191 protein-coding genes, 1 pseudogene and 1 riboswitch (1 of these 193 running past the window's edge) are annotated in these 230,686 nt (G+C 51.4%); of the genes and pseudogenes, 147 read left to right on the forward strand and 45 right to left on the reverse strand.

Features of this window, described 5'->3' with window-relative positions:
- The 8 genes from FHS19_RS07255 to FHS19_RS07290 all read left to right on the forward strand — a co-directional run.
- Positions 1-393, forward strand: partial view of a cache domain-containing sensor histidine kinase gene (locus tag FHS19_RS07255; RefSeq protein WP_183580690.1) — the 3' end only. The gene continues 1,407 nt to the left of window position 1, outside the view; only the last 393 of its 1,800 coding nucleotides appear in the window; the start codon falls outside the window, past its left edge; its stop codon occupies positions 391-393.
- Positions 393-2,069 (forward strand): response regulator, encoded by a 1,677-nt coding sequence (locus FHS19_RS07260; protein WP_246426447.1) that lies wholly within the window; start codon positions 393-395, stop codon positions 2,067-2,069. The genes FHS19_RS07255 and FHS19_RS07260 overlap by 1 nt, the downstream gene beginning before the upstream one ends.
- A gap of 127 nt (positions 2,070-2,196) precedes the next feature.
- On the forward strand, positions 2,197-3,768 hold the full coding sequence (locus FHS19_RS07265; RefSeq protein ID WP_183580693.1) for an extracellular solute-binding protein: 1,572 nt from the start codon (positions 2,197-2,199) through the stop codon (positions 3,766-3,768).
- 44 nt (positions 3,769-3,812) lie between these two features.
- Complete coding sequence (locus FHS19_RS07270; protein WP_183580697.1) at positions 3,813-4,775, forward strand: ABC transporter permease; 963 nt, start codon at positions 3,813-3,815, stop codon at positions 4,773-4,775.
- A gap of 16 nt (positions 4,776-4,791) precedes the next feature.
- Positions 4,792-5,691, forward strand: a complete 900-nt coding sequence (locus FHS19_RS07275) for a carbohydrate ABC transporter permease (RefSeq protein ID WP_183580700.1) — start codon at positions 4,792-4,794, stop codon at positions 5,689-5,691.
- 59 nt (positions 5,692-5,750) lie between these two features.
- Complete coding sequence (locus tag FHS19_RS07280; protein WP_183580703.1) at positions 5,751-7,784, forward strand: alpha-L-arabinofuranosidase family protein; 2,034 nt, start codon at positions 5,751-5,753, stop codon at positions 7,782-7,784.
- On the forward strand, positions 7,781-9,541 hold the full coding sequence (locus FHS19_RS07285) for a glycoside hydrolase family 2 protein (protein ID WP_183580706.1): 1,761 nt from the start codon (positions 7,781-7,783) through the stop codon (positions 9,539-9,541). Before FHS19_RS07280 ends, FHS19_RS07285 begins: the two co-directional genes overlap by 4 nt.
- A 123-nt stretch (positions 9,542-9,664) precedes the next feature.
- Positions 9,665-12,124, forward strand: a complete 2,460-nt coding sequence (locus FHS19_RS07290) for a family 43 glycosylhydrolase (protein WP_183581493.1) — start codon at positions 9,665-9,667, stop codon at positions 12,122-12,124.
- 92 nt (positions 12,125-12,216) lie between these two features.
- Here the strand turns inward: FHS19_RS07290 and FHS19_RS07295 are convergent, their stop codons facing one another.
- The 3 genes from FHS19_RS07295 to FHS19_RS07305 form a co-directional block, all read right to left on the reverse strand.
- On the reverse strand, positions 12,217-12,456 hold the full coding sequence (locus FHS19_RS07295) for a DUF362 domain-containing protein (RefSeq protein ID WP_183580709.1): 240 nt from the start codon (positions 12,454-12,456) through the stop codon (positions 12,217-12,219).
- Between the two features lie 26 nt (positions 12,457-12,482).
- Complete coding sequence (locus tag FHS19_RS07300; RefSeq protein ID WP_183580711.1) at positions 12,483-13,718, reverse strand: cytochrome P450; 1,236 nt, start codon at positions 13,716-13,718, stop codon at positions 12,483-12,485.
- A gap of 153 nt (positions 13,719-13,871) precedes the next feature.
- Positions 13,872-15,353 carry a DHA2 family efflux MFS transporter permease subunit gene (locus FHS19_RS07305; RefSeq protein WP_183581494.1) on the reverse strand — a complete coding sequence of 494 codons (1,482 nt, stop codon included), beginning with the start codon at positions 15,351-15,353 and terminating at the stop codon, positions 13,872-13,874.
- Positions 15,354-15,593: 240 nt separating this feature from the next.
- Between FHS19_RS07305 and FHS19_RS07310 the strand changes: the two genes are divergently transcribed.
- The 23 genes from FHS19_RS07310 (at position 15,594) to FHS19_RS07420 (ending at position 44,996) form a co-directional block, all read left to right on the forward strand.
- Positions 15,594-16,199, forward strand: a complete 606-nt coding sequence (locus tag FHS19_RS07310) for a TetR/AcrR family transcriptional regulator (RefSeq protein ID WP_183580714.1) — start codon at positions 15,594-15,596, stop codon at positions 16,197-16,199.
- A 432-nt stretch (positions 16,200-16,631) separates the two neighbouring features.
- A complete protein-coding gene (locus FHS19_RS07315; RefSeq protein WP_246426448.1) occupies positions 16,632-17,753 on the forward strand; it encodes a glycoside hydrolase family 88/105 protein in 1,122 nt (373 codons plus the stop codon).
- A 17-nt stretch (positions 17,754-17,770) separates the two neighbouring features.
- A complete protein-coding gene (locus tag FHS19_RS07320) occupies positions 17,771-19,063 on the forward strand; it encodes a Gfo/Idh/MocA family oxidoreductase (RefSeq protein WP_183580720.1) in 1,293 nt (430 codons plus the stop codon).
- A gap of 11 nt (positions 19,064-19,074) precedes the next feature.
- A complete protein-coding gene (locus tag FHS19_RS07325) occupies positions 19,075-21,345 on the forward strand; it encodes a glycoside hydrolase family 88/105 protein (RefSeq protein WP_183580724.1) in 2,271 nt (756 codons plus the stop codon).
- On the forward strand, positions 21,335-25,036 hold the full coding sequence (locus FHS19_RS07330) for a DUF4450 domain-containing protein (protein ID WP_183580727.1): 3,702 nt from the start codon (positions 21,335-21,337) through the stop codon (positions 25,034-25,036). The genes FHS19_RS07325 and FHS19_RS07330 overlap by 11 nt, the downstream gene beginning before the upstream one ends.
- Positions 25,037-25,341: 305 nt before the next feature.
- Complete coding sequence (locus tag FHS19_RS07335) at positions 25,342-27,639, forward strand: helix-turn-helix domain-containing protein (RefSeq protein WP_183580730.1); 2,298 nt, start codon at positions 25,342-25,344, stop codon at positions 27,637-27,639.
- A gap of 192 nt (positions 27,640-27,831) precedes the next feature.
- Entirely contained in the window at positions 27,832-28,764 is a 933-nt protein-coding gene (locus FHS19_RS07340; protein ID WP_246426518.1) for an ABC transporter permease, read from the forward strand.
- A complete protein-coding gene (locus FHS19_RS07345) occupies positions 28,764-29,630 on the forward strand; it encodes a carbohydrate ABC transporter permease (RefSeq protein ID WP_183580736.1) in 867 nt (288 codons plus the stop codon). Before FHS19_RS07340 ends, FHS19_RS07345 begins: the two co-directional genes overlap by 1 nt.
- A gap of 63 nt (positions 29,631-29,693) precedes the next feature.
- Positions 29,694-31,238, forward strand: coding sequence for an extracellular solute-binding protein (locus FHS19_RS07350; RefSeq protein WP_183580739.1), 1,545 nt, complete (start codon positions 29,694-29,696; stop codon positions 31,236-31,238).
- A gap of 15 nt (positions 31,239-31,253) precedes the next feature.
- Positions 31,254-33,317, forward strand: a complete 2,064-nt coding sequence (locus FHS19_RS07355; protein ID WP_183580742.1) for a glycoside hydrolase family 65 — start codon at positions 31,254-31,256, stop codon at positions 33,315-33,317.
- 222 nt (positions 33,318-33,539) lie between these two features.
- Positions 33,540-34,619 (forward strand): FecCD family ABC transporter permease, encoded by a 1,080-nt coding sequence (locus FHS19_RS07360; protein WP_183580746.1) that lies wholly within the window; start codon positions 33,540-33,542, stop codon positions 34,617-34,619.
- Positions 34,620-34,622: 3 nt separating this feature from the next.
- Positions 34,623-35,384 (forward strand): ABC transporter ATP-binding protein, encoded by a 762-nt coding sequence (locus FHS19_RS07365; RefSeq protein ID WP_183580749.1) that lies wholly within the window; start codon positions 34,623-34,625, stop codon positions 35,382-35,384.
- Between the two features lie 16 nt (positions 35,385-35,400).
- Positions 35,401-36,420: an ABC transporter substrate-binding protein gene (locus tag FHS19_RS07370; RefSeq protein ID WP_183580752.1), complete on the forward strand. Its 1,020-nt coding sequence runs from the start codon at positions 35,401-35,403 to the stop codon at positions 36,418-36,420.
- 153 nt (positions 36,421-36,573) lie between these two features.
- Positions 36,574-36,786, forward strand: a complete 213-nt coding sequence (locus FHS19_RS07375; RefSeq protein WP_183580755.1) for a hypothetical protein — start codon at positions 36,574-36,576, stop codon at positions 36,784-36,786.
- Positions 36,787-36,887: 101 nt separating this feature from the next.
- On the forward strand, positions 36,888-37,058 hold the full coding sequence (locus FHS19_RS07380; protein ID WP_183580759.1) for a hypothetical protein: 171 nt from the start codon (positions 36,888-36,890) through the stop codon (positions 37,056-37,058).
- Positions 37,059-37,151: 93 nt separating this feature from the next.
- Positions 37,152-37,376, forward strand: a complete 225-nt coding sequence (locus FHS19_RS07385) for a hypothetical protein (protein WP_183580762.1) — start codon at positions 37,152-37,154, stop codon at positions 37,374-37,376.
- Between the two features lie 426 nt (positions 37,377-37,802).
- A complete protein-coding gene (locus tag FHS19_RS07390; RefSeq protein ID WP_183580765.1) occupies positions 37,803-39,158 on the forward strand; it encodes an ATP-binding protein in 1,356 nt (451 codons plus the stop codon).
- Positions 39,155-40,789: a thiamine pyrophosphate-binding protein gene (locus FHS19_RS35465; protein WP_183580767.1), complete on the forward strand. Its 1,635-nt coding sequence runs from the start codon at positions 39,155-39,157 to the stop codon at positions 40,787-40,789. The genes FHS19_RS07390 and FHS19_RS35465 overlap by 4 nt, the downstream gene beginning before the upstream one ends.
- A 248-nt stretch (positions 40,790-41,037) precedes the next feature.
- A complete protein-coding gene (locus FHS19_RS07400; RefSeq protein WP_183580770.1) occupies positions 41,038-42,027 on the forward strand; it encodes a helveticin J family class III bacteriocin in 990 nt (329 codons plus the stop codon).
- Between the two features lie 183 nt (positions 42,028-42,210).
- On the forward strand, positions 42,211-42,687 hold the full coding sequence (gene ybaK / locus FHS19_RS07405; RefSeq protein ID WP_183581495.1) for a Cys-tRNA(Pro) deacylase: 477 nt from the start codon (positions 42,211-42,213) through the stop codon (positions 42,685-42,687).
- 231 nt (positions 42,688-42,918) lie between these two features.
- Entirely contained in the window at positions 42,919-43,167 is a 249-nt protein-coding gene (locus FHS19_RS07410) for a hypothetical protein (protein ID WP_183580773.1), read from the forward strand.
- Positions 43,168-43,245: 78 nt separating this feature from the next.
- Positions 43,246-43,890, forward strand: coding sequence for an SDR family oxidoreductase (locus FHS19_RS07415; RefSeq protein WP_183580776.1), 645 nt, complete (start codon positions 43,246-43,248; stop codon positions 43,888-43,890).
- Between the two features lie 251 nt (positions 43,891-44,141).
- On the forward strand, positions 44,142-44,996 hold the full coding sequence (locus FHS19_RS07420) for a phosphotransferase (protein WP_183580779.1): 855 nt from the start codon (positions 44,142-44,144) through the stop codon (positions 44,994-44,996).
- A 211-nt stretch (positions 44,997-45,207) separates the two neighbouring features.
- Here FHS19_RS07420 and FHS19_RS07425 read toward each other — a convergent pair whose 3' ends face one another.
- Positions 45,208-45,987, reverse strand: a complete 780-nt coding sequence (locus FHS19_RS07425; protein ID WP_183580782.1) for a DJ-1/PfpI family protein — start codon at positions 45,985-45,987, stop codon at positions 45,208-45,210.
- A 316-nt stretch (positions 45,988-46,303) separates the two neighbouring features.
- Here FHS19_RS07425 and FHS19_RS07430 point away from each other — a divergent pair, with 316 nt between their 5' ends.
- Positions 46,304-47,368, forward strand: coding sequence for a WD40/YVTN/BNR-like repeat-containing protein (locus tag FHS19_RS07430; protein WP_183580784.1), 1,065 nt, complete (start codon positions 46,304-46,306; stop codon positions 47,366-47,368).
- A complete protein-coding gene (locus FHS19_RS07435) occupies positions 47,310-48,116 on the forward strand; it encodes a WD40/YVTN/BNR-like repeat-containing protein (RefSeq protein WP_183580787.1) in 807 nt (268 codons plus the stop codon). Before FHS19_RS07430 ends, FHS19_RS07435 begins: the two co-directional genes overlap by 59 nt.
- Positions 48,117-48,396: 280 nt before the next feature.
- Here the strand turns inward: FHS19_RS07435 and FHS19_RS07440 are convergent, their stop codons facing one another.
- The 8 genes from FHS19_RS07440 to pdxR form a co-directional block, all read right to left on the reverse strand.
- Positions 48,397-49,896, reverse strand: a complete 1,500-nt coding sequence (locus FHS19_RS07440; protein ID WP_183580789.1) for an ABC transporter substrate-binding protein — start codon at positions 49,894-49,896, stop codon at positions 48,397-48,399.
- Positions 49,897-49,932: 36 nt separating this feature from the next.
- Entirely contained in the window at positions 49,933-50,694 is a 762-nt protein-coding gene (locus FHS19_RS07445) for a response regulator transcription factor (RefSeq protein WP_183580791.1), read from the reverse strand.
- Positions 50,669-52,423, reverse strand: a complete 1,755-nt coding sequence (locus FHS19_RS07450) for a sensor histidine kinase (RefSeq protein WP_183580793.1) — start codon at positions 52,421-52,423, stop codon at positions 50,669-50,671. The genes FHS19_RS07445 and FHS19_RS07450 overlap by 26 nt, the downstream gene beginning before the upstream one ends.
- A 160-nt stretch (positions 52,424-52,583) precedes the next feature.
- Entirely contained in the window at positions 52,584-54,080 is a 1,497-nt protein-coding gene (locus FHS19_RS07455; RefSeq protein WP_183580795.1) for an ABC transporter substrate-binding protein, read from the reverse strand.
- A gap of 80 nt (positions 54,081-54,160) precedes the next feature.
- On the reverse strand, positions 54,161-55,090 hold the full coding sequence (locus FHS19_RS07460; RefSeq protein ID WP_183580797.1) for a carbohydrate ABC transporter permease: 930 nt from the start codon (positions 55,088-55,090) through the stop codon (positions 54,161-54,163).
- A gap of 13 nt (positions 55,091-55,103) precedes the next feature.
- Positions 55,104-56,060: an ABC transporter permease gene (locus tag FHS19_RS07465; RefSeq protein ID WP_183580799.1), complete on the reverse strand. Its 957-nt coding sequence runs from the start codon at positions 56,058-56,060 to the stop codon at positions 55,104-55,106.
- Between the two features lie 265 nt (positions 56,061-56,325).
- Positions 56,326-57,204 carry an alpha/beta fold hydrolase gene (locus FHS19_RS07470; protein ID WP_183580801.1) on the reverse strand — a complete coding sequence of 293 codons (879 nt, stop codon included), beginning with the start codon at positions 57,202-57,204 and terminating at the stop codon, positions 56,326-56,328.
- Positions 57,205-57,408: 204 nt separating this feature from the next.
- Entirely contained in the window at positions 57,409-58,827 is a 1,419-nt protein-coding gene (gene pdxR / locus FHS19_RS07475; RefSeq protein WP_183580803.1) for a MocR-like pyridoxine biosynthesis transcription factor PdxR, read from the reverse strand.
- Positions 58,828-58,942: 115 nt separating this feature from the next.
- On the opposite strand from pdxR, the gene FHS19_RS07480 reads away from it, so the two are divergent.
- The gene (locus FHS19_RS07480; RefSeq protein ID WP_183580806.1) at positions 58,943-59,941 is read left to right on the forward strand and encodes an aldo/keto reductase; all 999 of its coding nucleotides are present in this window, start codon (positions 58,943-58,945) and stop codon (positions 59,939-59,941) included.
- Between the two features lie 201 nt (positions 59,942-60,142).
- Here the strand turns inward: FHS19_RS07480 and FHS19_RS07485 are convergent, their stop codons facing one another.
- A complete protein-coding gene (locus FHS19_RS07485; RefSeq protein WP_183580809.1) occupies positions 60,143-60,754 on the reverse strand; it encodes a nitroreductase family protein in 612 nt (203 codons plus the stop codon).
- Positions 60,755-61,090: 336 nt separating this feature from the next.
- Here FHS19_RS07485 and FHS19_RS07490 point away from each other — a divergent pair, with 336 nt between their 5' ends.
- The 18 genes from FHS19_RS07490 to FHS19_RS07575 all read left to right on the forward strand — a co-directional run bounded on the left by FHS19_RS07490 (position 61,091) and on the right by FHS19_RS07575 (position 83,329).
- The gene (locus FHS19_RS07490) at positions 61,091-63,223 is read left to right on the forward strand and encodes a GMC family oxidoreductase (protein ID WP_183580812.1); all 2,133 of its coding nucleotides are present in this window, start codon (positions 61,091-61,093) and stop codon (positions 63,221-63,223) included.
- Between the two features lie 259 nt (positions 63,224-63,482).
- On the forward strand, positions 63,483-64,418 hold the full coding sequence (locus FHS19_RS07495) for a VanZ family protein (protein WP_183580815.1): 936 nt from the start codon (positions 63,483-63,485) through the stop codon (positions 64,416-64,418).
- 527 nt (positions 64,419-64,945) lie between these two features.
- The gene (locus tag FHS19_RS07500) at positions 64,946-65,491 is read left to right on the forward strand and encodes a helix-turn-helix domain-containing protein (protein WP_183580818.1); all 546 of its coding nucleotides are present in this window, start codon (positions 64,946-64,948) and stop codon (positions 65,489-65,491) included.
- A 159-nt stretch (positions 65,492-65,650) separates the two neighbouring features.
- Entirely contained in the window at positions 65,651-67,174 is a 1,524-nt protein-coding gene (locus FHS19_RS07505) for a response regulator transcription factor (RefSeq protein WP_183580821.1), read from the forward strand.
- Between the two features lie 14 nt (positions 67,175-67,188).
- The gene (locus FHS19_RS07510; RefSeq protein WP_183580824.1) at positions 67,189-68,997 is read left to right on the forward strand and encodes a cache domain-containing sensor histidine kinase; all 1,809 of its coding nucleotides are present in this window, start codon (positions 67,189-67,191) and stop codon (positions 68,995-68,997) included.
- A gap of 112 nt (positions 68,998-69,109) precedes the next feature.
- On the forward strand, positions 69,110-70,489 hold the full coding sequence (locus FHS19_RS07515) for an ABC transporter substrate-binding protein (protein ID WP_183580828.1): 1,380 nt from the start codon (positions 69,110-69,112) through the stop codon (positions 70,487-70,489).
- A gap of 40 nt (positions 70,490-70,529) precedes the next feature.
- The gene (locus FHS19_RS07520) at positions 70,530-71,420 is read left to right on the forward strand and encodes a carbohydrate ABC transporter permease (protein ID WP_183580831.1); all 891 of its coding nucleotides are present in this window, start codon (positions 70,530-70,532) and stop codon (positions 71,418-71,420) included.
- A gap of 5 nt (positions 71,421-71,425) precedes the next feature.
- Positions 71,426-72,256 (forward strand): carbohydrate ABC transporter permease, encoded by an 831-nt coding sequence (locus tag FHS19_RS07525; RefSeq protein WP_105442956.1) that lies wholly within the window; start codon positions 71,426-71,428, stop codon positions 72,254-72,256.
- Positions 72,257-72,352: 96 nt separating this feature from the next.
- The gene (locus FHS19_RS07530) at positions 72,353-73,423 is read left to right on the forward strand and encodes a M24 family metallopeptidase (RefSeq protein ID WP_183580834.1); all 1,071 of its coding nucleotides are present in this window, start codon (positions 72,353-72,355) and stop codon (positions 73,421-73,423) included.
- Between the two features lie 22 nt (positions 73,424-73,445).
- Entirely contained in the window at positions 73,446-74,642 is a 1,197-nt protein-coding gene (locus FHS19_RS07535; protein WP_183580837.1) for an NAD(P)/FAD-dependent oxidoreductase, read from the forward strand.
- Positions 74,639-75,640 carry a proline racemase family protein gene (locus tag FHS19_RS07540; protein WP_183580840.1) on the forward strand — a complete coding sequence of 334 codons (1,002 nt, stop codon included), beginning with the start codon at positions 74,639-74,641 and terminating at the stop codon, positions 75,638-75,640. Before FHS19_RS07535 ends, FHS19_RS07540 begins: the two co-directional genes overlap by 4 nt.
- A gap of 26 nt (positions 75,641-75,666) precedes the next feature.
- Positions 75,667-76,671 (forward strand): proline racemase family protein, encoded by a 1,005-nt coding sequence (locus FHS19_RS07545; RefSeq protein WP_183580843.1) that lies wholly within the window; start codon positions 75,667-75,669, stop codon positions 76,669-76,671.
- 42 nt (positions 76,672-76,713) lie between these two features.
- Positions 76,714-77,613, forward strand: coding sequence for a dihydrodipicolinate synthase family protein (locus tag FHS19_RS07550; RefSeq protein ID WP_183580846.1), 900 nt, complete (start codon positions 76,714-76,716; stop codon positions 77,611-77,613).
- A gap of 28 nt (positions 77,614-77,641) precedes the next feature.
- On the forward strand, positions 77,642-79,081 hold the full coding sequence (locus FHS19_RS07555; RefSeq protein ID WP_183580850.1) for an aldehyde dehydrogenase family protein: 1,440 nt from the start codon (positions 77,642-77,644) through the stop codon (positions 79,079-79,081).
- Between the two features lie 10 nt (positions 79,082-79,091).
- Positions 79,092-79,364 carry a (2Fe-2S)-binding protein gene (locus tag FHS19_RS07560; RefSeq protein WP_183580853.1) on the forward strand — a complete coding sequence of 91 codons (273 nt, stop codon included), beginning with the start codon at positions 79,092-79,094 and terminating at the stop codon, positions 79,362-79,364.
- The gene (locus tag FHS19_RS07565) at positions 79,364-79,696 is read left to right on the forward strand and encodes a (2Fe-2S)-binding protein (RefSeq protein ID WP_183580856.1); all 333 of its coding nucleotides are present in this window, start codon (positions 79,364-79,366) and stop codon (positions 79,694-79,696) included. Before FHS19_RS07560 ends, FHS19_RS07565 begins: the two co-directional genes overlap by 1 nt.
- Entirely contained in the window at positions 79,693-80,940 is a 1,248-nt protein-coding gene (locus tag FHS19_RS07570) for an NAD(P)/FAD-dependent oxidoreductase (RefSeq protein WP_183580859.1), read from the forward strand. The genes FHS19_RS07565 and FHS19_RS07570 overlap by 4 nt, the downstream gene beginning before the upstream one ends.
- Before the next feature lie 73 nt (positions 80,941-81,013).
- A complete protein-coding gene (locus FHS19_RS07575; RefSeq protein WP_183580862.1) occupies positions 81,014-83,329 on the forward strand; it encodes a beta-L-arabinofuranosidase domain-containing protein in 2,316 nt (771 codons plus the stop codon).
- 105 nt (positions 83,330-83,434) lie between these two features.
- Here FHS19_RS07575 and FHS19_RS07580 read toward each other — a convergent pair whose 3' ends face one another.
- Positions 83,435-84,769 (reverse strand): MFS transporter, encoded by a 1,335-nt coding sequence (locus tag FHS19_RS07580; RefSeq protein WP_183580865.1) that lies wholly within the window; start codon positions 84,767-84,769, stop codon positions 83,435-83,437.
- Positions 84,770-85,068: 299 nt separating this feature from the next.
- A complete protein-coding gene (locus FHS19_RS07585) occupies positions 85,069-86,031 on the reverse strand; it encodes an NAD(P)-dependent oxidoreductase (protein ID WP_183581496.1) in 963 nt (320 codons plus the stop codon).
- 67 nt (positions 86,032-86,098) lie between these two features.
- Here FHS19_RS07585 and FHS19_RS07590 point away from each other — a divergent pair, with 67 nt between their 5' ends.
- Positions 86,099-86,956: a LysR family transcriptional regulator gene (locus FHS19_RS07590; RefSeq protein ID WP_183580867.1), complete on the forward strand. Its 858-nt coding sequence runs from the start codon at positions 86,099-86,101 to the stop codon at positions 86,954-86,956.
- A gap of 104 nt (positions 86,957-87,060) precedes the next feature.
- On the opposite strand, the gene FHS19_RS07595 is transcribed toward FHS19_RS07590, so the two are convergent.
- On the reverse strand, positions 87,061-87,483 hold the full coding sequence (locus FHS19_RS07595) for a TetR-like C-terminal domain-containing protein (RefSeq protein WP_183580870.1): 423 nt from the start codon (positions 87,481-87,483) through the stop codon (positions 87,061-87,063).
- 115 nt (positions 87,484-87,598) lie between these two features.
- On the opposite strand from FHS19_RS07595, the gene FHS19_RS07600 reads away from it, so the two are divergent.
- From FHS19_RS07600 to FHS19_RS07615, 4 genes are all read left to right on the forward strand, one after another.
- Positions 87,599-88,162: a dihydrofolate reductase family protein gene (locus tag FHS19_RS07600; RefSeq protein ID WP_183580873.1), complete on the forward strand. Its 564-nt coding sequence runs from the start codon at positions 87,599-87,601 to the stop codon at positions 88,160-88,162.
- Positions 88,163-88,353: 191 nt separating this feature from the next.
- Positions 88,354-89,037, forward strand: a complete 684-nt coding sequence (locus tag FHS19_RS07605) for a GDSL-type esterase/lipase family protein (protein ID WP_183580875.1) — start codon at positions 88,354-88,356, stop codon at positions 89,035-89,037.
- The gene (locus tag FHS19_RS35620) at positions 89,030-89,299 is read left to right on the forward strand and encodes an acyltransferase family protein (RefSeq protein ID WP_183580878.1); all 270 of its coding nucleotides are present in this window, start codon (positions 89,030-89,032) and stop codon (positions 89,297-89,299) included. Before FHS19_RS07605 ends, FHS19_RS35620 begins: the two co-directional genes overlap by 8 nt.
- The gene (locus FHS19_RS07615) at positions 89,206-89,847 is read left to right on the forward strand and encodes an acyltransferase family protein (RefSeq protein ID WP_183581509.1); all 642 of its coding nucleotides are present in this window, start codon (positions 89,206-89,208) and stop codon (positions 89,845-89,847) included. The genes FHS19_RS35620 and FHS19_RS07615 overlap by 94 nt, the downstream gene beginning before the upstream one ends.
- A gap of 139 nt (positions 89,848-89,986) precedes the next feature.
- Here FHS19_RS07615 and FHS19_RS07620 read toward each other — a convergent pair whose 3' ends face one another.
- A complete protein-coding gene (locus FHS19_RS07620; RefSeq protein ID WP_183580881.1) occupies positions 89,987-91,063 on the reverse strand; it encodes a GntR family transcriptional regulator in 1,077 nt (358 codons plus the stop codon).
- A gap of 203 nt (positions 91,064-91,266) precedes the next feature.
- On the opposite strand from FHS19_RS07620, the gene FHS19_RS07625 reads away from it, so the two are divergent.
- The 18 genes from FHS19_RS07625 (at position 91,267) to FHS19_RS07710 (ending at position 111,871) form a co-directional block, all read left to right on the forward strand.
- The gene (locus tag FHS19_RS07625; protein WP_183580884.1) at positions 91,267-91,983 is read left to right on the forward strand and encodes a MerR family DNA-binding transcriptional regulator; all 717 of its coding nucleotides are present in this window, start codon (positions 91,267-91,269) and stop codon (positions 91,981-91,983) included.
- Between the two features lie 119 nt (positions 91,984-92,102).
- Positions 92,103-92,840, forward strand: coding sequence for an SDR family oxidoreductase (locus tag FHS19_RS07630; protein WP_183580887.1), 738 nt, complete (start codon positions 92,103-92,105; stop codon positions 92,838-92,840).
- A gap of 191 nt (positions 92,841-93,031) precedes the next feature.
- Positions 93,032-93,946, forward strand: coding sequence for a tetratricopeptide repeat protein (locus FHS19_RS07635; RefSeq protein ID WP_183580890.1), 915 nt, complete (start codon positions 93,032-93,034; stop codon positions 93,944-93,946).
- Between the two features lie 101 nt (positions 93,947-94,047).
- The gene (locus tag FHS19_RS07640) at positions 94,048-94,515 is read left to right on the forward strand and encodes a MarR family transcriptional regulator (RefSeq protein ID WP_183580893.1); all 468 of its coding nucleotides are present in this window, start codon (positions 94,048-94,050) and stop codon (positions 94,513-94,515) included.
- Between the two features lie 155 nt (positions 94,516-94,670).
- Positions 94,671-96,083 carry an MDR family MFS transporter gene (locus FHS19_RS07645; RefSeq protein ID WP_183580896.1) on the forward strand — a complete coding sequence of 471 codons (1,413 nt, stop codon included), beginning with the start codon at positions 94,671-94,673 and terminating at the stop codon, positions 96,081-96,083.
- Between the two features lie 243 nt (positions 96,084-96,326).
- The gene (locus FHS19_RS07650) at positions 96,327-98,153 is read left to right on the forward strand and encodes a sensor histidine kinase (RefSeq protein WP_183580899.1); all 1,827 of its coding nucleotides are present in this window, start codon (positions 96,327-96,329) and stop codon (positions 98,151-98,153) included.
- Complete coding sequence (locus tag FHS19_RS07655; protein WP_183580902.1) at positions 98,128-99,642, forward strand: response regulator; 1,515 nt, start codon at positions 98,128-98,130, stop codon at positions 99,640-99,642. Before FHS19_RS07650 ends, FHS19_RS07655 begins: the two co-directional genes overlap by 26 nt.
- A 166-nt stretch (positions 99,643-99,808) precedes the next feature.
- On the forward strand, positions 99,809-101,140 hold the full coding sequence (locus FHS19_RS07660; RefSeq protein WP_183580905.1) for an ABC transporter substrate-binding protein: 1,332 nt from the start codon (positions 99,809-99,811) through the stop codon (positions 101,138-101,140).
- A 21-nt stretch (positions 101,141-101,161) separates the two neighbouring features.
- The gene (locus tag FHS19_RS07665; protein WP_145133505.1) at positions 101,162-102,028 is read left to right on the forward strand and encodes a carbohydrate ABC transporter permease; all 867 of its coding nucleotides are present in this window, start codon (positions 101,162-101,164) and stop codon (positions 102,026-102,028) included.
- Positions 102,025-102,933 (forward strand): carbohydrate ABC transporter permease, encoded by a 909-nt coding sequence (locus tag FHS19_RS07670; RefSeq protein ID WP_246426450.1) that lies wholly within the window; start codon positions 102,025-102,027, stop codon positions 102,931-102,933. Before FHS19_RS07665 ends, FHS19_RS07670 begins: the two co-directional genes overlap by 4 nt.
- 145 nt (positions 102,934-103,078) lie before the next feature.
- Positions 103,079-104,209 carry a Gfo/Idh/MocA family protein gene (locus FHS19_RS07675; protein WP_183580908.1) on the forward strand — a complete coding sequence of 377 codons (1,131 nt, stop codon included), beginning with the start codon at positions 103,079-103,081 and terminating at the stop codon, positions 104,207-104,209.
- Positions 104,210-104,258: 49 nt separating this feature from the next.
- On the forward strand, positions 104,259-105,062 hold the full coding sequence (locus tag FHS19_RS07680; protein WP_183580911.1) for a sugar phosphate isomerase/epimerase family protein: 804 nt from the start codon (positions 104,259-104,261) through the stop codon (positions 105,060-105,062).
- Positions 105,063-105,096: 34 nt separating this feature from the next.
- Positions 105,097-106,515 (forward strand): sulfatase family protein, encoded by a 1,419-nt coding sequence (locus FHS19_RS07685; RefSeq protein WP_183580914.1) that lies wholly within the window; start codon positions 105,097-105,099, stop codon positions 106,513-106,515.
- Positions 106,512-107,516, forward strand: coding sequence for a Gfo/Idh/MocA family protein (locus FHS19_RS07690; RefSeq protein WP_183580917.1), 1,005 nt, complete (start codon positions 106,512-106,514; stop codon positions 107,514-107,516). Before FHS19_RS07685 ends, FHS19_RS07690 begins: the two co-directional genes overlap by 4 nt.
- A gap of 17 nt (positions 107,517-107,533) precedes the next feature.
- Positions 107,534-108,088: an adenylyl-sulfate kinase gene (gene cysC / locus FHS19_RS07695; protein ID WP_183580920.1), complete on the forward strand. Its 555-nt coding sequence runs from the start codon at positions 107,534-107,536 to the stop codon at positions 108,086-108,088.
- A gap of 14 nt (positions 108,089-108,102) precedes the next feature.
- A complete protein-coding gene (locus tag FHS19_RS07700) occupies positions 108,103-109,521 on the forward strand; it encodes a sulfatase family protein (protein WP_183580923.1) in 1,419 nt (472 codons plus the stop codon).
- 30 nt (positions 109,522-109,551) lie between these two features.
- Positions 109,552-110,439 (forward strand): AraC family transcriptional regulator, encoded by an 888-nt coding sequence (locus FHS19_RS07705; protein WP_183580926.1) that lies wholly within the window; start codon positions 109,552-109,554, stop codon positions 110,437-110,439.
- Positions 110,432-111,871: a sulfatase family protein gene (locus FHS19_RS07710; protein ID WP_183580929.1), complete on the forward strand. Its 1,440-nt coding sequence runs from the start codon at positions 110,432-110,434 to the stop codon at positions 111,869-111,871. Before FHS19_RS07705 ends, FHS19_RS07710 begins: the two co-directional genes overlap by 8 nt.
- 98 nt (positions 111,872-111,969) lie before the next feature.
- Here FHS19_RS07710 and FHS19_RS07715 read toward each other — a convergent pair whose 3' ends face one another.
- On the reverse strand, positions 111,970-112,908 hold the full coding sequence (locus tag FHS19_RS07715) for a tyrosine-type recombinase/integrase (RefSeq protein WP_183580932.1): 939 nt from the start codon (positions 112,906-112,908) through the stop codon (positions 111,970-111,972).
- A gap of 310 nt (positions 112,909-113,218) precedes the next feature.
- Between FHS19_RS07715 and FHS19_RS07720 the strand changes: the two genes are divergently transcribed.
- Both FHS19_RS07720 and FHS19_RS07725 read left to right on the forward strand, forming a co-directional pair.
- The gene (locus tag FHS19_RS07720; RefSeq protein ID WP_183580934.1) at positions 113,219-114,049 is read left to right on the forward strand and encodes a discoidin/SUN/FTP domain-containing protein; all 831 of its coding nucleotides are present in this window, start codon (positions 113,219-113,221) and stop codon (positions 114,047-114,049) included.
- A gap of 110 nt (positions 114,050-114,159) precedes the next feature.
- A complete protein-coding gene (locus FHS19_RS07725; protein WP_183580937.1) occupies positions 114,160-114,519 on the forward strand; it encodes a winged helix-turn-helix transcriptional regulator in 360 nt (119 codons plus the stop codon).
- 82 nt (positions 114,520-114,601) lie between these two features.
- Here FHS19_RS07725 and FHS19_RS07730 read toward each other — a convergent pair whose 3' ends face one another.
- A complete protein-coding gene (locus FHS19_RS07730) occupies positions 114,602-115,165 on the reverse strand; it encodes an NAD(P)H-dependent oxidoreductase (protein WP_183580940.1) in 564 nt (187 codons plus the stop codon).
- Positions 115,166-115,359: 194 nt separating this feature from the next.
- On the opposite strand from FHS19_RS07730, the gene FHS19_RS07735 reads away from it, so the two are divergent.
- A complete protein-coding gene (locus FHS19_RS07735) occupies positions 115,360-115,752 on the forward strand; it encodes a nitroreductase family protein (protein WP_183580943.1) in 393 nt (130 codons plus the stop codon).
- 29 nt (positions 115,753-115,781) lie between these two features.
- On the opposite strand, the gene FHS19_RS07740 is transcribed toward FHS19_RS07735, so the two are convergent.
- A complete protein-coding gene (locus FHS19_RS07740) occupies positions 115,782-116,210 on the reverse strand; it encodes an Lrp/AsnC family transcriptional regulator (protein WP_183580946.1) in 429 nt (142 codons plus the stop codon).
- A 137-nt stretch (positions 116,211-116,347) separates the two neighbouring features.
- On the opposite strand from FHS19_RS07740, the gene FHS19_RS07745 reads away from it, so the two are divergent.
- Together FHS19_RS07745 and FHS19_RS07750 are read left to right on the forward strand one after the other, a co-directional pair.
- Entirely contained in the window at positions 116,348-117,100 is a 753-nt protein-coding gene (locus FHS19_RS07745) for an MBL fold metallo-hydrolase (protein ID WP_183580949.1), read from the forward strand.
- Positions 117,101-117,196: 96 nt separating this feature from the next.
- The gene (locus tag FHS19_RS07750; protein WP_183580953.1) at positions 117,197-118,870 is read left to right on the forward strand and encodes a DUF4091 domain-containing protein; all 1,674 of its coding nucleotides are present in this window, start codon (positions 117,197-117,199) and stop codon (positions 118,868-118,870) included.
- A 142-nt stretch (positions 118,871-119,012) separates the two neighbouring features.
- On the opposite strand, the gene FHS19_RS07755 is transcribed toward FHS19_RS07750, so the two are convergent.
- Genes FHS19_RS07755 through fadR form a run of 3 tightly spaced genes read right to left on the reverse strand, consistent with a single transcriptional unit; the run spans position 119,013 to position 121,404 of the window.
- Entirely contained in the window at positions 119,013-119,987 is a 975-nt protein-coding gene (locus FHS19_RS07755) for an electron transfer flavoprotein subunit alpha/FixB family protein (RefSeq protein WP_183580956.1), read from the reverse strand.
- A gap of 40 nt (positions 119,988-120,027) precedes the next feature.
- The gene (locus tag FHS19_RS07760) at positions 120,028-120,795 is read right to left on the reverse strand and encodes an electron transfer flavoprotein subunit beta/FixA family protein (RefSeq protein ID WP_183580959.1); all 768 of its coding nucleotides are present in this window, start codon (positions 120,793-120,795) and stop codon (positions 120,028-120,030) included.
- A gap of 27 nt (positions 120,796-120,822) precedes the next feature.
- The gene (gene fadR / locus FHS19_RS07765) at positions 120,823-121,404 is read right to left on the reverse strand and encodes a fatty acid metabolism transcriptional regulator FadR (RefSeq protein WP_076165412.1); all 582 of its coding nucleotides are present in this window, start codon (positions 121,402-121,404) and stop codon (positions 120,823-120,825) included.
- A gap of 190 nt (positions 121,405-121,594) precedes the next feature.
- Between fadR and FHS19_RS07770 the strand changes: the two genes are divergently transcribed.
- The 7 genes from FHS19_RS07770 (at position 121,595) to FHS19_RS07800 (ending at position 131,796) form a co-directional block, all read left to right on the forward strand.
- On the forward strand, positions 121,595-123,781 hold the full coding sequence (locus FHS19_RS07770) for a (Fe-S)-binding protein (RefSeq protein ID WP_183580962.1): 2,187 nt from the start codon (positions 121,595-121,597) through the stop codon (positions 123,779-123,781).
- The gene (locus FHS19_RS07775; RefSeq protein WP_183580965.1) at positions 123,778-126,180 is read left to right on the forward strand and encodes a 3-hydroxyacyl-CoA dehydrogenase/enoyl-CoA hydratase family protein; all 2,403 of its coding nucleotides are present in this window, start codon (positions 123,778-123,780) and stop codon (positions 126,178-126,180) included. The genes FHS19_RS07770 and FHS19_RS07775 overlap by 4 nt, the downstream gene beginning before the upstream one ends.
- Positions 126,181-126,202: 22 nt before the next feature.
- Entirely contained in the window at positions 126,203-127,384 is a 1,182-nt protein-coding gene (locus FHS19_RS07780) for an acetyl-CoA C-acetyltransferase (protein ID WP_183580968.1), read from the forward strand.
- 63 nt (positions 127,385-127,447) lie between these two features.
- The gene (locus FHS19_RS07785) at positions 127,448-129,229 is read left to right on the forward strand and encodes an acyl-CoA dehydrogenase FadE (RefSeq protein WP_183580971.1); all 1,782 of its coding nucleotides are present in this window, start codon (positions 127,448-127,450) and stop codon (positions 129,227-129,229) included.
- Positions 129,230-129,254: 25 nt separating this feature from the next.
- Positions 129,255-130,949 carry a long-chain-fatty-acid--CoA ligase gene (locus tag FHS19_RS07790; RefSeq protein WP_183580975.1) on the forward strand — a complete coding sequence of 565 codons (1,695 nt, stop codon included), beginning with the start codon at positions 129,255-129,257 and terminating at the stop codon, positions 130,947-130,949.
- A gap of 42 nt (positions 130,950-130,991) precedes the next feature.
- Positions 130,992-131,432, forward strand: a complete 441-nt coding sequence (locus FHS19_RS07795; RefSeq protein ID WP_183580978.1) for a PaaI family thioesterase — start codon at positions 130,992-130,994, stop codon at positions 131,430-131,432.
- Positions 131,433-131,466: 34 nt separating this feature from the next.
- The gene (locus FHS19_RS07800) at positions 131,467-131,796 is read left to right on the forward strand and encodes an SCP2 sterol-binding domain-containing protein (protein ID WP_183580981.1); all 330 of its coding nucleotides are present in this window, start codon (positions 131,467-131,469) and stop codon (positions 131,794-131,796) included.
- 100 nt (positions 131,797-131,896) lie between these two features.
- On the opposite strand, the gene FHS19_RS07805 is transcribed toward FHS19_RS07800, so the two are convergent.
- Positions 131,897-132,751 carry an SDR family oxidoreductase gene (locus tag FHS19_RS07805; RefSeq protein WP_183580984.1) on the reverse strand — a complete coding sequence of 285 codons (855 nt, stop codon included), beginning with the start codon at positions 132,749-132,751 and terminating at the stop codon, positions 131,897-131,899.
- A gap of 425 nt (positions 132,752-133,176) precedes the next feature.
- Here FHS19_RS07805 and FHS19_RS07810 point away from each other — a divergent pair, with 425 nt between their 5' ends.
- From FHS19_RS07810 to FHS19_RS07820, 3 genes are all read left to right on the forward strand, one after another.
- Entirely contained in the window at positions 133,177-135,888 is a 2,712-nt protein-coding gene (locus FHS19_RS07810) for a fibronectin type III domain-containing protein (RefSeq protein WP_183580987.1), read from the forward strand.
- Between the two features lie 287 nt (positions 135,889-136,175).
- Positions 136,176-137,468 carry a sulfatase-like hydrolase/transferase gene (locus tag FHS19_RS07815; RefSeq protein ID WP_183580989.1) on the forward strand — a complete coding sequence of 431 codons (1,293 nt, stop codon included), beginning with the start codon at positions 136,176-136,178 and terminating at the stop codon, positions 137,466-137,468.
- 145 nt (positions 137,469-137,613) lie between these two features.
- Positions 137,614-137,937 carry a 2Fe-2S iron-sulfur cluster-binding protein gene (locus FHS19_RS07820; RefSeq protein WP_183580992.1) on the forward strand — a complete coding sequence of 108 codons (324 nt, stop codon included), beginning with the start codon at positions 137,614-137,616 and terminating at the stop codon, positions 137,935-137,937.
- Positions 137,938-138,022: 85 nt separating this feature from the next.
- On the opposite strand, the pseudogene FHS19_RS34810 reads toward FHS19_RS07820, so the two are convergent.
- Positions 138,023-138,181: pseudogene (locus FHS19_RS34810) on the reverse strand (carbohydrate-binding protein); the annotation flags it as partial.
- Positions 138,182-138,376: 195 nt separating this feature from the next.
- On the opposite strand from FHS19_RS34810, the gene FHS19_RS07825 reads away from it, so the two are divergent.
- The 5 genes from FHS19_RS07825 to FHS19_RS07845 all read left to right on the forward strand — a co-directional run bounded on the left by FHS19_RS07825 (position 138,377) and on the right by FHS19_RS07845 (position 142,914).
- Positions 138,377-139,069, forward strand: a complete 693-nt coding sequence (locus FHS19_RS07825; RefSeq protein WP_376771824.1) for an FMN-dependent NADH-azoreductase — start codon at positions 138,377-138,379, stop codon at positions 139,067-139,069.
- 178 nt (positions 139,070-139,247) lie between these two features.
- Positions 139,248-139,862, forward strand: coding sequence for a TetR/AcrR family transcriptional regulator (locus FHS19_RS07830; RefSeq protein WP_183580999.1), 615 nt, complete (start codon positions 139,248-139,250; stop codon positions 139,860-139,862).
- Between the two features lie 141 nt (positions 139,863-140,003).
- The gene (locus FHS19_RS07835) at positions 140,004-141,419 is read left to right on the forward strand and encodes a DHA2 family efflux MFS transporter permease subunit (RefSeq protein WP_183581498.1); all 1,416 of its coding nucleotides are present in this window, start codon (positions 140,004-140,006) and stop codon (positions 141,417-141,419) included.
- A gap of 188 nt (positions 141,420-141,607) precedes the next feature.
- Positions 141,608-142,123 carry a helix-hairpin-helix domain-containing protein gene (locus FHS19_RS07840; RefSeq protein WP_376771838.1) on the forward strand — a complete coding sequence of 172 codons (516 nt, stop codon included), beginning with the start codon at positions 141,608-141,610 and terminating at the stop codon, positions 142,121-142,123.
- On the forward strand, positions 142,120-142,914 hold the full coding sequence (locus FHS19_RS07845; RefSeq protein WP_183581002.1) for a GNAT family N-acetyltransferase: 795 nt from the start codon (positions 142,120-142,122) through the stop codon (positions 142,912-142,914). The genes FHS19_RS07840 and FHS19_RS07845 overlap by 4 nt, the downstream gene beginning before the upstream one ends.
- A gap of 33 nt (positions 142,915-142,947) precedes the next feature.
- On the opposite strand, the gene FHS19_RS07850 is transcribed toward FHS19_RS07845, so the two are convergent.
- Positions 142,948-143,853 (reverse strand): helix-turn-helix transcriptional regulator, encoded by a 906-nt coding sequence (locus FHS19_RS07850; protein ID WP_183581005.1) that lies wholly within the window; start codon positions 143,851-143,853, stop codon positions 142,948-142,950.
- Between the two features lie 76 nt (positions 143,854-143,929).
- Between FHS19_RS07850 and FHS19_RS07855 the strand changes: the two genes are divergently transcribed.
- A complete protein-coding gene (locus FHS19_RS07855; protein WP_183581009.1) occupies positions 143,930-144,457 on the forward strand; it encodes a dihydrofolate reductase family protein in 528 nt (175 codons plus the stop codon).
- Between the two features lie 215 nt (positions 144,458-144,672).
- On the opposite strand, the gene FHS19_RS07860 is transcribed toward FHS19_RS07855, so the two are convergent.
- A complete protein-coding gene (locus FHS19_RS07860) occupies positions 144,673-145,923 on the reverse strand; it encodes a nitrate/nitrite transporter (RefSeq protein ID WP_183581012.1) in 1,251 nt (416 codons plus the stop codon).
- Between the two features lie 417 nt (positions 145,924-146,340).
- Here FHS19_RS07860 and nirB point away from each other — a divergent pair, with 417 nt between their 5' ends.
- From nirB to FHS19_RS07915, 11 genes are all read left to right on the forward strand, one after another.
- Positions 146,341-148,467 (forward strand): nitrite reductase large subunit NirB, encoded by a 2,127-nt coding sequence (gene nirB / locus FHS19_RS07865; RefSeq protein ID WP_183581015.1) that lies wholly within the window; start codon positions 146,341-146,343, stop codon positions 148,465-148,467.
- Positions 148,464-150,581, forward strand: coding sequence for an assimilatory nitrate reductase catalytic subunit NasC (nasC, locus tag FHS19_RS07870; protein WP_246426452.1), 2,118 nt, complete (start codon positions 148,464-148,466; stop codon positions 150,579-150,581). Before nirB ends, nasC begins: the two co-directional genes overlap by 4 nt.
- A gap of 153 nt (positions 150,582-150,734) precedes the next feature.
- Positions 150,735-151,589: an NAD-dependent epimerase/dehydratase family protein gene (locus tag FHS19_RS07875; protein ID WP_183581018.1), complete on the forward strand. Its 855-nt coding sequence runs from the start codon at positions 150,735-150,737 to the stop codon at positions 151,587-151,589.
- Between the two features lie 163 nt (positions 151,590-151,752).
- A complete protein-coding gene (locus FHS19_RS07880; RefSeq protein WP_183581021.1) occupies positions 151,753-152,571 on the forward strand; it encodes a MerR family transcriptional regulator in 819 nt (272 codons plus the stop codon).
- Positions 152,564-152,944, forward strand: coding sequence for a DMT family transporter (locus FHS19_RS07885; RefSeq protein ID WP_246426453.1), 381 nt, complete (start codon positions 152,564-152,566; stop codon positions 152,942-152,944). The genes FHS19_RS07880 and FHS19_RS07885 overlap by 8 nt, the downstream gene beginning before the upstream one ends.
- Positions 152,944-153,258 (forward strand): DMT family transporter, encoded by a 315-nt coding sequence (locus FHS19_RS07890; protein ID WP_183581027.1) that lies wholly within the window; start codon positions 152,944-152,946, stop codon positions 153,256-153,258. Before FHS19_RS07885 ends, FHS19_RS07890 begins: the two co-directional genes overlap by 1 nt.
- 261 nt (positions 153,259-153,519) lie before the next feature.
- Positions 153,520-154,542, forward strand: a complete 1,023-nt coding sequence (locus tag FHS19_RS07895; RefSeq protein ID WP_183581030.1) for a LacI family DNA-binding transcriptional regulator — start codon at positions 153,520-153,522, stop codon at positions 154,540-154,542.
- 52 nt (positions 154,543-154,594) lie between these two features.
- Positions 154,595-156,019: an extracellular solute-binding protein gene (locus FHS19_RS07900; RefSeq protein WP_183581033.1), complete on the forward strand. Its 1,425-nt coding sequence runs from the start codon at positions 154,595-154,597 to the stop codon at positions 156,017-156,019.
- A 45-nt stretch (positions 156,020-156,064) separates the two neighbouring features.
- Positions 156,065-156,943, forward strand: coding sequence for an ABC transporter permease subunit (locus FHS19_RS07905; protein WP_183581036.1), 879 nt, complete (start codon positions 156,065-156,067; stop codon positions 156,941-156,943).
- The gene (locus FHS19_RS07910) at positions 156,944-157,819 is read left to right on the forward strand and encodes a carbohydrate ABC transporter permease (RefSeq protein ID WP_246426454.1); all 876 of its coding nucleotides are present in this window, start codon (positions 156,944-156,946) and stop codon (positions 157,817-157,819) included.
- Positions 157,820-157,842: 23 nt separating this feature from the next.
- Entirely contained in the window at positions 157,843-159,144 is a 1,302-nt protein-coding gene (locus FHS19_RS07915) for a CehA/McbA family metallohydrolase (RefSeq protein ID WP_183581039.1), read from the forward strand.
- 102 nt (positions 159,145-159,246) lie between these two features.
- Here FHS19_RS07915 and FHS19_RS07920 read toward each other — a convergent pair whose 3' ends face one another.
- Positions 159,247-160,338 carry a DNA-3-methyladenine glycosylase 2 gene (locus FHS19_RS07920; RefSeq protein WP_183581502.1) on the reverse strand — a complete coding sequence of 364 codons (1,092 nt, stop codon included), beginning with the start codon at positions 160,336-160,338 and terminating at the stop codon, positions 159,247-159,249.
- A 211-nt stretch (positions 160,339-160,549) separates the two neighbouring features.
- Between FHS19_RS07920 and FHS19_RS07925 the strand changes: the two genes are divergently transcribed.
- From FHS19_RS07925 to FHS19_RS07940, 4 genes are all read left to right on the forward strand, one after another.
- A complete protein-coding gene (locus FHS19_RS07925) occupies positions 160,550-161,173 on the forward strand; it encodes a bifunctional transcriptional activator/DNA repair enzyme AdaA (protein WP_246426522.1) in 624 nt (207 codons plus the stop codon).
- Entirely contained in the window at positions 161,139-161,711 is a 573-nt protein-coding gene (locus FHS19_RS07930; RefSeq protein WP_246426455.1) for a methylated-DNA--[protein]-cysteine S-methyltransferase, read from the forward strand. Before FHS19_RS07925 ends, FHS19_RS07930 begins: the two co-directional genes overlap by 35 nt.
- A complete protein-coding gene (locus FHS19_RS07935) occupies positions 161,701-162,414 on the forward strand; it encodes a 2OG-Fe(II) oxygenase (protein WP_183581046.1) in 714 nt (237 codons plus the stop codon). The genes FHS19_RS07930 and FHS19_RS07935 overlap by 11 nt, the downstream gene beginning before the upstream one ends.
- Before the next feature lie 274 nt (positions 162,415-162,688).
- Entirely contained in the window at positions 162,689-163,519 is an 831-nt protein-coding gene (locus FHS19_RS07940) for a sugar phosphate isomerase/epimerase family protein (RefSeq protein WP_183581049.1), read from the forward strand.
- Between the two features lie 639 nt (positions 163,520-164,158).
- On the opposite strand, the gene kduD is transcribed toward FHS19_RS07940, so the two are convergent.
- Genes kduD through kduI form a run of 3 tightly spaced genes read right to left on the reverse strand, consistent with a single transcriptional unit; the run spans position 164,159 to position 166,572 of the window.
- Positions 164,159-164,905, reverse strand: coding sequence for a 2-dehydro-3-deoxy-D-gluconate 5-dehydrogenase KduD (gene kduD, locus FHS19_RS07945; RefSeq protein WP_183581052.1), 747 nt, complete (start codon positions 164,903-164,905; stop codon positions 164,159-164,161).
- Positions 164,906-164,942: 37 nt separating this feature from the next.
- A complete protein-coding gene (locus FHS19_RS07950; RefSeq protein ID WP_183581055.1) occupies positions 164,943-165,707 on the reverse strand; it encodes a DeoR/GlpR family DNA-binding transcription regulator in 765 nt (254 codons plus the stop codon).
- A gap of 31 nt (positions 165,708-165,738) precedes the next feature.
- Entirely contained in the window at positions 165,739-166,572 is an 834-nt protein-coding gene (gene kduI, locus FHS19_RS07955; RefSeq protein ID WP_183581058.1) for a 5-dehydro-4-deoxy-D-glucuronate isomerase, read from the reverse strand.
- Positions 166,573-166,834: 262 nt separating this feature from the next.
- Between kduI and FHS19_RS07960 the strand changes: the two genes are divergently transcribed.
- Both FHS19_RS07960 and FHS19_RS07965 read left to right on the forward strand, forming a co-directional pair.
- Positions 166,835-167,341 carry a GNAT family N-acetyltransferase gene (locus tag FHS19_RS07960; RefSeq protein WP_183581061.1) on the forward strand — a complete coding sequence of 169 codons (507 nt, stop codon included), beginning with the start codon at positions 166,835-166,837 and terminating at the stop codon, positions 167,339-167,341.
- A gap of 45 nt (positions 167,342-167,386) precedes the next feature.
- Entirely contained in the window at positions 167,387-168,043 is a 657-nt protein-coding gene (locus tag FHS19_RS07965; RefSeq protein WP_183581064.1) for a carboxylesterase family protein, read from the forward strand.
- Between the two features lie 67 nt (positions 168,044-168,110).
- Here FHS19_RS07965 and FHS19_RS07970 read toward each other — a convergent pair whose 3' ends face one another.
- On the reverse strand, positions 168,111-169,829 hold the full coding sequence (locus FHS19_RS07970; RefSeq protein WP_183581066.1) for a glycoside hydrolase family 2 protein: 1,719 nt from the start codon (positions 169,827-169,829) through the stop codon (positions 168,111-168,113).
- 332 nt (positions 169,830-170,161) lie between these two features.
- Here FHS19_RS07970 and FHS19_RS07975 point away from each other — a divergent pair, with 332 nt between their 5' ends.
- Complete coding sequence (locus FHS19_RS07975; RefSeq protein ID WP_376771839.1) at positions 170,162-171,781, forward strand: catalase; 1,620 nt, start codon at positions 170,162-170,164, stop codon at positions 171,779-171,781.
- Positions 171,782-171,813: 32 nt separating this feature from the next.
- Here the strand turns inward: FHS19_RS07975 and FHS19_RS07980 are convergent, their stop codons facing one another.
- Complete coding sequence (locus FHS19_RS07980; RefSeq protein WP_246426456.1) at positions 171,814-172,224, reverse strand: winged helix-turn-helix transcriptional regulator; 411 nt, start codon at positions 172,222-172,224, stop codon at positions 171,814-171,816.
- Between the two features lie 158 nt (positions 172,225-172,382).
- Here FHS19_RS07980 and FHS19_RS07985 point away from each other — a divergent pair, with 158 nt between their 5' ends.
- The 3 genes from FHS19_RS07985 (at position 172,383) to FHS19_RS07995 (ending at position 175,552) form a co-directional block, all read left to right on the forward strand.
- Positions 172,383-173,513 carry a Gfo/Idh/MocA family protein gene (locus tag FHS19_RS07985; RefSeq protein ID WP_183581070.1) on the forward strand — a complete coding sequence of 377 codons (1,131 nt, stop codon included), beginning with the start codon at positions 172,383-172,385 and terminating at the stop codon, positions 173,511-173,513.
- A gap of 107 nt (positions 173,514-173,620) precedes the next feature.
- Positions 173,621-174,577 carry an acyltransferase domain-containing protein gene (locus tag FHS19_RS07990; RefSeq protein WP_183581072.1) on the forward strand — a complete coding sequence of 319 codons (957 nt, stop codon included), beginning with the start codon at positions 173,621-173,623 and terminating at the stop codon, positions 174,575-174,577.
- Positions 174,578-175,162: 585 nt separating this feature from the next.
- The gene (locus tag FHS19_RS07995; RefSeq protein WP_312887160.1) at positions 175,163-175,552 is read left to right on the forward strand and encodes a MerR family transcriptional regulator; all 390 of its coding nucleotides are present in this window, start codon (positions 175,163-175,165) and stop codon (positions 175,550-175,552) included.
- A 178-nt stretch (positions 175,553-175,730) separates the two neighbouring features.
- On the opposite strand, the gene FHS19_RS08000 is transcribed toward FHS19_RS07995, so the two are convergent.
- Positions 175,731-176,321, reverse strand: coding sequence for a CGNR zinc finger domain-containing protein (locus tag FHS19_RS08000; RefSeq protein ID WP_183581077.1), 591 nt, complete (start codon positions 176,319-176,321; stop codon positions 175,731-175,733).
- A gap of 133 nt (positions 176,322-176,454) precedes the next feature.
- On the opposite strand from FHS19_RS08000, the gene FHS19_RS08005 reads away from it, so the two are divergent.
- Complete coding sequence (locus FHS19_RS08005) at positions 176,455-176,868, forward strand: nuclear transport factor 2 family protein (RefSeq protein WP_183581081.1); 414 nt, start codon at positions 176,455-176,457, stop codon at positions 176,866-176,868.
- A 74-nt stretch (positions 176,869-176,942) separates the two neighbouring features.
- On the opposite strand, the gene FHS19_RS08010 is transcribed toward FHS19_RS08005, so the two are convergent.
- From FHS19_RS08010 to FHS19_RS08030, 5 genes are all read right to left on the reverse strand, one after another.
- Positions 176,943-177,320: a hypothetical protein gene (locus FHS19_RS08010; protein WP_183581084.1), complete on the reverse strand. Its 378-nt coding sequence runs from the start codon at positions 177,318-177,320 to the stop codon at positions 176,943-176,945.
- A gap of 204 nt (positions 177,321-177,524) precedes the next feature.
- Complete coding sequence (gene cstA / locus FHS19_RS08015) at positions 177,525-179,318, reverse strand: carbon starvation protein CstA (RefSeq protein ID WP_183581087.1); 1,794 nt, start codon at positions 179,316-179,318, stop codon at positions 177,525-177,527.
- A 262-nt stretch (positions 179,319-179,580) separates the two neighbouring features.
- Positions 179,581-180,318 carry a LytR/AlgR family response regulator transcription factor gene (locus FHS19_RS08020; RefSeq protein ID WP_183581090.1) on the reverse strand — a complete coding sequence of 246 codons (738 nt, stop codon included), beginning with the start codon at positions 180,316-180,318 and terminating at the stop codon, positions 179,581-179,583.
- Positions 180,311-182,083, reverse strand: coding sequence for a sensor histidine kinase (locus FHS19_RS08025; RefSeq protein WP_183581093.1), 1,773 nt, complete (start codon positions 182,081-182,083; stop codon positions 180,311-180,313). The genes FHS19_RS08020 and FHS19_RS08025 overlap by 8 nt, the downstream gene beginning before the upstream one ends.
- A 603-nt stretch (positions 182,084-182,686) precedes the next feature.
- Positions 182,687-182,938 carry a hypothetical protein gene (locus tag FHS19_RS08030; protein ID WP_183581095.1) on the reverse strand — a complete coding sequence of 84 codons (252 nt, stop codon included), beginning with the start codon at positions 182,936-182,938 and terminating at the stop codon, positions 182,687-182,689.
- 335 nt (positions 182,939-183,273) lie between these two features.
- Here FHS19_RS08030 and FHS19_RS08035 point away from each other — a divergent pair, with 335 nt between their 5' ends.
- The 15 genes from FHS19_RS08035 to FHS19_RS08105 all read left to right on the forward strand — a co-directional run bounded on the left by FHS19_RS08035 (position 183,274) and on the right by FHS19_RS08105 (position 205,281).
- Entirely contained in the window at positions 183,274-185,061 is a 1,788-nt protein-coding gene (locus tag FHS19_RS08035; RefSeq protein WP_183581096.1) for an SgrR family transcriptional regulator, read from the forward strand.
- Between the two features lie 172 nt (positions 185,062-185,233).
- A complete protein-coding gene (locus tag FHS19_RS08040; RefSeq protein ID WP_183581098.1) occupies positions 185,234-186,073 on the forward strand; it encodes an AraC family transcriptional regulator in 840 nt (279 codons plus the stop codon).
- 252 nt (positions 186,074-186,325) lie between these two features.
- Complete coding sequence (locus tag FHS19_RS08045; protein WP_183581100.1) at positions 186,326-188,299, forward strand: ABC transporter substrate-binding protein; 1,974 nt, start codon at positions 186,326-186,328, stop codon at positions 188,297-188,299.
- Between the two features lie 39 nt (positions 188,300-188,338).
- Positions 188,339-189,340: an ABC transporter permease gene (locus FHS19_RS08050; RefSeq protein WP_183581102.1), complete on the forward strand. Its 1,002-nt coding sequence runs from the start codon at positions 188,339-188,341 to the stop codon at positions 189,338-189,340.
- Positions 189,341-189,343: 3 nt separating this feature from the next.
- Positions 189,344-190,198, forward strand: coding sequence for an ABC transporter permease (locus FHS19_RS08055; RefSeq protein ID WP_145019248.1), 855 nt, complete (start codon positions 189,344-189,346; stop codon positions 190,196-190,198).
- A gap of 24 nt (positions 190,199-190,222) precedes the next feature.
- Positions 190,223-191,221: an ABC transporter ATP-binding protein gene (locus FHS19_RS08060; RefSeq protein WP_145019244.1), complete on the forward strand. Its 999-nt coding sequence runs from the start codon at positions 190,223-190,225 to the stop codon at positions 191,219-191,221.
- Complete coding sequence (locus tag FHS19_RS08065) at positions 191,218-192,330, forward strand: oligopeptide/dipeptide ABC transporter ATP-binding protein (RefSeq protein ID WP_204797503.1); 1,113 nt, start codon at positions 191,218-191,220, stop codon at positions 192,328-192,330. Before FHS19_RS08060 ends, FHS19_RS08065 begins: the two co-directional genes overlap by 4 nt.
- A complete protein-coding gene (locus FHS19_RS08070) occupies positions 192,330-192,569 on the forward strand; it encodes a hypothetical protein (protein WP_183581105.1) in 240 nt (79 codons plus the stop codon). The genes FHS19_RS08065 and FHS19_RS08070 overlap by 1 nt, the downstream gene beginning before the upstream one ends.
- A gap of 1,102 nt (positions 192,570-193,671) precedes the next feature.
- Complete coding sequence (locus tag FHS19_RS08075; RefSeq protein ID WP_183581108.1) at positions 193,672-195,843, forward strand: PrsW family glutamic-type intramembrane protease; 2,172 nt, start codon at positions 193,672-193,674, stop codon at positions 195,841-195,843.
- A 1-nt stretch (position 195,844) separates the two neighbouring features.
- Entirely contained in the window at positions 195,845-196,174 is a 330-nt protein-coding gene (locus tag FHS19_RS08080) for a hypothetical protein (RefSeq protein WP_183581111.1), read from the forward strand.
- A 127-nt stretch (positions 196,175-196,301) separates the two neighbouring features.
- A complete protein-coding gene (locus FHS19_RS08085; protein WP_183581114.1) occupies positions 196,302-197,333 on the forward strand; it encodes a phosphotransferase enzyme family protein in 1,032 nt (343 codons plus the stop codon).
- 205 nt (positions 197,334-197,538) lie between these two features.
- Positions 197,539-197,702, forward strand: a riboswitch (cyclic di-AMP (ydaO/yuaA leader).
- 134 nt (positions 197,703-197,836) lie between these two features.
- The gene (kimA, locus tag FHS19_RS08090) at positions 197,837-199,660 is read left to right on the forward strand and encodes a potassium transporter KimA (protein WP_183581117.1); all 1,824 of its coding nucleotides are present in this window, start codon (positions 197,837-197,839) and stop codon (positions 199,658-199,660) included.
- A 260-nt stretch (positions 199,661-199,920) separates the two neighbouring features.
- Positions 199,921-202,200 carry a glycoside hydrolase family 3 N-terminal domain-containing protein gene (locus tag FHS19_RS08095; protein ID WP_183581120.1) on the forward strand — a complete coding sequence of 760 codons (2,280 nt, stop codon included), beginning with the start codon at positions 199,921-199,923 and terminating at the stop codon, positions 202,198-202,200.
- A gap of 732 nt (positions 202,201-202,932) precedes the next feature.
- Positions 202,933-203,781, forward strand: coding sequence for an AraC family transcriptional regulator (locus FHS19_RS08100; protein WP_183581123.1), 849 nt, complete (start codon positions 202,933-202,935; stop codon positions 203,779-203,781).
- A 516-nt stretch (positions 203,782-204,297) separates the two neighbouring features.
- Positions 204,298-205,281, forward strand: a complete 984-nt coding sequence (locus FHS19_RS08105) for a phosphotransferase (protein WP_183581126.1) — start codon at positions 204,298-204,300, stop codon at positions 205,279-205,281.
- 158 nt (positions 205,282-205,439) lie between these two features.
- On the opposite strand, the gene FHS19_RS08110 is transcribed toward FHS19_RS08105, so the two are convergent.
- Positions 205,440-206,336, reverse strand: coding sequence for a copper amine oxidase N-terminal domain-containing protein (locus FHS19_RS08110; RefSeq protein ID WP_183581129.1), 897 nt, complete (start codon positions 206,334-206,336; stop codon positions 205,440-205,442).
- 365 nt (positions 206,337-206,701) lie between these two features.
- Here FHS19_RS08110 and FHS19_RS08115 point away from each other — a divergent pair, with 365 nt between their 5' ends.
- The 9 genes from FHS19_RS08115 (at position 206,702) to FHS19_RS08155 (ending at position 215,994) form a co-directional block, all read left to right on the forward strand.
- Positions 206,702-207,154, forward strand: a complete 453-nt coding sequence (locus FHS19_RS08115; protein ID WP_183581132.1) for an NUDIX domain-containing protein — start codon at positions 206,702-206,704, stop codon at positions 207,152-207,154.
- A 178-nt stretch (positions 207,155-207,332) separates the two neighbouring features.
- Positions 207,333-207,740 (forward strand): hypothetical protein, encoded by a 408-nt coding sequence (locus tag FHS19_RS08120; protein ID WP_183581135.1) that lies wholly within the window; start codon positions 207,333-207,335, stop codon positions 207,738-207,740.
- Positions 207,741-207,878: 138 nt separating this feature from the next.
- A complete protein-coding gene (locus tag FHS19_RS08125; RefSeq protein WP_183581138.1) occupies positions 207,879-208,487 on the forward strand; it encodes a YdcF family protein in 609 nt (202 codons plus the stop codon).
- A 124-nt stretch (positions 208,488-208,611) separates the two neighbouring features.
- Positions 208,612-209,307 (forward strand): class I SAM-dependent methyltransferase, encoded by a 696-nt coding sequence (locus FHS19_RS08130; protein WP_183581141.1) that lies wholly within the window; start codon positions 208,612-208,614, stop codon positions 209,305-209,307.
- A 322-nt stretch (positions 209,308-209,629) separates the two neighbouring features.
- Positions 209,630-210,559: a DUF4037 domain-containing protein gene (locus tag FHS19_RS08135; protein ID WP_183581144.1), complete on the forward strand. Its 930-nt coding sequence runs from the start codon at positions 209,630-209,632 to the stop codon at positions 210,557-210,559.
- 370 nt (positions 210,560-210,929) lie between these two features.
- Complete coding sequence (locus tag FHS19_RS08140) at positions 210,930-211,799, forward strand: phosphotransferase enzyme family protein (RefSeq protein ID WP_246426526.1); 870 nt, start codon at positions 210,930-210,932, stop codon at positions 211,797-211,799.
- 629 nt (positions 211,800-212,428) lie between these two features.
- The gene (locus FHS19_RS08145) at positions 212,429-213,388 is read left to right on the forward strand and encodes an AraC family transcriptional regulator (protein ID WP_183581150.1); all 960 of its coding nucleotides are present in this window, start codon (positions 212,429-212,431) and stop codon (positions 213,386-213,388) included.
- A 166-nt stretch (positions 213,389-213,554) separates the two neighbouring features.
- A complete protein-coding gene (locus FHS19_RS08150) occupies positions 213,555-214,439 on the forward strand; it encodes an SDR family oxidoreductase (protein ID WP_183581153.1) in 885 nt (294 codons plus the stop codon).
- A 1,066-nt stretch (positions 214,440-215,505) separates the two neighbouring features.
- The gene (locus tag FHS19_RS08155; RefSeq protein WP_183581156.1) at positions 215,506-215,994 is read left to right on the forward strand and encodes a hypothetical protein; all 489 of its coding nucleotides are present in this window, start codon (positions 215,506-215,508) and stop codon (positions 215,992-215,994) included.
- A 462-nt stretch (positions 215,995-216,456) separates the two neighbouring features.
- Here the strand turns inward: FHS19_RS08155 and FHS19_RS08160 are convergent, their stop codons facing one another.
- Together FHS19_RS08160 and FHS19_RS08165 are read right to left on the reverse strand one after the other, a co-directional pair.
- A complete protein-coding gene (locus tag FHS19_RS08160) occupies positions 216,457-216,855 on the reverse strand; it encodes an extracellular solute-binding protein (RefSeq protein WP_183581159.1) in 399 nt (132 codons plus the stop codon).
- A 1,631-nt stretch (positions 216,856-218,486) separates the two neighbouring features.
- Entirely contained in the window at positions 218,487-218,615 is a 129-nt protein-coding gene (locus FHS19_RS08165) for a sporulation protein YjcZ (RefSeq protein WP_183581162.1), read from the reverse strand.
- 630 nt (positions 218,616-219,245) lie between these two features.
- Here FHS19_RS08165 and FHS19_RS08170 point away from each other — a divergent pair.
- On the forward strand, positions 219,246-220,901 hold the full coding sequence (locus FHS19_RS08170) for an extracellular solute-binding protein (protein WP_183581165.1): 1,656 nt from the start codon (positions 219,246-219,248) through the stop codon (positions 220,899-220,901).
- A 555-nt stretch (positions 220,902-221,456) separates the two neighbouring features.
- Here FHS19_RS08170 and FHS19_RS08175 read toward each other — a convergent pair.
- Entirely contained in the window at positions 221,457-222,338 is an 882-nt protein-coding gene (locus FHS19_RS08175) for a carbohydrate ABC transporter permease (protein WP_183581168.1), read from the reverse strand.
- Positions 222,339-222,358: 20 nt separating this feature from the next.
- The gene (locus FHS19_RS08180) at positions 222,359-223,315 is read right to left on the reverse strand and encodes an ABC transporter permease (RefSeq protein WP_183581171.1); all 957 of its coding nucleotides are present in this window, start codon (positions 223,313-223,315) and stop codon (positions 222,359-222,361) included.
- Positions 223,316-223,436: 121 nt separating this feature from the next.
- Here FHS19_RS08180 and FHS19_RS08185 point away from each other — a divergent pair, with 121 nt between their 5' ends.
- The 3 genes from FHS19_RS08185 (at position 223,437) to FHS19_RS08195 (ending at position 228,231) form a co-directional block, all read left to right on the forward strand.
- Positions 223,437-225,218, forward strand: a complete 1,782-nt coding sequence (locus FHS19_RS08185; protein ID WP_183581174.1) for a sensor histidine kinase — start codon at positions 223,437-223,439, stop codon at positions 225,216-225,218.
- Position 225,219: 1 nt separating this feature from the next.
- Positions 225,220-226,887 carry a response regulator transcription factor gene (locus tag FHS19_RS08190; protein ID WP_183581177.1) on the forward strand — a complete coding sequence of 556 codons (1,668 nt, stop codon included), beginning with the start codon at positions 225,220-225,222 and terminating at the stop codon, positions 226,885-226,887.
- A 327-nt stretch (positions 226,888-227,214) separates the two neighbouring features.
- A complete protein-coding gene (locus FHS19_RS08195; RefSeq protein WP_183581180.1) occupies positions 227,215-228,231 on the forward strand; it encodes a glycoside hydrolase 5 family protein in 1,017 nt (338 codons plus the stop codon).
- A gap of 422 nt (positions 228,232-228,653) precedes the next feature.
- Here FHS19_RS08195 and FHS19_RS08200 read toward each other — a convergent pair whose 3' ends face one another.
- Positions 228,654-229,559 (reverse strand): AraC family transcriptional regulator, encoded by a 906-nt coding sequence (locus FHS19_RS08200; RefSeq protein ID WP_183581183.1) that lies wholly within the window; start codon positions 229,557-229,559, stop codon positions 228,654-228,656.
- Positions 229,560-229,780: 221 nt separating this feature from the next.
- Here FHS19_RS08200 and FHS19_RS08205 point away from each other — a divergent pair, with 221 nt between their 5' ends.
- Positions 229,781-230,608, forward strand: a complete 828-nt coding sequence (locus FHS19_RS08205) for a phytanoyl-CoA dioxygenase family protein (protein ID WP_183581186.1) — start codon at positions 229,781-229,783, stop codon at positions 230,606-230,608.
- Positions 230,609-230,686: the final 78 nt, after the last annotated feature.

Raw genomic sequence — 230,686 nt, forward strand, 5'->3', positions numbered from 1 at the left:
GATGACGCTTTGATGGATTGCCGTGTGCTGAAGCTGATGCTCCAGCCTCTTGTCGAGAATGCCATTATGCACGGTATCGGTCCTTCAGGGAAAGGGGGCTTCGTCCTGATTCGGGTCTATGCGGAGCATCAAGAATTGCGGATCGAAGTCACGGACAACGGCCGGGGCATGACGCAGGACCAGATCGACGCTCTTCTTGGAGCAGCGGGACGAGAGGATACGCCGTCGCGCTTCAGCAGCATGGGCGTACGGAATGCGAACGAGCGGATCGTGAGAATGTTTGGAGAACCGTACGGTTTGAGCTTATACAGCGAGCCGGGTCTGTATACGAAGGTGGAAATTCGTTTTCCGCAAATTCGTAACCGCGGTCAATCTGATCAGGAGGTGGTCTGATGATGTTTAAAGTACTGTTGATCGACGACGAACCGTTAATTGGCAATGTCATTCGAACGTTATTCAACTGGAAGAAGCACGGATTTGAGTTCATCGGCGAAGCATACAGCGGGACGGAGGCATTGGGGATGATCGGGGAGTCGCCGCCCCACATCGCTATTATCGACGTGAATATGCCGGAGATGAACGGAGTAGAGCTCCAAGGGATCCTCCGTGAGCGGTATCCGGCGGTTAAGACGATCATGCTCAGCAGTTATGACGATTACGATTATGTCCGTGAGTGCTTGCGAAACGGGGCAGTCGACTATTTGCTCAAGCACCGGCTTGACGAGGCATTGCTGCTGAACGTTTTGAACAAAGCCGTTAAGGATTTACAGGCAGAAGACCGGGCGCAGGAAGGACAAATGGCGAGCAAAAAAATGGCGGAGACGATGAAACCCGTTTTTATCAGAAACCGCATTGCAGAACTGGTAAGAGAGAACAGGGAAGGGACAGGTAATCTTGATGCTACGGGCGTGCTGGAAGGTTTGTATCCAGGCGCTGTCCGTTATGCGGCAGCGGTACTGCAGATCATTCCGTTCCTCCTGCTGACGGAGTCGTTCAGCGACAGCCAAACGAACCGGCTGGTACAGCAGGCGGTCGATGTGATGCAGCAGAGCCTTGGAGATATCCATGAACGGACGGCCGCTTACGTGGAGAACGGACGGCTGATCGTCGTGTTTGCGTTCAAGGAGCGCAGCGAGCATGCCGGCAGCAGCGAGGCGCACCGCTGGATGGGCAAAGTTCAGCATGCGCTGGAGTTGATGCTGAATTTAAAATCCGTCTATGCGGTTGGGCATCCATGCGCAAGTTGGATACAGCTGGGGATGAGCTATAAATCGGCCGAAAAGGCGCTCGATGCCTCTCCTGCTGTGGAGACCGGGACACAATCCAAACATGTGAGCTTTAACGAGCCAGCTGCAAAAGAAACACCGAACGAGCAGCATCTTCGCGTTGCCTTGACGATTGAGGAACAGAAACAACTGCTTCTTGCCCTGGAAAGTCTGGACCAGGAAAGGATTCAGCAGCTGATCGCCTCCGTCTGCGGTTCTGTATGTCATCAGCCGCTTCATTCGCCTGCGGTGCAGATGATTGTCAGCGAGCTGCTGCACGCTGGCGACAAAGCTCTGAAAAAGTCAATTTCCACGCCTGCGGCAGAAGCCGCCATGTCCGAACTCCCGCCGCGAAGCGATCTGGGTCGGATCGGCAGCATGGATGAGCTTGAGGAATGGCTGAGATCCTACTTCACCGCCTTGCTGAATTTACTGAAGCGTCAGCGTGCTGGGGGCAGTTATTCCCGGCATGTCTCGCAGGCTATCCATTTTATATTGGAGCGGTATCAAGGCTACATCAACTTGGAGATGGTGGCGGCTTCAATCGGGCTCAATCCCTCTTATTTAAGCCGTTTATTCAAAGAGGAGACGCAGTGCAACTTCTCGGAATACGTGAACCGCATACGCATCGACGCGGCGCAAAAGCTGCTGGAGAGCAATCAATATTCGGTTAAACAGATCAGCAGCCAAGTGGGCTTTACGACATATAACTACTTTTTCAAAGTATTTAAGGAACTGACCGGGATGACGCCGCATGCTTATGTGGAGAGCCTCCGTCCGGAGCGACAGCGGTCGAAACCGTAAAATATGTGGAGTAAATAGTCAAATAAGTAGAATTTGCTGTCATGCCGGGTGAATTATAATACTCACATGCACCAAGGGAAACGCTTTCAACTGTTCCCAATTACATAAAAACGGAGGTCATAGAATCATGAACAAACTTTGGGGTAAATATGCGCTGAGCACAGCGCTCGTTTCCGCTCTATTGCTCTCGGGCTGCAGCTCTAACAGCGGATCGGGATCCGAAGCCAAGACAGCGGATTCGTCCGAAGCAACGGTTAATGAGACCGGGTTTCCGCTAACCCAAGAACCCGTCACGCTGAACATGTTTACCCGGATCGCCCCGGTGAACGGTCCATTCAAGGACATGCCGGTGTTCCAGGATTACGAGAAAAAGAGCAATGTGCACGTGGACTTCACCGAAGCGCCGACGGACGGCTTCCAGGAGAAGAAAAATCTGCTGTTCGCGTCCAATGAGCTGCCCGACGCTTTTTACCGCTCAGGCATTTCGCCGCTTGAAGCGACGCAGTACGGTGCCGTTGGCCAACTGATTCCGCTTGAAGACCTGCTCGACAAATATGCGCCTAACCTGAAATCGCTGATGGAACAATATCCGGAAATCCGCTCGGCGATCACGACTCCGGAAGGCCACATTTACGCGATCCCGGGAATCGTGACGCTGGCAGCGGCCCGCACGGATAAGAAGTGGATCAATGAGGCGTGGCTGAAGAAGATGGGCCTGAAGGAGCCCGAGACGACGGACGAATTATACGATGTGCTGGTAGCTTTCCGTGATAAGGATCCAAACGGCAACGGTAAGAAGGACGAAATTCCGATGACTGCCCGGGCGGGTCTGGCGGTCGTCACCATGATGAGCGGATCGTTTGGTCTTGATCAGCAGCTTGGCTATAACATCAATCTGGAGAACGACAAGGTGAACATCTGGATGGGCAGTGAGAAGAACAAAGAAATGCTGATGTACCTGAACAAGCTGTATAAAGAGAAGCTGCTCGACCCGGAACTGTTCTCACAGAAGGAAGCGCAGTATTTGGCTAAGCAGGGTTCGGGCAATGCCGGATTTTTCTTTGACCAGACGAACAACAACTTCCTGCCAATTGCCGACCAATATGTAGGGATTGCACCTCCAGCAGGTCCGAACGGCGACAGACTTCAGGCCCAGACAGCACCGGTGCCGCGTGACTTTGGTGCCTTCGCCATTACGTCTGTCAATAAATATCCGGAAATCACCATGCGCTGGATCGATTATTTCTACAGTGACGAAGGTTCGACCCTGCTGCGGTTCGGCAGAGAAGGCGAGCATTATGAGTTGAAAGACGGAATTCCTTACTATAAGCCAGAATTCTCGACATCGGACACCCAACCGAAAATTACGCCGTACGCAGGGGGCGGGGCACCGCATCTGATCAGCGATAAAGTATCTTCTTATATCAATCCGCCTCAGGTGCAGGAAGCTCAGAAGAAGCTGGATCCATACATGCCGAAGGTCCGTTATGCGGCTCCGATGTTTGACGAGAAAACAGCCCAGGAAGTCAATATCCTCCGGAACGATATTGATAAATATTACGAAGAGCAGAGCACGAAATTCATTGCCGGTGCGCTCAGCTTTGATAAGTGGGATGAGTTCCAGTCTACGCTGAAAAAGATGAAGCTCGACAAGCTTCAGGAGCTGTATCAAGCAGCCTATGACAAGATGGAAAAGTAATGGAATTGGATGATATTTCGTCATGAGGTAAGGAGTAGATGGTTATGAAGAGCGCGCAAGTCCAGGCGACGGCCGCTCCATCCCGGGTTTCCGCAAGACGGGGGAGACGCATATGGATTCAGATGGTCAAGCGGTACGACCTGTATCTCATGCTGCTGGTGCCGATCGCCTGGTATTTGATCTTTCATTACGGGCCGCTGTACGGTCTGCAAATTGCTTTTAAAAATTTCAACCCGGCCAAAGGAATTATAGGCAGCAGCTGGGTCGGCTTCGATCATTTCGAGCGGTTTTTCGATTCGTATTATTTCGGGCGGCTGCTGTGGAACACGTTGTCGATCAATCTGTTCTCGCTGCTGATCGCTTTTCCGATTTCCATCGTGCTGGCGCTGATCGTCAATGAAATTCGCAGTAAGTCGTTCAGCAAGCTGCTGCAAAATATTACGTTCATTCCGCACTTTATTTCCGTCGTCGTTATCGTTGGCATCCTGAACGTATTCCTCTCGCCCACGACGGGGCCGATCAACTCGCTGATCGAGGCATTCGGCGGTTCGCCGATCCGTTTTCTGGAGGAGGCCGGCTGGTTTAAAACGATTTTCATCGGCTCAAACATATGGCAGAACATGGGCTGGCAATCCATCATTTACATCGCCGCGCTCAGCGGGATCAATCCCCAGCTGTACGAAGCGGCGAAGATGGACGGCGCCTCCCGGATGCGGCGCGTGTGGCATATCTCCTTGCCGGGCATCGTTCCCGTCATCGTGATCATGCTGATCCTGGACATCGGACATTTTATGGACATCGGATTCGAGAAAATTTTACTGATGCAGAACAATTTGAACCTTGAGGCGAGCGATGTCATTTCTACGTTTGTGTATACGACCGGTATTCTCAAAGGAGAGTACAGCTACACCGCGGCCATCGGGCTGTTCAACTCGGTCATTAACCTGGTGCTCCTGCTATTGGTGAACCGGTTTGCGCGTAAAACGTCGGAAACGAGCCTTTGGTAAAGGAGGACCATGCGCCATGTCTAAACAAGCTGCTGCTGTGATCAGCAGACCCAGGGATGAGCGGGTGTTCAATGCGATCGTGTATACGATCGCATCGCTCATCATTCTGATCGTGCTCTATCCGCTCATTTTCGTGATCAGCGCTTCGTTCAGCGACCCGGCGAAGGTGCTGAACGGAGAAGTATGGCTGCTGCCGAAAAGCGTGTCTTTGGACGCGTACACGAATATTTTTCATAACGGAAAAATATGGACGGGATACATGAATACGATCATTTATACGGTAGTCGGCACGATCGTCAATATGATCCTGACCATTTTGGCGGCTTATCCGCTGTCAAGACCCGACCTGCCGGGCAGGAAAGTGCTGATGGTCATCATCACGCTTACGATGTTTTTCGGCGGCGGGCTGATCCCTACTTATTTGCTCGTCAAAAATCTGGGAATGTTGGACACGATGTGGGCCTTGATCGTTCCGGGAGCGATCTCCACGTACAATCTGATCGTCATGCGAACGTATTTTCAGAGCAGCATCCCTTGGGAGCTGCAGGAGGCCGCCCATATCGACGGATGCTCCAACTGGCGGCTGTTGGTCAACATCATCATACCCTTGTCCAAGCCGATTCTGGCCGTTATGGTGCTGTTTTATGCCGTCGGTCATTGGAACTCATTTTTTAATGCCCTGATCTATATTCGCGATGAAGGACGGTATCCGCTGCAGCTCGTCCTGAGGGAAATCCTGTTGATCAGCCAAACCGATGCCGTTGACGGCAACGTCGGACTGGAGAATAAGGTACTGCTGGCGGAAAGTATCAAGTACGCGGTCATCATTATTTCCAGCTTGCCGATTTTGATTATGTACCCATTTGTGCAGCGGCATTTTGTCAAAGGCGTCATGATTGGCTCCATTAAAGGATAGACAAGGGCAGGTGCCTTTATTGGCCGCGATGATTAATATCATATTTATGGAGGTATATTGTGCAAACGAATGCGACAATTTCAATCGACTGCAGCCGGCCTGGTGAACATACGGTCAGCCCTTATCTTTTCGGGCATTTTGTGGAAGATATTCGAGACCATATGGAAGCGATGCTGGCCTTTCCCTTAAAAGATATGGATTTTGAAAGCGAAAAAACCGGAGAGAGCGCCGTATCGGGAAGCTGGTTTCCTTTTACAAATGGACGAAATACGCAATATGCGCTCGAAGCGCCTGCCCTCAGGCATTCCGGCCGCGCACAGCGCATCCGGATCATGAGCGACGATGAGGCATACGCAGGAATTGCGCAGCACGCTGCGCTAAAGGGACCGATGACCTATACGGTTCGGATTGTCGCCCGCGCATCCGTAGAACTCCGCTATATTGTATTGGAAGCGGTGGACCGGCGAACGGAGGAGTTTCTGGGACGTGTGGAGATGGATCTGAAAAGCCACAATTGGCAGGAATACGAAGCAAGCTTGACCGTCTCACGAAGCTGTGCCGACGCGGAGATCCGCGTCTATGTTCCGGCAGATCATCCCCGCTGGACCGACCATGTTTCCACCGGCATGCTGTGGCTCGATCACGTGTCTCTGCTTCCCGAGGACAGCATTGGCCTGGTGAAACGCGAGGTGATCGATATGGCCCGGCCGCTGAATGCAGGAATGATGCGGCTCTCGGGAAATTACATCAGCGCATACCACTGGGAACATGGCGTGGGTCCGGTGCTGGAGCGGCCAGTGATGTACAACGAAGCTTGGGGAGGCTGGACGAGCAAGTATTTCGGGACGGACGAATTTATCCGGTTTTGCCAAGACCTGCAGGTGGAGCCGCTGATCTCCGTCAACGACGGTTCTGGTACGGCCGAGGAAGCCGCACGGTGGGTGGAATACTGCAACGGAAGCATCGACACGCCGATGGGAGCGCTGCGGGCGGCGAACGGTCATCCCGATCCGTATAACGTACGGTATTGGGAGATCGGCAACGAAGTATGGGGCGACTGGCAGGTGGGAACCTGCTCCGCCGACGAATTCGCCGAGCGCTGCAAGGCGTTCGCTCTAGCGATGAAGGCGGTCGACTCGTCTATCTTCATCTTGGGCTGTGGGCATACCGATCCGGAATGGAACAAGCCGGTGCTCGATATTGCGGGCGAACAGATCGACTACTTGACGATGCACCTATACCACGGCTTCGGGCGCTTCGGAATGAACCGCGATACGCCGGCAGAAGAACGATATAAAGCCATCGCAACGTTCCCGGAATGGACCCGCGAAGATATCCGGCAGGCGGAGGAACTCATACGCATGAATCCAAAGCATAGCCATATCAAGCTCGCCGTCACCGAGTACAACACCATGTACTTTCCGAACACGGTCCGCAAAGGACTGCCGGATGAGCATACACTGGGGGCCGCCGTGGCCAACGCCGCCAACCTGAATGAAATGCTGCGCAGCAGCGATATGGTGCATATCGGCAGCTTCTCCGATCTGGTGAACGGTTGGCTTGGAGGGTGCATCCGTGTGGGCGATTATTATGCCGACCAATACCGCGGCAAGAAGCCCGGCTGGAGCGGCTTGCCGCTTACGGTGTACGGAACGCCGACCTATGAAGTGTTAAAACTGTACGCCAACCGGGACATCCGGCGGATCCTGCCGGTGGATGCGGCGTGCGGCACCTTTGCCGTTCAGTCACCGAAGCAGACGCGTATTGGGCTTGATGCCGTACCGAACTTGGACGTGACCGCCGGCGTAAACGAGGACGGGAGTGTCATCACTATGTTGATTGTGAACCGCAGCCTGCATGAAGTTAAGGCGAAGCTTGACCTGCGTTCATTCGAACCTTTCGGTGACACCATTGTACATGAAATCACAGGCGACTCTTTCGAAGACATTAACTCCGTTTTCGAACCGGACCGCATCCAGTGCGTGCCCCGTGTCGTTCCGGTCTCCGCCTGGCGGGACGGATATCCTTTACGGAAAACGTCGGTTTATGCGGTAGAACTCAAAACAGAGCATAAGGCAGGAGTGGCGGAATGACAACCAGAGGCTATATCAAGGATTATCCCCGCCCGCAGTTCGTACGGGGCGACTGGGTGAGTCTGAACGGAGAGTGGGGTTTCCGATTCGACGACCTTAATGCGGGAGAACAGGAATGCTGGCAGGCGACGTTCGCTGAGACTCATAAGATCAACGTTCCTTTTACGTACGAAACCCGGCTGAGCGGAATCGGGATCGAAGAATTCCACCCTTATGTTTGGTACAACAAAAAAGTACATATCCCGATGGAAGCCGGGGGAAAACGCGTCATCCTGCATTTTCAAGCCGTCGATCACGTTGCCAAAGTGTGGATCAACGGGCGGATGGCCGGCAGCCACCAGGGCGGCTATGCCGCCTTTTCCTTTGATATCACGCCTTACTTGGTCTTCGGCGCCGACAACCAAATTACGGTGAAAGCGGAGGACAGCGAGAGCTGCACCCAACCGCGCGGTAAACAGCGCTGGACGAAGAACAATTTCGAATGCTTTTATGTCCAGACGACGGGCATTTGGCAGACGGTTTGGCTGGAGTATGTAGAGGAGCAGCGGCTGGAATCGGTCAAAATTACGCCGGATGTCGACCGGTCCATCGTCCGCTTCGATTACCAAGTGGAGGGGGTGGGAATATCAGGCGATTTGAGGCTGGAGGCGATCGTTACATTGAAGAGCAAGCCCGTGAAGCGAGTGAGCTTAGTGATTGACCGCCCCTGCCTTACGGTGGAAGTCGATCTGATTCATGAGGCGAACGGGCCGTGGAAAAAATGCCTTTGGTCTCCGCAGCACCCGAATCTGTACGATGTCGAGTTTGTCCTAACTTTGGACGATCAAGTGGTGGACCGCGCCTTTTCCTATTTCGGGATGAGAAAAATCTCGATCGAGCATGGCCGGGTGCTGCTGAATAACGTACCGATCTACCAAAGACTGATCCTGGATCAGGGGTATTGGACGGACAGCCATTTGACGCCGCCGAGCGAGGAGGCTCTTATCGAAGATATCGACAGTATGTTAGCGATGGGATATAACGGCGTTCGCAAGCATATGAAAATCGAAGACGCCCGCTTCCTCTATTGGTGCGACGTGAAAGGGCTGCTGGTGTGGTCCGAAATGGCTGCGACCTTCGAATTCCACGATCTGGCGGTCGAGGCGTTTACGAAGGAATGGCTGGAGATCGTCCGGCAGCAGTACAATCATCCGAGTATTATCACATGGGTTCCCTTTAATGAATCCTGGGGGATTGCATCGGTCCTTCGCGACCCGAGACAGCAGAAATTTACCGAGGGTATTTATCATTTGACCAAAGCGATCGATCCGTACCGGCCGGTCATCACTAACGATGGCTGGGAGCACACCGTTTCCGATATTTTGACGCTGCATGATTATGTCGAAAATGGAGACGGGTTCATGAAACGGTACTCGAACCTGGAGGCTGTCTTAAATTGCGAGACGACCTGCAACCAATGGAAATTCGCCTTCGCCGAGGGGTATGAATACCAGGGACAGCCCATTATGATCACCGAATACGGCGGCATTGCGTTCCAGTCAGACAAAGGTTGGGGATACGGCCGTCAGGTCTCTACCGAAGAGGAGTTTCTGCACCGGTTCGAGGGATTAACGATGGCGATCAAGGGCGTCGATTCGATTGCCGGCTACTGCTATACACAGCTAACGGATGTACAGCAGGAAATAAACGGACTTCTGATGGAAGACCGTACGCCGAAATTTCCGTTGGAGAAAATGAAACAGATTAATATGGCATGACCGCGCAACAACACCAAGAGCCGAAAGGAAACATTTTCTTTTGGCTCTTGCCGTTATCAGATCATTTTCATGAAAAGCGTAATGTTTCGGACAAATTAGGGAGGTAATATCTTAGTGAAATCCATGCGATGGCTAATGATGCTAGCGGTTACATTTTCCCTGATCACCACGGTGCCTACTGAAACCTTTGCCTATCAAAACCCGAGAACACTGCCTGACGAATGGGGGCAGTATGGGCTCGGAGATCCTTACGTTTTGAAATTTAACGGATATTACTATTTGTATGTGAGTACGAGAGATACGGATGACGGCGTTAAGGTGTGGAGCTCCAGGGACTTGGTGAACTGGTCTTACCGCGGTTTGGCCGCAACGGACCCGATTACGCATGGCGCTTATGCGCCTGAAGTTGTCTATTGGAACGGCATGTTCTACATGTATACATCGCCGGCAGGCCAAGGTCATTACGTTCTCAGCAGCACAAGTCCTATCGGTCCGTTCAACGTCGTTACCGGCAATCTTGGCAAAACGATCGACGGCCATGTCTTTATCGACGATGACGGATCGTTCAGCTTCTACCACGCCGGACAGGGACGTATCGATGCGGCGCCGATGAGCAGCCCGACCTCGATCGGAGCGAGCTCGTCTACGGGCGTCGGCATGGGAGGCTGGACCGAAGGGGCAACCGTGTTCAAGCGGGATGGTAAATACTATATGACATATACAGGAAATCACGTGTTCAGCAAAGGTTATCGGGTAGATTATGCCGTCAGTACGACAGGTCCGCGGTCCGGTTACGTTGCCGACAGCCTGAATCCGGCATTAATCAGCACGGAAGGCCCGACCGTGGGGCTTGGCCATAACACGGTAGTGGTCGGCCCTGACCTCGATACCCATTACATCGTGTATCACAACTTGGAGGGGCCAGGTGTGGTCGGACCGCTGCGCCATCTGAATATGGACCGCATCGTTTGGAACAACGACAAAATGATCGTTCAAGGTCCGACTACGACGCCGCAGCCCGATCCGGCGATGCCTACATTCTATGATTATTTCGACCGGACATCGATCGGCAGCGGGTGGAGCAATATCCATGGGGGCCATTGGGGCATTTACAATCAGGAGCTAATGTGGCAGGACTCGATTGGGGATACAATCTGGTACAAACAACTATCGTCGGCGTCCAGCTCTTCCGATTATACGGCTGAGTTCAATACGAAAGAAATGAAGCGGGGCACTTCCGCGAGCCCGAGATACGGCGCCACCTTTTCCTATACGGACGAGAACAATTATGGCGTCGCGCTGCTGAGCTCGAAAAATAACCGCCTTGCGACGTCCTTCCGGATCAACGGCGTGGATCAGGCGTGGCAAACGTTCGACCTGCCGGCAGGTTTCGATTACACGAAATGGCACAGCATTCGCATCGAGAAATCCGGCACGACCTTTAAGTATTATGTGGACGGCATGCTGAAAGGGACGCGGACGGCCAATTTGGGCGGAGGTAAAATCGGTGTCTTAACGGAAGATACGCATGCGGATTTCGGCTATGCCGCTTTCAGTAACGATGTAAACGGAAGCAGCGCATGGGATGCTTACAAACCGGTTCCAGGCACGATCGAAGCGGTTCACTACATGAAAGGAGGCGAGGGTGTCGCCTATCATGACACGACCGCGAACAATATCGGCGGCGCGTACCGCACGGACGCGGGCGATATTCGTCTCAATAGCGAGGGGCTGTTTAACCTGGGCTGGAATCAAACGGGAGAATGGTACAAATACAAGGTCAACGTGGAATCAAGCGGTTATTACGATATCGATTTCCGAATGGCCACGACGATGAACGGCGTGCAAATCCGCCTGTGGGACGGTTCGACGGATGTTACGGGCATCATCGACGTGCCGAGCACGGGGGACTGGGACAACTGGCAGACCGTAACGAAGAAGGGAGTCTACCTGAAGGCCGGACAGCGGGAGCTTCGGGTTGAATTCGTTAAAGGCGAGGCCGATTTCTCACGAATGACGTTCCATAAGAGTGTACAGGTCGCAATGCTGAGTGATGGTTTTAACGATGGAAATGACGATGGGTGGACACGCTTTGAAGGGACATGGGCTGTAGAGAACGGTGAGTACAGCGCGGGAAGCTCGGGACCGGCCAAGTCCACGATCGGAGACGCGAACTGGGCGGATTATACGGTCGAAGCCGACATCAAAATGATCGACGCAGGAGGCGACGGTGGACTGCTCTTCAGGGTGTCCAATCCTTCCCATGGCTCGGAGCGGGGGCAAAACAACTATGACGCATTTCAGGGCTACTATGCCTATTTGACGACAAGCGGGGTTAACCTCGGCAAGATGAGTTACAGCTGGACATTCATCAAAAGTGCGCCGCAAACCTATGCGACAAACACCTGGTACCATATGAAAGTTGTGGCGAAAGGGACGAACATTAAAGTTTACGTGGATGATATGAACCAGCCGAAGATCGATTACACGGACAACAGTCTAAACCCGTTCACGCATGGCAAAGCAGGTGTCAGAACGGCCAATAAGCATACGCATTTCGATAACTTTAAAATATCGCCATAAGCCGTAATAGAGAGAATTCCGATCTCTACGTATTGTCCTTAACAGCAACAGCCTGCCGATTAACGGATCGGCAGGCTGTTCTTATGATAGCATTATTTCGATTTATAAAAGTTCTCCGCTTTTTGGATCATATGTTTTTCTTCTTCCGGCACATCCGTATCGTAAAACACGGCTCCCACCGGACAAGCTACCTCACAAGCACCACACTCAATACAAATATCCGCCTCGATAAAAAATTGGTCCGGGCCTTCCTCAATGCAGTCTACCGGACAAACGTCCACGCATTCTGCCGCCTTCTCATCAATACAGCCCGAGGTAATCACATAAGGCATTTGGTCTCACCCTTTCGATGAAATGCTTACCGGCGGATTACGCGTACCGGTAAAGAGATCAGCGTCTGTCCGGCGGCGGATGGGGTCAGGTTATCTTCCAGCTTGAACCCTGGAACGGGCTCGATCCGCTCAAATTGGTCCATGAACAGCCCCAGGCCGATATTGGCTTCAAGCCGGGCCAGCGGTGCGCCCAGACAGAAATGCGGACCGTTGCCGAATGTCAGATGACGTTTATTGTTGGAACGGTGGATATTCAGCGTAAACGGGTCCTCAAAAACCTCTTTGTCCAGGTTAGCGGCACTCATCCAAGCTACGACGACGTCACCTTTTTTAAGCTCTACGCCGAGCACGTTATTGTCCTGCTTCACCGTACGGTCCATTTTCGCCATGTGGAACCGGTAGCGGAGCATTTCCTCCACGGTATTCGGAAGAAGCTCGCGGTTCTCCTGGACCTCACCATAGATCTGGTCGTTATCATACAGGAAGGAATAGAACGTGCTGGACAGCAGATGGCTTGTCGTCTCGATGCCGGCCCCGAGAATGAACATGGTCATCCGGACAATCTCATCATCGGTCAGCTGTTCGCCATCGACCTCAGCCTGGATCAGATCGGAGATAATATCATCGGTGAGCTGGCTTCTTTTGGCGATGACATGCGGATAGAGATAGTTGTAGTAATTAACGGCCGCCTGCCGCTTCAGCTCCTGAACGTCTTCGACGTTGTCGGCCGGAAGAGGGAGGAACAGATGATCGACCCATTCTTTAAACAGATAGCGGTCTTCGGACGGAACGCCGAGCAGGTCGGCGATCACGATGGTGGGCAGCGCGCTGGAGAAGCTCTTGACGATATCGATGACCGGTTCGTCACCCATGTCCTTGATCAGCTGGCTGACCACCTCATGAATACGCGGCTCCCACAGCTTCAAGCTTCTTGGCGTGAACGCCGCCGACAGCAGGCTGCGGCTTTTGCGGTGTTCCGGAGGATCCGAACTGAGATCGACACGTCCGGAGTTGTGCTGACCCTCCTCATTATCGGCGCCGACGCTGATCGTCGTCCGGGCTCTCACGCTGGAGAAGTATTCGTAATCGCTCAGTACTCTTTTTACATCTTCATACCGGAAGACATTCCAGCAATTCGTTTCCTCGTTGTAGCTGATCGGTTCATGTTCCAAGTGGTGCCTGTACCATTCAAAGGGACTGAATTCTTCCACGGCGGATCGAAATTGGGTGATTTTAGCTAAGGAGATAATTTCCTTCTGCATAATACTCCCTCCCGGTTTGAATTATTTTGGTTATGATTAAATTAACATATGTTAATTTAACATATAATCGGCAGAGGAACCACGACCGAACGACCCATGCCTAAAGGTCCGTTTTCCGGATATAACGGTTAGATCAAGAACAGGGGCGAACCCTTAGGCCTCACTCACGACGCCTTTTTTGATCACAGCTTCGGATGTATTCTCCATACTCCGAGACGTGCGCTTGATAAAGAACGAGAGCAGCAGCCCGACCATGCCGATGCCGATAATGACAACATAGGCGTCGTTAATTCCTTGGATGGTCGCTTCCAGAACCATTTGCTTCTGATTCACCGCAGCGCCACCGGACGCCATCATGTCCGTCAGATGCGTTTTCGTCCGGTCGGACATAACCGTAACCAGCAGGGACGTACCAACCGCACCGGCTACTTGACGCACGGTGTTCGAGATCGCCGTTCCATGTGCATTTAATCGCGCAGGCAGCTGATTGAGACCCGCGGTCTGGATCGGCATCATCAGGAGCGCCATCCCGATACGGCGTCCTGTCGACATGAGCAGCAGGTACGCATAGGTGGTATGATCCGTCAAGTTGATAAACCCGGCTGTGGTCGCGATTGTAATGATCAATCCGGCAACCGCAAGCCATTTGGCGCCGAAGCGGTCAAACAGGCGGCCGGTGACGGGCATCAGCAGTCCCATCACAAGTGCTCCCGGGAGCATCATCAACCCGGATTCCAGGGCGGAATAGCCGCGAGCATTTTGCAGGTACAACGGAAGCAGCATCATATCCGCATACATGACCATTGTAACCATGATGTTGATCACCGTGGTCAGGGAGAACATGTTATACTTGAACGCTCGCAGATCCAGCAGTGGTTTCTTGGAAACAAGCTGTCTCCATACGAACAGCCCGAGGGCAATAACGCCGACGGCAATGGACACCAGCACCTCGGAGCTGGACCATCCCTTACTTCCTGCCAGGCTAAAACCGTACAACAGCGTGCCGAATGCGACCGTGGACAGAACAACACTGATGACGTCCATTTTGGAGCGGACCGTCTCCGATACATTTTTCAAATAAATAAATCCGCAGATAATGACAATAACGGCAAGCGGGATCATGCCGTAGAACATCGTTTGCCATTTGAAATTTTCCAGGATGTAGCCGGCAAGCGTCGGGCCGATCGCTGGGGCGAAAATGATGGCGAGTCCCATCATCCCCATAGCCGCGCCCCTCTTTTCCGGAGGGAACAATACCAAAATCACGTTGGTTAACAGCGGCATGATGATACCGGCGCCTGCCGCCTGAATCATGCGTCCCGTGAGCAGAACCGGGAAGTTAACCGCGAGGGCGGATACGATGGTCCCGACGAGGAAGATCATCATCGAAGCTTGGAACAGCTGGCGGGTGGAGAACCTCTGCATGAAATAAGCCGTAATCGGAATCAGAATTCCGTTGACCAGCATGTAACCGGTGGTCAGCCATTGAGCCGTGGTGGCCGAAATGTTGAAATCAACCATCAATTCCGGGGTGGCCACGCTCATGACCGTCTGATTCAGTGTTGCGAGAAAGGCGCCCAAAATCATAATGATTAGAATCGGGCCCTTCTTGACGGAACTGCTGGTTGTGTTCATATGATGACTCAATCTACTCCTTCCTTTCTTTTCTCTCTAGACTTAATTTACAATGTGTTGGATAATTAACATTGTATAAATGAAATTATAGACAGAACCGTTGGAGCTTACAAACAACGTTTTCACAAAAAATGTAAATTAGTTTTCGTTTCGCCGTTTAAATGTTGATTAGTGATAAGATTTACTGCAAATTCCTAGTAAATTGTCTATTAGGCATGCGAGAAGAAAGGAAGGAAGAAAATGCGCGACGTTTCCAAACAGCCGACCGATCCCAGAGTGCTTCGCACAAGGCAGCTCATCAAGGATGCTTTTATCGATCTGCTGCAGGAGATGGATATCGAGAAAATGTCCATCAGCCGGATCGCCGAACGCGCCACCATTAACCGCGTCACCTTTTATTTGCATTACCGCGATATTCCCGACATGCTGGAGAAAATGGCCGACGATATGATCGAAGATTTCAAGCAGGCGGTGGGCATCGAGCCCGAAAAACCGGCTGTTACCGAGGAAGAGGATTGGTTCATGATGCTGCGGCTGCTGGAGCATATTGCGGAGCATCACAAATTTTACAAGGTGATCTTGGGATCACGGCGCGCGCCCATATTCAGCGAGAGGCTGTTAAATATGCTGACCGAATTAATTTCGGCAAGAATCGAAGAGATGGGGACCGAATCCTTTTGTTACAAAGCAGGTATTCCCAAGGACATCGCCATTTGGCATGGATCTGCAGCCCTTATTGGTACGATCGTAGCCTGGCTGCGCAATGACATGCCGTACACACCGGCCTTTCTCGCCAAGCAGTTTTATTTGCTGACGCGCAGCCGGATTGAAACCAAGGGAGAGTGAATTGCTGGATGCAGGAGTTAGCAGCCGGTCGTTCAGCATTTCGATGACGGCAACATTGTTGTGATGGTCGGAGCCATCCGCTCTTTTTTTCCAAACAGGGACCCATTTGAGAATATCGGCATCGTTCCTGATATCGAAGTTCCGGTGAAAAGGGAGAACCTGTACCAACGAAGGGACACGGTACTGGAGAAGGCGCTCGAGGTAATCAAAAACGGATAAACTAATAAACGTTAAATAAAGAATTCAAGGTCGGGCCTACAGCGCCCGGCCTTTTCTATTAGCCATCCCGTTGAGATCAACCGAATCTGCGGGAAATAAACCGATCCTTCAGACGGCCGCATGATGAGGGAATGGCCTATCTGATGGTGATTCGAACGGTTGCCGTCAAGGTGTGGCGCCGTCTAGGATGGAGCTCAGAAAGGGGAGATGTACATGGAGCGCTGGTCGGAAAAATGGGCGGGTTCTTTCATAAAGCGCTACCCGCTGGTTACGGACTTGCCTTTTTATTCGCGCCTGTCCTGGAATTATGAAATCGGCTGCCTGCTCACCGCGTTGGAAAAAATGTGGCGCAAAACGGGCGACATCCGGTATTTCAATTATGTGAAAACGAACATGGATTTGTACGTTCAGGAGGATGGCTCCATTCGCGGCTACCGTTTGAACGATTATAACGTCGATCAGATCAATTCGGGCAAACCGCTGTTCGCGCTGCTTCATGAAACCGGAGACGGAAAATACAAGGCGGCGATCGAGCTGCTGGCATTGCAGCTGAAAGGTCATCCGCGAACAAGCGACGGGGGGCTGTGGCATAAAAAAATATATCCGTTCCAAATGTGGCTGGACGGCGTTTACATGACGGCACCTTTTATGACCGCCTATGCGTCATTAAGCGGAGAAACTTCCTGGTACGATGAAGCGGCAAGGGAAGTAGAGTTGATGGAAAGAAAGGCCAGGGATCCAGTAACCGGGCTGCTGTACCATGCTTGGGATGAAAGCAAAGAACAGCGCTGGGCGGACCCCGATTCAGGCTGTTCACCTCACTTTTGGGGACGGGCCATAGGCTGGTTTATGATGGCGGCTGCCGACGTGCTGGATGAACTGCCGCTGGACCATCCAAAGCGGGGCCTGCTAGTGGGTCTGTTTCACCGTCTATCGGAAGCGGTCATTCGTGTGCAGGACCAATCGTCCGGATTATGGTATCAAATTTTGGATCAAAGGGGCCGTGAAGGCAATTACTTGGAAACATCCGCTTCAGCCATGTTCGTATACGCGCTGGCCAAGGGCAGCCGTCTCGGCTATTTGCAGGGTGAAGCGGTGCAAGCGGCACAGCGGGGATTCAAAGGGTTAATCACTCATTGCGTTTCAGAAGATAACGGCGTAATTCACCTTAACGGCATTTGCAAGGTCGCGGGACTTGGCGGGCGACCATATCGCGACGGCTCTTATGACTATTACATAGGCGAACCGACGAGGCAGGACGATCCGAAAGGAACGGCGTCGTTTCTGATGGCTGCCATCGAAACCGAGCTGCTGGAACAGCAGCAAATTGAATAGGAAAGGACAATGAGGAGATGCCAAACAAAAAAACGTACGTGCTGGTCGGCACGGGAGGACGATCCCAATTTTTTTATTCTGCATTGGTTACGGAATATAAGGAAACGGCGGAGCTGCTTGCTTTTTGCGATACGAACCGGACGCGCATGGATTACGCCAACAAGCTGCTTGAGGAAAAATACGGAAGCCGTCCGGTTCCAACCTATCCGGCGAGTGAATTCGACCGTATGATCGCCGAGCAAAAGCCGGATACCGTCATCGTCACGACGGTTGACCGGACGCACCACCAATACATCATCCGGGCGATGGAACTGGGCTGTGACGTCATTACGGAAAAACCGATGACGGTTGACGAGAACAAATGCCAGCAAATTCTGGACTGCGTGCAAAGGACCGGTCGTAACGTGCGGGTCGCCTTCAATTACAGGTATGCTCCGCATCATACCAAGGCAAGGGAGCTGATTGCGGACGGCACGATCGGGCAGGTCACTTCGGTCCACTTTGAATGGCTGCTGAACACGAAGCACGGGGCGGATTATTTCCGGCGCTGGCACCGGGATAAACGCAACAGCGGCGGGCTGCTCGTGCATAAATCGACGCATCATTTTGATCTGGTCAATTTCTGGATCGGCTCCGAGCCGGAGACGGTATTCGCATTCGGCGATTTGCTGTTCTACGGGAAGGAAAACGCAGAGAAGCGCGGCGCCACCTCATTCTATGACCGGTCGACCGGCCACCCGAACGCGAAGGAGGACCCGTTTGCGCTTCATATGGATCAAAGCGAAAGCTTGAAGGCGCTGTATTTGGATGCCGAGCAAGAGGACGGCTACATCCGTGACCGGAGCGTATTTAGCGATGGGATCAGCATCGAAGACACGATGGGCGTCCTCGTTCGCTACAAAAACAACGCCATTCTGACGTACTCGCTAAATGCTTACATGCCGTGGGAAGGCTACCGAATCGCATTTAACGGTACGAAAGGGCGCATCGAAATGGCCGTCGGCGAGCAATCCTACGTGAATGCGGGAGGAGACAAGGCGCAGGAAGGCGCCGTCAAAACAAGATCGATCCGCGTCATCCCGATGTTCGGCCAGCCGTACGACGTTCAGGTGGAGCTGGCCGCGGGCGGTCACGGCGGAGGCGATCCGGCATTGTTACGCGATATTTTCGGAGACCCGGTGGAAGACCGTTTTCGGCGGGCTGCCAACCACATCGACGGCGCAAAATCGATTTTGACGGGAATTGCAGCCAACCGCGCGATCAGGACGGGACAGGCGGTTCAAATTGACGACCTGGTCAAATTTAGATAGGGAGGTTCGCCATGGGCTACGTTGATGAAAGAAATGCGATCGGTCAAGGGGGATGGACAACCGAGGCACAGGTGCTGGCGACCATCGCCAATCGGTACATCGGGGAGAACCCGCCGCAGGCACCGGTGTACAGGACGATGAACGCGGAAGGCTTTCGCCGGATGCCGGATTACCGATACGATATGAACGCCGACGCCAAACTCCCGAACCTGCAGGAAGGAGAGTTCGTTTACGCCTGGGCCAAATTGTGGGCGGATGATGAGGACAGCCAGCCCCTCCGGATCAGCTGTTACAGCCACACCAGGCTGTTTATCAATGGACAGCTGGCTTTCGAATCCAATCACCGTGATGACGTGCTGCCGGACACCCGTTCCGATATTCGCGGACAGCTGCGCAAAGGCTGGAATTCGTTTGTCCTCGAATTTGAAAAAACAGCCACAGGCTGCGGCGCTGTCTTTGGTACAGGCTCGATCAAGGGAGCGCCCATTCATTTTCTTGCACCAAGTTCGGAGCGGGTTGGCCAGGAAGGTTGGATCTACACAGGGCCGGTTCGGAACCGGCTTGTGCCGGGGAATGTCAAGGAGGTTTCCGCACAAGCCATGGACCCCCACATTGTCCGCCTGTTTGCCGGCCGGAACATCGAAGCGTTCTCTGAAACGGAGACAGGGTTTGCATGGCTGCCGAGGAGGGAATGGACGAATGATGAACGGCGGGCCGGCGCGTTTACACGAATTTTAGGCAGCGGGAACGGCTTGACGGGAATGGCTTGGGCGAAGCTCGATTGCACTAGGCCCTCTTACGACGGTACCGTCAGGTTATCCGGAAACAGTGAGGGAACGATTCGCATATTCGCGGACGGCCGCCTTGTCTGCGAAGCGAATCAGGACACCGGCCGTTTTACGGCCGCCTTTCCCTTAAGCATCGGCGTCCATAACATCATCGTCCAGTCGGCTGGCCGCGGAAACGTATGGGGGTTCGAGTTTGATCCGTTGGAGGAGGGCAGCGGCGTTCGCTGGATCAAGCCGCATCCGGTCGAAGGGATGGAGGGCTGCTGGCTGTTCGCCGGTCCCTTCCAAAATCCTCCCCTGGCAGAAGAGTCGGCGTCAGTCGAACGGCTGCTCGGCACAGGCCCGGAAGCCACGTTCTGGAGAACGGACCAGCCGAACATGCGGGTACGGCCTTATACCGAAAGCCGCTTGTTCGGCCGTTGGAACTACCCGCTTGGGGTGACGCTGTACGGTTTGCTTGAAACCGGCAAAGAGCTCGGGCGCAGCGATTACATCGATTATGCGGCAGAGCATATCGGGCAGTGCACTTCGATCGACGAGCTGGTCTTGTGGGATGCCGAGAGACACGGCGCGCCCGGAGCCAACCATCAACTGGCGCTCATCGACAGCCTGGATGATTGCGGATCGTTCGGCGCGACCATGCTCCGGGCGCATAAAGAGCGAACCCTTCCGGGTGCCGAGCGGGCGGCAGAACGAATCGCGCGGTACATTATGGAGGAGCAGGACCGGCTGGAGGACGGGACGCTGTACCGCCTCCGAAGCTTCAGCGAGCTGATGGTGAATACGATCTGGTGCGACGATTTGTATATGAGCGTGCCGTTTCTGTGCCAATACTTTGCTTTGACGGGAGAAAAGCATGTTCTTGACGACGCAGCCGAGCAGTTCCTGCTGTATCGAAAACGTCTATACATGCCGGAGGGAAATATTATGCATCACGTCTATAACATCCGTTTCGGCAAGCCGTGTACCGTTCCTTGGGGAAGGGGAAACGGGTGGGTGCTGTTTTCGCTGACGGAACTGCTGGACGTTCTGCCGGACGATCATCCCCGGCGAAGCGAGCTGCTCCGGTGGTATCGGGAGCTGTGCGGCGGTTATGCAGCTTTGCAGGATACGGAAGGACTCTGGCATCAAGTGCTGACCGACCCGGATTCCTACGCGGAAACTTCATGTACTTCGATGTTTGTTTATGCCTTCGCCAAAGGCGTCCGCCAGGGATGGCTTCCGGATGCAGGCCGTTTCGCACATGCCGCGCTGCGCGGATTCGAGGCGCTGACCCGGCACTGCATCGATCAGCACGGCAATATTTATGGCGTCTGCCGCGGTTCAGGCTACTCTTTCTCACCGCTCTATTACAAGGAGCGGCTGTCCTGGCTGCTCAACGATACGCATGGCATCGGAATCGTACTGCTTGCCGGCATCGAAACGAAGCGGCTCCGGACCTATCTCGCCACCCGGTCAGAGCCAGCGAAGGGAGCAGCCGCCCATGCCGAATAGAACGTATCTGTCTGGCCGAACCCCTTCGCCATATCACACGAAGGACGGGGTTTTTCGTGTCGCAAACGGACCTCAAGTATACAATCGGGCGTTGTACGGCGCCTATTTGCCGGATATCGGCAAGCGGTTCCGCGTCTTTGCGGGCGACCTTCCCGAGTGGATGATGTTCCTGCCCGGCGACGGGGGCCGGCTGCTGCTTGGGCTCGGGGACGGGCGGACCATAAAACCGCTGCGCAAATGTGAGCGGATCGAAGCCGGATATGACGGGGCACGTATGCTATACGAGATTACGGACCCGATCCTTGGACCGCGGGGAATGCTGCGGCTGGAGGTGATGCCGCTCGCGGCAGAAGGCGGGATGGTGGTGAAGATCGACGCCCCCGGCGGCCTGAACGGATTAACGGTCGCGGCGGCATACGGCGGGGCGTCCGGGCAGACCCACGCCAGGACGCTGGACCCCGGCTACACGCCTCAGGACGTGACGCAGCTGAAACAGGCCGATTGCGAAGGGAACAAGATCCAGGCACGCGGTGACGGCTTCGAGCTGTCCGCTGGTTGGATGAAGGGCGGCCGGATCACGGGACAAACGACAATGCCCGGCACGTTTGAGGTTATGAACGCCATGGAAACTCGGGTGTGGTTTCACGGCGAATCGGTTTACGTTTCCGATCCTGGATCGGCACCACAAGATTTCGGGGCGAGACCGGAAGAATCCGGTAGTGCTTCGCCGGTGAATCCATTACCGAATATGGATCCGTCTGCGAAGAGGCCGCTGCTCGTCTTCCAAAGCGGTGAGGATACGGATTGGAGCAGACCGCATTACATTGTGCTTCGCTACGGCGACGCAGAGATCGTTCCACTCACGGTTTCCGAAGCAGAGCAGCTGTACCAGGACGCTTCCGCCTGTTACGAACAGGTTGCGACAACCGCGACAGTCAATACGCCGAGCGAGCTCTTGAACGCAGCGCTCCGAACCGCCTGTGCCGCGCTGGAAGGGGCCTGGCTGTCCCCGGTGTTCGCTCACGGAGCGTGGTCCTGGAACAGCCGCTTGTCGGGCTGGCGCAGCATGTATGGACCCATTCAGCTCGGCTGGCATGAGCGTGTACGAGCGGCGGCCGGCCACTTTATCGGGATGCAGCTAAAAAGTGGCTCCGGAGGCACCGGGCGGCCGGACCCCGATCCCGAATTCGGGCTGGCAAGGCAAAGCGGCCGCAGCGTTTTCGTCAGTGAAGGGATGATTCCTTACACGAAAGGCATGGAGGGGACGGCCAAATACGATATGCAGCAGGTGTTTATGGACCAGCTGCTGATGGAGTGGGAATGGACGGGAGACCGGACGTTCGCGGCTCAGCTCTACCCCGCGCTGAAACGGCATCTGGCTTGGGAGGAACGGTGCTTTGACGCTGACGGCGACGGCTTGTACGAAAACTACGCCAACTATTGGGCCAGCGACGGCGTTTTTGCTTCGGGAGCAGGCTGCGCCCTAGCTTCCGCTTATAATTACCGCGCCCATTTAGGCGCGGCGGAGCTGGCCGGACAGCTGGGCGAAGATCCGGTGCCATTCCGCCGGCGCGCGCAGCAAATTCGCGAAGCGGTGCACGGCAGGCTGTGGCTCGTCCGGGAAGGACATATCGCGGAATCGCAAGACGGATACGGCGCCAAATTGGTCCATCCTTCGACCAGTCTGCCGACGATCGTGCATACGATCGAATCCGGCATTTTGGACGATTTTCAAATATATCAGACGCTGCAGTACACAAAGCACGTGCTTGAGCGCGTTGCCGTAGAAACCAGCGAAGGTCTGGGAGAGCTCGTATGGAACAGCAATTGGGCGCCCTATGTTTGGAGCGTCCGGGACATCGATTATGCGGATGTCCTGCACGCGGCACTGAGCTTTTACCGAATCGGGCAGGCGGAAGAGGGGTATAAGCTACTGCTCGGCGCCATTTGCGACTCTACCTCCCGCCATGTGTCCCCGGGAGCGTTCATGTGCGTATACGAGGGCAAAAGCGTTGACTTTACCGATACATCCAGCATGTTTGCCAGAACGGTGACCGAAGGACTGTACGGCATACAGGCGAAGCTGCAGCATGGCCGGTACGAAATTTCACCCAATTTTCCAGAGAGATGGGAACATGCGTCCTTCTGTTCGGAGCAAATCGGGTACAGCTACAGCCGGGAAGGCCAGACCGAAACATATGTATTCCGGTCGTCCGTGAAGGCTTCGCTGCGGGTGAGGCTGAAGGCTCGCTCAACTGTGCTGTCTGCCAAGGCAAACGGATCGCCTATGTCATTCGAGCTAAAAGCAGGCATCGGACAATCTTATCTTATCGTGGACGGAATCGAGCTGCCGGCGGGTAAGGAGGTAAGCTTGTCCGTTCGTTACTCAGGGACCGCACGCACAGCGATGCCTCCTGAGCTTACCGCCGCCGCCGGCCGGAGGTTGAGGCTGCGAATGCCGGAAGGGATGCTGGCCAAGGAGATTTACGATCCGCAAGGCGTGTTTCGGGATACCTCGATTGAAGCAGGGGAGGATACGATCGAATGTGCAGTCCGTCAGGATGCCGTTGGGAGACATACGTCCTTCGTTCGCGTCCTACAACACGGCCTGCCATCATGGGAGCCGCTCCATATCGACGTTCGGCAGCCTATCGAGACCGAGTCTGTCGATTGGAGCCCGGAAAATGAAGAGTTCCGGGTACGGTTCACCAATCATACGCAGGAATACTTGCAATTCGAAGCGTCCTTCGGGCAGGTTTCCTACCCGATTGGGCTGAGGCAAGGGGAGAGTACCGATCCGCTGACATTTCGGATGAACGGGGCACAGGCGCTGCCGGGGACTAACCGCTTTCCGTTGAAGTTATCCCTGCCGGACGGGGAACAATTGGAGGCGGAAGCTTTGTACACGGATTGGACCCTAAAGCTACCGGATGGTGTGAAGCTGCGCCATATTCCGATCGATCGGGCTTTTAACGCGAGAGCCGGCGATCTGTTCCGCAAGGAGTATCTGTCGCCGAGAAGTCCCTTTTGCTCGCTGCAGGTTCCGATCCATTTAATTCCTTCCAATTGGTGCGTAACCCGATCGATCGGCATGGAACTCATCAACGACCGGCTGCTGAGCCGCCAGGTAAACGATCACGGGCTTGTGGTGACGGAAACGGGGATATCTTTTTTGCAGCAGCGGAACCCGCAGGTACCCAACGGTGCCTTTGCTTCCCGCTGGGACGTGTTTCCGGATTCTCTTGAGCTCCCGGTCGGCTGCAGCGGACGGCGGATCTATATGCTGCTGACCGGCTATACGAACCAAATGCAGTGCGGCGTTATCAACGCGGACATTGAAGTCATTTACCGTGACGGTGAAGCCGAAATCCACCCATTGGTAGCTCCGCAGGACTTCAGGTCCATGGAGAAAGGACCGGAGACGGAGCGGGATTGTGACCGGGATGTCTACGGCCCTGTTCCGATGTACCGCTTACGCATCGGCGATATTCGTGACTCGGAGCATTGGAATGACAGCTATGACGAACCGGATGGCCCGGATTGGCATGAGCTGAACCCAATCTATGCCCGATCGCTTTACGCGCAGGTGAAGGATATCGCCGTGAAGCCGAAAGACATTGACCGGGTAAAAATTCGGGCAGTAGCGAACGATATCATTATCGGCGTGCTTGGCTTGACGGTCGTGATCTAAAACGGTGGTTCTGACCTGAAGCCCAAGGCAACTCAGGTGCTCAGGCCATCGGCTGATCATTGCCGCCTGCTACGCTGCTTTATCCTGTAAATTTCCGGGCGCAAGCCCGGTTTTTTGCTTTGCTCAAGCTTGAAATTATACCGCAACCAGCTATTTTCCATTGGGGCTAAGGGAGACAGCTTTGCCTTACCGAAATGATGGCGTTTACAAAAAATCCGGTCTAATTCCAATTTCATGTCATTGAACCGGGGACGTATGTGGTAACATTAGGAGAACATACAGTTAGTCGGGAGGCATGTGCAACGATGATGAAGCTATCCAATTGGGCAAAAACGCTGCTGTCGACGACGCAGGCCAGGCTGGTTTTTGTCCTCACGATTGCGGTATTTGTAATTATACTGGCGGTCAGCCTGACCTCGTATTACACGTCCAAATCAGTGCTGCAAAGTGAACTTAGCGAGATGCATCATCAGCTTCTGAGCGATAAAATGAACTTTATCGAAGGCTACATCCAGGACACGGACAGCAGTGCGATCAAGCTGGCGCTCAACAACGGGGTCTACTGGTATTTAACGGAGGAAGCGCAGGCGTCCCAGCGAGACATGAAACAGCTGACCGATTACTTGAAGTCGATCGTCGTTAATCTGCCCTATTTAGAAAGCGTATACATATTCAATATAGACACCCGCAGCTTCATTGCGTATCCGCAGGGGTACAGCTCCAGGTTCAGCACCTTTCCGGACTCGGATTGGGTCGGCGTCGAAAAGGAGCTTAAGGAACAACCCATGCTGGTGAAATCAAGACAGCTGTCCGCCTCCTCGGATCATGAGGGGCGAAGCCAGCTGACTTATTTCCGTAAAATCGTGATTCAGGGCCAGACCCGAGGACTGATCGCGATGAATTTCAACAGCTCCGTGCTGTTTTCACAGATGCACCTCAACAGCGTCTCGCCGATTAGCAACTCCCAATACATCCTGGACAAGGACGGAAATCTCGTCTATGCTCTCGGAAGCAATCTGATTGGCGAGCAGGCGATCCATCAAACGATCGGCCGTCTTGGCGATAAGCTGTATGGTGATTTCAACCATGAGGGCAGACGGCTGCTGCTGACCTATAATCCGTCGCCGATCACGCAGTGGAATTACGTCTCTATCGTGCCCCAGGATCAGGTGCTGGCCAAATCGAAAACGATCCGAACGGTCGTACTTCTCGTTTCTTTCGTTACACTAGTGCTTGGCGCATGGCTTATTTTTCATATCCACTACGTTTCGTTCCGGCCGATTCGTAGAATGAGAAAGCTTCTGGCGGATTATGAACGGAACGAGGACGGAGCGGATTTCGGGAAGCTGGAAAGCATTACGTCCCGGCTGCTAACGTCACATGAAGAGCTGTCCCGGCAGATCCGGCTGACGAAATCGGAAGCCGCCTCCAAATTTGTGCAGGACGTGGCGATGGGCAACTTGTCCGGGAAGCGGGAAATCGAATCTCGCTGGCGCCAATATTTTCAGGAATGGACCGATGCACCTCTGCGGGTCATCGTCATTTCGATCGACCGGTATACGGCGTGGGCGGAGAACGTTTCGGACAACGACCGTTTTCTGTATAAATACGCCATGCTGAATATTGTAGAGGAGCTGCTTGCGAGCGATTACCGCTGCGTGAATCTTGACCTCGGAAGAGATAAACTTGCGCTGCTGGTGCAGCACGCATCTGGCCGTGACGGGCAGGAGCCCGATCTCCTGCATCGGCTCAGTGAAGCCACACGCATGGCACAGGGCATGCTGCGAACGGACATATCGATTGGTGCCAGCCTGCCTTTCGATGACATTCTGAAGCTGAGGCTTGCGTTCTATGAGGCGCAGTCCGCCGTCAGTTACCGTCTTTATCTCGGCTACCGTACAGTCATTCCGTATAGGGAAATCGAAATGTCTGGACATTCGGCGGAACCGATACAGGATGCAGCTCAAACGGCGAATCTGCTCGAGGCCGTGCAGACAGGTTCAACGGAGCAGGCGCTCCGAATGCTCGGACGGCTTGGCGAGCACCTTGGCAACCAGGAGCCGTCTCCTTCCGAAGCGCTGGCATTTTTGGCGGCAATCCGGAAAGGTTTGCTCAAATTGGATGGCATGAAATCCGGCTCAGGATGGGATGAAGCGGAGGTTGCACTGGAACTCGAAACGCTGGATCTTCACGATATCCTTCGACTGCTGGAAAGGGAAGCCTGCCGTCTGTCGGACCACTTCCGCAGTTTGAGCGGCAGCAAAGAATTTATGATGGTCCAGCAAATGGTCGATTTCATGAACCGCCATTTGGACGGAAATATCGGCGTGCAGGAAATCGCCGCTTCCGTTCCGATCAGCGTGAGCCTGGCCAGCCAACTGTTCAAACAGGAGATGGGAGAAACCATTCATGATTATCTGACAAGACTGCGTGTCGAGCGTGCCGGCGAGCTTCTTATTGAAACGGATTACAAGCTATCGGAAATCGCCCGAATGGTCGGGTATCAGCATGAAAACAGTTTTATCCGGGTATTCCGCAAACTGAAGGACATTACCCCCGGAAAATACCGGGAGCACAAGAAGTATAACAAGTTTCCCGTCTAAACGGGCAATCAACCAATTCTCCATCCGATGAGCGAAACGTTCAATTGGGTGGATTTTCTTTATCTGCTCATGCCAAAACCGAATGATTCATTGCCGGGAGCCTGAAGGGGACCGTATGATTTAGAAGCGCGCTATCGCAAGATTCATTTCGGAAGAAAGGCGGTCGATAAGGGGATGGCATATTCTCATGAGATGCCCCGTCAGGCAAACCGGAAGCGGGAATCAGGGAACCGTTATTTGAAAAACGTTAGGAAGCATTGGATGCTGTATCTCATGATTTTGCCCGGCATTTTGTTCTACATCGTATTTAAATACGTTCCGCTTGCCGGGAGCATCATCACCTTTCAGGATTATCAGATCATGAAGGGGATTTGGGCGAGTCCATGGGTCGGCCTGGACAACTTCAAATTTATTTTTTCTTATCCCGATTTTTGGAAAGTGCTGCGCAATACGGCGCTGATCGCCCTGTACCAGCTCGTATTCGGATTTCCGGCTCCGATCGTGCTGGCGCTCCTGTTCAACGAGATTCGCGGCATGGTCATGAAGCGGACGTATCAAAGCATCTTTTATCTGCCTCACTTTTTGTCCTGGGTCGTTGTAGGCGGCATTGTGTTTGAACTGCTTGCGACAGGCGGAATCGTCAACGTCGTTCGGGGCTGGTTTGGCTATGAGCCCGTTTTGTTCATGCAGCAGGAGAAAATGTTCCGCTCGATTGTCGTCATCTCCGGCATCTGGAAAGAGATCGGATGGGGAACAATCATCTATCTTGCCGCGCTGGCAGGCATCAACCCGAATTTGTACGAAGCAGCGGTTGTGGATGGCGCCAGCAGGTGGAAACAAACGCTATACATCACGCTGCCTTCGCTGCTGCCGACCATTACGGTCCTGTTTCTGCTTCGCATCGGCAACTTTCTCGAACTCGGCTTCGAGCAAATCTTTAACCTGCTGACGCCGATGACCTACTCGGTCGGGGATATTATCGAGACTTACGTTTACCGTGCCGGTGTCCTGCAAGGGCAGTACAGCATGACGACGACGATCGGCTTGTTCCAATCGATCATCGGCTTTATATTGCTGTGGATTTTTAACAGGTTAGCCAGAAAAACAGAGCAGGGGTTATGGTGATGAAAACAACGCTGGGTCAAAAACTGTTTACCGTCGTCAACTATGTTGTGCTAACGGCAGCGGCTTTTACAATGATTGCTCCACTCCTGCAAATGCTGGCAGTTTCGCTGAGCTCGCCGGTTGCCGCTGACTCGAAAAAGGTGTTTCTCCTCCCGGTCGAGTGGACGGCCGATTCGTGGATTTATATCCTGCACAGGCAGGATTTATGGCAGTCGTTTGGCGTCACCGTGTTTATTACCGTCGTGGGAACGCTCGTCAGTGTGCTGCTGTCCGTTCTTACCGCGTATCCGCTGGCGCACGCCAAGTTTCTTATCCGCAAGCATGTGATGTTCGGGATCGTCATTACGATGATTTTCAACGCGCCGCTGATTCCGTTCTACATGACGGTCAAATCGCTCGGCCTTCTGGATTCGATCTGGTCGCTGATCCTGCCCGGCGCGATCGGCACGTTCAATATGGTAATCATCCGGACCTTCTTCATGGGCATTCCTTCAGAGCTCGAGGACTCGGCACAGATCGACGGCTGCCACGATTTTCGTGTGTTGTTCCAAATCTATATGCCTTTGTCCAAGCCGGTGCTCGCCACCGTCAGCTTGTTCTACGCCGTAGGGTACTGGAACACCTTTCAGCGGGCGATTCTGTTTATCCGCGACTCGGACCTGCATCCGCTGCAGGTCAAGCTCAGGGAATATATTATGACTCCCGAGACGCTCGAAGTCGCCGACATGCTGGGCAACATCGGATACAACACGACCACGCTGAAGGCGGCCACGATTATCTTTGCCGCGACACCGATTATTTTGGCGTACCCGTTCCTGCAGAAGTATTTTGTGAAGGGCGCGATGCTCGGCTCCTTGAAAGAGTAGGGGCTATCGCAGCAAGCTGCCGGGACGATTTCAAATAAATGATAGTGAAAAGGAGAGGTCGAGATGAAAGCATGGGCCAAAAGCCTGCGGTTGCTGCTGACCGTGGTGACCGGTACGGCTGTGATCGCTGGATGCAGCGGCGGCAAAACGGGGGAGGGATCTTCAGGGGCTGGGGATAAAGATTCTCCCTATCCTGTTGTAAACGTATACAAAACCCACCTCGGGAAAGGGAAGCTGCCTAAAAGCGATGATCCTCATGTGAAGTATATCGCGGAAAAAACCGGCGTGCAGTACAACCTGGTCACAACTTCATCCGGCGGCGATCCCGTCGAAAGCATGAATGTCATGATCGCTTCCGGCGATTTGCCTGACATTATGCGTCCGGTAGGCGGAGTGGAGCAAACGCTCATTTCCCAGGGTGGGGCGCTGGCGCTGGACGATCTGCTGCCGAAATATGCGCCTCACGTCTGGGAACGCATACCGGAGGAGGCGTGGAATATCGTTCGCTCCGCGACTGATGACGGTAAGATCTATTACGTCCCGAAAATTTACATGATACCCGAGCGTGCACCGATGATCCGTCAGGACTGGCTCAATAAGCTGGGGCTTCAAATGCCCAAAACCAAGGATGACTATGTGAACGTGCTGACCGCTTTCCTGAACGGGGATCCCAACGGCAACGGCACGAAAGACGAGCTGCCGACGACGGGCCGGGAATTCGGCACATGGATGGACCACCTGTTCGGCATGTACGGCGTCGCCATGTGGGAAGGAAAGCCCGAATGGGATATCTATGACGGCAAGCTGCAATACGCAGGTGTAACCGCAAATATGAAGGCAGCCATCCAATTTATCCGGGAGCTGTATGAGAAAAAGCTGCTCGATAACGAGACGTTCCTGAACAAAGGAGAAATATGGACGGCGAAGATCAACAATAACCTGGTCGGCAGCTGGTACCACCTTCCGGCGAATTTGAACAGCCGGCTTGATGCGATCGAGAAGCTTGCACCCGATGTGAATATCAAGGGCATGCCGATGCCGACCGTGGAAGGATTTAAGGGCTTCGTTACGCAGAAAAGCGTCGGTGAGCCGGAGTGGCTCATTCCGAAAGTGTCCGAGGACAAAGCGGAAGCTTCCTTGAAGCTGCTCGATTTCTTCTATGATCCGGCAAATGCGGATTTTGTCCAGTTCGGCATCGAAGGAATCCAGCACGAGGTCGTCGACGGGAAGAAACAATTGCTGCCTGCAGACGATAATCGCACGATCGGACTCGGCATGCTGAACTACAACACGAAGGAAACCATGGATGTCCGCATCGAGCAAACCTTCCCGGCGGACCGCGTGCAGATGATCAAGGATATTTTTGCGACGTCTACCGCCGACGCGCGGCGTATTGCGGGCGACGGAATGCCGGTGTCCGTTTACGAAGGGTACCCCGACATCCAGTCCCATAAACTGTTCCAGGAATACTTGTCGAAGATCGTGATCGGGGAGTGGCCGATTGACAAGTTCGACGAATTCGTGGACAAGTGGAAGAAATCCGGCGGGGACGAAGTGACGAAGCGGGCACAGGCCTGGTACGACAAAGTCAAACAATACCAAAAGTAACGAGGAGGAACAGGCATGCAGCCGATTGAACGGAGAAAGCTTGTCTCCCGGCACAATCCCGTCCTGAGCCAACCAGAGATAATGGCACCGCTCTCGGTCGGTAACGGGGAAATGGCATACACGGTGGACATCACCGGCATGCAAAGCTACCCGGACGCTTACGTCTTTCCGCTTGGAACGCAGTCTCATTGGGGATGGCATTCCACGGGCGGGCGAAACGTTCACACGCTGGAACAGCTTCGGCTGGAGCCATTCGACACGCAGGGGAGAGACGTAGGCTATCCCACGAACGCGAACGGACAAGAGGAAGCCTTTCATTGGCTGAGGCAAAACCCGCATCGCGTGCAGCTTGGCGTTTTCGGGCTCGACCTGCGCACTCAAGATGGAGAGCACATCGAGCTCAATGAGCTCCAGGACATTGAGCAGACGCTCGACTTGTGGCGCGGCGTGATAACTAGTCGTTTCCGTGCAGGAGGAGAGATCGTCCATGTCGTGACGGCCTGTCATCCGGATACCGATCAGATCGGCATCCGGATCGAATCACCGCTGATCGCCAAGGGAAGGTTGTCCATCGTCGTCCGCTTTCCGGCCCCCCATCCGCAAGCCCGCGGCTGGGGGAGCAGTATCGGTTTGAATTGGGAAGACTCCAATCTGCATGGATCGATATGCCGAAGTGCAACTCGCCGGGGAGCGCAAATCGAGAGGATGATGGACGAGGATACCTACCACGTCAGAATGGCGTGGACTGAAGGGGAATTGCTGCAGGAGGGACCGCACACCTTCCGTGTCATGCCAAACTCTTCATTGGACCGTTTTGAGTTTGCCGTCAGCCTGTCACCTCAGGAACCGCAAGCCTGCGAAGAATTCGAAGCGACCATCGAAGCTTCGAGCCGACACTGGGAAGGGTTCTGGCAGCGCGGAGGCGCACTTGAACTTGCGGACAGCCGCGATCCCCGGGCGGTTGAGCTTGAGCGGCGCGTTGTGCTGTCGCAGTTTCTGACCGCGCTTCATTCCGCAGGTTCGCTTCCGCCGCAGGAAACCGGGCTGATGTATAACAGCTGGTTCGGTAAATTTCACCTGGAAATGCACTGGTGGCACGCCGCTCATTTTGCGCAGTGGGGGAGGGTCGATCTGCTTCGCAAAAGCATGGACTGGTATAACCGAATTCTCCCCAAGGCGCGTGCGCTCGCGGCCTCTCAAGGGTATCAAGGGGCGCGGTGGCCGAAAATGGTCGGACCGGAAGGCGATCAGAGCCCGTCCAATGTCGGCGCGCTGCTCATTTGGCAGCAGCCGCACCCGATCGACCTGGCCGAACTCTGCTATCAGGCCGAGCCGACCCAGGGTACGCTAGAGCGATACCGGGACGTCGTGATGGAAAGCGCCCGGTTCATGGCTTCCTACGCCGTATGGGAACAGGAAAGCAGCCGTTACGTGCTGGGCCCGCCCGTTATCCCGGCACAGGAGAACCATCGAGGCGATGGGACGATGAATCCGACGTTTGAGCTGGAATATTGGTTCCATGGGCTCGGTATCGCCCTGGAGTGGAGGCGCCGGCTTGGTCTCCCGCCTGAACGTCAGTGGGAGCAAGTCCGAGCCCAATTGTCGAGGCCTAATGCAATCCATGGTGTATATGAAGCGCACGAGCTGATCACGGATACGTTCGAGAAAGCGAACATCGACCATCCGTCGATGCTGGGCGCATGCGGCATATTACCGGGAAAGCTTGTTGACAGGGAGACGATGCTCCGGACGCTTTACCGCGTCCGTGACGACTGGAAATGGGAAACATCGTGGGGATGGGATTTTCCGATGGCCGCCATGGCCGCGGCTCGGCTCGACGAACCAGGTCTGGCCGTCGATATGCTGCTGATGGATCAAGTCAAAAACAGCTATCTCATCAACGGCCATAACTATCAGCGGGATAATTTGCTCTGCTATCTTCCGGGCAACGGCGGACTGCTCTCGGCCGCCGCATTGATGGCTGCCGGCTGGATCGGCGGCCCCGACTCACATGCTCCGGGATTTCCGGGTGATGGAACATGGAATGTGCGGTACGAGGGACTCTTGCGGCGAATATAAGCATGCTGTTGTACATATACGGATCGATACCTAATGCTGCTTGACTGAGCTGGCGCCGAATAATTAACGGCACCAGCTTTTTTTGCGCTCCCAGCGCTCTTTGCAACTTATTTTTTCAACTAGGGATTGTCATGCGGAAGATTATACCTTAATATAATCGATAATGATAATCATTATCATTGAATACACAAACAGATTACCGCATCGATAGGAGGTGAATTCTTGAATACGAAGGAAGGAACAACTACAGGATTGGGAAGCGGGTATTATGCAGTTATTTCGATCTTGATTGTTCTGATAGCGTTATCCGCTGTCTTTTCCGTATCGATTGGACAGGTACATATTCCATTCAGGCAGGCATGGGAAATCATCGTACATGCTTTGAGCAGCGGTAAATGGGGATCCCTGAGCCATGTGGAGAGCGACTCATATGTAAACATCATTATGCATGTGAGGATGCCGCGTGTCATATTTGCCCTTTTGATCGGCATGGGGCTCTCCTTATGCGGAACGATCATGCAGGCGGTCGTGCAAAATCCGCTCGCCGATCCGTATATTCTCGGCATTTCTTCCGGCGCGTCCCTGGGGGCAACCTTTGCGATCCTGGTGGGATTCGGCAGCGGTGCGCTGCTGTCCCAGTTCGGCGTCGCCTTTGGAGCTTTTGCCGGGGCCATGGTGACGTCGATTGCCGTGCTGGTGTTATCCAGCATCGGAGGCAAAGCGACATCGGTAAAGCTCGTATTATCCGGCGTCGTCATCGGTGCCTTGTGCAGTTCCTTTTCGAGCTTGGTCATATATTTTGCCAACAACGCGGAGGGTATCAAGACCGTCACGTTTTGGTCCATGGGCAGCCTGGCTTCCTCCAGCTGGGATAAAACGCCAATCATGGCGGCGGTCGTGCTGCTCGGCTGCACATTGTTTCTATTGCAGCACCGTGTGCTGAATACGATGCTGCTCGGAGACGAGTCAGCCATTACGCTCGGTATTAACTTAAGCGCCTACCGCAAGTTTTATATGATCGCCGCGGCGCTGATTACCGGTACGATGGTCGCTTATGCAGGCATGATCGGTTTTGTCGGTTTAATCATTCCTCATATCGGCAGGGGGATCTTTGGCGCGGATCATAAGCGGCTGACAGCCGGAACGCTGTTGCTGGGCGGATTGTTCCTGATCTGGTCGGATATTTTATCCCGGACGTTGATTCATAATGTGGAACTGCCCATCGGGATCATTACGTCGGTGATCGGCTCGCCGCTGTTTATCTACATGATCGTGAAAAAAGGCTACAATTTCGGAGGGTGAGATATGGAGTTGACCGCAAAGGAAATGCAAGTCCGGATCGGCAAAAAAGATATCGTGAAGAACGTATCGATCCAGGTCAAAAACCGGCAGTTCGTAGGCCTGATCGGTCCAAACGGATGCGGGAAATCCACACTGTTAAAAAGCATATACAAGAGCCTCGTTCCGCAGAAAGGGACCGTTTATTTAGACGACCTGGATGTGCTGAAAACGAATGAAAAGAAAGTCTCGCAGCGGCTTGGTGTCGTGGGTCAGTTCAATGAAATGAATTTTGATTTAACGGTCCAGCAGATGGTCATGCTGGGCAGAACGCCGCACAAGAAGCTGCTGGAATCCGACAAAGCGGAAGACATAGCGATTGTGGAAGAAGCTTTGGCGAGAACGAATTTGCTGGATTATCAAGAGCGCAGCTATTTATCGCTGTCCGGCGGGGAAAAGCAGAGGGTCATTTTGGCACGAACGATCGCACAGCAGCCCGAATTCATGATTTTGGATGAACCGACAAATCATCTCGACATTCGGTATCAGCTCGAAATTTTAACCTGCGTAAAAGGATTGAATATCGGGGTGCTGGCCGCGCTTCACGATTTGGAAATGGCCGCTCATTACTGCGACTATCTCTATGCCATGAGACACGGCGAGGTCTACGCGCATGGCACGCCTGGAGAGGTGCTGACGCCGGAGAACATTGAAGCTCTGTACCAGATCAAGTGTAAGACATATATCAATCCGGTTACGAACGGTTTGGGATTTGCTTATGGTCTATAAAAGGGGAGGAAGACAAGTGAAAAGACAGCTGCTGCTGATTGCTGGGATTGCGGCCATGCTGGTGCTCAGCGCCTGCGGAAATACGGCGAACACCAGTGAACCGGACGCCCAAGCTGCCAGCCACTATCCGGTGAGAATCGAAAATTTCACGAAGGCGGAAGGCGGAACGACTTGGGAAAAAAAAGAGCAGGTATTCGATAAGGCGCCAGAACGCATCATGGCCAATACCCGGCCGGCGGCGGAACTGCTGCTCCACCTTGGACTTGGCGACAAAATCGCCGGGGTCGGCGCAAATTTCGGGGCACCGGATCCAGCGGTCGAATCGGACTATAATAAACTGAATATCCTTAGCGACGAGTATGTCGGCAAGGAGGTTACGCTGGGTACCAATCCTGACCTGGTTTACGGACGGGGCGGCTTATTCGATAACGCCGATTGGGGAGTCGGCACGGTGGACACCTTGAACGGCATGGGAATCAAAACTTATGTTCTGGAATCGTCTGTTACCGGGGGAACCTATGTCTCGATTTACAAAGATATTGAAAATCTAGGTGAAATTTTTAACGTACAAGATAAGGCCGAGTCATTCATCCAAGAGCTGAAGGGGAAGCAGGAAGGCATCGCTTCCAAATTAGCGGGTATCCAAGGCGAGAAATCATTCGCTTATCTCCATATGAGCGACCCGAAGGAAGTGAGCGTATACGCGGCACAACAAGAAACGTTTTTTAATGATGCGTTCAACATGGTCAAGCTGGACAACGTCTTTAAAAATGAAACGGGCGATGTCAGCGTCGAAATGCTGATTCAGGCAGACCCGGATGTACTCATCATCCCGGACTGGAGCACGACGGGCGGCACGACCCAGGATAAGCTCAAAGAGGCGCTCTACGCCAATCCCAAATTGTCCAGTATGAAGGCGATCAAAAACAAGCAGATCTATGCGGTGGACTACAACTACATGTTTGGCTATGGGTACAATACGATCGACGGAATGGAAAAGCTGGCCAAAGAAATGTATCCCGACTTGTTTAAATAGCTTCGTATTTTTTAAAAGCGCGCCATGTCAACACGCTGCTATCGTCAGAATCACCGCTCCTCCGTCAGATTGCCTTCCTTCTGATTTGTGTAAATAAGAAGTAACAGCCTGGGCCATACTATGCCAATAGGAAATGAATGGGAGGTGGGAGCGATGAGCGAGACCAGCGTTACGATTCATTTTGTCGGCGGAGAAGCACTCAATATCATATCCGATGACGTCAGCGGTGTAATCTCCAGGCTGAAGAGCGAGGAATGGGTAGAATTAAATGAGCATCAGGTGCAAACTTCGAACATTTCTTTTTTTACAGTATATGAGTCCGGCTTTGGCAAAAACAGCGAAAAACAGCTTCCGTCCAAAAGCTGAATTGATGATTGGTATACCGAACAACAGCCTGGGATGTTCCAGGCTGTTGTTTTTGTCGTATACACTTGTCATACCTATACCCCGTATGCTCGATGGAAATCGTGACGCATGCAAAGGAAGATCCGACACGAGATTTATGGGATTGGGCAGAGTCCCGTTACGGGAAATCCGAGCTGTTAATCGAGTATGTCGTCAATGTGCCGGATCAGATCACCGGTTATGAAATTGTTAACGAGGTCGGCGGCATAACGATGAAAAACCTGAACGGATAGGATCAGGTTGAAAATAGGGTCGGTAGTATAATTGTTGAGGGAGCGCATGTTGCCGGGAAATCCAGAATCAAGTCAGATGCCGGAAACGTCCGTGTGGGCATCCAGGAAATGGAGAAGGACAGCAGTCTTCAGGTAGGCACCGATGTAGGCGGAGTCCAAGCGGTTATTGCATCATCCTTGTCTTGCACCTTGAACGTTCAGAGCGAACTCGGAACGGTTTCCGGTGTATCGAGCGGTTCCACCGACTTCAACGGCGGAGGCCCGGTCATTACGCTTTCCTCTTCGGTTGGAGCCATTTCGGTCGATGAATCCATTTGAAAATCGGCATCGTGAAGAGTGGCTGCCCCTGAGTCCGTGGACCTGGGGGCAGCCTCTTTGTTGATTCGACATAAACATCGGAAATGTTACCCAAACCCCAAAATATTTATATTCCTTACGTTAGATTTACTATAAGATATAGGAAGTACAGTCGTAATTTGGGGGTTCGACCACATGGAAAACAATTACCTCGCCGAGGTTCGACGACGTTGCATCGCCTATGGAATGCAGCCAACAGATGTTCCCTCACCCTTAACAACCGTGTCCGAAGAGCATCTACAGAGACAGAAGCGGCTATATGCCGACATTCTGGAAGTTACCAAGGGATTTGGAGAAAACACGATTCAATTACTAAACGGGCAAATGGTTTCATTCGTTGTCACGGATGACAAAGGTTTGGTTATTGATTCCTTCGGTGATCGGATTATGAGAGAAAATCTATCGCAGCTGAATATTAAAGAAGGGAGCTTGCTGATTGAGAAGGAGGTAGGTATTTGTGCGACGTTGATCACGCTGGAGAACAAAATTCCGTTTCAAACGGTGGGGACGGATCATTTTCATCTGGTCCTGCACGAATCCGCCTGCCACAGCGTCCCGTTTTCGTTCCCAGGAAATCATGGGGTGCGCGAAGGAACGATCTCACTGATGACAAGCATCGTCGATTTCAGCAATTACCAGCTCGCCATGCTCGTCAATATGGCGGAATCCATGGGAAGGGAGCTGAAGCTGAGAAAAACGAACCAGCGGCAGCTGGATCTTCACCATCTCATGGTCGACAATTTGGATACCGGAATTCTTCTGGCTGACCGTACAGGTACCGTAGTCGATTTTAACCACGTCGCCCTAACCCTCATTCCCGATTATATTTCCGTCGGGCAGTCCTCTTATCAAATTACGGAGCTGGGCCCGTACTTTATGCAAACGATTGCTAACGGCCAGCGGCAGCGGGGAATCGAGGTCCATTTTCACGCCGGCGGGACACACACCGTTTGCCTTGCCGATATCATTCCGATATTTGAAAATGGGATCATCCAAGGCGCCTATGCGCAGCTGCGGGATATTACCGAACGTTATTTGCTGGAGCAGCAGGTCATCGTCAGCGAAAAGCTGTCGGCCATCGGCAAGCTGGCCGCAGGTTTAGCCCATGAAATCCGTAATCCGCTTACCGCCATCATGGGCTTTGTGCAAATTATCCGTGAGCGGCCGCTTGCTCCGGACACGGCCCGTTATTTGGGTTTCGTACACGAGGAGCTGGTGCGCGTCAAAAACCTCGTATCGGATTTTGTCACGATGTCCAAGCCTTCGTTTCCGATCGTCAAGCCGATCGAAATCAACTTGTTCCTTGACAGTGTGCTTGATTTTATGGAAGGACAGGCCGCTCTGCATGATATCCGGTTTATCCGGGATTATTATACCGGTGACCAGGACATCTTGTATGCGGATGCTTCGCAAATAAAGCAGGTTCTGATCAATATTTTACAAAATGCCGTTGAAGCGTCGCTACCCAAAGAAGTCGTAACCTTGAAATCTACCATTCAGAACAACCAACTAACCATCACTATATCTGACAATGGCGCCGGTATTAGTCCTGAAAACCTCACAAAAATCCAAAATCCTTTTTTTACGACCAAAGAGAACGGAACAGGCTTGGGTCTATCCGTATCCTATCGCATAATTAACAACCACAACGGAGAGATCACCGTCGATTCCAGATTGGGTGCAGGTACGGAATTCAATATTCGCTTACCTTTGTCAGGCATTTTAAAGGAGTGTCCTGTGTGAAAAATGTCGTAGAGCTCTTAGTTGAAACGCTTGTTAGTCTCGATATTCAGCATGCCTTCGGAATTCCGGGCAAATCCGTAGCCCCCGTAATTCTGGAGTTTGGCAACCAGGGAATCGAATTTATTCTGGGGCGACATGAGAGCGGAGCGGGTTTTGCAGCCGGAGGTTATGCTTTTGCGGGTAAAAAGCTGGGGGTGGTCGTCGGAACCTCTGGACCGGGAGGGACCAATCTGGTCACTGCGGCAGCCCATGCGAAAATGAACTGTCTCCCCGTACTCTTCATCACGGGACATCAGTCCGCGGCAGAAACCGGGATACCGCAATGCCAGGATTCCTCGTTATTCGGCATCGATTTGGCGGAAATCATGAAACCCGTTACGCTGTTCAGCACGATGGTCTCCCGCGCCGATACCTTCCCGGCGATCCTTAATCATGCGCTGAGCGAAGCCATGACCGGACGGAAAGGACCTGTGCATCTGTGCATACCGTTTGATGTCATGATCTCGCCCGTGGCCGAGCCGAATATCCATATTCCGTCAAGCCATGTAAACTATGCTGCAACCAATCTGTCGGACGTGGTGAATCAGGTGCGAGCCGCCCGAAACCCCGTCATTCTGGCAGGAAAAGGGGTCGTCCTCTCCAGAGCTCAGGAGCCCCTCGCAAGGTTCGCCGAGCAGTTTCAGGTTCCCATCGTCACAACTCCCGGTGGCAAGGGGAGCGTACATTCGCTGCATCCGCTATACCACGGCCCCTTTGGCCTGGGCGGGCACCAAAAAGCCAAGCACCTGCTGGAATCGGGCGTTGACCTGATGCTGGTGATGGGATCGCGTTTGAGCGATACCGCATTGGCGGGCTTGGACCGTTCTTATTTCCCGCAAAGGATCATTCAGTTTGATATCTCATATGAATTTATGGGCGGCATTATACAGGCTGAGCATATGCATGTGTTCGGCGATATCGCAACGAATCTTGAGGCACTGCTGCGCCTGTACCCAAATGATCGCGTGAATGATGACATGGGGGTTGGTGAGCGGTATCATGATCCGCTGCCTGTGCTTCAGACCCTTTCGGTCGCGGAAGTCTGCCAGGCGGTAGGGGATATTATTCCTGAGCGGACCACCATTTTTGCCGATGATGGCGCACACGGGTACCATGCGGTTCGTTGGCTGGACCTAAAGCCGGGAGTCACTTTTTTCTTCGATTCCTATTTCGCCTCGATGGCCAATGCGATCGGGATGGCGATTGGTACTAAATTTGCCGACCGGGACCAAAGCGTCATCTGCTTGACGGGAGACGGCTGCTTATTTATGCTGGGCTCCGAAATCTCGACCTGCGTCGCCGAACAGCTTCCGGTTATTTTTATCGTCATCAATAACGGACAGCTGGATATGGCGCTAAAAGGGATGCGCGAGTTTACCGGAAGAACCGACGGAACGATCTTTAAGCAGCCTTTGGATGCAGCCGCGTACGCGGCTTCAATGGGAGCGGACAGTGCGCGCTGCACGACGCTCAGCGAATTTATAGATGTTTTTAAACACGCTCTGCAGCTCAATAAGCCGTTTGTGATTGACGTGATTGTGGACAAAGAGGAGATCCCTTCCACCTTGGCACGGCAAATGAAGCTCGATTAAGAGGTTTATGCATACAAATGGACCGGATCACACACAGAAGTAAGCGCCGATATGGCGCTTTTTTATGTTTGCAAATCTCCGTATTTCTGATGATTGGGAGAATGGTTTTACCGTATTAGGAATGAGGTTAATCCCGTATATGGGCAATACACGTGAGTATTTAGCCCTAATTCTTTGAAAAACGGTTTTCATAGCCAGATATTTCTATTAGCATAATGCTAAGAACTTTCAATGGAGGTATCAACAAGATGTACTCATTTCAGTTATTCATCTCACGGAACAAGCACTTCAAATTGTTCTGCTTCGTCGTTCTTTCCATCCTGATCTTTGGGATGTCGAGTCTGACCGCCTTTGCGGCATCCCCGGGAAAAACCGTCAATGCTTCGGCGAAACTCGCTTACAATCTTAAAGGACTGCATCATAAATTGGCGGTTCAGAAAGCTTATATCGCTTCGAAATACGTATATGTTACCCAGCGGTCTAAAGGGACGGTCTATCTGTCAAGATTGGTGATCAACGGCAATACCGCTACATACAAGGATGAAATGAAGATCACCAATGCCGGTCACGGGCAAACGCTCGATATGTACACCTACAAGGGGATCAACTATTTTTATTTCAGCTCAAAAGCCGATCCTTCAACAAGCAACTATTGGTCGCTCCAAGTCGCCAGACTTCAATATTCGGCCGGTAAGACCTTTGATTATACGGACCTCCACCGGTTCACGTATATGAATTACGCCAACAAAAAAGGCACAAGATTAGGGGACACGTATCGTGTTGACGGCGGCGGAAACAGCACCTATACCTATTTCCGGGTTCAAACCAAACAAGGAAAGGTCACCTGGTCCGTTTATGATACGGTTAAACTGAACAAGCTGCTGGACAGCAACGAGCAGGTCCGTCTGGATAGTGCGGCGGCGAAAGCAGCGTGTGTTTCCAGCTTCACCCAATCGGGCAGTGCCATCGTGAGACCGAACGGTTCCTTCCAAGGCGCCGACCTGCTTGGCAAAACTGAAATTTATACATCTGGCGGCGCTGAAGGAAACACTCCGCAGATTGCCATGATGTCTAACACAGGAGCTTACAAGAGTCTGGTGAAAATCACCAACGTGGGAAAACATGAAATCGAGGGCGTACAAAACAAAAACGGGAATGTTTATTTTAATATCGTAACCAATCCCGACAGCAAGCAGAATACCCAGAAAATTTATTACGTTCCAGACAGCATTTTTTAATCACTATCGAGTTGGCTGGTTACATGAAAAGACGAAAAACAACCTGGACCATGCTCAGGTTGTTTTTCTATTGGCAGTGATTTCAGAATTTTTCTGGGCGTCCGTTACCATGATAAAATAGTACGTAGTCATTCAAATGCTAGTTATTTGACGAATAGTTATTGAAAAGGAACGGTGAGGAAATTGTCAGCCAAGACGAATGCCTGCCGAATACTCGACACGCTTCAAATGAAGTATTCGCTGCACGAATATGAATGGGACGAAAATCAGCTGGATGCGGCAACGGTTGCCGCGAAAGTAGGGCTGAAGCCCGGCCAGCTGTTCAAGACGCTTATTTTAAAAGGGGATAAGACAGGAGTACTCGCTGCTTGTATTCCAGGCGACCGGGAACTGAATCTGAAAAGTCTGGCCGCAGCTAGCGGCAATAAAAAAGTAGAAATGGTGCCCGTCAAAGAAATTCAATCGTTAACAGGGTATATCCGGGGCGGCGTGTCTCCGCTGGGCATGAAAAAGAAATACCCGCTGTATTTGGATGCAACCGTGAGCTCCATGGAACTCGTCAGCATTAGTGGAGGAAGACGGGGGCTGCAAATTTTTCTGAGCGGACACGACTTAGCGGCAGCTGCGGAGGGAATGCTGGCCAATCTTGTATACAGTTAGCCCGCAATAAGAAACGGATCTGGCTGCAGACCCGATCAGATTTTGCCTATTGAACTCAGAAGCTGCATAAATGATATAAAAAAGCCGCCTATCACAACTAAAACAATCACCATGATCAGTACAAATCTTTTTCCATCCATCGCTTAAACACCTCAGGATGATTATACCAAAAGATAGCCCTGATCCATAACAACTATGGACAGCAAGGCGGGAACTTATTAGGAGGTAGGCATGAAGATTGAAATTGAAGTCAAAGCGTTCGGAAAAGAAAATATCGAAGGAACCATTGACGCGTTTAAAAGCACCGAGCTTACTCGGGCCTATTATCTATCAGAGGACAAAACGTTAGCCGAAGTCATTACCCTATTAAATAAAGCTTTCGAAGAAGCGGAAAGCAATGGTGAGGAATCGGAGCATTGTCTGGGAAAAATTGTGATTCGGGCCAAAAAAGAAAAAGGTGAGATTCATTTTTTGGGTTAAAAACAATCTTATCTATACATAATTAAGCCTAAGACGGAACACGTATGACCGAATTTTATAAGAAGGGGAGGATTGATCATGAACGTACTGATTATCGGGGCCAACGGCCAGATTGGCCGGCATCTTGCAAGAAAGCTGCAGGAATCCAATAAGCACCGTGCCATCGCAATGGTACGAAAAGACGATCAGAAAGCTGCTTTCGAAAGTCAAGGTGTACAAGCGGTTCTTGCTGACCTGGAAGGCACTGTCGATGAGATGGCCCGCGCAGTCGAGGGAGCGGATGCGGTTGTATTTACTGCAGGCTCGGGCGGCCATACAGGAGCCGACAAAACGATGATGATTGATTTGGATGGTGCAATCAAGTCGATGGAGGCTGCCAAGCAAGCCGGTGTGCGCCGTTTCATTATGGTGAGTGCGATCGGGGTCCATCACCGCGAGCTTTGGATGGAAAGTGCGCCTTACTACAGCGCCGCAAAGCATTATGCGGATATCTGGCTCGAGCACAGTGGGCTGGATTATACGATTATTCGCCCCGGCGGGCTGACCAATGAACCCGGAACAGGAAAGGTCGCAGCTGCGGTTGACCTCGATCGGGGGCAAATTCCCCGCGAAGATGTGGCTGAAGCCATACTGGCATCATTGGAAAATCCTCATACGATTGGCAAAGCTTTTGATATGACCAGCGGTGAAACATCAATAGAGCAAGCATTAAACGCGTTATGAACAAACCATAAGGACCCGTGACGGATATCTCTCTATTTAAGCCACGTACTGAAGCCGCTGAATGAGCGGCTTTTTTGCTGCTACGTCCACCCTCCGATCCGTTCATCAGCGAGGTACAGGGGGAGAATAATCGAATGGACCATGGAGGATAACCGATCGCCATCACGAAATAAAAAGGATTCCGAATTGGTTTCCGCAACTTGTACCTAGTATCATTAAGCTGAGTATTTTGAAAAGGAGCAGAGGATCACATGTATCGTCATCCATCGTTTGAATTACTCCTTCACGACGACGAAGAACTGGCAGGATATCTAGGCAGTCCGATCTCACAACGAATCACCATCCACGAATGGCCCTTATCTTGCGTTCAGCGCATTGTCACGGAGCAGGGAGACCGTCACATTTACAAAGTTCAGGCTCCGCCGACGCTTGAAGCCCAATTTTATGCTCGCGCCCAATCTCTGCTTTTGGTGTCGGTTCGCGTGATCGAAGCTAAGGACAATATGACGGCTATGCTAATGGAAGAAATCCAGGCGCCGCGGCTGAAGGATATTCCTTTAAAAGAATCGGAGGCAGCCGCCACCGCCAATGATCTGATGACCATGATCTCCCGGATTGATGGAGATTTGCCTGTCATGATTGACATCAGCACGGAGGAAGGCTGGACCGCGTATATCGAGGCTGCTCTTCGTGATATTTCCGAATGTATTCATGAAGGAAGCTTCAAAGAAGTGGACTTCACCAAGGTCAACAAACTTCGTAAGTGGAGTGAAGCCCCGGCGTTACTTGCCGAAATTTGTTCACCTTCAGGCCTCGTTCATGCAGACCTTAAAGCGGAAAATGTGCTAGCGACAAACGACGGGTACCGGGTCCTCGACTGGCAGCGCCCGATTTGGGGGCCGGTCTCGCTTGATGCCGCTACTTTATTACTTTCACTGGGTGTTGATGCTGCTCGGTACGTTCCGATCGGTATCATACAGATGTATCATTTTCTTCATCTGGCATGGTATGCCCAAGCGGCCAGGAAATGGGTTCCCCAAGGAAAACCGTGGTTTGACCGCCTCATTTCCGAAATTGCTCACGATCTGGAGTTAAAGCAGCTCTAAAGCAGCAAACCTCAATAACAAAAGCTCAGCCATCGGCGCAAACTTACCTTTATCATGCTGACGAGGTCCGCTCAACTGGATCAACCCTGAAGCGTTAACTAAAAGACACCGCTAAAATTGCCCTCAGGCATTTTAGTGGTGTCCTTTATACTCCTAATTACATTTCCAGCTTATTGGAAGATCCACGACTTATCAAAAGAACCGCATTCGCTCATTTTCCAGCCGTATTCTTGGAAAAGTCAACGGGCGCTTCGCCTTCGGCTTTCCACACTATGCCGCGCTGCTCGTATTGGAACAGGTTTTCTACCGCGTTTGCGATTTGCGGGCCCACCTCGCGCTCTACCAAATATAGCGCTACGTCCAATCCCGAAGTTACGCCTCCGCCGCTAACCAGTCGTGGTCCATCTTCTACGACTCTGGCCTCTACCGGGATTGCGCCCGCGGCACCTAGCGCAGCCATGCCAATCGGATTGGTCACGGCATGACGGTCTTTCAGCAGTCCATCCATCGCAAGTAATAAGGAACCACCGCATACTGTTGCGACCGTCACTTCCTTATCATTCATGGCCTGTTTAATCATGCTCGTTAAGGACGTTTGCTTCGCCTTCCATAGAATGTTCCGAATGGTATCAGGAGTATTTCCCGCCGGCTTGCCAGCCGCACCAGGCACCACGATAATTCCCGGTTGATGGGGGTCCAGCTTGGATTGCGCTTCGAGAGAGGGTCCGCCCAGCCCGCTCGGAACAGAACGCTTGCCTTCTGCAGAAACCAGTTCGACCGTAACTTTGTCACCTGAATACATTCCCGCAGCGGCGAATACTTCATAGGGCGCCAAGGCGTCCAGCAAATCAAATCCATCGAACAGCACAATTTGAACATGAAGGCTGTTCTTCTGGTTTTGATTGTCGGCTGCGGCATTCGCACTTGCGGCGGGGACGGCCAGACTGAGAACCAATGCCAACGACATGAATAATGCAAACATCTTTTTCATTATTGATTTTTCCTTTCTCTTCGCACTAAGCCCATTTATAAGACTCACGCGGTTTTTATTCGCAGTAGAAACGTAACAAATGAATATCACAAATGAGGTTCTATAAAGATCACAAAACGATAAACAACTCCTCACAATCCATGAGTCTTGAAAATATGAAAAACTTGACTCCAAAACGAGAACAATCCTTAACCCATCGTACAAAAGCAAACTCTATAATAAACCTTGTCAAGAACAATCGTGAGCCTTGGACGGTTTAAGTATAGGAGATCTATCGTTCAGAAGGTTTTTTGCGCGGGTTTAGGAGGTGTTATACATGAGAACAAGACGAGGGTTTTTCAGGGCGGCAGTCCTGATGGCCATATTGGCAGCCGCTCTTACGGGTTGTGCCAAGGGGCCAGAACGGGCAACGGCCGCGCTATCTTCGGCTGATATTCCCATCCAGATGCAGCAGGGAAAGGAGCTCCAATGGAAAGGGGATGTTCCGTATGATCTTCCCGTTATCGATTTCGTCGACTCCAAAACGGGATTTGCGGTCAAAGAGCGCACTGACGCTCACCTAACGCTATTATCCACCCATGACGGCGGAAAGCATTGGCAGGAACAGGAATTGCCTGGGGAGTATATACGCAGCCTGGACTTTGTCAATGCCCAAAACGGGTACGCTTTGATCGAAAATAACTGTTCCAGCAGTGAAGGACAGCTGCAGTGCAAACAGATCAGCCTGCTGAAAACCGGAGACGGCGGCCGGACCTGGACCACAAAATGGAAGTCCGAATCTCAAGAGGACCATAGCCAAGGCACTCCCGTTCTGCATAAATTATCTTTTATGAATGAGCAAAGCGGCGCGGTGCTTGTGAACGGCCGCCTGTTCCTCACAAAGGATGGGGGAGATCATTTTCAAACGGCTGTGTTTGGAATGAAGGACTTTACACCAATCAGCGCCAGTTTTCCGGAAGCCGGCACAGGCTATGTCATCGGTACTGTCGGCAAGGATGATACCAAGCTTGTCGTTGTAAAAACCAATAATGCTGGACGGGCATGGTCTAAACAACTGGATATCTCAGCGAAGGATTCACCTTTGTCCGCATTTCAAATCCAGTTTGCGAATGAAAATACCGGCTGGCTGCTGAGGAATGAAAAGGGGATGCTGAGCGGGGACATCTACCGTACCGTTGACGGTGGTAAGCATTGGACTAAAATGAGCACGCAGCGGACGGGACGTCCTTATGTGAGCGGAATTCAGCTGATCGACGGGAATACCGGCGTGATTTCGCTGCACCCGGGCGTTATCCGAGCCGTATGGCAGACCGAAGGAGGACATGGCTTTTATCGATCGTCTGCTCGGATTTGGCATCGGGACCCAGCTGGACAGCGGTAAGGTACTGAAAACGATCGATGGTGGGGCAAGCTGGAAGATCATCGCTTCCCTGGATTCTTATACCCGGCTGGAGAAAATCAGCTTTGTCAGTGAGAAAGAAGGCTTTGTTCTGGCTTTCCGTGATCAAGAGCCCCATCAAGTTTTATTGAAAACCCAGGACGGCGGGTTCACCTGGCATGAAGTTTCCAGCGAATCGCTGAGCAAGCTGGGGATAGCCGACATTTCGGCCATCCGTTTTTTTGACACAAATCATGGCGTCTTGTTCGCCACAGGAGAAGGAAAGGCTCTTTACCGCACCTCGGATGGCGGGAAGACCTGGAACAAAACGCTGTTAAGCAAGGAAAATAGTGAGATGCAAGTCTCCTTGACCTCTTATTCCAGCGGATGGCTGTTGAAGCAGACGAATACAAAGGGGACAATAGATCTCGTTCGCTTCGGTGCGGACCATTCGGCGCAAACCGTATTGACGCTTGACAAGGACTGGTATCCGGACGCGGTCTATTTTCGCGATGAAACGCACGGGTATCTGCTGTTTGAAGATTTCGAAGCCACAGACGGTGTGATCACCCGTCTCCTGATGACGAATGACGGGGGCCGAACCTGGGTGAATCATCCTTTTCCCACAGATGCCGGGATGGTAGACGTCCGATCGATTGGCTTTTCCGATCCGCAGCATGGCTGGATTCAGTTCCTGCAGGGTACTGCCGTGACGGCTGACGGCGGGCTGAGCTGGTCCGTTCAGCAGTGATCATCGACAGGGCTAGCGGGAAAATCGGAGAAGCTGGGAACATGAGCCCTTCTGCTGCCGCAAATCGGCGGCTTTTTTTGTCCTTCGCTTGAATTAAAAACACAGCATGCTAAAAAGCAGGGGAAGTACGAGGATCTTGTGTATTACGGACTGTTGAAAGAAGAGTATCTTTCGATGAAATGACCGGCAGCGGTCAAATTGCAGCATGACCGGCTGCCGGGAAACACTAATTAGTTGATGGAAGAAATGATGACCGGTATACAGTTAAATTCGCAAACGGCTACCTGCTGACTGCACGCCATGCATCCAGCTGTCTCTGCACTTCTTTACGCACCTCTTCAATACCAGCCTGCTTCAGTTCATGATTAAACTTGGGGAGGATCACGCCTACATCGACGGAGCCCGTCATCAGGCTGGGGTAGTATTTCTGCCAGACCATCTCGATGTTGTCGGTTTGAGCCGTCATTTTGCTAAGATCCGGCGTAAATCCGAGTACGGTCGATTTGACGACTCCAGTGTTATATTGACGGAACTGCTCCCATTTATTAAGGGGATCCGGGTAGTCGCCGCCCATCGTATTCAGGATAAACCAATTCCCCTGAGTATACTGTACTCCCGCATAACGGGAAGAGGCATCGGCTCCATCCTTATCTTTTGAAGAAATGGGGACAACCTGCCCTTGGGCATCAAGCGTGTAGTGCACGCCCTCAATACCGTAATTAAATAAGTTCCGTATTTCCGGATCCGTATTCAGCAGATTCAAAAACTTGATGCTCTCGGCGGGATGCTTGGTGTTGGCATTGACCGCCATGATTCCTCCCCGGACCGATTCCGTGGTGACAACGCTCGGCGTGACGGGATTCGCCACGACCTTGTAGCCGCGGTCCTTGCTCCAGGTTGTCTCCGAAAGGGGACCGCCGCCGGAGGATTTCCAGAATACTTTGGCTCCCCGCTTCAAGCCTCCGGGCTCCCGCAGCGCGGCGTCCTTGTTAATGAAGCCCGCTTTATAATATCGTCGCAGCGTATCCAGAATCTGCCGCGCTTCCATGGTTTCGAATATATTGACGACCTCGGCGCTCGGATCCAGCGATTTGATCATTAAGGGAATCTTATTGTTCATGATGTACTCATAACCGTCAAGGGCGAAGAAATTGTGGGAGTCCCTGTCGAGCTCCATCGGTACGTAATCCGGTTCGTTCTGTTGAATCATCCGCAGAAGAGGTTCAAGCGATTCCAGCGTATCGTATTTGGAGATGTCGATATGGTATTTATCCACGATGGAGGCAGGGTACATCCATTGATCACGCACCGCCAGCTCTTTATTGGTCGGTACGCCGTATATACCGCCGTCATTCAAGCGCACTCCCTGCCAAAAGATCGGATCAACCGCGTCATACATCTCCTTGCCCAGACCTTGGAGGAAGTCATCCAGCCTCAGCCAGGCACCGCGCATCGCCGTGGGGGCATAATCGGGAACATAAGCGATGTCGAATGGACTGCCGGCGGATATGAGCGTGTGCAGCCGATCTTCATATTCCTGCCAACCGACTTTGATGTATGTGACGGTTACGCCGATTTTGGGTGCCATGATTTCGTTGATCTTATCGTTGACGAGCTGTAAGTCCTTATCAGGTTCTCCGATCGTGTAATAAATCAGGTTGACCGGGGCGCCGTCATTGGAATCGCTATCTTGGCCCGACTGACGAAAGCAGCCAGTCGACGATACGAGCAGCAGAATCAGAGAGAGGGTCATTATGATCGACTTGCGACTATGGTTCATGACCACCTGCAGCCTCCTTTCTGAAGGGTACGCAGCCTAAGCTTTTCCGCGAAGCTCGGAAGGAGATTTTCCGAAAAAGCTATGAAAGTGCGTATAGAAATAATTGAGATTGTTGTAGCCAACGGAAAACGCGATATAAGATATTTTCTCTTCGGTCGAACGGATTCGTTCCTCTGCGAGCAGCATCCGATATGCCATGAGGTACTCTGAAAACTTCATTCCGGTTTCTTTAAGAAACAGCTGTCCCAGGTAAGTACTGTTCATTTGGAAGCGCTCCGCCACGGATTTCAGCGTAATATTCTGGGCGTATTCCATCTTGATCATCAGCAAAATACGGTTGACCAGCTTGGATAGTTGCTCATATTGAACCCCTAAGACGGGATCCCTGTTCAGGTCCTCGCTGTTCTTATTGCCGATCGTACCGTTAAGATCCTCGACAATAATCTTCTCAATGACTTGCTGCAGCTTTGTGCGCTCCACCGGTTTGAGCAGATAGTCTTTGACGCCGCAGCGAATGGCTTCCTGCGCGTATTTGAATTCACTATAGCCGCTCATAATAATGTATTTCGTCGGAATTTTAAATTCGTTAAGTTTGCTGATTGCCTCATAGCCGAGCGTCTTGCCGATACAGACATCAAAAATGGCGACATCCGGCTGCAGTTCAACTACTTTGGACAGGGCTTCCTCTGTCGTTTCACATGTTTCAATCCGGCCGAAGCCATATTGATTCCAGTCCAAGATCCGTTTCATGCCCTCCAAAATTTGAGGCTCGTCATCCACAATCATCAATTTGTACATGTTCAATCACCTCTTTTGATATCCGTACCGCAATCTTGACCCCGGCTTCCTCGTTATTCGCAATCTCGATCGTACAGCCGTCCCCATAAAAGAAATGCAGCCGCGTGTATACGTTGCGAAGCCCGATACTACTGGAGGAAGCGTCGTCCTGGTTAAACAGCGTGCGCCGAACGGTATTTAACCGCTCCGCCGGAATTCCCTGCCCATTATCCACAAATTCGAGCACATAATCGTCATCGGCTTCCCAGCCATTGACGACGTACAAATTAAACTCATGACCGGCATCGAAGCCGTGAATGAAAAAATTTTCAGCGAGAGGCTGCATCCAAAATTTCACGGTCGGGATTGAAAGGAGGGCCGGTTCGACATTGACTTGATAATAAAAACGTCCCGGATACTTAAACTCCATAATCTCCAAGTACTTCTGCAGCAGTTCCAGCTCGCTGGCGACCGAAATGATATTTTCCTTCTTCACGATTTCGCGGTAGAGCGTCCCTAAAGTCGCAATAGCGTCTGCGGTATCCGTGTCCCGGTTGACCAGAGCCGTAGAGCGGATCACCTCCAGCGTATTGTACAGGAAGTGCGGATTAATCTGGTTCTGAAGCGCTTTCATTTCGGTTTCCTGCTGTTTTATTTTCAGCAAATATTCATTGCGGATGTACTTATCCAGCTGCTGTATCATATCATCCAATTCACGGGCGATCATACCGTATTCGTTTCTTCGGTACCGGGCTGGGCGGCTCGTCGTAAAATTGGCCGTCTTGACGCGTCCGATCGATTGGATGATGCGGTGCAGGAAGAGGGCATCATCCCTTAAATTATAGACAATGAGCAGCAGTACGCTGACCATCGCGGCCAGCACAATCAGGAATAGGGTGATCAGCATCCCGGCATGCTGACGAATCAGCGTGGACAAATCGATGATGCTGACGAATTTGAAATTAAACTTGGTGGAGGCGAAGGTAACATAAAATATCGGCTTCAGCATCCCCCTTGAAATAATGCCGTGAGTTCGTCCATTTGCCGCCGCCAGACGGGACATTTGCACCAAATCTTCGTCGTGTCCGATGCCGATCGGGTAGATATCGCCGGCAGCACTGACGGCCGCTGCTTCGCCAACCCGGAAATTTTGGACCGATCTGAAAACTTGCTCACTGCTGACCAAAAAGCGCAAGTCACCGAATTCCTGAGAGCCCAGCGACAGCTTCTTGCGGTATACGAAACCTTTCGTAATCGTGTCATGAAAAGCCTCATCCTTATTCGGAAGTCCAAACGTGTAACTGGCAATCCCGTTATCGTTAAAGCGCACCACATTGCCGTATTCGCCGGTGTGCAGGCTGATCTGCGTGATCTCGCCCTGCGCCCAGCTGTATAAATAGGTTTTAAGATCCTCTGGAAAGGAAACCAACGGCTGCGAGTAAATGCTGTGATCCAGCCTGCTCGTCAAGTAACCTTCAGCACTGCTGCTCGCAAAGCTTCTGGCATCGTTGAGCAACCCCGGATTGGAGTATATCCGCTGCATGTAAGCCTCAATACGGTCGGCGTCATACTGCAGTTCATTCTCCACGCGCGAGAAAGCGTTCGCCGCCTCGATCCGGGCATTGCCGACCCATTGGTTCAGCAGCATGGCACAGGTCAGCGTGCTTAGCGTGAGCCCGATGCTCACAACGAAGATGACATAGGCGATAAACTTGTGACGGTAAATTTTGATTTGCAAAAAAGAGCCCATAAGACACCTCGATTTACAGCAACTCGTCGAAAGCATGAATAGCTAATCCCAATGTACCACGAATAGTGCAAAGGTACCACGTTTCTTACGAAACTTCATAGATGGGAAGGAAAAAGCATCCCTTAAGAGAGTCTCATAAAGGGATGCGCTTCCATTTCTTTTACTTGAAGTAGTTATCGATTTGCTCTTGAGCCGCTTTCATAATCGTGTCCATGCCGGCCGACTTCAGTTCAGCCGTAATTTTCGGCACCATTTTCTCCGGATCGGATGCGCCGGTAATGAGTTCATACTTGTATTTGTCCCATACGGCTTGGCAGTTCGCCACTTCGGTCTGCAGATTGCTGATGTCGAGCGCGAAGCCAAGGATCGTGGAGGAGGAGGCAGCCTCGTTCAATTTTTTAACCTGTTCCCATTGATCTTCCGGAGCACCTTTCGTCACCGCCAGATTAAAGAACGTGCCTTGGGTGTAAGCAGCCAGCGGCCAAGTATCGGTTGTACGCTCGATTACCTTTTCGCCGTCGACGTTTTTGTAGTCTACGCCCAGCTCGCCAAAGGCCAGCATGTTGCGCAGCTTCGGATCGGTATTGACCAGTTCAAGGTACTTCAATGCTTCCTTCTGATATTTCGAATTTGCCGAAATCGCGTTCAGAGAACCTTGAATTGTACTCGTGGTGTAGATCGGTCCGTAATGTTGAACCATGTCGTATTTCTGGACGTTATCATTGATTTGCCAGCTGACTTCAGCGCCAGGGAAGGCTTGTGCCGCAAAGAACGGTCTGCCTTTGTCAGCTTCGGTTTTGGTCGGAGCATCCGGATTGATGATGCCGTCTTGATACCATTGATGCAGAAGCTTCAGGTTGGCCATGACGTCAGGCTGTTCCAGAACGGAAACGACCTTGCGCGATGCATCGTCCGCTTTTACGCCGATCGGAGGGAAGCCCAGCGTTAAATCGTCATAATCGTTAAAGAATCCGTTCAGGCCTTCACCTTGGGTCATCGGCAGCGGGTAGAAGCTTTTGCCTTCGCCGGCCTTCATATCATGAAGCGGCTTGTCGAGATCCTGCAGCGTCTTGATGTTGTTGATGTCGATATTGTATTTCTGCACATACTTGTCATCGAATACCCAATACTGCGTCAACGCGGAATCCTTATAGGTCGGGACGGAATAATACTTCCCGCCGATTTTGGTGCCGTCCCAGACATTTTGCGGAATCAGCTTGTACAGGTCAGGCGTTTCGCTTTGAACCAGATCGGTAATATCGGCAAAAGCACCCATCGCGACCTGCTTGCTGTACTTACCGCTGTTCGTGAACATAATGTCGAAAGGCTCGCCGGTATTGACGATGGTGTTCATCTTCGTGTCCCATTCGCCCCAGCTGGCTACCTTGATGTCCACTTTCACGCCGATCTTTTCGGCCGTGTAGGCATTCATGGCGTCAACCGCCTTGCTGAAGTTGCTCGGCACCTGGCCGCCGATTGTCCACCAGACCAATGTCGGAACATCCTTGCTGGTTGTCGACGTTTCCTTCGACGGCTCTGTGGTCGTCTGCGATCCATCGGGTGTAGATGCAGGCTTCGAGCCGCCGCAGGCTGCCAGAGCTGTGGCCAGAAGGGTCAGCAAGCAGAGCGTAGAGATGAACCTGAAAGATCTTTTCATTCCAATTCCCCCTTATAGATGTTAGATCACCTTGAAACAGTGATTTATCATAAACCAAGATGTCTTGGCTTATTTCGTCATTATCCTTTAACAGCACCGACCGTGAGCCCGGAGATAAAATACTTCTGGAAGAACGGGTAGGCGCAGGCTACAGGCAAAACGATGAGAATCGCCACGGCCATCCGCGCGGATTCCTTCGGCATCGTCGCGACAAGTACGGCGTAGCTGACGCCCATGCTTGCGGCATTCTTTGCCAGTGCATCGACATTGCTCATCAGGCTGTTGAGCAGGGCCTGCAGCGAGTACAGGTTCTGGTTGTCGATATACAGCATCGATTGAAACCAGTCATTCCAGTAAGCAAAGCAGAGAAACAATCCAATCGTCGCGATCACAGGCAGGGAGATCGGGAGGACGATGGAGAAGAAGATCCTCAGCTGGCTCGCGCCATCGATTTCCGCCGATTCGATGAGTCCGTCGGGAATCGTGCTTTTGAAAAACGTTTTGCAGATGATCACGTTAAACGATGAGACGGCCAGCGGCAGAATCAGGGCCCAGATGCTGTCTTTCAGACCCAATAAATTGGTGTTGATAAAGTAGCTGGACACCAAACCGCCGTTGAACACCATCGGAATGAATACAATCCAGGTCAGAAACCCCTTCAGCTTGTAGTTGGGGCGGGAAATGACGTATCCCATGGAAGCGGTCAGCAGGACGCCGAGCACGGTCCCTATCACAGTGACGAGAACCGACACGCCGAGCGCCCTCAGAATCGTCGTCCCCTGTTTGGCGATATAGGCGTATGCATCACCCGATAGTACGGTCGGCAGTATGTGATATCCCGTCTCACGGATCGAGTCTTCACTGGAAAATGAGATGGACAGAACTACAACGACAGGAATGACACAGATCAGCGCCAAGACGATAAATATCAGATGGAAAATGACATCGACGACTCTGTGGGTACGATTAAATTTCTCCAGGCCCGTATCGTAAGCCGTTCGTGTTGACATCGTCCCTACCTCCTTACATCATTGCGCTTTCCGGATCGATTTTGCGGACAATCCAGTTGGCGATCAGAATGGTGGCACAGCCCAGAACGGACTGCACGAATGCAGCAGCGGAGGCCATCCCGACAGTAGCGGTTTTCAGCTGCTTATATACCATGACATCGATAGTCGTAGACACGTTGAACAAGGAATTGGAGTCCCGCGTGACCTGGTAGAACAAGCCGAAATCGGTGTAGAAAATGCGCCCGACCGCCAAGATAAACATCATGACGATGACCAGCTTCAGCATCGGCAGCGTAATAAATCTCGTCTGCTGCCAGATCGAGGCGCCATCGATCACCGCGGCCTCGTAATAAGTGCTGTCAATGCTCGTGATGGTGGCCAAGTAGATAATCATTCCATAGCCCAGGCCTTTCCAGACGTTTAAGAGAATCAGGAAAAACGGCCAGTATTTCGGTTCCATGTACCAGTTCACCGGGTCGCTGCCCATACTGACAAGCATTTGGTTGACGATTCCCTTGTCAAAGCTAAGGAAAGCCCACCCAACGGCCGATACGACAACCCAAGATAAAAAATAGGGAAGGAACATCATCGTTTGATAGATTTTGCTGGCCTTCCGGCTGTGCAGCAGTCCTACCATAATGGCGAATAGAACAGGGAGGACGATGCCCAGAACGATAAAGATCAAGTTGTATCCAATCGTGTTGCGGATGATGATCCAAGCGTCGTTCGATTTGAACAGGAACTCGAAGTTTTTGAAGCCGATCCACGGGCTGTTGAACACATTGCTCAGGAATCCGCCGCTAATTCTAAAATTTTTAAAGGCGATAATAATCCCGAACATAGGTAGGAAGCAGAAGAGGATATACCATATGGTCGTCGGCAAGGCGAGCAGGGTCAGTTCCGTATCCTGCTTGTGCCAACGTGGACGTAAGCGCTTACGCTTGTGGCTTTGCTCGGCTTTTAAACTCATGTTAGTCACTCCTTCCGGTGGTTTTGTTTCTCTTATTGCAGCTTGCGCTTCGTAAATTCATTGTATAAAAGGAAGATTCCATGCATCCAGATAACAAACTTGATACTATAGTCAAAAAACGTTAGGTGAGTATGAATTTTTGTCGATAAAACGCATAAAGGCACCCGGTTCCTTAAACCGGATGCCTTTAAATGAATAATGAATAACGTATATTATTTGAATGATAATCGATTGGATCATCTTGAAAAGCGTTAGCGGAACATCTCTAATCGGTTAGCAGATTGGACAGCAGCCAGGGCTTGATGACCGGAAGCACCGTCTCCGGGTGCATGGCTTTGGTATGATCCATCTCGTCGCCGTTTAAGATGCGAACATCCCAGCCCATTTCTTCCAAAACTTGCTGGTTTCGCCGCAAAATACCGGCAATGTCCACAGTGACTCCGCCGAAGTTTTCCCCGTACACGATCATATCTTTCTCACCGGCAAAAGCCAGCTTCGGAACGTCCGGGCTCAGACTCACCTCACGGTCGACAAAATCCATCAAATGCTGGTACAGCGTCATAAACTGTTTGGTTTGATTGGTGTCGATCTTAACCTGCACCTGATCCCAATCCACCTTTTCCGGATTGCCCGATTCCTGCCATTCTTCCCTTGCGGGGGTATTCTGATTGCGTACTGCTTGTTCGTAAGTACTGCGGGTCACCACCATCATTTCCTTATAAGGCCCGTCCATTGGCGGAAATCCGCCCATGATCAAGCCTTCTAGACGATCCGTGCGGATAGCCAATTGCAGCCCGACCAGTGCCAGCCAGGAGTAGCCATAGTAGCTAAACCGGCGGACATTCATTTCATCAGCGATGAACAGCAGATCTTCTGCGATCTGGTCCGGTGTTAATTGGTCGGGATTGGGATGCTTCATGCGATGACCTTCATAATCAAAGTACAAGACTTGGAATGCATCCGCGAGCCCTTCGACGAAATGCTGTCCGGATTCGGGATCGACACCCCACAGCTTGAGGCTATCAGCTTCTTGTCCGTACACGGATTCCTTGGCGACAGGCAGCATGATCGTTTTGCCTCCGGCCGGTCCCGCCAATCCGACTTTGATGTCGGACGAATCTTTGAGCTTGATGACTTTTTCCATATTCTTCACTCCCAAATGGTCTATACAGTCATCATATAACATTCATGCAATCTTTCGGTTTTGCTGGTTTTTTTCGTTGATATACTTGAGTTTATCGCGAAATAATATTGTTGCAGCACTTGAAGGTTCAACTTTAAGCAAAGACATCGCCAGTGAATCGATATTCATCGAAACAAATACCAATTATGAAATGTTAACTATAACTCAGGTCAATCTCCACGATTCCGTAAACAGCTGGACTCTACGCAGCCCTTCGGATATTTCCCCCTCCGTCAGATTCCCGTATCCGAGCACCACCTTGCCGGGGGAACAGCCTTTCAACCTGGCATAGTCTTCAAAGGCGGAGAGGCGGACGCCGAAGTCTTCAATTTTGTGCCAGTCCATCGGACCGTAAACATCCTGCTTAAAATGGAGCTGGACATGCATCCCGGCTTCATCTCCCAGCAGTTCAACGCGGTCACCGAATAAGCTTCGGCATTGTTCCGCTATGTAGAGGCGCTTACGCTTGTATACCGCTCTCATTTTATGAATATGCCTGTCAAAATGACCGTCCAGGATAAAACGTGCAAGCGCCGACTGCATGATACCGGAAGTCGTCAGGTTTAGTTCTATTTTGGTGCGAATAACCGGCTCGATCATTTCCGGGGGGACGATGAGGAATCCGATCCGCAGGGCAGGCGACAGCGTTTTGCTATACGTACCTGCATAGATGACCTTGTTCGGGGCAAGAAGCTGCAGCGGAGGGACCGGTGCGCCTTTATGCCGGAATTCGCTGTCATAGTCATCCTCAATGATATAGTGACCGGCCTTTTCAGCAAGCGCGATGGCCATCTGCCTCCGTTGAATCGAGAGAATGCTGCCTGTCGGGTATTGGTGGGAGGGCGTCAGCACGATCAGACCGGCAGGTGAATGAGGCTCGATCCGGTGGATCTGCATCCCCTGATGATCAACCTCGACCGGATGGATGTTATAGTTTAATCTTTGGAAAATATCACCGACAAACCCGATCGTCGGCTCTTCAGCGTAAACCGTATGAAAACGAGCCGAGAGGGTAGACGCCAGCAGCAGCATTCCTTCGGAAGTCCCCGACGTAATGACGATTTGGTTCATGCTGCATGCCATGCCCTTCACCCGGTACAAATAACCCGCAATGGCCTCCCGCAGAGCAGGCAGCCCTTGAATATTGCCGTAAGAAAATACGTCTTCCGCCGCCGAATCGGTCATCTCCCGCACGTATTTGCTCCATAGCCTGCGGGGAAATTGAGATAAATCGGGCAGACCTCCGTCAAAGTCGATAAGCTTCGGTTTCTTAGGAACGGACTCGACCCGGGCAGATGGTGCCGAAGAAGAAGCGGGATCGATTTTCATCACTTTGCGGGCTTCGATACCTTCAGCGACAAACGTTCCGGAGCCGGCTCTGGAGTTCAAATATCCTTCGGCGGTCAATTGCTCGTACACTTCGATCACAATGTTGCGTGCAATGCCAAGGTCCACGGCGGCCCGTCGCGTCGGCGGCAGCTGAAGACCGGGTGCGAGTGCACCGCTTTCAATTTCCTGGCGCAGGTAGCCGCATAACTGCTGGGTTACGGAACCTGCACCTGCCATTGCTCTAAAGCCGAACATAGGGGTGTCTCCTTTTAATTGGTTCTTAAATTACACGTTCTTTTTGGTTCTTATGTTGACCAATTACCTTCATTATACTGAAGCTGAAGCACACGCACAAAGGAGATGAGAAGGAATGTTTAAACGAACATTGGGAAGATCGGGCATCGAGGTTAGCGCGCTTGGCATCGGAGGCTGGGCGATTGGGGGACCTTGGTTTGACGAGGAAACGGGCAAGCCGTTCGGATGGGGTGAAGTGGACGACCGGGAATCCATTGCCGCGATCCACTGTGCGCTCGATAGCGGCATCCAGTTTATCGACACCTCCGATAATTCCGGAGCCGGTCACAGCGAGCGGGTGATCGGACAAGCGTTGAAGGGGAGAAGGAATCAGGCCGTGTTGGCAACGAAGTTCGGGTATGTTACGAACGAAGAAACCAAATTAGCGACAGGATCGAACGCAAGCCGCGAATACATCAAATCGGCATGCGAGGCTTCACTCCGCAGGTTGGGTACGGATTATATCGATCTCTATCAATTTCATCTGGGTGATTACCCGATAGACTTGGCCCAGGAAGTCGTCGACGTGCTTGAGGAACTGGTAACGGAGGGGAAAATTCGCTTCTTCGGTTGGTCTACAGATACGACGGATCGAGCAGAAATCTTCGCGGAGAGCAAGCACTGTACGGCGATCCAGCATGATTTCAACGTCTTTATTGACAACGATGCAATGCTGGACGTTTGCGAACGCAACCGGTTAGCCAGTATTAACCGTGGTCCGCTTGCCATGGGCCTGCTGACGGGGAAATACTCTGAAATTGTCAACGTGCTGGATTCGAAAGATATTCGGCAGCGCAATGACTTGGATTGGCTCACGTATTTTAAAGATGGGGTTCCGTCGCCTAAATTGACCGGGCAATTGCGTTCAATCCGCGAGGTATTGACCTCGGGAGGACGGTCGCTGGCCCAAGGCGCACTTGCCTGGATATGGGCCAGAAGCGACGTAACGATTCCAATTCCGGGCTTTCGTACCGTCAAGCAAGTGACGGAAAATGCAAAAGCGCTGGAATTTGGCCCGTTAACGGATGCTCAGATGGGTGACATCGCCGAGCTTCTGGCTGTAACGGAAGCATAATCGCATTCAGTTAACATAAAATATATTATGTAAACTCGTCAAAGCTTAAATTGTTGATAGTAGGCAACCCCTTGGTTCTCCAAGGGGTTGTTCTTTTTTCATTGGGACGTATGCAGCATAGTAAAAGCTGGCCAGGATCGGCCAGCTTCTAAACTTATCTGTATTCGTATTGGTTAAGTAGATGTGGCGCAGCGGCTTACTTTATTCAAATTTTCCTTCAAAAACAAGCTCGTTCAGCGGACGGCGGTCATTCGGCACTTCGCGCTGCTGGATCGCTTCCGGCAGTACAGATTTGTCGCCCAAATAACCGAGGGCAATCACGGCATGAAGCTCGATTTGATCCGGTATGTTCAATACTTCACGGGCTTTATTGCGGTCAAAACCGCCGATGGCATGCGTGTGCAGACCGAGGATCGTCGCTTGAATCGCCAAGGAAGCCCAGGCTGCACCGGCGTCGAAAACATGGGCACCATTCGGGTCGCCGTTTTCTCTAAGTTTGTCGGAAGCGATGACAATGAGAACTGGCGCACCGGACGCCCAGGTTAGATTGAATTCACTTAAAAATGAATGGAACTTGCTGAGCTGCTCATCGGTTTTAGCGACAATAAAGCGCCATGGCTGATCATTATAAGAGGATGGGGCCCAGTGTGCGGCTTCAAGGATGGTATAAAGGTCCTGATCGCTGACTTTCCGGTTGGAAAATGCGCGTGTAGACCAGCGGTTCAGAAAAAGCGGGCTTACCGGATATTCGGATTTACGCTGACCTTGCACCTCAGGCAATATTTCATTGACGATGGATTGAACGTTGCTCATATACGATTTCTCTCCTTTTCAAATGAAAATTTACAGTTATGTCCTGGCTGCTTACTTAAACTTACGTACTTACAAATTAAATATAATTAAATATATGATTTAACTCGGATATAGTCAAATCAAATTCTTTGATGGATGATTGGGTCCATTTGCGGAAAGGCCGTAGTTTTAAGAAGGGTTTAGGAATGAATAAAGAGAATTATAGATGCATCTCTTTAAAGTGATAACGGTTACAGTGAACCGGCAAACATTTGATTGATGCACTGGCTTAGTCTGTTCCAAGGTTAACGAACAATCAAGGAGCGAGAATCCGAACAAGAAGAAAGGTGGCAGCAAATGAATCAGATCGATCAAACATCCATATTAATCGAGTGGCATTCCATATTGGAAGCAGTCTCCAACCGATTTATTCCGGAAAATGAGTGGCCGTCAGCGGCCAGCGGAGGCGCACTCGTCTATATGGAACGGAGGGCTGATGAGGATCCCTCGACCTGGAGCAAGCTGATTGAACCGGGCCTTCACGCACTCGAGTCGGAAGCGTCGTCCCGGTATGGGCGCGCATTTTCAGAACTGACCGACGATCAACAGGATAAATTGCTGCAGGATGTCCAGCATGACCGAGTCCGCGATTGGCCGGTTTCGTCTCCCGTGTTCTTCAACGCATTGCTGGAGTTTGTCGTCGAAGGCTACTATGGAAATCCTGAATCCGGCGGCAATCGCGAGGGTAAGTCATGGGAAATGATCGGTTTCCGGCCGGGTCCGGTATCCGGCGAACAGGGACTGCCCGCTGAAGCAGATTTGCCGCTGCGAACGTTCGATCAGCTACAAGCCCACTACGATGCCGTCGTTATTGGAGCTGGGGCGGGCGGATCCGTAGCGGCGGCGGTGCTGGCTGAGTCAGGCATGCGCGTCCTCGTCATTGAACGCGGCCGTTGGCTTCGATACGACCAGGTAGGCCGTGATCATTTGCGCAACCACCGGCTGAGCAAATACGGCCACAATACCGGACCGGATCTGGATGGCAGTCCGCGGACATTTCTGGCCGCCGCAGGGGAAGAGAGAATCACGGCTCCTTATGAAGGAGATTACCACAATAACGCCATGACAGTCGGCGGCGGTACACGGGTGTACGGCGCCCAGGCGTGGCGATTCCATCCGGAAGATTTTCGAATGGCCAGCCACTACGGCATCCCGGACGGGAGTTCCCTTAGCGACTGGCCGATCACGTACGAGGATCTGGAGCCTTATTATGTAAGGGCCGAATGGGAGGTTGGCGTATCCGGAGACGGGAACGCCCACGCTGGGCATGCCAAGCGGAGCCGACCTTATCCGATGCCGGCGATGCCCTTGACGACGGAAGCGCGGCGGCTGGCGGAAGCGGCAGCCCGTTTGGGTTGGGACGCCGGATCGGTCCCGCTGCTGATCAACTCGGTCGAACGGGACGGCAGGCCGGCATGCGGCCAATGCGGTCAATGCGTCGGTTTCGCCTGTCCAACCAATAGTAAAAACGGGGGACATAACACGATGCTTGTGAGAGCAGCCGCAACCGGCAACTGTGATATCATCTGCGATACGATGGTGGAGCGGATTGAATCCGAAGGTGGCAAGCGGGCCACCGGGGTTCGGCTGGTGCAGGAAGCGGGCGGGACGATCCGGCGACAACGGGTGGCAGCCGGTCAAGTCATCGTAGCCGCCGGCGCGATCGAAAGCGCGCGTTTGCTGCTGAACTCGGCTACCGAAGCGGAGCCGGACGGCATTGGCAACCGGTACGGCCAAGTCGGCCGAAATCTGCAGGGCCATGTCTACACGGGCGCGTACGGTCTCATGGACGATCCGGTCCAAGACGGCCTTGGTCCCGGTGTCAGCATTGCCACGCTTCGGTTCGCCCATGACAATGGCGGCGGCGTGATCGGGGGCGGACTCCTCGCCAACGAATTCACCCGGCTGCCCCTTATCCATTGGTACAGGGCACTTGCCCCCGACGCCCCGAGATGGGGACTCGCAGGCAAAGAAGCGATGCGTAGCAGCTATTTACGCACCAGCCAGATCCAGGGGCCAATTCAAGAGATCCCGACGGCGGAATCGAGAGTCCGGCTCTCACGGACGGTCAAAGACCGTTTCGGTATGCCAGTCGCTCAGCTTTCGGGTCGTGTTCATCCGGAATCGCTGCGTGCGGCGGGGATGCTGGGCGAACAGGCCGAGAAGTGGCTTTGGACTGCCGGTGCCCGCCAGGTTTGGCGAACGAGTCCGGGAACCGGGCTGAGTGCCGGACAGCATCAGGCAGGCACGCTCCGGATGGGGAATGATCCCACTACCTCGGTCACCGATCCAACGGGACGCGTACACGGTTACGACAACCTGTGGGTGAGTGACGGGTCCGTGCATGTCACCAATGGCGGAGTGAATCCGGTGCTGACGATACTAGCTTTGGCATTCCGGACTTCGGAAAACATCGTGAAGCACGGCTAAAGCTGTTATCAGCAGTAAAGATCAGGATGTTGGCGTTTATAACCCTTCATCAATAGGCAGGAGGGAAAGTTTTCCTATAACCTTTGATTACCATTTGAGCACAGGGTGCGCGGTTTACCCGATGCTCTTTTTTTCTGAGTTTTACCCTTGTATGACAGCCGTGTAAGTTTGGTGTAAGGAAGAGCCCTAGGAGAAGTATAAAACTTGGGATAAACTTGCGGAAGATAATCCACTTATTTCGCAATAGGGAGTAGAACTTATGGCAACGAACCGCAAGGTCATCATGATCATCATCATTCTTTATACATTACTGATTTTGTATTTTATGTTGTTTGCTTTTGGCAGAATCGAGGCATCGCAGCGGATAACGGAGTACGAGTTTATCTTTGCGCCCAGTTATTTTTATCATGTGCCGGATTTGCCGGATTTGTTTCGTTTTTCCTTGATGGCTCTGTTTGGTTTTGGCAACTTCGCTGCATTTATTCCTTTCGGCTTTTTGATCCCAATGTTGTTTCCCATGCGTTACATGCGATTTATTACCCTGTTCTTTTTGTCCATTTTGGTGGTCGAAACGGTGCAGATGCTCACTTTTCTAGGCAGTGGTGATATCAACGACGCGATTCAAAATTCAATAGGTGCTTCCGTCGGATACGCTGCTTACAGCTTGGGATCACACGCTAAGACGATGAGGAACCAGCTTGTCATTTCAGGCTTGTCCACATTGTTTTTATTTGCCGCAGTATGGGGCTTCTGCGAGGTTATAGAAGTGGCTTTCACCAAAAGGGAAGGAACATTTATTGCCATCAACGAACTGAAGAACGGCAGCGGAAATGCTGTTCAAAGCACAACACCGTATCCCTTTGAGTTGAGCAGCGAACAGGTGGTGCCTCATTACAATGTTTTCAGTTTCAAAGAACGAACTGCTGCAGCTTACACTTCGAATCTAAGCGGAAGAGATATCATTCTTTACTTCAAGTATGGAGGAGCGGGCCATGATGTGAAGCAGGGAGGAACGTTGTTGATTAGGGTTGATGGGCAGCAGCTCCTGCACACAGAAGCACCGACCTATCAAGATAGAGAAGTAGAAACGTACGAAATTCCAATTGAAAAAGCAAATAACCTTACGATCATCATTGAGGGAAATGCGAGATTGTGGGATCTCGGATACAGAGAAATGAAGTATTTTTGGAATTAGCGCTCATGCTTTATATGTTGTTCAAAGCTGTATAGCCTTCAACCCTAAATATTGGTGAAATCAGGATTATGAACATGAAGCATTTTGGTTGTTCCCTGTTCAAAGTCGCCAAGGATGCAAGAACGCAAAGCAGGATGTTGGATCAGATTTGCTGCAAACCTTTTAGATGCTCTGATTGCAGGTATTCCCATACTCCTGATCATCCAATTACGCACTGGGGACTGGCAAAGAGAAAGCGCGGTTCTTAATGTTATTAACTTTTGTAAAGCATACTGCTTCCTGTCCTGGGGTACGGCTATGCGGGAACTGAAGTTAACCGCACTTCATGATATTAATCATTTATGACATTAATTTATGAGAACAGGGGGGTGTCCTAGAAGGATACTCCCTTTTTTTGTGGTGTATGATGGTTTCCGCACGGCAAAAATGCCTGAACAAATTGGAAAATTTTATTGACAATGGTCATTAAATATTGTTTCATTTTATTAAACTAAGTTGAATTTCATTCTATTCAGGAGATCAATGTGATGGAATTGGGGAGTAAAATCCGGAAAATTCGCAAGGACCAAAATCGGACCTTGGACGAAATCGCCCATGCCTGCGGCTTTACCAAAAGCCTGCTTTCCAAAATCGAAAATGGGAAAACGGTTCCGCCCATCGGTACGCTGATCAAAATCGCCGAAGCGCTTGGAACCAAAATATCCATTTTGCTTGATGACAGCGACCAAAACGGGACAGTGTATACCACGATGACTGCAACCCTGGATAAGATGGTCGCGTCGGAGAAAGGATATTCGTTTTCGGCCATTGCGGCCGAGCGGCCCGAGAAGTTGATGCAGCCTTTTTATTTTGTGGCTAAGAAAGGAAAGACGGAGAAGCGGACGGTCTCCCATGTCGGGCAGGAATTCATTTATGTGCTCGAAGGGACCATGATTTATTATGTCGGCCAGGAAGCTTATACACTGCATGCAGGTGACAGCCTGTACTTTGATTCCTACGAAAATCATAAATATACGCCCGTCACGGACGAAGTAAAGTATTTGTCGGTTTTTTGTTCGGATTCCAAAGCTTGAGTCCGTATGTCTGACAAAGCCTGGTAAGTTGATTTCTGTCCATGTTGTACCATGCTCATACAGGATTCTTGTAAACGGTTGGCAGCGCCAATACCTTCAATTTACTTGAAACCCGGATGGGCATTTTTTCATACCATTCATACGCAGGGAGGATTGGATATGCTGAACGTCTTAGTCGTTGACGACGAGCCGAAGCACAGACAAGGGTTGTCGCGGATGCTGAAAAATCTGAGGCCGGAGTATCACATCTTTAATGCCAGGGATGGTGCGGAGGCACTCGAAAGGATGGAGGCCCATCCGATCGATTTGGTATTTACCGACATCCAGATGCCGATCATGGATGGCCTTGAATTTGTGGAGCATTTGACCCGCCGCGGGGGGAGCGAAAGCGTCGTGATTTTAAGCGCCTACTCGGATTTTGCCTATGCGCAGCGAGCGCTGCAGCTCGGGGCAAACGATTACCTGCTCAAGCCGGTGGAAGCCCAGAAGGTTACATCTCTCCTTCAGAAAGCCGAACATAAGGCGGGCGTACGGCGTAAGGCGACCATCGAATCGGCTTTGTCCGAATTGCTGGAGGGAAATCCTTCCGAAGCAGACATCACCTTGCTGCAGAGTTCCTTTCCAGACTGGAGACGCGGAATCTCGCTGGGTGCCATGGTCCATACAAGCGCTGCGGACCGGAAGCTGATGCTGTCCCTGCTTAAACGAAAGCTTGCTCACATCATGGAGGAAACCGGTCTTGCCCATGCATTTTACACTACGGATCAATGGTTGACGGGTGTAATCCTTAGCTCCGATGGATCATTTGACGTTACCTGCGAACTTGAATTGAAGCTGCAGGAACTGATGGATCATATTCAGAAAGAGCACGGACAGGAACTAACATTGGGCTTAGGCAATGACTTTACAGAGTGGAGGCAAGGCGCGCATTCGTCTAATCTGCAGGCGCGATTTGCGCTTCAAAGCTTATTCTACGAAGGGCCAGGGAAATTGTATAAATCTGACCCAGTAAACCCGACAAGCCCGTCCGCGATCATCCATTTGGATGCAGGCAAACTGGCCAAGGCGATTCTATCCGGCAAAAAGGATGACATTTATGCGTGTCTGAAAACCGAGTTAGATCGTACATTGGCCCATGGTTATCCCGATCCTTCCAGGATGAAGTATTCCGTCGCCGCCTCGATTCAACATGTCACATCAATTTTAATGGAAAAGGGACTCTCACATATCCCGAGTGCCGCTTTTGAAGGAGCATTGTTGCGCTGCAGCCGCATGGACGAATTACGGGAGACAGTTTTCCAGTGGGTTCTAGAGATGGCGGACCATATGGACCAACGTAGACAGTGTAAAAGCGAGGCCGTGATTGACAGCTGCAAAGCCTATATTGAAACCAACTATGGCGAGGAGGATTTGTCCCTCAGCACGCTGGCCATGAGATTTCATTTTAACCCTTCGTATTTTTGTATTCTGTTTAAAAACCACACCCGCATGACCATCCACCAATACATTACCCACATCCGTATGAGGGCGGCGGCCAGCCAGCTGCTGCAAACCTCCCAGAAAGTATACCAAGTGGCCGAAAACGTAGGCTACAGGGACGTGAAATATTTTATCCGTCTGTTTCGGAAGGAGTACGGCACAAGCCCGGATGAATACCGCCATTTATCCGCTACCCGCATATAAGGAAGGGATGTTCATTGAGAAGCCGCCGAATGATGCCGCGATTTCAGGATTTGAGCTATCGAACCAAACTGCTGTTGTCCTACGCTCTCATCGTCACGATTCCCCTAACGATACTTAGCTACAAATATTTTGTGTCGAGCAGCGGGTTTATTTCCGACTTTGCCAGACAGAATCTGTACTCCATCGTGAAGCAGAACAACGAAATCATGGACGCCGAGCTCGCCAGGGTCGAAGACAGCAGCCTTGCTTTGATCGCGGAGCAGGTTCTGTACGAACAATACCTCACGGCCGATCCGAAAGACGAATACCAAATGATCACGATGGAGAAAAAGGTGAGTCGGGCGCTGAATACATATTTTCCAGACTTGAAGCATATGTACTCGATCCATTTAATTACCAGCTATTCAGACATCGGCCCAACGGGCGCTACCCCCTTTATCCCTTATGAAGGGTTTAATCAAACAGCCCTCTATCAGGCTGCCGTACAAGCGGACGGAGGAATGGCTTGGGTCCCGACGTTTTCGTTTGGCGACATGTTTCATCGGGATGCCGGTTCTCCCGTGCCCTCCGAGTACGTTCAGCTTCTGGCCGGCGTGCGCCTGCTGAAATTGTTTCAGATTAATAACGGGGAGGTGATCGAGCTTCAGGGGGCAGCCGAGCTTCCCGTGCTGGTCATCACCTATCAGCCCGATTATTACCGTTCCCGCTTCGCCAGCGTGCTCCCATCCACCGGGGCTTCTTTTTTTGTCATGAGCCGGGACGGTCAGAGAGTAGCCGATTCGCAGGAGGAAGATCCCGCGCTTGATGAAGCCTCATTGAAAAGAATGGCGGAGATGAGAAGCGGCACCCTCACGATCACAAGAAACGGTAAGCCCCTAATCGTATGCTTTGACACTTCGGATGTAACCGGCTGGATTTCCGGAGTCACGATCTCACCGGAGGTGCTCGGCAGCGCCTTTTTGCCGGAGGTAAAGTCATACACGTTCTACTTGACGCTGATCCTCCTGCTGGTTTCGCTTCTCTTGGCTTTTTTCCTGGCCAATTCCATCACCAAGCCCATTCAACAGCTGCTTCAAGCGATCAAAAAAACGGGGGAAGGGGAATTCGATACCCGAATCCCGGTCAAGTCCTATAACGAGATGGGACTGCTCATCCACAAGTACAATCAAATGAATGTAAAAATCAACAACCTGATCGAAGAAAACTATAAAGTGAAGCTGAGAGAAAAAGAAACTCAAATTATGTCCCTGAACATTCAGCTGAATCCGCATTTTTTGTATAACACGCTCAACATCATGAATTGGACGGCACTCGAAAACGAGCAAAACGAATTGAGTTCCATGATCGTCAGCTTGTCTTCCATGCTGCAGTATACTTCCGCAAGCAATCAGGACATTGGTGATCTGGAGGAAGACCTGAACTGGTTGAAGCATTACTTCTCGATCACCGAGCAGCGGTTTGAGGGTAAATTCACGGTGACCTATGACATCTCGCCTGAACTGTATTTATTCAAAGTCCCGAAGCTGTTCCTGCAGCCGTTTGTCGAGAATGCCATCGTTCATGGCTTCGCCCGCCTGCACAGCGGTGGAAAGATAGTGATCCGGGGGCGGCTTAAGGGGGATGAGCGGATCTTCGTGGTGGAAGATAACGGGATCGGCATCCCACATCACAAATTGGCAGGTTTGACACGGGAGGAGAGTCGCTCCATCGGCATTCGCAACGTGGATCAGCGAATCAAACTGATCTACGGTGATTCTTATGGAGTGACTATTACCTCGGAAGAACGCAGGGGAACGACCGTCATGATCAAATTGCCGGTATGAACAACACATAAAAATTGTCCACCATTCCAAAAATGTTCGAATTTTTTTTGAACCTCCGCTTTTTTACAATGAATTTACAAACATCAATTCAGTGTGATTGGAGGGTAAAAGAATGAAATTTTCCAAATTTCTCGCTGGGATCGCTTTACCCGCTTTACTGGCGGTAACCGTTTCCCTCTCGGGCTGCTCGGGCAGCGGAGGATCAGCCCAAAGTGAAGGAGACAGCAAGGAAGGGGGGAAAGGGGAAGAAAAAGTCACCCTAAAGTTTGCCTTCTGGGGAGACACGATCGAAAAGAAAACGGTCACGGATGCGCTTAAAAGTTTTGAGCAAAAGACCGGCATTCAAGTGGAGCCCATGCACATTCCGGCCGACTATTTGACCAAGCTGACAACGATGGTCGCAGGTAATGTTGCACCTGACCTCGGTTATTTATCGTCCGGCGCGGCACTAAGCTGGGGGAAAGACGGAAAGCTGCTGAACCTCGCACCGCTAATTGAGGAAGACAAGGAATTCAAGAAGGAAGATTACCTGGATCAAGTTTGGTATGAAATTGCTCCGGGCAACACGATCGGCATGAGTACGGCTGTCGAAGGATACGGGCTCATGTACAACAAGGATATGCTCCTTGAAGCGGGTGTCGAGCTTCCTCCCACGCAGGCAGATAAGGCCTGGGACTGGGACACGTTCATTGAGTACGCAAAGAAGCTGACCCTGGACGATCAGGGACGAAATGCGCTTGATCCTAATTTTAATCCGAATAAGATCAAGCAGTTCGGCCTCCAATACGATCCGTACAACATGATGGCAGCGGTGGTATCGAACGGCGGCAATTTCCTGACGGAAGACGGAAACGGATTCGGGCTGGCGAAGCCGGAGGCGATCGACGCGATTCAAAAGCTGGCGGACTTAATGTATGTGCATCACGTATCGCCAACGCCGCTGCAGACCAAGAGTCTGCCCGACATGGCGCTCCAGACGAAGAAGGTCGCCATGACCGTATCCGGCAACTGGGCACTCCAGGCTTTTGCGGAACAGGATTTCAATCTTGGTGTCGGTGTCCTGCCTAAATTGATGAAAAGCAACACACTGCTGGACGGCGCACCGACGGTCATCTTCAAATCCACCAAGCATCCGAAAGAGGCTTGGATGCTGTATAAGTACATGGCGGATCCTGAATCGGTTCTGCCGCTGATTGAAGGCGGTTTATGGATGCCGCTCAAGAAAGAGTGGTATACGAACCCGGATCTCATCAATAAATGGGCGTCGGGGAACAAGGCTCACCCGGAGGGGTACACAGATGCTTACATGAAACAGACGATTGAAAATGGCATCCGGACCCCGGGCTTTGAAGTGAAGAACCTGGATAAAATCAATGCGCTGGTGACTCCTGCCCTCGACTTGGTCTGGACCGGCAAAAAGTCGGCGGAGGAAGCGCTGAAAGAGATCGAACCCAAAGTACAACCGCTGATTGAAGGCTATTACGGCAAATAACCCCGTCCGAACGAACCGATCCAGAAAGGAGGGATTCAGGATGCTGCACAAACGCCGTATCGCCGTGGCGGGCATTCTCTTTGCCCTACCCAGCATCTTTGGGATTATGCTGTTTGTCATTCTGCCCATGCTTACCAGCTTATTGCTCAGCTTTACGGATTACCGGATCGTGAATACGCCTAAATTCATCGGGTTTACGAATTATAAGCGGCTCTTCGACGGAACCGATCCCTATTTTTATAATTCGCTGTGGGTGACCTTTAAATACGTCATTCTCCGCGTTCCGCTCGGACTGATCGTCTCATTTATCGCCGCTTTCCTGCTGAATATGGAATTTATCCGCGGCAAATCGGTGTTCCGCACGATCTTCTATTTGCCGGCGATCGTGCCGGCCGTCGCGTCTTCGATGATCTGGATCTGGCTGTTCAGCCCGGATCTCGGGCTGTTCAACAGCTTCCTGGAAGCGCTGAATCTTCCAACCCTAAATTGGCTGTACTCCGAAAATACGGTGGTTCCTTCCATCGTCATCATGAGCTTGTGGGGAATGGGGAGCACGATCATTATTTTTCTGGCGGGCCTCCAGGGTGTACCCAGATCCTTGTACGAAGCCGCGATCGTCGATGGTGCAGGTGCGGTTCGGAAATTCCGTCATATCACCATTCCAATGATGACGCCGATCATTTTCTTCAACCTGATCATGGGATCCATCGGAGCTTTCCAGGTGTTCACGGAAGCTTTGATTATGACGCAGGGAGGACCGAATAACGCCAGCTTATTCTATAACTATTACATTTACCGTCAAGCCTTTCAGTTCGGCGAGATGGGGCAGGCTTCTGCCATCGCCTGGATTCTCTTTATCATCATCCTGATCGTCACGGCGATCTTTTTCCGGACCTCTAAAACCTGGGTGTTTTATGAAAGTGAGGTGTAGCGCCCATGAGGAAAAGCCGCCGGGTCTCGCAAATTATTGTATACGCCATACTCATCCTGGGGAGTGTTTTCTGTTTGCTGCCATTGTTCTGGCTGGTACGCAGCTCCATGATGTCGTCCATGCAAATTTTTGAGATGCCGCCCAAATGGATTCCCTCGCCGTTCCGGTTTCAAAACTATACGGAGGCGCTGACGACGATCGACTTTCTCCGGTTCTTCCGAAACACCCTGACGATCACCGCCAGCTGTTTGATCGGAGCGCTCATCAGCAGTTCGCTCGGGGCATACAGCTACGCAAGGCTTGATTGGCCGGGCAAGAAGTTTTTCTTTGGATTGCTGCTCGCCAGCATGATGCTTCCCGGTGCGGTAACGCTGATCCCTACGTTTATCGGGTGGAGGCTTGCCGACCTGATCAACACCTACGTGCCATTGATATTGCCGGTTTGGTTCGGTTCCGCATTCGACATCTTTTTGCTGCGGCAGTTTTATGCCGGCATCCCGAGAGATCTTGATGAAGCGGCTTATGTGGACGGTGCCGGCCCATGGACGATTTTCTGGCGGATCATCATTCCTTTATCCAAACCGCCTCTGATCGTCATCGGCTTATTCTCGTTCATGAACTCGTGGAACGATTTCATGGGACCGCTCGTGTACTTGAACGAGGAAAGCAAGTTTACGCTGGCGCTTGGGCTGCAAATGTTCCAGTCGCTTCACAGCGCGCAGTGGCATTTGCTGATGGCAGCCTCCACCGTGGTCATCCTGCCGGTCATTATCGTGTTTTTCATCGGACAGCGGTATTTTATTGAAGGGATTACGCTGACCGGCATGAAGGGATAAGCAAGCAAATTTGCAGATCTGTGCAGCTAATTGATTTATGAACAAACCAATGCATCCTTTACGGCTGCGAGGATGAATAAGGAGCGTGAACCTACCATGGAAGCACAGCGTCTCAACAAGGTACGGGAAGAGCTTGAGCGTCAAGGGATCGACGGAGTCTTGATTTCTAGCCCGTATAACCGCAGATATGTTACCGGATTTACGGGTACAGCAGGCTTTGTTGCCATTACGAAGAATCAGGCCTGGCTGATTACCGATTTTCGCTATACCCGCCAAGCAACGGAACAGGCCAAAGCATATCAGGTAGAACAGCATACGGGCCAACCGCTCGAAATGATCCGGGAGAAGCTGAGCGCTGCAGGGGTGCGGAAGCTCGGTTTTGAGCAAAATCATCTCACTTACGAGTCATATCAAACCTATGTTGAAACCTTTCAGGGCTTTGAACTCATCCCGACGCAAAATATCGTCGAAAAGCTGCGCGGTATCAAGGATGAGCGGGAGCAGGATTACATTCGGAAGGCGATCGAAATTACGGACATGGCCTTTGAGCATATTCTGGACTTCATGAAGCCAGGCGTATCCGAAAGAGATATCGCAACAGAGCTTGAATACTTCATGCGCAAAAACGGTGCCGTCTCGTCAGCGTACCCGGCGATCGTGGCTTCCGGTGTACGCTCGGCGCTGCCGCATGGTCTGGCCAGCTCGAAGCTGCTGGGAAGGGACGAATTCGTAACTCTCGATTTCGGGGCGAACTACGAGGGGTACTGCTCGGATCTAACGCGTACGGTTATTATCGGCGAACCGACGGAGCGTCATCAGGAGATTTACCGGATCGTTCTTGAAGCCAATCGGAAGACCTTGGAAGGATTAAAACCGGGGATAACGGGGAAGGAAGGGGATTCCCTGGCCAGGGACTGCATCGCAGGCTATGGATACGGCGAGTTTTTCGGTCACGGTCTCGGTCATGCGTTCGGCCTGGAGATCCATGAGCCGATGCGCTTTTCCCAACAGACGGAGGATCGGCTGGAGCCCGGCATGGTTCTAACCGTGGAACCCGGCATCTATTTGCCCGACTTTGGAGGCGTCCGCATTGAAGATGACATTCTCGTGACGGACACCGGGATCGAAGTGCTGACGAAATCAAACAAAGAGCTGATCGTCCTATAAAACGAAAGAAGTGATTGCATCCATGCGTGATGAAACCGCACAAGTTGTCATCATCGGGGGAGGGATCATCGGCATGTCCATCGCCTACTATACCGCGAAAGCCGGCATGGACGTTCTCGTTGTGGAGCGAGGGGAAATTGCCGGCGGTACTTCTTCCAAATGCGACGGCAATATTCTCGCCATCGACAAGGATCCGGGCTTCGACAGCCAGATGTCGCTGAAGTCGCAGGAACTGGTCAAGTGTTGGGTACAGGAGCTCGATGAGGAGTTCGAATACCGGGCTCCCGGGAGCATTCTGGTCTGCGAGACGGACGAAGAGATGGCCGCAGCCGAATCCTGGGTTGCACGCCAGCGCGAAGCCGGCCTTCCTTTCCGCATGCTTGATCAGAAGGATCTTAGGGACGAATGGCCTTACATGGCCGAAGATCTGCCGGGCGGATTGGAATGCGCTACGGATTCAACGGTCAATCCGGTGCTGCTGACCTACTCCCTGGCCTCAACGGCCCGGCGCTATGGGGCAAGGCTTCGAACCCATACGCCGGTCACCGGCATTCAGCTTGACGAGGAGAGGAAAGTACGCGCCGTCGAGACCTCGGAGGGTATGATCCGCACGAATACCGTCATTAATGCGGGCGGGGTATGGGCGAAGCATATCGGGCGGATGGTAGGCATTGATATTCCGATCGAGCCCCGTAAGGGACATATTCTAGTCGCTTCCCGGTGGGCAAATATCGGGAAACGAAAGGTGATGGAGTTCGGATATTTGATGAGCAAATTCGGCGGCACCCGCACAGTGGATCCCAAATTCGACCGATATGGCATTGCGCTCGTCTTTGAACCTACCGCTTCGCAAAACTTCCTGATCGGCTCCAGCCGCCAATTTGTCGGAATGGACAGCCGCGTCGATCAGCAGGTCATCAGCTTGATTGCGGAAAGAGCCATTCGTTTTTTTCCCGTGCTGGAACAGATTCCTCTCCTGAGAACCTATGCAGGCTTGAGGCCGTGGACGGCGGATCATCTGCCGATCGTTTCTCAAATCGACGAGGTTCCCGGGTTCTATGTGGCAGCAGGGCATGAAGGGGACGGGATCAGCCTGGCCGCCGTTACCGGGAAAGTGATCAGCGAAATGCTGAGCGGGGCGGAGACCTGCATTCCGGTGGACCGTCTTCGTTATGACCGTTTCCGGAGCAAATCGCACCCCCAGGAGGTGTTTCGATGAGATGGTCCAAGATGGTCACCACGATCGACACGCACACCGGCGGCAACCCGACCCGAACCGTTACATCCGGGGCTCCGGAGCTCTTTGGAAAGACGATGTCCGAGAAGATGGTCTACATGTCCGAGCATCATGACGATTTCCGCCAAGCGCTGATGTTCGAACCACGCGGGCACGAGGTCATGTCCGGCTGCATCTTGACTCCTCCCTGTGATGAGAAGGCCGATATCGGGGTCGTATTTATCGAAACCGGCGGGTATTTGCCGATGTGCGGTCACGATACGATCGGGTTGTGCACGGCCCTTATCGAGGGGGGATTCTATCCGGCGAGCAAAGACATCATCCGGCTCGACACGCCGGCTGGTCTTGTGGAAGCCAGGCTGGAGATCGAGAAAGGTAGGGTCAGACAGGTCACCTTTACGAACATCCCGTCTTTTCTTTACAAGCAGGATATCCGGGTGCAGGTCGGTGTGCTTGGCGAGGTCTCCTTGGATCTTGCTTACGGCGGCAATTTTTACGGGCTCGTCGATGCCCGATCGCTGCATTTGCCGCTGGTTCCTCAGCGGGCTTCAGAAATCGTTCGCACTGCCGTTAGGATCCGGGACGCGGTGAATGACAGGTTTGAAATCGTCCATCCCGAAATTCCCGTCATTCGCGGACTGACCCATATCGAGTTCTACAGTGATCCGGTATCGAAATTGGCCCACTGCCGGAATACGGTCGTCGTCCCTCCCGGAGGGATTGACCGCTCCCCCTGCGGAACGGGCACATCCGCCAAAGTAGCCGTACTGCGTGCAAAGGGTGAATTGGAAATCGGAGAGGAATTTGTCCATGAGAGCATCGTAGGTTCGATGTTCCGCGCCCGCGTTCTGGAAGATACGATAGTCGGCCATCTGCCGGCTGTGATTCCGCAGATTTCGGGCTCGGCTTGGGTAATGGGATTCCACCAATTCGTTCTTCAGGAACGGGATGAACTGAATTCGGGTTTCTTCCTGCTTTAAACATCATAATGACGGGAGCCAGCAATATGGAAACGAAAAAATGGTATGCGGCGATCGATGTGCATTCCTGCGGACAGCCGCTGCGGATCATCACGGGCGGCCTGCCGGAATTGCCAGGCTCTACGATGCGCGACAAGGCTTTGTTTTTCCAGCAGCATAATGATGACGCAAGGAAGCTGCTGATGTCGGAACCGCGCGGCCATTATGCAATGACCGGTGCCATTGTCACAGCGCCGGTGACGCCGGAGGCGCGTTTCGGTTTGCTGTTTCTGAACCAGCAAGGTCTTGCATCCGTCAGCGGACATGGAATCGTCGCCTCGGTCACGGCTTGGACCGTGACGGGGCAAATCTCCCCGTCCGATGCGGCCAAGGGCATCCTGATCGATTGCCCCGCGGGAACCGTCCGGGTGACCGCTGATATGGAGGGAGAAGAGGTTCGGTCAGTGTCCTTCCGGAATGTACCCAGTTATGAGCACACGGAGCGGTTTCCTGTGACGCTCCAAGGAAGGGAGATCACCGTAGACGTCGCCTTTAGCGGGGAATTTTATGCCGTGGTGGATATGGGCGAGTTCGGAGCGACTTCCTTGGAGCCCCATCAGCTTCGGGAATGGGCAGGTAGGATCCGCAGCGAAGCCGAAAGCCGGCTTGAACTTCAGCATCCACAGCTGGATTGGGTATCCGGTATTCACGGCGTGTTCTTTTATCAGCGGGATGAGCGCGAGCCGGATCAACTGTCCTTCCAAAGCGCTTGCATCTTTGCCGGGGAGCAGCTTGACCGGTCGCCGGGCGGTGCTGGAGTATGCGCTCATTTGGCGGTCCTTAACTCCCGCGGGTTGCTCGAACCCGGGCAGCAGGCCGTGTATCGGGGAATCAGCGGGGCTCGGGCCATCGGAAGTATCGCTGGGGTTAGCTTGCTGTCCGGCAATAGAACCGTCATTCCTCAGCTCACGGGAACCGCCTATATATTGGGTTTCATGAATTTCGTATTGGATCCGGCGGATCCGCTATCTGACGGCTTCATTCTTTATTAGGTCTAGAATCCATGTCATGAATAAGAGGGGAGACAACTTGATATGCCAAAATTTGAAGGGGTTTATGTTGCGATTGTCACACCGTTTACAGCCACATTTGAGGTGGACTATAAGCGTCTCGCTGAGCTGTGCGACTGGCTCATCTCGCAGGGCGTCAACGGCTTGGTCCCAACAGGATCGTTGGGCGAATACGCCACGTTGACGAATGAGGAACGGGCCAAGGTCGTTCATACCGTCATCGAAGCCGCTGCGGGGCGCGTACCCGTTGTCGTCGGTTCGGCCGCGCCATCCACGAAGCAGGCCGCCGAGTGGGTCCGGCATGCCAAGGATTCGGGCGCTTCAGGCGTCATGGCCCTGCCGCCGATCCAGTACCGTCCGCTGGAGCATGAGGTCATTGCTCATTATGAAGCGTTGAATGAGGTCGGCCTGCCGATGATCGCCTACAATAATCCCCATGATTATAAGGTCGATTTGACGCCGCAGCTGCTCGCCAGGCTTTCGAGGATGGAGCATCTCGTGGCGGTGAAGGAGTTTTCGGGCGATATCCGCAGGGTGCATGACATCCTGGAGTATACCGATTTGGATGTGCTGATCGGCGTCGACGATTTAGCTATGGAAGGTCCGCTAATGGGGGCCGTGGGCTGGATTTCCGGGGTGCCGAACGCATTGCCGAAGGAAGGCGTGGAGCTCTTTAACCTGGCCAGACAGGGTAAGGTTCAGGAAGCGACTGCGCTATACCGCCGCCTGCTCCCGTTGTTCCATTATGATGCGAGTCCCCAGTTAGTGCAGTCGATCAAGTACATGATGGAGCTCGCCGGATTCCCGGCCGGTCCAACGAGACCTCCGCGTCTTCCGCTTCCGGAAGCTGAATACGAAGCGATTCAAAGAGCATTTGAGTACGCCGTCAACCGTCATGCTGCCGGTGAAGCGACGAGTTCATAAGAAGAGATTGCTAAAGGAGGGTTAGCGTATGGTACACAGCCGAAATTGGATTGGCGGAGAGTGGATCACCCCCGCGTCGGATGAGCTGGCCGTGAAGAACCCGTCCAACATTCACGAGGAGATCGGCGTGCTTCATCTGTCGGATGCATCGCATATCACACAGGCGGAGCAGGCAGCGCGAGGCGCGTATGCTTCCTGGTCCCGTTTGACCGGTGCCGCCCGGGGTGAGCATTTGTATCGTATGGCGGCTGCGCTCGAGTCGACCTCCGCGGATGTCGCCCGCCTCGCCAGCATGGAAATGGGAAAACCGATTACCGAAATGCAAGGCGAAGTCCTCCGGGGAGTCAACCTGCTCCGGTATTATGCGGCGGAAGGCGTCCGCTCGAACGGAGTGGTCATCCCCGCAAGCGAGCCGAACGTGCTCCAGCTTACGAAGAAGGTTCCTTTGGGCGTGGTAGGCATCATAACGCCATGGAATTTCCCCGTTGCGATCCCATTATGGAAAATCGCACCTGCGCTGATCTGCGGCAATACGGTGATTTGGAAGCCGGCGGAGAACGCTTCGTTGACCGCCACCCTGCTGTGCGAAGTTTTTGAGACAGCCGGTCTCCCGCCTGGTGTCCTGAACCTGGTAGTCGGCAAAGGCAGCAAGATCGGCGACGCTCTTCTGGAGCAGATTTCCCTTGACGCCGTAAGCTTTACCGGCTCAACGGCGACTGGAACCCGCATCGCCCAAATTTGTGCGAAACGAAACATGAAATATCAAACCGAAATGGGCGGAAAAAATGCTGCTGTGATCCTGAGTAACGCCGATTTGGAGAAGACGGTTCCGATGATCGTGAGTGGCGCGTATCGTTCGGCCGGCCAGAAATGCACGGCAACCAGCCGAATCATCGTCGAATCCGGAATTTATGACGCTTTTATTGAAGCGATGAAGAAGGCGATCGACAGAATCAAGCTGGCTCCGTCGCTGGATCCGTCGGCCTATCTTGGACCTGTCGCTTCCGCAAGCCAGTATGAAACAGTGATGTCCTATGTGAAGCTTGCACGGGAGCAGGCTGAAATCATAGCCGAAGGCCGCTCTGCTGAGGCGAACGAAGAGGGATATTATATTCCGCCGATCGCAGCAGCGGGCGTAGATCCGAACCATCCGTTGATTCAGGAAGAAATTTTCGGACCGGTTACCGCGATCTTGAAGGCTGCCGATTTCGAGGAGGCAATCGGATTATGTAACCAATCCCTATACGGACTCAGTGCCTCGTTGTTCACCCGGGATCTGTCTTACGCGCATCGTTTTCTGGATGAGGCTCAGGCAGGGATGGTCCGCGTCAACCAGGAAACGGCGGGTGTAGAGTATCAATCCCCGTTCGGCGGCTTGAAGCTGTCAAGCTCGCATTCGCGCGAACAGGGGCAAGCGGCACTCGATTTTTATTCCGAGCTGAAAACCTGCGCCATCCGGTATTGGTAGGAGGCCGGCTATGAATACATCAAACCTGATCGTTTGCCGTTGTGAAGAGGTGACCTTGGAACAATTGGAGGAAGCATACCAATCGGGCTGCTGTACAGCCAGACAGATCAAGATGAAAACGAGAGCGACGATGGGAGCCTGCCAGGGCCGGGTATGCAGACAGATGCTCGACGCCTGGGTCCATATGAAGAACCCGCAGTCTCCCCGGGATGCGGAGCAGCTGTCTTACCGTCCGCCGATCCGTCCCGTCACGTTCGGGCAGCTGGCAAAGGGAGAAGTGTAATGGACAGAATTGAAAATCATCCGATCTTGGGACCGAGGAAATCAGCGCGGGAACCCGTGGATTTTACGTTTAACGGTGAGAAAGTGGCCGGGCTGAAAGGCGAGCCGATTGCGGCCGCGCTGCTCGCTGCAGGCATACGAACGCTGCGTCGGCATGAGGAGTCCGGCAGTCCCCGCGGTCTGTACTGCTCCATCGGCCACTGTATGGAGTGCCGGCTGAACGTGCAGGGCAAAGGTTTGGTGAGAGCCTGCCTGACTCCTTTGGAAGCGGGGATGTACATCTCGGAAGGGGAGCGGCTTCCCAATGAGATTACGGGGAGGAGGCTTCCATGACGCAGGTGAATCCATATGATTTGTTGATCGTCGGTGCCGGTCCGGCAGGATTGTCGGCGGCAGTGGAAGCTGCCGGTCACGATCTCCGCGTGGCCGTGGTGGACGAATTCCCCGAACCAGGTGGGCGTATGATAGGGCAGTTTCACGAGGAGAAGGGGCACTGGTGGGTCGGAAGACAGGTGGCCGAGCAGCTTCTCGACAGGTGCTCCGCTTTAGGAGTGAAAATCCGATGCGGAGCATCCGTCCACAGTATACTGCGAAGCGACGACGTTTGGGTCCTAAAGACCTCAGAAGGCTCCATGCAGGCCAGAAACGTTCTGCTCGCCACCGGCAGCGCCGAAATTCCTCATCCCCTGCCGGGGTGGACGCTGCCTGGAGTGATGTCTATCGGCGCCGCGCAGGTGATGGCTAATGTCCATTACGTCAAACCGGGACGCCGCGGCTTGATCATAGGCGTAAATGTACTCGCCATGGCGATCTCCCAAGAGTTGTCCGTGAGCGGCGTTTCAATCGCAGGCATCGTTTTGCCTGGGATTGGGCCGATAACCGGCAAAGAAGCTTCACCGAAAGAGAGCCTGCAGCAACTGATGGGATTGGCCCATTTGGCGCCTTCACCGCTTATGCGGATCGGAGGAAAGGCCGTAAACGCGCTGGGTATGGCGGGACTCGTATCGAGATTCATTCCAAGGAGTGGAATCAAGATATGGGATATCCCCTTACGTTTGCGAACCGTCGCCGTATCCATTAACGGGCGCAGCCAAGTGCAGTCGGTCACACTTGCGGATGTCAACGGTGAAGGCGCCGTCATTCCGGGAAGCCACCGGGAGGAGCTTGTCGATTTTGTGGCGATCGCCGGAGGGTTATACCCTTTGGCGGAATTGGCGTCGGTGGCCGGCTGCCCGTTTGTGTATGCGGAAGAGCTGGGGGGCCACGTACCGGTTCACGATGAACAAATGCGGACTCCGGTCGAAGGTCTGTACGTAGCCGGAAATATTACGGGAATCGAGAGCGCGCTGGTAGCCATGGCTCAAGGGCGCCTTGCGGCCGCCACGATTTGCGCTGACGCAGGCCTGCTCGGTCAACATCATGAGCGCGAAGTGCTGGAAGCCATGCAGCATGTCCGCCGCGTGCGTGCCACCGCGCTCATTCAATTCCGCCCGGGCATACAGGAGGCCAGGGAGCAATTTTATCGGAAGTGGGGCGGTTTTCAGAGGGAGAAGCACGGGATCAAGGAACAGGGATGAGGGGGAACGAAAGGAAAATGGGTTAATGCGCTCCCTTGGACTCAAGTATTGCAATGGTGAAGGAGGGTGACAAATGCAATCCATTCCCGATGACGAAATGATCGTCTTAAAAGACATGGAAGCTCTGTATCTGGGTAATCTCGGCACAGTCGAATTCGATATCAGCCTGCCCAAGGAGGGGAAGTACGGATCGCAGATCTCCTGGCAGTCGGGAGACAGCCGGTTCATCAAGGATGACGGCAAAGTAGCACGTCCCAAATACGGTCTCGGCACGAGAACCGTTCCGCTTATTGCGACGTTCCGCTATGGCGAATGCGTAAAGGAACAAGTGTACAACGTGACCATTTTGGAAGAAGAAAACAACATCAAGGTCTCCCGGATTTATCCCGTATCCCTGAGGGCTGAACTCGGTAAGAAGGTATATTTGCCTTCCGTGGCGGTGGTTGAAACCGATGAACAGGAGGTCATTACCCATGCCGTGGATTGGGAAGGCGGGGAAGAACGCATATTTCAAGAAACCGGATCCGCAGCCGTTCGGGGTGTTCTCAGAGATACGGAAATTCCGGTCAGTGCGGAAATTTTAGTTCAAGCCAAAGTTGAGCAGGAAAAGATGGATCCGCTTCCCGCTGTAAAAAGTTTTTCTCCAATCGCAGTCCGGCTAGGCGCCGAAACAGCCTTTCAGGCCGCCCAAAACCGAAGCTTGGCATTTCTGAAATCCGTCAATGACGATCAGATGCTGTATAATTTCCGGGCTGCTTCCGGGTTGGATACGAAGGGGGCCCCGGAAATGCTCGGCTGGGATTCGCCGGATTGTTTGCTCAGAGGACATACGACGGGGCACTACCTGTCCGCCCTGGCACTTGGCTATGCGGCAACAGGGGATGAAGACATCAAGAAAAAGGCGGATTATATGATCGCCTCGTTAGAGGAATGCCAGCAGGCTTTTTTCACAAAACCCGGTTATCATGAGGGATTCCTGAGCGGTTACTCCGAGGAGCAATTTGACCGCTTGGAATCATTTACGAGATATCCGGAAATCTGGGCGCCTTATTATACGCTGCATAAAATCCTCGCCGGATTGCTTGACGTGCATCGCGTTCTCGGCAGTGACACCGCACTCAGGATCGCCGACCGCCTCGGCGACTGGGTATACCACCGATTAGGCAGGCTGCCCAACCACGTGTTGAAAACGATGTGGAGCATGTATATCGCCGGCGAGTTCGGCGGCATGAACGATTCGCTTGCGGAGCTGTACCAATTGACGCGAAAACCCAGCCATCTGGCGGCGGCAAAATGGTTTGACAATGACCGGCTGTTCGTTCCGATGCAGGAGCACATCGATGCTCTCGGCGGGCTTCACGCCAATCAGCATATTCCGCAGGTCATCGGTGCTCTGAACATCTTCCGGGCTACCGGCGAGAAAAAATATTATGAGATCGCCCGTTTCTTTTGGCAGGCTGTGACGAACGCACACATCTATTCGATCGGAGGAACGGGAGAAGGCGAAATGTTTCGGCAGGCGGGCAGGATTGCGGAATACCTCAGCGACAAAACCGCCGAAACCTGCGCCTCCTATAATATGTTAAAGCTGACGAAGGCATTGTTCGGTTATGATCCAACAACTCCATACATGGATTATTACGAACGGACGATGTTTAATCATATCCTGGCTTCGGGCGACAGCAAACCAACGGGAGGAAGCACGTACTTCATGCCGCTCGGTCCGGGAGGCAGAAAGTCATATGATTCATCCAGCAACACCTGCTGCCATGGCACCGGCTTGGAAAACCATTTTAAGTACCCGGAAGCGATCTATTTTTACGATGATCAGTCGCTGTTCGTCAATCTCTTTGTGTCCTCCAATTTGCATTGGGCGGAGAAGGGGATCACCATAGCACTTTCTGCGCAGAAGGATGAACCAGGGGAGGTTACACTGCGGTTACAGGGAAATGGACAGTTTATTCTGAAAATCCGCCGACCTTACTGGAGCCCGGAAGGCGGCAACGTGGAGATCAACGGCCGGCAGGTCGATTCTATGCCGGGGCCAGACGGTTATTGGTCCATGGACCGGGATTGGAAGGACGGCGATGTAATTCGTTTGAAGCTCGACTGCCGAATTCGCCTGGAATCGGCTCCTGACCGCAAAGATTGCGTATCGCTTGCTTACGGGCCGTATATTTTGGCTGCGTTGTCAGACTCGAAAGAGTACCTGCGGCTTCCGCTTCAGGAAGGAGATTTGGACAGCCAATTCGTAAAGGAAGGCGGACCGCAGGGTCTCCAATTCCGCTATAAAAAGAATGATTTGACGTTTCTTCCTCTTGCCGACGTAGAAGAGGAGAGCTATCACGTTTACTTCTTGACCGAAGGTACAACGATTGATCAGCGATAAACCAACGTGCGGGAAGTCCTATACGGGAATTATTCTCTGCCTAATCCAATCAGATTAAAGCCTTAACGCCGTCGGTAGTATACCGGCGGCGTTACATTTTCCATCCTATAGGTCAATGTCTGAATCTAAGCGACGAACCTGGCGTGAGGATAGCGTCCACATTGCTCCGAGGAGGAGCAGAATGCCACTTACGACAAAGATCACCCCAATCCAAGTCGCATCGCCTGAACCGATAAAGCATCTAAGCCAAGGGGGCAGCTTCGCCTCCGGGAAGAGAGTTTCAAGCCATTGATCAGCCAGCGGCCCGGTAATGAGGAATGATAGAGGTGCCGTGACAGCACATAACTGGCCATATGCGGCAAATACTCGTCCTTGAAGGGAAAGGGGCGTTTTTCGCTGCAAAATGGAGTAAAACAAAGCCCCTGTCATCGCCAGTGGCAGCATAAGCAGAAACACCGCGGCTCCCAGCATGATGACATGCCTGCTCGTTCCGAGCATAACAAACATCAAGGCAGTAAGGATTGAGCCGGCGAAGATGAACCTGATTTTATGCGGAAAATGTCCCCACCATACGGCAGCAGCCGCACCGGCCAAGGCACCGGCATTCATTGCTCCGAGCAGAAAGGTGAGGTTGCCGCTCCCCGTACGCTGCAAGAAAAAAGGGATGGCCAGCTCAAGCGGCCCGTTCAAAACAAAATTCCACCATCCAAAATACAAAAGCAGATGGAGCAGGGGTTTGTTTGTCCACAAGAACCTGAAACCCTGGACGGAATCGTTCCACATGCGTGGTTTTTCCAACTGTCTCTCTTCATGCTTCATCTCAGGCATAGGGAGTAAAGTGACAACGCCGGTTCCAACCAGGAAGGTAAGCAGATCTACGGTCAATATGATGCTAATACCGTATGGTTCGTAGAGTACACCTGTCAATGAAGGGGCGATCACCCCTGCAAGCGGAAAGAGCAGCTCTTTTAGGGCATTCATCCGATCCAATTCCTCATCCCTTACCATAAGCGGAATTATGGCGGAGGTCGCCGAACTCTGCAGCGCCACAAACAATCCTTGCACGGCGGCAATGCCGTAGACCGGCCACAGCGTGGAAGGTATGTTAATCAGACATATCACTAGCAGCAGCGTACAGACCGCCTGGCCCGTATCTCCGGCGATAATGGCCGTTTTGCGCTTCCAGCGGTCAGCGGCAATGCCGATCCAGCCGCCCAAGAACAAGAGAGGAAGCTCATTGAAAAGTGCCAGCAGCAGCAGGGGAGTCGATTGACCCGTTTCATGAAATAACTTTAATCCGATCGCGATGGAGGTCATGCGGCTTCCCAACATGGAAAAACCCTGCAAACCAAAAAAAACGTACGGTATCGCTTTAGAAGGGTACATAGTTATTCTCCTTTTATGGCAGCAAAAAAAACTCCCATGGAACTGCAGATCCACGGAAGCATGTAACTTCGATACTGAGGACGCGCTAAAGGGCGGCTGCCTTCGGCCGAAGTGCTGCTTTGTTGTTCTGATGTTCTGAAGTGGGAAGCAGGAAAAAGGCGCAGCGAATCAAAGCTCTGCTGATTGGCAGAACGTCAAAGATGGCGATTTCCTGCTTTCGTATGCAATTATGCCTGCACTTCAGAACGGCCAGTGAGGAGCATATCTTGTCGATTCCCCTTTTATTTCCGATTTTTAGTGTTTACATTCTAACACGCTGGATTTCTATAGACAATATGACTTATCAGTTCGACTCATTCATTGCCCGTCCGAAGAACTTTTATGACCGCAGCAAGCTCTTCGTTTTCGTATCCGGCTTGTATCGCCTTTTCGTATATTCCCTTGGCGAAATTGGGGAAATCCGGATTGATCCTTGCTTCGCGTGCCTGCTTCACCCATAACTCTGCCGTTGACATGCAGGTTTTGACCGAGCTTTGGGGCTGATCATAAGTCTCCGACTGAATCACTTCTCCTTCATGCTTGATCATTTGCCCGAAAACAGGGGAGATGTCGGCAATCATAGAACCAAACGCATCGATCCGGTGGCCTTCGGATTCAAGAATGCGGGCGCCGTGAAAGAAGCCGAACATCGAGCCGAACATCGTGGAAAGGGCGGCCAAATCCCATGCAGAGGCGGATCCAACCGATTCGCCCAGATATATCAGATTTCCGGCTAAAATTCTAAGAACCGGCTCACTCCGCTGGTATGTGCTTTCCGAACCTGACAGAAATAAAGGTGTATCAGGCAGTCCTATCTGATGGGGTGTTGCCATAATGGCACCATCCAGATAATCGGCACCCTGCTCATGAGCCCACGCCTCGCTGTTCCTTGCGTCTTGAGGAGTCCCTGTGCTGAGCTCCACCAATAACTTACCGTCCATTCTAGCGGCGACATCCTCTGATCCCAAAATTCTCCGCGAAATCTCATAGGATGCCACGCATACGATAACGATTGGGCTGGCATTCACAGCAAGTGCGGCTTTGGGTTCAAAAACCGCTCCTTCTTCAACCAGTGCCCTTGCCTTCTCGCGTGTCCGGTTCCAGACCGTCACCTTCTTGCCGCTACGCAGTAAGGTCAGGGCTAACGCTGAACCCATAGGACCCGCCCCAATAACCGTTATATCACTCATGTTTTTTGATTCCTCCCCGTGTATTCTGCCGTAGTTTCGCGTTTGGTAACGTCCCTCGGCAATATCATTGTAAGGCAGGATCGACATGGCGTATAATGATTGAAAATCATGCAAGCATCATTATTATTGATATTGAAATGAGGTTTCGTCGTAAATGGAGCTATCGGATCTGAAGGTGTTTCTGGCCATCGCAGAAGAACGGAACATTTCCCGGGCTGCCGAACGATTGGGCTATGTACAATCGAATGTGACGGCAAGAATTCGCAAGTTGGAAGAAGAGCTAGGTCTTCCCTTATTTTACAGACATCCTAAAGGTGTAACGTTGACCGATAAAGGAGTGACCTTCAGTGAATATGCGAAGAGCATTCTGAATTTGTCGGAAGAAGCGGTGCAAGTCGTTAAAGAAACGGAATTTCCTAGCGGACCGCTTACGATCGGCGTGGTGGACAGCGTAACTTGTCTGGATTTCATGGATACACTAGCCGAATTTCAACGTCGGTATCCCGATGTTTCGCTGTCCATTTGGTCCGGGACGTCACCGGATCTTCTGACGAAAGTGCTGGAACATCAATTGGATGGGGCGTTCGTTATCGGCGAATTTGCCTCTCCGCATCTGGTTTCTGAACATATCCAGCGCGAAGAATTAACGTTGGTAACCCCGCCAAATATGAACGGATTCCCGGATTTGTCACAGACGAGATGGGCCGTATCACCGGCAGGCTGTCCATTCAGGCGGGCATTGGAAGCCTGGCTGCGGAGCGAGGGGGTTTCTTTTGATAACATCATCGAATTCAGCTCGCTGGAGACGCTGATCGGGTGCGTACGCTCCGGACTTGCTTCCACGCTGCTGCCGGCTTCCGTCTTAGCAGCGGACTATTCAGCATTTGGGGCATTCCCGATTCCGGAACAGTACAGGTATACGCAGACCTGTCTTATCCGCCGAAAAGATCGTTATTCCAGCAAGGCGTTCGTTGCATTCTCCAAATTGATACTCGATTCCATGGCTGTGTAATGATGAAGTGGAAGAAATCAGACAGCGAGCTTAATAGGAGGTACACACGAAGAGCCGCCAGTCAGGCGGTTTTTTTTGCTGTTTGGATGCGTGTCTGGTTTGCATCAGGAAACCGCCGGCAGATGCTTTTCCAGCAGCATCACCAATTGCTTAACCATCTCTTCTGGCGGATACGGCATCGAATGTACGATCCACCACTCTACCAGACCTGTGATTGCTGCCGCCACGAATTGTACCGTGATCTCCCGATTCACTCCTTGCGGAAGGCCGTAAATTTGGACCTGTTCCTCGATACCCCTAATGATGAACGCCATCATTAGGCCTCTGAACGCGTGGGTTCCTCTTCTTGTCAACAACGTTTCGTAGATGTGCGCATGCCGTTCCAAATATTCAAACGTTTCAAGCAGCGGCCCATCGGAAGCAAACAAGGTTGTGTCTTTTCCAGGATTGCAGGTCTCGTACAATTGCTTCAAGTAGCTGTCGATACACTGATCCGCCGGTAGAACAACGAGTCTGCTAACCAACATCCGCAGCCCATCAATTGGCCGAATGGGAGAATGAGCAATCGGTGAGAAACGTGCTTCGGGGATCACGGATATAATGTATTTCATTACAACGCTTTTAAAGGAGGTTGTTCTTGAAATGGGTGAAATCATTCTAACCATGCAAGTCTCACTGGATGGCATTGTGTCGGACGAGCATCTATGGATGACCCTGAGCGAGGAAATTCTCAAAGATTATTTGGACTATTATCAGACAGTCGATACGATCATCGTCGGCAGAAACTCGTACGCCTCATTAGCCGAATACTGGCAGCAGGCAGAAAACTCATCCGATGCCTTGGAGCAGGCCATTGCCAAAAAGATGAATGACATCCCTAAGCTGGTGGTCACGCACTCCGATGTAGAATTAACCTGGAGAAACTCGGAATTATTGCTGGTGAAGGACGAGCACTCTCTTGCTGATGAACTCCAAGCCCGTAAAAAAGCCGTGCAGCGAATTTCGGTGGAGAGCGGCGTGAAGACGTGGCAAACCTTTATTGAACACGGGCTTTACGACAATTTGTGGCTGCTGGTTCATCCGGTCGTCGCATCCCATGGCGAGCATTTATTCGCGCTGGCCGGACAGCAGCAATCGCTGAAGTTGACTCAAACCAAAATCTATTCCAACGGTGTCGTTGGACTGATGTACAAAATCGGTACATAAAACGGGCTTCGGTTAAAATACAAGACAACGCCGGTTCTGCTTAGTGCAGGATGGGCGTAATTTTTACTGTCCGGCTTAGCGAATTAATCTTTAGTTCTTGTTGATTCCATCTTTATCTGATCTTGATATAGCTCCTTTATGCTGTCTTACGAACAGAGATAAAAGTACAGATCATAAGGAGGTTCTTCATCATGAAGAAAAAAATGGGGTTCATTCTGCTGTCCGGAGCGATGGCTTGTTCCATCTCGGCTTGTAATAACTCAGGAGGTGAGAATGGCAACTCCGTTTCAACGGATACACCGCAATCAGTGACTCAGGAAACGGACGAAGGAGCAAATTCTGCACCGTCGGCGTTTGCCTCCAGCATGTTCGCCGGGGATTCGTTTGTAGAAAAGATCGCTAAATGGGTGGACAAAAGTCAAACCATCGCCAATGCGGGAGCAACCGCTCAATTTGCCATTGAAGACGTGGATCAAATCGCCGCAAAGCAGCCGCATCATGTGTTCATCATGCTTGGATCCAATGACCGGCTTATGCCGGTTGACGATCCTATCGCCAATTCGATGAACCATTATGCCAAGCTGATCGAGGAAATCCGGAAGTCCGTACCGAAAGTGAACATCCACGTCCTATCGGTTACGCCGGTGACGGACAAAGTAATAAAAGAAGAACCGCGATACAAACAAATTCCAGACTATAACCGTTCGCTGAAACAGATGGCCGATAATGAAACAGTGGACTATATCGACTTGTCGTCCATTTTCCAGACGGGTTCGGATCTTCATGTCGAGGATGGCGTTCACTTCAAAGATGAGTTTTATCCTCTGTTTCTTAAAAAAGCGGAAAGCCATCTGAATATGACAAGTCATGAATAATCCGGGACAAGCTCGCTATATCCCCGGTCTAGATGGGATCAGGGCGCTGGCTGTATGCGCAGTCATTGCTTACCATCTGAATTTGGGATGGTTTCCCGGCGGATTTTTGGGTGTCGGCATGTTCTTTGTTTTATCGGGGTATTTGATTACGGATCTGCTCATCCGGCAGTGGGAAGGAACCGGGCGGATCGACTTGCGGGATTTTTGGATCCGGCGCGCCTGGAGGCTGCTTCCTCCCTGTGCTCCGTATTGCTCATCGTGATCGTCTGGCTCGCCGTGTTTCACACCTCGCGTTTGGCCGATTTGTGGGGCGATACTGCAGCGTCCTTGCTGTATGTAACCAATTGGTGGTTTATCGTTAACGATACGGCTTACTTTTCGCGATTCGGTACGGCTTCGCCGCTCATGCATTTCTGGTCTTTAGCCATTGAAGAGCAGTTTTATCTGGTCTGGCCGGGTTTGCTCATGCTGGGGCTCCGCTTCATTACCAACCGCAAGATTATGTTGGCGCTGGTCCTTATGGGCGCTTTGGCTTCAGCCTTGGCCATGTTCTTCCTCTACGTATCGGGGCTGCTGGATACGAGCCGGGTGTATTATGGAACCGACACGCGTGCGTTCTCGCTGTTGATGGGAGCCGGACTTGCTCTGTGCCGGCCCGCAGGTAATCCGGCCATCGAGGAGAGGGGGAGACCTGGCATTTCGACAATCGCAACGGATGTCATAGGATTTGCCGGACTGGCCGTTCTAATTTGGATGATCTGCGGGACCCGCCGTTCTGGTCATCGCAGCGATATCCTGGAAGTACCTTGAGAGACCTTTTCGCTATGGCTATAGCGAAAAGGAGGGAATTCAGACAAACGCTTTTCCATGAAATCCTAGAGTTTTTAGGTTGCAAAACAACGACCCTGCTATAACACATTCGGTTTTTTTAGGACCGGCCGCAGCAAGGCTACAGCTTCTTGACCGATTCGCGTATGACAAGCTGGGTGGACAGCAATACCTTTTTGTAACTGTTGGGCGTATCACTGCTGCTGCTCTCGAACAATAGCTTTGCCCCCTCGTAACCGAGTTCATCAAAATTCTGCTTGACGGTGCTCAGCGATACTTTGGCGTATTTGGCGCTTTCGATGTCATCGAAGCCCATAATGGATACTTGTTCGGGAATCTTGACGCCCCGTTGGGTTAGCTGCTCGATCACTTCTAGCGCCCGCCGGTCGTTCACGCAGAAAAGTGCGGTCAGCTCGCCTTGTTGAATTTGTCTGCATAGCTTGGAATAGTCCAGATGCCGCTCCAGGTACATCAGTTCGTCAACCGGGGCAAGGGAGGCATGAGTCATGGCATTCCGGTAGCCGGTAAACCGATCAACCTCGGTGCTCAAATGAAAATCATAAGCAGCAAACCCGATCTTTTGATGACCTTGGGCAATCAAATACTCCACGGCTTCGTAGGCGCCGTCATGGTTGTTGCAAGTAATACAATTGACGGGATAGCCGGCAGGAAAACGATCAAGCATGACAAAGGGAATCGATTGTCTGCGAATCTCGCTCAAATATCCTTTGGCCAATTCCGGATGGGCGGAATAAATTAGCAGTCCCCGGTTCTCGGATTGGATCAGCTTTTGAATGACTTCGCGTTCCTGATCCACGTCGTTTTCCACAAATTCAATGATGAGCTTGCAGTCCTGCTGGTTTACGAACGACTGAATCCCTTTAATGATCTGCATATACGAAGCGTCATACATTTCATTGCCGGAAATCATAAATGTTACATAGCTGGATGTTTTATGTACAGAAACGGCCGGATCGGCGACAAAGCTCCCTTTGCCTCGAATGCGGTAAATGACTCCTTCATTGACCAGCTCCGCCAGCGCCTTCCGCACCGTAATCGAGCTGACATCCAGCAGTTTGGAGAACTCGGATTCGCTCGGAATTCGGTCATGGGTGCCAAGCTCTTTATTTTCTATTTGCAACAGCACGTAATCCTTCACTAACTGGTACTTGGGCAATGTTGAGTCGTTCTTGCTCATGTAGGTTCACCTCTTATAGACATATCCCTAATTATATCGTACATCGGCGTAAAATATATGGTTCTGCGCTGCAAGGTTTGAAACAAGCGGCAAAAGCGCCGTATGGATGCGGATATATCCAGTAATCCTTGTGGGGACGGCACTTAATTCTTATAATATGGTTACTTAAGTTTACGGTTTTACTTTAAGGAAAGGGACCGTCCATGGACACAAACTATACGCCGAAGCAAATGGCCACGAGACTTCATGTCAGCACCACCACCTTGCGAAGATATGAAGAACTCGGTTTGGTGCCAGATGTACCTCGCACAGCCAGTAACCGGAGATATTACACACCACTTCATGTTCAAGCATTCATTGCTTTACGTGCCTTAATCAAAGGATTCGAAATCCCGGTCAGTTACGATGTCATGAGTTTGCTAAAAAAAGGGTACGTCGAACAGGCCCTTTGGAAAATCAATCTCCACCAATACAACATTCAGGTAGAGAAACAACGCGTGGAAGAGATCATGGGCCTGATCCAAAAAACCGACTTCTCCAAGTACAGGAATATCCACGTAACGGAAGAAATGAAGATCGGGGAAGTGGCCGCAATCGCTGGTGTAAACCCCTCGGCGATCCGGCATTGGGAAAAGGAGGGGCTCATCCGCTCCAAACGGAACCCGGAAAATGGATATCGGGTTTTTACGTCGGGAGAATTAAAAAAGATCATCGTGCTGAGCAGTCTAAGGAAAACCGTCTATTTTATTGAAAATATGAAGCAGCTCCTTGCCGCTTTAGAGACATCTGATCTCGCCGCGATTGAACGCTCTTTCAAGGTGGCTCTGCAAAAGCTGAATGAGCAGTTGAAAAACCAAATGAACGGCATATCCGAAATGATGAGCTACATTGAGCTCCAATCCTTCTCCGAAGAGAAATAGGCAAGAATTGAATAGGTATGTTCTAACGATGTCAAACCATCTTTCCCTATAATGAGTACATAAGGTCGGGCATGGGAAAAACGGCACGGCCAATACACAATAAAGGGAGAGAATCGGATATGAGTTTGAATGGAAAAGTTGCCATCGTTACCGGAGCATCGAGAGGGATCGGAAGACAAATTGCGTTACAATTGGCAGAAGCCGGCGCGAAGGTGGTCGTTAATTATATCTCGAATGAGGCTAAAGCGGACGAATTGGTGAAATCGATTGAACAGGCTGGTGGGGAAGCCGCTGCCATCCGCGCCAATGTTGGCAAGCTAAGCGAAGTTGAAGCGTTGTTTACGAAGACGCTGGAGCGGTTCGGACACGTGGATATCTTGGTTAACAATGCCGGCATTATGGAAGTTGCAACGATAGCGGACGTAACGGAAGAATTGTTCGACCGAAACTTTGACATCAATGTGAAAGGAACGTATTTCGCTTGCCAGCAAGCAAACCTGCATATGGCGCAAGGCGGGACAATCATCAATTTTTCAACTTCGGTTGCAGGAGCTATGCTCCCGGGTTACAGCATTTACGCGGCAACCAAGGGTGCCGTCGAACAGATAACCCGTCAATTGGCCAAAGAATTCGGCCCCAAAGGTATCACGATTAACACCATCGCCCCAGGACAAGTAGCCACTGAGCTGTTCTTGAACGGAAAATCAGAAGAACTGATCGATTCCTATCGCCGTATGAATGCCTTCGGTCGTCTCGGGGAAGTGGAGGACATCGCGAATGCGGTCGAGCTGCTGGTCAGCGACAAGTCCCGGTGGATCACGGGGCAGACGATCCGGGTTAACGGCGGTTTCAACTAAATAACGATGTGTCATCTGCGACCGCGGATGAACCTGGTCATTATAGCTTCCGGCAGCGGGAGCTTTTTTCCTTTGTTTGGTTATACTCATTTTTTAGCTTGTCACAGAGGGTTATAGCGCATAACATTTTGGTGTAGCGACTGATATGCTGCATCATGTCTATAACCTAAGCTCAAAGGAGAAAACACCGTTTGAATACGAATCAAAAGGCCATCTCGTGCCTTGAACAAAACAAATACGATGAAGCGCTATCGCTTTTCAAACAGGCCGTAGAAGAATCACGGGATGTTCAATCCTTGAGCAATCTTGCGTGGATCTTTGTGCATGAAGAGGAAGATTACGAGGCAGCCTTGGCATTGCTCCAAGAGGCCATTGCTTTGAAACCGGCATCTTATTTTCCATATAATTTGTTAGGTGAGGTTTATATCGTTATGGAAAAATGGCAGGAAGCATCGGACATACTGGTCCGATCCTTAGCGATTCAGCCTTCGGAGGAAGCATACAATAACCTAGCCGTCGCGAGGTATCATTTGGGTGATATTCAGACTGCTGCCGACTATTTTCAGCTTTGTGCACAGCCCTCCGATTATGCGATGTACAGCCATATGAAATGCTTGATCGAGCTTGGGAGAGCGGAGGAAGCCAAAAGAAAACTGGACGCCTTTTCCGAAGAAGATGAAGAATTTGTCGGCCAGGTCGAAGTGGCGGAATTGTATGTTGAATTGGACTCCTTTGAGCAGGCCGTTGAATGGTTTGAAAAAGGCTGGAAGTTATACTGGAAGACTCCGGACTGGGTCAGCCGCTTTGTGTACGCTTTACTGAAAATCAACAAGGTTGCACGCGCACATGAAGTCCTTAGTGAAGTCATTCAGCAAAAAACTGCGGACATCGGCGACGCGGACAAAGAGGTGTTTGACGACGATTGGACGGAGGATGAAATAGCTGAGTATTTCCAGAAACTAGCTGATGAACAGAAGACATATGAGGGGCTGCTCCAGCGTATTTCGGCAGGCTATAATCCTCCCATGAAATATGACACTTCCTTGCGGTCCAGCTGCTACTTGTTTGGATGCGAGCGGCATCATCATCCCGAGTATCATGAATAAATGACAACATGCTTGAATAAACGCCAATAGGGCATATTGTTGAAATAGAAACAAAATCTCAATATAATAGGATCATGCAACAACGGGCGGGAGGGCGGACCATGAACAAACAAGAACAGGTTATGTTGGATTTCAGGGACTTATTTAACAAGATGGCTTGGCTTAATAAATCGAAAATGGAAGAGAGCCTTAAGGGGCATAAACCTTCTGAAGTCCATTGCATCGAAGCCATTGGAAAAAACGCGGAACCCAACGTCACCAAACTTGCAGAGTCCCTTTATATGACGAGAGGTGCCCTGAGTAAGTTAACGAAGAAGCTCATGGAGAAAGGCCTGATCGAAAGCTATCAGAAGCCGGATAACAAGAAAGAAATCTATTTTAAGCTTACCAAGCAAGGAGAAGACATTTATAACATTCATGAGAAACTGCACCAAGAGTTTCAAGAGCGTGATCAAGCCGTATTTGAGCAGGTAACCGAGGAACAATTTGACAGTATGCTTCGCTTCATCGAAGCGTATCGCAGGCATTTAAATGCAGAAATTAAGAAACAGGGCATTGGTATTCATTAAGTTGGAGCAAATTCGAATAATAAATAGGAAACCACAAGCAGTCGGCTCTATGGAGCATGGCTGCTTTTTTGTTACGAATATTTTGTTGACATGGAAACAAATTAGCGTTATTGTTGACAAGGAAACAAACAACAACCTTCTGAGAGGTGATGAACATGGCAAAAGTTAAAGCCAAGGAATCAGGATTATCCAAAGAAATTCTCATCGCCGCCTGGGCGATTGCCCTTGGAGCCATTGCCCCCATGCTGGACTCAACGATGGTGAACATCGCCATCGACCAACTAACTAAGGATTTCAACACGACATTGGATACCGTTCAATGGTCCATTACAGGTTATATTTTAGCCCTTGCGATTGCAGTTCCTGTATGCGGATGGCTTATGAATACATGTAACGGAAAGAGAATCTTTATTGGAGCGGTGATCGCCTTTGGTGTCATTTCTGTTTTAGTCGGCGTAAGCTGGGATATTTCCAGCTTCATCTTTTTTCGTTTGCTTCAAGGATTCAGCGCTGGGGTCATTACCACACTCATGCCAACCCTATTGGTTCAAACCGCAGGTCGGGAAAATGTGGGGAGAGTGATGGCCATCGTCAGCACGCCTATGATTCTTGGACCAATCCTTGGGCCAGTCATCGGGGGCTTTATCGTTCAAGGCGCATCATGGCATTGGATATTCTTCATCAACGTGTTCATAGTTCTGATTGCTGCGCCCCTGATGATGAAAAAGATTCCCGACTTTGAACCGTTTGACAAAGACAGTAAACTCGATGTTTTTGGAATTATTGATTTGTCCTTCATGAGTGCGGCATTGATATACGGCATTACGAAAGCAGCGGACCATGCATCCTTTAACAATCGTGAAACCATCTTGTGGGTTGGCGTGGGTGTTGCGTTAGCCGTCATTTACTTCGTATATAATCGGATCCGAAAAAATCAAACCGTGCTCCCAGTGAATTTATTTGCGCACAAGAGCTTCACAGCATCGAGTATTGGTTTGTTCTTCGCGAATCTTGCCGTCATGGGTCCGATGATCATCCTGCCGTTGTTCTTCCAAAACATCCGGCATTTCACGGCCATTGAAGCAGCGCTTGCGTTAATTCCCCAAGGTATCGGGATGCTCGTTACCCGGCCGCTGATCGGAAAAATGATTGATCTGATCGGCGCGAAATACGTAGTTCTGGTCAGCCTTGTCATATCGCTTATAGGATCCGTTCCGCTGATCTTTATCACCGGTCAGACAGGTATGATCTGGGTTTCCATCGTATTGTTCATCCGGGGTACCAGTTTTGGAGGAATTATGCTTCCGCTTACGAGTGACGCTTATACAGGGCTCGACAGCAAACAACTTCCGCAAGCAGGTGTCGGGATCAATATGATTGAAAACCTGGGTTCAAGCTTTGGTTCAGCGGTTATCGCAACCGTCGTCGCATCAGCCCTGCGCGGAGTGCAGCCAACGATAGCCAACGGCTTGAAGGGTTATCATGCAGCATTCTTCGTATCCGCCATTGTCCTTGCGGTCATCTTCATCCCGGGCCTTTTCCTTACCCATAAAAAAAGCGCATCATAACGATCATCGCACAGCTTCCATAAGGGACGGATGCCGCCGGGCATTCGTTTTTTTGTGTGACAAGGGTTCCAGACGGCGGTTAGCGAATACAGGACAATCATCCGGCGCATAGGCATCTAAGGAAAGACAACGATAAGCCGTTGGAGAAAGGTGGTGATCAGAGCGATCTGAAATAGGAGGATTTCATCAAGAACATGGCATGGATAAAGGGAGGAGAGGCCTATCAAACGGTGGAACGACTATTTGCTGAAGACAAAAATGTTTATCGCATTCTCGGCGGTATCCCTGTTTATCGTGACGCTGACCTGCCTGATGTTCGACTACAAAAATGTAAGCGATATCAAAAGCCAGACGTTCGCGCTATCGGATACGATTACGAGGCAGTTCAGCAGGACGTTCGAGCTGTATGTACAGGACATTGAAAAATTATCCGTGTCGATCATCGGGGATTCCATCATCCAAAGCAGCCTGATCGATCATTACCACGCAGGCGATCCTGTAATACAGAACGAAATCGAACTCACGATCAACAATCGGCTGTTCACGCATTTACAGTCGCGATCCCAATTGCAGAGCATTTACTTATTTACTTTAGACCAAAATGCTTATTTTGTATCGAAAGCCAGCGGACCTAAAGTCAGTTTTCATCTGAAAGATGAAATCTGGTATCCCCGGACAGCCGAAATTATTAAAAACAAGTTCATTTTGCTTCCCGTCTGTGAGGAAAATACCGGGGGAGACCGCAGGGAGAAGGTCATCTCATTCGTGCGGAACATCAACCGCATTCCTTACCGGGATATTCTCGCGTATATGAAGATTAACATCAATGTGAACGTTATTAATGACATGCTCGTCATGTCCGATGCCAATGAATTTGAGCGGAGCATGAGGGTTCTCATCGTTACGGACCAGGGAGACATCGTTTACGATGACAAGGACGAACTGACCGGTAACACCCATTCAGGACTGGGCAAGTCCGCATTTCAGAAATCGCCTCACTCGGGGGAACTGACGTGGATGGGTCAGCGATACCTGTACACGATCGAGCATTCGGATTATACCAAATGGAATACGGTTATTCTTACGCCGAAAGATTTTTTATTGTCCAAGCAGAAGAAATCGCAATATATCCTCGTTCTAGCCGGGCTGCTCGCCACAGTTCTGATCGCCTTCGTTTCTTATATTTTATCCCACCAGATTACGATCCCGCTGCGTAACTTGATGAAGAAAATGACGCGGGTCGAACAAGGTGATTTCAGCCAGTACATGGCCGTTACAGGAAATCACGAAATCAGCAGGCTGAGCCGGATTTACAACAATATGCTGGACAGCATTTCCCGTTTAATCAGCGAAGTGTACGAATCCAAATTGGCGGAGAAAAATGCCCAGTTATCGGCGCTGCAGGCGCAGATCAATCCTCATTTTTTGTACAACACGCTGAACATCATGAAATCGATCAGCCGTGTCCGGGGAATCGAGGAGGTTGCTGAAATGTCGGAATCGCTCGCAGAGCTGTTTCAGTACAGTATGAAAAATTTGCAGCACCCGGTGCCCCTCCGGGAGGAGCTGAACCATATCGATAATTACATGAACATCCAGCATCATCGGTTCGGCAGCAGGTTCGAGCTTCACGTGTCCGTCCCTGAGCATCTGCTCCAAGCATCGGTTTTGAAATTAACGATTCAGCCGCTGATCGAAAACGCCATGATTCATGGACTGGGAAAAATGAAAGCCGGCGGCAGGATCGAACTTCAGGCTATGCAAAGCGGCGGTTCGTTCGTCATCGAGGTGTCCGATAACGGCCAAGGCATGGATAAGGAGCAGCTGGAAGAGCTGAGGAATGCACTCCAGCATACTGCACATTCGAGCCGCATTCAAGACCAGTCATATGGAATCGGACTCAGCAATATCCGTGAACGGATCCGGCTGTTCTATGGAGCCGAATACGGGATGGAGCTGGAGAGCAGCCAAGGCAGAGGGACGACCGTCCGGATCACGCTGCCGTTTACGGATCAAGACAACTGGAATCGGGAGGAGGCTTCGGATGAATATATTTCTGGTGGAGGATGAGCATTGGGCGCTTGCGGAGCTCGTCGAATTATTCCGGATCTATGAAGCGGAGCACCGCATTTTTGCGTTTGGCAGCGGAGATGAAGCGTTGGCCGCAGCCTATGTGAACACGCCCGACCTGGTATTAACCGACATCACGATGCCGGGTGTGGACGGGCTGGAATTGATCAAAGCGTTAATCGGCGTCCATCCTGACCTCAAAGCCATCGTGCTGAGCGTGCATGACCAGTTTACCTATGCCCAGCAGGGAATGAAATTGGGAGTCATCGACTATTTGCTGAAGCCTGTCCGCAAGGAGGTTTTATACGCGGCCATCGACCAGACGCTCCTTCATATTACAAACGATACGAAAAGAAAAACCGAACGTATGCATGCAGCTGTCGCACAGATGCTCTTATCTTCAGAGAGCCCGGAGAATGAGTATACGTCAACCGTTACCGGAAGTCTATATTTCGCAGCATTACTGCAAACAAAAGTCCATATCACGGAAGTAGGCGAAGAAGACATGTTGGACGGCAGCATAAAATCGTTATTTCTGACGCAGCTCCGGGAACAAGACATCCACTGCATCGACGTTGGCGCAAAGCGTAAGGTCCTCCTGGCAGCCCTAGATAATGAGCATCTCATTGCTTATTGCACATCCTGCCTTCAAACGCTTTATCAACAACTGACCCGCTCCGGAATTCAAGTGCATATGGGCTATGTGGTCAAGCAGAGGGGGGAGTCCCTGCACTCCAGCTATACGTCGTTGAACCAAATGATCGAGGAGCAGAGGAAGTTCGGAATGTCCACATTTGTGACTCCGGACACGCGCAGTGTAGAGGCGGAAATCGGTGAAATATGGGATCGGGCCAGGCTGCTCCAAAATTTTATCACGCAGGGGGAAATCCAAAAAGGAAAAGAGTCGATCCACAGCATGGTCTATGAACTGAAGCATCATCAACTGACTTTAAAGCAGCTCATGATGTTCGTAAGTGATCTTTTCTATTCGCTCAAATATAACCTACATGCTTCCTCGAAGCGGGGTACCCGAATCACCGCGCTCCATGAAGATATTCATGTCCTTCAAGAATTCACAACGTATGACGAATTGTCCGGCTGGCTCACCCGTAAAGTATTCGGGCTGTTCGGGGGGCAGACACCTCTAGATCAGAAACCCAAAGAACTCGTCCCCATTTTGTTAAATCTGATCCATTCGAATTATCAGCATGATCTTTCACTTCAGCAGTTTGCTGCGGAACATCACGTCAGCCTCGGTTATTTGTCACGCTTGTTTAAAACCCAGACGGGGCATACTTTTTCAGATTATTTGATCAGGCACCGGATCGAAGCAGCCAAAACCCTGCTGCGTGAGGGAGCTCGCATCACAGATGTCAGCAGACTTGTCGGCTATGAAGACCCGAAGCACTTCAGCCATGTATTCAAGCGAATCGTCGGCGCCCCCCCTAAAACATACGCTCAAAGGCAAAAAAGAAAATTCACCCCCTGAAAATGGGCAAAAACACAGGTGTTCACCCCTCCGTAAACCATCTAATCTTAACATACGAGGGAACCCGGGCCCTTGATGCTGCATCGTTTCTTCCATCGAAACGCATTCAACCTTTTAGCAATCCGCAGGATCAAATGAAGGAATCAGTTAGGGGAGGTTGTGAAACATGAGGATGACGAAGAGCAAACTGCTTGCATTCGTTACCAGTATCGTGTTGATGATGACGCTGCTCGCAGGCTGTGGGGGAGGGGGCAATGCCGCCGAAGGCGATACCGGAACCGCCGGTTCAACTTCAAAAAAGACGACGCTGACCTTGATGGTCGGCAACACCGGTACAACCCTGGAGGCGTTGAAGGCAGTAGCGGCGGAGGCTGAGAAAAAGCTGAATATCGCCATCGAATTCGATATTAAACCGGACGGCGGGGAAGGTGATAATCTGGTCAAGACGCGCCTGGCCACCGGCGATATGGATGATCTGCTCGTTTATAACACCGGATCGCTTTTCCTGGCGCTGAATCCGGAAGAGCACTTTATGGACGTCACGAACGAACCTTTTATGACGAATGTGCTTGATTCCTTCAAGACGGTCGTCACAGCCAGCGATAAAGTGTACGGCGCTCCTGTCGGCTCCACCAATGCAGGGGGCATTTTGTACAACAAAAAGGTTTATGCCGACCTTGGCCTGTCCGTACCGAAAACATGGGATGAGTTTATGGCCAACAACGAGAAAATCACGGCCGCCGGCAAAACCGCCGTACTTGCATCCTACAAGGATACTTGGACTTCGCAGTTGTTCGTGCTGGCCGACTTTTATAACGTTCAGGCGCAGGTTCCGAATTTCGCGGCGGATTACACGGCTAACAAGGTCAAGTATGCGACCACGCCTGCGGCGCTCCGCGGCTTCGAAAAGATTGAAGAAGTGTACAAGAAGGGCTATATGAATAAGGATTTTCTGGCAACGACCTATGACGTGGCGCTGAAAATGCTGGCTACCGGCGAAGGCGTGCATTACCCGATGCTGTCCAGCGGACTCGATACGATCATGGCCAATACGCCGGACCAGATCGACGACATCGGATTTTTCGCCCAGCCAAGCGACAGCGCGGACGTAAACGGGCTGACCATCTGGATGCCGAGCGGCCTGTATATCAACAAAGACACCAAAAACGCCGACGCGGCAAAGAAATGGGTGGAGTATTTTGTCTCTCCGGAAGGGCAGGCTGTGTTCGCTTCCAAGGTAAAAGCGGCGGGACCATACGTGATCAAAGGCGCCACACTGCCGGACGATTCTTACGGTGCCGTGAAAGATATGCAGCATTATTTCGACGAGGGGCACACTGCTCCGGCGCTTGAATTTGTCTCCCCGGTCAAAGGACCGAACCTCGAAAACATCACGGTTGCCGTCGGCAGCGGCATCAGCACCGGCAAGAAAGGGGCCGAAGACTACGACAAGGACGTGGAGAAACAGGCGCAGCAGCTGAATCTTCCTGGCTGGTAATCGCCGAGAAAGGAGAACTTCATGACCAAAACCAAGATGAGAACGTATTCGTATTTCTTTTTACTACCAGCCGGCATCATATACTTCGTCTTTTATTTGCTCCCAACCATCCTGTCGTTTTTCTTCAGCATGACGAGATGGACCTTAACGAAATGGACGTATATCGGCTTTGAGAACTATGCCACGTTCTTCTCCGAAACGTCGCTGAGCATCGGTTTCCGGAACACGCTTGTGTATGCCGTCGTGACCTGCGGGTTAAAAGTCGTGCTTGGTCTTCTGCTCGGTGCCTTCCTGACATCAAGGGTCCTGTTCAAAAACTACTTGCGTTCGGTCATTTTTTTTCCGACCTTGCTCAGTACGATCGCCGTGGGGATCGCTTTCTCCACGATGATGCACCCTTCGCACGGGATGTTCAACACCGTTCTGGCCTCTCTCGGCATCACCGGACCGGATTGGCTGGGCAATACCAAAATCGCATTATTGTCCGTTGCGATGGTCGATGTCTGGAAGGGTGTCGGCGTCGCGACGGTCATCTACATCGCGGGAATATCGGCGATTCCCCAGGAATATTACGAGGCCTTGAAGATCGACGGAGGGAACAACTATTCCGCTTTTTGGAACATCACGCTGCCGCTGAGCCGGCCGGCCATGAACTCCGTCATTATCCTCGCCTTCATCGGCGGCCTGCGCTCCTTCGATTTGATTTGGGCGATGACGAAGGGAGGACCCGGTTTCACGACTGACCTGATCGCCTCCATCATATATAAGCAGTACCAGGCTGGTTTTTATGGGCTCGCAACGGCCGGTAACGTGATCTTGTTCATCGCTGTCTCGGTGCTGGCGTTTCCGCTCTATAAGTTCCTGACGAAAAGCGAGGTGAACTTATGAGCAAAGGTCTAAGCAGCGATCACATGATCAAGGGCATTCGTGGAAGCAGGAGCGAGCATGTTGAAGGCAGGCTAACCAAACGCGTGAAGAGAATCACGATAGGTGTCGTGGCTCTGGTACTGAGCACCTTGATCTTTTGGATTCCCTTTTACTTTGTCATCATCAATTCGATTAAAAATCAGGCGGAATCCGCGGATATGAGCATGGCTTGGCCGACCAGCTTTCATTTTCTGGACAATTATAAAGCCGTCCTGACCGCCTCGGATTATATGCTGATCCGCGCATTCATCAACAGCACGCTGCTCACCGTCCTGTCCATCAGCATCCTCGTTGTTGTGGCGGCGATGGCAGGTTTCGTGCTGCAGCGCAGGGAAGGCGGGAGGACGTCCTCCTTCATTAATTTTCTTGTGCTCGCCGGATTGATGATTCCGCCGGCCATCGTGCCGACGATCTGGGTGCTCGATTCCATCGGCTTGTTCAAGACGCTGGCGGGGATCACGCTGATCGAAGTCGCGCTTCATTTTCCGTTTGCGGCGATTTTGTACAAAGCATTCGTTGCGACGCTTCCCCGCGAAGTCGATGAGAGCGCCTTGATCGACGGATGCGGAGGCGGCCGGTTATTTATGAGCATCATTTTTCCGCTATTGAAGCCGGTCACCTCGACCGTGATCGTTTTGACGTCCATCAATGTGTTTAACGACTTTGTCAATCCGCTTTACTTTTTCCCCGGCGCGGACAACGCCACGATCCAGCTGACGCTGTACAATTTCATGAGCCGGTTCACGACGTCGTGGAACTTGCTGTTTGCGGATATCGTGCTGATCTCGATCCCGCCGCTCATTCTCTTTATTTTCTTTAACAAAAAAATCGTGGCGGGGATGACGGCAGGGGCGGTCAAAGGATAGAAGGATGACCCCGGCTGAATGTGCTTAACAAATCGTCCGGATCGGTACGGTTTCTGTCCCGATCGACCATGAATCCGGAAATCACGGGGATTATGATGTTATTAGAAAACGGTTACAGATCTTCTGCTTGTGGGGCAACGAATCAATGACGGATGAAAGGGATGAGGAAATGGCGGTCAAAATCGGAATCGTCGGCATGAATGGAATCGGGAATAACCACGCCAATTGTTATAAGGAAGACGAATTGGCGGACGTCGTAGCGGTGTGCGACGTCGTTCGGGAACGTGCGGATGCCGCTGCGGAAAGACACGGTGTAAAAGCCTATTACAGCGTGAAGGACATGATCGAGAATGAACCGGATTTGCAGGTTGTCGACATTACGACCGGAGGGATCGATAACGGAAGCTGGCATTTCGAGCCGGCGATGGAAGCGATCGGTTACGGCAAGCATGTGCTCGTCGAAAAGCCGCTGTGCAATGATGTCCGCGAAGGCCGCGAACTGGTGGCCTTCGCAGAGAAGCAGAAAGTGTATCTCGGCTGCAACCTGAATCACTATTTCACGGCTCCAGCCGAGAAGGCGAAGGCATACATGGACGGCGGAGAAATCGGCGAGCTAGTCTACTGCCTCGCCAAGATGGGCTTCAATGGCGGCGAAGCGAATTATGCGCCTGCCGGCTCCGCGAAAATCAGCGGACATCCGTATTTTCACATGCGGGCGTTTTTAACGCATCCCTTCAGCGTGATGCGGCATTTCTGCGGGGACATCACCCACATCCAAACGTTCTCGGACCGGCCGGGGTTCCGCCGCAGTGCCGGTGACGTGATGGTGTCCATCAACAGCATTCATGTCAAGTTTGCCAATGGCGGCGTAGGGTATCTGCTTAGCCAGCGGGGCGATGCGGTGTATGGACTCGGCGGCTGGTGGAGCTTGGAGGTGGCTGGATCCAAGGGAACGTTCTGCATCGAAAATTGCGTCGAGAAGGTTTCGTTCTGGAAAGCGGAGAAAGGCATCGCCGCGATCAGCGTTCAACCGGAACCGGTCGTCACCGATTTCGGAACAAACGATTTTAACCGGACGTTCAACAACCGGCTCCACGCCTTCCTGGAGGATGTAGAGAACAAGGTGTCACAGGACCAGCTGCGCGCCAGCGGTCGCGATGCACTGGCCGTATTGGAATACGTTCATGCGGTTCAGGAGTCTTACGAACTCGGCGGTGAAGTCGTTCGGCCGCATCCGTTGCCTCCGCTGCATGGGGATCCGCTGTACTTGAAGTAAGGAGTGTAGACATTATCCATTATCCGAAGAACAAGGAGGAAAACTCGAGATGATCAAGTTAGGGGTCAATTCCGTATTATTCAAGCATTTCAGCTTTGCGGAAGCGGCGAAGCAAATCGCGCTCTGCGGCTACGACGGAGTCGAGATTGCCGCGATTCAGGGCATGTGCGAACATCTGGACCTTATCCGCTGGAAGGAGCAGAAGAACGAGCTGCTCGAAATCGTTCAGGAGAACGGTTTGACGTTCCTGTCGACTGAAGTGGCATCATTGGATGAACAGAGGCTGCTTCCTGCGTTCGAGGCGGCCGCCGAGATGAATATCCCGATCGTGAACGTCGGTCCAGGCGGCAAGATGAATGTCGAGGAAGACCTCAATGCATCGATCGATAAACTGGCCATCATGTCTGAGAAGGCAGCGTCATTTGGCGTAACGCTGTGCGTCAAAGCCCATGTAGGCAACGCGATCCACAATACGCCGACAACGCTGCGGGCCATGGGGGAGATTCCCTCCCCGGCGTTCGGCATAGACATGGACCCAAGCCATATTCACCGCGCCGGCGAACGGGCCGAAGAGGCACTGCCCGCCGTGTTAACACGGGTGAAACACATCCATATCCGCGACTGCCTGGGGAGGGAGCAAGGACCGGGTCCAATAGAGCTGCAGGCGTGCGGAAGGGGAGACATTGATTTGTTCGGATATTGCAAAGCCATGGTGGACGGGGGGTACGACGGCCCGGTTGTGTTAGAGGTCATCGGTGCCTCACCGGAACACTCGCTGGCACAGGTTTCGATCGTTGCCGCCGAATCGTATGGCTACTTGAATGCAATCCTCAAAAGTTTGAGCGCACGGTAAAATCCATTTTTGGTAAGGAGGGAACTCAATCGACATGAGCAACCGTAAGCGTAAAAACGAGCCTAAGCGTAAGCCCAACGTGATCATTTTCGGTATCGACAGCCTTCGGCGCGATCATATGAGCTCGTATGGTTACGAAAAGCTGACGACCCCGTATATCGACCGCGTAGCGAAGGACGGTGTCCTGTTCGAGAAGCATTTCAGTCCCAGCATTCCGACCACCCCGGCCTACGCATCTATGCTGACCGGCATGGACGTATTCGGAACGGACGTCGTGGCACTCCGCCATGAAGGACCATTAGGCGATCATGTGCAGACTCTGGCCGAAACGCTGGGTGATCACGGCTATAACACGACTTGTATCGGTTTTACCGGCAATCCGTCCTCGCGTGGATTCGATACGTATCTGGATTACGAGTCTTGGCTGCCCGATGAAACGGGACGAACGCCGAAAGCGCAAAATTTGAACGAAGTCGCCGTACCGGAGCTGGAACGCTTGGCAGCGGACAACAAACCGTTTTTCCTCTTTTTGCGGCATATGGATCCGCATTCGCCTTATTTGCCGCCCGCGCCGTATGAACGGATGTTTTATGGCAGTGACGAAAAGGATCCCGGCAACCGCTCCATGGAACCGGTTTACGCCTTCAAACCGTTTGCCGATTTTTTGAAATCATGGATTCCGGAAGGCGTAACCGACCAGGAATACGTGACTGCGCAGTATGACGGGGCCGTCGCCTATATGGATGCCTGCATTCAAACCATCTTTGCCAAACTCAGCGCGATGGGCCTGGAAGACGATACGCTCGTGATCATCACCGCCGATCACGGCGAGACGCTGTATGAGCACGACTGTTATTTCGACCATCATGGGATGTACGACTGCACATTGGTCGTCCCGCTCATCATCAAGTTTCCGGGCCGCGTGCCGGCCGGGAAGCGGGTATCCGACGTCACCGTCATTTCAGACGTGATGCCGACGGTTCTTGATCTGCTTGGCATTACGACGGAGACCAAGTTCGATGGGCGCAGTCTGCGCAAGACGGTCGCAGGCGAGGAGCGGAACCGGATCAGTGAATTTTATATTACCGAGTGCACCTGGATGCGCAAGCATGGCTGGCGTACACCGGAATGGAAGCTAATCCGGGCGCTTGAACCGGACTTCCATTTCAAGCCTGAGGTGGAGCTGTATAATCTCATTCTGGATCCCGAAGAGAATCATAATGTCGCGGAGCAGGAGCCGGAGGTCGTTGCGCTGCTAACGAAACGGATGGAAGATCATATTGCGAAGAGAGAGCAGGAGACCCAGAGAGTGAACCCGATCTATACCAATTTGAATTGGCATGGAACAGGCAAGAAATTCACCTCGTCCCAGGAAGTGTATGATTCCCTGCACATTGGATCGATCAAAAAGGCGCGTTCGCTGCAGGCGAAGGAAAAGGCGGAATCCCGATGATCAAGGTTGCTGTCGTCGGTGTCAATAATATTGGCAAGATTCACTGCCGTGCTTACAAGCAGCACCCGGATACGGAGCTTGTCGCCGTATGCGACCTGATGCCGGACCGCGCCAAGGCGGCGGGACTCGAGCATGGTGTTCCTTTCTACACGGATCTGCGTGAGCTTCTCGCCGCGGAGTCTGTGGATATCGTGGCCGTAGCGACGGCGGGAGTCGAGAAGGGAAGCCATCATTTCGAGCCTGCTGTCATCGCGATGGAAGCAGGAAAAGACGTGCTCGTCGAGAAACCAATATCGAACCGGATCGAAGAGGCCCGCAGCATGGTCGCCCTGGCCCGGGAAAAAGGCGTAAGGCTTGCCTGCAATCTTAACCACCGCTTTACGCCCGCTGCGTACAAGGCTAAAGAAATCATCGAACAAGGCAAGCTCGGTTCCATGCTGTATATGAACATGCGGCTTACCATCGCGAACCGGCAGGAGGATACGGAGTGGCTGCACCTGCGTGCGCTGCATCCGCATTCGATCGACGTCATGCGCTACTTCGCCGGCGACGTGAAGCGGGTGCAGGCATTCATGACGAAGGCGCCGGGTCGGAGCTCGTGGTCGACCGTTTCCGTTAACATGGAGTTCGTTTCAGGAGCGGTCGGTCATCTGACCGGCAGTTACGACGCCTCCATGCGCCACCCGATCGAGTTTTGTGAAGCTGGCGGCACCATGGGCCGGATCGTCATCGACAACGTCTATGAGAGCATGACGTATTATCCGCATCAATCGGATGAGCTTACGGTGCTGCGTAATCCATTGTTTGGCGGGATGCAGGGCTTTGACGACACGTTCAAGCACCGGATCAACCGTTTTATCGAACAGATCAAGGGAGGAGTTTCCCCCGAAGATATCGAGGCTTCCGGCTCGGATGCGCTCGCCGCACAGGAAGTCATCGAAGCGGCCATACGATCGCATCAGTCCGGCGGAATACCCGTAGAGGTGCCGACCAGCCCATAAGCAGGAGGTACTTAAGAATGAACATAAGGCAGGAAGAGAAAGGAACGGTATTATGGTTTACCGGCCTTTCGGGCGCCGGCAAAACGACGACGGCCCGTTACGTGGCGAATGAGCTGCTGCAGCGGGGAGTGCGCGCGGAGCTGCTGGACGGCGACGAGCTGCGGGAGACGATATGCAAAGGCCTCGGTTTCAGCCGTGAGGAGCGGTTTGAGAACATCAAAAGAATCGCTTACGTTTCCAAGCTGCTCGCCCGCAACGGTGTCCATGTGCTTGTATCCGCCATCACCCCATATGCTGAAATGAGAGACTACGCCAGAAAGGAAATCCCGGGATTCGTCGAAGTGTATGTTAAATGTCCTTTGGAGGAATGCGAACGTCGTGACGTGAAGGGTCTGTATGCAAAAGCAAGGCGGGGAGAGGTGAAGCATTTCACCGGAATATCCGATCCTTACGACATCCCTTCCGATCCCGACATCACGATTTGCACCTCATCCCATTCGCTTCAGCACAACAGTGATCAGATTCTATCCTGGCTGAATCGCAGGGCACCGCTAAAAAAGGCAGCTCCTTAGGAGGACAAAGACGGATGAAGATCATATTGATTTCACTGGATACACTTCGCGCTTCCCGGTTAAGCGGGTATGGTTACGCCAAGCCGACGAGTCCGCATATAGACCGGATCGCCGCTCAAGGCGTTCTCTTCGAACGGGCGTACGCCGCGGATATTCCGACCGAAGTGGCGCATACCGGGATATTTACGGGCAAAATCGGACTCACGACTGGCGTTGTATCGCATGGCTCTGAGCTGACTCATCTGCCGAAGTCAATGCCGTGGCTGCCGACGATGCTGCGTAGTGCCGGATTCACAACCTCGGCGGTAGACAATTTGTATCAATTGAAGGAATGGTTCGCCAGAGGCTACCGTTATTACACGAACAGCGTCGGCGGCAACCGCTGGATCGACGGCGTGACGGTCAACGAGCTGGCATTCCCGTGGATTGAGGCGCATCGGGAGGAGGATTTTTTTCTGTTCCTCCATTATTGGGATGCCCACACGCCTTATCTGCCGCCAGAAGACTATGTTCCCGAATTTTACGACAGCGGCCGCGACCCCTATGATCCGGCCAACCGCAGCATGGAGCAGGCGTATAATCACCCGGCCTATCCGTTTTTTAAACACCATCACTACGATCTGGTTGGCCCGGTAACGGACAGTGCTTACTATGATGCGCTCTATGACGCCGAAATCCGTTATTTGGACGACCGGTTGAAGGAGCTGGACGACCATCTGGAGCATTTGGGGATCGCCGAGGATACCCTGCTGATTCTTTTTGGGGATCATGGGGAAAGCCTGACGGAGCACGATATATACTGGGACCACTGCGGATTGTACGAACCGACCGTCCATGTTCCCGTCATCATGCGCTGGCCGGGAAGAATTCCCGCCGGAAGGAGGGTACAGGGGCTGGTTCAGCAGGTAGACCTGCTGCCTACCGTTCTGGATTCCATTCGTCATGAGCACCCGCCACATATTGACCTTACTCTGCTTGCAGATCCTATTGGGCTGGACGGCAAAAGTTTATGGCCGGCGATCCGTGGAGAAGCCGAGGGAACCGTGGAAAAGGTATTCTTGAGCGAATGTGCCTGGCAGGCGGCCAGAGCCATCCGGACACCGAGATACAAATTCATTCGCACGTACGATTCCGGGCCGTTTACCCGTCCGCCGAGGGAGCTGTATGACCTGATCGACGACCCGGAGGAAAAAGATAATCTGGCAGATCAACTTCCGGATCTCGCCGATCGATTCGAACAGGAACTCAGCGAATGGGTCATCAGCAAGCTCGGCGGCCGCGAGGACCCGATGATGCGGCAGCTCGCCGAGGCCGGGCTGCCGTTCCGGAGGCGGATCGAGCAAATTTTGTCGGCTTCCGGCATGAGCTGGGACGAATGGCAGCGGGATCCGCGGCGGGAGCGGTTTGATCAGGCAGCTACGTCCCGCCATTAATGGCTAACGGTCAGAAGGAGGTGCTGCTGCATGCAGGAAATTCTCAATAGCCGGGGCTACATGAAGGACGAATTTCCGTTCTGGATCACAAGGACCGAGCAGGGTTCGCTTGCCGAGCACGGACATGAATTCGTAGAGCTCGTCTACGTTGTGAAGGGAAAAGGGAGCCATATCTTTCAAGGAACACGGTATGACATCTGCGCAGGGGACGTGTTCATCATCAACCCGGGCGAGACGCATGCTTATGAGGTGGAACAAGGCGAGAAGATGGAAATCATCAACTGTCTGTTCATGCCGTCCTTCATTTCGGACGCACTGCTCAGGGAGCTGGAGATTACCACTTCGATGGATTACTTCTATGTCCATCCTTTCCTGAAGCATGACGTCCGTTTCAATCATCATTTAAACCTGCTCGGACAGGAAGCGGCCTCCGTCCTCACGCTGCTTGACAGCATGATACGGGAAATCGGAGCTCGCGTTCTCGGGCATACGACGGTGATCAAGCTTCAGCTGGTGGAGCTGCTGGTGCTTCTCTCGCGATATTACGCGCTGATGCACAGCCGTAAAAGCTATGCTTCGCCGCGCCAGCTGGACCGGGTGATGACAGCCCGCCGGATCTATGGGTATTTGGAGCGCAGCTTCGATAAAAAGATCACACTCCAATCCCTTTCCGGTTTATTTAACGTCAGCACTCGCCAGCTTAACCGTATCATGAGGGAGGAATTTCAAAAGAGCGTATTCGACGTCCTCCATGAGATCCGGATTGAACGGGCCAAACGGTTGCTGGCCGAATCGGACGAGAAGGTGATCGCCGTGGCCGCCAGCGTTGGCTACGACGATCCGTCGTTCTTCAGCAGGCTCTTCGTGCGGCATGCCGGCTGCTCACCGAGCGAGTTCAGGAGCGGTGCACATGCATAAACAACGTCCCAATGTGCTGCTGATCACCGCGGACCAGCTTCGGTACGACTGCGTGGGTTACAGTCGTAAGCATCCGGTCCGCACGCCGAATTTGGACCGGCTCGCTGCAGGCGGAGCGGCTTTCACGCATGCGTACTCCGTCCTTCCTGTCTGCTGCCCGGCCCGGCAGTCCCTGCTTCATGGCAGCCGGCCGGAAACGTTTGGCGCCTTGTGGAACTACAGCGGGGCGCTTCCTGTTGCGGCGCTGCCGCCTGACGCCTACACCTGGGCGAGGACACTTGCAGAGAAAGGGTATACCTGCGCCTACCTGGGGAAATGGGGCGTGAATCCCGATTACGATGCGACGGCCTATGGTTATCATTCGTATGTCGGTGAAGCGCAGTACGACGAATTTGCCAAGAAGAAGTACCCGGACGTGCAATTTTCAAGCGGATACTTTGGTGAAAATAATCCCATTCCGCTGGAAGACGCAAAGACGCATTGGTTTGCAGACCGCGCAGCCGAGGAACTGGCACGCCTTCAATCCAGCGGGGAGCCTTGGCACATGGCGCTGCATTTCTCCGAACCGCACCTGCCGTGCAGGCCGTCCGCGCCGTATGACGACATGTACGATCCCGCCGACATACAGGAATGGGAAGGATTCAGGGATACACTGGCGGGCAAGCCGTACATCCAGCGGCAGCAGCAGCTGAGCTGGGGCGTCGAGCATTATACATGGGATGACTGGGCGCCCATTGTAGCCCGTTACTACGGATTGATCAGCCAGCTTGACGATGCCATTGGCAAAGTGCTGCAAGCGCTGGATCGCACGGGGGCCGCAGAGAATACGATGGTCATCTTCACTGCAGACCACGGGGACATGTGCGGCTCGCACGGCATGATGGATAAGCATTATATTTTATACGATGATGTGGTCCGCGTGCCGCTCATCATTCACTGGTCCGGCGTTCAGCAGGCTGGTCGTACCTGCGATGATTTCGTGTATAATTTTCTGGACCTGCCTCCGACCTTTCTGTCCATCCTGGGACTTGAGGAATGTGACCCCGGCCATCTGCAGGGAAGATCGCTGATGCCGCTGCTTGCCGGAGAGCCGTTGGCCGAGCCCTGGCGGGAAGCGGTCGTATCCACATATAATGGTCAGCAGTTCGGACTGTACACGCAGCGTATGATCCGGACCAAGCAGTGGAAATACATCTGGAATCCAACGGATATCGACGAATTGTATCAGCTGCAAGCGGATCCCGGCGAACTGAATAATGTCGTCAGCGAAGCTGAGCATGCCGGCATCCTGCAAGAGCTTCGTGGTCGGCTGTATCACCAGCTGAAAGCGGACGGGGATGCGCTCGTCTCAAATCAGTGGATGCAGAGGCAGCTGCTGGGCGGGGCTAAGCTGAATGATTGCCAGCGGACGACCTCATCGCTTAAAAGTTAGCTTTTTACCTTCATCCTCCCGAATGACCGACCTGAATGGTTCAGGTCGGTCATTCGGGAGTTTTTTGCTTTATGTCACCGGATAAGAAGTTACGCCGTTCAAATTTGTCCATTAACCATTTCTTCCGGGATGGCCGGCCGGATATTATGCATCGCACGTTCTTTGGCCTCATCTAAAACGTGGGTGTAGATTTGGGTGGTGGAAATATCCTCATGGCCAAGCAGCTCTTGAACCGTACGCAGGTCGGCTCCATTGTGCAGCAAGTCCGTAGCGAAGGAGTGTCTCAGTTTATGGGCGGACAGCGTTTTTCCCGATAAATGCGGATACTTATCGAACAGGGCTTGAAAGGTCTTTTCCGCGATACTCTGTACCATTCGTTTGCTGATCCGGCGCCGGAATTGGGAAATAAAAAAGGCCGATTCCTTGGCATTCCGGGGAGAAATCCGTTCACTGAGACATGTTTGAAGTAAGCGGGTCATTTCGGCAGGGAGGGGGATGTAGCGCCATTTTCCGCCTTTTCCGAGCACACCGATGTTGGACCCTTCCTGGTCAAAATCCGAAATGTTTAATCTTACGATTTCACTGACACGAAGTCCCGCATAAGCCATCAGGGCAACGATAGACACGTCCCGAATCATATATCTTCCTTCAACCAGTCCCAGGCATGCATCGAGAAACTGCTTTTGCAGATACACAGGCTGTTTTTTCTTCTCGACTTTGGCTTTCTCAATATTCATGGCCGGATTATGGTCCGTTAACCTGAATCGAATCATGACTTTATAAAAGAGGCGGATGGCCGACTGGCACCGATTGCGGTATCGGGCGCCGGCGCCGCTCTCGCGCACACGGGTCAGAAAATACATCACATCAATCTCCGACACTTCCGAGACGGCTTTACCGTCTAATGACGTCAAGAAATGCTTGAGATCATGGAAGTAGGCGTTCTGCGTTTCTTGTGAATATTCACGATCCTTCATATAGGAAACAAACAGTTTCGTTTCGCGTTCATATCGTTCAAAAACTTCCGTATATTTCATCAGCTTGGCACCCACCTGATCGTTTTAAAGATAAATTGCATTAAATATAGATTTAATGCAATTTTAGTATAACAAAAAACGCGATAAGTCAGGGCGCTTTTGGCACAAATAAATGGGGAGTGGATTTTAGGCAGATTAAAGGTCTCTCGTTCCTAATAAAACGGTTTTTTTGCCCAGTGGAGCTTAAACATAACCATAAGACGATAAAAAATCTCTTTAGGGTTCATATGAACCGATATATAATGTTCTTATTGGTTTATATCAATCCAATTAAGTTCACTTAATGTTACGAAATGGGGAGAGAACGGTTATGCCGACAATCAAGCTCGAGTTACTGAATCGTCAATATGAAGTGAGGACGGAGGAGTACAGTGATTCGCAAACCACGCATGTTCATTTGATGGAACGGGAAGAAGAAGGGTTTACGTACCTGGCCTGCCAGCATGTGGAGTACGCCGAGGGCGACAGGTTCAAAGTCACGACGGAGCAGCCTGATTCGTATATCGTGGTTCAGATGGATGAGACGCTCAATCCGTCTTTGGTTTATGTAAAGGGAACCGTATGGGAATATGAGATTCCGTTAGCGTACAAACGAGCTTATCCCGAGAACGCTTTTACCGGATCGAAGCATTATGTTACTGCCCGGTATGCGACGGAGAACGAGATCAGCCAATACCGTAACCTGGCCTTAAACCCTCATGACCAGAAGCAGGATTCGGGCGCATTCCCCCATGCTCATGCCAATGTGGAGACCCGGAACGAACCGACCTTCTTTGCCCGCAACGCCATTGACGGCGTCTATGCCAATCACAGCCACGGTTCTTACCCGTATCAATCCTGGGGAATTAATCAGCAGGCGGATGCCGAGTTGACGCTGGATTTCGGACGGAAGGTGCAGATTGACCGGTTGGGCCTCGTATTGCGCGGCGATTTTCCGCATGACAGCTGGTGGAAAGAAGTTACTGTCGCTTTTTCCGATGGGTCAGAGGAACAGTTCCATCCTGCAAAAATCCGCAGCATCCAATATTTTGACATCTCTCCCCGCGCGGTCGAATGGCTGGTGCTCAAGCGCCTGATCAAAGGCGATGATACCCCGTTTCCGGCACTAACGCAGATTGAAGCATACGGCAGAAATGATTAGGTAAGCATCGATTGCCGGGCACGGCCCTGATAACCCCTAGTACCCTTTTGCTCTGAAGATGTTGCAGATATAATGGAAACAGATCGTCTTGGCGAAAGGAAGGTGCTCCAGTGCGGGAAACCTGTGTTCCGGGCGGCGTAAAGCTCAAAGATACCGGATTCGGTTATACGCTGTCCTTAATCGGCGGCAAATACAAAATGATCATCATGTACTGGTTGTCCGAACATCAAGTGATGCGTTTTAATGAACTCCAGCGGAGTATCGGAACCATTTCCTTTAAAACGCTTAGCGTCATGTTAAAAGAAATGGAGACGGACGGCCTTGTCGTGCGCAAAGAATTTCCTCAGGTCCCCCCGAAGGTCGAATATTCGTTATCCGAACGCGGCATTTCCCTCATCCCTGTACTGAATCTGATGTGCGAGTGGGGGGAGAAAAACTTTGTTCCCGACGTTGAGGCTGTTCAGCGATAGGCATCCCGCTTACGGCTCAATTGAAGAAGTATATCCCGTACAGGGAGATACTTCTTTTTTAATGCCTAATTTAATGGTCGATTTAGAGGGAATCGATAAACTTCAAATAATCCAGCGCACTTTGTTCCAATTCGTTCACGGGCTGCTCAGCTTCCGCTCCCGGCACATTTTCTCCAGGCTCGCTTTCCGTACCATAGTATGTAAAAACCGAACGATAGTCCGCATTGCAGTAGCGGAAGGTCGTTTCAAACGGAGCTAATATTTGCTCCAACGTATACCGGTATCTGCCTGTTTCACTGTAATCTGCTTTTTTGATGCCTGCCGAGACGCCAAGAGCGACTTTGCGGTTCTTTAACTTATCGCCGCCATTTGAACCATAAGCCCAGCCGTATGTCAGCACTTCGTCCAGCCATTGTTTCAGGAGAGGCGGACAGTTGAACCACTGAATTGGAAACTGCAGCATCAGATGACTATGCGTTTCCACCAACCACTGCTCCTTTTCCACATCGATGGTTCTGTCAGGATACGCCTTGTACAATTCATGGACCGTGTATTTTTCCGGGTATTGTTGGAGCTCTTGAACCCACCGTTTATTAATGACGGATGTTTCAATGCTTGGATGCGATACGATCACTAAGGTTTTCATCGGATTGGTCCTCCTTTTTTTCTTTTTACGACTTCGTTTTGAGTATAAATAATACGCCGCCATCCTGTAAGTACGCACTTTTAGTACAGGTACTAACGTCCGGGTAAGTGTGAACAGTTTACCAAACCGGATCACGGAACCTGCAGCAGAGGGGGCCGAACATGAATTGACAGGCGCCGGCGTATTTGATCCTAGTGATCAAGGAAGAACGCGATCCTCATCAAAGGGAAGAAGATTTTGCGGCGGCATGCTGCCTCATGCAAAATTTTCGCCTGCTCGCCCAGGAAAATATGCTTCATGTCCGAATGACCATGAACGATTGGATATATGATCAAAACTCCATTCGGCGATATGGTGTTCACAAGGATGAGCGCGTTGTTGCGGTGCTGGAAATGGGCTATCTTGAGCCAACTGAAGAGCCGGTCACCCCTGCAGATTCACCGAATTCTCATTTTGAGTTATTAAAAGCCCATAACAAGGCGTTAATAAACGGGGTGCATCACGCGAAACCCATTAAGTCGGATAACGGACGGCATACGGCCTTAGACAATACCCTACGAAAAAAAGAGCTCTCATTCCATCACTAACTGGATGGGGAGCTCTTTTTTTTGTTTAGCTATTTCAGCTGGCCGATGGACAAATTGACCTTATAATTGCCGAATTGAACCATCTCTGCCAGAAGCTCGTTGAGGTCCATGGGGGTGGGCACCTGCACCCGAAGGAGATAGCAGCCTTCACCGCTGATCCGGTGGGCTTCCACGATAGGCTGGGAACGCTGAATATATTGCTGAAACGAAGAATGCATTTCCGCGGATTTCATAAAGACCGTAATAAAAGCAATGACCTGAAGTCCGAGTTTACCCGGATTGCATCGCAGTGTATAACCCTCGATTACCTCCAGATCCTGGAGCTTCCGGATGCGGGCACCCACCGCCTGACCGGTGAGATGCACCTTTTCCCCGATCTCCTTATTGGACAGGAGAGAATTTTCCACCAGAAGCTGCAGTATTTTAAGGTCGATCTCATCGATATCTTGTTTGCTCATCTTGTCCTTTCATTCCTTTCACCGTGAAAATATAACGTCCGATATCGTTTCGCCAGGCTATGTAAAAAACGCCTTTCCCTGTTCTATACTGATACCATGAATAACAGAATCATAAACCAAACCGGGAGTGAATGGAAATGAAAATTCAATTGATCCGCAATGCCACATTGTTTATTGAATATGCCGGAGTAACCCTGCTCGTAGACCCGATGTTCAGCGAGCAGGGAGCCAACCCGCCGGTGATCAATACCGCCAACGAGCTGCGCAACCCGCTGGTACCGTTGCCCGTGGAGGTGGAAAAGCTTGTGCAGCCGGACGCGCTGCTGGTTACTCACCGTCATCCGGATCACTGGGATGAGCCCGCTCAGAAGCAGATCGCCAAGGATACGGCGGTATTCTGCCAGCCGGAGGACGAAGGACCGATTCGGGCAGCCGGGTTTAGCCATACAACGCCGGTTGAACAAGCCGTTACGTTCCGGGGAATCACGTTGATTCGGACCGGAGGGCATCACGGAACCGGTGAGATCGGTAAGCAGATGGGGCCCGTGTGCGGATTTGTTCTTCAAGCCGAAGGACAACCGACGGTCTATATTGCGGGCGATACGATATGGTGCCGGGAGGTTGAAGAGGCGCTTGATGCCTACCATCCGGACCTGACGATCGTCAACGCCGGCGGCGCGCGATTCTTGACAGGGGCCCCGATTATTATGGATGAGAAGGACGTAATTGCGGTTCTACGCCATGAACCGGAAACTCGGGTGGCCGCCGTTCACATGGAAGCGATCAATCACTGCTTCGTCACTAGGGAAGATCTGAGAAGCGCGGTGGAAAAGGCCGATTACAGCAGCCGCGTAGTCATTCCGGAAGATGGGGAAGTTTTTACGGAATAAAATAATTTATTTATTTTGTGGATTTGCAAAGAGGATGCTGAGAGCGGACAGCGAAGGATAAAGCATACCGTTTGAAAGCGAGGGATCATTGGCTCAATGAATCAGAATCAAGTATTTCAAACCAGGCTTCTCAGCTCGTTATCCAAAGTATTTCCGGATGGACAAGGGACCGAAAATCCCGTGACCGGCGGGTCGATGCTCAGCAACGAAACGTATGCTTTTCAAGCCGCTTACCGGACGGACGCCCCGGTGAATGATCTCAGGGTCTTCGTGGATGCTCCGGCCGCACTGCCGGTTACGGTACGCCGGGTTGGTCTGGTGCCGTCGGAACTTCCCGTATATCCGGATCATGATGAACATGTCCTGCGTGCGGAGCCGGGGTTATTTCCGGATCCGCTGTATCCGCTGGATGAAGAACAAGCCATTCCGGCCGCACCGGGAGAGTGGCAGAGTGTATGGATCACGCTTCAGCCGAATGGTCTGACGCCGCCAGGCAACTACCCGATCACCGTCCGTTTTGAGTCCGGGGATGGGGGAGTTGCCGGAACGGAGACTTTCCAGCTGGAAATGATTCCAGAGGAGCTGCCTCCCCAGAAGCTGATACATACCGAATGGTTCCATACAGACTGTCTGGCAACCTATTACAAGCTGGACGTATTCAGCGAAGAGCACTGGCAAGTGATCGGTCAGTACATGGATACGGCCGTGCAGCATGGCATGAACATGATTCTGACTCCCGTCTTTACGCCGCCGCTCGACACCGAGGTCGGCGGGGAGCGGCCGACGGTTCAGCTTGTGGATGTGACCGTCACAGGAGAAAATCAATACGCGTTCGGATTTGACCGGCTCGCCAGATGGGTTGAGCTGTGCGATGAGAAGGGCATCCGCTATTTTGAATTTTCCCATTTGTTCACGCAGTGGGGGGCGAAGCATGCGCCGAAAATCGTTGCATCCGTAGACGGAAATCCACAGAAGATTTTCGGATGGGAGACCGATGCCACCGGTGAAACGTATCGTCTGTTCCTGGAGCAGTTTGTTCCGGCGCTGACCGAATGGATTCATGCCAATAACCTGTCGGAACGAAGCTATTTCCACATTTCCGACGAACCTGGGGCGGATCACCTGGAGTCTTATGGATATGCAAGCAAGCTGCTTGGCGGTCTGCTGCAAGGATTCCCGATCATTGACGCCCTGTCGGACTACGATTTCTTCGAGAATGGTTTGGTGAAGACGCCTATTCCGGCCAGCAACCATATCGAGCCGTTTCTGGAGCATAACGTCCAGCCGCTCTGGACTTACTTTTGCTGTTCCCAGTATAAAGAGGTGGCTAACCGCTTCATGTGCTTCCCTTCGGCCCGCAATCGGATTCTGGGCTACCAGCTGTACAAGTTTGACGCTGCCGGATTTTTGCATTGGGGTTATAACTTCTATTATTCGCAGTACTCCAAAGGCGAGATCGACCCGTACGAGACGACCGATGCCGGCAAAGCTTTTCCGTCAGGCGATCCGTTTATCGTATACCCTGGGCCGGGCGGCGTCCCGGTCGAATCGATCCGGCTTGAGGTCATGAACGAAGCGCTGCAGGATTTGCGTGCGCTCCAGCTGCTCGAATCGAAAATCGGCAGGGACAACGTGCTGAAGGCATTGGAGGAAAATTTGCCCGAGCCGATCACGTTCAGCCGCTACCCACGGGAAGAGGAATGGCTGATCGCCAAGCGCGAATGGGTGAACCGGAAAATTAAAGAAGCTTTAGCTTCGGCAAGCGTCTGAACTCCCGCACTATCCCTTTAAATACTGCTTCATAAACGACACACAAGTAAAAAGCATTCGGCAGACCGGTGATGATCCGGCTGCCGAATGCTTTTGTATTTTGAGATAAGAACCACCGAGCCTCATCACGGTCAACGTGCCATTAAACCAGCACCTTACGGAACTCGCGGGTGAGAAGTGGCACGACCTCGAACAGGTCCCCGACGATACCGTAATCCGCCACTTTGAAAATCGGTGCTTCGGGATCCTTATTGATCGCGATGATAACCCGCGATTGGCTCATCCCAGCCAAATGCTGGATCGCGCCGCTGATACCGCAGGCGATATAAATCTCCGGCGTCACGACCTTGCCGGTCTGGCCGATCTGCATCGAATAGTCGCAGTAGCCCGCATCGCAGGCCGCCCGGGAAGCGCCTACCGCGCCGTGCAGCACGTCCGCCAGCTCTTCGAGCGGCTTGAATCCTTCGGCGCTTTTGACGCCGCGTCCGCCGGAGACGATAATTTTCGCTTCGGTCAAGTCCACCTTGCCGGACGTTTTGCGCACGATGTCCTTTACGATCGAGCGGAGGGAGCCGGCAGGGGTGTAATCGATCTCGACAACCTCACCAGGAGAAGATACGCTCGGTGCTGGGGCCAGATTGTTCGGGCGGATTGTCACGACCTGCGGGCCGCCGGTGAACGACTTTTGCTCGAACGCTTTGCCTGCGTAGATCGGGCGGGTGTAGACCGCTTCGCCTCCGTTTTGCTCGATCGCCGTCACGTCTGAAATTTGTCCGGCACCCAAATGGGCGGCGATTTTTGGCGCGAGATCCCGGCCTAACGCCGTATGACCAAGGATGACGACATCCGGCGTCACCTGCTCAAACACACTTTGCAGCACATCAGAATAGGCTTCAGCGTTGTAGATTTCCAGCTCGGGATGGTCCACAGCGTAGACCCGGCCTTCCACGTAGCACGCCAGATCTGCAGCAAGGGCCGTGATTTGCGAACCAATCAGCACCGCAGCGACGGCGTCTTCTGCGTTTTTGGCAATGGAGGCCGCCTGAAGCGCTTCCAACGAAACCTGACGCAGGCTGCCTCCGCGGACCTCGGCAACGACCACAAACGTTTTACTCATACGGGAATCCTCCTTTTAGATGAGAAAAGCATGGGTTCCATCAAATCAGCTTGGCTTCGGTACGCAGCAGCTGAACAAGGTCCGCGGCCTGCTGGGCCAGATCTCCCTTCAGCACTTGCCCGGCTTTGCGCTCAGGCGGCAGGGTGAGGGAGAGGCGGCTCGTCTTGGCGGCCACATCCGCCTCGGTCAGGCCGAGATCACCAAGCCCGAGACGCTGGAACGGCTTCTTCTTCGCCTTCATAATGCCGGGCAGCGACGGATAACGCGGCTCGTTTAGCCCCTGCTGCGCGGTGAATACCGCGGGAAGCGAGACCTCCAGCGATTCGGTATCCCCTTCGGCATCCCGCTGCACGGACGCTTTTCCGCCGGCAATGTCCAGCTTCGTGATCGAGGAGGCATGAGGCAGGCCCAGCAGGTGGGCCACCCGTACGGCGACCTGACCCCCGCCGGTGTCCACGGAAAAGTTGCCGCCGAGAATAAGGTTTACGGACTGCTGGCCGAAATAGGCCGCCAGCGCTTTGGCGATGCTGAACTCGTCGCCGGGAATGCTGTCGCCGTCAATGAGCACGGCTTCATCGGCACCCATGGCCAGCGCCGTTCTCAACGCCTCGGCCGTGCGCTCCGGTCCCACCGAGACGACGGTTACGGTACCGCCGTGCGCATCCCGCTGCAACAAAGCTTCTTCAACCGCATATTCGTCGTAAGGATTAATGACGTATTTGACCCCGTCGTCGGAAATCTGTCCATCCGAAATGACGATTCGTTCCTCCGTGTCGAAGGTTTGCTTCAGCATAACGTAGATATTCATGCAGACAAGCTCCTCTCTCAAAATGCGTTATTTTAAACCTTTTAAGAAAAACTCTACTGTCTTATCCACCTGGGCGGAAAGGGAATACTTTCGGCCGGAAATAAGCCAGGAGGTGACAACTTCATCCATCGCCCCGAAAATCAGCAGCCGTGTCAGTTTGACATCCAGGTCTGCGCGGAACGATTTCTCGGCAATCCCCTGTTCAATGATATGCTCGATCAGCTGAATGTAGGGCTTAACGACAAGGCCGATAGCTTTGCGAAGCTCCAACGAACTCTGGCGCAGCTCGATTTGTGTCACGTAAGCCAGATTGATGTTGTTTTCGAGCTCGGTAAAGTGAATTTCGCAAACTTTGCGGAGGGCTTCATCGGCGGTATTCGTTTCCTTCACGCTGCTGTTGAACATGGAGACCAGATTTCCGAGACGGGCTTGAAACAGAGAAATAAGGATATCTTCCTTGTTTTTAAAATATAAATAAATCGTACCGTCTGCGACGCCTGCCTCCTTGGCGATCCTCGAAATCTGGGAGCCGTGATAGCCGTTCTCCGCGATTACTTTTAAGGCTGCATCCAAAATCAACTCATATTTTTCCAATTTTCTACTTGTCATCAGGCCACCCCGGTGTTAGAATTCAGATAACTGAATGAATCCTCATTCATTTTTCTTAATCTTATGGGAAACCGTGCCAGTTGTCAATGTTTTCAAAGTAAGATTTTATTTTTAAACAAGCTTTGTAACCGCTTACGAAATGTAACCCGTCACCAAGCTTAGGTGAATACGAAGAAAGGACGGATGACAAATGGTGTGGCCAATCGTCAATTTACTCCTGTTTCTCGCCGTGACCGGGTATGGCATTTATTTGTTTTACCAAGCGGTGTATCACCGAATCCTGTACGTGAAGCTTGGCAAGCCCGTGGATTTCCGGAAGCAGCGTGAAGGCAGATGGGGCGAGTTTCTGGGGCAGGTGTTCGGCCAGCAAAAGCTGCTGAAGGACCGGAAAAGCGGCATCATGCACGTGGTGATCTTTTACGGCTTCATCATCCTTCAGTTCGGCGCGCTGGATCTGATTATTAAAGGACTGACGGACGGCGGCCACCTGCCGCTCCCCGCGTACGACGTATTCGGTCTGCTTCAGGAGATCACGGTGTTTCTGGTCCTTGTAGCGATGGGATATGCCGCTTACCGCCGGTATGGTGAGAAGCTTGCGCGCCTCAAGAAAGGGTGGAAGCCGAGCATTGTCGTGTTCTTCATCTTCTCCCTGATGCTGTCCGTGCTGCTGTCGCTTACCTTCGAAAGAGTCCGGCTCGACCTCGAGCCATCCGCTTATGCACCTATATCCTCAGCCATTGCGGCCATCTTCACCGGCATGTCCGGAACGGCAGCATCCGTATTGTTCTACATCTTTTGGTGGGCTCATCTGCTTATCCTGCTATCTTTTCTCGTTTATGTTCCTCAATCGAAGCACTTTCACCTTATTACGGCGCCGGTCAATATTTGGCTGGGCCGCTCCGAGCCTGTCGGCAAGCTGAGCAAGCTGGACCTCGAAGATGAAGAAGCCGAATCGTTCGGCGTCGGCAGGATCGAAGATTTTACGCAAAAGCAGATGATCGACTTCTACGCTTGCGTGGAATGCGGTCGCTGCACGAACGTCTGTCCGGCTTCCAATACCGGCAAGGTACTGTCGCCGATGCATCTCATAACCAAGCTGCGCGATCATTTAACGGAAAAGGGTACGGCCGTGACCGGCAAGTCGCCCTACGTTCCCGAATATGCTTTTGCCGTCAGTGGAGCGCATGCTTTGGGCGCAGCCGCTGCCGAAACCCATCCCGATTGGTCGTCAGCCGAAGGTGTGACGGATATTCGACCGACGCTGGCTTGGCAGAAATCTACCTGGACCCATCAGGACACAAGTCCGCAGGACGTGAACTTAATCGGCGACGTCATGACAGAGGAGGAGATCTGGTCATGTACCACCTGCCGCAACTGCGAGGATCAGTGCCCGGTCGGCAACGAGCATGTCGATAAAATCATCGATTTGCGACGCCATCTCGTGCTGATGGAGGGAAGCATGCCGGCAGAGGGGCAGCGGGCTCTGCAAAATATCGAACGGCAAAGCAATCCCTGGGGATTGAACCGCAACGACCGGGCCAACTGGACCGGCGAAGTGGAAGGCATCCGGGTGCCGACCGTCAAGGACAATCCGCAGTTTGAATATTTGTTCTTCGTCGGGTCGATGGGCTCATACGATCTGCGCAGCCGCAAAATTTCCAAGGCGTTTGCCCGCCTCCTGAACGAATCCGGCGTCAATTTCGCCATCCTCGGCAACGAGGAGAAAAATTCGGGGGATACGCCCCGCCGGATGGGCAATGAGATGCTGTTTCAGCAGCTCTGCATGGAAAACATCGGGATTTTCGATAAATACGGCGTCCAAAAAATCGTGACCGCATGTCCGCACACCTTCAATACGTTGAAAAACGAATACCCCGAATTCGGGCTTGAAGGGGTGGAAGTCCTTCATCACTCCGAGCTGCTGGATCAGCTCATCCGCGAAGGGAAGCTAAAGCCCAGGCATGAGGTGAAGGAGCGGATCACTTACCACGACTCGTGTTACCTGGGACGCTATAACAACGTTTACGACCCGCCGCGTAACGTTCTCCGGGCCATTCCCGGTGTGGAGCTCGTTGAAATGAAGCGTACGCGGGAAAATGCGATGTGCTGCGGCGCCGGGGGCGGCATGATGTGGATGGAGGAGACGTCCGGCAAACGGGTGAACCTTGCCCGAACGGAGCAGGCGCTGGAAGTGAATCCAAGCATCATCAGCAGCGCCTGTCCTTACTGCCTGACCATGATGGAGGACGGCACGAAGATGAAGGAAGTGGAAGAGCGTGTGAAGGCAAAGGATATCGCCGAAATTTTGGAGCTGTCCGTGTTCGGGGATTCCGCTGCTCACAATAAAGGATTTGAAATGGAGGCAAGCACACAATGAACAAATCCATTCGCAAGGCAGCCGTCATCGGCTCAGGAATTATGGGTTCCGGCATCGCTGCACATCTGGCCAACGTCGGGATCCCGTGCTTATTGCTGGACGTCGTTCCGAAACAGCTGACAGAAGAAGAGACGAAGAAGGGATTGACGCTGGAGCATGCGGCAGTGCGCAGCCGTCTTGCGTCCTCGGCCATCGAGAGGCTCGGTAAGACCAAGCCGGCCCCTTTGTATGATCCTTCGTTTGCTTCCCGGATTACGCCGGGTAACCTCGAAGATCATCTGCCGCAGATTGCCGGCGTCGACTGGGTCATCGAGGTGGTGGTCGAGAATCTGGACGTGAAGAAGCAGCTCCTGAAACGCGTAGAACAGCATTGGAAACCGGGAACAGTGGTCAGCTCGAACACGTCCGGCATTTCGATTAACGAGATGGCGGCTGAATGCGGCGAAGCGTTCAGAAAACACTTCTTGGGCACGCACTTCTTTAATCCGCCCCGTTACATGAAGCTGCTTGAAATCATTCCCGGACGTGACACGGAGCCGGAGCTCGTGGCGGGTATGAAGGATTTTTGCGAAAAGGTGCTTGGCAAGGGGGCCGTCATCGCAAAGGATACGCCTAACTTTATTGCGAACCGGATCGGTACTTACGGCCTGCTGGTGACCCTGCAGGAAATGACGGAGAAGGGCTTCACGGTGGAAGAGGTCGATGCGGTGACCGGACCTGCGATGGGACGTCCGAAGAGCGCTACTTTCCGCACGCTGGATCTGGTGGGGCTCGACACGTTTGTTCATGTCGCGGACAACGTCCGGATAAACGTCGAGGATGAGCGCGAACAAGCGGTTTTCACTTCGCCGGACGTGCTGACGGGCATGGTGGCGCGCGGCTGGCTCGGGGAGAAGAGCGGGCAGGGCTTCTATTTGAAAAAGAAGACGCCGGCCGGCAGTGAAATTTTATCACTTGACTTGAAAACGCTGGAATACGTGCCGCAGACGAAGCCCAAATCGGCATCATTGGAGGCTGCGAAATTGGCCAAGGGAGCCAGCGCGAAAACGAAGGCGCTCCTCGGTGCGAAGGACCGGTACTCGGATCTGGCCTGGGACATTCTTAAGCAGGTGCTTGTCTATTCGGCCGAAAAGGTAGGCGAAATCGCCGATTCAGTCAAGGAAATCGACGATGCCATGAAATGGGGCTTCTCCTGGGAACTGGGACCCTTTGAGACATGGGACGCCATCGGCTTGGCCGGGTCTGTGGAGCGGATGGAATCCGAAGGTATAAGCGTTCCCGCCTGGGTCAAAAAGTGGATCGCTGCGGGTAACAAGTCCTTTTACAAGCAGGAGGAAGGTCGGCTGTACTCGATTCACGTGGCTTCGGGATCCTATCGTCAGGTAGAACAGCCGGAAGAAGTCATCAATCTGCGCAGCCTGAAAGAGCAAAACAAGGTCGTGAAAGGAAACAGCGGCGCCAGCCTGATCGACCTTGGAGACGGCGTCGCCTGCCTGGAGTTCCACTCGCCCAACAATGCGATCGGTGATGACATTCTGTCCATGATTACGCAGAGCATCGACGAGGTTCGCAGCAATTTCAGGGGACTTGTTCTTGCCAATCAGGCGCGCAATTACTGCGTGGGAGCCAACATTATGCTGCTCCTCATGGAAGCCCAGGATGAAGAATGGGACGAAATCAACGAAATCATCCGCAGGTTCCAGTACACGATGTACGCGCTGAAACGGTTTGAAAAGCCGGTCGTTGCCGCCCCACACCGGATGTGCCTCGGCGGCGGGGTCGAATCCTGCATGCCGGCAGACTTGGTTATCGCGGCGCCGGAGACGTATTACGGCCTTGTCGAAGTTGGCGTCGGCCTGATCCCCGCCGGCGGAGGCTGCAAAGAATTGGCGCTGCGGGCAAGCCAAACGGCGGGACTTCCGGATGCAGATATGCAGCCGTACATCAATCACATTTTCCAAACCGTAGGGACGGCGACGGTATCGACAAGCGGCCACGATGCCAAGCGACTCGGGTATCTGCGGCCAAGCGACCGTGTTGCGGTGAGTCAGGATGTTCAGATTTATCAGGCGAAGCAGGCCGTTCTCGGTCTGGATCGCAGCGGCTATGAACCGATGCCTCAGGAGAAGATCCGGGTCGTTGGGGCGGAAGGTAAGGCCGTGCTTCAGCTCGGTGCGCTCGGCATGAAGCAAAGCGGATATATCAGTGACCATGATTACCTCATCGCCCGAAAATTGGCCCATGTTCTCGCCGGCGGTGATGTCCCGGCAGGATCCCTTGTCAGCGAGGAGTATATGCTTGACCTCGAGCGCGAGGCTTTCTTGAGCCTGTGCGGCGAACCGAAGACGCAGCAGCGCATGCATCACATGCTGACCAAAGGAAAGGCGCTCCGCAACTAACATCCACGGGAGGGGTTATTCCATGAAAGAAGCAGTCATTGTATCGATGGCGCGTACCGCAGTAGGCCGCGCCAAGAAAGGCAGCCTGGCACAGACGCGGGCCGATGATCTCGGGAAAGCGGTGCTGGAAGCCGTCGTGGAACGCGCACCGGGCCTTAAAAAAGAAGACGTGGAAGACATTATCATCGGCTGTGCCATGCCGGAAGGCGAGCAGGGGCTTAATTTCGCCCGGATCATGTCGCTGTACGCCGGATTCCCGGTGACGGTGCCCGCGCTGACGATCAACCGGTTCTGCTCCTCGGGACTACAGTCGATCGCCTTCGCGGCAGAGCGTGTCATGCTGGGGCATGCCGACATCCTGATCGCCGGGGGCGTGGAGAGCATGAGCCATGTGCCGATGACCGGCTTTAAGATGTCGCCGAACCCGAAGATCGTTGAGCAGATGCCGGAGGTCTACATCGCCATGGGGCATACGGCGGAAGAGGTGGCCGACCGCTTCGGCATCAGCCGGGAGGATCAGGACCGATTCGCTGCAAGATCGCACGCCAGGGCGGCGCAGGCGATTGCGGAAGGCAAGTTCCAGGAAGAAATCGTGCCGGTCCAGGCCGAACTGAAAAGCGTGGATGAGAAGGGCAAAGTGCAGACGAAAACCTTCGACTTCCGGATGGACGAAGGCGTGCGGAGCGACACGACGGTGGAGGTGCTGGGCAAGCTGAAGCCGGCGTTCAAGCTGAACGGATCGGTCACGGCGGGGAATGCCTCCCAGGTAAGCGATGGGGCTGCGGCGGTTGTTGTTATGAGCCGGGAGAAGGCGGAGGAGCTTGGCCTGCAGCCGCTTGCCACGTTCCGTTCCTTCGCGCTCAGCGGCGTCGAGCCGGAAATTATGGGCGTCGGTCCGGTAAAAGCGATTCCGAAGGCGCTGCAGATGGCCGGTATTACGCTGGAGGACGTGGATTTATTTGAAATCAACGAGGCGTTCGCCTCCCAATGCGTGCACATTATCCGGGAGCTTGGCATCGATGAGGAGAAAGTGAACGTGAACGGCGGCGCAATTGCGCTGGGACATCCACTGGGCTGTACGGGTACAAAGCTGACGACGACGCTGATCAGCGAGCTGAAGCGGCGCGGCGGTGGCTACGGCGTGGTGTCGATGTGCATCGGCGGCGGCATGGGGGCCGCGGGCGTGTTTGAGGTTCATCCGTAAGGACAGCTGCCGGGAGAAGTTGTTTTTTTTTAAAAAATTCATATCGCAAAGGAGACGGGAACGATGAGCACAACGACGAACAAGGTGATCGGCGGCAGTTATATCATCGAAGACACGGATTTCCACAATATTGTGACCCCGGAAGATTTTACGGAAGAACACCGGATGATTGCCGAGACGACAGAGGATTTTGTGGCCGGTGAAGTGGTCCCCCATGATGAAGCGATCGAAAAGCTGAATTATGAGCTTACGGTGGAAAAGATGCGCAAAGCTGGTGAACTCGGGCTGCTCGGGGCCGACGTACCGGAGGCTTATGGCGGGCTCGGCCTGGATAAGGTCAGTTCGACACTGATCAGCGAGCGGCTGACCAAGGCATCTGCATTTGCGTTGTCTATCGGTGCCCATGTCGGCATCGGCACGCTGCCGATCGTCTATTTCGGCACCGAGGAGCAAAAGCAGAAATACCTGCCTGCTCTGGCAACCGGTGAAAAGATCGCCGCCTATTGCTTAACGGAGCCTTCCTCCGGTTCAGATGCGCTGGGGGCGAAAACGACAGCCACCTTATCGGAGGACGGTGAATATTATGTTTTGAACGGCAGCAAGCAGTTCATCACGAATGCCGGTTTCGCCGACTTATTCATCGTGTACGCGAAAGTGGACGGCAAGGACTTCAGCACCTTTATCGTGGAGCGCACGATGGAAGGCGTCAGCATCGGACCGGAAGAGAAAAAAATGGGAATTAAAGGATCGTCCACCTGTCCGCTAATCCTGGAGGATGTGAAAGTGCCCGTAGAGAATCTGTTATGGGAAGTAGGCAAGGGGCACTTGATCGCCTTCAACATCCTGAACATCGGACGCTTCAAGCTGGCCGCCGGTTGTGTAGGCGCCTCCAAAGATACGATCGAGCTGGCTGCCAATTATGCCAACGAGCGCACGCAGTTCGGCCGGAAAATCTCCTCCTTCCCACTGATCGGCAAAAAGCTGGCGGACATGAACACGAAAACATACGCGCTCGAGAGCATGGTTTACCGCACGGCAGGTCTGTTCGATATTGGCCTTGCCGAAGTGGATCACAGCAGTCCAGAAGTAGGCTATCAATCGGCCAAAGCCATCGCCGAATATCAGCTCGAATGCTCGATCAACAAGGTGTTCGGCTCCGAGACGCTCGATTTCGTAGTCGACGAAGGCGTGCAAATCCATGGCGGATACGGCTTTATTCAAGAATATCGGATAGAGCGGAATTACCGGGATTCGCGGATCAACCGCATATTCGAAGGCACAAACGAAATCAACCGCCTGCTCATTCCGGGCACTTTGGTAAAGCGGGCCATGAAGGGCCAGCTGCCGCTGATGCCAAAAGCGGTGGCGCTGCAGGCCGAGCTTCTGGAGCCGATTCCTGCTCAGACCTTCGAGGGCACGCTCGACCAAGAAGCCCATTTGATCAAAATGGCGAAGAAGATTTTCCTGATGGCCGGCGCCCAGGCTGTACAGAAATATCAACTGAAGCTCGAAGACGAACAGGAGGTATTGAGCCATCTGTCCGATATGATGATTTCCGTCTATGCGATGGAAAGTGCGCTGCTGCGTACGCAAAAAATCATCGACCGCTCCGGCGAAGACAAGGCTCGCCTGCCGATTCTGATGACGACCGTATTCGTTCATGACGAATTCAATAAAATCGAAACGTGGGCAAAGGAAGTGCTCGCCGCGATGGAATCGGGCGACACGCTCCGGACGCAGCTGTCCGTTCTGAAAAAGCTGACGAGAAAATCGCCTGTCAATACGCTGGGATTGAAGCGCGAAATCGCCGAAAAGGTCATTGCCGCGGAAAAATACGTGCTGTAACAATTCGTGAGATGGGGTGGCCTGGATGTCGAGTAAACCTTGGTTAAATCAGTATCCTAGTGAGGTCCCGCACAGTTACGAGTATCCCAAGCAAAACGTTGCCCAATTTTTAGTGGATTCCGCTTCCCAATATCCAGAGCATATTGCTCTGGATTTTATGGGAAAGAAAATGACATTCCGTTCCCTGATGATCTCGGTAAACCGGTTTGCGAACGCCCTGCTGCGGCTGGGTGTCCGCAAAGGGGATCGGATCGCCATCATGCTGCCTAACTGTCCGCAGGAGGTCATTGCGTACTATGGTGTGCTTCTTGTGGGCGGCGTAGTGGTCATGACCAACCCGCTGTATGTACCGCGGGAAATTCAGCATCAGTTATCCGACGCGGACGTCCGTATCATCGTGACGTTGGATGCGCTGGTGCAGCGCGTGGAACAGGCGATGACCCATAGGCCGCTCAGCAAGCTGATCGTCACGTCGGTCAAAGATTATTTGCCTTTTCCGAAAAACATGCTGTACCCTCTTGCCGCCAAAAAGGACGGCACTCAAGTTTCCGTCACCTACGACGAACGTATCTTATCCTTTACCCGCCTTATGAAACAATCAAGTGACACCCCGGTCCAGGTCGACATCGATGCCGAACAGGACCTGGCGCTCATCCAGTATACGGGAGGAACGACCGGGTTCGCCAAAGGCGTGATGCTCACGCATATGAACCTGGTAGCCAATACGATTCAATCCCAGCTGTGGTTTTACCGGGCACGGATTGGCCAGGAAAAATACTTGGCCGCGCTGCCTTTTTTCCATGTATTCGGGCTTACGGTCCTGCTCCACCAGGCGGTTTATAATGCCGGAACACTCATCTTGGTTCCGCGCTTTGAAATCAATCAGGTGCTGAAGATCATTGACCGCCGGAAACCGACCGTGTTTCCCGGGGCACCGACCATGTACATTGCGGTGATTCATCATCCGGAAGTGCACAAGTACGACCTTTCTTCCATAAATATATGTATCAGCGGAGCGGCTCCGCTGCCTTTGGAGATACAAGAGCGGTTCGAGGAGGTTACCGGCGGCAAGCTGATCGAAGGCTACGGATTGACCGAAGCGTCCCCGGTTACGCATGCCAACAACATATGGGAGAAACGCAAAACCGGTTCGATCGGCATTCCTTTCCCGGATACCGAGGCCCGCATCGTGCATCCCGAAACGGGGGAAGAGGTGCCTCTTGGCGAAATCGGTGAACTGATCGTCCGCGGCCCTCAGGTCATGAAGGGGTACTGGAACCGTCCGGAAGATACGGAACGCACCCTTCGGGACGGCTGGCTGTACACCGGAGATCTGGCGAGGATGGACGAAGAGGGCTTTTTTTACATTTTGGACCGGCGCAAAGACCTGATTATCGCCGGCGGTTACAACATCTACCCGAGGGAAATCGAGGAGGTGCTGTTCGAACATCCGGATGTGGAGGAAGCCGTCGTGGCCGGCGTGAACGACCCTTACCGCGGCGAAAATGTAAAGGCTTACATCGTGCTCCGGAAAGGCTCGTCTGTCACTGAGCCGGAGCTGAAGCAGTGGTGCAAGGAACGGCTGGCTGTGTATAAAGTGCCCAAGATATACGAGTTTCGCGAGTCGCTGCCCAAGACGATGGTGGGCAAGGTGCTCCGCCGCAAACTGATCGAAGAAGAGAATGAGAAGCTGGTCAATCAATCGAAGGTTGACTTGTAGGAGATGACACACGGCGACGCCGAATGAGAAGGAGGCACGGACATGGATCCGGAAACGACGGATAGCCTGAATATGAACCTGAAGCTGAAGCAGCTGGAGAACGCCGCGAAGCATACCTTTTGGGATTTTATCGGATGCGAACTGGTCGAACTTAAAGGCGATCAGGTTGTGGTAGCCTATGACATTTTGCCCCATCATCTCAATCTCATCGGGATCGTGCACGGCGGTATGCATGCCTCGGCCATCGACTCCGCCATGGGCATACTAATTATGCTGGCCAGGCCTGAAGCCAATGTGGTGACGGTGAATTTGAACATGAATTACGTGGCTTCCACGGGTGAAGGGCGCGTCATCGTGACGGCCGAGATCATCCACAGTTCGCGCAAGCTGATTACAGCCCAGGCCTATGCGCGCAAAGAGAACGGGGATCTGCTCGCCTTCGGCACCGGCACGTTCCGGGTGCTTGAAAGGCATGTCCCTTAAGCGCAATCAGAGAGCAAAGAAAGAGGGATGATGGATGAGCGTGGTACAAGAGCTTGAAGCGATAGCCGGAAAAATGAATGAACAGCCAAGGGCACTGGATGGGCTGCACGCCTCCTACCATTTTCATATTAAGGATACGGGGAAACATTTGCAGGTGTATTTTGATGACGGAACAGTGCGGGTTGTAGAGGACGCTTCGGGCGATGCCGACTGCACCCTGACGATGTCCGAGAGCCATCTTCGCAAACTGCTGCGGAACGACTTGAACACGACGATGGCGTATATGACCGGATCGCTCCGGATCGACGGCCGTCTTGGCCTGGCTCTGAAGCTTCAGGAAATCCTGAAGCAATATCAGGCTTGAATACCTGCCTTGCGTCATCGATGAATGCAAAAATATAGGCTGCCTTATGCAAAGCAGCCTATTTGTGCTGTTTTTTTATAACAAGTAAAAATTGGTTCGTTTACTTCCCCTTCCGGGTTAATTTGGCGAGAGCATCCCATTGTTCCTCAGTGACCGTGCGAAGGTCATTGAACTCGCCTGCGCCCTGCAGCCATTCTCCGCCATCAATCGTGATCACTTCCCCGTTGATATATCCTGCGTAATCAGAAACCAGGTAGGCGGCCAAATTCGCGAGCTCCTCTTTGTTCCCGACCCGGCGCAACGGGACACGATCGATCATCAGCTGCTCCAGCTCAGGCGTAGGAGAGAGGCGAGACCATGCGCCCTCGGTCGGGAAGGGGCCGGGGGCGATCGCCACCTGGCGAATCCCGTAACGCGCCCACTCCACCGCCAAAGAACGGGTTAATGACAGCACGCCGGCCTTAGCCGCAGCGGATGGAACAACAAACGCAGACCCGGTTGAGGCGTAAGTCGTCACGATATTGAGCATGGTGCCCCCATGTCCCCGGTCGATCCAGCGTTTGCCGATCTCCAGAGTCGCATAGAACGTGCCGTGCAGAACGATGTTCAGTACCGCGTCTACGGCCCGAGGGGACAACCGTTCGGTAGGACTGATGAAGTTGCCGGCGGCGTTGTTGACGAGAATGTCTATCCGTCCGAAATGCCGTTCAACGGCATCCGCCAACTCGGTAATCTGTGCCGGTTCCCGGACGTCACAAGGTGCATAGAATATTTTGTAACCGCTATCAAGAAATTCTTCGGCTGTCTGCTTCAGCACTTCTTCCCGGCGCCCTGCGATCGCCAGCTTGGCACCAAGCCGCACGAACTTTTCACCCATGGCCCGGCCCAGACCGGTGGCTCCCCCGGTGATCAACACCACTTTGTCCTGTAACAAGTTCTGCGCAAAAGGTTCCATCCTAATTCCTCCCAAATATGTGTTGGAAAAGAACTTCTCATTGCTCTACATCCACTATATCCGAACAGAAAAGCGGTGTATAGGGCAGCCTTTCATAAGTGGAATAATGGCGCTGTTTCGGTGGTGTTAGGTTCACACCCCCATCGGTGAATGGGTGGTTGTTACCTATGGTCAGCCAGTGATGGGAGAGTTACCGGTGCTCGGCGGGATGATAAAATTCGGGTAGAAAAACCGCGGAAAATTGCTGAAACCCTTTTTATTGTTCACATTTTTGTCACATCTGGTTCTAAGCTCACGTTCGCCATAATAAGAAAAAGTAAACGCTTCAAACTAACATTCCTCAGCTTGTACCCTTCCCTCTAGCCCTTTTTTCAGTTGCGATGTCAAGGTCATTCACACATTATGTAAAGGAAGTGAAGAGACTTATGGCAATTAAGCAAGGGCATGCCCAGAGACATGCCCGAAACCCGCGAGCAGTTCGTCACGTCGGAATTTGTCTGATCCTCACGGTCGTTCTTTCGGTGTTTGGAATTCCTCCTTTACCTGTTTTTGCTTCGCCGATCATCACGATCGACCCGCCTGCAGCCGGAACATTGGGGCCGGGTGTGTCCCGAATTTCCGGAACGTTTTCGGGTGTGTATGACATGGAGCTCGCCGTAGGCGGCGATTCGCTCATCAGTGCCCACATGGATGATCCCGAAGCGGACGGCAGTGGAAGCTGGTATGCCGACGTCGATTTCTCCAAATACGACGGTTCGGTAGAGTTGGCGGCTAGGGGTAAAGACAGCGTGACCCGCTATGTGGCATGGTCTCCTTTTATGTCGGTGGAGGTGGATAATCCGGGGGCCGCGCTTCCTCAAGTGCAGATTACAAGCCCCGGCGAAACGAGCCCCGTGAAGGGGAATGTTAATGTCCTCATTCAGGCAGAGGGCAAAAACCCGGTTAGCCAAGTAAAAATCCGGATTAACGGTGGAGAGTGGAAGGATGTGCCTCCCAAAGGTTCAGAATACCAATACAAGTGGAAAACGGCAGCTTATGCCGGACGGGTTAACAGTCTTGAAGCGAAAGCCGTGGATTCAAACGGAAATACAGGATACAGCAGCGCAAAATATCTGAAAGTCGCGAACCTCTCAAGCCTGGAAATGCTGCAGGAAGACCAGACGGAACAAGAAGGCTGGACGGAGCCGAATGTCCAGACGGATCAAGATATCAGGTCAGAACAGAATACCGAAGTGGAACAGGAAGTCCAGACTGACCAGAACGCTCAAAAAGATCAAAATATTCAAACGGTGCCAAATATCGAAACAGCACCCGATGACTCAACAATACAAGATGCTCCAGCAGTACAGGATAAGTCAACAGAACAAGATGTACCGCAAGCTCAAGATGTCCAGTCATCGAATGATGCCCCAACAGCTCAAGATGCCGACACGGCACAAGATGAGGTGACGCCATCTCTCTCGGGAGATGCAGTTGAAGAAGTGAATTCGGATGCGGAGATCCCTGCGAGTGCGGATCCTGGTTTCGAGCAGGTTGAAGCAGCATCCACTTCAACGACCGTTACCCAGCAGGTGTACGGCCAGGATCGGGCTATGTGGATTTGGGAAAATGAATCGTACCCCCTGATCATGAACCCGGGATCCCGCAATGTGCTGGATGCTATGGCATCCGACACGTCGACGTTCGGCCAGAGACCAATCCGCACGCTGTACCTGGCGGTTGGTAAATATTTCGGCATGAGTATGCTGGAGGACAAACGTCCGGAGGTCAGGGATTTCGTCGGCTGGGCCCATGACAGGGGCTACCATGTGGAAGCGTTGATCGCTGGCGGTACGACGCCGCCTTATTTCGGAGCTTATGCCCGATACCGGACTCAGGCGGTGGCCGAGTTCGAAGGTATTCTGAATTACAACTTATCCTCGGACCCAAGGGAAAGATTTGACGGCGTAAACATTGATACGGAGCCTTACAGCCTCGGTGATTTTAAAAGCGCCAAACCTTCGGTTCAGGTGCAGTACCTTGACATGCTCAAGGCATTGATGGACCGCAAGCAGGCTTCCGGTCTGGATCTGCAGGTCGGAGCCGCCATCCCGCGCTGGTTCGACACATCGGTGGACGCCAGCAGCATCTCGTGGAACGGCTCGGTCAAATGGATGTCCCAGCATGTTCAGGATACGCTCGATTATATTTCGATCATGGACTACCGGGATCAGGCAGACGGCAGTGCTGGGATCATTGAACAGGCACGGGGAGAAATCGATTATGCGAATCAGATCGGTAAGCCGAATTCGGTCGTCATTGGCGTAGAGACGATCGATGTTGCCGACGGCGGCGATCCGGAGGCCATCAGCTTCAATGAGGAAGGCCGGACGTACATGGAGTCGGAGCTGAACAAAGTGTACGCCGCTTTCGAAGGAGACCCTGCCTTCGGAGGGATCGCTATGCACCATTATGGCAACCTGAGGATATTCCCGTCCGCATGGGGACCGGGAGGAGTATACTGGCAGCCGCCGCAGGACAGCGAACCGCCTTCAGCTGTCACGGGCACACCGCAGGCAGCCGCTTTTGATTATCAGCGGGTCGACATTTCTTACGGGCCGGCATCCGACAACGCCACCGTGAAGGAATACCGCATCTATCGCGGCACGGATCCGCAGTTTGAACCGGATCCAGCCCACCTGGCTGGCATATCGAACAAATTGAATTTCCGCGACGTCGGGCTGCTGCCGGATACGACGTATGTATATAAAGTAACAGCCGTCGATTCTTCCGGTAATGAAGGGCCAGCAAGCCAGCCGTTCTCCGCAACGACGGGGCACACCGATCTGAAGCCGATGATTGTTGGGCAAATGCAGGTCACATACGACGGAACCAAGGCGACCGTATCCCTGCAGGTCGTCGACAAAGAGACTGGGGCTGGGCTTCAGGCATCGGTATATGGCCGGTTTACGTCTATGGGCGGAAAATATGTCGGTGGCGCCACTACAGCGACCGGTACGTACACCGCTTCATCCGAGGCGATCAATGCGGCCGCGGGTAAAGCCGGCTTTGCGGCCCGCAGAATCCTGTCGCCCGGGTACTACTGGGCACAAGCTTATGATTCCCCCGACGGCCGGTTTACCGAGTGGGGAGGATGACACTACACTCGCAATAGTAACGAGGTCAATATAATCCAGATGGCCGTTATAACGAGAGGGCGCAGTCTAGTCTGCGTCCTCTTTTTTTTCGTCTCATACGAAGTCACATATCTGTATATGGAAATTAAGTACACATTGGTTTTCGCCTCAAGTATTGAGTGTACGAGAGATTTGTCACCAAAGAATCTTAAAAATTACGATTAGGCAAGGGATCTCACATTCGGTGGCGAAGGAATAAGAAGGGGCAAAAATGCATTCCTAAACTACATAAAAGGTGTGACTCAACTTTGACGAAACCGAATGTGATTGTGATTTATTGTGACGATTTGGGCTACGGAGACTTGGGCTGCTACGGCTCCGATGCGATTCGCACACCGCACCTGGATGCGCTTGCACAAGACGGGGCGCGATTTACCAACTGGTACTCCAACTCACCGGTATGTTCACCGTCCCGAGCGGCCTTGCTGACGGGAAAATATCCCGCCAAAACAGGTGTCAGCCATATTTTAGGCGGAAAGAGGGGAACGGACGGATTAAAGGCCGACGCCAAGACCCTTGCGCAGAGGCTCAAAGAACATGGCTACAGAACGGCTTTATTCGGGAAATGGCATCTTGGATCCGCAGAGGACACCAAGCCCAATGCCAAGGGATTTGATGATTATTTCGGCTTTCAAGCCGGCTGCGTGGACTATTATTCTCACATCTTTTATTGGGGAATGCCGGGTGTGAATCCCGTGCACGATTTATGGAGCAACGGCGAAGAGGTATGGCGGGACGGCGAATACCTGACGCATCTGATCACCGACAAATCCGTCGATTTTATCGAGGCCAGCCGGTCTGACAGCAAGCCGTTTTTCCTGTATGCCGCTTATAATGCGCCTCATTACCCGATGCATGCGCCGGAAAAATACATGAACCGCTACAGTCACCTCCCAAAGGACCGTCAGCTGATGGCGGCCATGATCTCGGCCGTTGATGACGGTGTCGGCGATATTGTGGCAGCACTCAAACGGGTGGGGGCGTATGAAAACACCATTATATTCTTCTCGAGCGACAACGGACCGTCTTCGGAGTCGCGTAATTACCTGGACGGAACGGAGGATGTGTACTATGGCGGAAGCGCCGGAATCTTCCGCGGGCATAAAGGCAGCCTGTTCGAAGGCGGGATTCGGGAACCGGCCATCCTCGTCTATCCATCAATAATCGAAGCCGGACAGACGAAGGATGACATCGGCATGATGGCCGATATCGTACCGACCGTGATGGATCTCGCCGGTCTCCCCGTACCTTCGGCGGAAGAGATCGACGGAAGCACTATCGTGTCGATGCTGACACAAGGGGCAGGAACGCCGCATAAGCAAATCTTTTGGGAGTACGGCAGCCAGCTCGCGGTTCGGGAGGGTAAATGGAAGCTCGTCCTTGGCGGCAAGCTCGACTTTGACCGTACCCAGCCCGACGGCGTTCATTTGTCGGATTTGGAGTCGGATCCGGGCGAGCGGGTCAATCTGAAGGATGAGTTTCCCGAGATTGCGCAGCGATTGGAAAATGATGTCCGGCAATGGTATGCGGCGCTTCTATAGTTTGTCTTTAGGGTAATAAACATAAAGTGCATCCGGAACAAAGTTCTATTTGTTTTCAGACCGGAAATAAGAAATAATAGAAGGCTGGAGCTGAAGTCCAGCATCATGGAACTGTTAGATCCAATATATAAAAGGAGTTGTTTGTATGCCAACGATTCAAGTGGAAGGCAGAGATGCTATTCTAGCAGAGGAAGGACAGAAGCTCGTCCTGGCCTTAGAGGACAACGGAGTGGATATTTTGCATCGCTGCGGGGGAAATGCCAGATGCACCACCTGCCGGGTGGAAGTGTTGGAAGGCGATGCGGGCCCTGTCGGGGAAGCCGAAGCAGCCATTCTTAGCACGAAAGGTATTCACGAGCCGAATATCCGGCTGTCCTGCCAAATTCGGGTACATAACGACCTGACGGTCAAGCCGGTGATGACGGTATCCGATTCCGGAATGGATCCCGGTAAAAGACCAGTGGACTAAGGTTATCTAGGGTAAAGTGAGCTAAACAATCACAAAATAAAGCGGCTTTCTTCCAACAGGATCGGGGAAGAAGGCCGCTTTTTCGTTATTTTAACTGCCAGAGCGCCGGAACGTTCGGCGGTTCCCAGCCCGTCAGCGAGGTATGAGCCTGCCGGCATTCATAGGTCGCTCCATTATAGGTAACGAGTGTGCCTGGTGTATAGGTCACATTTGGAGCCCATGCGGCTGCGGTCGAGGAAGAAGACAGTCGTTGCGGTTACCGCATGGCTTGCGGCCATTATCCGTTGAAGCCGTCCTTAGTATCGTTAACACAACGATAAACCCATAGGCCCTCCCCCTCAATAATAAAAAAACAACGATTTAGGTGGTGTTTGAGTGAATCGTTACCGTTCATTCATAAAAAATTGCGGAATGCGGAAACCTAAATCAAGAGTCTGCAATGCATCCATCACCGAACTTATGTACTTCATTTAAGAAACAATTATGCAATGGGAGGGCACACAACAACATGTCCAATGTCTTAATGATTAAGGCGAATGACCGTCCGTTAGAGCAATCGGTTACCGTCCAAATGTATGAAGCTTTTGTCAAAACGTACCGGGACACTCATCCTGGGGATGTGGTTACCGAGCTGGATTTATTCGCCCTGAACCTGCCGAATTACGGTAATACCGCACTTACCGCGCTGTACAAGCGCAGTCAGGGACAGGAACTGACGCCCGAAGAGACGAATATCGCCGATTTAGTCCGCGTTCATATCGATCAGTTCCTCGCCTCCAACAAGGTGGTCATCGCGTTCCCGCTCTGGAACTACGCTGCGCCGGCACCGCTGATTACGTATATATCCTATTTGGCGCAAGCCGGAACGATGTTCCGATACACGCCCGAGGGTCCTGTCGGACTTGCAGGGGACCGGAAAGTGGTCCTGCTGAATGCCCGCGGCGGAATTTACTCCAACGAAGACATGGCTCCGTTTGAAGGAGCGATTCGGTTCGTCAAATCCAACTTGATGCTGTGGGGGATCACACCGGAAGAAATCATCATTGAGGGACATAACCAGCTCCCGGCCGAAGCCAAGAACATTATTCAAAAGGGACTGGATCAAACGGCAACGTACGCTACGACGTTTTAAAACAGGGACAAATTAAGCATTTCGGCTGTACGGCAGTCGGAATGCTTTTTTGTATTTTCTTCAGCAAAGTTCAGGCAAACCACATTTTTCATAAAAAAATGAGTTGACAGAAAGCGCATTTCATCGACTATAATATGTAGACCGTTCGTTATAATTTTGAAAGGAGGTTATTATCGCGATGTCGGAAAAGCCCAAATCCCGTGAATCCATCGTGGAGACGGCAACACGGCTTTTTGCCAAACAGGGCTATCACGGAACGGGATTAAACCAAATCATAAAGGAAAGCCATTGTCCGAAGGGCTCGCTGTACTATTATTTTCCAGAGGGTAAGGAGGAGCTTGCCCAAGAATGCATTTTACGGATTAAAAATGCGGTATCCGACAAGTGGGAAGAGGCTTTTAACCGGTTTGAGGATCCGTCTCAGGCCATTCAGCATTGTATTGATGTGATCGCGGCCGATGCCAAAGCCACCGATTTCGAAGGGTTTATCCCGCTCAGCTTCTGGAATGCGGTGGAAACCTCCTGCATCAGCAACAGCCTGAGGGAAGCCTGTCAGGGCGTACTTCAGGAGTGGGAGAGAGTTCTGACCACACGGCTTCAGGATGCCGGGTTGGAGCCGTCCCGTTCGCGCGAAGCCGCCACAGTCATCCTGTCATTGCTTGAAGGATCGCTGCTGATCGCCCAGACGAACAAGGATACAGGACCGATGTTTCTCGCATCCAAATACGTCGGCATCTTGCTGGACCGCCTTTTAGCCCAAAATACATCGGATGAAGCGAATAAAGAAAAATAAGATTGATTGTAAATAGTTTAATAGAGAGCTTACAGATATCAGAGAAAATAGATAGAGATATTGAGAGAGATAAGAGAGACATTGGACATATGACAGGAGGATGGGATTGTGGAAGCAGCCGTACAGCATACGCAAGCTCAAATGCAAACGGAAAATAAATTTAAAGTTTTACCGATCATGATTTCGCTGCTCATTGCCGGTTTTATCGGCATGTTTAGTGAAACGGCGCTGAATATTGCGCTCAGTGATTTGATGCAGGTCATGCATATCACGCCTTCAACGGCGCAATGGCTGACGACCGGATACCTGCTGACCTTAGGCATTCTGGTCCCGGTATCGGGGCTGCTGCTGCAGTGGTTTACCACTAGGCAGTTGTTTATTACCGCGCTCAGCTTTTCGATTGTCGGGACCCTGATTGCGGCGCTTGCGCCCTCGTTTGAGTTTCTGATGGTGGCCCGTGTCGTGCAGGCGATTGGAACCGGGATTATGCTGCCGCTGATGTTTAATACGATTTTGGTCATTTTTCCACCGGAGAAACGGGGAGGCGCGATGGGAATCATCGGGCTGGTCATCATGTTTGCGCCGGCCGTCGGACCGACGATCGCGGGGCTATTAATTGAGAACCTTAGCTGGCACTGGATTTTCTGGCTGTCGCTGCCGTTTTTGGTTCTGGCTCTGGTGTTCGGCATCGCGTTTATGCAAAATGTGTCCAGCATCACCAAGCCGAAGATCGACCTGTTGTCCATCGTGCTGTCCACCGTCGGATTCGGCGGCATTGTGTTTGGCTTCAGCAGTGCCGGTGAAGGCAGCGGTGGCTGGACAAGCACCAAAGTGATCGTATCGCTGGTCATCGGTGTGGTCGGCCTCTTGCTGTTCGGATGGCGTCAGCTGTCGATGAAGCAGCCGATGATTAACCTGCGTGCTTTTAGATACCCGATGTTTTCCGTTGGCGTAGTGATGATCTTCATCAGCATGATGATCATTCTGTCCTCGATGCTGGTATTGCCGCTGTTCCTTCAGGGCGGTTTTGGCAAATCGGCCTTTTATGCCGGCTTGCTCATGCTGCCGGGGGGAATCATTAACGGGATCATGTCGCCGATCATGGGACGCTTGTTTGACAAATACGGTCCGAAATGGCTCGTGTTCCCCGGATTTCTGGTGGCTGCCGCATCCCTGTGGTTCTTCTCGGGAGTTACGGCAGCATCAGCGGCGTTTCTCGTGATCGTGCTGCATACCTGCCTGATGATCGGCATTTCGATGGTCATGATGCCGGCACAGACGAACGGGCTGAATCAGCTGCCGCGTGAATACTACCCAGATGGCACAGCCATCATGAACACGCTGCAGCAGGTAGCCGGTGCCATCGGCACAGCGCTTGCTGTCAGTGTAATGTCGGCAGGCCAGGAGCATTACGCCGAGGCGCATCCCGGCGGCAATCCGCTGGATGCGTTGACTTCAGGCGTGTCAAATGCGTTTATGTTTGGGATGATTATCGCAGTCATCGGATTTGTAATTGCGCTGTTCATTAAGCGTGTACCCGTAAATCATCAGAAGTGACCTTAGCGGACAAAGCCTGGTATCGGTTGATACCGGGCTTTGTTTATATTTTAGACAATCCAAAGCTTTGGTGAGATGTCGTCAGGAAAATTGTAGCCCTGAGCTTCCTGGTATATAATGGGGTTTCAATGGCGGGTTTCAATGGCGGTTCAATGGCAGACCTGCCTGAATCCAAAGCCATCAATGAGGTGATACCGTTGAAGCAAACACCGCCCAAGCTCCCGCTGACCCCGGAGGAACGGGCCCATTTAAAATCCTTTAAAGCGAAGCTGAACGATATCGCTGCCCTTGATGCCGCACAGCTGTCGCAGATGCTGGAAATCACGCGCGAACGCGCCCACATGCTGAAGGGTCTGGCCATGTTTCAATCCGTACCCTCGATTGGTCCGAAAGTGGCCGCAAGAGTGGTTGACATGGGATACTACTCGCTGGATGAGATTAAGGACCTGGATGGTGCGGACTTCATAGACAGAATGGAGGCGCACCTCGGATACTGGGAGGATCCTTGCCTGGAGGATGCTCTTCGCTGTCTGGTTCACCATGCGAACCATCCGGACAGCAAGCGGGAATGGCCTGATTTTACCGATGAAAGGAAGAAATACCGGGAGCAATTCGGGTATCCGGCATCAAGGCCAGCATCAGCCTGGTATGAGCACCGGGGGAGTGAAGCATCCCAGCCGAGTAAGGGGGAAGGAAACATTTGATACGGCAAAAGGTTCATCAGAAAGTAAACGATATCGAGGAAATCGAGCTGGAACTGACCCGGTTTAATGCAGGGCGGGCGCTGTCCTCTCAGGACAAGCGTCTTGAAGAACTTCGAATCGGCGGTGCGCGGCTGCTAATTGAGGTTACCGGTCCGGATTCGCTCTACTACAATCGGGTCAAAGGATTTGGTATCGCAGATCTGGAGCTTTTGGACCAAATCGTTAGGGAATACGAGCAAAGAAATGCCCGACCTTGTTTTGATATGGCGCCAAGCCGGCTGGACGAACAGGTTGCGCTGGCTTTGCACCGCAAAGGATTTCTGCCCATCGAACAGCTGGCATTTTTGGAAGCTGAGCCGATGGAAGTTGCGGCAGTGCATCCGGACATCACCATTGAACCGGTACACGAAGGCAATGCCGACGTTTTGCTGGAGGCCGTCAGCGAGCTGATGGGAGGCGTTCCAGCCGAGGTTTTGGCGAGAAAAAAACCATACTTTACCCTCCCGGTATTTAAAAATTACCTCGCCTTTGCGGATGGCCATCTGGCCGGGATCGGGTCGTTGTTTATCCATGAGGGCAGAGGCTATTTGGCCAACGATTATACGCTGCCCGAGTTTAGAGGCAGGGGATGCCAAACGGCTCTGATCCGCCATCGGTTGGCGGAGGCGAAGCGGACAGGGCTGTCGATGGTGTACACCGATGTGGAGTTTGGCTCGCCAAGCCATAACAATATGCTGGTCCAAGGGTTTAGGCATGTGTATACCAATTCCTTTTGGATCAGAGACCAGTAAAAACACTCCCCACTGGGGAGTGTTTTTTTTGGCTTACTCCTTGTACTGGTTTATGCTGTCTTGCAGCAGCTGAAGCACCAAATCCCTCAGCCGGGGCGGCGATATAACCTGCACATCCGGGCCGAAGCGGAGCAGCCTCCGGGCCGTAAACGGGAACTCCTCGTGCGGAACCGGGCCGCTCCACTGACCGTCCGCAGCCGTATGCAAAATCGGATCGTCCTTGGCAAGCCGCATACCAAAAGGGGTAAACCGCAGCACCACCTCGGCTTTGTCACGCTCATCGGCAGACTGCATCCACTCGGCGAGAGACGGCACGGCCGCGTCAATTGCATCGGTTCGCTCCACGTTCCGGATACGGTCCACGCGAAAAAGGAGCGTCTTTTCAGGGTTAAGAGCGGGCATATACCAATAGCCGTTCTCAAAATAAATGCCGAAGGGGTACACGCTGTGCTCCTTTTCCCCTTTGGCGGACATATAAACGATCCGGATTTCCTGCTTCGCGATCGCCGCTTCTAAAATTTCCGTCGTCCAGGGTGCAGGCTCACGCAGCTGCATCATTCGGAAAGAAATATGACTGCGCATCTGGTCGATGTTCGTCTGTACGTCGGAAGGCAAGGACCCGTAATATTGCACGGCCAAGTGGGAGCGGATCGCGTCAAACGGGAAATCGGGCACCTTCTCCAGCATTTCGAGCATCAGAAACAAACCGAGCGCTTCGGTCCGGGTCAGCTGCAGCGGGGGCAGGATGCGGTTCTCCAGCGCGCGGTATCCGCCATGAGCCCCTTGTTCGCTGTACAGCGGAAAACCGATTTGCTGCAGGTAATCCAGGTCGCGCTGGATGGTCCGGACCGAGACGTTAAAGCGCTCCGCCAATTCGCGGGCCGTAAATTTCTTCCTTGAGTCGATGATCCGCATCATGGCTAATCTCCGCTCATTCATAATATCCTCCTAATAATTACGTCAAATTATGTCGTAGATACATTGTAACATATGAAATAGAAGGGAGCGATAAAACATGGAAAACTCGAAAGTGGTGTTGTATCTCGCGGTTAGTCTGGACGGATATATCGCACGTCCGGACGGATCGGTGGACTGGCTGTTTGACGTTGAAGGCGATGGCGGAGACAACGGATATGCGAAATTCTACGAGCGCATCGGCGCACTGATTATGGGCAGGCTTACTTACGACGAAGTGCTTAAGCTGTCGGAAGAATTTCCGTACAAGGGGAAGCCTTGCTATGTGGTGACCCGTTCGGAGCAGCCTCCTTCCCCCGATGTGACGTTTACGGCCGAGGACCTGGTTTCTTTGGTCCCGAAGGTCAAAGCAGAGGCAAACGGGCACGTTTGGCTGGTGGGAGGCGGGCAGTTGACTAAGGCTTTTCTGGAAAAAGGACTGTTGGACCGAATCGAAATGACGGTCGTTCCTAAAGTACTCGGCGGGGGCATCCCGCTGTTTCCGGAAGGAACGGCTTCCACCCGGCTGAAGCTGGTCACAGCCAAACCGATGGGGCAGATGGTATCCCTAGTGTACGATGTGTTGTGAAGATGATAGCTGATTTAACTGACAAGCAGTCGGCTCGGTTGGATGTAGCGCTGCCCAGCGGGCAAAATGCAGTAATAGAGAAACTGCAGTGGCTGAGGTAAAGGACTCACTGTGGTAATAGGCTAACAGCGGATAAAATACGCCCCCCGGCAAACGATTTGCCAGGGGGCGCAGCAATGTAAGAAGAAGTTTTGTTATATGCCAGCGCTCGTAAATTACGATTTGAATTCGGCATTCACCGGATCCGTCATAAGCTTATTTCGGGTAGACGCAGTGAACCAGGTTTTCTTCCATTGGCCTTTCGCCGCCATCACCACCAGCAGACTGGCCACGGCCACACCGCTCAAGATCAGGAACCCGGGCGTGTAAGACCCGGTGGACTCGTACAATCCGCCGAGCACAAGCGGCAGCAAGTAACCGCCGAACCCGCCGGCAGCCCCGACGATGCCTGTCACGATGCCGATCTCATCACGAAACCGCTGGGGCACGATCTGGAAGACGGAGCCGTTGCCGGCGCCAAGGCACATCATGCCGGCAAAAAGAAGGATGGAGATCACATACAGCGACGGCAGAGTGGAGACGCAGGCGAGCATAACGGCCGCCCCGGCATACAGGACGAGCAGCATGCGGACACCCCCGATTCGATCGGACAAGTATCCGCCCACCGGACGGAAAAGGCTGCCCGCGATGACGCATACGGTCGTAAAATCCGCTGCATGCACGGCGGAAAGGTTGTACTGCGTATGAAAGAAGATCGTCAGGTAATTGGTCAGGCCGACGAACCCGCCGAACGTGACACAGTACAACCAGCAGAAGAGCCAGGTATCCTTCTGTTTTAATACCGAGCCATACTCGGACAATTTTTTGGGGGCAGGCTGGTTAGGGCTATCTTTGGCAAAGATGCTGAACAGGATAAACACGATGATGATCGGGATTAAAGCGATGCCGAATACAGCTTCCCAACCTCCAAAATGCTGCGCCAGCCGGTTCGCAAACAGCGTGCTCAGCACCGTGCCGCTGTTGCCGGCTCCGGCGATGCCCATCGCCAGGCCTTGATACTGCGGCGGGTACCAACGGCTGGCGAGCGGAAGCGCAGCCGAGAACGAAGCCCCCGCGATACCAAGCAGCAGGGCGATGATATGCAGCTCGCCGAGCGAGTCCACGAAACGCCAGCCCCAGATCAGCGGAACCATCGTCAGCAGCATCCCGAGCTGTCCGGTGCGTTTCGGCCCGATATAATCGGTCAGAAAACCGAGGACCAGCCTCAGTACCGATCCGCCGAGCACCGGCAGCGCGACCAAGTTCGCCTTTTGGGATGCGGTCATCGGATAATCCTCCATCATTATGACGCTCAGCGGGCCGAGGAGAACCCAAATCATAAAGCTGATGTCAAAATAGAAAAATGCGCTGAATAAAGACGGTTTATGCCCACTTTTCCAAAACGTCGTGCCTTCTTTCTTCTCCATCTCCATCTCCTCCGTGTCCTTTATTATCGCGTACTCACAAAACAAAAAGCCGCAGATTGCCCTTAAGCGGACAACCAGCGGCCTCATTGCCATGGGAAGTATTCTTCCCGGATGAAAGATCACGTCTTTGTGATTTCGAAATGAATTATAGTGGAATGTAAAAATCATGTCAATAAACTATACATAAATTTTAATTTCGGACATTAATCAGAGTGTCCCTGGTGAATATTTGGATTCTTATGTAATATATATTGACATAAAACTTGTTTTCGATTATGCTCAGTTCAAATCCATTATCCGGTACAACGGTGTACCTGTTGGCAAACTGGCAATGACGCCCGTTCCTTTGAAATCCAAGGGACGGGTTTTTTCATTTTTAGGCCTGGCCTACACAGTTTTTTAGCGGAGGTGACTGCAATGGGGAAGCCCAGGCTTGTCGTAGTCGGCAATGGGATGGCAGGAATGAGATGCGTGGAGCATATATGCGATTTTGCACCCGATCGGTATGAGATCACGGTGTTCGGAAATGAGCCCCATCCCAACTACAACCGGATCATGCTGTCGAAAGTGCTCCAAGGGGGAACAAATGTAGATGATATTACGATCCATGATTGGAATTGGTATAAAGAACGGGGGATTTCCCTGTATACAGGGGAAACCGCGCTTCGGGCCGACCCCGGCCTGCAGCGGATCTACACGGAATCCGGGCGTGTAGAGCCTTATGACCGGCTGATTATCGCGACAGGCTCCTCGGCTTTTATGCCCAAAATCCCGGGCATTCACAAGCCTGGAGTTACGGCTTTCCGGAATATCGCGGATTGTGAGCGGATGATGGAAGCTTCTCGAACGTATAAGCATGCAGCCGTGATCGGCGGAGGACTCCTCGGATTGGAAGCGGCAAGGGGGCTGCTAAACCTGGGTATGGAGGTCGATGTCATCCATAACGCTTCGTATCTGATGAACAGGCAGCTGGATGGCGCCGCAGCAGAGATGCTGAAGCGGGAGCTGACCAAACAGGGGATGCGCTTTCTGGTTGAAAAACGTACGGAGCGAATCCTCGGCAGAAAACGTGCGGAAGGCCTGCAATTCTCTGACGGCAGCCGGCTTGGAGCTGACCTGATCGTACTGGCCGTAGGGATCCGTCCGAACATTTCCGTGGCAGAAGCCAGCGGCATTCGAACGAACCGGGCGATTGTCGTTGATGATTATATGCAGACGAGTGCCGACCATGTATATGCCGTAGGGGAATGCGCAGAGCACCGCGGCATCGTCTACGGCTTGGTGGCTCCATTATATGAGCAGGCCCGCGTACTCGCCATGCATTTATGCGGCCGGCACACGGAGCCCTATCCAGGCTCCGTCCCTTATGCACAGCTAAAGGTGTCGGGCGTGGAGGTATTTTCCGCCGGGCTGATCCAAGAAGGAGATTGTGAGACGGCGCTGCAGCACTACGACGGCGTCAAAGGGACTTATAAGAAGGTGACGATGAAAAACGGCAGGATTGCCGGTGCCGTACTTTTTGGCGACACTTCGGAAGGGACGGAGCTGTTAGGTTATTTAAAACGGCAGGCACCGGTGTCCGCCTTGAAGGCGCAGTCGGCCGGGGGAAATTCTTCATTGGTCAAGTCGGCCGAAGCCATGGAAGATCAGGAGACGGTGTGCAATTGCAACAGTGTCACAAAGGGTGCCATTATGGAAACCGTCTGGCTGGACGGGTCACAAACCGTTGATCAGATCCGGGAGCGAACCAAGGCATCCGGTTCCTGCGGCGGCTGCAAGCCGATGGTGGCCGCGATGCTGGAGCTGGCGAAATCCTCCGAACGGAAGAAGCCCGTACAGGCCTCAGCATCGGTACCGATCTGCGGCTGCACGGAGATGGACCGTGCATCGATCCGGGCCGCCCTGAGCCCGGGCAGCGATGTGAGCGTCCAGGCAGCCATGCTGCGGCTGGGATGGAAGCGACCCGAAGGCTGCCCGGTGTGCCGGTCGACCGCGGCTTATTACCTCGGCATTCATCGAACGGCTGCCGGTGGAGAGCCCATGATCCGCGTGTCGGCAAGCGCCCCCACTTCACCGGGCCTCCTGCAGCCGGAGTCCGGGCGTATCGCGCTAGAACTGGAGCGGAGAAGCACAGGATGGATCTTGCCGACACGGATACGCATCGCGGTGTCTCCAAGTCCGCGCGACCCGGCGGGCGTCCTTGTTCATGATCTCGGTATCGCTGCATCCCCGGCCGGATGGGAATTGTACGCCGGTGGACATATGGAGCATCCGGTCAAAGCAGGTCAACTGGTAGGTGTACTGCCCGATGACGGCGACATCACCGACATGGCTCTCGGCTGCCTCGCGCTGTACCGGGATTCTGCCTACTACCGGGAACCGATGTGGGAGTGGGTGGAACGATACGGGCTTCAGCGTTTACGGGAGAAGCTGCTCGATCCCGATGAGCGCGAATCGCTGCTCGAAACGATGGAAATAGGTCGATCGGTTGAGATCAATACACATTCTGATATACATTCCGAAGAAAGGACGGTGGGCATATGACGCTGACGATGAATACGCAGTGCCCCTTTTGCAGCGTGCAGTGCAAAATGACCGTAGAGATTGCACCCGGGGAGGCCAGGCAGCGATCGGGTTATCAGGTCGCGGGAATCCCCAATGCCGCGTCTGAGGGGCGGTTGTGCGTGAAAGGGATGAACGCACACCAGCATGCTTCAAGCCGGGAGCGCCTCCTGTATCCGCTGGTGCGGAAGGATGGTGAATTAGTCCGCACGTCTTGGGCTGAGGCATTGAACATTGTCGCCGCCAGGTTTTCAGGCATTCAGGAGGCGCACGGCCGTGATGCCGTCGGGGTGTATGGAGGAGGTTCATTGACGAATGAAACGGCCTATGCACTAGGCAAATTTGCGAGAGTAGCCCTCCGGACCCGTTATATCGACTACAACGGAAGATTTTGCATGTCGGCGGCGGCATCGGCCGGGGTAAAGACGTTCGGGATCGACCGGGGGCTGACCAATCAGCTGTCGGAAATCCCGCTGGCCGAATGTATCATCCTGGCCGGCACGAACATCGCGGAGTGCCAGCCGACCCTCATGCCTTATTTTATCCGGGCGAAGGAGAATGGGGCATTCATCATCGTTATGGATCCCCGGGCAACCGCCACGGCGGAGCTGGCGGATCTTCATCTGCAGGTGAAACCGGGGACCGACAGCGCTTTGGTGAGCGGTATGCTGAAGGTCATCGTAGACGAAAACTTGATTGATTCGGCGTTTATTCAGAGCCGTACAAAGAATTTTGACCAGCTGAAGGCTGATTTGCTCCAGATAGACTTGGAGGGGATTGCCGAGCTTACAGGCGTTCCCGCGGAGCAGATAAGAACCGCCGCTGTGACTTACGCCAAAGCAGATACCGGCATGGTGTTTACTGCGCGCGGCGTGGAGCAGCATGCCGACGGGCATATGGCGGTCCGTAATTTTCTGAATATGGTCCTGGCTACCGGGAAAATCGGCAGGAAAGGCTGCGGATACGGTGCCGTTACGGGTCAGGGGAACGGACAAGGCGGCAGAGAGCATGGACAGAAGGCTGACCAGCTGCCCGGCTACCGTTCGATCGAAAATGAAAACGACCGCGCGTTCGTGGCAGCCGTTTGGGGAATCCAACCCGAAGAGCTTCCTGGAAAAGGGGTATCCGCCTATGAAATGATGGAGCTCGTACACGAGGAACAGATCAAGGCGTTATTCATCATGGGCTCGAATCCCGTCGTTTCGAATCCCCATGCTTCGCTGGTGGAGGAGGGCATCCGAAAGCTCGATTTCCTGGTCGTCGCCGATATGTTCCTGTCGGAAACGGCAAGATACGCGGACGTTGTCCTGCCGGTCACTTCCTATATGGAAAACGAAGGGACACTGACGAATTTGGAAGGCCGCGTGCTGTTGAGGGAAGCAGGCAGACCAGCGCCGGGCGAGACGCGCCATGATTGGCAGATCTTGTGCTCGGTTGCGGCAAAACTCGGAAGAGGGGCTTATTTTCCGTTTACGAGTGCAGAAGAAATCTTTGACGAGCTGAGAAAAGCCAGCCGAGGCGGGATGGCCGACTATTACGGGATCACTTACGAGCGCCTGCGGCGGGAAGAAGGCATCTACTGGCCGTGCCCGTCAACCGACCACCCGGGGACAGGACGGTTGTTCGAACGCTCTTTCGCTCACGCGGACGGATTAGCCCGGTTTCAGAAGGTACCTGTTGCTTCCCAGGGCGAGGAAACGGACAGTGAATATCCGCTGATCATGACCAACGGCAGGGTGCTTCCGCATTATTTGACGGGCGTTCAAACCCGGCGCAGTCCTGTGCTCGCCGCAAAGTTTGTGGAGAGCTTCATGGAAATTCACCCGCTGACCGCCCGTAAGTTCCGGGTCGAAGACGGAGCGCTCGTCCGCGTCAGTTCCAAAAGGGGGACCGTTACCGTACGCAGTCGTTATTCTGACAAAATACGCGAGGATACCATATTTATTCCGATGCATTGGGGAGACGCCCAAAACGTAAATTTGGCCACCAACCCAGAGCTTGATCCATACTGCAAAATGCCGGATTTCAAGGTTAGTGCCGTACGGCTTCGGCCGCTTGCCGAAGAATGGCCAGAGGATGAAGGGGAGATCATCTAGAAAAAATACACGGAATACCTGAGTTCAACTTTGAGCTGCGTCTTCAAATTGGTCTGCTCCAAATCAATGCGGACTGGCCCTTAATCCCGCCAATGACTCATGCTACAATAGCCGTGTCATGGAATTTACGATGCATGAAAGGGGAGAGGGCGCATGAATATTTTGATCGCAGGCGCATCCGGAGCCGTAGGCCGTATACTGGTGCCGCGGTTGGTCCAGGCCGGCCATACGGTGACAGGTACGACTCATCGACCGGAAAATATAGAGGTCATTGAAGCATTGGGAGCTAAAGCCCTCGTCGCGGATGCGTTTGACCGGGATGCTACTTTTGCGGCAGTCCACGAATCGATGCCGGAAATCGTCATCCACCAGCTGACATCCCTCGGCAGCCGGGTTTTCTCGGAAAATTCCCGGATTCGGGTGGAAGGAACCCGTCATTTGGTCGATGCCGCTCGAGAAACCGGCGTGAAACGAATCGTTGTCCAGAGCATCGCTTGGGCTTACCAGCCAGGGGATGGGCCGGCGGAAGAGCATGTTCCGCTGGATGTCAAATCGGTCGATTCCTTGCGCAAGCGTACCGTGGATGCCGTTGCTGCACTTGAGGAGACAGCAGCGGAAATTCCGGAGCATGTCATTCTCCGCTACGGCTTGTTTTATGGTCCCGGGACTTGGTATACAAGCGGCGGGTATATGGCAGAAGAGGTGCGTGAGGGACGAATGTCTGCAAATGAAGGAGTGTCCTCATTCGTGCATGTTGAAGACGCTGCCTATGCCGCATGCCAGGCGCTGGATTGGCCGTCCGGTGCGTACAACATTGTGGATGACGAGCCGGCACGGGGCACGGATTGGCTCCCGATCTTTGCAGAGTCGGTCGGTGTTTCTCTGCCAGCCACGGCTGCAGGCGAGGGACAGCCGTGGGAACGTGGTGCGGCGAACACCAAGGCGCGCGGGCTGGGATGGAAACCGCTGTACCCGACGTGGCGGACTGGCTTTAGAGGGAAATATTAAAGTTAACGAAATATACGAATGCACCGCTTAACAGACATTGGACAGCCCTGGGCTGTTCCGATGATCTACAAGGGGTGCTTTTTTTGTTGGGAAAACCAGCGGCATTTCTTCTTGACTCTCTCCTATACGTGAGGGTTTAGTATGGATATGGGAGGTGCTCAAGATGATGTATAAAATCGGACAATTGGCCAAGGAGGCCGGTATCTCCATCCGCACGCTGCGCTATTACGATGAAATGGGTATCCTGACCCCCTCTTTCGTATCAGATGCCGGATACCGGTACTATAACGAGGACGACATCATGAAGCTGCATCATATTACGACGTTGAAGCAGCTTGGGTTTACACTGGGACAAATCCGAAACGTTTTGGAAGCGGAAACCGGAGGGTCTCACGCTGAAAAATGGACTCGCGCCATTCGGAATCAGCTTGATTTGCTCCAGGATGAAAAGCATCGCCTCGAGCTGCTCGAACGCCGGCTGCTGACGACGCTGCGCACGGTCGAGCTCCGGAATGACGTACCGGTGGAAGAGCTGGTCCTGTTCATCCAAATGCTTCATTCGAGAGAAGCCGATTCGGCATCCAAATCCATCCAGCGGAACAACAGGGTCAGGCAGTTCGCTCCCGACGAGCTCCCGATTATCGAGAAGCTGCCGAAGATAGATGAGGACGATCCGCGTCCGGATGAATGGATCGGCTTGCTGCGGGACATTCATCATCACCTGGAAGAGCCGCCGGATTCGCCTGCATCCAGACGGTTGGCGAAGCGATTGCTGACCATCGGAGAGGGTTGGTTTGATGGCCGGGAGGACGTACTGGAGAAATATTGGGAGTGGATTCGTCCGGAAGCCGGGGGAAGCGAAAGGGTCCTCGGCCTGGATGAAGAAACGATGGCCTATATCGACAGAATCGTCGACGATTATTTGCGACATGAACAAGAACAGCAGACGGATCATGGAAAGGAAGGGGATTGCATTGAATGAACAGGTGAAAACATCGACTCCTGCGAAAAACGCTAAACCGGGCAAACCGTTAAGTAAAAACCAGGCGTGGGCTTCTGTGGCGATCGGGGGCGTACTTGAAATCGTCTGGGCCTCAGGCTTCAAATATGTGGAGATTCCCTCCATCATCGTACTGATCGCCCTGCTGACGAGCTTTGATCTGGTGATCCGAGCAGCAAAGGTTCTGCCAGTCGGGACAACCTACGCCGTTTTTGCCGGGATTGGTACGATCGGAACCGTGGTTGTGGAAGCTGTTTATTCCGGTGGTATTGGCCTGCTGAAAGTCGGCATTATTTTGCTCTTATTGCTGTTTATCATCGGTTTAAAACTTACCAGCGGGGAGGAGCACAGCTGATGGCCTGGATGCTGCTTATCGCTGCCGGATTGCTTGAAATCGTCGGAGTGATCGGAATCAAAAGGGTATCGGTACAAAATAACTGGACCAATAACCTCATTCTTATCGGCGGTTTCATTGCGAGCTTTTCATTGCTGGTCAGAGCGATCGAGTCGATCCCTCTGTCGACGGCATATACAGTTTGGACCGGGATCGGGTCGGTTGGAGCGGCCGTTGTAGGCATGGTGTTTTTCAAGGAAACGAAAACGCCGGTTCGCCTGTTTTGCATCATGGGCGTTATCGGCTGTGTCATCGGGCTTCGGCTTGTGGAGTAAACCGCAGTATACCTGAATATGGCATCGGTGCAAACCCCCGCTTTGCGGGGGTTTTTCGTGCTGAGATCCGAAATGCGGGGCGGGTTGTGCCAAACCGCTGGACAAGAAAAAACGGTTTCATGCCGGAAATGATCATCGATTGTTCAGGTTTTACATACATATTTCATGAACATGGAACGTTTTTAACAAAACCGGTTTAATGTAGGACTTGTACTTGAGACAAATTCCAAGCCAAGACATGAAGGAGAGGATTAGGCGAACGTGGTTACGATTGCTGATGTAGCAAAAGCTGCGGGGGTTTCGAAAGGTACGGTATCCAGCGTGTTCAGCAAGAAACGTCCCATCAGCAAAGAGGTCACGCAGCGTGTGCTTAAGGCGGCAGAGGAATTGAACTACAGGCCGAATTACTGGGCAAGGAGCCTCGTAAACCGGAAAACCAACATTATCGGGCTGAACATGCGAAGCGAGAAAATGCCGCTGGACGCGTTCCAGCACGACCTGCTCGACGGCATGATGGAGGTTTGTTATGAACATGGATACCGGATATTGATTAACATTTTGCAGCCTTCCCTGCTGAAGCAGGTGGAGCTTATCGCTTCAGATCCGGTGGACGGCGAAATTTTGCTCGACCCGATTCATGATGACCCCCGAATTGAAGATCGGCTGAAGCGACACGTCCCCATCGTTGTGGTAGGACGCCCATCAGGTGAACGGGCCGGACAGGTATGCTCCGTCGATAACGACAATATCGCGGCAGCTGCCAAAGCGGTTAGGCTTCTGCTGTCGCAAGGGCACCAGCAGATTTTATTTCTCAACTCGGCGAAGGACCGGACTGTGGCGGAGGATCGGGAGCTGGGTTATTATTTGGCCCATCGCGAAGCCGGTGTTAATCCGCTGGCAGGACTAATCCTAAACAAACCGGATGACGATGGAACCTCGATCCGCTTCGGATACGAGATGACCCTGCAGATGCTTCGCGAACACTCGGGAATTTCCGCCGTCCTGGCGGACAACGAATCGATGGCGATGGGCATTTATCAAGCGGCGGAAGAGCTTGGTCTTGTCATACCCGGAGATCTTTCGGTCATCGCTTTCAGCGGCGGCGAGCATTTCCCGCCCGCGATGCATCCGCCATTAACCGGGATGAGGCTGGATGCAAGAACGATCGGCATGGAAGCCGCCCGCCTGCTCATCGAGCAGGTGACTACTGGCGCAGCTGGGGTTAAGCGGATACTCCTTCCGTCCGAACTGGTCGAGCGCGGATCCTGCGCATGCACCCATTAAACCGTTAACACATTGCTATCTATAACAAAAATCATTGTTGGAGGTGTTTTGAATGAAAAGAAAGTCAGGCATTTTGATGGTAACGATGCTGGCGGGTTCACTCCTGCTCTCGGCATGCAGCAGCAGCGGTGGAAGCGACACGGGTACGACGGCGGAAGGGGGAGCGGATTCCGGCAAGCAGCCGGAAATGAAGCTTCGCATTCTCTCTGCCAACGTCGGCGGGAAAACCCCGGATGAGATGAAACAGTTCGAGGCCGAGATTAAGCGGTTAACCGGCATTGACGTAACGATCGAAAAGCCGGCGAGCGACTACGACCAGAAAGTCCTGACCGTACTGGGTTCGGGTGAGAAATACGATCTGATTGAGCTCAGCGATCTGGGCAAGCTGGATCAGTTTGTCGGTCAGGGAGCGGTGACGGATCTAAGCGATTTTGTTAAGGGTTCGAGCACGCTCTCCGATCCGAAGGTAATTCCTACTGCCGAATGGGATCAGCTAAAAGACAAAGATGGCAAAATCCATGCCGTTTTCACGAAATTCCAGGGCGGCACGATGCCGATCGTCCGTAAGGACTGGCTCGATAAGCTGCATCTCCAGGAGCCGAAAACGCTGGACGACTATTATCAGGTGCTGAAAGCTTTTAAAGAGCAGGATCCGGATGGCAACGGCAAAAACGACACTTACGGCTTGAGCACGTCCGGATTATATGACATCCAGGGGTTCATGAGCGCGGCCGGATTGAAGTACCGCTATGTGATGAAGGACGACAAACGGACGATCCCGTATGCTTCCGACGAAGCGATCCCGATGTATGAATGGTTTGCCAAGCTGGTTAAGGAAGGCATCATGGATCCGAACTTCGTAACGAACGATACGGGCAAAATGCGCAACCTGTTCCTGACTGACCGGGTCGGCATGGTGACGTATTGGGATGCCTGGGTCGGCATGTTCAACAACCTGCGTAAAGAGCAGGATCCGAATACAACATTCCAGGCAGAAGCGATCGCCAGCGCCGCCGGTCCGGACGGCAAGATCCTGATGCGCCGGGGCGATCCTGACTTCTGGATCGTGCCGCAAAATGCGCCGCATGTGGAAGCGGCCGAGAAATTCCTGGAATTCTGGAACTCCCAGGACGGCATCACCCTCGGCAGCCTCGGCATTAAAGATGTTGATTATACCGAGAGCAATGGCCAATATACGCTGACGGCGGAGGGCAAGGAGCACAACATGGACCATGGCGTGCCGTTCTGGTACAACGAAAACATCAAGTCCCCGTTTGACAAGTTGCCCGGTGTCGAAGCCGCCCAAGAACTGGTCAAGCAGAATGCAACGCTGGAATTAGCCCTGCCGGGCTGGCCGGACGCGGAAAAAATCGTGCAAAATTACGCGCTGAAGGCCATGTCCGGCGAAATGCCCGCCGCCGATGCCGTCAAGAAAATGCGGGAGGAACTGAAGAGCGCGAATTTGATCGACGAATAGCTCCCGCGGTTTGATTTTACCCGATAGGATGTGACGTTAGACAAGATGAGAGCGATTCGTAAATACGGCGTACTCTATGCCATGATGCTTCCCGTCGTCATTTACTTTATCATTTACGGTTATTATCCGCTCGCGAGGGGCCTGCAGATCAGTTTTCAGGACTACAAGCTGATGGGAGAGCGTCCCTATATCGGATTCGCGAACTATGCTGCGGTGTGGCATGATCCGTTTTTCTGGAAAGCGCTGGGCAATACGGTGGTGATCGGGGGAGGCATTCTGGTCTTCGGATTTGTCGCCCCCCTGGTGATCGCCTTGTCCCTGAATGAAGTCATGACGGCATGGTTTAAAAAAACGGCGCAGATGCTGCTCTATATCCCGCATTTGTTGTCCTGGGTCGTGATCGGGGGAATGTGGATTTTCCTCCTTTCGCCCGACACGGGGATCGTCAATTTGGTGCTGCACAAGGTGGCCGGCATTGAGCCTATCCATTTTCTGGCCGAGTCCACCTGGGCGAGATGGGTCATGATCCTGGTCTCGACGTGGAAAGACATGGGGTACAGCTGTATCCTTTTTCTGGCCGCAATCGTTTCGATCAATCCGTCCCTGTACGAAGCGGCCCGCATGGACGGGGCCACCAGAGGGCAGCTTGTGCGTTTTGTGACGCTTCCCCAGCTGAAAGGAACGATGAAAGTGATTATCCTGCTGAATACGCTCGGGGTGCTGAGAATCTTCGACCAGGTCTTTGTCCTCCGCAATCCGTCGACCTCTTCCCAGGTCGATGTGCTGATGATGTACACGTTTCAAAAAGGCATCATGGAAATGCAGGTCGGCGTAGGGGCGGCCGCGAGCTTTTTCGTGCTGGTCTTTACGCTGATATTGACGCTTGCCGTGCGGACACTAACCCGATTTGACGAGGTGGAATAGATGATGAAACATGCGAATTACGGTTTGAACGCCAAACGGATGACGGTGTTCGATTGGCTTAACGCCTTGTTCATTATCTGCCTGATGCTGACGATGATCATTCCCTTCCTGAACGTCGTATCGCTCTCGCTGTCCTCCGGGGTTGCGTCCATGAGGCCGGATATTATCCTGTTTCCCAAAGAATTCAGCCTGGATGGATACCGCACGATCTGGAACAGCCTGGATCTATGGCGCCCTTTCTTGAACAGCACGATCGTGACCGTCTTCGGAACGCTGCTGCATGTGCTGCTGTCGTCGCTGGCGGGCTATGTGCTGATTCATCCCCGGGTACCTGGAAAACGGCTGATGATCACCTTCATCCTGATTACGATGATGATTCCGCAGGAGGCAGTGCTGATTCCACTGTATGTGGTCAACAAGGACTTTCATCTGATCAACACGCTGACCGTGCTGGTGCTGTCCGGACTCGTCTCGGGATTTTCGATTCTACTGATGCGGAACTTCTTTATGAGCATCCCCTACGAAATTTCGGAATCCGCCAAGATCGACGGTGCGGGCGACTTCTGGATCTTCGCGGCCATATATATGAGGCTGGCGACCGCCGGATTGGCTACCGTGACGCTGTTTGAGTTCGTGGGACGCTGGAACATGTTCACAGCACCGCTGATCTTCATCAATGACAGTTCAAAATATACGCTGCAGGTGGCTCTGAAAGCCATGATTATCGATTCAAGCACGTCTTCCAGCAACTACCTCATCACCACAAATGTGAAAATGGCCGGAATCATCATTGCCATCCTGCCGCTGATCGTTATTTATCCGTTTGTGCAGCGGTTCTTTATGAAAGGGATCATGCTGGGTGCCACGAAAGAATAATCGAACGAAAGAGGGGAGCACGTATGCAGGCACATGTGAAAGAGACGGAATCTTTGCCGGTCGTAACGATCGGGCGGCAAGTGAACATATCTCCGGAAGAGGAGAAAACGTACCTGGAAGTGAGCTTTGACGTTCCGGCCGATGCCGAACGGATCAGCGTCGCCTATCAATATGACCGTGCAGACGGGAAGACGGTGATCGACCTCGGCCTGCGCTCACCGGAGCGGATCGTCGGCTGGAGCGGCGGCGCCAGAACGGAAATGTTCGTCGGGCTGGAAACCGCGACGCCCGGATATGCATCGGGCGATATCGCCGCAGGAGAGTGGGCCGTTCTGCTGGGAGCTTATAAAGTGCCGGATGCAGGAACGGAAGTTTCGGTCTCCATCCGGATTCATTTGAAGCATAAACGATGGATTTCGGGCGATCTGCATGCCCATACGTATTACAGCGACGGCAAACACAGCGTCGGCGAGGTGTCCCGCTTGTGTCTGGACAAAGGACTTGCCTTTCTTGCCATGACCGACCATAATACGTTCTCCCAAAACCGGAACACCCAGGCAAAGGCGGAAGAGCTGCTGCTCATCCCAGGCGTCGAGATGACCAATTATAAGGGTCATGCGAATTTGCTCGGACAGCTGGATGCACTTGAGGATTTCAGGGTGTATACGGTGGAGCAAGCTTCGGAACAGCTGGCCAAAGGAAGGAAAAGGGGAGCGCTTGCGGTGCTGAATCATCCTTTCTGTCCGGACTGCCCGTGGGAATTCGGCTTCGACGTTCCGTTCGACGCGATCGAGGTATGGAACGGGCCGTGGCGGGAACTAAACGAAAAGGCGGTACACTGGTGGCAGGAGCGTCTGGCCGAAGGACGTCGGATCGTGGCTGTGGGAGGGAGCGATTTCCACGGTCCCCATCCTTGGGTTCAGCATGGACGGCCGACCGCGCACGTGCGGGCGGAGTCGCTAACCACAGCCGGTATTCTGGAAGGAATTCGCCGGGGAAATGTTGTACTGACGCTGGATCCGGACTCCACGTTTATCGATTTTCAGATCAATGGTGCTTATGCCGGGGATCAGCTGCAGCGGAACGCTGAGTGTGGGACCGTTCTTCTTGAAGCCGTGATCCGCCGGGCCCGAGGAGATCAGATCAGCCTATGGTCCGACCGGGGGCTGGAGCGACAGTGGACGGCAGCGAATGACGTGCTAACCTTGACCTGCGAGCTGCCTCAGGACCGGCTCTTTTACCGGATGGAGTCCAGACGCGATATGGGGGAACTGGGGGCACAGGTAATGACCTGCCTGACCAACCCGATTTATCTAAATGAATAATTATTGAACTACTTTTATAGCTCGTCACCAACAGGCTATGCCAAAAAGGGTCATTCCGCGTTCCTCGCGAATGGCCCTTTTCGATGTGTTCTTGGGATAAACCTAGTACAAGACTCTCCACAGGTAAAAGGTGGCGTATGACTCCCAGCCCGACCAGCCTGCGGACATCTGCCGGATTTCCGCCTTGGATGGCTTACTGTCTCTCCCTAAGATATGCTTCATGGCGTTGTGCAGCCCGACATCGTCGATCGGAAACGCCGACGGAAACCGCAGGCACCGCATGGATACGTAGTTGGCTGTCCATGGCCCGATCCCCCGGATGCTCGTCAGCATCTTTTCTGCCGCCTGATGGCTTCCCGATTGAAGCAGCCCCAGCTTGCTAAGCTCGCCGGAAGTGATTCGCTTCGCGGTATCGATGAGGTACTCGCATTTTTTGACCGTCATCCGCAGCACAGCAAGATCTTCCGCCGAACAGGCCGCGATTTTGTCCGGTGTCGGATAAATCCAGTACGTTTCGCCCTCGCACTCCACACTCCTTCCGAAGTTCTCCACCAGGCGTCTTTTCAGCGTATAGGCATAGGTCAGGTTGATTTGCTGTCCAAGGATTCCCCAAGTGACGGCCTCGAACAAATCGGGGATGCCGACGGTCCGCAAGCCTCGAAAGGATTGCACGGGATCTTTCAGAAGGGGATCGGATTCCGCCAATCGGTAGAAAGGGGCGATATCCCGGTCGAGATCGAACCATTCCCGAACATAACGGGCCACCTCGGCGCGTACCCATTTGCGGGAAGGGGCCGTTTCGCCAAGAAAACGGACCACCAGCTCCCGGCAGTCCCCGGCACGGATTTCGATCACCGGTGTCTCGTCAGCGACGGACAGCGCTTTGTAAATCCGACCGTTGTCAATCCGGTGCAGGCACTCATTGGTGGAGCGCAGCAAATATTTGAAGTTTTCCTCGAAATTGAACTCCGCCGGGATGAAGAGCTTGATCTCGTGTTTATGATCCTCCCAAGAGCCGCGGGGAAGGGTGGAGCAGCACTTTCTGCATGGACGGTATCCCGCAAGCTCGGCTTCTTCCCTGGTATGAAAGCGGATCGTATTTTCAGGTTTGGGATGACCGCTGCACCATGGAGTGCAGTAAATGTGCATCGTCGTAACGCCCGTAAAATAAGGAGCGTCCCAAACCGAATGCATCGTCTCTTGTCGGCATTGAGTGGACACTGGAGGCCCTCCTTTACATCTTGCTTACGTTACCAGTGTATACCGAAACCGCTGCGCTTTCATTTCGATATCTTGCTTTTACATTCCCAAGTCCATCCCAAGCGGCACAAAGAAGGGTATACTGGGGGTGGAGGTGAGGCTGATGAGAGATCCATGGAATGACCGGGATACAGACCCGGCCGAGATGAAGCGCCGGATAAAAGAGGATATTCCGGAAGAGAAGTGGCAGGCGATCGTCTCCAACGATGCGGCGTATGATTTCCGTTTCTTTTACGCGGTCAGCACGACGGGGATTTTCTGCCGGCCTTCCTGCAAATCCAGACCGCCCAACAAGGAGAACGTACGAATCTTTCAACACGCGGAAGAGGCGCTGGCGGCTCGTTTCCGGCCGTGCAAGCGGTGCAAGCCGACCGGCGAGAAGCTGCCCGATCAGGAATGGGTGAATCAAATCACCGACTATATCGACCGTCATTTTCGGGATAAGCTGTCTTTGGAACATTTAGCTGATGTCTGTCATGGCAGCCCCTTTCATCTGCAGCGGACCTTTAAGCGGGTGCAAGGAATCAGCCCGGTTGAATATATCCAGCGCAAAAGGATACAGGAAGCTAAACACCTGCTGGCACACACGGACCAATCCATCACGGAGATTGCCGCAGGGGTTGGGAACCCGAACGTCCCGTATTTTATTACGCTGTTCAAAAAAATGACCGGCCAAACGCCGCTGGAATTCCGGCAAATATGGCAGCACGGCGCTGCCCAGGAGGTGCAAACGGATGAATATGAACATGACCACGGCAAGCAAAACTGACCTGGCAGCTCTGTATTGGGACAGGCTCGACGGAAACGGCTGGAGCCTTTATGCGGCCGCCACGGCCCAAGGGCTTGGTTATGTCGGTTCCCACGGCGGATCGTTTGATGAACTTGAAGCCTGGGCGGCACAGCGTTATCCGAATCATCAATGGGTTCGTGATGAAAAGACAATGTTCCCTTACATCACGGAAATCACGGAGTATCTCCAGGGAACAAGAGAAGAGTTCACGATCCCGATGGATGACCGGGGCACCCCATTCCAGAGGGAGGTATGGCAGGCACTCTGCTTTATTCCGTATGGGCAGACCGTAACCTATTCCGAGATCGCTCATCAGATCGGTCGGCCGGCAGCTGTGAGGGCGGTCGGCGCCGCAATTGGAGCCAATCCGGTACTGATCATGGTGCCCTGCCACCGTGTCATCGGGAAGAACGGGGCGCTTACGGGATACCGCGGCGGACTGGAAATGAAAGAGAGGCTGCTTGCGCTGGAAGCGGGGCAATCCATCCCGGCTGGGGGACAGCATCATGCCAACTAGCATCCGGGAGCGGATCCGGGGGGTAGACTGGGAGGCGCTTCGGAATACGCTGGACAATCAAGGGTATGCCAAGCTGCCTGCCATTCTATCCCCGAAAGAATGCGATGCGTTGATTGCAACCTACGCCAACGATGAACTGTTTCGCAGCACGATTTCGATGGCCCGGTATCGCTTCGGGAGCGGGGAATATAAGTACTATGACCGCCCGCTGCCAGTGCCGATCCAACAGCTCAGGGAAAACCTGTACCCGGAACTAGCCCGGACCGCCAACCGTTGGCATGAACAGCTCGGCATGGATGCGGGGTATCCGGAGTCGCTTGACGAATTTTTGGAAGAGTGCCATCGGCAAGGACAGCAGCGGTCAACGCCGCTGATCCTGAAGTACGAGGCCGGGGGCTACAATTGCCTGCATCAGGATTTGTACGGCGAAGCGTATTTTCCTTTTCAAGTCGTGTTCGCTTTGAATCAAAGGCAGCGGGATTATACCGGCGGGGAGTTTCTGCTGGTAGAGCAGCGTCCGCGGGCGCAGAGCCGGGGACATGTGATCACGCTCGAACAGGGGGAAGGGCTGATATTCCCAACGAACTACCGGCCGGTTCAAGGGACTAGAGGCTATTACCGGACCACACTCCGTCATGGGGTAAGCACGGTACAGACTGGGATTCGATATACGCTCGGGGTTATTTTTCATGATGCCACCTGAGCGTATCCCCTCCTTTTTTTGAAATGTCGCGAGCCTGTATTGACAACGGTAAACGGAAGTTACAATATTAGGGGGAGATGCAATCGCTTTCAAGGCGGAGGTGTTTGGGCCGGCAGGACATCGTCCACAACCGTGTCTTATCGTTCGACCCGATTAATACCGCATTAGGGAACGCGATTGAACTGCCCGATTTCTTATGGAATAAGAGATTTGTATGGACTTTTACCATAGGATCAAAATACGGGCAGCAACTACAGGAAAGTGTGGGGATTGAATGCCAAATTTATCGCTGACGACGTGGAGCCTCCACCGAAATCTGGGTCCTTTGCGCTGGACACAGTGGGACAATGAGCGGAAGGAACACGTCACCCGGATAGAGGAGCAGCCGGAGAAGCTCTCGCTGATTGAACTTCCGGCTGTACTGAGAGACAAGGGCTTCACCACGATGGAAATTTGCCACTTTCATTTCAAGGATACGAGCAGCAGCTATCTTCAGGAGCTTCGCGAAGCGATTCAGAAGGCGGGGATGCGCTTTTATACTCTGCTGGCGGATTACGGTGACATTACGAATCCGGATGACACGCGCCGGGAAGCAGATATGCAATGGCTGCAGCACTGGATCGATATCGCGTCCGCAGCGGGCGCGGAGCGGATCCGGATTATCGGCGGCGATGCCGATCCCGGCGATGCCGAAGCACTGCGGTTGGCCGCCAGTCAGCTGCAGCGGCTGATCGATTACGCGGCGGATAAACAGGTCCGCATCGTCACCGAGAATTTTCATGCGATGACCTCCACCGCGGACAACTGTCTGGCTCTGCTGGATGCTTGCGGCACCGGGCTTGGATTGACGTCGGATTTCGGCAATTTTAAGGGACCGACCAAGCTTGGTGAGCTGTCCCGTACGATAACCAGGAGCGAATCCATCCACGCCAAGGCACAGCAGGATGAACAGGGCAACCTCGACGATGCGGAATTTATTTCATGTATGGAGCTGGTGAAAGGGCATCGTTACGAAGGACCGATTACGATCGTTTATGACGGTCCCGGCGATATGTGGGACGGCATTGATCGGGTAAGAGCGTTGGTTACCCCGTACTTGGGCTGACGGTGACGTCTCTTGGGTCTGAAGGTTTATCTATCTTAATAAGAGAGTTCAAAAGGCGATTTGCTGCGGGGAACTTCCCAGCGGCAGGTCGCCTTTTTTTATGGAAAATGGCTCGAGCGCGGCCATGGAATAATTATAAAGATGGAATAGATATTAACGAGTTCAGGAATAGAAGAAGATGATATTTTTATGTATTATATCGTAACATTGTTATGTTTCATTAGCTGTACGATCGCGCGATATTGAGACATTTTCACCACGGATGTCGTTTTTGTCGATATAAAGCACCCTCGGTGCACATCATGTCGAAGGGTGGAGGGGGAGAATTTATCGGCTGGATGCTGAATTTCTATTAATCCGGCTTATTTCATCCCTTAATCACAGGGGTACGGAACAATGTTACGTAATGAAATAGACCCATCCGGATGATTTCTTCTGCTTGGCGTTTGCCGTACTCAGATCTTTGATGAACTTGAAGGACGGCGGCGCTTATTTGACCGGAATCTCGAATATGGCTCCATCCAGGAACGGTTCAAACACGCGGTTAGAGCAGGAGATTCAGCATAAAAAAAGCTGCATATTCCAGAAGAAGGGAACGGGTCCCTGTCTGAAATGGCAGCTCTTTTGGGATTAACGGCGTTATCTTGCCAGCCATCCTCCGTCGACACACAGAACATGGCCGTTGACATAATCGGATGCCTGGGAAGCCAGGAAGACGACCGGACCCTTCAAATCTTCCGGCGTGCCCCAGCGGCCTGCAGGAATCCGTTCGGTAATGGATTGCAGGCGCTGCTCGTCTGAGCGGATCGGCGCCGTATTGTTCGTCTCCATGTACCCGGGGGCAATGGCGTTGATCTGGACGCCTTTTCCGGCCCATTCGTTGGCAAGCGCTTTGGTGACCCCGGCAACCGCATGCTTCGCGGCTGTATAGCCGGGCACATTAATGCCTCCTTGAAAGGTGAGCATGGACGCAATATTGATGATTTTGCCGCTGCCGCGCTCGAGCATGTGGCGTCCGGCGAGCTGGCTGAGGAAGAACACCGTGTTCAGATTCAAATTGATCACGTCGTTCCAATCCTGGCGCGCATGGTCCGCTGCCGGCGTACGGCGGATGATGCCCGCATTGTTCACCAAAATATCGATACCGCCGTAATAGGAAAGCGCCTGCGCGAACACTTGATCCAAGGCGTCCGTGTCGCTTAAGTCAGCGGAAATTTGCTCAGCCTTCCCGCCCAGCTTGCGAATCTCCTCGACCGTCCGGTCGCTGTTCGTCGAGGAGATGCATACGACCGAGGCGCCGGCTTCCGCCAGGCCAACAGCCATGCCTTGTCCCAGGCCGCCGGAGGTGCCGGTGACGAGGGCGATTTTACCCGTCAAATCAAACATCGTATATCAGTCCTTTGTATGGGATAGGTTGGATGCTTCACTGCGCATTCGCTACTTCGAGACGGGCGCCCGCTTGGCGAACGGTATCAGCCAATTCGGGGCTGCAGCCCGAGTCGGTAAGGATCGCTTCCACTTCGTTCAGCTTCGCAAACGTCAGCAGGGCGCTTTGTCCGAATTTGTGATGGTCCACCACGGCGTAACAGGTACGCGCGGTCTCAAGGAGCGCCCGTTTGATGTCCAGAAGCTCTCCGGTGTAGATCGTCAGCCCGTCTTCGGGATGCAGGCCCGTTGCCGACAGAAACGCCTTGTGAATATTCAGCCGCCGAACATAGGTGACCGCTTCCGGCCCCGCCAGCATGTTCCGCACGCGGTAGCCTCCCGGGACGACAAGCCGAATGGCGTCCTTGCGGGCAAGCTCCGAAATGATGTGGACATCGTTGGTGACGACGGTCAGGGGCTGGTTATCCAGCGCCTTGGCGATTTCAAGCGTCGTGCTGCCGCCGTCCAGGGCGATGACGTCATTCGGTTCGATGCGCGATAGGGCCAGGCGGGCGATATCCGCCTTCTCCGAAGCGTGGCGCGCCAGCGGTTCCTTAGTGGACAAAATGCCCAGCTGGTCGCTTTGCGCCAAAATCGCACCGCCATGCACCCGCTGGAGCAGACCTTTGTCCTCCAGCTTCGCCAGATCCTCGCGGATCGTCTTGCCGGTGACGTTCAGCTGTTCACTGAGTTCGGCAACCGTCACCTCCTGTTTGGCCAGGAGCAGCTCCATGATGTTTTCGTAGCGGCGTAAAGGGTTCATTGGTTATTCATCCATTCGTTCGAGTTTTATCTTATTTTAATTCATCCATGCCGACAGGGTCCATATCCTCAAAGATTTGGTTCTCGCCGGCCATGCCCCAAATGAAGGTATAGCTGTTTGTTCCAACGCCGCTGTGGATGGACCAGCTTGGGGAAATGACGCCCTGTTCGTTGCGGACGACGAGGTGGCGGGTTTCCTGCGGCTCACCCATGAAGTGGAAGACGTTGCCGTCTTCCGGCATGTCGAAATAGAAATAAACCTCGGAACGGCGGTTATGCGTGTGGCACGGCATCGTGTTCCACATGCTGCCCGGCTTCAAGAGCGTCATGCCCATGACGAGCTGGCAGCTTTGGATTCCGCCGGTATGGATGTAACGGTAGATCGTGCGCTCGTTGGAATTGCTCAAGCTGCCAAGGTTGTTCGGCGAAGCTTCGCTGATGGCCGCCTTAACTGTCGGATAAGCTTTGTGGGCAGGGGTGGAGTTCAGGTAGTATTTAGCCGGATTGGCTTTGTCACTGCTGCTGAACACCACTTCTTTGGCGCCGAGCCCCACGTAGAGGCAGTCCTTCGAATCGATGGTATAGTCCGTGCCGTCTACGCTGATCGTACCCGGTCCCCCGACATTGATGATGCCGATTTCGCGGCGCTCAAGGAACGTATCGGCTCCCATCGTTTTCGGGTCGGCTTCCAGCTTGACACTCTGATTCACCGGAACCGCGCCGCCAACGATAAAGCGATCGACATGCGTGTAATAGAGCGTGAGCTGATCCGCTACAAACATCGACTCGATCAAAAATTCCTGACGCAGGCGAGCCGTATCAAACGCTTTCACTTCTTGGGGATGGGATGCGTATCTAATTTCCATGTTCGTACCTCCATAAGTTCATAATGGTTTATATAAGTTCTATATTGTTCATTATAGTTCATTCACTTGGGATTTCAAGCATAATTTAAAGCGGATACATTCCCACAATTGACCAGCAATTCAGCGATCTGTTATGTTGATCTTGGAATGCAGCGTGGTTAAAACGAATGTTATATAAGTTGAACTAAAGACTACGGAGTGTACTCAACAACCATTTCGATGTTTTAACTTATATAACTCGTACAACGATGGAGGTGTAGAAATGCCTGAAGCGATCAACATCCGGCCGGCGGAGGCTGCGGATCTCCCGTTTTTGTGGGAGATGCTGTACGCTTCCATGTACACGCCGGAAGGAGAGCCGCCGTTATCCCGTGATATCCTTGCACGCCCTGAAATATCGAAGTACTTGGACGATTGGGGAAAGGAAGGCGACATGGCTTTCATCGCCGTCTCCGGCGAGGGTGAGCAGCTGGGATCGGTCACGCTCCGGTTGTTTGATGCGGAACATCCCGGATACGGTTACGTGGACGAGAATACGCCGGAGCTGGGCATGGCCATCCTGCCGGAACAACGCGGCAAGGGGATTGGAACGCTGCTCATGCAGCGGGCGTTCGAGGAGCTGTACGCTGCAGGGATACCGGCCGTATCCTTAAGCGTGGACCCCAGAAACCGTGCGATTAGGCTGTATGAACGTTTCGGTTTTACGAAAGTCGGCATGTCCGGCACTTCGATCACGATGAAAGCGCAGGTTCAGCGTCCGGGCATATAGGGAACCGAGGAATCATTACATAATTGGAAAGCGGGGAAAAAGAACATGAGCCAAAGTGCCAAAAGGCTGGACAAAGAAATTACAAAGCGGGTCAGACTGGACTACTTGCTGCACTTGCCTGAAGCCTATGAAAGTGAGCCTGAGAAAAAATGGCCGCTGATCCTCTTCCTACACGGTTCGGGTGAGCGCGGGAACAATGTGGAGCTGGTCAAGGTGCACGGCATTCCGAAGATCGCGGAACAGGATCCGCAGTTTCCGTTCATTGCCATTTCGCCTCAATGCCCGGAAGACTCGTTCTGGGCGATGGAGGAAGACGCCTTGATGGCTCTCCTAGAGGACGTGGAGCGTCACTATCGAGTGGATTCAAAGCGCATTTATTTAACAGGATTAAGTATGGGCGGATACGGGGCATGGCAGCTGGCTGCGATGTATCCAAATAGGTGGGCGGCGGTCGTGCCGATTTGCGGTGGCATGGAACCGAAATATGCCGAGCAGATCAAGGATATCCCGATTTGGGCTTTCCATGGGGCCAAGGACGATGTCGTACCGCTGTCGGAATCCGAACAAATCGTGAAGGCGCTGGAAGAAATCGGCGGAAACGTGAAATTTACGGTGTATCCGGATGCAAACCATAATTCCTGGACCGAGACATACGCCAACAAGGAATTGTATGCCTGGCTGCTCAGCCACTCATTATCTTAAAATAGCAAAAGGATGGATAAGCCCGGTTCTAAGCCGGACTTACCCATCCTTATTTTGTATGCAAGCGTCATGATTTCATCGATTTAACGTTCTGTGACCCCTTAAAATATCGCTTAACCACGTCGTACGCCAGCTTCGGCCTGCGATACCTGTCGACGATGCCCTTGCTGTTTTGAGCACCTGCACGGGATAACAGCCAGCCGGTCGCATCGGTGACACGGCAGTCGCAAAACTGCCAAATATACATGCCTGACAGGAAGGGGCTTGCTGTATATGCAGCGAGGTTGGCTTCAATGATATCCGCCTGCCGCTCCTCGGTGCCGCGCATCCGTGCATTGTCGCGCAAACCGTAATATCCATCCCCGCCGAACTCGCTCATGATCATCGGCTTGCCGGCGCCTCCTGCCCGGTCAGCCCATGCCCGCGCCTGTTCGCAGAGAGCCTTTGGATCCTCGTCCGTATACCAGCCGGGATACAGATTAAAGGAAACGATATCCGCCAAATCAAAGCAGAGCTCCCGCTCCCTGTGATGCGAAGCGAACGTCAGCGGACGGCTGGCGTCCAGCGCTCTCAGCTGCCCAAGCTGCCGGCTGTAGTGCTCCCGGCCTTCCTCCGTATCGCTGGCGCATTCGTTCAGGATCGCCCAAAGGATGATCGAAGGATGATTGTAATGCTGTTCGACCATTTCGCGGTTGACTTGTTCGCACTGCCAGGCGAAATTCGGATTGCGCATTTGCTCCAGGGACAAGCCTCTCGCATGATTTTCCTCCCACACCAGAAAGCCGAGTTCGTCGCATAGATCCAGGAAACGTTCGTCGTTCGGATAATGGCTCGTCCGGACGGAGTTAGCCCCCATATCACGCATCAGGTCGAGATCATGCAGCATCAAAGATACGGAAAGAGCCGCTCCTGCCATCGGATGATCTTCATGCCGGTTGAAGCCTTGGAGCACCACATCTTTGCCGTTGACCTGAAGTTTGCCGTTCTCGGTGCTTACCGTCCGGAAGCCGACCCGTTCAATCAGATCATCGAGCGCCAGGCTGCCCGATTCTTCGTATAGCCGGAGATGAAGCTGATACAGCGAGGGCTCTTCCGGCGACCAGGAAGAAACGTCCGGAAAGGCAAACGACTTTTGCAGCTTTTTTTCAGCCTTTGGCGCCAAGGTGACGGTTCCAAGCGAAAAGTCGATTCCCGCGAGAGTACCGGTTACCTTGACCGTTCGCTCCATGTCATCCGGATTGCTGACGACGGCTTGGACTTCGGCGCTCCATACACCACTATGATGTTCAGGAGTAAAATAAAGCTGCCGCACATAAGGGCTATAAAGCTCCTCAAGGACGACAGGGCGGATGATACCGCCGTAAGTGTAATAATCGTTTGGAATATGCAGGGCGGATTCTACGCTGAAGCGGTTGTCGGCTGCGACGATCAGCGTGTGCTCACCCGGCCGTACATCCGGGATCACCACATCAAACGCAGTGTAGGCGTTATAATGCTGTGCGATTTTCACCCCATCCCAGTAGACGTGGGCCGTATGGCTTACCCCTTTAAAAACAAGCCGGACAGATGCCTCCCGCCGGATATGTACAACGGTTCGATAGGCACCAACGCCTTGATATGTACTGAAATCGGGATGCGTCTCCCAGCAGGATGGCACCGTCATCCGGTAGGGGAAGGTCTGGCCGGCATGAACGGACAAATCGGGTTCGTCGACGACGGTAAAATCCCAAGTGCTTTCTATAGTGCGGCTTAAACGGACTTCATGGTTTACGAATAATCTTTCCACCTTGGCTGCTCCTCCTTGATCTACAATGTACAGGCTCCTAATCCCTTTCTTCTTGCTTGATTAGTGTCGAATGCGGGCGTGGGCTGTTCGAGACTCGCTATTGGACGTGCTCAGATTCATGCTAAGCGATTTCAGTTGGGGGATCAATCGGAATAAATTGATGTAATGTGGATTTTTTTGATTTGCGGCCTTTTTTACCACGGAATGTTCAACCGCATAAAAACGGAATCCGCTGGAAACGCTACTTCATATCTTTGCCATCTAAAACTGACCTGTCTATGTACATAAATACGAAAAAGGAGAGCTGCAGCATGGACCAACAACAAAAACCTATGGAACATGGCACTTCGGTGACCGGTTCCGGCGATGCCCTTGATCGCCGCATGGCTCCGGGCGAAGACGAAATGTCTCTCACCACGCGCCAGGGCCATCCGGTGAAGAATAACCAGAACATGCGGACAGTGGGAAGCCGCGGACCGGCAACGCTGGAAAACTATCAATTTATCGAAAAAATTACGCATTTTGACCGTGAGCGCATTCCGGAACGCGTCGTGCATGCAAGAGGAGCGGGAGCGCACGGATACTTCGAGGCCTACGGCAAGGTTGGAGATGAACCGGTTTCCAAGTATACGCGGGCGAAATTGTTCCAGGAAGAAGGCAAACGAACACCGGTCTTCGTCCGTTTCTCCTCGGTTATCCACGGCGGCCATTCCCCGGAGACGCTGCGTGATCCGCGCGGCTTTGCCGTGAAATTCTACACCGAAGACGGAAACTGGGACCTGGTCGGGAACAATTTGAAAATTTTCTTTATCCGCGACGCCATCAAGTTTCCTGACATGATCCACGCCTTCAAGCCGGATCCGGTCACGAACATCCAGGACAACGAGCGGTTCTTCGATTTTTGCTGCAACTCGCCGGAAACGATGCATATGGTGACGTTCATTCAATCCCCATGGGGCATCCCGGCCAACTACCGGCAGATGCAGGGGTCAGGGGTCAACACGTATAAATGGGTAAATGCTGAGGGAGAAGCGGTATTGATCAAGTACCACTGGGAGCCGAAGCAGGGCATCAAAAATTTGACCCAAGCCGAGGCGGAAGACATACAGGGGAAAAACTTCAACCATGCGACCCAGGACTTGTACGAAGCGATCGAGCGCGGCGATTATCCGGAGTGGGAGCTATTCGTGCAAATTTTGAGCGACGACGACCATCCCGAACTGGACTTCGACCCGCTGGACGATACCAAGCTGTGGCCGAAGGAGCAGATTCCTTGGCGACCGGTCGGCCGGATGGTGCTGAACAAAAATCCGGAGAACTATTTTGCCGAAGTGGAGCAGGCGGCGTTCGGAACCGGTGTGCTCGTCGACGGGATGGATTTTTCCGATGATAAAATGCTTCAGGGACGTACGCTGTCCTATTCGGATACCCAGCGCTACCGTGTTGGGCCGAATTACCTCCAGCTGCCAATCAACGCGCCGAAGAAACGGGTGGCCACCAATCAGCGTGACGGCCAGATGACGTATTATGTGGATATGGCTCCCGGGCAGAATCCCCATATCAATTATGAACCGTCCTCGCTGAACGGTTTGAAGGAAGCTCCCCGGAAGGAAATCGACTACATGCCGCATGTGGAAGGCAAGCTGATGCAGGCCAGCATCGAACGAACCAACGATTACAAGCAGGCCGGGGAGACGTACCGTGCGTTTGACGAGTTTGAAAAGAACGAGCTGATCACCAATCTGGTTAACGCGCTGTCATCCTGCAGCCCGGTCATTCAGGAAAAGATGATCCACCATCTGACCCAGTGCGACGAGGAATACGGCCGGCGCGTCGCCGAAGGGATCAAACAGCATGGACCAAGCAGCCACCATGGCCCGCTGGGCGCCACTCACACTCATGAAGCGGTGGAGGAAGCCGAACGGAAAGGCCACAGCACCGACTCGTATTGACACCATTCATGCATCTAAAAAAGCACGCAAACCTAAACGGTCTGCGTGCTTTTGTCTTCTCGAAATTTTTCTCTCGCATCGTAATCTTTCCGGGCTTGTTCGATCTGAGGATAATGCTCGTTCAGCCAATGGTTAAGTTGGCGCAGGTAGGGGATCAAGCTCTCTCCTAGTGGAGTCAGGGTATATTCCACCACAGGCGGAATCTCTGGAAGGACACTGCGCTCAATGAGTCCGTCCCGCTCCAGCTGGCGGAGCGTCTGGGTTAGCATCTTTTGGGAAATGTCGGCGATGCTTCGCTGAAGCTGACCGTACCGTTTGGTGCCTTTCTCCAATACGAAAATGATGAGGACCGCCCATTTATTCGAAACGATTTCCAGTACACGCCGAGCCGTGCAGGACGTGACCGAAAATACGGGTTCCGCTGCTTTTATGTTTTCCATCATCCACCTCCTAACGCACCTACAGGTTCGTAACGAACCGAAAAGTGCCTTCTTTTCACATTGTACTCACTGTATTAATCTATGTCTACCAACCCGAACCCCCCCTCCACAATTTTCCAGAAACGGGTGGATCCCTTATTAATTTCAAGGAGGCTTTATTTATGAATAAAAATCATCACCCCCTTCGTGTCGGAATCATCGGTGCCGGTTTGAACGGTGCGTGGGGAGGACGGGCACACATTCCGGCGCTGAAAGCGCTGCCCGAGTACGTTGTGACCGCCGTCGGGGCGTCGCGGCAGTCCAGCGCGGAAGCGAGCGCCGCTCATTTTGGCATCCGGCATGCCTTCTCCGATCCGTTTGAGCTTGCCCTGCATCCAGAGGTCGATTTGGTTACCGTATCCGTCCGGGTTCCGGAGCATGACCGGCTGATTCGTGCTGCACTTGAAGCCGGCAAGCATGTGTACAGCGAGTTCCCGCTCGGACGAACGACCGCGGAATCAGCAACATTGCTGAAGGCAGCCCGGGAACGGGGAGTTCGCCATTTCGCCGGGCTGCAGTCGCGCGCCAATCCCGTCATCGGCTACGTCCGGGAGCTGCTGGCAGAAGGTTACGTCGGGGACGTGCTTGCCGTTCACGTCAATTACGCCGTACCGACCTATCCTATCCGTTCCAAGCAGATCGACCAGGGGCATGTGTATTTACTGGACGATGCGAACGGAGCCAATCAGCTGACGATCGCCGGTGGACATCTTCTGGATGGGATCATGTATCTCTTTGGTCCGTTCTCCGAAATTTCGGCCATATTGAAGACGCAAGCGCAGCATGTCCCAGTGGAAGAGACGGGTGAAATCATCCGTGCGTCGGCACCGGATCATGTCGTGATCAGCGGGATCTTGCCGGGCCAGGCCGTATTCAGCTCTCAAATACGCAACGTACATGCGGGAAGCTTCGCGATTGAGATCAACGGCACGAAAGGGGATTTACACATCCGCTCACGTCAAAATTTTATGTACCAAATTGATGACCTGACCGTGCTGGGGACGCAGGGAAGCGGAGAGCTAAGGGAACTGACGGTGCCTGAGCATATCCTTCTGCCTCCAGCCGAGCTGATGGGAACATCCGCTTACAATGTGGCGGGGATTTACCAGCAGATCCACCGGGATTTGGCGAATGACACGCACGAAGCGCCGGATTTTCAAACCGCGCTTGCGGTTCACGAGCTGCTGGATCAGGTGCGGAAGGCAGGGGAGACAGGGGCAACTTTGCGGTTAGAACCCGGATATGCGGTTTGACCAAGGGTCCGTTTGTAGGGGAGATGGACGCAGGAGACATGAAATGATAAGTTGGTAGAAGAATATCATCATCAAGACTTTTCTACCTTACGGAGGTCAATGAGGTTATGGCAAAACCCGTCGTTTTCTTGTTTCCCGGTCAAGGCTCCCAATATTACCGGATGGGAATCGAACTCTACGAACGGCATCCCGGATACCGGGAATGGATGGACCGCATGGATCGGCGGCTGTACCCGTCGGCGGGCAGGTCTGTCGTTATGGAATTGTACGGCAGCGGCCGTAAAGCAGAGGAACCGCTGGATCATTTATCCTACAGCCATCCGGCCATCTTTATGGTCGAATATGCCCTGGCGCAGGTGATGATGGAAAACGGAATCTATCCGGATATCGTGCTTGGGACGAGCTTGGGCGAGTTTGCGTCCTGCGCCGTTGCCGGCGTAATCGACTGGGAAACGGCTTTGAAGCTTGCTGCCGCTCAGGCCGACGTGGTGCAGCATACTTGTGAGCCGGGTGGCATGATCGCCATCGCAAGTGATCCCGCGATGTTCGGGCAAACCGCCGAACTGTATACGCATACCGAGCTGGCGGCCGTGAATGATCATTCCCACTTTGTCGTTTCCGGCGCAGCCGAAGGTATCCTGCAGGCAGAGGCGTTTTTGAGGCAAAATCGAATCGCCCATCAGGTGCTGCCCGTGCGCTACGGATTTCACTCTGCATCGATCGACGCAGCGGAGGCGGCGTATAAACCCTACCTGAACGAAATCCATTTTAACCGGCCGCAGGTGAAGCTGGTGTCCGGCCTGTACGGAATGGGCATCACGTCGTTATCTTCAGACTATGCCTGGGATGCGGTCCGCCATCCAATCCGGTTTCTGGAGGCGATGCAGCGTCTGAACCCATCGGAGCATATTTGCGTTGATCTAGGGCCGTCCGGAACGCTGGCCAACTTCACCAAGCATCTGTGGAAACAGGTATCCGGCGCTGAAGTATACAGCGTGCTCAGTCCTTTTCAAAAGGATTGGGACCGGCTCCAAGCAACGATACGCCGAATACAGCAAGCATAGACGCAGTACGAGTTCATCCTATTCCTGTAAGCAGGGATGGGATTTTTTTATGGGAACAGTATGATTGGCGAAAGCACGAATGTCCTTGAGTGACATTCAAGAGGTTGAGAATTCATTTGTTAACATAATATTCATTATGTTAACCAAGACGTCGTTTTTCATTTTTTTAAACATTTATAATTGATGGGTTTTGATTGACTAGCGGGCGATTACTCTTATCATGATGTTGAACGTATTCAAAAATCTCGCCATCTGGATGTAGTACCGTAAGATTTGTGCCCGTTGGAACTCTAGTGAGATCCCGAAAGATTTTGCAACCTGAACTCTTTAGGTAGTCATAAAACTCATGAATGTTGTCCACCTTGAACGTGGCCTTGGTCTTACGGAATGGCTCCAATGACTGATTCGATCCAGCCAAAATCAAAATGTCGCCTCAGATGCTAATTCCAACCCCACTGCTTCAAATTTGAATCTAAAAGTTGAGACTTCCCTCAACAGGTCTCGTAGAAATTAAGGGACGTATCCATATCTTGACTTGGAGTCAGCTCCAGCGTTTACAATACAGGGGAAGGGCGGTGAATTTTTGTGTATACCATTCGGGAAGCTTCCACAATGACAGGATTTAGCCTCGACACACTGCGTTATTACGAAAAAATGGGGCTGATCCATCCGACGCTGCGGAAAAGCGGCGGCGTAAGGATGTACAGTGCTGATCATGTTCACCATATGATGTCGATCAAATGCTTAAAGCAAAGCGGCTTATCGCTGGAGGATATTAAGGAGTTCATTGCCGACGGGCAGTGTTTCAGAAATAAAGAAGCTTTGGACGATGAAGAGCTGAAGTTAATCCAAAGCCGGATGTCCATTTTATCGGCTCAATTGGACCGGTTGGAGGAGCAGCGGCAGGCGCTGGACAAGACGATCTCGGAAGCACGGACCAAATTGGACTATTACGAACAGCTTATGCATTCCTAACAAAGAAAAAAATGATTATTGTAACTCCAATTTCGTGGAGCCAGGACAGCCTCAAAGGGCGTCTTGGTAATCCGCACAGATCTTGGTTAACATAATATATATTTTGTTAACCGTCTTTTGTTAACCCCGTAAATAAACAATGTAATGCGAACCATGCTTGTTTTGTTTGTGTTTGTGTTTACATCCCTTGATGGTGGTCTTTTTTTGCTTGGTTTCGCGCCACTTTGATCCGGTTTCCGCAAATCTTCATGGAGCACCATTTCCGTCGTCCCGAACGGTCGACATAGAGCAGGACGCATTCGGGATTGGAACACCGATGAAGATACGCTAATTCACCGGCTCCCAGTAATTGGAGCGCATCCAGGGCGACCAGGGACAAGACGGCATCTACATCAGACCCCAGCGGAACGGGAACGAGTCTTCCGTCAATGAAGTGATAGGACAATGGAGCGTTGGCAATGCATTCTTCCATGAGGCGGATCCACGAGCGGGTGACCTCTTGGCCGTCAGCCAGCCGCTCGTACATGTCTCTGACGACACCCCGAAAATGTTTAACTTTATTCAGTGCTTCTTCCGTAATCACCGATGGTTCATGCTTAAGTGAAGGCAGACTTTCCTTCATATTTAATACATCAAGCCAAGCGGTTAAATCATCCGGACGAACCAGCAGATCATGGCGGATGCCTCGGCGGACTAACTGGGTATTGACCAAATCCAGTGAAGGATGACCGGAGACCAACGGAAACGAACCTGTGTTATTTAATGTCATGAAGTTTTCCTCCAACCGGCGAATTTTTAAACTAACCTAATAATAATGGATTGACAGGTTAATGAAAAGTACATATCATACTAACCATAACGACTGCATTTTTGCGGTTAGTTCCTATGATGAGGTGAAGTCCATGTCTAATGTCATTAAACCCCCTTTTACCCATGAATCGGCACTTGCCAAGGTAAAAGCTGCCGAGAACGCCTGGAATACAAGAAATCCGGATCTGGTGGCGAAGGCTTATTCTCACGACTCGGAGTGGAGAAATCGCACCGAATTTTTTAAGGGCAGAGAGGCGATCCGTGATTTTTTGAAACGAAAGTGGGAGAAGGAACTGGATTACAAGCTGATGAAGGAGCTGTGGTGTTACGAAGACAATCGCATTTCGGTGCGTTTCGAGTATGAATGGCGGGATGCTGACACGGGACAGTGTATGAGAACGCATGGAAATGAGCATTGGGAGTTTGATGAAGAAGGACTGATGCGAAGACGGGATATGAGCGCTAACGATTATCCGATCCAGGAATCAGACCGCAGGTACAGATGATTCTCATTACAAGCACGAAGGGCGCCAACCGAGTGGATGGACGCCCTTGCGTAAGTTCTTATGTCATTTATAAGTTAACGATTCAGCTTAGTAATATGAAGTGAAATCGAGTTTTCATGAGGACGTTCCAGTGCTTTTCTGTTCAGCATCAGGTCTTGCAGGTAGGAAGATATTTTGGAGTCGAGTTCTGCAATAATGAGCGATTTCATGGCTTCAATGTCCTCTTGTGCACAAAAGGTGTGGTTTGAAATCAGCCCGTTGGCATAGGTTTTGGTGTCGTCTTGAATAACACCGAGCTTTTCTTTATAAACTCGCTTGACGCTGGCATCTTCCGACTTGATTTCGTAATAACGCCCGGTTTCCTTCAGGAGTTTCCATTCCTTGACGCAAACGACAAGCTGATCCTTATGCACAATGCCTGACACCTTAAATAAACGGATCGAGTTGTTCATGTAGTTAATTACTTCCTTCTTCCTGAATTGTCTTGATTTTATGCAGCCACAGAAGGCCGCTATACATATTATCATTCCTTGATATTGGAAGCAAATGCTAATTGTTGGCTTGCCGTGTCGGAAGAGATTGAAAAAAAGCCGCGCGGCCTAAAACGGAGGCTCTTGCGGCTGGTTGATAGATAACTGATAATTATTTTAGGCGGATCAAGGAATTAATGATCCCTGATGTAACGTCGGCGAGCTTAATAGCTCCATCCATTTTTTGATGGCCGTGATTAAGATAATGACACCCAAGATAAGCATAATGATCGAGAGCACACCATTGAGAACGTTATATCCCGAAGCCTCCGGATTCAAGTACACGTGACGTACCATCCAATAACCGGCGTAGTTCACCGTGACATACAGGTACGCAAGCGGAATGATGCAGGTCAGTGCATAGATCGGCTTATCCGCAATTTTTAAAATAACGGTTGCTCCGATAATCAGGCCGATGGAAGCCATGAGCTGATTGGAGACGCCGAACAAAGCCCATACCGAGCTGATATCACCGGAAAAGAGCAAATATCCCCACATGAAGCAGGCGAGTGCACTCGCAAAAATATTGCCGGGCAGCCAATCGGTCCGCTTCAGCGGTTTATAGAGCTCGCCGAAAAAGTCCTGGATCAGATAACGGGAGACACGGGTCCCGGAATCGATCGCTGTCAGAATGAATACCGCCTCAAACATAATGACGAACTGGAAAAAGAACGGTGCCAGATGGCTGAACCACGGAATTTTTGTGAAAATATATGACATGCCGACGGCGAGCGTAACCGCTCCCCCAGTGCGGCCTTCTAGATCCATTCCGATTTCCTTGCTGAGCTGCGGCAAATTTTCCACATGCATCCCAAGCGTCTGGAACACGGCCGGGGCGGAATTGATGGCGAAATAGTCGGCGGGATGCAGCGCTGTGGCGGCGATCAGCGCCATGATCCCGACAACGCACTCGACGAGCATCGCACCGAAGCCAATGACTTTGATGTCAGTCCATTGATTGATCATTTTGGGCGTCGTTCCGGAGCCGACGAACGCATGAAAACCGGAAATGGCACCGCAGGCGATCGTAATCGAAATGAAAGGCCAGACAGGACCTGCGATGACCGGGCCCCCGCCACCGGCGAATTCGGTAAAAGCCGGAAAACGGATCACCGGGTTAATGATAAACACACCGGCAATAAGGGCGACGAACACGCCGATTTTCATGAAGCTGCTCAGATAGTCCCGGGGAGCGAGCAAAAGCCATACCGGCAGCGCCGCCGCAAAGAAAGCGTAAATCGGCAGAATCACGGCCAGCGTTTTGGCATCCAGCGTCAGCCATTGGGCGATGGCCGTTTCCTGAATATAAGGACCGGCAAATACGCCGATCATGAGCAGAATAAATCCTGCGGTGGTCGCGGTCTTCAGCTTGCCGGTTTTTTTGTAGTACAGGCCGACGCCCATGGCAATCGGAATCGTAATGCCGACGGCGAAGGTACCCCAAGGATTGTTTTCAAGCGCATGGAGCACGACCATGGACAAGCCCGCCATCGTTATAATGATGATAAACAGCATCGCCAGGCCGGTGCAAAAGCCGGCGACCGGTCCAAGCTCCTCCTTGGCGACTTCGGACAGCGACTTGCCCTGCTTGCGCATGGACGCGTACAGGACGACCGCGTCATGTACGGCGCCGCCGATGACAGCTCCGATCAGCAGCCACAATAAGCCGGGCAGATAGCCGAACTGGGCGGCCAGGATCGGCCCGACCAGCGGCCCCGCTGCGGCAATTGCCGCGAAGTGATGGCCGAAGGTAACCCATTTGTTCGTCGGTACGTAGTCCTTGCCGTCCTCGAGGGCATGGGCCGGCGTAGGGGTGCTATTGCTGAGCTTCAACACCTTGGCAGCCATGAACGTCCCATACAGGCGGTAGGCGATCATGAGAATACAGATGGATGCAATGACGATTGTAACCGCATTCATTTTTGGAGTTCCTCCTTTATTCACACCCCGCTTGTCACGGGTGAATAGATGTTATCCGTACTATACCTGATGAAAATCGATCCATGGTGTTTTCAGGCTGAAAAGCCGGAAGGAAAGGATGAACAGCAAAAAGAAAGCGGTGAATGGCAGGCAGATGCAGTCAGGGTGAACCATACCCATGGACCAGACATGGAAGGGACACCAGCCACCTGCCGCGCTAAAAGCATGACCTAAAAATGATGGTAAGTCGGCTGATCCTCAGCTACAATCCGAGCAGCTGCTTCAATTCCTTGGTGAAGGACCGGCTGACGGGGACCTTGGATTCGTCTTTCATGATGAGGATACAGGCGGAGTTGAACCACGGCTGAATTTCGGTGACCGCGTTCAAGTTCGCAAGGTACGACCGGTGCACCCGGACGACGGAAGTTCCAGCCAGCCGGCGTTCCAGATTGACCAGCGGCTCATTCAGCTTGTACCGGTCGCCTGTCGTGACCAATTCGCTCTTACCGTCCTCGGATCCCACATACACGATGTTATCGATATCAATGAGCAGAATCCGCTCCTCCGCGCTGACCGCCAGCTTGCCTGTACGGTCGGGTCCCAGCGGGGGAGAAGGGACTGCCCTTTTCTCACGAGCGGAGCGGAGCTTCATGACTTTGTCGACCGTTTTCCGCACCCGTTCTTCCTCGAATGGCTTCAGAATATAATCCAGGGCATTCACTTCGAATGCCTGCAGTGCATACTCATCGTAAGCCGTGGCAAAAACGATATCCGGGACTTGCTCCAGAACCGAGAGCTGCTTGGCCAGCTCCAGTCCGTTATCCTCCGCTAACTGGATGTCGAGAAACACGACGTCCGGTGCCGTCTCCGCAATCGATTGCAGTGCCGTCTCCAGCGAATCGGCCTCTCCGATAATATGAACCTGTCTGGTACGGCCAAGCAGATAAGCCAGTTCATCCCGGGCGAGCGGCTCATCGTCGACAATGAATCCTTTAAGCATGCATTTCCCTCCTATGTGCAAGATGTAATGGCAGCGTGATCACGACCCGGGTTCCAGGGGTGTCCGCATCGCTTTCGATTCGGAACGAGCCCTCGCTGCCGTAGATCTCCGCGATCCGCCTACGGATATTATGCAGCGCCGTGCCGGTTCCATCTTCGGAATGGACGGCCTGCTCACCAAGCCGGTTTAGCAGCTCCTGCGGTATGCCTTTGCCGTTATCTGCCGTAACAATCATGACTTCATGGCCCTTCTGGCCCGCGGCAATGCATACACTCCCTTTATGGTGGGCACCAAGGCCATGGAAGGCATGGCGCACGGCGTTTTCGACCAAGGGCTGCAGCGTGAACGGCGGAATCTCCAAATCGGCCAGTTCCGGTTCGATATCGAATGTCATCTCGAATTTGTCAGGGAAGCGCGCCTTTTCCAGCGTCAAGTAGGCTTCCACATGCCTCAGCTCCTGGCTGAGCGGAATCAGGATCTGCCGTGCGCCATGAAGGTTGCTGCGGAAAAAGATTCCGAGCTGAATGAGCAGCTCCCGCGCCTTGTCCGGATCGGTCCGGCACAGCGCCGAAATCGTATTGATCGCATTAAACAGAAAGTGGGGATGCACCTGCGCCTGGAGCGCTTTGACTTCGGCATCCTTCAGCAGTCTGCTCTGCATCTCCGCCTCAGCCAGCTCGAGCTGTGTGGAAAACAAGCGGCCAAGACCTTCCGCCATTTCCCGCTGTACACGGTCCAGCCGTTCCGGGTTCGTATAATAAAGCTTCAGCGTCCCGACGGTGCCGCTCCGCACCTGCAGCGGCAGTACAATCGCAGCCTGCAGGCTGCAGCCGTCATGGAAGCATTGAATGTCTTCTTTCGACGTCGCAACGGACATCCGTCCCTGCTCCAGTACGGACCGGGTAAGCTGAGTCGCCAGGCTGTGGAGCGGTACATGATGGTCCGAGCCCGCACCCACATGTGTAAGCACCTGTTCCCGATCCGTAATCGAGATTGCATCCGCATCGGTGGCTTCCAGAATGACGCTTGCCGCTTCCCGGCACGATTCCGGGTTCAGGCCTTGGCGAAAAAAGGGCAGGGTCCGGTCGGCGATATGAAGCACCTGGTTGGTCTGCAGGGCACGCGTCCGCTCCTCCTCCTGCAGGATAGACTGGATGATCAGCATAAACATCAGCGTGCCGAACCCGTTCATAACGATCATCGGCAGGCCGATGACCGAAACCAATTGGACTGCGGCGTCAAAAGGGCGGGCGATCAGCAAAATAATCCCCATCTGTACGCATTCCATCAGAATTCCGATGGCAACCGCGCGCCATGGTGCGCCGGGATCGGACCTGCGGAACCGCCTGCCGATCCAGCCGGTCACCACGCCTGCGAGGATGGTAGATATGGAGCAGGCGACAGCGGTATAACCGCCTAGCGTCAGCCGATGGAGGCCGGCAATCAGCCCGGCCCCGAGTCCGACCAGCGGTCCGCCAAGCAAGCCGCCGATGGCTACGCCCATAATCCGCGTATTGGCCAGTGCGCTGTCAACCTGCACGCCAGCCTGCCAGATTTCGGAGCCGATGGCACCTCCATGAATTTCTACACCGGTGTAGTTACTGATCATGCCGAACACGCCAAAAATGACGATCAGCAGCAGCTTCGCGGGAAGCCGATCCTCATGATGCAGCGTCTGGCGGAACGACGGCATTCTGGACAGCAAAAAGGCGACGATAATCAGGATGCCGACTCTTTCCAGCATAAGAGGCAATAAATAGAACATGTCAGCATCATCCTCCGCAATCGTTCGTTGTTCGTTGAGTTACCTGCGGAGCTAGTATAATCGGAAATTGCAGCGTTTTCAATCGGTGCTATTTCGACAGATTGCCTCAATCATTTAACTACATGAACGACATAGTGGGACATACCAGGATGTCGAACACAAGAACTTTTTGCGATTACCCAAGAAATAATTTGATGATCTGAGCGCGGATTTCACGGTGAGGGAACTTCTTCAGCACATTCAGCAACGCTTAGGTAAAGAAGGACCTGAAGCCGAGTCCGCATGTGGAGCAACGCCAGGGCAGCCGGACAAGGCGATGTCCTCCTAGATCTCGATAGTCAGATTTCAATGTAGTCGTTAAGTTATAGCTGCCGAAAATTTCACTACTGCGATCCACGACATTTATGATCCTGTGGTGTTCTGTTATTGGTTCCGATGCCTAAACAATGGGCCTGCGAATCAGACGGCGGCGATCAGCAGATCCATCATGCAGACGATCAGACAACCCGTCCTTGAACAAGCGGAGTTATTGTTCCAGCCGGCTGGAGTTGCAGAGAAAATGAAGCCCAATACGGTGCTCGAGAGCTCCAAGTGATCTGTGGGTTACAAGATAATGATCGTAACCATCACTCCGGAAGCACAATGGGCGAGGAACACAATGATGTTATCGACCAAAGCAGCCGTCCTTCGGCCCGGCTCGGCCCAGTCACCGAAGATCATCAGCAGAAACCCGGCAGTATAGACCCACCAGGATTGGCGAAGGACCGTTTCCAGGGAAATGAACAGGATGATTACCATGATACCCTGCAGCGTGATGGCCGCGATCAGCCATCTATTCTTGTCGGCCCGATCCATCAATATGCGCCTATGAACATGGCGGTCAGCAGAATGGGGAGAGCATCAATTCCGCGCATGATAGACATGAAGAGCAAAGATTATGTAAGATTATACATAGGAGGGTAGCGCCAGTTCATATATTTTCGGTAAAGCCGTGATGGCGCCGGCAACATGGTAGCTATGTTCCGCAAGACAGCAGGCGCTCGAACCTCGCCAGGCACCTGCCGAATACATGTTTCAATACCTCCTCTTTACGTTTCATACAAGTCAAATTATAATTTTGAAAAAGGCGAAGGGAAAGGCGAAATCATCATGCTGATTTTTCACCTTTTTGGCGAAGGAGGGGAATTCATATGGACGTTGTCCATTACTACAATAAACTGAATCAACACTTTGCTTCCGAGCCCCGAGGCTCTTCGATCCAGGTGACGATGCAGGAGCTGGAGGACATATGGGAATGCACCCGGCGAAATGCACAGCTGCTCGTTCAAAAAATGAGGGAGCTGGGGCTAATTGATTGGCAGAGCGGATTGGGGCGGGGCAATATGTCGCGGCTCGTCATGGTTGCGGATGCACAGGAGCTTGTGCTGGAAAAAGCGAAAGAACTGGCTTTGAAAGGACATGTCGGCGAAGCGTTCGGGCTGCTGCATGCACATACGGATCCCTTGACCGAGTCCCAATTTTCGGATTGGCTGGCCGGGCAGTTTGGTGCGCAGAAGGCTTCCGACCACAAGGACGTTCTCCGATTCCCGTTTTACCGGCCGGTGCCCGATCTAGAGCCGCTGTTCGTCATTCGCCGCACGGAGACCCACCTGATTCGACAGATTTTGAACACGCTGGTGGAGTTCGACACGGCCGGTCATGTAATTAAGCCGGGGCTCGCCCATTACTGGGAATCGGATCGCGGGTATACCGAGTGGACCTTTTATTTGCGTAAAGGAGTACTGTTTCATCACGGGAAGATAATGACGGCTGAAGACGTCCAATTTACGTTTGAGCGTTTTGGGCAGCTGAATCCGCCGGATTGGTTCACAGCGAATGTAGAAAGGGTAGAGATCCTCAGCGATATCAGCGTGCGTTTTCACCTCAGTGAACCTAACGCCCTTTTCCTGCATTTACTGGCCTCAGAACGCTTCTCTATCGTACCTAAGGATCTGGACCGCCTTGCGGCGACCCGGGATATTCGGCGGATGCCGGTAGGTACGGGCCCATTTATCATCAAGGAGAACAACGATAATGGCATCATCCTCGAAGCGAACGAGCGGTATTTCCATGGCCGGCCGATGATGGACCGCATCGAGATCTGGGTGTGGCCGAACTATTTGGAGCATCTGAAGCCCGACAGACTTCAGGACCGTGACGCGCAGGTACTCTATTTTGAACCGACGGATAAGAAGAAAACGGGCCCTTTGCTAACCCGTCTTGAAGAGGGCAGTACCTATCTGACTTTCAATCTGTCGAGAGCCGGAATTCTTCATGACGTTAAGCTTCGGAAGGCTATCCATGCAGCTCTCAACCGCGAACGGATGGTCAAGGAACTCGGAGGAAGGAGAGAACAGCCATCCTCGGGCTTTAATCCGTATGACCATGACGAGGCGTACGGGCGAGGCGGGGAATTGATGCTCGCGAGAGCCTGCCTGGCCGAATCCGCCTACCGCGGAGAAACGCTGACCCTGTACACTTACGAAATGACCAGCAACGAGGTGGATGCCGAATGGATCCGCCGGGCCTGCGAAGACATCGGGGTGACTGTGGAAGTCCATGTGATGCCGATCCGTGAGCTTACGAATCCATGCGTCATAAAACAGGCCGATATGATTTATGCCGGAGAGGTGCTCGGTAACGAACCGTCCGTGTCTTTGATCGAAATGTACCGTTCGCATTACGGATATGTCCGCAACCACTTGGACGAAGCCGTGAGGGACGGGGTGGACCGGGCGCTGTCCGAAGTTCTGGCGGAACCGGATTACACGGTTAGAAGGATTTTGCTGAGACGGATTGAAGACCAGTTAAAGAGAGACCATCACCTGTTATTTATGTACCACAGCATCCACATCGTCGGACATGATCAATCCCTTGGAGGCATTACTCTGGATGCCTGGGGTAAAATCAATTACAAGGATGTGTGGGTCAAGCGCTGAGGTTGCAGGAGCATGCAAGGCGGGACGGGCGTCAATGCATGAAGAGGCCCCTTTTTAATAATGGCAGGGGCCATTCGTCCCCATACTTCGGTCTGACATACAGCCTGTAGGGTATGTGTTATCGTAAGGCTACCGTCTCTACAATTACAGATGAAAAGGACAGGGATCACTGATGGATATCGGATTTATGGACTGCATCGTGTATTTTCATACGAATCCGAGCGACAAGGATCATAAGGAGGGATTATTTCTATCCCACACCCACCCATCCGCCGAGATTACCCTCCTGGTGAGGGGAGAGGGTTATTATGCCGCAGGAGAACAGAATGTTGAAGCACTTCCTGGGGATCTACTGCTGATTCCGGCTGACCTGAAGCACAGCTACGTCTGCGTCAAAGCCTGGGAAGGATACTCGCTGCACATCTACGACCAGAATCTTCCCCCTTACTGCCAGTATTTAATATCGCATGCGTTTTCGCAGCGTCCGGGGCCGATCCTGAAGGCATCTTTGACCCCTGGCGCCGTGGAGCGCGTGTTAGCCGCCATGCGCCAGATCGAGGAAGAATGCAGGCGGGAAGTGAAGACCGAATATTCCTATGATCTGCTGCGCAACGCTCTGGAAACTCTGCTGCTGGCTTATCATACGGGAGCCTGCGATCAAGCGGCTGAAGTTCCCTCAGAGCATCCTGAAGAGCAAATGATTCAGGACGCGCTGAAGGAAATTCACCAAAATTACCATACATCGCTGAAGGTGTCGGATTTGGCAGCAAACCATTATCTGTCGGAAAGCATATTTCGCAAAAAGTTTACCGACCGCATCGGCATGTCACCCAAACAGTACATTATTTCCCTGCGGATTGACGAAGCCAAGCGGCTGCTGCACACCTCTCGCAAGCCCGTTGAATTTATCGCTTCCGAAGTCGGCTTCAGCTCGTCCAGCCGTTTTCACGACTTGTTCGTCAAGCATGTGGGGATGACGCCGATGGAATGGAGGCGGAGCGGGGAAAGTTAATGCCATAAACAAGCATGGAAGGTCCTTGTTCAAAGGGCCTTTTGTGTTTAAGAGGAGGTTCTGGCTGCTTTCAAGCCATTTGGTAGAGAATGAATATAAATATTTTCGACCGTCGAAAACGAAACGATTCTATACATTTTCAGGAGACGATGTAAGCGTTTTTATGAACTTGATTTTAGAATCGTTCGCTATAATAGGGAATACTCCGGGAGCCAATCTTCCGGAGAAGATAACCTAGACGGGGGGAACTGCATGAACCTCTTGAGCGGACGCAAAAGAATATCAGGCCTTTGTTTAAGCATTGTGCTCGGAGCCAGTATGATCGTCTCAGGCTGCGGCACCTCAGCTCCCGGCCTGGTGGACCGGCTCAGCGCCGGCGAAGTGAAAGATATGCAGCAGCCGGTTCCGGATGCGCAGATCAAGTACAACAAGGACAAGATTTGGCACGTCTTGGGTGGATGGCCCAAGCCCCCGCTGTACCAAGGCAACCCGTTCGGCTCCGGAGGAACCGGGGATACGAACAACCGCTACATGTTTGAGGGTCTTTTCTTCTTTATCCGGTCAATGAACAATGTGTACAACCGGTTGGCGGAATCCTCCGAGGATACCGAGCAAACGACGACCGTACATCTGCAACAGAACGTAAAGTGGCATGACGGAGCCCCTTTTACCAGCAAGGATGTATGGGCGTACTACCGGCTGAACAACGGGGCCGAAGTGACGAAGTACCTGACTTCGATCGAAACCCCCGATGACTACACCATTGTTTTTCACTGGATGAACCCTGCGCCGTATACCGAACTTAGAAAGCTGCTCCTCGCCCAGGATCTCCAGGGCCAAATCCCTTACCACATCTACAAGAAATACGTGGATAAGGCCGATGCTTTGCTGAAAGAAGCGAAACCGCTTACAGACAAATCCAAGGACGGACCGTTTAACTTGGATATCACGGATGAGCTCAGCAAAAAAATCGCCCTGAACTGGAATGAATTCACCCGTGCGGGCCCGAAAATTCCGGTCGGCACCGGACCGTATAAGTTTGAAAAAGTGACGACGACCGATATGCTGCTGGATAAATTCGAAGATTACTGGAGACCCGACGCGGTCCATTTTGACAAGATCTGGATCAAAAACGTGCCGGAACTCTCGGCGCAATACGCTCTCGTCAAGGCCGGCAAGCTCGACTGGTACGACGGCACCCCGCCGAAGGACATCCTGGAATCGCTGCTGAAGCAGAACAAAGATCTGCTTCACTACCGGATGTATGATCCGGCGAGCGTGGGGCTGATGTACAACATCCGTAACAAGCCGTTTGACAACCTCAAATTCCGGCAGGCGCTGACCTATGTGCTGGATAAGAAAAAGCTGCGTGAAATCGGCAACTTTTATGGCCAGGAGTACCCGAAAATTTCGATGACGGGCATCATGCCTTCGTCGCTTGAAAAAGAAGTCGATAAATCCGTGCTTGATCAGATGACCGATTATACAACGAACCTGGATAAGGCGGCCGAACTGCTAAAAGAAATCGGCTGGACCAAAGGATCCGACGGCTTATGGCGCGATCCTGACGGCAAGGTGCCTTCCTTCATCATCGGAGCGCCGAACAACTGGGCACCAGGCGTGAACTCGGCGCAGATCGCCGCGGAGCAGTTCACCAAATTCGGCATTCCGACCAAGCTGAAGGCCGTGGACAGCACCATTTACTTCTCCAACGCCGACAAGGGACAATACGATATGTCCATGGACTGGGTTGACGTATCCTGGGGCTTCCAGAATCCGTGGAGCTCGATGCGGGTGCTGTTCTGGCAGGGAACGAAAACGAAGGTCGGCTTCCCGAACATCAAGAAGAAGGACGCGGACGGCAACGAAGTCGATACCGGTAAGCTCGATCTGAAGCTGAAGGGCATCGACGGCAAAATGTACGATATCGATAAGGAAATGAAACGGTATCCGTATGTTCAGGACGAACAGGAACGCCGTCAAATCGTTGATAACCTCGCCTGGATCGCCAACGAAAACTGCTGGGGTGTGAATTTCTTCCAGAACGCCACGGGCGCCTGGATAAATACCAAGATGATGTCCGGGAACTTCCCGATGATGGATCAAATCGTTCAATACAACCGGGATATGCCGCTTGCTACCGATCCGGATGAGCAGATGGCCATCACCCACCTGAACAACGGCTTCAACTCAACGTATATGCCGGAAGAGTATTGGCCGCGATAAGGCCGCAACGAGCCGGATAAACACTTGGAGGTGACAGGAATGAGCCTGAAAGGGGTTTTAAAAAGAATCGGCGTTTCCCTGATCACGGTCTTCCTCGCGATGCTGCTTACGTTTTTCCTGCTGCGGATGACGCCCGGCAGTGCAATCGATACGTGGGCAAGGGATTTTGCCACCCAGCGGGGGATGAGTCTGGAGGAAGCATACCGCCAGATCACGGCCATGATCAATTACAATCCGAAGGAGCCGATCTTCACGCAGTTGGGACGGTATCTGGGGGGGCTGCTGCACGGCAATCTGGGCATGTCCATGATCTATCAGAACGTTTCGGTGAATGAAATCATCGCCAACGCGCTGCCTTGGACACTGTTTGTGCTCAGCGTGTCGCTCGTCATCAGCTTCCTGATCGGCATTAACCTGGGCGCCATGATGGCGTTCAAGCGCAAGACGGTACTAGATCCGATCATCTCGATCTATGCGATCCTGACCTCTTCGGTGCCCAACTTTATCGTCGGCATCCTGCTGCTGGTTATTTTCGCCTTTCAATTCGGCTGGTTCCCGGTCAACGGGGCCTATGACCCCATCGTGGAACCCGGCTTCAACCTTCCATTTATTCTAAACGTGCTGTATCACGGCGCGCTGCCGATTCTGACCTATGTCATTACGACGATCGGGACATGGGCGCTGACGATGAAGGGGAGCGCGGTCAACGTGCTGGGCGAGGATTATATCGTCGCCGCCAGCATCCGCGGAGTCTCCGAACGGACGCTGATGAGCCGCTACGTCAAGCGCAACGCCATGCTGCCGCTGATTACGACGCTGGCCGTCAATTTCGGCTTCATGCTCGGCGGATCGCCCCTGATCGAAAATGTGTTCAGTTATCCCGGCATGGGTTACTACATCGGGCAAGCAACGCAGCAGCGCGACTATACTTTGATGCAGGGCTTGCTGCTCGTGACCAGCTTAGCGGTCATTCTGGCCAATCTGGCCTCGGACCTTATTTATGCCAAGCTGGATCCCCGAGTCAAGCTGGAGGAGGGCTGACGGATGAGTCAAGGATTTATCGATTTCTGGCAGACGATGTACCGCAACAAGAAAGCGTTCTCAGGCATGATTATCCTGGCGATCTTCATCTTTATGGCCATCTTTGGACCCATGATGGCGTCGCTGGACATGACCGTCAACTTCGATGGCCGATATAAGAGCCCGTCGTTCGCTCACTGGCTGGGCACCGACTACGGCGGACGGGATACGTTCCTGCAGCTGGTGTACGGCTCTCGGGACGTACTGTCGATCGGGCTGTTCGCCGCCCTGTTTACGCTGGTACTGGGATTCGTGATCGGAGCGGTAGCGGGCTTTGCCGGAGGCAAAACCGATACGGTGCTGATGTTCATCACCAACCTGTTTCTGACCGTTCCGAGCTTTCCCGTGCTGATGATCGTAGCTGCGCTTGTGCAGATCAAAAATCCGATCATGTTCTCCTTTATTCTGGCGGCATGGTCCTGGGCGCCGCTTGCCAGGGCGATCCGGTCGCAGCTGCTGTCGCTGAAAAACCGTGATTTTATTGTCGCCTGCCGGATTATGGGGCTTAAAACGCCTTATATCTTGTTCCGGGAAATTCTTCCGAACCTGACACCGTATCTGGCGATCAACTTTATCATGGCGGCCCAGGGGGCCATCGTTGCCAGCGTCGGTCTGATGATGCTCGGTCTTGCTCCATATTCCCCGACCAACTGGGGGATGATGATCCAGCTGGCCGTACAGAACACCGGCGGCATCTTCAACCCCAAAGGCTATATCTACCTGATCTCGCCGATCATGTGCCTGGGGCTGTTCCAAATGGCCTGCATCTTTTTCAGCAACGGGCTGGAAGAGGCGCTGAATCCGAGACTGAGATCGTAAGGGCCGGCGATGAAGGAGGAGAAAATGATGGAACCATTGGTGGAAGTGAGGGGGCTGACGATCGAATTCCCGATGCGCGCAGGACTGCTGCGGGCCGTCGATGAAGCGGATTTTGTCATCCCCAAGGGACAGATTACCGCCCTGGTCGGGGAGAGCGGAAGCGGCAAATCCACGATGGCATCCGCCATCATGCGGGCGATTTCGGTTCCCGGACGCGTGTCGGGCGGATCGATTACGTTTGACGGCCGCGATGTGATGAGCCTAAGCAAAAAAGAACTGCAGGCGTATAAATGGGAGCAAGTGTCGATGGTGTTTCAGGCAGCGCAAAATGCGCTCAATCCGGTCGTCCGGATCAAGGAACAGATCATCGAGACGTTTCGTGCCCATTCCAAATCGTATACGGAGAAGCAGATGGTGGATAAGGCGCGGAATCTGTTCGACTATGTCCGGCTCGATCCGGACCGGGTGCTGAATTCGTTCCCCCACGAGCTCTCGGGCGGGATGAAGCAGCGGGTCATGATCGCCTTCAGCCTGCTGCTCGATCCGCAGCTTGTCATCCTTGATGAGCCGACGACGGCGCTGGACGTCATTACGCAGGCCTATATCTTCGATATTTTGAAAAAGATCCACAAAGACATGAATATTACCATGCTGCTCCTGACTCACGATATCGGCGTCGTCGCCAAAGCCGCCGACCGGGTCGGCGTGATGTATGCTGGCAACGTCGTCGAAGCCGGCGACGTCTACGATATGTTCAAGCGGCCGAAGCACCCTTATACCGCGAAGCTTATGAAAGCTGTTCCAAGCTTGTATGAAGACGTGTCGGAACGGAAGGGGATCCCCGGATCACCGCCGGATCTGCTCAACATGCCGCCGGGATGTCCGTTTCACCCGCGCTGCGAATATGCGCATGCGAAATGCAAGGAACAGAACCCGGTCAAGGTATATACGCCCGCCGGGCATGAAGTCGCTTGTCATTTATACCCGAATCCCGAGTCGGTTGCGGAGGTGCGTACGTCATGAATGCCAGAAATATCGAATTTGAGGCGGAGCCCAGACAGAGGCTGCGGGAAGCGGCCAGAACGGAGAATTCCGAGGTGCTGATGCGGCTCGATAACGTGAGCATGTACTTTGAACGGAGCCAGGGCATGTTTGGTCCTCCCCAGAAGGTGGGCGCCGTCGTCGATGTCAGCCTGGATATTCATCCCGGCGAAATCATCGCGCTGGTTGGCGAGAGCGGATGCGGAAAAACGACGCTCGGCAGCATCATCACGGGCCTGCAGAAGCCGACTTCAGGCAAGGTGCTGTACAAGGGGCAGGAGGTAACGAAGCTGAGCGGCGAGAAAGCGAACCAATTCCGCGGCGACGTGCAGCTGGTGCAGCAGGATTCCTACGCTGCGCTGAACCCGATGCGGACCATTTACCAGTCGCTGTCCGCCCCCATCCTGCAGCGTAAAATCGTCCGCGGCCGCAAGGCGGCCCGGGCGCGCGTCGTCGAGCTGCTGCAGACCGTCGGCCTGACGCCGCCGGAACGCTTCCTCGATAAATATCCGCATCAGCTGTCAGGCGGCCAGCGCCAGCGGATTCTGATGGCCCGCGCTATTTCGCTGAATCCGAAGATCATCGTGGCCGACGAGCCCGTATCCATGATCGACGTGTCGCTGCGGATCTCGATCTTGAACCTGATGGCGGAGCTGAACCGCAAGATGGATATCGCCATCATCTATATTACCCATGATCTGGCAACGGCCCGCTACATCGCAGGGAGGGGCCGCATGGCCGTCATGTACCTCGGACGGGTGATGGAGCTTGGCGGCGTCAACGATGTCCTCAGCCAGCCGAAGCATCCTTATCTGCAGGCGCTGCTGTCCGCCGTCCCGACGCCCGATCCTGAAATTGCCAAGGCGATGTCGGATCTGCCGCTGCGCAGCTTGGAGATGCCGAACGCAGCCAAACCGCCGTCCGGCTGCCGCTTCCATCCGCGGTGCCCGATGGCCACGGATCGCTGCTCCTCGGAAGAGCCTCAGCTCCGCTCGGTAGGCTCGGAGCAGACGGCTTGTCATTATGCGGAGGAGGCGCATGAGCTGTGGCAGCGCAAAATGGCTGATATCGGCGCCATAAAAAGCGTGTGATGGGCGACTTCGGAGCACTGTCCAGAATCGTACTTTCGATGTCGCTAGTCCTGCTGCTGCTCTGTTTCGTATCCCTGACGGCGGTACAGCCCGGCACCGGGCCGTATGTGGTGGTTGTTCTGTCGGTTTGGATCAATATCATTCTCTCCGGATGCATCATTCTCGCTTCCGTTTGGCGGAAAATGCGGGACGCCAAGCGCCGAAGATTGGAGGAGGCGCAGGAACCGGAAGGGAAATGAAACCCGGTTGAACAGGTAGAAAATCCCGATGATTAACGGGATGAAATAATGGTCGAATCACTGTGGAAAAGCACGATTCCTGTAATGGGAAACGTGCTTTTCGGTTTCATGGGCACGAAGTTAACGGAAATATAGGAAAATACACCTTATAATTAATGTCATTAACTATAAATATCATTAATGAATATTCCTTCCCATTCCCATCAAGTCCCGGAAGAGTCTTGCCCCGTGTCTATAGGCTGATATCAAGTTGAATCAAATTTGAAAGCTACTTCAAGATACCTTCAGCAGTTTCTGCGTGCAGCTTAATGAATTTTATATTTCACTTCGGGTTAAACCCGTAACCCTTGACTGTAAATTTACGTTGTATATAACACGTATATCCAAAACGTCTACGGGAAGGAGCGGGAACTTGGAAAAGGAACACAAACAGCTTCTTATTATACTAATCAGTGCCCTGTTTGTTACAGCCTTGGTCGTACTCCTTATTTTGCGTTCCGGCCATTTTTTAGACCGAAACCTGCGCCCCAGTACGATGCAGGAGGCGCAAGTGCTCCTTCGAAGCGGGCTTCGGTTTCCCGATGAAGATCAGATTCGGTCTGTTCAGGTGTATGACGATAAATTTATGGAACCGGAGATTCGAATCAGTTATTCGAATGGATTGCGCTTGTCCGTCACCCGGCTGCGTGGTCCGTCCCCTTATCCGGTTCTGTCTCACCAAAAAACCGTTCCATCCACAGATAAGCTTCGCGATGACCGAACAGATGAATCGGTGTATCGTTTCGTAAAGGATGGTTTTCGGTTTTCGGTTTACGCTGTACGGAGACGTCTCGGAACAGATTATTTCGGATACTGTCCAGCAGCTCTTCAGAAACGAGTGAACGGGGGGCTTTGATGATAGGAGCTATGCACCACTCCAACCGGATTGCGGCGGCATTTCGGCTGTCCTTAGTCCCCTTGGAGGGGGAAAATAGTCCAGTTTTGGTTTGTATCCCCATATTCACTGCCCAACCCAAGACGAATATAAGGTATATTGGGGAGAAGCGGATCTCATATCTTCGCAACTCTTGTCAGGACAGCCCCTCAGAATCAGGCGGATGCCATGAAGGAGGAGATTGAAACGGATACGATCTGGAACATCCGAAACGGAATCAGGGATATCGCCGAAGGGGTGTATCGATGGGGGCAGGAAACACTCCGGCGCCTTCCCTGGCTCAAAACCTTATATACGATATGGTGCTGGATATCCCTTTTGTTTTTTATCCTAGGCCTGTTCCTGTACCGGGATTCACGCACGATGCTCGTTCAGTATTTATGGTCTTTTTATGTCATGCTGCAGTTTTGGTTTCTTTGCCGGAGCAAAACGTTTACCTGGAAACAAGCAGCGATGTTTATGCTGCTGGGCATCTTTCTCGTCATCCCGGTCACGGCGCTTACGCTGCTCGCAGCGCACGGTCTGTTTGGCGGGGATACGCGGGAAACCTGGTCCCAGGCCGTCCTGACCCCGATCTTCGAGGAAGTGTGGAAGCTGCTGCCGCTTGGTCTGTTTCTGCTCTTTTCACGGCGCGCCTCTTCCATGAGTCTCGCTGATTATACGCTGGCCGGAGCCGGGGCGGGCGTAGGTTTTCAGTTGATGGAAGAGCTGACACGACGCTGGCTGAACTCCGGCATCATCGGGCGGAGGTACGGCTACAGTGTGACGATGCTTGGAGGAGAAACGATCCATTGGGATTTTTGGACGCTGTTCCCCGGCCGGTTTGAAGAAAGCATCTTTCCGACCATCATGTCGGTCAGTCATCCCGTGCACACCGGTATGGTCGCCCTAGGGCTCGGTTTAGCCGTACGGTACAGCAAGCGGCTAAAGGCCGCCATCTTTGCCCTGCCCGCACTGCTGCTCGTCTGGTCGATCATTGAGCACGCCGCTTATAACGGCCAGGGCTCCTTGCAGGACTGGTTTATGAAGATCAGCGAATTGACCGGCAGCGGATACCGCACGAAAGGCGTGTTCCTCCTGATGCTGGCCATTGGTCTCATTCTGGATTACGTCTCGTTGAATCGTGTGAAGAACCGGCTTCCAAGAATGGAAGGCGAAGGATGGATCAACCCGGTGTCAGAGCTGTGGTATATGCTGGAGTCTCTCTTGACCCGCAGGGAACGGCTGACGAGCGTCATGTCCTGGACCCGGGAACGCAGGGAACTGGGGTTCTCGCTCCTGTACGGCAATCCGGAAGCCGCCGCGCTGCAGGGCGACCTCCAGACGAGGATGCTGAAACATTTCCGAGCCGCCGCCGGTGTAACCGCGGTCTTTCTGGTGTTCGCCGGGCTAGCGGGCTTCGCCGCTTATTTCCAGGCTAACGTCCATCCTGCCGATCCGGCATGCTTCTCGTGCATGTTCGATTCGCTGCAGAACTGGTGGGACCGCCTCGGTTTTTGGGAAAAAAGCGCCATCGTGCTCGGGGCATTCGCCTTGTCCTTAGTGTTCGTCAGCTTCTGGCCGGCGCTCGGCATTGCCTTAACAGCGGCGAGCATCCCGGCAAGCGGCCACGAAATCGCCAAAGATATCCGCGATCCAAAAAGGCTGCTCACACCCGAGAACGCGATCTCTGCGCTGCTCGCGCTGGCGCTGAGCCGTGTTCCGTTCGGCAGGCTGGCCGAACGCTTCGGCAAGAAGGGCGGCAGCAGGCTTAAGGATTGGCTGGAGAAGCTGCTCAAACGGCAGAAGGAACCGAAGCCCGATCCCGAGCTGCCCAAGAAACCGCATAAGCCGGATGGGGAGGATCCACCGCCAAAGAAGGAAAAAGATCCTGAGGAGCAGCCGCCGAAGAACGAAGCGGAGGATTATGTGCATTGGAGCAAAGCGAAGTACCAAGGGGTCGAGCTCCACGATGCCAAGAACGGAGCACTTGGGGAATTTGACGGCGTTGATCTGGAGAAGGGCGTCTTCTATGAGGCCAAATCGGCCAAGGGCTTGGACCGCATCCATCCGAAAACGGGCAAGCCGCAGCAGACGCCGCAGCAATTTACGGATAAGCAGCTGTACCAGAAAACGAAGGTGCGGATCAACAACCTGATGCAGAAGGCAGTCGGGACGCGAACAACGCCTGATGGAACGGCGGAAATCCCGACGCTGGAGCAAATCAAAGGAATCCGGCATTTCGAGTTTCAGCTGGACGGGGACTCGCCTGCTTTACGGGCAGCCGCAGAGAACAGCTTGAACAAGCTGCGTCAAGAATTTCCGGATTATACCTTCAACATTCGATTTGGGGTGAAATAACATGTCAATCAGCGCAATTATTGTGGACCCGGAGGACGAGTTTGAACGGTCCTTTATGCTTCCGGTGGCGACGGAGTCCTTTTTCCAGAAATATTGGGTGCCGGCGGTGGAAGAACTGAACTTGCAGTGGGCCGCACTTTTCCAGGACGGCACGGACGTGGAGTCCGAGGACATCCCGGCTGTCTTGGGAGAAGTGTCCCAGCTTAAAGAATGGGCGTGTAACCATATGCATGGGGACGACCTGGACCACATGTTACGCAGGCTTGAGCTGCTGGAGACGGAACTGCCGAAAGCGTACAGGCGCGGCGGTGCGGTCGTCTATATCGGTTAACTAGAGCGAATGATAGATGATTCTATTGTCATACAAAGTGATTGCGATCAAGTCCGGGTTATATTGACACCGGGCTTGATTGCTTTATCCAGATCACGTAATGAAAAGGGGATAGGGGGAGAGCAAAGTGAAGCAGCCTTATCGAATGGATGAAGGGGCTTTTGTGCATCACTTGAATGAGGCTTACGGGATCGCTGCCCGGAGGCTTATTTTTATCCCTTATGGGGATTCGGCTTATTCTTACCGGGTGGAGGGAGAAAACGGGACGCGATACTACCTGAAACTGTTTGACCATGGCAATGACAGCCACGGCCAAGGCATCCTTCGCTGCAGACGCTATGTGCCGCTGATGTGGGAGTTGCATCAAACCGGCCGGTTTATGGAGCTGCCTTGTCCTTTCCGAACCTTAAGCGGCGCTTTCCTGCTTTCCTTCTCCGGTTGCACGGCGGTGCTATTTCAATTTATCGAAGGAGAGACCTGGGCTGAGGCTTACCCGTTCTCCAAGCATAACTTGGAGCGTGTCGGACGACTGGCGGCGCAAATCCGGCAGTTGACTCCCTGGACTATCGGATCCGGCCTTTTGAGTGAAACGTATGATGTATCCTTTTCCGAACATTTGAACAATTGCCTGCAGCTGCTTGAGCATCTTCGGCCCGGTGCAAGTCCCGCTAGCCCGGTGCTGCGTGAGCTTGTCATCCCTCAGCAAACGCGCATCACCGGGCTGCTGCACCTGTTGACAGAGATTCGTGCACGTCTCGTGCTTGATCCGGCCCCCCAAGTGCTCTGCCATGGTGATTTGTGGGGAGGGAATCTGATGGAAACCGCAGACGGCCGGCTTATCGTGCTGGACTGGGAAGCGGCCATGCTTGCACCGCCAGAGCTGGATATCGTAGGGTATATCGGGGACGGTCTGGATCATTTTCTCACAGGGTATGAGCAGGAGCTAGGACAACCGATGGAGCTGAATCCGGATCTGCTGCGTTTTTATGCATACCGCCATCATTTGAGAAACCTGACGCATTGGTGCTTGAATATTCTCCATCGCGACCTGGAGCCGGATCAGCTGGAGAATGACCTCGAAATGGTCCGGCATCACTGCTTGAACCGACTGGATACCGTGGAGGCTTCGCTGCTGGATGCGGCGGATCGAAATATTTAGAAGCAGGATATGATTTTAATAGCGTAAACAAGCGATATGCACAGCTACAGCAAGAAATTAATAGATTGCCGCCATTGTAAGCGTTGACATGGAGTTCTTTTGAATTTTTTCATCCTTATCTCAAACCGTTTGCTTCTTTACAGCAGGCATCCGGAAGGAGTAAGATTCAATTCGTAATCGTGAACTTGTGAACCTGAAACGTAATACTCCTTGATCGCTGAATTCTGAAATCAGGAGCGGGGGAACCAAAGGGAAGAAGCAATGCTTCATTCCCAGGGGTGAATCACTTGATGTTCGTTTATTGAGTGTAGGGATACTTTCGGTCCCGAATCCGTCAGCTAACCTCGTAAGCGTTATGAAAGAGGGATTTGTCGTGCGCATAAAGCCACGGGAAGGTCCAGCTTTCCTGCGGCTTTTTTTGTTGTGCCCAAAAAGGGTTGAGCACGTGTCATACGGGTACATCATGAGCATTTCAACTCTAACACTGGCGGTGACAAACATTTATGGCAGCATTGAAAAGACTTCTGATCGGACGGCCGCTGAAGTCTACCGAATTGGGAGAACAAAAACTGAATAAGAAAAAAGCTTTGGCCATTCTATCCTCCGATGCGCTGTCGTCCGTAGCGTATGGGCCGGAGCAAATTTTGCTGGTTCTGATCACGGTCAGCACAGCGGCGTTCTGGTATTCGATACCGATCGGAATCGGCGTACTGATTTTGTTGGCTGCACTCATTTTATCCTACCGGCAGATCATCTTTGCTTATCCGCATGGCGGCGGGGCTTACGTCGTCTCCAAGCAGAATCTTGGAATCTATCCCGGACTGGTGGCCGGCGGTTCGCTGCTGGTAGATTACATTCTGACCGTTGCCGTCAGCGTTTCGGCGGGCACGGACGCGCTGACTTCCGCGTTTCCGGTGCTGCATGCGCATACGGTGGGGATTGCCGTCACCTTCGTCATCCTCATCACGCTGCTGAATTTGCGGGGCGTCACCGAGTCAGCCTCTATTCTGGCTTATCCGGTGTATCTATTCGCCTTTGCGCTGTTCATTTTGATCGGCGTCGGTATGTACAACATCGCGACCGGTCACGTTTCACCGCATTTGCATACGCCGGTCGGGACGCCGGTGGCGGGAATCAGTCTGTTCTTGCTCTTAAAAGCTTTTGCCTCGGGCAGCTCCGCCCTGACCGGGGTCGAAGCGATCTCGAACGCCATCCCGAACTTCAAGGAGCCGGCCCCGAACAACGCGGCCAAAACCTTGATGGCGATGGGGATTCTGTTGGCCGTCCTCTTCTCCGGCATTGTATTTCTAGCTTTTTATTTGGGCATATCCCCAAATTCCCAGGAGACGGTCGTATCCCAAATCGCCAATCAGACGTTCGGGCGGAATTTTATGTACTTTTTTATCCAGGGCACGACGGCGCTGATCTTGATTCTGGCGGCCAATACCGGATATTCCGCGTTTCCGCTGCTGGCGGTCAATTTAGCCAAAGACCGGTTCATTCCCCGAATGTTTACCGTCCGCGGCGACCGATTGGGGTATTCAAACGGAATCATCATCCTTGGATTCCTGTCCATCGTGCTGATTGTCGCCTTCCACGGGCAGACGGAACATTTGATCCCGCTGTACGCGGTAGGGGTATTTATCCCCTTCACGCTCTCGCAAACGGGGATGATCGTCAAGTGGATCCGGGAAAAACCGCAGGGTTGGGTGACGAAGCTCGTCATCAATACGATCGGTGCGCTGATTAGCTTCACGGTGTCAGTGATGTTCTTTGCAACAAAGTTTGCGCAAATCTGGCCGATACTGATCTTTTTGCCGCTGATCGTGTATTTGTTCCACCGGATCAAGAAGCATTATGAGGCGGTTGGCGAGCAGCTGCGGCTGTCGACGTGCGAGCCGGCGGTACCGATTGAAGGCAATGTGATCATTCTCCCCGTGTCGGGCATTACGCATGTCGTGGAGCATTCCCTGAATTATGCGCAGTCGCTGGCGGCGGATCAGATCATTGCGGTCTATATTCCGTTTGAACGGGAAGAAGAGAACCGGTTTGAGGAAAAATGGCAAAAATGGCGGCCCGACGTACGCCTTGTGACGCTGCACTCTCCTTACCGGAGCATTATTCATCCGCTCAGCAAATTTATCGATACAGTACATCGGAAAGCCAGCGAATCCAATTACCAGGTCACGGTGATCATTCCTCAGTTTATTCCAAAGCGGAGCTGGCACAATCTGCTGCATAACCAGACGAGTTTGATGATCCGGACTTATCTCTTGTTCCGCAAAGATGTTGTTGTCACGACAGTACCGTATCATTTAAAAAAATAGCGACGCAGATGGTTCGTCATACCATTCGTAATCAGGCCCCGGCATTTGAGCCGGCGGTCTTTTTTTGCTTGAAAGCAGCGTACATATCTGAAGCGGGAGTGCAGTGCCTTGGGAATAATGGCTGGAGAGTAATGGCTTATTTCCTGCAGAGTAGGGAATCCGTATTTTTTCACTGTGCCGGGTGTCATAGCATGAACGCAACAAAAGTATATCCATCGCGTCTAATCATCGTACATAGAACAGCAACAGGGGTGGAACAGATGAATGTGAAACTAATGACGATATTCGGCGCCGTACTCGGATCTGTGCTCGTATGGGCAGGAAGTGCAGCTGCAGAAGAACGATTTACCGATCTGCAGCACTCGAAGTGGGCGGAAGACGGCATCATCTATATGGCCGAACGGGGAACCGTCGCTGGATACGGTAACGGGAAGTTTATGCCCGAAAGGCAAGTCACAAGAGCGCAGGCCGTCACTTTCATGGTGCGGGAGCTCTACCCGCAAGAGCTGCAGCAAGTAGCCGGCGGCGGCATGACCTATACAGACGTGCCTAAGAACCATCTTTTTAATCTTGAAATTTCCATCGCTGCAAAACATGGGCTGGCCAGCGGATTTCCTGACGGCACGTTCCATCCGGATGCACCGATGAGCCGTACCGAAACGGCTGCGTTTCTTACACGGGCCTATTCACTTGTAAAAGGCCAGCAACCCGTAACATTAACGGATACAGCAAAGCATTGGGCGGCAGCGCCTATTCTCATTATGAGCTCCAACGGATTGATCGGCGGGTATTCGGATGGCACCTATCGTCCGGACCGATCCGTTACGCGTGCGGAGTTTGCCGTATTGATGTCGAGGGTCATTCGCTTCGAACGTCAAGGAGCCATTCAGGCACAGGATTGGGATAAGCTGATATCCTATATGACGGTCAGCGAGCAGGTCGGCCAAATGCTCATGCCTGACATCAGGCAATGGAACGGGCAAGTGACGACTACGGTCAATGAAGGAGTTAAACGCAGCATCCATGATCAAGATTTAGGTGGACTTATTCTTTTTGATAAAAATATCGTAGATGTTCGGCAGGTCACCACAATGACGCATGATCTGCAGATGGAGGCGGGTGACATCCCGCTGTTCCTTGGCATCGACCAGGAAGGCGGCGTTGTGAAACGAATCCCCGGGGGTACGAATCTGCCGGGTCAAATGGCACTGGGCGCAATCGGAGATACGACGCTCGCCGAAGCGGCCGGACGTCGTACAGGGGAGGAGCTAAAGGCGCTCGGGCTGCAAGTCAATTTTGCGCCAGTACTCGACATAAACAGCAACCCAGACAACCCGATTATCGGAATGCGGTCGTTTAGCTCCGATCCGGATTTAGTGACAAGACTGGGTATCGCAGAGATCCAAGGACTGCGGCAATCGGGGGTGATCCCGGCGGTCAAGCATTTTCCCGGCCATGGTGATACGGTAGTAGACTCCCATTTGGGAATGCCGGTGCTTTCGCATGATCGGGAGCGGCTCAATGCGGTGGAGCTCAAACCGTTTCGGGCTGCCATCGATAACGGAGTAGAGATGATCATGACTGCACATATTGCGTTTCCTGCCGTAGATAACGAACATGTCACTTCGCTCAAAGACGGAAGCAGCGTGCCAATTCCCGCTACGTTATCCAAGAAGGTCCTGAACGGATTGCTTCGGAGCGAGCTTGGCTATAAAGGCGTCATCATTTCCGATGCCTTTACGATGAATGCGATCGCGGAGCATTTTGGCGAAAATCAAGCGGTGGAACGCGCAGTTTCCGCAGGTGTGGATATCATCCTCATGCCGCAAGATCCGGCAGCTGCGCTTCAAACGCTGGTGAACGCGGTGAAGAGCGGGAGGATTCCGAGCGAAACCATCCATTCGTCAGTGAAACGTATATTGGAGCTGAAAGCGAAATATGGTTTGTTTGATCGCAGTGAGAGCCTCGCGTCTCAACTGGCCGTGCTTAACGATGTCATTGGTTCCGAGGAGCATCGTACGGTAGAGCGGGAAATCGCCGAGCGAGCGGTTACCCTGTTAGCCGGCCGTGATGGTGCGCAGCCGGATCAAATTCGTCAAGGTGATCGGGTTGCGATTGTCGCGGCCGATGAGGAGCAGGCGAAGCAGCTCGAGAGACAGCTGAAGCAAGCTGCAACTAACCTATCGCTGAAAACAGAAACAGCCTTAGTCGGTCAAGGAAAAACGAATGCAGCGCTTCAGGCGGTGGATCAGGCGGACTATGTCATCCTGGCTTCATATCAGTTCCGTAACGTGGCCAGTCAGTTTGGCTGGACCGATTATCAAACGTTGATCGATGAGATGAACAAACGGAACAAGCGATATACGCTGATATCGCTGGGCAATCCGTACGAGACGATTTATATCCAGAACATGCGTTCGGGGATTGCGGTATACGGCAAGCAGGAGCCCAATACAGCCGCCGGTATCAAAGTGCTGCTCGGCCAACTGAAGGCCGAGGGCATGCTGCCGGTGTCAATTGATTCAAGTACAGTTAAGTGACAATCAATTACAGGAAGTGTATAAGTAAGGGAAAGTACATGTAAGGGAACACGTACGATTAAGAGAACATGTACGAGTAAAAGAAAAGTGTTCAATATAAGCCGCGCTTAGCGCGGTTTTAATGTTTTTAGAATTATTTTAAATAGATGGATATAAAAAATGATTAGGTTGATGATATTGTTTTTTACAACGATTAGTTTAAGAAGTCACTTATAAACATCTGCGTTTCAGATTAATAATTGGCGTTACTATCGTTAGTTTTTAATGACGTGTTTTTATGACGTAAATTAAATGCACAGCAAGTGACGCAAATGAAAAATGAAGCAGTTGATTTACTAATTGCTGGTTGCAATGAAATGAAGCAAGAAGGGACCGCAACATTAAATGCGCTAGCAGGGGTGGCATAAACTGTCGGGTGACAATAACATAGTAACATTAGAAGCCGCTGATTATGCGGCTTTATATATTTATGTTATCAAGTTCTTGTCAAAACACAATGACAAGAACTTGATAACATTCCCGACTGATGACAAGAACATGGTTACATTCCCGATCTGATCTCATCGACGGCGGCAGACGCCCTTTTATTAAACTAACGGGCAGGATAGTTTAATGTTACTGTCATTACAAGGAAAATTATATTATCATCGACATGCTGACTTTTTAGTGCAGAAAATGCACGGTATTTATTTTTTATCTGCGATAAGATTTATCTTGAAAGGAGGGAAAACGATGGATTGGTTGGGCAGGATGAATAGCGCCATGGAATATATTGAAACAAACCTAGCGGAAAATATCTCATATGATGAAATAGCGCAGAGAGCCTGTTGCTCTACTTATCATTTTCAAAGAATGTTTCCGTTTATTACAGGAGTATCGTTATCTGAGTACATTCGACGTCGACGGTTGACATTGGCAGCATTTGAACTGCAGACAACAGATACAAAGGTTATTGATATAGCTATGAAATATGGATATGATTCGCCAGAAGCGTTTGCACGGGCGTTTAAGAATCTTCATGGGATCATGCCGATATCTGCGCGCGATAAAGGCGTTTCTCTAAAGGCCTATCCTCGAATGTCCTTTCATATTTCAATAAAAGGAGATGTCGAAATGAATTATCGCATCGAATCAAAAGGGCCTTTTGAGATGTTTGGAGCTTATGGTCTGGTCAATTCCGATCCCCAAAAAGTATATGATGAAGTTGCTCAGTTCCGTCAGCAATGTGATGTGGATGGCAGTGTTGAAGGGATGAATGGATTACTGGGACGCTTTAGTAACACCATCTTGCACGCTGCCTTATATGATCATACTGGAACATCTTTTAAATACATGGTGAGTTATTTTTTGCCAAAAGGACTTGAAATTCCGGAGAGATTTACAAAACTTTCTGTCCCGGCACTAACGTGGGCGATTTTCCCAGAACCGCAATGTGATTTAATAAAGTTATGGGGAAGGATTTATTCTGAATGGTTTCCGACATCGGAATACGAACAGGTTGAATGCCCTAGTTTCGAGATGTACTATGGAACGGCAGAGTATGTTACTGGGGAGATTTGGATTCCTGTGAAGAAAAAGTAACTTGTTACTTCATGCGGTACGCATGTGTTTCTCATCGGGCACCCCTCGTACTACCTAAAATTCGGTTTCGAACAAGCGAGACCACACAGCTTTGAACTATAGCAATTCGATGTCCCGAACGAGGTGTTTATGGTGAACATACTTTGTCAGAATGCCGGAATCAAAGGAGAGCGTCCGCAAGGTTGTGGGCGTCCTTTTTCTTTTTTTATGGGCATTTGCTCGAACGGAAATGTAGGTATTGCGCTAACGGGAAACGATAGTTGAATAAACAAACTTTTGAAGAAGCTGCCGACGCTGATCGGCAGCTTCATTACGCTAACGGACAGGATAGTTTAATCAATCCTCGTCAGATCCAACGGAAGGAGAGATGCATCATCGGAATGGAGACTTGAAAGATCACGGTAATAAAGGGCGGAAGGGGACATGTGTATGAAAAAAGCAACTTAAGAACTTTCCCTGTTTGTGGAAAACAAAATGTTATATCATTAAGGAAAATATTGAAGGAGTAATAGTAGAATGTATACTCAACCAACTACCCTACGTTCCGTTCTCGATCCAAAATACTTGAAGTATTCCCTGAGCAAACATTACGATATTGGCGAGTGGGATGAATGTTTATATTGGCTGCGCGGATTAAACGATACTTATCGGATTCGAACCTCAAGCGGCTTTTATATACTTCGTATTTATCGCGTTTCAATAGAAGAGAATGATGTTGCCTATGAGTTATCCTTGTTAACTCAGTTAAAAGGCGAATTGAACTCGGTGTCCACAAAAGTATCGGAACCAATTTACAAAAAAGACAACAGCTTATACACCGTTGTAAGTGCGCCAGAAGGGCAAAGAATTGCAGTGATTTTTCGCTATCTGACAGGCACTGAGAATGTGCTTCATGACGAGAAATCGTGCTTTTCTTTTGGAAAATCTGCTGCCGAATTACATACAGCGATGGACAGAATTACATTAAACCAATCTAGGTACGCCTTGGATACAAACTTTCTCATTAGCCAGCCGCTAAATCGTATTGTGAAATACATTGGAGAGAAACATAGCGCAACATCATTTCTACGTGAATATGGCAATGCGCTAATTGAGCGCATTAACACTGTAACCAGCCATGGATTAGATTGGGGCATTTGCCATGGAGATATGCATGGGAATAATAATGCTTTCCAAGAAGGTGACAGTTTCACTCATTATGATTTTGAATGGTCGGCGAAAGGATGGCGCGCCTACGACTTGGCACAAGTTCGGGGTAGAAAGCGCCAACTAGAGGATAAAAAAGCGCCGTTGTGGAATGCGTTAATCTCGGGCTATCGATCCATCAGAGATTTCTCCGATCAAGATGAATCGGCGATTGAATTGTTCATGAAAGCCCGTCAACTTTGGGTGATGGGTCTTGAAGTCACTTTTATTCCAAATGATTTTGGAGTTCTTGATTATTCAGAAGAGTGGATAGAGGGCTTTATCAATGAATTTCGTTCGCACAATATTGTTTGATGATAAGCAGTAAAGCACTTTAGAATTAAGTTAACGGGAAACGATAGTTGAATAATCGACCAGGAAGAAGCTGCCGGTGCTGATCGGCAGCTTCATTACGCTAACGGGCAGTTTAATTCAATAATACCTTGGGTCCGAACAAAGGTATCAAAAAGCATTTATTTAGCCTTTTTGTCTGTGCGAGTTTCACCTGCAATCGTGTAAATCATCCCCGGTAAGAACCCATCTTTAGATTTCACCAATTCTCCTTTTAATTCCTCTCCGGAATTTACCTTTCCATAGGTCACAACAGTTGAATCTCTTTCGAGATCGAAATGAACTTCACTTTTTTCCGGAGCAGGTCTTTTTCCATTTTCTTTTGAATAAGTACCTGGTTGATCGCCTTCTCGGCCTTCCCAAACCAAATAGCTCACATCATTTTTCACTTCGTAATAGCTTATGTGATTCCCATAAACATAATAGTAGCGTAAAGCTTCGCCTTCTGGAAACAACAATTGATGAGATGATAATTCTTGACTTGTAGAAAATGTATTCTCACCAATTTGGGGGAGAGATACAGCAACTTTTCGTGCGGCAGCTAAATCATCGACTTGATATAACGTAGAATACTTATCAAGTTTATCCAAGCTGCGAATTACGATAGTATTTGTCTCCTTATCCCAGTTTACATATGCTTTAAAAGCTTCACTTATAAATCGTAAAGGGACCATTACACGATTATTTTTTAATTGAACTGGTGTTCCAAGAGGTAATTTTTGATCACCGAATGTAGATACTTTCTCTCCTACTTTGAGTACCAATTTATTTTTATTCTCTTTTGTGGTTACGGTAACGCTTTTATTTTTTGAGCTCCAAACTAAGCTAAGGTTTAGTTTACTTAAGGATTTCAAGGAAACTAGGGTACTGCCATTGATAACTACGGGTGGTGAATCAGGAGTGATTATTTCGCTGTTTACTATTAATTTAACATTTGATTCTGCATGCGTAGGGACAGAAGCAAATATTAATACTAAGCACACTGCTAAGAAAGCACTCATCATTTTTTTGATAGCCATATTGCATAACCTCCATCAAGTAGAATTGGTCGTATCTTATTATTATAGACGCTAGTGAAAAGCAATTGGTCGGATATTCTTAATTCATGAGAGGAATAACGATTAATTAAGCACTACATTTTAGCATTAGGTCAAAATGTCGAAGGACAATAACTTGTACCGATTGCCGTATTGGACAAGAACATGAGCCGATTACCGATAAGATAAGTATCTAACATCCATGCAATCTCATTAAGCTAACGGGCAGGATAGTTTAAAAGTTTCGCGAATACCCTAAATATAGAATTATTAACGGAGTTCGTTAATAAGACGTTATGTGAAAAGCATGCAACGGTATAAAATCTAATTCAGAGGAAGATAACTCAATGAAGGCTAATAAACCCCTAAAGAGAAAATCCTTCGGTTTTATCGTACAAACTGATCAAATGGAAAGAAAAAAATTATTAGTTTACTCGAATGGGCCAGGTGTACAGTTCAGGTTACCTGGTGGAAATATTGATCCTGGAGAAACGGCTGAAGAGGCTTTATATAGAGAGATGTTGGAAGAGTCTGGGTTGACTAATTTACTGATGGCGAATAAACTCGGAGTTCAATATTATTACAAAGCATTTATAGATTCAAATGTGGAACGACATGATTTTCTTGTTGTACCTGATAGAAAACTACCAGAAAAGTGGGAATATATTGGGACAGGTGATGGAGGCGATCAAGGGAGCAAATTTAAGTACCAGTGGGTTACTAAAGATGAAATTCATTTAATAGATGAAGAATTTAGAAGAGATATTATAAAGAGCTACTTAGAAGTGCTATTCAGCTAACGTATGACTACAGAAACTTCATTAAGCTAATGGAACACGATAGTTGAATAAACGACCAAGACTAAGCTGCCGGCGTTGATCGGCAGCTTCATTACGCTAACGGGCAGGATAGTTTGGTTATAAAATAAAGTAAAGAGGAATTTGATCGGAAAATTTGAAGTTAGTGGGGAAGAGGTATATGAACGAAAAACCTATATACAAACCACTTGATGATCTCTCAACCGAAGAAGTAAATAAAATTCTTAGACGAAACCAAGAAAAGGAGCTCCTAACTCTGCCGCTTTCAGTAGGACAGAATCACCCTAATTGGAAATTTGCGCAGGACGTTTGCGTTAGACTGTCTGGCCACGCATCTCCTATCGTTAGAGCTAATGCTGTTTTAGGATTTGCATATATTGCGAGGACAAAAGGACAGTTGGAAAAACACATTGTAAAACCTATCGTGCTTAGAGAACTCCGTGAGAATCATGAATACAACTGGAGAATAAATGATTCTATCGATGATATAAATCTTTTTATGAAGTGGAACATTGCTTCAAAAAGTGAATACAGCATAGGGAGTAAATATATCGATCATGACAAATAGGTTGCCGGCTAAATGATCCGTTATTTCATTAAACTAACGGGCAGGATAGTTCAAAAATTCTGCGAATACCCAAGATATGGAATTATTTACGAAGTTCGTGAATAAGACGCTTATAAGGAGTTAATATGGGAGGCTAATATGCTGATATCAGAAATTTCTATAAATACGTTGAATCGTGAGCAGATAACTAATCTCTTGTATGGCAAGAACATTGAACTGGATAAAGGCAATATTATAGGGGATTGCATTTTTGTATTTGGTGGAACATATATGGAACGCACAGAGAAGGCAGTTGAATTATTTAATAATAGAAGTGCGCCGTATATATTGTTTACTGGAGGGGATAAATACGGTCAACATAGTGTTTCTGAAGCAGTTATGTTACGAAATAAAGCACTTGAATTAGGGGTGCCAGAAGATAGAACAATTATTGAGTCTGAATCCAACAATACACTGGAAAATATCATTTGCTCTCTTTTAGTATTAGAACGTAAATTTGGTTTACATAAAATAAAACGCTTGCTGCTTGTTAGTTCTCCAGGACATATGCGCAGATGTATTTTAATGTGTAGAACTTTTATGCCTCCGTGGATCGAGCTGATATGGTGTCCAGATAATCGATCAGTAGGGCAACGTGATAATTGGTGGAAAGACCCAGAATGGGAGCGCAGAGTTACGGATGAAGCCTTCAAAGTTGTGAACGGAGTAAAAGAACGATACTTTATAGATGCAGAAGTAGATATTTAGAAGTTAATCAACAAAAAAGCAGCCTGCTTTTTGGTAGGCTGCTTTTTTTTCTCAATTAAACGAGCAGGATTACATAACTTAACCACGGAATATATTTGGACTAAACGTTAAAAGGAGGACGAATATGGGGAGCTATGACAGTTATGCGAAACAATATAACGATATGGTGAACTCAGGGGGACCAGAGGGTTCCTATAGGTATATTCTACAACAACTACATAGTCTTTCTGATCTCGCCGACTTAAAAATATGCGACATCGGTTGTGGCCAAGGGGAATTAGCCTACCGTTTATCATTGCTCGGAGCAAAAGTAACTGGAGTCGACTTAAGTGACAAGCTTTTAGAGTACGCCCGTAATCGCACTAATCAAGTTTCCTGGGTCCATGACGACGCCATGTCGCTGAAAAAAATAGACGACGAAGCCTTTGATTATGTTGTTTCCAGCGTGATGCTAATGGATGTTCCGGATCATAAACGGGTGTATGAAGCAGCATATCGTATTCTAAAACCAAATGGAATTATGATCTGGGTGATCATGCATCCTTGCTTTCAATCACCATTTAGTCAACCGTTAGGTGATGGTTCGAGGAAGATAATTCAGTATGATTCGCAATTTTGGAAATCAGAAGGAGTTGGTACGATTCGTTCTACTTTAGGAGCATATCATCGTCCACTCTCGCAGTATTTGAATGATTTTCTAACATCCGGATTCTCATTAATCAGAGTCGATGAATTGGAACGGGACGATAATTCCGTAGACAATTTGCCCTTAATGTTTGCTGTGATAGGAAAAAAAGAAACATTTGGGCCAATAAAATAATAATTACTGACTTGTCACTTTAACGGGAAACGTTAGTTGAATCAGAAAATTGTAGCTGCATAAGAACCTTCAACCTCTTGCAGCTAGGGAATGATGGTTTTTTCTTAGATACTTTATTCGTAACATAATATACATTCTGTTACGAATTTCAGTAAACTATCGTCCTTTTTATGGCCGAATTAGAACAGTGGGTGGTTCAAACAATAAAGATGGTCACTGCGACGAATGCGAGAACCAATTTCCTTGCCAAGCAGGCAGGTAATATAAAAATGGAAGAGCGAAAATTAGGGATTGTGAGGCAAGTTCCATTAAGGAGGCTAAAATGAAAGGGCTTGAACTATGTAAACAGTTCTTCTTCGATGTTGGTTTTCCAAAGATTAAGGAAGAAATACCAGAGGTTTTGCCTTACCTAGCCGTAGGATTAGGGGGCGGCTCACAATGTCATGGTAACGACGATGAGGTGTCCCGTGATCATGGATGGGGGCCCGGTTTCGCAATTTGGTTGGAAAAGGATATTAAAACACAATTTGAAAGAGATTTAAAGAGAGTTCTCAATTCGTTACCAAAAAAATATTTGGGATATGGCTGGGCCGATGATGAAGAGGCAGAGCATTCTTGTCCGATTCTTGACATTGATGATTTTATGAATGTAAAAGTTGGAGTGAAATTGGCACCTGTGGTAGATGTTGAATGGTTAGCCATTCCTGAAGAAAAAATTTTTGAAGTAACGCATTTCCCCGTTTTTTACGATGCTGCCGGTGAAATTACAAAGCGTTTTAATTCCTTCAAGAAATATTATCCTGATGATGTGTGGATTAAACGATTAGCATATCATCTTCAAGAAGTATGGAAATGGAATGTTCAATATGTAACACGGTCAGTTAACCGTGGTGATATTGTAACAGCAGGACTCCTGTGGGGGAAATTTGCAGAGCATACGATGAAAGTTGGTTTTCTCTTAAATCGCGAGTATGCACCATATGAAAAATGGCTTTATACAGAATTTCGAAAATTATCCCTATTAGGGAATGAAGTTGGTGATTTAATTGCGAGAGGGATACACTATCCATCAGAAATCTCGAAATTGACTGAAGTTGTTGAAGATCTTTATATACATGAATTAGAAAGAATGGGTTTTGAACCAACCGAAGTACCAGATGCAGCCTATCCTAAGAGTACGATTCAGCTATTGGAATACTCAATAGGGATGTACAATTCAATTAAGAATCCAGAAATAAAGCGATTTAGTTAGTAAAACAGTGGTTTTGTTCCTCAGAGCTAGTTAGTTCGAATTATTTTAGGAAAAGGCCAGCTCATTCATTCGAGTTGGCCATTGACTGGTTGGAACCTTTTTTTCATAATTTGGGTCACCAAAAATAAGGAAAGCAGGAAACTTGAATTCTTCAGTTGAATAAACAACTGAAAGTACCCCACAAAGGCGCGGTTGAATTATTTGCTAGGGAGAACAAATAAAAATGATACCAAGCAATCACAAACACCTCCTTGAGTGGTGGGCTGATGATGACTTAGATCACGGCCGCCCATCTGTGAACAACCCTGACGTACGGCGATTAGTTGCCAATATTAGTCCTGGAAGCCAAGTGGAAGATCTCGGTGGTACCATGAGTCTCAACTTGAAGCTTGACCCCGCAGGGGTGGTCCTTCGTGTTCATCAACCGTTCGTTTCAAAACGTCGGATACTTGCTGTTCAAGCGGTACGGCGACAACTTAGTAACCTTGGACTTATCGTCCCAACGGCAATCCAATGGGGCAATTCGACTGTTTTCCGCTGTGGGAATCGATGGGCAGAGTTAGAGAAGTTTATACCTCACCATCGAGATCAACCGTCGTTAAACTCATATACTAGAATGTTTAGTGCAATGGGGGCTCTCCATCGGATTCTAACGACTCTTGATCTTACGGTTCCACGACCTTTGGTTGCTACTTGGGCTACCCCAACTACACTGCACGGATGGCTCTCGGTGACTGAGTCAGCTGTTCAATGTGACTCAGAAGCTATGGACAACGTTCAATTACTTCGCGACCTGATCAAACGGCTCCGTACTCAATGGATACCAGCAACCAGGTTGCCGATGCAACTCGTGCATGGCGATATCCGTCTCAGCAACATTTGTCGGTCTGCAGAAGGCGTGGCGGTTTACTTGGACTTTGGTTTCTTAGCCCATAGGCCGCGAATCCATGATCTTTCCTATTCCATTGCTTTTATGCTTCTCGCGGCTAATGCACATCAAGACCCCGAGGACATTATCTGGAGAAATATCCCGAAGTTTATTGAAGCATACGAGGATGCTGCGAATTCACGCATCACTGTTGATGAAAGAAGGGCTCTCTTACCCTACACAGCTTCAGTGCCTCTCTACCATGTTGCAAGTGACGGATTTAAAGCCGATTCCATTAAATCTGTAAAACAGCGAATGCCCCTTTTGCGTCTTAGTGAGTGGTTACTGACACATTCTGAAGTAATGCTTTAGGGAAGACGATGGGATACAATAGCTCAATAAAGATGCCTAATTGTCCATACAAACGAAGAGGGGCTCCTGATCGGAGCTCCTTTATACTTCCCCGCACATGGGGTTCGATTATGATCCATATATAGGCTTGCTTTTTGTTGCACATCCAATCGGTACAAGCTCTAGAAACTTGAAATACATTTTCGACCGTTGAAAACAAAGTCTTTTTTATGATTTTTGAAGAGGATTTAAAGCGATTTCGGCATCAATTTAGATTTTAAGATTGAAAGTTCCACCTACTAAAATAGAAGTTTGCCAACCCTCGCATCGGTAAAGCATTTAAGGGACGATCTTCATAAGGTAGATATTATTCTGGAGATCTCCAAGTAAGGCGAAGCTTCTCCCGTCAATTGGTTCCTGAAAGGTTGGCCAATATGCACTGCGGCATGTTCCTTTCGCACTTTTCGCCGATAGCACCGTTAAGCTGAACCGTATCATAAATAATAGCACAGTGGAGAGGCAATGGTTACCCTTAGAATATAGCGGCTATAATTATAGGGCGAAGGTTTGAAAAGGATGTAATTCTTGGTACAGGATGGATAATCATTACTAACGGAAAATGGCCAGTTCTCGGAAAGAAGGTATTTGAATTGACAGACGGTTATTTGGAACAATCCGCAACAATGAATGCCACTACACTCCATGACGCAGAATTAAGTCGGTTGGTAGGCTTGATCAACAATTATGTTCAAAGTGACGGTACCTTTAGCCAGCCTATTCCCGGACTGCATATCAGGCGCTATTCCAGGACAGGTGTGGACTGGGAGAAAGCTTTTTACTTGCCTTCCGTCTTAATTGTTGCGCAGGGAGTCAAGACGGTCAGGCTTGAGAAGGAAACTTTTCAAATCGGCAAATCCCGTATGTTCATGATACCGGTTGCCTTACCCGTTTCGCTGAGAACGATACAGGCAAATGCGGAGCAACCTTTTATCGGCATCGGATTGACTCTTGATCCGGAAAAAATAGCGGAGTTTGTTCCAAAAGTGTATCCACGGGGGCTGCCCTCTGTGCAAACACGGTGTGCAGGTTATACTGCTGAGGCTGACACAGGTATAATCCATGCTGTGGCGAGATTGATAGAATGCCTGCACCATCCAAGTGATGCGGAATTACTTGCGCCCATTGTTAAGGATGAGATTCTAATGCGGCTGCTGCTCAGCCCGATCGGGATTCACATCGCCGAAATGGGTTTTGCCGACACATCGGTTCGACAAGTCGCTAAGGCAATCGAGTGGCTGCGGAGCAACTTCGATCAGCCCATGAAAGTTTCAGAGTTGGCAAGTCTTTCCCACATGAGTGTTTCTGTTTTTCACAAGCATTTTAAGGCTGTTACCTCTATAAGCCCGTTGAAATATCAAAAAGAACTGCGTTTGCAGGAAGCCCGGAACCTCATGTTATCCAAGCAAATGGATGCAATTACAGCTTCCCAGTTGGTGGGATATGCAAGTGCCTCACAGTTTAGCCGTGATTACCGCAGCTACTTTGGAAATCCGCCAAGAAGGGATATGGCTAAACTGCATAGCAGACTCACAAGTGAAATGTATCAATAATAGAAGCTAATAAATATTAATGTTCATCACAGGAGAATCAGGCAATAAGTTACGTGGAACAGGCAACAATCTTTTTGAGACTTCAGTAATAATGGGGTTGAGGTTGAGTATTCCATGCGCTGGCGTATGGATGATCCTATTATGAAGTGCTTAGGAGGATTTTAATATGCGTGTTTTTGTTACAGGTGCTACAGGTTTTATTGGTTCTGCTGTTGTCAAGGAACTTATACATGCCGGTCATGAGGTTGTCGGACTTGCCCGTTCAGATAAGGCCGCTGCCGCGCTCCATGCGATGGGGGCCGAAGCGCTTCGCGGCAGTCTGGGTGACCCTAATGGCCTGCGCAGCGGAGCTGCAGAAGCCGACGGCGTCATTCATTTAGCGTTTGATAATAGTTTCACGGATTTTGCCGGAGCAATTGCAGACGATCTTCAGGCCATCGAAGTAATAGGAGATGTCCTTGCCGGCTCTGGAAAACCGATTGTGATGACGTCGGTAACAACTATGGTTCCGTCATTGGGGAGACCGGCCACTGAAGATGATCAGGCGCAGGACGGATCGCCCGGGTTACCGCGAAGTATAGCGGAGAACATGGCAATTGCATTGGCTGTGCGTGATGTACGGTCATCTGCGGTGAGGCTCGCTCCATGTGTACATGACGCCACTAGTCAGGGCTTCGCCACACTTCTGGCTGAGCTTGCCCGTCAAAAAGGTGTTTCAGCCTACGTAGGCGACGGAGCGAACCACTGGCCTGCCCTGCATCGGCTCGATGCGGCCAAGCTGTATCGGTTGGCTCTGGAATCTGCTCCTGCTGGTTCACGGTTGCATGGCGCTGGTGAAGAGGCGATTCCCTTTCGGAATATTGCTGAAGCCATCGGCCAGCGCCTAAACCTGCCGGTCTCCAGCATTTCCCCCGAAGCTGCTGAGGAGCAGTTCGGATGGCTTGCGCCTTTCGTCTTAATGGACAATCCGACGTCAAATGTCTGGACACGAGAGAAGCTCGGTTGGGAACCTGTTGAGCCTACGCTTGTCGCCGACATTCTGGGAAAATAATCAAACGGCAAGTTTAGGATAGAGGTCTAGAGACAAGAGTAGCTTGGCCTATACATCTCACAATAGCCAAATTTTAAAATAGAAAAGGAGAGGGCATACCGCCTCCTCCTTCCCACAGTTATTTCCGCGCTCCAACCTTCGGCCGCTCCAACCGACTCTGTTCACGCATAGCCTGCTGTCGGGTGACAAAAACATAGATAACATTAGAAGCCGCTGATTATGCGGCTTTATATATTTATGTTATCAAGTTCTTGTCAAAACACAATGACAAGAACTTGATAACATTCCCGACTGATGACAAGAACATGGTTACATTCCCGATCTGATCTCATCGACGGCGGCAGACGCCCTTTTATTAAACTAACGGGCAGGTTAGTTGCTTACATATGTTAAAATATACATATCGTAATTACTTTGATGAATAAAGGTAAAGGAGCGCCTAAATTTCATGAGAACACGATATTTGTTTATAATTGGGTCAATGTTTATAGTTGTATCGGGGCTAATTTATACCATAGAACGAGCTGTAAGCAATATAGCTGGTAATATTAAATTAGCAGGTTTTTATGCGGGACGAATGACTGGAGAAGTACCATCACCTCAAATTCCGGGATTCAGTGATAACATTTTTGCACCATTGTTCCTTTTAAGTGGATTGATAATAATCGCTGTTGCACTATTACGTAGCTATAATAATTCATTGCGGCTTTTTAGGAGGATCTCCATGCTTAAAAAATATTTATCAAAGTATCCACTATGGTTTACGGTTATATGGTGTTTGACTGCCTTAACTATACTTTTAACGTTGCTGTTTTGGAAAAATATTTTAATAACTCTCTTTTCAGTGATTGTTTTAGAAGTGGCAAACGGATTTCGAACGTGGAATAGTAATCGGACGTTATCTGTTCTATCGTTCGTATTAGCATTCATGTTCTCCTATTTGTTTTATCGATTTTTGGCTTTGTAGGCAATGTAGAACCGGAAACTGTGAGGGTTGAAGGTCATTGGAACCGGATACCCGATTGAGCAGACCACCAAACAACTTGTTGAGTGATTGGAGGATGGTATGAGGAAAATTGATTGGATCAAAGTAATTCTAGCATTATCATTGTTCGTGAATGTTTTTTTGTTTATGAATCATAAACATGATAACCGAAATCAAGAATTGAAATATGAGTTATTGAATACATCCATTTATCGAGATCTAGCCCAACTTGAAGTAACGATACAGGATCAAAAAGATCATAATTGGAAAAATGAAGCTCTTGTTGTCCAGAAACTGGATGATGCTATGGATTCAATTATTATGCGCATCGGAATGGAAAGAGATAACGATAAGGAAACGCTCCTTTGGAAATTGCACGATTACATGAAAAAGTTCGTGGTTGGTGACGGAACTTTTGCTTTAGATATTAGTCTAAACGATAAGCAACGTGCCGATTACATCTATTTAGGCGAGAAGCTGCGTTCTAGCGGGTGGAGTTTTAATAGAAGGTTTGATACAAACTGGGATAGTTTTGCATTAAAGTTACAAGAGCTCGTAACGGAGTCATAGACAGAATTGACTTGTAGGGATACAATCCAAGCAAATGCGGCTGCTGCGATCCAGATAGGCGTACTTCGTTGCGCTAACGGGGAACGATAGCTCAATAAAGACAAGAAGCCAGCCGATCACTTTGACCGGCTGGCTTTACTCAACTAACGGGCAGGATAATTCAATCGTTTCTTGAATACATTATGAGTTCTTGTCATCCGACACGACATGTGTGATTACCTTCGTTTTCTGTTAGCCGTAAATTGTCGAGGGACAAGAACATGTTCCCATTGAAAGTCGCTATTTTGGCGGCTTTTTTATTTTATCGGTACAAATTCTTGTCCCGAGCCCAGGACAAGAACTTGTACCGATTGCCGTAATGGACAAGAACATGGGCCGATTACCGATCCGTGGCGAAAATATCGCCAAGCTGCTTCAACGTTTGCGTCTCCGCCGGTGTCGACGATACTTGATCTTTGTAGATCAAATCAGCGGCGGCCTGCACGCGGAAATGACCTTCGGATCATCCAAATTGCTGCTTTCAGCAAAACTGGTCGTGTATGTTTCAGGTAAATAAGGGTTTCCTCCGAACAAGAAGGAAAGGGTATGCGGATTATCCGTAACGGAAGCGATACCGTACTGGGCATTGATGCCTTTGCCGTAGTTGCTTGTCAGCTTTTTTGCATATTCGACCATCTTATCCCAAGTCCAGGAAGGATCATTCCAATCCGTCGGCAGGTCGGGCAGTCCGGCGTTTTTGAATAAATCTTTGTTGTACACCATCGTTAAGCCGAAGCTGGTTACTTGCGTAACGGAGTTGTATTTGCCATCTACTTTGTACAAATCGAACACGCCATCGACAAAATCCTCCGTGGTTTTCATGCTCTTTTCGATGCTATAATTTTGGTTATTTTAAATAATTACATTCATTTTTATTCGAGGCCAAATGTATGCATAGTCCGAGACTCCATTTAAAAATCGGTGGGATTGATATACAAGATACCTACTTTTGAAGCATTGGCCCCAAAATAGGTCAAATATGAAGCGATGGAAATTGACCATTGAGGGGTTTAAAGATTAAATCAAAAAAATTGTCATTCACCAAGTCAAGCGATAGGGCATACATATATATTACTCCGCTCGTAATTATCATCATCCGTGACTGCAACGGTGAAAAGAGTGTGATCGCAGGGGTGGCTGCTGCCCAAATAAAGCATGCATGTTTTATTTTAGGGCTTCAATAAGGGCATCCAGAACTGTTGACTGGTGGATGATCTGATTAATGGCTCAGAATCTGACCTATTGAAGCCTACGGATGGTTAACCAAAAGGGCTGAATGGACCAGGTAGCATTTTGCAGTGTACGGATCTTTTTGAGGATTTATGGTCTGAAATTTCAAAAGACCTACTTTGCTGAGCGCTTATTGTTGCGCTCATTTTTTTTGGAGAAATCAGAAATTCTGGATGTTTCGAATACACTTAATTTATTGCGAGACAGAGGATATTTAACATATATTACAATGATTTTGGAGAGGGGAATTCAGGTTGTTTCCTCATGACTAAAATATTGTTTGCAATTATACCCAAATCGCAATCCTTCATATTGGTTGTGCGGAATTAGATGGCAAAAGGTTCGGGTGAACCATATATTATATAATTCCATCCTTGACTCATTTCAGAGTGCACCTTCTGTTCTGTGACTGCAACGGATAAAGGATGTGATCGCAGAGGCGGCCGCTGCCTACAAAGCGGTTTTTTGTGTTTGGCTTAAAAGATTTTGTTGAGTACATTTTCAACAATATATTCATTTCCATTGTTCGGCGGGAATGTTATTTCTAGATTTAAACACGAATTCGATATATCTTGGCTTCTTTATGATTGGCCAGAAGAACAATCGAATGAAGGACGTCTAGAATAAACTAAAGGGAATGGTTAATCGATTTTTGAAAAGCAAGAAATTCATTAAAGGGGAGAGCCTTTATGCCAACTTGTCCGTTTTACGGTTCGAATATTGAGGAAAGAGAACACAGGTATCATTGCCGGTTTTGTGATTTGGAACTGCTGGACAACGAGATACAGCAAAACGGATCAAGAAAGCAAATTTCACTCGATGAGCCAACTTCTCTTGAGGCAGCAGAACTTTCTACCAGAGATTTATTGGGGAAGGACAGCTATTTTCTCACGTGCTTGCTTCAGCTAGTTCGGCAAGAACGAACCATTAGCTATCATGATTATTTGCTTTTTTTCAAAAAGGCGAGGCACCAGGAAGGAGATTCTTTAGACGATGACAGAAATGCGGGCCGGAGATACGAATACTGGACACGGAAACCATGGATTTTAGGAAGCGTTGTGGTTCCTTTCCGGAGAGGATCTCAGATGCTTATTTGTAATCAATAGTGCGAAATATACAGAAATTTAATACGAAACTGATGCAGAATGATGATTAAACCAATCTGGGCACTTCTATAGAGAGAAAAAACCTTGCCGACCTTGGCAAGGTTTTTGTTACCCTATTTAAAAGAGAAATGCTCTAGAGATGATGACCAGCAGGATGAACAGGACTAAAATAGCTCCTATGCCTCCTCCCCAGCCATAACCAGCCATACCTGCTCCACCGGTTGCACCACCAACTACGTTTGACATTTTATCCACTCCTTTTTCGTAAATACATGGTTACTGTATGCTTAACAATTCAGAAGCGCCTGTACGGATTAGCGAACTTCGATAAATAGGCAACTGAGAATCAGGACAATGGACATAAACTGTGCATTATTTATAAGTACAGGGGGGCAGCTTTATTTAGAGGAACGACAGGAGTACCAAAAACACAAGGGAGGCCTTTATCATTTGCCATTTATGAAGAAATACGAAATACTAATCCAGATCAAAAGGACAGTCGAATTGGATGCTGGCAATTTGCACAAGCAGCTTCTAACCATTCTTAACGACAACTCATTAAGCTAACGGGCAGGATAGCGACAGGATACTCGTTATAACATCAGGATCAAGCAGAGTATTGAAGTCTTGAAAGAATATCGCGGAGAAATAAGTGACCCTGTCTATATCGATTTGAAAGATGATGCGGCAACGTAATCGTTAGGGATAGGGACAGAATGGTTAGCATATTTTAACGACTGATAAGAAATAGTCGTATACAAGAAACATACCTAACAGATTGTTATAGAAGCTTTAATATTGATATTTCACACGCTCAGCATCGTTTTTATGATAAGGATGTATAAATTATTTAAAATCTTTTGTAGGGGGCTACGTATGAAAAGCAAAATGAAGTGGGTCGCCAGTGCTGTTAATTTGGTTTTATGTACAAGTTTGCTGGCTGCTTGCAGCTCTGGAAGCAGTGGCGGGAGTGATTCATCAAGTAAATTGGCAGAAACAAAACTTGTGAATGGCAAATTTGACCCTCCGGTCAAATTGACGGTCTGGAAAAATGCCTATGACAGCAAGCCGGATGCCAGGGGCAAGACCATCCAGAATAATCCATTCATTCAGTTTATGGTCGACAAGGTCGGAGTTGAATCCGTCTACCCTGAAATAATAACAGGCGATGCCTCAACCAAGCTGAAACTGAAATTGGCATCCGGCGAGAAATTACCCGATATTATTTCTCTTCGTGACGATAAGCTTACCCAGGAACTAATTAGCTCGGGACAGTTTATGGAAGTAGGACCTCTCTTCGATAAATATGCTGGCGATGTTTGGAAAAAGGCGATGAATGAGGATACGACGGTTTGGGATTCATTTGTTATAGATGGCAAGCGGATGGCTTTGCCTCAGCTAGACTATAAATATAACGCTGATCCTGTTCTCTGGATTAGGGAAGATTGGCGCAAGAAGCTGAAACTTCCGGAGCCGAAGACGCTTGCTGATTTTGAAGTATTGTTGGATGCGTTTACAAATAAAGATCCCGATGGTAATGGTAAGAAAGATACGTATGGTTATGCAGCTGGCCTAAAAGATCCGCTCAATACCTGGATGTCGGACAGCGGCTGGATTTTCGGCGAATTCGGCACGCTGCCGAATCAATGGAATAAAGCTGCCGATGGCAGCCTTGAGTATGGCTCCATTAATCCGGCGATGAAGCAGGGTTTAGCCAAACTTAAGGAATGGTTGGACAAGGGCTATATCGATCAAGAATCCGGCATCATGGACGGAATTAAGGCAACGGATGCTGTAACTGCAGGCAAAACAGGAATGTTTGCCGGGCCCCAGTATTCTGCAGGATGGCCGATCGGCGGGTTGTTTACGAACGTGAAAGGGGCCGAAATAAAGGCGTATCCAATTCCGGTAGGACCTGATGGTAAGCGAATGTTCCATGCTTCAAGCTTTCGTAACGGTGTCATTCTGATCAACAAGGATTGTAAAAATCCAGAAGCTTATTTTGTATATCAGAACTGGCTGTATGATAACTATGCCAATGCAGCCGTCGGCAGTCCTTACGAATACGGATTCCAGGAAAATCTGGACTGGGCAACAATCAAAGGAAAAAAATATGTGTTTGATGACGCTAAGAACCTGAAACCAGACCTTAAGCTGGAAAAAATGAATGCCATTCAGTACGACGTTGCAAGAATACCATCCAAAATGATTGAAGACTATCAGTTGATCCTGCAAGGGAAGAAGTCCAATATCTATGGTGTTCGGCAGGAATCGATTGCAACTGCGCCGGTGCTGCTGTCCCAAAAGGATAGCGCTGTAAATTCCATGTTTACAGGAGCTCCAACACAAACAATGGTTGATCGGCAAGATTTTCTTGATAAGATGGAACGAGAAACGTTTTCGAAAATTTTGTATGGAAAGTTGCCGCTCGACGCTTTCGATGATTTCGTGAAACAATGGAAATCCGGGGGGGGCGATAAAATTACAGAAGAAGTCAACGCTTGGTACAAAGAACTTCACCCAAATAATTAATAGGTATAGAGAATATCATGTGTTAAATCTTTTACTTGATTAAAGGCTACTGGGTTCGCGGAATATCCTTAATTTATCAAAGAATGGTGGTGCAAGGAGCTATCCTGCGCCACCATTTCTTGTTATTGAAAATTATTTCAAGGTATAAGTTCTGTATTCATCCATCATATCTCGGAAGAAATCTTTGATTTAAATAAGGTCCATTTTTATTCAAGTTCATTTTTTATATATTTACTCTATTAAAATGTTTAGGATCAAGGGACTCGTTCGACCGCGAATTCATTTCTGTCTGACCTCGAGCCGCATTTATAATTATTTGCACTCGAAAATTTTCACCTTAATACGAAAGTATATTTGTACCGACATTCAAGTAATCCTCAATAGATTAACAACTTCTCCTTGAGCGAATTGATACACATACGAAGTGGCTGAAAGAGGAGGAGAGCATCCTTTTATAGGTAAGTATCGGAACTGGTTTGATTAAACCAAAAAAGAAGCTGTCTCCAGGTAAATTTATAACCTTTTGAGATCAGCCTCTTGATTGTTTATGACCAACTATTCCTTAACTGCACCAATGACAATGCCTTTAACAAAGTATTTTTGAAGAAAAGGGTAGACCAGAATAATCGGCAATGCTCCTATGAAAATTTGTGCTGCACGGATCGTCTGTCCTGAGTAGTTGTTTTTGACCTGAGTTAGATCAACATTTGAATTGCTTAAATCCTGCTGAACGATCGTTTGCTGCAAGTAGGTTGCCAATGGGATTTTATCCGGATTTGTCATGTAAATCATGCCATCGAACCAGGAATTCCAATGGCCAACCATTGTAAATAACGCTAACGTAGCAATTGCCGGCAAGGAAATGGGAAGATAAATGCTAAACAGTGTTCTGAAATGACCGGCACCGTCGATGAGTGCCGCTTCCTCCAACTCCTTGGGTACGCTTCTGAAAAAGTTCATTAGCAAGATCATGTTATATACGGCGACTGCTCCCGGCAAAATCAGAGCCCAGATCGAATTCATCAGTCCCAGACTTTTCACTAGAATATAGCTCGGTATCATTCCGCCGCCAAACAACGTCGTAAACAGGAATATCCAAACATAAACCGTGCGGCCGCGGAAAGCTCGTTCGTCTTTGGAGAGGGCATAACCTCCTAAGGCAATGAAAAGCATGCTTATGAAAGTTCCGATTACAGTTCGCTCGACGGAAATAAGCAGAGCTTTTGTAAAATGCATATTGTTAACGGTTGCCTTGTACGACATCGTGGTAAAATCGACCGGAAGAAGACCGACAAGGTTGGCGCTTGCTGCGGCCTTACCGCTAAGAGATACGGAAAGGACGTGAATTAAAGGGAGTAAGCACACGATGGCTGTCAACGTCAGAAAACAGTAGTTCAGCCAGGTGAAGATTCGGTAAGCAGGTGATCTGTATAACATATTACTGTCTCTCTCCTTCCTCAGAAAATGCGATAATTTGCGAATTTATAGGCAAGACGGTACGTGATAAGGATCAAAACTAGGCTTACGACCGATTTGAACATTCCCACGGCCGCCCCAAAACTGTATTTGGTGCCGACCAGGCCAGTCCGGTAAACGTAGGTATCTAAAATATCGCCCTTGTCGTATACCAGTGAATTATACAGATTGAATACCTGATCGAAATCGCCATTCAGAATACCGCCCAGTGATAAAGTGGCAACGACAGAAATGATCGGCACAATTGCAGGGAGGGTAATGTGCAGAGTTTGTTTCCAACGGTTGGCACCGTCAACCTCAGCCGCCTCATAAAGTGACGGATTAATTCCAGAGAGCGCTGCCAGAAAAATAATGGTTGAGAACCCGAACTCCTTCCAGACGGCGCTTACAACTAGCATGACACGGAACCAGTTACCGTCACCGAAAAAGAAGACCGATTGAAATCCGAAGAAGGCAATGATTTGGTTGACAAGCCCTTTATCTGACATGACATCGATAAGCACGCCGCTCAATATGACCCAGGATAAGAAGTGGGGAAGGTAGACCATCGTCTGTACGGTTCGTTTGAAAACAATGCTTCGCACCTCATTAAGCAGAAGAGAGAACAGGATCGGAACAATCAGGAGGCAGATGATTTTCATGGACGCTATGATTAGTGTGTTCCAGATAACCTGCCTGATATCAGGAAATTCAAACATTGTGCGGAAATGCTCTAGTCCTACCCACTTCGAGTGGATAAATCCATTCCATGGCTTATAGTCCTGGAAGGCGATCACTGCACCCGCCATCGGGACATAGGAGAATACAATGACTAGCAGAATAGCGGGCAGCACCATCAAGTGGAGCGGCCATGCACGTTTTAAATTTCCTGCTTTTTCTTTTTTGCGCAGGCCAGTGTGCAATAGAGTTGCTTCTTTAGTCTCGGTGGAGGTATTCATGTGTCGTCCTCACTTTCTGATAGGTTAATATAATATTCATTGTATGTCTTCATTAATGAAAGCAATAGACGAATCCGTTAGTCCTTATATCAATTTGTTAGGTTTTTTGGAGGGAACAAAAATGCAGACTGCAAGGATCAATACATTTGGAAAAGTGGTCATCACTGTCTTTCTGCTTCTCATACCTGTTGTTTGTCTCTACAGCTACTCGAACTTAACGAGCGTAAGCGTTGTCAAGACGGAACTGGAGAAAGCAAGCCTTAGCCAGCTTAGTCAGACGGTCCGACAGATGGATGAAACCATCAATCAGCTGTTTCTGTTTACGTTTACATTAAGCCGTGATCCCAGCATAACTGATTTTGCAGATATACACTTAAACAGCGGCGACATATATGACAATCTTGAGTTACAGCAGAAAATCGCCGAGAAACTGACACTTCAAAGTGCGATGAGCAAATGGCAGAATCAATTGGTTGTATATTCGGCCATTTCGCATCAATTGATTACATCCAGCATGCCGACCATTAAGGTAGACAAGTTATTTGCGGACCATACGCTGAATGCAACCTGGAGATACCGGGTAAGTCCGGCCGTACTCAACAGCAAAGCATCGGATCCAGATGCGGATTACTTCGTCAGGGATAATGTTGAGCCATTCTCTGCGTTGTTTCAACCTGACCGTTCCAAGCTGATCATCGAAGTGATGTTTCCCGCCCATAACATCAGCAACGAATTGGACCTATATAAGAGAGGCGGCAAAGGAGATCCATTTCTGTATTCTCCGGGGCATCAATCGATTATGAATCATACCGCGAACGTTCCCTTAATTAAGGAATTGACAGGACAACTGGAACCAGACCGACTCAAGGATCATGGCAGCTTTGTCGTTGATTTATATGGGGAAGGTTTCCTAGTGAATGTGGTCAAATCTGAAAGTCTGGGCTGGTACATGATTGATTATTTACCGCTTGAACAAATTCTCGCCCCGATTACGACGAGTCGTAATCTGTTTTACTTGAGCATGGTACTTCTGCTGTTTACTGGAATTCTCGCTTCATTTCTCATCTATCGTCATGTACAGAGGCCCATCCTAACACTGATTCGCAAAGTCAGGCGGTTAGCCGGCGGTGATTATTCAACACGAATTTCCAAACGGGCCGGAAACGAATTTGATTATCTGTTTGATCAATTCAACGATATGGCCATGAAAATACAGGAGCTGGTTGAAAATGTGCTGCAGGAAAAAATTCGTTCCCGAGATGCGATTCTGAAACAGCTTCAATCTCAGATCAATCCTCATTTTCTATATAACTGTCTATACTTTATTGTTGGAATGACGAAGCTTGGGGAGAAAGAGGCGGTTATTGCTATGGCAAATAATTTAGGGGATTATTACAAATATTCCACACGCGTGGACAATCCAATGGCGACTGTTGCTGAAGAGGTAGAGTTAGTCGACCATTACCTTAGTATTCAGAATTTACGGATGCAGCGGATTGATTATGAAATCGACATTCCGCCAAGGATGATGGACATTCCGATCCCGCGTCTACTGCTTCAGCCAATTGTTGAAAATGCAATTATTCATGGTTTTGAGGAGAAGCAGGAAGCTCATTATCTCTGGATCGTAGGCGAATATTCGGGAGAAGATTACCAAATTACGGTTGAGGATGATGGGCCGGGTATGGAGCCTGAGGCGCTTGCGCGCTTGCAGAACGTTCTGAAGCAGCATGCAGGGGATGAGATAGGTACTGGACTTCTCAATGTACATCGAAGACTGCATTATAATTTCGGCGGGACGGCAGGGATTGAGGTAGTGGCTTCTAATGCAGGGGGACTCCAAGTAACGATGAGATGGAAGTGCAAAAATGAAGCAGAAAAACTACAAGGAGACCAGGATTAGAATGTTGAACTTACAAATGCTTGTCGTAGATGATGAGAACTATGTCGTTGAAAGTATTGCCGACACGATCTCATGGTTTGAGTTAGGCATTGATACGGTACACAAGGCATATTCCGGGGCTGAAGCACTGGAGATCATGTCTCTATATTCGATCGATATTGTCATTGCCGATATCCGGATGCCTGGAATGTCTGGTCTTGAGCTCATTGACAATATACGGTCCACTTGGAAGCAAGTAAAGTGCATCTTACTTTCTGGCCACTCTGAATTCGAATATGCCAGAAGGGCTATTACCCTATCCACATTTGATTATTTATTGAAGCCCGTTAAAGACGAGGTGCTCATTAAGACCGTGCGTAATGCAATAGAGGCGCTGAATTTGGAATGGGAGCAAATCACTAAGCATGCACGTTCAAGCTATCTGATTAAGGAAAACATGCCCTCTTTGCAAGCCCGGTTGCTCGGTGATTTGCTGCTGGGACGGAAGATTCGAAGCGAAGTTCTTAAAGATAGATTGACGATGTTTGAGCTCTCATTTGATATGGGCGATGCATGCTGTTTGCTGCTTATTCGGATGGAAGACGAATTTTTGTCTGTGGATTCACACAGTCTTGCGCTTTTGGAATATGCAGTCACAAATATAGCTGATGAGATTTTTAACGATGTCTGCCGAATATGGCACTGTAAAGACAGCTTTGAACACATAGCGGTGCTTATTCGGTTAAATAGAGAGAAGGAGGAGGAATACGAACGGTTAGGCAAGGATGAGGAGTGGCGCAGGCAGCTAATCGAACGGCTCACGATTCGTTTGCAGGGTAGCATTCGTAATTTTCTGAAAGGCAAGGTAACGATTCTGATCAGTGGCTGGGGAAAATTTCCCGATGATCTTCGCTCCACTTATTTGAAATCGTTAACTACGCTTCGTAAAAGAGCGGGAGGGGATAAAGATTATATTATTCGGGAAGACGCCTCCCTTTACCCGGAGCCGTTAGAGAATATGGATTCCAAGTCAAGGCAGCTGCAAAGCCTATATGAACCGCCAACCTTGCAGCAACTACTTGATACCGGGCGGTGGAACGAAGCGAGGAGGAAATTGGAAGATGTGTGCAAGGAACTTGCCGAGCAGTGGCCAGGCTCACTCGATCATATATCGGAAGCTTACCTTTCGATAGCAGGGTCCTTTTCTTATATCATCCATCGCAATAACCGTCAGCCATCGGAAGTTTTAGAGAAAGGCAACGATATTTTTTGCTCGCCTTATTCCATTCGATCCGCTTCGCAGCTTCGCGAGTGGGCACTGGAAATCTTAAAGGTTATCGAAAACGACATGGAAAAAGAGGTGCGCTACTCGCGTGCACATATTGTAAAAAAAGCTCAGCAATTCATCGAGGACAATCTATCCAGTAATATATCCCTTAAAGCTGTGGCCGATCACGTGCATGTGCATTACACTCATCTATGTAAAATATATAAACTGGAAACAGGTGAGAATCTTAGTGACTATCTATATCGTTTGAGAATGGAGTGGGCTGTTTATTTTCTGAAGAACAGTGAGGACAAAATCTATGAAATTGGTGCAAAACTGGGATACCAAAACATTCCCTACTTCATCAAAGTATTCAAGCAACATTACGGAATGACTCCACAGGAGTATCGAGAGCTGGAATAGGTCCCCAGATCGAAATGAATAGTATTATTCTCTTGGTTGGAATCGTGGGTCCATTGAGGAGAACGACCCCCAAGGAGCGGCCCGTGTGTTGATCGCTTGGAATCAAGTACTAAACTTAGGTACGATAGATCGTTTGCGCCGGATATTCTCCGAGCAATTAAGCCAAATGGGGAATGATTGTTGAATTATATGATGTTAAAAGTGAGTGATATATCCACAATTTTTACTCTTTTATCCATGGACCTTAGTTGCTATATCAAGAACAATATAGAGAGAATTCATAAAAAATAGAAAAATCGTTCTTGAAGAAAGGAGCAATCTATGCCAATGGGCAAGTGGAGTGAGGACAAAGCTTGGAAATGGCTGAATCGTATTGGTGAAATTCGGGGATTTAATTATGTGCCAAGAAATGCAGTCAATTCCACGGAAATGTGGCAAGCGGAGACGTTCGAAGAAAAGATCATGGATCAAGAACTCTCTTGGGCAAAGCAGTACGGTTTAAACGGGGCTAGGGTATTTCTGCCATATGCGGTATGGAGGCAAGACCCTGATGGATTTAAGGTAAGATTTGATCGGTTTTTGGAAATAGCCGCTCAGCATAATATCCGTATCATGCCGGTTTTATTCGACGATTGTGCTTTTTCAGGCAAACAGCCGTATTTAGGAAAACAATCTGCCCCGATCCCAGGGGTACACAACAGCGGGTGGACACCGAGTCCGGGGGTTGAACTGGCAGATACCCAAACAAGGTGGCCGGAACTTCGCGAATATGTGGACGATTTGCTTCTTACTTTTTCTGACGATCATCGAATCTTAATATGGGATCTGTATAATGAGCCTGGCAACTCTGAAAGGGGAGAGCGAAGCCTTCCGCTGGTGGAAGCTAGCTTTGAATGGGCACGTGAGTTGGAAGTGTCGCAACCGCTGACGGTTGGTGCCTGGATTGACTTCCAAGGATCGATGTCGAAGCGACTGTACGAATTGTCAGATATTATTACCTTCCATTACTATGGTGATCCCGGGAGTGAGGAAGGGAGCACTACGTTGCATTCTTGTTTATCCTACGGCCGTCCGGTTTTATGTACGGAATGGCTTAAGCGTCAGGATAACAATCGGTTTGAGAACATGTTGCCATTATTCAGGGAGCACCGGATCGGTTCCTATTTCTGGGGACTCGTTGCCGGTAAGACGCAAACCTACATGCATTGGGGATCAGAAGAGGGCGCTGCAATACCAGCCATCTGGCAGCACGATCTGCTGCGATCGGACGGAACACCCTACGATGAAAGAGAGGCAGAATTTCTTCAGAAATTTTCCACTGCAGATTCTGAAATGAAGTTCTGAACTGGAATCTACGCATGGACATGGAGGGTGTAAGCACGCTGCAAGAGCGGATTCATGAATCGAAGCTGCACAGGTTATGCTGGTGTTTGAGGCAATTACCTGAATATGGCCTGTTGCCAGCCCATACTTTATCCATTCAAGAACGGGCACAGTTTTTTAGAATGCATAGGGCACTTATTGAGAAAAAAAAGAGCGAACAGGTATTGAAGTCTAAATACACCTGAGTTTCACATAGAGAAATATGAAGATCATTTGGATATTAAATATAATGAACGATGGCGGTATCAGATCTTTATACTGTGCCGCCATTATTATTATCTGACCTGAATATCAAAAGAACAGCGGACCGTAACTATTAAAAAGTGAGGCAACTGGTTTACGGTATCCACAAAATAGAAATTCTATTTCTCCGGATTGGTCATTTACAGTCGTTGCGATAATTTGCGGAATTGCAGCGGGGAGAGCCCCTCCCACTTTCGAAAAATGCGGCTAAAGTAGTGCATATCGTTATAGCCAATGACGGAGGCAACCTCCTCAATGCTGAGTGTTGTTTCGCGGAGCAGCTGTTTGGCCTGCTTATGGCGTAGTGTCTGTAAATATCGATTTGGACCTATACCCATCCGAGCTTTGAATAACCGGCTTAGATAATCCGTATGAACATTCAGATAGGAAGCCATTTCTTTCAGTGTCCATGGGTGAGCGCAATTCTTTTCCATCTCATGGACGAGCCTTCTTATGCTCGCCTCATATTTTTGGAAAATTCCTGTTCGTGACTGTTCCTCCGATGATCGTGCAAGAATTGTAAACATCTGCAGTAACATGCCACGACACGCCATCATATATCCAGCTTTTCGGTCATTCCATTCGGCGATAACCTCTTCCATCAGATGGATGATGCTAGGTGGTGTATCAATCCCCTCCGGTGGTAAGTCAAGAAGCGGTTGATTCTGAATCACAGGCATGGTGCAGAATGTCCTCTCCGAGTCGCAAGGCTCCTCGACAATAATATCAGAGTCGCTCCAAACAGAGAGATCTCCGAAAAAATCAAAATGGATCCCGAAAAGCAGGACATTTGGCTTTGAAATCACTTCAACAGTATGCCATAGGAAAGAAGGAATAAGAAGAATCCGTCCGTTCTCTACAATAACTGTTTTATCTTGTAACGTTACACGAATCTTTCCTCGCACGACAAACAACAATTGAAAGTCATAGATCCGACGCGACCAATGGGTTCCGAAATCGCGTTCATGACGCTGTGCCCAGTGCACTGTCGGAGCTAGATCTTGGTAGGATGTCTGCCTGTAGAAACCGGCAAAACCTTGATTCATGGTGGAGTGTCTCCTTCGTTCAGAATAATCCAACTTTTGATGGAAGGTTAAATTTGATTTTGATGCTACCATTTATTCGTGTTGATGACAATGATATTTTATATCAAAGTTCAAGATATGATGTGATCGGAAAAGTCCACAAACCGTTCGTCATCTTCTAAATACAAGGGCATCAATGGATGGTAAGATCAACGTAAATTTAATGACAAGGAGCCATGAACATGAATGATACCATACTGCAAACAGAATTGAATACTGCTTATCCATTAAGCCAAAACCAGTTAGAACAATATGAGAAAGATGGGCACATTTTGCTCAAGGATCTGGCTAGTCCTTCGCTAATCAGCCATTATAGACCTCTGATCCAAGAAGAAGTAGGAAGATTGAATCGCGAAACGAGACCGCTTGAAGAGAGGGACACGTACGGAAAAGCCTTTTTACAGATCCAGAACCTATGGGAACACAGTGAGGCGGTTCGCCCATTCGTTCTTGCGAAACGGTTTGCACAAGTGGCAGCAGAGCTGATGGGAGTGAGCGGAGTTCGTATGTACCATGATCAAGCTCTTTTTAAAGAGCCAGGCGGTGGACATACACCTTGGCACCAAGATCAAATCTACTGGCCTGTCGACACAAACAAGACAATTACACTTTGGATGCCGCTTGTTGATATCCCGGCTGAAGTGGGATCGATGACTTTCGTATCAGGTTCCCACGAGCGAGGGTATATCAGCAAGCTGGAAATCTCTGATTTATCTCATAAGACATTGACAGATTATATTGAAAAGGAAAACTTGCCGCAAGTGAATTATGGTGGTATGAAAGCAGGTGACGCGACTTTCCATGCAGGATGGACGCTGCACAGTGCACCTGGAAATCCAACAGCAAATGTGCGGGAAGTCATGACGGTTATTTATGTGGCCGATGGTGTAAAAGTTCTGGAGCCGGACAGCAATGCAAGGCGCTCTGATCTCAAGAACTGGATGCCTGGTTTGAAACCGGGTGATTTGATTGACAGCCCACTCAATCCGTTGATTTACAGTAAGAATTGATGTGTCTTTCATATAGATTGGATCAAAGAAAATCAAGCTCTAACACGGAGGGGTGTTCCGTGGGTCAAGAAATGTAAT

The sequence above is a fragment of the Paenibacillus rhizosphaerae genome, from assembly GCF_014192015.1.
In the GTDB taxonomy this organism is placed as follows: domain Bacteria; phylum Bacillota; class Bacilli; order Paenibacillales; family Paenibacillaceae; genus Paenibacillus_AQ; species Paenibacillus_AQ rhizosphaerae.

Bases quoted from the DNA above. Each gene is read 5' to 3' on its own strand.
- FHS19_RS07260 (WP_246426447.1), top strand. From the start codon at position 393: ATGATGTTTAAAGTACTGTTGATCGACGACGAACCGTTAATTGGCAAT.
- FHS19_RS07265 (WP_183580693.1), top strand. From the start codon at position 2,197: ATGAACAAACTTTGGGGTAAATATGCGCTGAGCACAGCGCTCGTTTCC.
- FHS19_RS07270 (WP_183580697.1), top strand. From the start codon at position 3,813: ATGAAGAGCGCGCAAGTCCAGGCGACGGCCGCTCCATCCCGGGTTTCC.
- FHS19_RS07275 (WP_183580700.1), top strand. From the start codon at position 4,792: ATGTCTAAACAAGCTGCTGCTGTGATCAGCAGACCCAGGGATGAGCGG.
- FHS19_RS07285 (WP_183580706.1), top strand. From the start codon at position 7,781: ATGACAACCAGAGGCTATATCAAGGATTATCCCCGCCCGCAGTTCGTA.
- FHS19_RS07290 (WP_183581493.1), top strand. From the start codon at position 9,665: ATGCGATGGCTAATGATGCTAGCGGTTACATTTTCCCTGATCACCACG.
- FHS19_RS07295 (WP_183580709.1), bottom strand. From the start codon at position 12,456: ATGCCTTATGTGATTACCTCGGGCTGTATTGATGAGAAGGCGGCAGAA.
- FHS19_RS07300 (WP_183580711.1), bottom strand. From the start codon at position 13,718: ATGCAGAAGGAAATTATCTCCTTAGCTAAAATCACCCAATTTCGATCC.
- FHS19_RS07305 (WP_183581494.1), bottom strand. From the start codon at position 15,353: ATGAACACAACCAGCAGTTCCGTCAAGAAGGGCCCGATTCTAATCATT.
- FHS19_RS07310 (WP_183580714.1), top strand. From the start codon at position 15,594: ATGCGCGACGTTTCCAAACAGCCGACCGATCCCAGAGTGCTTCGCACA.
- FHS19_RS07315 (WP_246426448.1), top strand. From the start codon at position 16,632: ATGGAGCGCTGGTCGGAAAAATGGGCGGGTTCTTTCATAAAGCGCTAC.
- FHS19_RS07320 (WP_183580720.1), top strand. From the start codon at position 17,771: ATGCCAAACAAAAAAACGTACGTGCTGGTCGGCACGGGAGGACGATCC.
- FHS19_RS07325 (WP_183580724.1), top strand. From the start codon at position 19,075: ATGGGCTACGTTGATGAAAGAAATGCGATCGGTCAAGGGGGATGGACA.
- FHS19_RS07330 (WP_183580727.1), top strand. From the start codon at position 21,335: ATGCCGAATAGAACGTATCTGTCTGGCCGAACCCCTTCGCCATATCAC.
- FHS19_RS07335 (WP_183580730.1), top strand. From the start codon at position 25,342: ATGATGAAGCTATCCAATTGGGCAAAAACGCTGCTGTCGACGACGCAG.
- FHS19_RS07340 (WP_246426518.1), top strand. From the start codon at position 27,832: ATGCCCCGTCAGGCAAACCGGAAGCGGGAATCAGGGAACCGTTATTTG.
- FHS19_RS07345 (WP_183580736.1), top strand. From the start codon at position 28,764: ATGAAAACAACGCTGGGTCAAAAACTGTTTACCGTCGTCAACTATGTT.
- FHS19_RS07350 (WP_183580739.1), top strand. From the start codon at position 29,694: ATGAAAGCATGGGCCAAAAGCCTGCGGTTGCTGCTGACCGTGGTGACC.
- FHS19_RS07355 (WP_183580742.1), top strand. From the start codon at position 31,254: ATGCAGCCGATTGAACGGAGAAAGCTTGTCTCCCGGCACAATCCCGTC.
- FHS19_RS07365 (WP_183580749.1), top strand. From the start codon at position 34,623: ATGGAGTTGACCGCAAAGGAAATGCAAGTCCGGATCGGCAAAAAAGAT.
- FHS19_RS07375 (WP_183580755.1), top strand. From the start codon at position 36,574: ATGAGCGAGACCAGCGTTACGATTCATTTTGTCGGCGGAGAAGCACTC.
- FHS19_RS07390 (WP_183580765.1), top strand. From the start codon at position 37,803: ATGAGAGAAAATCTATCGCAGCTGAATATTAAAGAAGGGAGCTTGCTG.
- FHS19_RS07400 (WP_183580770.1), top strand. From the start codon at position 41,038: ATGTACTCATTTCAGTTATTCATCTCACGGAACAAGCACTTCAAATTG.
- FHS19_RS07410 (WP_183580773.1), top strand. From the start codon at position 42,919: ATGAAGATTGAAATTGAAGTCAAAGCGTTCGGAAAAGAAAATATCGAA.
- FHS19_RS07415 (WP_183580776.1), top strand. From the start codon at position 43,246: ATGAACGTACTGATTATCGGGGCCAACGGCCAGATTGGCCGGCATCTT.
- FHS19_RS07420 (WP_183580779.1), top strand. From the start codon at position 44,142: ATGTATCGTCATCCATCGTTTGAATTACTCCTTCACGACGACGAAGAA.
- FHS19_RS07425 (WP_183580782.1), bottom strand. From the start codon at position 45,987: ATGAAAAAGATGTTTGCATTATTCATGTCGTTGGCATTGGTTCTCAGT.
- FHS19_RS07430 (WP_183580784.1), top strand. From the start codon at position 46,304: ATGAGAACAAGACGAGGGTTTTTCAGGGCGGCAGTCCTGATGGCCATA.
- FHS19_RS07435 (WP_183580787.1), top strand. From the start codon at position 47,310: ATGGCTTTTATCGATCGTCTGCTCGGATTTGGCATCGGGACCCAGCTG.
- FHS19_RS07440 (WP_183580789.1), bottom strand. From the start codon at position 49,896: ATGAACCATAGTCGCAAGTCGATCATAATGACCCTCTCTCTGATTCTG.
- FHS19_RS07445 (WP_183580791.1), bottom strand. From the start codon at position 50,694: ATGTACAAATTGATGATTGTGGATGACGAGCCTCAAATTTTGGAGGGC.
- FHS19_RS07450 (WP_183580793.1), bottom strand. From the start codon at position 52,423: ATGGGCTCTTTTTTGCAAATCAAAATTTACCGTCACAAGTTTATCGCC.
- FHS19_RS07455 (WP_183580795.1), bottom strand. From the start codon at position 54,080: ATGAAAAGATCTTTCAGGTTCATCTCTACGCTCTGCTTGCTGACCCTT.
- FHS19_RS07460 (WP_183580797.1), bottom strand. From the start codon at position 55,090: ATGTCAACACGAACGGCTTACGATACGGGCCTGGAGAAATTTAATCGT.
- FHS19_RS07465 (WP_183580799.1), bottom strand. From the start codon at position 56,060: ATGAGTTTAAAAGCCGAGCAAAGCCACAAGCGTAAGCGCTTACGTCCA.
- FHS19_RS07470 (WP_183580801.1), bottom strand. From the start codon at position 57,204: ATGGAAAAAGTCATCAAGCTCAAAGATTCGTCCGACATCAAAGTCGGA.
- pdxR (WP_183580803.1), bottom strand. From the start codon at position 58,827: ATGTTCGGCTTTAGAGCAATGGCAGGTGCAGGTTCCGTAACCCAGCAG.
- FHS19_RS07480 (WP_183580806.1), top strand. From the start codon at position 58,943: ATGTTTAAACGAACATTGGGAAGATCGGGCATCGAGGTTAGCGCGCTT.
- FHS19_RS07485 (WP_183580809.1), bottom strand. From the start codon at position 60,754: ATGAGCAACGTTCAATCCATCGTCAATGAAATATTGCCTGAGGTGCAA.
- FHS19_RS07490 (WP_183580812.1), top strand. From the start codon at position 61,091: ATGAATCAGATCGATCAAACATCCATATTAATCGAGTGGCATTCCATA.
- FHS19_RS07495 (WP_183580815.1), top strand. From the start codon at position 63,483: ATGGCAACGAACCGCAAGGTCATCATGATCATCATCATTCTTTATACA.
- FHS19_RS07500 (WP_183580818.1), top strand. From the start codon at position 64,946: ATGGAATTGGGGAGTAAAATCCGGAAAATTCGCAAGGACCAAAATCGG.
- FHS19_RS07505 (WP_183580821.1), top strand. From the start codon at position 65,651: ATGCTGAACGTCTTAGTCGTTGACGACGAGCCGAAGCACAGACAAGGG.
- FHS19_RS07515 (WP_183580828.1), top strand. From the start codon at position 69,110: ATGAAATTTTCCAAATTTCTCGCTGGGATCGCTTTACCCGCTTTACTG.
- FHS19_RS07520 (WP_183580831.1), top strand. From the start codon at position 70,530: ATGCTGCACAAACGCCGTATCGCCGTGGCGGGCATTCTCTTTGCCCTA.
- FHS19_RS07525 (WP_105442956.1), top strand. From the start codon at position 71,426: ATGAGGAAAAGCCGCCGGGTCTCGCAAATTATTGTATACGCCATACTC.
- FHS19_RS07530 (WP_183580834.1), top strand. From the start codon at position 72,353: ATGGAAGCACAGCGTCTCAACAAGGTACGGGAAGAGCTTGAGCGTCAA.
- FHS19_RS07535 (WP_183580837.1), top strand. From the start codon at position 73,446: ATGCGTGATGAAACCGCACAAGTTGTCATCATCGGGGGAGGGATCATC.
- FHS19_RS07540 (WP_183580840.1), top strand. From the start codon at position 74,639: ATGAGATGGTCCAAGATGGTCACCACGATCGACACGCACACCGGCGGC.
- FHS19_RS07545 (WP_183580843.1), top strand. From the start codon at position 75,667: ATGGAAACGAAAAAATGGTATGCGGCGATCGATGTGCATTCCTGCGGA.
- FHS19_RS07550 (WP_183580846.1), top strand. From the start codon at position 76,714: ATGCCAAAATTTGAAGGGGTTTATGTTGCGATTGTCACACCGTTTACA.
- FHS19_RS07555 (WP_183580850.1), top strand. From the start codon at position 77,642: ATGGTACACAGCCGAAATTGGATTGGCGGAGAGTGGATCACCCCCGCG.
- FHS19_RS07560 (WP_183580853.1), top strand. From the start codon at position 79,092: ATGAATACATCAAACCTGATCGTTTGCCGTTGTGAAGAGGTGACCTTG.
- FHS19_RS07565 (WP_183580856.1), top strand. From the start codon at position 79,364: ATGGACAGAATTGAAAATCATCCGATCTTGGGACCGAGGAAATCAGCG.
- FHS19_RS07570 (WP_183580859.1), top strand. From the start codon at position 79,693: ATGACGCAGGTGAATCCATATGATTTGTTGATCGTCGGTGCCGGTCCG.
- FHS19_RS07575 (WP_183580862.1), top strand. From the start codon at position 81,014: ATGCAATCCATTCCCGATGACGAAATGATCGTCTTAAAAGACATGGAA.
- FHS19_RS07585 (WP_183581496.1), bottom strand. From the start codon at position 86,031: ATGTCGATCCTGCCTTACAATGATATTGCCGAGGGACGTTACCAAACG.
- FHS19_RS07590 (WP_183580867.1), top strand. From the start codon at position 86,099: ATGGAGCTATCGGATCTGAAGGTGTTTCTGGCCATCGCAGAAGAACGG.
- FHS19_RS07595 (WP_183580870.1), bottom strand. From the start codon at position 87,483: ATGTTGGTTAGCAGACTCGTTGTTCTACCGGCGGATCAGTGTATCGAC.
- FHS19_RS07600 (WP_183580873.1), top strand. From the start codon at position 87,599: ATGGGTGAAATCATTCTAACCATGCAAGTCTCACTGGATGGCATTGTG.
- FHS19_RS07605 (WP_183580875.1), top strand. From the start codon at position 88,354: ATGAAGAAAAAAATGGGGTTCATTCTGCTGTCCGGAGCGATGGCTTGT.
- FHS19_RS35620 (WP_183580878.1), top strand. From the start codon at position 89,030: ATGAATAATCCGGGACAAGCTCGCTATATCCCCGGTCTAGATGGGATC.
- FHS19_RS07620 (WP_183580881.1), bottom strand. From the start codon at position 91,063: ATGAGCAAGAACGACTCAACATTGCCCAAGTACCAGTTAGTGAAGGAT.
- FHS19_RS07625 (WP_183580884.1), top strand. From the start codon at position 91,267: ATGGACACAAACTATACGCCGAAGCAAATGGCCACGAGACTTCATGTC.
- FHS19_RS07630 (WP_183580887.1), top strand. From the start codon at position 92,103: ATGAGTTTGAATGGAAAAGTTGCCATCGTTACCGGAGCATCGAGAGGG.
- FHS19_RS07640 (WP_183580893.1), top strand. From the start codon at position 94,048: ATGAACAAACAAGAACAGGTTATGTTGGATTTCAGGGACTTATTTAAC.
- FHS19_RS07645 (WP_183580896.1), top strand. From the start codon at position 94,671: ATGGCAAAAGTTAAAGCCAAGGAATCAGGATTATCCAAAGAAATTCTC.
- FHS19_RS07655 (WP_183580902.1), top strand. From the start codon at position 98,128: ATGAATATATTTCTGGTGGAGGATGAGCATTGGGCGCTTGCGGAGCTC.
- FHS19_RS07660 (WP_183580905.1), top strand. From the start codon at position 99,809: ATGAGGATGACGAAGAGCAAACTGCTTGCATTCGTTACCAGTATCGTG.
- FHS19_RS07665 (WP_145133505.1), top strand. From the start codon at position 101,162: ATGACCAAAACCAAGATGAGAACGTATTCGTATTTCTTTTTACTACCA.
- FHS19_RS07670 (WP_246426450.1), top strand. From the start codon at position 102,025: ATGAGCAAAGGTCTAAGCAGCGATCACATGATCAAGGGCATTCGTGGA.
- FHS19_RS07675 (WP_183580908.1), top strand. From the start codon at position 103,079: ATGACGGATGAAAGGGATGAGGAAATGGCGGTCAAAATCGGAATCGTC.
- FHS19_RS07680 (WP_183580911.1), top strand. From the start codon at position 104,259: ATGATCAAGTTAGGGGTCAATTCCGTATTATTCAAGCATTTCAGCTTT.
- FHS19_RS07685 (WP_183580914.1), top strand. From the start codon at position 105,097: ATGAGCAACCGTAAGCGTAAAAACGAGCCTAAGCGTAAGCCCAACGTG.
- FHS19_RS07690 (WP_183580917.1), top strand. From the start codon at position 106,512: ATGATCAAGGTTGCTGTCGTCGGTGTCAATAATATTGGCAAGATTCAC.
- cysC (WP_183580920.1), top strand. From the start codon at position 107,534: ATGAACATAAGGCAGGAAGAGAAAGGAACGGTATTATGGTTTACCGGC.
- FHS19_RS07700 (WP_183580923.1), top strand. From the start codon at position 108,103: ATGAAGATCATATTGATTTCACTGGATACACTTCGCGCTTCCCGGTTA.
- FHS19_RS07705 (WP_183580926.1), top strand. From the start codon at position 109,552: ATGCAGGAAATTCTCAATAGCCGGGGCTACATGAAGGACGAATTTCCG.
- FHS19_RS07710 (WP_183580929.1), top strand. From the start codon at position 110,432: ATGCATAAACAACGTCCCAATGTGCTGCTGATCACCGCGGACCAGCTT.
- FHS19_RS07715 (WP_183580932.1), bottom strand. From the start codon at position 112,908: ATGAAATATACGGAAGTTTTTGAACGATATGAACGCGAAACGAAACTG.
- FHS19_RS07720 (WP_183580934.1), top strand. From the start codon at position 113,219: ATGCCGACAATCAAGCTCGAGTTACTGAATCGTCAATATGAAGTGAGG.
- FHS19_RS07730 (WP_183580940.1), bottom strand. From the start codon at position 115,165: ATGAAAACCTTAGTGATCGTATCGCATCCAAGCATTGAAACATCCGTC.
- FHS19_RS07740 (WP_183580946.1), bottom strand. From the start codon at position 116,210: ATGAGCAAACAAGATATCGATGAGATCGACCTTAAAATACTGCAGCTT.
- FHS19_RS07745 (WP_183580949.1), top strand. From the start codon at position 116,348: ATGAAAATTCAATTGATCCGCAATGCCACATTGTTTATTGAATATGCC.
- FHS19_RS07750 (WP_183580953.1), top strand. From the start codon at position 117,197: ATGAATCAGAATCAAGTATTTCAAACCAGGCTTCTCAGCTCGTTATCC.
- FHS19_RS07755 (WP_183580956.1), bottom strand. From the start codon at position 119,987: ATGAGTAAAACGTTTGTGGTCGTTGCCGAGGTCCGCGGAGGCAGCCTG.
- FHS19_RS07760 (WP_183580959.1), bottom strand. From the start codon at position 120,795: ATGAATATCTACGTTATGCTGAAGCAAACCTTCGACACGGAGGAACGA.
- fadR (WP_076165412.1), bottom strand. From the start codon at position 121,404: ATGACAAGTAGAAAATTGGAAAAATATGAGTTGATTTTGGATGCAGCC.
- FHS19_RS07770 (WP_183580962.1), top strand. From the start codon at position 121,595: ATGGTGTGGCCAATCGTCAATTTACTCCTGTTTCTCGCCGTGACCGGG.
- FHS19_RS07775 (WP_183580965.1), top strand. From the start codon at position 123,778: ATGAACAAATCCATTCGCAAGGCAGCCGTCATCGGCTCAGGAATTATG.
- FHS19_RS07780 (WP_183580968.1), top strand. From the start codon at position 126,203: ATGAAAGAAGCAGTCATTGTATCGATGGCGCGTACCGCAGTAGGCCGC.
- FHS19_RS07785 (WP_183580971.1), top strand. From the start codon at position 127,448: ATGAGCACAACGACGAACAAGGTGATCGGCGGCAGTTATATCATCGAA.
- FHS19_RS07790 (WP_183580975.1), top strand. From the start codon at position 129,255: ATGTCGAGTAAACCTTGGTTAAATCAGTATCCTAGTGAGGTCCCGCAC.
- FHS19_RS07795 (WP_183580978.1), top strand. From the start codon at position 130,992: ATGGATCCGGAAACGACGGATAGCCTGAATATGAACCTGAAGCTGAAG.
- FHS19_RS07800 (WP_183580981.1), top strand. From the start codon at position 131,467: ATGAGCGTGGTACAAGAGCTTGAAGCGATAGCCGGAAAAATGAATGAA.
- FHS19_RS07805 (WP_183580984.1), bottom strand. From the start codon at position 132,751: ATGGAACCTTTTGCGCAGAACTTGTTACAGGACAAAGTGGTGTTGATC.
- FHS19_RS07810 (WP_183580987.1), top strand. From the start codon at position 133,177: ATGGCAATTAAGCAAGGGCATGCCCAGAGACATGCCCGAAACCCGCGA.
- FHS19_RS07820 (WP_183580992.1), top strand. From the start codon at position 137,614: ATGCCAACGATTCAAGTGGAAGGCAGAGATGCTATTCTAGCAGAGGAA.
- FHS19_RS07825 (WP_376771824.1), top strand. From the start codon at position 138,377: ATGCATCCATCACCGAACTTATGTACTTCATTTAAGAAACAATTATGC.
- FHS19_RS07830 (WP_183580999.1), top strand. From the start codon at position 139,248: ATGTCGGAAAAGCCCAAATCCCGTGAATCCATCGTGGAGACGGCAACA.
- FHS19_RS07835 (WP_183581498.1), top strand. From the start codon at position 140,004: ATGCAAACGGAAAATAAATTTAAAGTTTTACCGATCATGATTTCGCTG.
- FHS19_RS07850 (WP_183581005.1), bottom strand. From the start codon at position 143,853: ATGAATGAGCGGAGATTAGCCATGATGCGGATCATCGACTCAAGGAAG.
- FHS19_RS07855 (WP_183581009.1), top strand. From the start codon at position 143,930: ATGGAAAACTCGAAAGTGGTGTTGTATCTCGCGGTTAGTCTGGACGGA.
- FHS19_RS07860 (WP_183581012.1), bottom strand. From the start codon at position 145,923: ATGGAGAAGAAAGAAGGCACGACGTTTTGGAAAAGTGGGCATAAACCG.
- nirB (WP_183581015.1), top strand. From the start codon at position 146,341: ATGGGGAAGCCCAGGCTTGTCGTAGTCGGCAATGGGATGGCAGGAATG.
- nasC (WP_246426452.1), top strand. From the start codon at position 148,464: ATGACGCTGACGATGAATACGCAGTGCCCCTTTTGCAGCGTGCAGTGC.
- FHS19_RS07875 (WP_183581018.1), top strand. From the start codon at position 150,735: ATGAATATTTTGATCGCAGGCGCATCCGGAGCCGTAGGCCGTATACTG.
- FHS19_RS07880 (WP_183581021.1), top strand. From the start codon at position 151,753: ATGATGTATAAAATCGGACAATTGGCCAAGGAGGCCGGTATCTCCATC.
- FHS19_RS07890 (WP_183581027.1), top strand. From the start codon at position 152,944: ATGGCCTGGATGCTGCTTATCGCTGCCGGATTGCTTGAAATCGTCGGA.
- FHS19_RS07900 (WP_183581033.1), top strand. From the start codon at position 154,595: ATGAAAAGAAAGTCAGGCATTTTGATGGTAACGATGCTGGCGGGTTCA.
- FHS19_RS07905 (WP_183581036.1), top strand. From the start codon at position 156,065: ATGAGAGCGATTCGTAAATACGGCGTACTCTATGCCATGATGCTTCCC.
- FHS19_RS07910 (WP_246426454.1), top strand. From the start codon at position 156,944: ATGATGAAACATGCGAATTACGGTTTGAACGCCAAACGGATGACGGTG.
- FHS19_RS07915 (WP_183581039.1), top strand. From the start codon at position 157,843: ATGCAGGCACATGTGAAAGAGACGGAATCTTTGCCGGTCGTAACGATC.
- FHS19_RS07920 (WP_183581502.1), bottom strand. From the start codon at position 160,338: ATGCATTCGGTTTGGGACGCTCCTTATTTTACGGGCGTTACGACGATG.
- FHS19_RS07925 (WP_246426522.1), top strand. From the start codon at position 160,550: ATGAAGCGCCGGATAAAAGAGGATATTCCGGAAGAGAAGTGGCAGGCG.
- FHS19_RS07930 (WP_246426455.1), top strand. From the start codon at position 161,139: ATGAATATGAACATGACCACGGCAAGCAAAACTGACCTGGCAGCTCTG.
- FHS19_RS07935 (WP_183581046.1), top strand. From the start codon at position 161,701: ATGCCAACTAGCATCCGGGAGCGGATCCGGGGGGTAGACTGGGAGGCG.
- FHS19_RS07940 (WP_183581049.1), top strand. From the start codon at position 162,689: ATGCCAAATTTATCGCTGACGACGTGGAGCCTCCACCGAAATCTGGGT.
- kduD (WP_183581052.1), bottom strand. From the start codon at position 164,905: ATGTTTGATTTGACGGGTAAAATCGCCCTCGTCACCGGCACCTCCGGC.
- FHS19_RS07950 (WP_183581055.1), bottom strand. From the start codon at position 165,707: ATGAACCCTTTACGCCGCTACGAAAACATCATGGAGCTGCTCCTGGCC.
- kduI (WP_183581058.1), bottom strand. From the start codon at position 166,572: ATGGAAATTAGATACGCATCCCATCCCCAAGAAGTGAAAGCGTTTGAT.
- FHS19_RS07960 (WP_183581061.1), top strand. From the start codon at position 166,835: ATGCCTGAAGCGATCAACATCCGGCCGGCGGAGGCTGCGGATCTCCCG.
- FHS19_RS07965 (WP_183581064.1), top strand. From the start codon at position 167,387: ATGAGCCAAAGTGCCAAAAGGCTGGACAAAGAAATTACAAAGCGGGTC.
- FHS19_RS07975 (WP_376771839.1), top strand. From the start codon at position 170,162: ATGGAACATGGCACTTCGGTGACCGGTTCCGGCGATGCCCTTGATCGC.
- FHS19_RS07980 (WP_246426456.1), bottom strand. From the start codon at position 172,224: ATGATGGAAAACATAAAAGCAGCGGAACCCGTATTTTCGGTCACGTCC.
- FHS19_RS07985 (WP_183581070.1), top strand. From the start codon at position 172,383: ATGAATAAAAATCATCACCCCCTTCGTGTCGGAATCATCGGTGCCGGT.
- FHS19_RS07990 (WP_183581072.1), top strand. From the start codon at position 173,621: ATGGCAAAACCCGTCGTTTTCTTGTTTCCCGGTCAAGGCTCCCAATAT.
- FHS19_RS08000 (WP_183581077.1), bottom strand. From the start codon at position 176,321: ATGACATTAAATAACACAGGTTCGTTTCCGTTGGTCTCCGGTCATCCT.
- FHS19_RS08005 (WP_183581081.1), top strand. From the start codon at position 176,455: ATGTCTAATGTCATTAAACCCCCTTTTACCCATGAATCGGCACTTGCC.
- FHS19_RS08010 (WP_183581084.1), bottom strand. From the start codon at position 177,320: ATGAACAACTCGATCCGTTTATTTAAGGTGTCAGGCATTGTGCATAAG.
- cstA (WP_183581087.1), bottom strand. From the start codon at position 179,318: ATGAATGCGGTTACAATCGTCATTGCATCCATCTGTATTCTCATGATC.
- FHS19_RS08020 (WP_183581090.1), bottom strand. From the start codon at position 180,318: ATGCTTAAAGGATTCATTGTCGACGATGAGCCGCTCGCCCGGGATGAA.
- FHS19_RS08025 (WP_183581093.1), bottom strand. From the start codon at position 182,083: ATGTTCTATTTATTGCCTCTTATGCTGGAAAGAGTCGGCATCCTGATT.
- FHS19_RS08030 (WP_183581095.1), bottom strand. From the start codon at position 182,938: ATGGATCGGGCCGACAAGAATAGATGGCTGATCGCGGCCATCACGCTG.
- FHS19_RS08035 (WP_183581096.1), top strand. From the start codon at position 183,274: ATGGACGTTGTCCATTACTACAATAAACTGAATCAACACTTTGCTTCC.
- FHS19_RS08040 (WP_183581098.1), top strand. From the start codon at position 185,234: ATGGATATCGGATTTATGGACTGCATCGTGTATTTTCATACGAATCCG.
- FHS19_RS08045 (WP_183581100.1), top strand. From the start codon at position 186,326: ATGAACCTCTTGAGCGGACGCAAAAGAATATCAGGCCTTTGTTTAAGC.
- FHS19_RS08050 (WP_183581102.1), top strand. From the start codon at position 188,339: ATGAGCCTGAAAGGGGTTTTAAAAAGAATCGGCGTTTCCCTGATCACG.
- FHS19_RS08055 (WP_145019248.1), top strand. From the start codon at position 189,344: ATGAGTCAAGGATTTATCGATTTCTGGCAGACGATGTACCGCAACAAG.
- FHS19_RS08060 (WP_145019244.1), top strand. From the start codon at position 190,223: ATGATGGAACCATTGGTGGAAGTGAGGGGGCTGACGATCGAATTCCCG.
- FHS19_RS08065 (WP_204797503.1), top strand. From the start codon at position 191,218: ATGAATGCCAGAAATATCGAATTTGAGGCGGAGCCCAGACAGAGGCTG.
- FHS19_RS08070 (WP_183581105.1), top strand. From the start codon at position 192,330: ATGGGCGACTTCGGAGCACTGTCCAGAATCGTACTTTCGATGTCGCTA.
- FHS19_RS08075 (WP_183581108.1), top strand. From the start codon at position 193,672: ATGAAGGAGGAGATTGAAACGGATACGATCTGGAACATCCGAAACGGA.
- FHS19_RS08080 (WP_183581111.1), top strand. From the start codon at position 195,845: ATGTCAATCAGCGCAATTATTGTGGACCCGGAGGACGAGTTTGAACGG.
- kimA (WP_183581117.1), top strand. From the start codon at position 197,837: ATGGCAGCATTGAAAAGACTTCTGATCGGACGGCCGCTGAAGTCTACC.
- FHS19_RS08095 (WP_183581120.1), top strand. From the start codon at position 199,921: ATGAATGTGAAACTAATGACGATATTCGGCGCCGTACTCGGATCTGTG.
- FHS19_RS08100 (WP_183581123.1), top strand. From the start codon at position 202,933: ATGGATTGGTTGGGCAGGATGAATAGCGCCATGGAATATATTGAAACA.
- FHS19_RS08105 (WP_183581126.1), top strand. From the start codon at position 204,298: ATGTATACTCAACCAACTACCCTACGTTCCGTTCTCGATCCAAAATAC.
- FHS19_RS08110 (WP_183581129.1), bottom strand. From the start codon at position 206,336: ATGGCTATCAAAAAAATGATGAGTGCTTTCTTAGCAGTGTGCTTAGTA.
- FHS19_RS08115 (WP_183581132.1), top strand. From the start codon at position 206,702: ATGAAGGCTAATAAACCCCTAAAGAGAAAATCCTTCGGTTTTATCGTA.
- FHS19_RS08120 (WP_183581135.1), top strand. From the start codon at position 207,333: ATGAACGAAAAACCTATATACAAACCACTTGATGATCTCTCAACCGAA.
- FHS19_RS08125 (WP_183581138.1), top strand. From the start codon at position 207,879: ATGCTGATATCAGAAATTTCTATAAATACGTTGAATCGTGAGCAGATA.
- FHS19_RS08130 (WP_183581141.1), top strand. From the start codon at position 208,612: ATGGGGAGCTATGACAGTTATGCGAAACAATATAACGATATGGTGAAC.
- FHS19_RS08135 (WP_183581144.1), top strand. From the start codon at position 209,630: ATGAAAGGGCTTGAACTATGTAAACAGTTCTTCTTCGATGTTGGTTTT.
- FHS19_RS08140 (WP_246426526.1), top strand. From the start codon at position 210,930: ATGAGTCTCAACTTGAAGCTTGACCCCGCAGGGGTGGTCCTTCGTGTT.
- FHS19_RS08150 (WP_183581153.1), top strand. From the start codon at position 213,555: ATGCGTGTTTTTGTTACAGGTGCTACAGGTTTTATTGGTTCTGCTGTT.
- FHS19_RS08155 (WP_183581156.1), top strand. From the start codon at position 215,506: ATGAGGAAAATTGATTGGATCAAAGTAATTCTAGCATTATCATTGTTC.
- FHS19_RS08160 (WP_183581159.1), bottom strand. From the start codon at position 216,855: ATGAAAACCACGGAGGATTTTGTCGATGGCGTGTTCGATTTGTACAAA.
- FHS19_RS08165 (WP_183581162.1), bottom strand. From the start codon at position 218,615: ATGTCAAACGTAGTTGGTGGTGCAACCGGTGGAGCAGGTATGGCTGGT.
- FHS19_RS08170 (WP_183581165.1), top strand. From the start codon at position 219,246: ATGAAAAGCAAAATGAAGTGGGTCGCCAGTGCTGTTAATTTGGTTTTA.
- FHS19_RS08175 (WP_183581168.1), bottom strand. From the start codon at position 222,338: ATGTTATACAGATCACCTGCTTACCGAATCTTCACCTGGCTGAACTAC.
- FHS19_RS08180 (WP_183581171.1), bottom strand. From the start codon at position 223,315: ATGAATACCTCCACCGAGACTAAAGAAGCAACTCTATTGCACACTGGC.
- FHS19_RS08185 (WP_183581174.1), top strand. From the start codon at position 223,437: ATGCAGACTGCAAGGATCAATACATTTGGAAAAGTGGTCATCACTGTC.
- FHS19_RS08190 (WP_183581177.1), top strand. From the start codon at position 225,220: ATGTTGAACTTACAAATGCTTGTCGTAGATGATGAGAACTATGTCGTT.
- FHS19_RS08195 (WP_183581180.1), top strand. From the start codon at position 227,215: ATGGGCAAGTGGAGTGAGGACAAAGCTTGGAAATGGCTGAATCGTATT.
- FHS19_RS08200 (WP_183581183.1), bottom strand. From the start codon at position 229,559: ATGAATCAAGGTTTTGCCGGTTTCTACAGGCAGACATCCTACCAAGAT.
- FHS19_RS08205 (WP_183581186.1), top strand. From the start codon at position 229,781: ATGAATGATACCATACTGCAAACAGAATTGAATACTGCTTATCCATTA.